Origin of the sequence: Acetobacterium wieringae, from assembly GCF_023700225.1 — a bacterium.
GTDB lineage: Bacteria > Bacillota > Clostridia > Eubacteriales > Eubacteriaceae > Acetobacterium > Acetobacterium wieringae.
The window spans coordinates 3450549-3681234 of the sequence record NZ_CP097897.1; the positions used below are offsets into that span (position 1 = coordinate 3450549).

The 230686-nt window shown below is 43.8% G+C and carries 235 protein-coding genes and 10 pseudogenes (1 of these 245 running past the window's edge); 46 read left to right on the forward strand and 199 right to left on the reverse strand.

The annotated features are described in order from the left end of the window. The 10 genes from CHL1_RS16910 to CHL1_RS16955 all read right to left on the reverse strand — a co-directional run. Positions 1 to 302 carry the 5' end (the start) of a B12-binding domain-containing radical SAM protein gene (locus CHL1_RS16910; RefSeq protein WP_250934132.1) on the reverse strand. 1261 nt of this gene lie to the left of the window's left edge, so 302 of the gene's 1563 nt are visible here — the first part of the coding sequence; its start codon is at positions 300 to 302; the stop codon falls past the left edge of the window. Positions 303 to 380: 78 nt separating this feature from the next. Continuing rightward, on the reverse strand, positions 381 to 653 hold the full coding sequence (locus tag CHL1_RS16915; RefSeq protein ID WP_070370812.1) for a Nif11-like leader peptide family natural product precursor: 273 nt from the start codon (positions 651 to 653) through the stop codon (positions 381 to 383). 28 nt (positions 654 to 681) lie between these two features. Further along, a complete protein-coding gene (locus CHL1_RS16920) occupies positions 682 to 2394 on the reverse strand; it encodes a B12-binding domain-containing radical SAM protein (RefSeq protein ID WP_250934133.1) in 1713 nt (570 codons plus the stop codon). Positions 2395 to 2409: 15 nt separating this feature from the next. Further along, positions 2410 to 5997: a B12-binding domain-containing radical SAM protein gene (locus CHL1_RS16925; protein ID WP_250934134.1), complete on the reverse strand. Its 3588-nt coding sequence runs from the start codon at positions 5995 to 5997 to the stop codon at positions 2410 to 2412. Between the two features lie 128 nt (positions 5998 to 6125). Continuing rightward, complete coding sequence (locus CHL1_RS16930) at positions 6126 to 6719, reverse strand: GNAT family N-acetyltransferase (protein WP_070370809.1); 594 nt, start codon at positions 6717 to 6719, stop codon at positions 6126 to 6128. 146 nt (positions 6720 to 6865) lie between these two features. Continuing rightward, positions 6866 to 7333 (reverse strand): VOC family protein, encoded by a 468-nt coding sequence (locus CHL1_RS16935; protein WP_148638539.1) that lies wholly within the window; start codon positions 7331 to 7333, stop codon positions 6866 to 6868. Between the two features lie 72 nt (positions 7334 to 7405). Continuing rightward, positions 7406 to 8308 carry a helix-turn-helix transcriptional regulator gene (locus CHL1_RS16940; protein WP_148638540.1) on the reverse strand — a complete coding sequence of 301 codons (903 nt, stop codon included), beginning with the start codon at positions 8306 to 8308 and terminating at the stop codon, positions 7406 to 7408. Positions 8309 to 8411: 103 nt separating this feature from the next. Continuing rightward, positions 8412 to 9227, reverse strand: a complete 816-nt coding sequence (locus CHL1_RS16945) for a glycerophosphodiester phosphodiesterase family protein (protein WP_250934135.1) — start codon at positions 9225 to 9227, stop codon at positions 8412 to 8414. A gap of 209 nt (positions 9228 to 9436) precedes the next feature. Beyond that, positions 9437 to 10249, reverse strand: coding sequence for a glycerophosphodiester phosphodiesterase family protein (locus CHL1_RS16950; RefSeq protein WP_250934136.1), 813 nt, complete (start codon positions 10247 to 10249; stop codon positions 9437 to 9439). 30 nt (positions 10250 to 10279) lie between these two features. After that, positions 10280 to 11575 carry an MFS transporter gene (locus CHL1_RS16955; protein ID WP_250934137.1) on the reverse strand — a complete coding sequence of 432 codons (1296 nt, stop codon included), beginning with the start codon at positions 11573 to 11575 and terminating at the stop codon, positions 10280 to 10282. A gap of 335 nt (positions 11576 to 11910) precedes the next feature. On the opposite strand from CHL1_RS16955, the gene CHL1_RS16960 reads away from it, so the two are divergent. Beyond that, on the forward strand, positions 11911 to 12504 hold the full coding sequence (locus CHL1_RS16960) for an LOG family protein (RefSeq protein ID WP_228878613.1): 594 nt from the start codon (positions 11911 to 11913) through the stop codon (positions 12502 to 12504). A 132-nt stretch (positions 12505 to 12636) separates the two neighbouring features. Here the strand turns inward: CHL1_RS16960 and CHL1_RS16965 are convergent, their stop codons facing one another. Continuing rightward, positions 12637 to 13128 (reverse strand): nitroreductase family protein, encoded by a 492-nt coding sequence (locus CHL1_RS16965; protein WP_250934138.1) that lies wholly within the window; start codon positions 13126 to 13128, stop codon positions 12637 to 12639. Between the two features lie 182 nt (positions 13129 to 13310). On the opposite strand from CHL1_RS16965, the gene CHL1_RS16970 reads away from it, so the two are divergent. Further along, on the forward strand, positions 13311 to 13658 hold the full coding sequence (locus tag CHL1_RS16970; protein ID WP_250934139.1) for a winged helix-turn-helix transcriptional regulator: 348 nt from the start codon (positions 13311 to 13313) through the stop codon (positions 13656 to 13658). Between the two features lie 84 nt (positions 13659 to 13742). Here CHL1_RS16970 and CHL1_RS16975 read toward each other — a convergent pair whose 3' ends face one another. The 15 genes and pseudogenes from CHL1_RS16975 to CHL1_RS17040 form a co-directional block, all read right to left on the reverse strand. Next, entirely contained in the window at positions 13743 to 14402 is a 660-nt protein-coding gene (locus CHL1_RS16975) for a chloramphenicol acetyltransferase (RefSeq protein WP_250934140.1), read from the reverse strand. Continuing rightward, complete coding sequence (locus tag CHL1_RS16980) at positions 14377 to 14742, reverse strand: GIY-YIG nuclease family protein (protein WP_250934141.1); 366 nt, start codon at positions 14740 to 14742, stop codon at positions 14377 to 14379. The genes CHL1_RS16975 and CHL1_RS16980 overlap by 26 nt, the downstream gene beginning before the upstream one ends. A gap of 34 nt (positions 14743 to 14776) precedes the next feature. Continuing rightward, positions 14777 to 15379 carry a helix-turn-helix domain-containing protein gene (locus CHL1_RS16985; protein ID WP_250934142.1) on the reverse strand — a complete coding sequence of 201 codons (603 nt, stop codon included), beginning with the start codon at positions 15377 to 15379 and terminating at the stop codon, positions 14777 to 14779. A gap of 220 nt (positions 15380 to 15599) precedes the next feature. Beyond that, entirely contained in the window at positions 15600 to 16682 is a 1083-nt protein-coding gene (locus tag CHL1_RS16990) for a PEP/pyruvate-binding domain-containing protein (RefSeq protein ID WP_250934143.1), read from the reverse strand. Then, a complete protein-coding gene (locus CHL1_RS16995) occupies positions 16666 to 16926 on the reverse strand; it encodes a PEP/pyruvate-binding domain-containing protein (protein ID WP_250934144.1) in 261 nt (86 codons plus the stop codon). Before CHL1_RS16995 ends, CHL1_RS16990 begins: the two co-directional genes overlap by 17 nt. Then, positions 16910 to 17038: a hypothetical protein gene (locus CHL1_RS18365; RefSeq protein ID WP_276520460.1), complete on the reverse strand. Its 129-nt coding sequence runs from the start codon at positions 17036 to 17038 to the stop codon at positions 16910 to 16912. Before CHL1_RS18365 ends, CHL1_RS16995 begins: the two co-directional genes overlap by 17 nt. After that, positions 17035 to 19689 carry a hypothetical protein gene (locus CHL1_RS17000; RefSeq protein ID WP_250934145.1) on the reverse strand — a complete coding sequence of 885 codons (2655 nt, stop codon included), beginning with the start codon at positions 19687 to 19689 and terminating at the stop codon, positions 17035 to 17037. The genes CHL1_RS18365 and CHL1_RS17000 overlap by 4 nt, the downstream gene beginning before the upstream one ends. Positions 19690 to 20261: 572 nt before the next feature. Further along, positions 20262 to 20978: pseudogene (locus tag CHL1_RS17005) on the reverse strand (amino acid ABC transporter ATP-binding protein); the annotation flags it as partial. Beyond that, positions 20975 to 22219, reverse strand: coding sequence for an ABC transporter permease subunit (locus tag CHL1_RS17010; protein ID WP_420840481.1), 1245 nt, complete (start codon positions 22217 to 22219; stop codon positions 20975 to 20977). The gene CHL1_RS17010 and the pseudogene CHL1_RS17005, both read right to left, overlap by 4 nt. A 53-nt stretch (positions 22220 to 22272) precedes the next feature. Beyond that, positions 22273 to 23964 (reverse strand): transporter substrate-binding domain-containing protein, encoded by a 1692-nt coding sequence (locus CHL1_RS17015; protein ID WP_250934146.1) that lies wholly within the window; start codon positions 23962 to 23964, stop codon positions 22273 to 22275. Between the two features lie 123 nt (positions 23965 to 24087). Beyond that, positions 24088 to 24498 (reverse strand): ATP-binding protein, encoded by a 411-nt coding sequence (locus tag CHL1_RS17020; protein ID WP_026393707.1) that lies wholly within the window; start codon positions 24496 to 24498, stop codon positions 24088 to 24090. Next, positions 24495 to 25097, reverse strand: coding sequence for a GNAT family N-acetyltransferase (locus tag CHL1_RS17025; RefSeq protein WP_228878633.1), 603 nt, complete (start codon positions 25095 to 25097; stop codon positions 24495 to 24497). Before CHL1_RS17025 ends, CHL1_RS17020 begins: the two co-directional genes overlap by 4 nt. After that, positions 25094 to 25648 (reverse strand): GNAT family N-acetyltransferase, encoded by a 555-nt coding sequence (locus CHL1_RS17030; protein WP_228878635.1) that lies wholly within the window; start codon positions 25646 to 25648, stop codon positions 25094 to 25096. Before CHL1_RS17030 ends, CHL1_RS17025 begins: the two co-directional genes overlap by 4 nt. Positions 25649 to 25651: 3 nt before the next feature. Beyond that, a complete protein-coding gene (locus tag CHL1_RS17035; protein WP_250934147.1) occupies positions 25652 to 27274 on the reverse strand; it encodes a SpoIIE family protein phosphatase in 1623 nt (540 codons plus the stop codon). A 14-nt stretch (positions 27275 to 27288) separates the two neighbouring features. Further along, complete coding sequence (locus CHL1_RS17040) at positions 27289 to 29016, reverse strand: MATE family efflux transporter (protein WP_250934148.1); 1728 nt, start codon at positions 29014 to 29016, stop codon at positions 27289 to 27291. 362 nt (positions 29017 to 29378) lie between these two features. On the opposite strand from CHL1_RS17040, the gene CHL1_RS17045 reads away from it, so the two are divergent. The 9 genes from CHL1_RS17045 (at position 29379) to CHL1_RS17085 (ending at position 38322) form a co-directional block, all read left to right on the forward strand. Beyond that, positions 29379 to 30056, forward strand: coding sequence for a response regulator transcription factor (locus CHL1_RS17045; protein WP_250934149.1), 678 nt, complete (start codon positions 29379 to 29381; stop codon positions 30054 to 30056). Beyond that, positions 30056 to 31366 carry a sensor histidine kinase gene (locus CHL1_RS17050; protein WP_070370788.1) on the forward strand — a complete coding sequence of 437 codons (1311 nt, stop codon included), beginning with the start codon at positions 30056 to 30058 and terminating at the stop codon, positions 31364 to 31366. The genes CHL1_RS17045 and CHL1_RS17050 overlap by 1 nt, the downstream gene beginning before the upstream one ends. Before the next feature lie 127 nt (positions 31367 to 31493). Further along, the gene (locus CHL1_RS17055) at positions 31494 to 32201 is read left to right on the forward strand and encodes an ABC transporter ATP-binding protein (RefSeq protein WP_250936310.1); all 708 of its coding nucleotides are present in this window, start codon (positions 31494 to 31496) and stop codon (positions 32199 to 32201) included. Between the two features lie 11 nt (positions 32202 to 32212). Next, positions 32213 to 33430 carry an FtsX-like permease family protein gene (locus CHL1_RS17060; protein ID WP_250934150.1) on the forward strand — a complete coding sequence of 406 codons (1218 nt, stop codon included), beginning with the start codon at positions 32213 to 32215 and terminating at the stop codon, positions 33428 to 33430. Next, positions 33321 to 34799 carry an FtsX-like permease family protein gene (locus CHL1_RS17065; RefSeq protein WP_250934151.1) on the forward strand — a complete coding sequence of 493 codons (1479 nt, stop codon included), beginning with the start codon at positions 33321 to 33323 and terminating at the stop codon, positions 34797 to 34799. Before CHL1_RS17060 ends, CHL1_RS17065 begins: the two co-directional genes overlap by 110 nt. Further along, positions 34792 to 35358, forward strand: a complete 567-nt coding sequence (locus tag CHL1_RS17070) for a hypothetical protein (protein ID WP_250934152.1) — start codon at positions 34792 to 34794, stop codon at positions 35356 to 35358. The genes CHL1_RS17065 and CHL1_RS17070 overlap by 8 nt, the downstream gene beginning before the upstream one ends. Positions 35359 to 35760: 402 nt before the next feature. Continuing rightward, a complete protein-coding gene (locus CHL1_RS17075) occupies positions 35761 to 36354 on the forward strand; it encodes an MBL fold metallo-hydrolase (protein WP_250934153.1) in 594 nt (197 codons plus the stop codon). A 59-nt stretch (positions 36355 to 36413) separates the two neighbouring features. After that, on the forward strand, positions 36414 to 37748 hold the full coding sequence (locus CHL1_RS17080) for an MATE family efflux transporter (protein WP_250934154.1): 1335 nt from the start codon (positions 36414 to 36416) through the stop codon (positions 37746 to 37748). Positions 37749 to 38103: 355 nt separating this feature from the next. Further along, complete coding sequence (locus tag CHL1_RS17085; protein WP_250934155.1) at positions 38104 to 38322, forward strand: hypothetical protein; 219 nt, start codon at positions 38104 to 38106, stop codon at positions 38320 to 38322. Between the two features lie 98 nt (positions 38323 to 38420). Here CHL1_RS17085 and ygiD read toward each other — a convergent pair whose 3' ends face one another. From ygiD to CHL1_RS17240, 32 genes and pseudogenes are all read right to left on the reverse strand, one after another. Further along, on the reverse strand, positions 38421 to 39209 hold the full coding sequence (gene ygiD / locus CHL1_RS17090; protein WP_250934156.1) for a 4,5-DOPA-extradiol-dioxygenase: 789 nt from the start codon (positions 39207 to 39209) through the stop codon (positions 38421 to 38423). A 154-nt stretch (positions 39210 to 39363) separates the two neighbouring features. Continuing rightward, positions 39364 to 39858, reverse strand: coding sequence for a GNAT family N-acetyltransferase (locus tag CHL1_RS17095; protein WP_228878670.1), 495 nt, complete (start codon positions 39856 to 39858; stop codon positions 39364 to 39366). Positions 39859 to 40086: 228 nt separating this feature from the next. After that, positions 40087 to 40755 carry a cobalamin B12-binding domain-containing protein gene (locus CHL1_RS17100; protein WP_070370779.1) on the reverse strand — a complete coding sequence of 223 codons (669 nt, stop codon included), beginning with the start codon at positions 40753 to 40755 and terminating at the stop codon, positions 40087 to 40089. A gap of 317 nt (positions 40756 to 41072) precedes the next feature. Continuing rightward, positions 41073 to 41405: a zinc ribbon domain-containing protein YjdM gene (locus CHL1_RS17105; RefSeq protein ID WP_250934157.1), complete on the reverse strand. Its 333-nt coding sequence runs from the start codon at positions 41403 to 41405 to the stop codon at positions 41073 to 41075. A gap of 137 nt (positions 41406 to 41542) precedes the next feature. Continuing rightward, positions 41543 to 46456, reverse strand: coding sequence for an AAA family ATPase (locus CHL1_RS17110; protein WP_250934158.1), 4914 nt, complete (start codon positions 46454 to 46456; stop codon positions 41543 to 41545). A 161-nt stretch (positions 46457 to 46617) separates the two neighbouring features. Further along, a complete protein-coding gene (locus CHL1_RS17115) occupies positions 46618 to 47619 on the reverse strand; it encodes a response regulator (protein WP_250934159.1) in 1002 nt (333 codons plus the stop codon). A gap of 153 nt (positions 47620 to 47772) precedes the next feature. Beyond that, entirely contained in the window at positions 47773 to 49356 is a 1584-nt protein-coding gene (locus CHL1_RS17120) for a histidine kinase N-terminal 7TM domain-containing diguanylate cyclase (RefSeq protein ID WP_228878683.1), read from the reverse strand. Positions 49357 to 49474: 118 nt separating this feature from the next. Next, positions 49475 to 51313, reverse strand: a complete 1839-nt coding sequence (locus CHL1_RS17125) for an ABC transporter ATP-binding protein (RefSeq protein ID WP_250934160.1) — start codon at positions 51311 to 51313, stop codon at positions 49475 to 49477. A gap of 3 nt (positions 51314 to 51316) precedes the next feature. Further along, entirely contained in the window at positions 51317 to 52684 is a 1368-nt protein-coding gene (locus CHL1_RS17130) for an ABC transporter ATP-binding protein (protein ID WP_250934161.1), read from the reverse strand. 42 nt (positions 52685 to 52726) lie between these two features. Continuing rightward, the gene (locus CHL1_RS17135; protein ID WP_148638578.1) at positions 52727 to 53227 is read right to left on the reverse strand and encodes a DUF2798 domain-containing protein; all 501 of its coding nucleotides are present in this window, start codon (positions 53225 to 53227) and stop codon (positions 52727 to 52729) included. Positions 53228 to 53413: 186 nt separating this feature from the next. Then, the gene (locus CHL1_RS17140; protein WP_148638579.1) at positions 53414 to 53923 is read right to left on the reverse strand and encodes a ferritin-like domain-containing protein; all 510 of its coding nucleotides are present in this window, start codon (positions 53921 to 53923) and stop codon (positions 53414 to 53416) included. 279 nt (positions 53924 to 54202) lie between these two features. Continuing rightward, positions 54203 to 54940, reverse strand: coding sequence for an SDR family oxidoreductase (locus CHL1_RS17145; RefSeq protein WP_250934162.1), 738 nt, complete (start codon positions 54938 to 54940; stop codon positions 54203 to 54205). A gap of 82 nt (positions 54941 to 55022) precedes the next feature. Then, positions 55023 to 55115 (reverse strand): annotated as a pseudogene (locus CHL1_RS17150) (cupin domain-containing protein); the annotation flags it as partial. A 61-nt stretch (positions 55116 to 55176) separates the two neighbouring features. Beyond that, complete coding sequence (locus tag CHL1_RS17155; protein WP_148638580.1) at positions 55177 to 55497, reverse strand: carboxymuconolactone decarboxylase family protein; 321 nt, start codon at positions 55495 to 55497, stop codon at positions 55177 to 55179. Further along, positions 55497 to 55982: a flavodoxin gene (locus CHL1_RS17160; protein WP_148638581.1), complete on the reverse strand. Its 486-nt coding sequence runs from the start codon at positions 55980 to 55982 to the stop codon at positions 55497 to 55499. The genes CHL1_RS17155 and CHL1_RS17160 overlap by 1 nt, the downstream gene beginning before the upstream one ends. 47 nt (positions 55983 to 56029) lie before the next feature. Next, entirely contained in the window at positions 56030 to 57169 is a 1140-nt protein-coding gene (locus CHL1_RS17165; RefSeq protein WP_070370766.1) for an aldo/keto reductase, read from the reverse strand. 91 nt (positions 57170 to 57260) lie between these two features. Continuing rightward, positions 57261 to 57677: a cupin domain-containing protein gene (locus CHL1_RS17170; protein ID WP_070370765.1), complete on the reverse strand. Its 417-nt coding sequence runs from the start codon at positions 57675 to 57677 to the stop codon at positions 57261 to 57263. A 75-nt stretch (positions 57678 to 57752) separates the two neighbouring features. Beyond that, a complete protein-coding gene (locus CHL1_RS17175) occupies positions 57753 to 58331 on the reverse strand; it encodes a sugar O-acetyltransferase (protein WP_250934163.1) in 579 nt (192 codons plus the stop codon). A gap of 14 nt (positions 58332 to 58345) precedes the next feature. After that, positions 58346 to 59464, reverse strand: coding sequence for an aldo/keto reductase (locus tag CHL1_RS17180; RefSeq protein ID WP_338078324.1), 1119 nt, complete (start codon positions 59462 to 59464; stop codon positions 58346 to 58348). A 76-nt stretch (positions 59465 to 59540) separates the two neighbouring features. Beyond that, a complete protein-coding gene (locus CHL1_RS17185; protein ID WP_250934165.1) occupies positions 59541 to 60695 on the reverse strand; it encodes an aldo/keto reductase in 1155 nt (384 codons plus the stop codon). Further along, the gene (gene larC, locus CHL1_RS17190; protein WP_250934166.1) at positions 60661 to 62067 is read right to left on the reverse strand and encodes a nickel pincer cofactor biosynthesis protein LarC; all 1407 of its coding nucleotides are present in this window, start codon (positions 62065 to 62067) and stop codon (positions 60661 to 60663) included. The genes CHL1_RS17185 and larC overlap by 35 nt, the downstream gene beginning before the upstream one ends. After that, positions 62064 to 62810 carry a nickel pincer cofactor biosynthesis protein LarB gene (gene larB / locus CHL1_RS17195; RefSeq protein ID WP_250934167.1) on the reverse strand — a complete coding sequence of 249 codons (747 nt, stop codon included), beginning with the start codon at positions 62808 to 62810 and terminating at the stop codon, positions 62064 to 62066. Before larB ends, larC begins: the two co-directional genes overlap by 4 nt. A gap of 130 nt (positions 62811 to 62940) precedes the next feature. Next, complete coding sequence (locus CHL1_RS17200) at positions 62941 to 63303, reverse strand: cyclophilin-like fold protein (RefSeq protein ID WP_250934168.1); 363 nt, start codon at positions 63301 to 63303, stop codon at positions 62941 to 62943. 56 nt (positions 63304 to 63359) lie between these two features. Continuing rightward, positions 63360 to 63887, reverse strand: coding sequence for a flavodoxin (locus tag CHL1_RS17205; RefSeq protein WP_250934169.1), 528 nt, complete (start codon positions 63885 to 63887; stop codon positions 63360 to 63362). 166 nt (positions 63888 to 64053) lie between these two features. Beyond that, positions 64054 to 64440: a MerR family transcriptional regulator gene (locus CHL1_RS17210; protein ID WP_250934170.1), complete on the reverse strand. Its 387-nt coding sequence runs from the start codon at positions 64438 to 64440 to the stop codon at positions 64054 to 64056. A gap of 25 nt (positions 64441 to 64465) precedes the next feature. After that, complete coding sequence (locus tag CHL1_RS17215; protein WP_420840482.1) at positions 64466 to 64819, reverse strand: 4Fe-4S dicluster domain-containing protein; 354 nt, start codon at positions 64817 to 64819, stop codon at positions 64466 to 64468. A gap of 70 nt (positions 64820 to 64889) precedes the next feature. Beyond that, positions 64890 to 66266 carry an MATE family efflux transporter gene (locus CHL1_RS17220; RefSeq protein ID WP_250934171.1) on the reverse strand — a complete coding sequence of 459 codons (1377 nt, stop codon included), beginning with the start codon at positions 66264 to 66266 and terminating at the stop codon, positions 64890 to 64892. Positions 66267 to 66465: 199 nt separating this feature from the next. Then, positions 66466 to 66786: a hypothetical protein gene (locus tag CHL1_RS17225; protein ID WP_250934172.1), complete on the reverse strand. Its 321-nt coding sequence runs from the start codon at positions 66784 to 66786 to the stop codon at positions 66466 to 66468. Further along, positions 66779 to 67321, reverse strand: coding sequence for a DUF2284 domain-containing protein (locus CHL1_RS17230; RefSeq protein ID WP_250934173.1), 543 nt, complete (start codon positions 67319 to 67321; stop codon positions 66779 to 66781). The genes CHL1_RS17225 and CHL1_RS17230 overlap by 8 nt, the downstream gene beginning before the upstream one ends. Beyond that, positions 67314 to 67439 carry a hypothetical protein gene (locus CHL1_RS18370; protein ID WP_276520462.1) on the reverse strand — a complete coding sequence of 42 codons (126 nt, stop codon included), beginning with the start codon at positions 67437 to 67439 and terminating at the stop codon, positions 67314 to 67316. The genes CHL1_RS17230 and CHL1_RS18370 overlap by 8 nt, the downstream gene beginning before the upstream one ends. A gap of 229 nt (positions 67440 to 67668) precedes the next feature. Next, positions 67669 to 67908 (reverse strand): MarR family winged helix-turn-helix transcriptional regulator, encoded by a 240-nt coding sequence (locus CHL1_RS17235; RefSeq protein WP_250934174.1) that lies wholly within the window; start codon positions 67906 to 67908, stop codon positions 67669 to 67671. A gap of 254 nt (positions 67909 to 68162) precedes the next feature. Then, complete coding sequence (locus CHL1_RS17240) at positions 68163 to 69314, reverse strand: aldo/keto reductase (RefSeq protein ID WP_250936312.1); 1152 nt, start codon at positions 69312 to 69314, stop codon at positions 68163 to 68165. 262 nt (positions 69315 to 69576) lie between these two features. Here CHL1_RS17240 and CHL1_RS17245 point away from each other — a divergent pair, with 262 nt between their 5' ends. After that, on the forward strand, positions 69577 to 70179 hold the full coding sequence (locus CHL1_RS17245; protein WP_250934175.1) for a hypothetical protein: 603 nt from the start codon (positions 69577 to 69579) through the stop codon (positions 70177 to 70179). 110 nt (positions 70180 to 70289) lie between these two features. Here CHL1_RS17245 and CHL1_RS17250 read toward each other — a convergent pair whose 3' ends face one another. The 9 genes and pseudogenes from CHL1_RS17250 to CHL1_RS17290 form a co-directional block, all read right to left on the reverse strand. Next, positions 70290 to 71642, reverse strand: a complete 1353-nt coding sequence (locus CHL1_RS17250; protein ID WP_250934176.1) for a diguanylate cyclase domain-containing protein — start codon at positions 71640 to 71642, stop codon at positions 70290 to 70292. A 169-nt stretch (positions 71643 to 71811) separates the two neighbouring features. Next, positions 71812 to 72609, reverse strand: a pseudogene (locus CHL1_RS17255) (SDR family NAD(P)-dependent oxidoreductase). A 214-nt stretch (positions 72610 to 72823) separates the two neighbouring features. Beyond that, on the reverse strand, positions 72824 to 73474 hold the full coding sequence (locus CHL1_RS17260; protein ID WP_250934177.1) for a DUF3786 domain-containing protein: 651 nt from the start codon (positions 73472 to 73474) through the stop codon (positions 72824 to 72826). Continuing rightward, the gene (locus CHL1_RS17265) at positions 73467 to 74009 is read right to left on the reverse strand and encodes a DUF2284 domain-containing protein (protein WP_250934178.1); all 543 of its coding nucleotides are present in this window, start codon (positions 74007 to 74009) and stop codon (positions 73467 to 73469) included. Before CHL1_RS17265 ends, CHL1_RS17260 begins: the two co-directional genes overlap by 8 nt. Before the next feature lie 72 nt (positions 74010 to 74081). After that, positions 74082 to 74519, reverse strand: coding sequence for a MarR family winged helix-turn-helix transcriptional regulator (locus tag CHL1_RS17270; RefSeq protein ID WP_228879957.1), 438 nt, complete (start codon positions 74517 to 74519; stop codon positions 74082 to 74084). Positions 74520 to 74763: 244 nt separating this feature from the next. Next, a complete protein-coding gene (locus CHL1_RS17275) occupies positions 74764 to 74979 on the reverse strand; it encodes a hypothetical protein (RefSeq protein ID WP_250934179.1) in 216 nt (71 codons plus the stop codon). A 76-nt stretch (positions 74980 to 75055) separates the two neighbouring features. Further along, positions 75056 to 76117 (reverse strand): HAMP domain-containing sensor histidine kinase, encoded by a 1062-nt coding sequence (locus tag CHL1_RS17280; RefSeq protein ID WP_250934180.1) that lies wholly within the window; start codon positions 76115 to 76117, stop codon positions 75056 to 75058. Further along, complete coding sequence (locus CHL1_RS17285; RefSeq protein WP_250934181.1) at positions 76114 to 76788, reverse strand: response regulator transcription factor; 675 nt, start codon at positions 76786 to 76788, stop codon at positions 76114 to 76116. The genes CHL1_RS17280 and CHL1_RS17285 overlap by 4 nt, the downstream gene beginning before the upstream one ends. A gap of 104 nt (positions 76789 to 76892) precedes the next feature. Further along, on the reverse strand, positions 76893 to 78044 hold the full coding sequence (locus tag CHL1_RS17290; protein ID WP_250934182.1) for a GGDEF domain-containing protein: 1152 nt from the start codon (positions 78042 to 78044) through the stop codon (positions 76893 to 76895). A gap of 276 nt (positions 78045 to 78320) precedes the next feature. Between CHL1_RS17290 and CHL1_RS17295 the strand changes: the two genes are divergently transcribed. Together CHL1_RS17295 and CHL1_RS17300 are read left to right on the forward strand one after the other, a co-directional pair. Next, positions 78321 to 79814, forward strand: coding sequence for a DUF1538 domain-containing protein (locus tag CHL1_RS17295; protein ID WP_250934183.1), 1494 nt, complete (start codon positions 78321 to 78323; stop codon positions 79812 to 79814). Continuing rightward, a complete protein-coding gene (locus CHL1_RS17300) occupies positions 79801 to 80487 on the forward strand; it encodes a P-II family nitrogen regulator (RefSeq protein ID WP_148638597.1) in 687 nt (228 codons plus the stop codon). The genes CHL1_RS17295 and CHL1_RS17300 overlap by 14 nt, the downstream gene beginning before the upstream one ends. 129 nt (positions 80488 to 80616) lie before the next feature. Here the strand turns inward: CHL1_RS17300 and CHL1_RS17305 are convergent, their stop codons facing one another. From CHL1_RS17305 to CHL1_RS17340, 8 genes are all read right to left on the reverse strand, one after another. Further along, positions 80617 to 81690, reverse strand: a complete 1074-nt coding sequence (locus tag CHL1_RS17305) for a radical SAM/SPASM domain-containing protein (RefSeq protein WP_250934184.1) — start codon at positions 81688 to 81690, stop codon at positions 80617 to 80619. Next, positions 81690 to 82325, reverse strand: coding sequence for a TetR/AcrR family transcriptional regulator (locus tag CHL1_RS18375; protein ID WP_276520463.1), 636 nt, complete (start codon positions 82323 to 82325; stop codon positions 81690 to 81692). Before CHL1_RS18375 ends, CHL1_RS17305 begins: the two co-directional genes overlap by 1 nt. Positions 82326 to 82476: 151 nt before the next feature. Beyond that, positions 82477 to 83844 (reverse strand): phenylacetate--CoA ligase family protein, encoded by a 1368-nt coding sequence (locus tag CHL1_RS17315; protein WP_250934185.1) that lies wholly within the window; start codon positions 83842 to 83844, stop codon positions 82477 to 82479. Then, positions 83841 to 84485: a TetR/AcrR family transcriptional regulator gene (locus CHL1_RS17320; RefSeq protein WP_250934186.1), complete on the reverse strand. Its 645-nt coding sequence runs from the start codon at positions 84483 to 84485 to the stop codon at positions 83841 to 83843. Before CHL1_RS17320 ends, CHL1_RS17315 begins: the two co-directional genes overlap by 4 nt. A gap of 101 nt (positions 84486 to 84586) precedes the next feature. Then, positions 84587 to 85063, reverse strand: a complete 477-nt coding sequence (locus CHL1_RS17325; protein ID WP_250934187.1) for a GNAT family N-acetyltransferase — start codon at positions 85061 to 85063, stop codon at positions 84587 to 84589. Between the two features lie 106 nt (positions 85064 to 85169). Beyond that, on the reverse strand, positions 85170 to 86510 hold the full coding sequence (locus tag CHL1_RS17330) for an MFS transporter (RefSeq protein ID WP_148638603.1): 1341 nt from the start codon (positions 86508 to 86510) through the stop codon (positions 85170 to 85172). A gap of 106 nt (positions 86511 to 86616) precedes the next feature. Continuing rightward, positions 86617 to 87240, reverse strand: coding sequence for a TetR/AcrR family transcriptional regulator (locus CHL1_RS17335; RefSeq protein ID WP_148638604.1), 624 nt, complete (start codon positions 87238 to 87240; stop codon positions 86617 to 86619). A 188-nt stretch (positions 87241 to 87428) separates the two neighbouring features. Then, entirely contained in the window at positions 87429 to 87734 is a 306-nt protein-coding gene (locus tag CHL1_RS17340) for a GGDEF domain-containing protein (RefSeq protein ID WP_148638605.1), read from the reverse strand. 95 nt (positions 87735 to 87829) lie between these two features. Between CHL1_RS17340 and CHL1_RS17345 the strand changes: the two genes are divergently transcribed. Further along, entirely contained in the window at positions 87830 to 89059 is a 1230-nt protein-coding gene (locus CHL1_RS17345) for a multidrug effflux MFS transporter (protein WP_148638606.1), read from the forward strand. A gap of 68 nt (positions 89060 to 89127) precedes the next feature. On the opposite strand, the gene CHL1_RS17350 is transcribed toward CHL1_RS17345, so the two are convergent. The 4 genes from CHL1_RS17350 to CHL1_RS17365 are packed head-to-tail and all read right to left on the reverse strand — an operon-like array spanning position 89128 to position 94099. Beyond that, positions 89128 to 89610 (reverse strand): flavodoxin family protein, encoded by a 483-nt coding sequence (locus CHL1_RS17350; protein WP_148638607.1) that lies wholly within the window; start codon positions 89608 to 89610, stop codon positions 89128 to 89130. Between the two features lie 32 nt (positions 89611 to 89642). Beyond that, positions 89643 to 90323 carry an EAL domain-containing protein gene (locus tag CHL1_RS17355; RefSeq protein WP_338078325.1) on the reverse strand — a complete coding sequence of 227 codons (681 nt, stop codon included), beginning with the start codon at positions 90321 to 90323 and terminating at the stop codon, positions 89643 to 89645. A 3-nt stretch (positions 90324 to 90326) separates the two neighbouring features. Next, the gene (locus CHL1_RS17360; RefSeq protein ID WP_250934189.1) at positions 90327 to 92603 is read right to left on the reverse strand and encodes a GGDEF domain-containing protein; all 2277 of its coding nucleotides are present in this window, start codon (positions 92601 to 92603) and stop codon (positions 90327 to 90329) included. 35 nt (positions 92604 to 92638) lie between these two features. Continuing rightward, the gene (locus CHL1_RS17365; protein ID WP_250934190.1) at positions 92639 to 94099 is read right to left on the reverse strand and encodes an extracellular solute-binding protein; all 1461 of its coding nucleotides are present in this window, start codon (positions 94097 to 94099) and stop codon (positions 92639 to 92641) included. A gap of 360 nt (positions 94100 to 94459) precedes the next feature. Here CHL1_RS17365 and CHL1_RS17370 point away from each other — a divergent pair, with 360 nt between their 5' ends. Next, positions 94460 to 94882: a hypothetical protein gene (locus tag CHL1_RS17370; RefSeq protein WP_250934191.1), complete on the forward strand. Its 423-nt coding sequence runs from the start codon at positions 94460 to 94462 to the stop codon at positions 94880 to 94882. A gap of 275 nt (positions 94883 to 95157) precedes the next feature. Here the strand turns inward: CHL1_RS17370 and CHL1_RS17375 are convergent, their stop codons facing one another. The 17 genes from CHL1_RS17375 to CHL1_RS17455 form a co-directional block, all read right to left on the reverse strand. Beyond that, positions 95158 to 96555 (reverse strand): bifunctional diguanylate cyclase/phosphohydrolase, encoded by a 1398-nt coding sequence (locus tag CHL1_RS17375; RefSeq protein ID WP_250934192.1) that lies wholly within the window; start codon positions 96553 to 96555, stop codon positions 95158 to 95160. Then, positions 96555 to 97697, reverse strand: a complete 1143-nt coding sequence (locus CHL1_RS17380) for a histidine kinase N-terminal 7TM domain-containing protein (RefSeq protein ID WP_250934193.1) — start codon at positions 97695 to 97697, stop codon at positions 96555 to 96557. Before CHL1_RS17380 ends, CHL1_RS17375 begins: the two co-directional genes overlap by 1 nt. Beyond that, positions 97694 to 99340, reverse strand: a complete 1647-nt coding sequence (locus CHL1_RS17385; RefSeq protein WP_250934194.1) for a GH3 domain-containing protein — start codon at positions 99338 to 99340, stop codon at positions 97694 to 97696. Before CHL1_RS17385 ends, CHL1_RS17380 begins: the two co-directional genes overlap by 4 nt. A 16-nt stretch (positions 99341 to 99356) precedes the next feature. Continuing rightward, entirely contained in the window at positions 99357 to 99923 is a 567-nt protein-coding gene (locus tag CHL1_RS17390) for a hypothetical protein (RefSeq protein ID WP_250934195.1), read from the reverse strand. A gap of 320 nt (positions 99924 to 100243) precedes the next feature. Next, positions 100244 to 100783, reverse strand: coding sequence for a DUF6144 family protein (locus tag CHL1_RS17395; protein ID WP_070370731.1), 540 nt, complete (start codon positions 100781 to 100783; stop codon positions 100244 to 100246). A gap of 86 nt (positions 100784 to 100869) precedes the next feature. Next, positions 100870 to 101823, reverse strand: coding sequence for an IS3 family transposase (locus tag CHL1_RS17400; protein WP_338076062.1), 954 nt, complete (start codon positions 101821 to 101823; stop codon positions 100870 to 100872). Then, a complete protein-coding gene (locus CHL1_RS17405) occupies positions 101781 to 102065 on the reverse strand; it encodes a transposase (protein ID WP_070370063.1) in 285 nt (94 codons plus the stop codon). The genes CHL1_RS17400 and CHL1_RS17405 overlap by 43 nt, the downstream gene beginning before the upstream one ends. A gap of 234 nt (positions 102066 to 102299) precedes the next feature. Beyond that, positions 102300 to 103133 carry an AraC family transcriptional regulator gene (locus CHL1_RS17410; protein WP_250934196.1) on the reverse strand — a complete coding sequence of 278 codons (834 nt, stop codon included), beginning with the start codon at positions 103131 to 103133 and terminating at the stop codon, positions 102300 to 102302. A 10-nt stretch (positions 103134 to 103143) separates the two neighbouring features. After that, positions 103144 to 103650 carry a GNAT family N-acetyltransferase gene (locus CHL1_RS17415; RefSeq protein WP_228880006.1) on the reverse strand — a complete coding sequence of 169 codons (507 nt, stop codon included), beginning with the start codon at positions 103648 to 103650 and terminating at the stop codon, positions 103144 to 103146. Further along, positions 103651 to 104103, reverse strand: a complete 453-nt coding sequence (locus CHL1_RS17420) for a DUF3795 domain-containing protein (protein WP_070370728.1) — start codon at positions 104101 to 104103, stop codon at positions 103651 to 103653. 655 nt (positions 104104 to 104758) lie between these two features. Next, a complete protein-coding gene (locus CHL1_RS17425) occupies positions 104759 to 105646 on the reverse strand; it encodes a fructose bisphosphate aldolase (protein ID WP_250934197.1) in 888 nt (295 codons plus the stop codon). A gap of 298 nt (positions 105647 to 105944) precedes the next feature. Then, complete coding sequence (locus CHL1_RS17430; RefSeq protein ID WP_084633554.1) at positions 105945 to 106511, reverse strand: DUF4256 domain-containing protein; 567 nt, start codon at positions 106509 to 106511, stop codon at positions 105945 to 105947. Positions 106512 to 106742: 231 nt separating this feature from the next. Next, positions 106743 to 108665 (reverse strand): HelD family protein, encoded by a 1923-nt coding sequence (locus tag CHL1_RS17435; RefSeq protein WP_250934198.1) that lies wholly within the window; start codon positions 108663 to 108665, stop codon positions 106743 to 106745. Between the two features lie 56 nt (positions 108666 to 108721). Beyond that, positions 108722 to 109675 carry an IS3 family transposase gene (locus CHL1_RS17440; protein ID WP_338076062.1) on the reverse strand — a complete coding sequence of 318 codons (954 nt, stop codon included), beginning with the start codon at positions 109673 to 109675 and terminating at the stop codon, positions 108722 to 108724. Further along, complete coding sequence (locus tag CHL1_RS17445; RefSeq protein ID WP_070370063.1) at positions 109633 to 109917, reverse strand: transposase; 285 nt, start codon at positions 109915 to 109917, stop codon at positions 109633 to 109635. The genes CHL1_RS17440 and CHL1_RS17445 overlap by 43 nt, the downstream gene beginning before the upstream one ends. Positions 109918 to 110001: 84 nt before the next feature. Continuing rightward, entirely contained in the window at positions 110002 to 110181 is a 180-nt protein-coding gene (locus tag CHL1_RS17450; protein WP_250934199.1) for a hypothetical protein, read from the reverse strand. Next, complete coding sequence (locus tag CHL1_RS17455; protein ID WP_250934200.1) at positions 110126 to 111025, reverse strand: helix-turn-helix domain-containing protein; 900 nt, start codon at positions 111023 to 111025, stop codon at positions 110126 to 110128. Before CHL1_RS17455 ends, CHL1_RS17450 begins: the two co-directional genes overlap by 56 nt. A 232-nt stretch (positions 111026 to 111257) precedes the next feature. On the opposite strand from CHL1_RS17455, the gene CHL1_RS17460 reads away from it, so the two are divergent. From CHL1_RS17460 to CHL1_RS17470, 3 genes are all read left to right on the forward strand, one after another. Beyond that, the gene (locus tag CHL1_RS17460) at positions 111258 to 111725 is read left to right on the forward strand and encodes a helix-turn-helix domain-containing protein (protein WP_070370723.1); all 468 of its coding nucleotides are present in this window, start codon (positions 111258 to 111260) and stop codon (positions 111723 to 111725) included. Further along, on the forward strand, positions 111715 to 112791 hold the full coding sequence (locus CHL1_RS17465) for an alpha/beta fold hydrolase (protein ID WP_250934201.1): 1077 nt from the start codon (positions 111715 to 111717) through the stop codon (positions 112789 to 112791). Before CHL1_RS17460 ends, CHL1_RS17465 begins: the two co-directional genes overlap by 11 nt. Before the next feature lie 222 nt (positions 112792 to 113013). Then, complete coding sequence (locus tag CHL1_RS17470; RefSeq protein WP_070370722.1) at positions 113014 to 113856, forward strand: nitroreductase family protein; 843 nt, start codon at positions 113014 to 113016, stop codon at positions 113854 to 113856. A 27-nt stretch (positions 113857 to 113883) separates the two neighbouring features. Here CHL1_RS17470 and CHL1_RS17475 read toward each other — a convergent pair whose 3' ends face one another. The 4 genes from CHL1_RS17475 to CHL1_RS17490 all read right to left on the reverse strand — a co-directional run bounded on the left by CHL1_RS17475 (position 113884) and on the right by CHL1_RS17490 (position 117204). Beyond that, a complete protein-coding gene (locus tag CHL1_RS17475) occupies positions 113884 to 114831 on the reverse strand; it encodes an alpha/beta hydrolase (protein ID WP_250934202.1) in 948 nt (315 codons plus the stop codon). A 111-nt stretch (positions 114832 to 114942) separates the two neighbouring features. Next, the gene (locus CHL1_RS17480) at positions 114943 to 116061 is read right to left on the reverse strand and encodes a radical SAM protein (protein ID WP_250934203.1); all 1119 of its coding nucleotides are present in this window, start codon (positions 116059 to 116061) and stop codon (positions 114943 to 114945) included. 9 nt (positions 116062 to 116070) lie between these two features. After that, entirely contained in the window at positions 116071 to 116220 is a 150-nt protein-coding gene (locus tag CHL1_RS17485) for a hypothetical protein (RefSeq protein ID WP_175440916.1), read from the reverse strand. A 117-nt stretch (positions 116221 to 116337) separates the two neighbouring features. Then, positions 116338 to 117204, reverse strand: coding sequence for a LysR family transcriptional regulator (locus CHL1_RS17490; RefSeq protein ID WP_070371025.1), 867 nt, complete (start codon positions 117202 to 117204; stop codon positions 116338 to 116340). A gap of 261 nt (positions 117205 to 117465) precedes the next feature. On the opposite strand from CHL1_RS17490, the gene CHL1_RS17495 reads away from it, so the two are divergent. Further along, the gene (locus CHL1_RS17495) at positions 117466 to 118335 is read left to right on the forward strand and encodes a DMT family transporter (protein WP_070370719.1); all 870 of its coding nucleotides are present in this window, start codon (positions 117466 to 117468) and stop codon (positions 118333 to 118335) included. Between the two features lie 20 nt (positions 118336 to 118355). On the opposite strand, the gene CHL1_RS17500 is transcribed toward CHL1_RS17495, so the two are convergent. From CHL1_RS17500 to CHL1_RS17510, 3 genes are all read right to left on the reverse strand, one after another. After that, positions 118356 to 119162 carry an MBL fold metallo-hydrolase gene (locus CHL1_RS17500; protein WP_070370718.1) on the reverse strand — a complete coding sequence of 269 codons (807 nt, stop codon included), beginning with the start codon at positions 119160 to 119162 and terminating at the stop codon, positions 118356 to 118358. Between the two features lie 99 nt (positions 119163 to 119261). Beyond that, entirely contained in the window at positions 119262 to 120086 is an 825-nt protein-coding gene (locus tag CHL1_RS17505; RefSeq protein ID WP_250934204.1) for a pentapeptide repeat-containing protein, read from the reverse strand. 110 nt (positions 120087 to 120196) lie between these two features. Continuing rightward, positions 120197 to 120751: a helix-turn-helix domain-containing protein gene (locus CHL1_RS17510; protein WP_070370717.1), complete on the reverse strand. Its 555-nt coding sequence runs from the start codon at positions 120749 to 120751 to the stop codon at positions 120197 to 120199. 107 nt (positions 120752 to 120858) lie between these two features. On the opposite strand from CHL1_RS17510, the gene CHL1_RS17515 reads away from it, so the two are divergent. Beyond that, positions 120859 to 121443, forward strand: coding sequence for a LysE family transporter (locus CHL1_RS17515; protein ID WP_250934205.1), 585 nt, complete (start codon positions 120859 to 120861; stop codon positions 121441 to 121443). A 90-nt stretch (positions 121444 to 121533) separates the two neighbouring features. Here CHL1_RS17515 and CHL1_RS17520 read toward each other — a convergent pair whose 3' ends face one another. After that, positions 121534 to 122310, reverse strand: a complete 777-nt coding sequence (locus CHL1_RS17520) for an EFR1 family ferrodoxin (RefSeq protein WP_070370715.1) — start codon at positions 122308 to 122310, stop codon at positions 121534 to 121536. An 18-nt stretch (positions 122311 to 122328) separates the two neighbouring features. Beyond that, a complete protein-coding gene (locus CHL1_RS17525; RefSeq protein WP_070370714.1) occupies positions 122329 to 123075 on the reverse strand; it encodes an alpha/beta fold hydrolase in 747 nt (248 codons plus the stop codon). Between the two features lie 432 nt (positions 123076 to 123507). Between CHL1_RS17525 and CHL1_RS17530 the strand changes: the two genes are divergently transcribed. Genes CHL1_RS17530 through CHL1_RS17545 form a run of 4 tightly spaced genes read left to right on the forward strand, consistent with a single transcriptional unit; the run spans position 123508 to position 125032 of the window. After that, positions 123508 to 123897 carry a DUF2089 domain-containing protein gene (locus tag CHL1_RS17530; protein WP_070370713.1) on the forward strand — a complete coding sequence of 130 codons (390 nt, stop codon included), beginning with the start codon at positions 123508 to 123510 and terminating at the stop codon, positions 123895 to 123897. Between the two features lie 16 nt (positions 123898 to 123913). Beyond that, on the forward strand, positions 123914 to 124351 hold the full coding sequence (locus tag CHL1_RS17535; RefSeq protein WP_250934206.1) for an SHOCT-like domain-containing protein: 438 nt from the start codon (positions 123914 to 123916) through the stop codon (positions 124349 to 124351). Further along, entirely contained in the window at positions 124341 to 124655 is a 315-nt protein-coding gene (locus tag CHL1_RS17540; RefSeq protein ID WP_250934207.1) for a hypothetical protein, read from the forward strand. The genes CHL1_RS17535 and CHL1_RS17540 overlap by 11 nt, the downstream gene beginning before the upstream one ends. Before the next feature lie 17 nt (positions 124656 to 124672). After that, positions 124673 to 125032: a phage holin family protein gene (locus CHL1_RS17545; RefSeq protein WP_250934208.1), complete on the forward strand. Its 360-nt coding sequence runs from the start codon at positions 124673 to 124675 to the stop codon at positions 125030 to 125032. Positions 125033 to 125135: 103 nt separating this feature from the next. Here CHL1_RS17545 and CHL1_RS17550 read toward each other — a convergent pair whose 3' ends face one another. From CHL1_RS17550 to CHL1_RS17585, 8 genes are all read right to left on the reverse strand, one after another. After that, a complete protein-coding gene (locus tag CHL1_RS17550; protein WP_070370709.1) occupies positions 125136 to 125567 on the reverse strand; it encodes a DUF3795 domain-containing protein in 432 nt (143 codons plus the stop codon). Positions 125568 to 125644: 77 nt separating this feature from the next. Next, on the reverse strand, positions 125645 to 126118 hold the full coding sequence (locus CHL1_RS17555; RefSeq protein WP_338078326.1) for an RNA polymerase sigma factor: 474 nt from the start codon (positions 126116 to 126118) through the stop codon (positions 125645 to 125647). A 4-nt stretch (positions 126119 to 126122) separates the two neighbouring features. Then, positions 126123 to 126434, reverse strand: coding sequence for an RNA polymerase sigma factor (locus tag CHL1_RS17560; RefSeq protein ID WP_250934210.1), 312 nt, complete (start codon positions 126432 to 126434; stop codon positions 126123 to 126125). A gap of 170 nt (positions 126435 to 126604) precedes the next feature. Beyond that, positions 126605 to 127810 (reverse strand): alpha/beta fold hydrolase, encoded by a 1206-nt coding sequence (locus tag CHL1_RS17565; RefSeq protein ID WP_250934211.1) that lies wholly within the window; start codon positions 127808 to 127810, stop codon positions 126605 to 126607. A gap of 122 nt (positions 127811 to 127932) precedes the next feature. After that, positions 127933 to 129333 (reverse strand): sensor histidine kinase, encoded by a 1401-nt coding sequence (locus tag CHL1_RS17570; protein ID WP_250934212.1) that lies wholly within the window; start codon positions 129331 to 129333, stop codon positions 127933 to 127935. Beyond that, positions 129330 to 130031 (reverse strand): response regulator transcription factor, encoded by a 702-nt coding sequence (locus CHL1_RS17575; protein WP_070370705.1) that lies wholly within the window; start codon positions 130029 to 130031, stop codon positions 129330 to 129332. The genes CHL1_RS17570 and CHL1_RS17575 overlap by 4 nt, the downstream gene beginning before the upstream one ends. 220 nt (positions 130032 to 130251) lie before the next feature. After that, a complete protein-coding gene (locus CHL1_RS17580) occupies positions 130252 to 131844 on the reverse strand; it encodes a histidine kinase N-terminal 7TM domain-containing diguanylate cyclase (protein WP_250934213.1) in 1593 nt (530 codons plus the stop codon). Positions 131845 to 131973: 129 nt separating this feature from the next. Then, on the reverse strand, positions 131974 to 132504 hold the full coding sequence (locus CHL1_RS17585; RefSeq protein WP_250934214.1) for a prolyl-tRNA synthetase associated domain-containing protein: 531 nt from the start codon (positions 132502 to 132504) through the stop codon (positions 131974 to 131976). Positions 132505 to 132797: 293 nt separating this feature from the next. Between CHL1_RS17585 and CHL1_RS17590 the strand changes: the two genes are divergently transcribed. After that, positions 132798 to 133847, forward strand: coding sequence for a phospholipase D-like domain-containing protein (locus tag CHL1_RS17590; protein ID WP_250934215.1), 1050 nt, complete (start codon positions 132798 to 132800; stop codon positions 133845 to 133847). Between the two features lie 214 nt (positions 133848 to 134061). Here CHL1_RS17590 and CHL1_RS17595 read toward each other — a convergent pair whose 3' ends face one another. The 10 genes from CHL1_RS17595 to CHL1_RS17640 form a co-directional block, all read right to left on the reverse strand. Continuing rightward, positions 134062 to 134781 (reverse strand): ABC transporter permease, encoded by a 720-nt coding sequence (locus CHL1_RS17595; protein WP_070370702.1) that lies wholly within the window; start codon positions 134779 to 134781, stop codon positions 134062 to 134064. Positions 134782 to 134799: 18 nt separating this feature from the next. After that, positions 134800 to 135516: an ABC transporter ATP-binding protein gene (locus CHL1_RS17600; RefSeq protein WP_070370701.1), complete on the reverse strand. Its 717-nt coding sequence runs from the start codon at positions 135514 to 135516 to the stop codon at positions 134800 to 134802. An 81-nt stretch (positions 135517 to 135597) separates the two neighbouring features. Beyond that, a complete protein-coding gene (locus CHL1_RS17605) occupies positions 135598 to 136137 on the reverse strand; it encodes a PadR family transcriptional regulator (protein ID WP_070370700.1) in 540 nt (179 codons plus the stop codon). Positions 136138 to 136381: 244 nt separating this feature from the next. Beyond that, a complete protein-coding gene (locus tag CHL1_RS17610; RefSeq protein WP_250934216.1) occupies positions 136382 to 136912 on the reverse strand; it encodes a hypothetical protein in 531 nt (176 codons plus the stop codon). Next, a complete protein-coding gene (locus tag CHL1_RS17615; RefSeq protein ID WP_250934217.1) occupies positions 136869 to 138503 on the reverse strand; it encodes an autotransporter outer membrane beta-barrel domain-containing protein in 1635 nt (544 codons plus the stop codon). The genes CHL1_RS17610 and CHL1_RS17615 overlap by 44 nt, the downstream gene beginning before the upstream one ends. A 201-nt stretch (positions 138504 to 138704) precedes the next feature. Next, complete coding sequence (locus tag CHL1_RS17620) at positions 138705 to 139118, reverse strand: DUF1810 domain-containing protein (protein ID WP_070370698.1); 414 nt, start codon at positions 139116 to 139118, stop codon at positions 138705 to 138707. Between the two features lie 308 nt (positions 139119 to 139426). Next, positions 139427 to 141391, reverse strand: a complete 1965-nt coding sequence (locus tag CHL1_RS17625; protein WP_250934218.1) for an oleate hydratase — start codon at positions 141389 to 141391, stop codon at positions 139427 to 139429. Between the two features lie 140 nt (positions 141392 to 141531). Beyond that, positions 141532 to 142098 (reverse strand): TetR/AcrR family transcriptional regulator, encoded by a 567-nt coding sequence (locus CHL1_RS17630; protein ID WP_070371023.1) that lies wholly within the window; start codon positions 142096 to 142098, stop codon positions 141532 to 141534. An 834-nt stretch (positions 142099 to 142932) separates the two neighbouring features. Next, a complete protein-coding gene (locus CHL1_RS17635) occupies positions 142933 to 143286 on the reverse strand; it encodes a hypothetical protein (protein ID WP_070370695.1) in 354 nt (117 codons plus the stop codon). Between the two features lie 2 nt (positions 143287 to 143288). Continuing rightward, on the reverse strand, positions 143289 to 143744 hold the full coding sequence (locus CHL1_RS17640; protein ID WP_070370694.1) for an MFS transporter: 456 nt from the start codon (positions 143742 to 143744) through the stop codon (positions 143289 to 143291). A 37-nt stretch (positions 143745 to 143781) separates the two neighbouring features. Between CHL1_RS17640 and CHL1_RS17645 the strand changes: the two genes are divergently transcribed. The 5 genes from CHL1_RS17645 (at position 143782) to rsgA (ending at position 147224) form a co-directional block, all read left to right on the forward strand. After that, on the forward strand, positions 143782 to 143946 hold the full coding sequence (locus tag CHL1_RS17645) for a hypothetical protein (RefSeq protein ID WP_175440914.1): 165 nt from the start codon (positions 143782 to 143784) through the stop codon (positions 143944 to 143946). 206 nt (positions 143947 to 144152) lie between these two features. Then, positions 144153 to 144437, forward strand: coding sequence for a transposase (locus CHL1_RS17650; protein ID WP_070370063.1), 285 nt, complete (start codon positions 144153 to 144155; stop codon positions 144435 to 144437). Positions 144438 to 144457: 20 nt separating this feature from the next. Then, positions 144458 to 145348, forward strand: a complete 891-nt coding sequence (locus CHL1_RS17655; RefSeq protein ID WP_242871573.1) for an IS3 family transposase — start codon at positions 144458 to 144460, stop codon at positions 145346 to 145348. 420 nt (positions 145349 to 145768) lie between these two features. Continuing rightward, positions 145769 to 146185, forward strand: coding sequence for an RNHCP domain-containing protein (locus tag CHL1_RS17660; protein WP_070370421.1), 417 nt, complete (start codon positions 145769 to 145771; stop codon positions 146183 to 146185). Next, positions 146172 to 147224, forward strand: coding sequence for a ribosome small subunit-dependent GTPase A (gene rsgA / locus CHL1_RS17665; protein WP_250934219.1), 1053 nt, complete (start codon positions 146172 to 146174; stop codon positions 147222 to 147224). Before CHL1_RS17660 ends, rsgA begins: the two co-directional genes overlap by 14 nt. Positions 147225 to 147297: 73 nt before the next feature. On the opposite strand, the gene CHL1_RS17670 is transcribed toward rsgA, so the two are convergent. The 4 genes from CHL1_RS17670 to CHL1_RS17685 form a co-directional block, all read right to left on the reverse strand. After that, a complete protein-coding gene (locus CHL1_RS17670) occupies positions 147298 to 148038 on the reverse strand; it encodes an ABC transporter ATP-binding protein (protein WP_250934220.1) in 741 nt (246 codons plus the stop codon). Between the two features lie 10 nt (positions 148039 to 148048). After that, positions 148049 to 149062 carry an FtsX-like permease family protein gene (locus CHL1_RS17675; protein ID WP_250934221.1) on the reverse strand — a complete coding sequence of 338 codons (1014 nt, stop codon included), beginning with the start codon at positions 149060 to 149062 and terminating at the stop codon, positions 148049 to 148051. Further along, positions 149040 to 149486 carry a hypothetical protein gene (locus CHL1_RS17680; protein ID WP_228880073.1) on the reverse strand — a complete coding sequence of 149 codons (447 nt, stop codon included), beginning with the start codon at positions 149484 to 149486 and terminating at the stop codon, positions 149040 to 149042. The genes CHL1_RS17675 and CHL1_RS17680 overlap by 23 nt, the downstream gene beginning before the upstream one ends. A 327-nt stretch (positions 149487 to 149813) precedes the next feature. After that, complete coding sequence (locus CHL1_RS17685) at positions 149814 to 151271, reverse strand: protein adenylyltransferase SelO (protein WP_250934222.1); 1458 nt, start codon at positions 151269 to 151271, stop codon at positions 149814 to 149816. Between the two features lie 512 nt (positions 151272 to 151783). Here CHL1_RS17685 and CHL1_RS17690 point away from each other — a divergent pair. Next, a complete protein-coding gene (locus tag CHL1_RS17690) occupies positions 151784 to 154663 on the forward strand; it encodes a methyl-accepting chemotaxis protein (RefSeq protein ID WP_250934223.1) in 2880 nt (959 codons plus the stop codon). 111 nt (positions 154664 to 154774) lie between these two features. On the opposite strand, the gene CHL1_RS17695 is transcribed toward CHL1_RS17690, so the two are convergent. The 3 genes from CHL1_RS17695 to CHL1_RS17705 form a co-directional block, all read right to left on the reverse strand. Continuing rightward, positions 154775 to 155521: an AAA family ATPase gene (locus tag CHL1_RS17695; protein ID WP_070370415.1), complete on the reverse strand. Its 747-nt coding sequence runs from the start codon at positions 155519 to 155521 to the stop codon at positions 154775 to 154777. A gap of 82 nt (positions 155522 to 155603) precedes the next feature. Then, positions 155604 to 156290, reverse strand: coding sequence for an epoxyqueuosine reductase (locus CHL1_RS17700; RefSeq protein WP_084633518.1), 687 nt, complete (start codon positions 156288 to 156290; stop codon positions 155604 to 155606). Between the two features lie 125 nt (positions 156291 to 156415). Next, on the reverse strand, positions 156416 to 157303 hold the full coding sequence (locus CHL1_RS17705; protein WP_250934224.1) for a DMT family transporter: 888 nt from the start codon (positions 157301 to 157303) through the stop codon (positions 156416 to 156418). Positions 157304 to 157491: 188 nt separating this feature from the next. Here CHL1_RS17705 and CHL1_RS17710 point away from each other — a divergent pair, with 188 nt between their 5' ends. After that, on the forward strand, positions 157492 to 157773 hold the full coding sequence (locus CHL1_RS17710; RefSeq protein WP_070370412.1) for a hypothetical protein: 282 nt from the start codon (positions 157492 to 157494) through the stop codon (positions 157771 to 157773). A 181-nt stretch (positions 157774 to 157954) separates the two neighbouring features. Here CHL1_RS17710 and CHL1_RS17715 read toward each other — a convergent pair whose 3' ends face one another. From CHL1_RS17715 to CHL1_RS17785, 14 genes and pseudogenes are all read right to left on the reverse strand, one after another. Further along, complete coding sequence (locus CHL1_RS17715; RefSeq protein ID WP_070370411.1) at positions 157955 to 158881, reverse strand: ketopantoate reductase family protein; 927 nt, start codon at positions 158879 to 158881, stop codon at positions 157955 to 157957. A 247-nt stretch (positions 158882 to 159128) separates the two neighbouring features. Then, on the reverse strand, positions 159129 to 160112 hold the full coding sequence (locus CHL1_RS17720) for a serine hydrolase domain-containing protein (RefSeq protein WP_250934225.1): 984 nt from the start codon (positions 160110 to 160112) through the stop codon (positions 159129 to 159131). 80 nt (positions 160113 to 160192) lie between these two features. Then, a complete protein-coding gene (locus CHL1_RS17725) occupies positions 160193 to 161959 on the reverse strand; it encodes a recombinase family protein (RefSeq protein ID WP_476723731.1) in 1767 nt (588 codons plus the stop codon). Positions 161960 to 162013: 54 nt separating this feature from the next. Next, positions 162014 to 162277 (reverse strand): hypothetical protein, encoded by a 264-nt coding sequence (locus CHL1_RS17730; protein ID WP_000253176.1) that lies wholly within the window; start codon positions 162275 to 162277, stop codon positions 162014 to 162016. After that, positions 162277 to 162504, reverse strand: a complete 228-nt coding sequence (locus CHL1_RS17735) for a YdbC family protein (RefSeq protein ID WP_250934226.1) — start codon at positions 162502 to 162504, stop codon at positions 162277 to 162279. The genes CHL1_RS17730 and CHL1_RS17735 overlap by 1 nt, the downstream gene beginning before the upstream one ends. A gap of 45 nt (positions 162505 to 162549) precedes the next feature. Next, positions 162550 to 163404: a ParB/RepB/Spo0J family partition protein gene (locus tag CHL1_RS17740; protein ID WP_000743700.1), complete on the reverse strand. Its 855-nt coding sequence runs from the start codon at positions 163402 to 163404 to the stop codon at positions 162550 to 162552. Between the two features lie 8 nt (positions 163405 to 163412). Continuing rightward, positions 163413 to 164378 (reverse strand): MobV family relaxase, encoded by a 966-nt coding sequence (gene mobV, locus CHL1_RS17745; protein WP_001820668.1) that lies wholly within the window; start codon positions 164376 to 164378, stop codon positions 163413 to 163415. A gap of 523 nt (positions 164379 to 164901) precedes the next feature. Beyond that, positions 164902 to 165927 carry an AAA family ATPase gene (locus CHL1_RS17750; RefSeq protein WP_001170964.1) on the reverse strand — a complete coding sequence of 342 codons (1026 nt, stop codon included), beginning with the start codon at positions 165925 to 165927 and terminating at the stop codon, positions 164902 to 164904. A 712-nt stretch (positions 165928 to 166639) separates the two neighbouring features. Then, the gene (locus CHL1_RS17760; RefSeq protein ID WP_000323895.1) at positions 166640 to 167065 is read right to left on the reverse strand and encodes an RNA polymerase sigma factor; all 426 of its coding nucleotides are present in this window, start codon (positions 167063 to 167065) and stop codon (positions 166640 to 166642) included. 94 nt (positions 167066 to 167159) lie between these two features. Then, complete coding sequence (locus CHL1_RS17765; protein WP_000241709.1) at positions 167160 to 167672, reverse strand: sigma-70 family RNA polymerase sigma factor; 513 nt, start codon at positions 167670 to 167672, stop codon at positions 167160 to 167162. A gap of 471 nt (positions 167673 to 168143) precedes the next feature. Beyond that, positions 168144 to 168333 (reverse strand): annotated as a pseudogene (locus CHL1_RS17770) (cysteine-rich KTR domain-containing protein). Between the two features lie 51 nt (positions 168334 to 168384). Further along, positions 168385 to 170304: a tetracycline resistance ribosomal protection protein Tet(O) gene (gene tet(O) / locus CHL1_RS17775; protein ID WP_000691758.1), complete on the reverse strand. Its 1920-nt coding sequence runs from the start codon at positions 170302 to 170304 to the stop codon at positions 168385 to 168387. A 366-nt stretch (positions 170305 to 170670) separates the two neighbouring features. Continuing rightward, positions 170671 to 171045, reverse strand: coding sequence for a TnpV protein (locus CHL1_RS17780; protein WP_001129922.1), 375 nt, complete (start codon positions 171043 to 171045; stop codon positions 170671 to 170673). 151 nt (positions 171046 to 171196) lie between these two features. Continuing rightward, a complete protein-coding gene (locus CHL1_RS17785; protein WP_250934227.1) occupies positions 171197 to 171871 on the reverse strand; it encodes an epoxyqueuosine reductase in 675 nt (224 codons plus the stop codon). Positions 171872 to 172042: 171 nt separating this feature from the next. Between CHL1_RS17785 and CHL1_RS17790 the strand changes: the two genes are divergently transcribed. Continuing rightward, positions 172043 to 172369, forward strand: a complete 327-nt coding sequence (locus tag CHL1_RS17790; protein WP_250934228.1) for a LysR family transcriptional regulator — start codon at positions 172043 to 172045, stop codon at positions 172367 to 172369. Positions 172370 to 172380: 11 nt separating this feature from the next. Here the strand turns inward: CHL1_RS17790 and CHL1_RS17795 are convergent, their stop codons facing one another. Beyond that, positions 172381 to 172608, reverse strand: coding sequence for a 4Fe-4S dicluster domain-containing protein (locus CHL1_RS17795; protein ID WP_250934229.1), 228 nt, complete (start codon positions 172606 to 172608; stop codon positions 172381 to 172383). Positions 172609 to 172913: 305 nt separating this feature from the next. Here CHL1_RS17795 and CHL1_RS17800 point away from each other — a divergent pair, with 305 nt between their 5' ends. Further along, positions 172914 to 174116 (forward strand): IS110 family RNA-guided transposase, encoded by a 1203-nt coding sequence (locus tag CHL1_RS17800; protein ID WP_187389181.1) that lies wholly within the window; start codon positions 172914 to 172916, stop codon positions 174114 to 174116. Positions 174117 to 174413: 297 nt separating this feature from the next. Here CHL1_RS17800 and CHL1_RS17805 read toward each other — a convergent pair whose 3' ends face one another. Both CHL1_RS17805 and CHL1_RS17810 read right to left on the reverse strand, forming a co-directional pair. Beyond that, positions 174414 to 175058, reverse strand: a complete 645-nt coding sequence (locus CHL1_RS17805; protein ID WP_250934230.1) for a GNAT family N-acetyltransferase — start codon at positions 175056 to 175058, stop codon at positions 174414 to 174416. Positions 175059 to 175188: 130 nt separating this feature from the next. Then, a pseudogene (locus CHL1_RS17810) lies at positions 175189 to 175386 on the reverse strand (alpha/beta hydrolase); the annotation flags it as partial. A gap of 178 nt (positions 175387 to 175564) precedes the next feature. Between CHL1_RS17810 and CHL1_RS17815 the strand changes: the two are divergent. Both CHL1_RS17815 and CHL1_RS17820 read left to right on the forward strand, forming a co-directional pair. Beyond that, positions 175565 to 175945: an Rrf2 family transcriptional regulator gene (locus tag CHL1_RS17815; protein ID WP_070370406.1), complete on the forward strand. Its 381-nt coding sequence runs from the start codon at positions 175565 to 175567 to the stop codon at positions 175943 to 175945. A 97-nt stretch (positions 175946 to 176042) separates the two neighbouring features. Beyond that, positions 176043 to 176642, forward strand: coding sequence for a class I SAM-dependent methyltransferase (locus tag CHL1_RS17820; RefSeq protein ID WP_250934231.1), 600 nt, complete (start codon positions 176043 to 176045; stop codon positions 176640 to 176642). A gap of 198 nt (positions 176643 to 176840) precedes the next feature. Here the strand turns inward: CHL1_RS17820 and CHL1_RS17825 are convergent, their stop codons facing one another. From CHL1_RS17825 to CHL1_RS17835, 3 genes are all read right to left on the reverse strand, one after another. Then, positions 176841 to 177239: a VOC family protein gene (locus CHL1_RS17825; RefSeq protein ID WP_148638647.1), complete on the reverse strand. Its 399-nt coding sequence runs from the start codon at positions 177237 to 177239 to the stop codon at positions 176841 to 176843. Positions 177240 to 177459: 220 nt separating this feature from the next. Next, a complete protein-coding gene (locus CHL1_RS17830; protein WP_228880099.1) occupies positions 177460 to 178365 on the reverse strand; it encodes an AraC family transcriptional regulator in 906 nt (301 codons plus the stop codon). Positions 178366 to 178522: 157 nt separating this feature from the next. Beyond that, positions 178523 to 178963: a GNAT family N-acetyltransferase gene (locus CHL1_RS17835; RefSeq protein ID WP_250934232.1), complete on the reverse strand. Its 441-nt coding sequence runs from the start codon at positions 178961 to 178963 to the stop codon at positions 178523 to 178525. Between the two features lie 395 nt (positions 178964 to 179358). Between CHL1_RS17835 and CHL1_RS17840 the strand changes: the two genes are divergently transcribed. Further along, on the forward strand, positions 179359 to 180561 hold the full coding sequence (locus CHL1_RS17840; protein WP_187389181.1) for an IS110 family RNA-guided transposase: 1203 nt from the start codon (positions 179359 to 179361) through the stop codon (positions 180559 to 180561). A 198-nt stretch (positions 180562 to 180759) separates the two neighbouring features. Here CHL1_RS17840 and CHL1_RS17845 read toward each other — a convergent pair whose 3' ends face one another. After that, positions 180760 to 181629, reverse strand: a complete 870-nt coding sequence (locus CHL1_RS17845) for a PhzF family phenazine biosynthesis protein (protein ID WP_250934233.1) — start codon at positions 181627 to 181629, stop codon at positions 180760 to 180762. Positions 181630 to 181848: 219 nt separating this feature from the next. On the opposite strand from CHL1_RS17845, the gene CHL1_RS18610 reads away from it, so the two are divergent. Beyond that, positions 181849 to 182001, forward strand: coding sequence for a transposase (locus tag CHL1_RS18610; protein ID WP_338076095.1), 153 nt, complete (start codon positions 181849 to 181851; stop codon positions 181999 to 182001). A 345-nt stretch (positions 182002 to 182346) separates the two neighbouring features. Here CHL1_RS18610 and CHL1_RS17850 read toward each other — a convergent pair whose 3' ends face one another. From CHL1_RS17850 to CHL1_RS17870, 5 genes and pseudogenes are all read right to left on the reverse strand, one after another. Next, positions 182347 to 182697: a TIGR04076 family protein gene (locus tag CHL1_RS17850; RefSeq protein WP_070370401.1), complete on the reverse strand. Its 351-nt coding sequence runs from the start codon at positions 182695 to 182697 to the stop codon at positions 182347 to 182349. After that, positions 182694 to 182792 (reverse strand): annotated as a pseudogene (locus CHL1_RS17855) (VOC family protein); the annotation flags it as partial. The gene CHL1_RS17850 and the pseudogene CHL1_RS17855, both read right to left, overlap by 4 nt. Before the next feature lie 111 nt (positions 182793 to 182903). Next, positions 182904 to 183323 carry an NADPH-dependent FMN reductase family protein gene (locus CHL1_RS17860; RefSeq protein WP_250934234.1) on the reverse strand — a complete coding sequence of 140 codons (420 nt, stop codon included), beginning with the start codon at positions 183321 to 183323 and terminating at the stop codon, positions 182904 to 182906. Between the two features lie 144 nt (positions 183324 to 183467). Beyond that, positions 183468 to 183962, reverse strand: coding sequence for a putative immunity protein (locus CHL1_RS17865; RefSeq protein WP_250934235.1), 495 nt, complete (start codon positions 183960 to 183962; stop codon positions 183468 to 183470). A gap of 41 nt (positions 183963 to 184003) precedes the next feature. Continuing rightward, a complete protein-coding gene (locus CHL1_RS17870) occupies positions 184004 to 184486 on the reverse strand; it encodes a DUF7000 family protein (RefSeq protein WP_070370398.1) in 483 nt (160 codons plus the stop codon). Positions 184487 to 186901: 2415 nt separating this feature from the next. Here CHL1_RS17870 and CHL1_RS17875 point away from each other — a divergent pair. From CHL1_RS17875 to CHL1_RS17885, 3 genes and pseudogenes are all read left to right on the forward strand, one after another. Continuing rightward, a pseudogene (locus CHL1_RS17875) lies at positions 186902 to 187546 on the forward strand (HD-GYP domain-containing protein). A 51-nt stretch (positions 187547 to 187597) separates the two neighbouring features. Further along, on the forward strand, positions 187598 to 188098 hold the full coding sequence (locus CHL1_RS17880; protein ID WP_139142322.1) for an alpha/beta fold hydrolase: 501 nt from the start codon (positions 187598 to 187600) through the stop codon (positions 188096 to 188098). A gap of 13 nt (positions 188099 to 188111) precedes the next feature. Further along, a complete protein-coding gene (locus CHL1_RS17885) occupies positions 188112 to 188786 on the forward strand; it encodes a uracil-DNA glycosylase family protein (RefSeq protein ID WP_338078260.1) in 675 nt (224 codons plus the stop codon). Between the two features lie 225 nt (positions 188787 to 189011). Here the strand turns inward: CHL1_RS17885 and CHL1_RS17890 are convergent, their stop codons facing one another. The 12 genes from CHL1_RS17890 to CHL1_RS17940 all read right to left on the reverse strand — a co-directional run bounded on the left by CHL1_RS17890 (position 189012) and on the right by CHL1_RS17940 (position 200207). Continuing rightward, on the reverse strand, positions 189012 to 189479 hold the full coding sequence (locus CHL1_RS17890; RefSeq protein WP_070370393.1) for a GNAT family N-acetyltransferase: 468 nt from the start codon (positions 189477 to 189479) through the stop codon (positions 189012 to 189014). Positions 189480 to 189655: 176 nt separating this feature from the next. Further along, the gene (locus tag CHL1_RS17895; RefSeq protein ID WP_070370391.1) at positions 189656 to 190090 is read right to left on the reverse strand and encodes an HD domain-containing protein; all 435 of its coding nucleotides are present in this window, start codon (positions 190088 to 190090) and stop codon (positions 189656 to 189658) included. A gap of 99 nt (positions 190091 to 190189) precedes the next feature. Next, positions 190190 to 190315 carry a hypothetical protein gene (locus tag CHL1_RS18385; protein ID WP_276495644.1) on the reverse strand — a complete coding sequence of 42 codons (126 nt, stop codon included), beginning with the start codon at positions 190313 to 190315 and terminating at the stop codon, positions 190190 to 190192. A gap of 455 nt (positions 190316 to 190770) precedes the next feature. Beyond that, a complete protein-coding gene (locus CHL1_RS17900) occupies positions 190771 to 193368 on the reverse strand; it encodes a heavy metal translocating P-type ATPase (RefSeq protein ID WP_148637273.1) in 2598 nt (865 codons plus the stop codon). 13 nt (positions 193369 to 193381) lie between these two features. Next, entirely contained in the window at positions 193382 to 193756 is a 375-nt protein-coding gene (locus CHL1_RS17905) for an ArsR/SmtB family transcription factor (protein ID WP_099082814.1), read from the reverse strand. 432 nt (positions 193757 to 194188) lie between these two features. Then, a complete protein-coding gene (locus tag CHL1_RS17910; RefSeq protein ID WP_250934236.1) occupies positions 194189 to 194941 on the reverse strand; it encodes a transposase in 753 nt (250 codons plus the stop codon). 143 nt (positions 194942 to 195084) lie between these two features. After that, positions 195085 to 196107 carry an HD-GYP domain-containing protein gene (locus CHL1_RS17915; RefSeq protein WP_250934237.1) on the reverse strand — a complete coding sequence of 341 codons (1023 nt, stop codon included), beginning with the start codon at positions 196105 to 196107 and terminating at the stop codon, positions 195085 to 195087. A 28-nt stretch (positions 196108 to 196135) separates the two neighbouring features. Continuing rightward, complete coding sequence (locus CHL1_RS17920) at positions 196136 to 196342, reverse strand: hypothetical protein (RefSeq protein WP_250934238.1); 207 nt, start codon at positions 196340 to 196342, stop codon at positions 196136 to 196138. Further along, the gene (locus CHL1_RS17925; RefSeq protein ID WP_148637270.1) at positions 196339 to 197163 is read right to left on the reverse strand and encodes an oxygen-binding di-iron domain-containing protein; all 825 of its coding nucleotides are present in this window, start codon (positions 197161 to 197163) and stop codon (positions 196339 to 196341) included. Before CHL1_RS17925 ends, CHL1_RS17920 begins: the two co-directional genes overlap by 4 nt. 198 nt (positions 197164 to 197361) lie before the next feature. Then, positions 197362 to 197709: a hypothetical protein gene (locus tag CHL1_RS17930; protein WP_250934239.1), complete on the reverse strand. Its 348-nt coding sequence runs from the start codon at positions 197707 to 197709 to the stop codon at positions 197362 to 197364. 209 nt (positions 197710 to 197918) lie between these two features. Beyond that, complete coding sequence (locus CHL1_RS17935) at positions 197919 to 198671, reverse strand: transposase (protein WP_250934240.1); 753 nt, start codon at positions 198669 to 198671, stop codon at positions 197919 to 197921. An 879-nt stretch (positions 198672 to 199550) separates the two neighbouring features. After that, the gene (locus CHL1_RS17940; RefSeq protein ID WP_250934241.1) at positions 199551 to 200207 is read right to left on the reverse strand and encodes a flavodoxin family protein; all 657 of its coding nucleotides are present in this window, start codon (positions 200205 to 200207) and stop codon (positions 199551 to 199553) included. Between the two features lie 213 nt (positions 200208 to 200420). Between CHL1_RS17940 and CHL1_RS17945 the strand changes: the two genes are divergently transcribed. Both CHL1_RS17945 and CHL1_RS17950 read left to right on the forward strand, forming a co-directional pair. Further along, positions 200421 to 200852, forward strand: coding sequence for a MarR family winged helix-turn-helix transcriptional regulator (locus CHL1_RS17945; RefSeq protein WP_250934242.1), 432 nt, complete (start codon positions 200421 to 200423; stop codon positions 200850 to 200852). A gap of 65 nt (positions 200853 to 200917) precedes the next feature. Then, entirely contained in the window at positions 200918 to 201694 is a 777-nt protein-coding gene (locus tag CHL1_RS17950) for an enoyl-CoA hydratase-related protein (RefSeq protein WP_250934243.1), read from the forward strand. Positions 201695 to 201874: 180 nt separating this feature from the next. Here the strand turns inward: CHL1_RS17950 and CHL1_RS17955 are convergent, their stop codons facing one another. Continuing rightward, positions 201875 to 202759 (reverse strand): LysR family transcriptional regulator, encoded by an 885-nt coding sequence (locus tag CHL1_RS17955; RefSeq protein ID WP_250934244.1) that lies wholly within the window; start codon positions 202757 to 202759, stop codon positions 201875 to 201877. Between the two features lie 159 nt (positions 202760 to 202918). Here CHL1_RS17955 and CHL1_RS17960 point away from each other — a divergent pair, with 159 nt between their 5' ends. Both CHL1_RS17960 and CHL1_RS17965 read left to right on the forward strand, forming a co-directional pair. Further along, positions 202919 to 203326 (forward strand): DUF2000 domain-containing protein, encoded by a 408-nt coding sequence (locus tag CHL1_RS17960; RefSeq protein ID WP_250934245.1) that lies wholly within the window; start codon positions 202919 to 202921, stop codon positions 203324 to 203326. Further along, complete coding sequence (locus CHL1_RS17965) at positions 203326 to 203913, forward strand: LysE family translocator (RefSeq protein WP_276520464.1); 588 nt, start codon at positions 203326 to 203328, stop codon at positions 203911 to 203913. Before CHL1_RS17960 ends, CHL1_RS17965 begins: the two co-directional genes overlap by 1 nt. 237 nt (positions 203914 to 204150) lie before the next feature. Here CHL1_RS17965 and CHL1_RS17970 read toward each other — a convergent pair. The 30 genes and pseudogenes from CHL1_RS17970 to CHL1_RS18115 all read right to left on the reverse strand — a co-directional run. Further along, positions 204151 to 204525: pseudogene (locus tag CHL1_RS17970) on the reverse strand (transposase); the annotation flags it as partial. A 988-nt stretch (positions 204526 to 205513) separates the two neighbouring features. Next, positions 205514 to 205873, reverse strand: a complete 360-nt coding sequence (locus CHL1_RS17975; protein ID WP_148637265.1) for a zinc ribbon domain-containing protein — start codon at positions 205871 to 205873, stop codon at positions 205514 to 205516. Positions 205874 to 205886: 13 nt separating this feature from the next. After that, a complete protein-coding gene (locus CHL1_RS17980) occupies positions 205887 to 206354 on the reverse strand; it encodes a hypothetical protein (RefSeq protein ID WP_250934246.1) in 468 nt (155 codons plus the stop codon). Continuing rightward, positions 206318 to 207217, reverse strand: a complete 900-nt coding sequence (locus tag CHL1_RS17985) for a zinc ribbon domain-containing protein (RefSeq protein ID WP_250934247.1) — start codon at positions 207215 to 207217, stop codon at positions 206318 to 206320. The genes CHL1_RS17980 and CHL1_RS17985 overlap by 37 nt, the downstream gene beginning before the upstream one ends. A 13-nt stretch (positions 207218 to 207230) precedes the next feature. Further along, on the reverse strand, positions 207231 to 207614 hold the full coding sequence (locus CHL1_RS17990) for a hypothetical protein (protein WP_250934248.1): 384 nt from the start codon (positions 207612 to 207614) through the stop codon (positions 207231 to 207233). A gap of 49 nt (positions 207615 to 207663) precedes the next feature. Continuing rightward, complete coding sequence (locus CHL1_RS17995) at positions 207664 to 208791, reverse strand: zinc ribbon domain-containing protein (RefSeq protein ID WP_250934249.1); 1128 nt, start codon at positions 208789 to 208791, stop codon at positions 207664 to 207666. A gap of 10 nt (positions 208792 to 208801) precedes the next feature. Further along, positions 208802 to 209179: a hypothetical protein gene (locus tag CHL1_RS18000; protein WP_250934250.1), complete on the reverse strand. Its 378-nt coding sequence runs from the start codon at positions 209177 to 209179 to the stop codon at positions 208802 to 208804. Positions 209180 to 209186: 7 nt separating this feature from the next. After that, complete coding sequence (locus tag CHL1_RS18005; RefSeq protein ID WP_250934251.1) at positions 209187 to 210356, reverse strand: hypothetical protein; 1170 nt, start codon at positions 210354 to 210356, stop codon at positions 209187 to 209189. Between the two features lie 22 nt (positions 210357 to 210378). Beyond that, positions 210379 to 210960: a DUF4352 domain-containing protein gene (locus CHL1_RS18010; RefSeq protein ID WP_338078327.1), complete on the reverse strand. Its 582-nt coding sequence runs from the start codon at positions 210958 to 210960 to the stop codon at positions 210379 to 210381. A 59-nt stretch (positions 210961 to 211019) separates the two neighbouring features. Then, entirely contained in the window at positions 211020 to 211640 is a 621-nt protein-coding gene (locus CHL1_RS18015; RefSeq protein ID WP_250934252.1) for a hypothetical protein, read from the reverse strand. Positions 211641 to 211684: 44 nt separating this feature from the next. After that, positions 211685 to 213082: a hypothetical protein gene (locus CHL1_RS18020; RefSeq protein WP_250934253.1), complete on the reverse strand. Its 1398-nt coding sequence runs from the start codon at positions 213080 to 213082 to the stop codon at positions 211685 to 211687. 19 nt (positions 213083 to 213101) lie between these two features. Next, positions 213102 to 213620 (reverse strand): hypothetical protein, encoded by a 519-nt coding sequence (locus CHL1_RS18025; RefSeq protein ID WP_250934254.1) that lies wholly within the window; start codon positions 213618 to 213620, stop codon positions 213102 to 213104. A 124-nt stretch (positions 213621 to 213744) separates the two neighbouring features. Next, positions 213745 to 215157, reverse strand: coding sequence for a LuxR C-terminal-related transcriptional regulator (locus tag CHL1_RS18390; protein ID WP_276520465.1), 1413 nt, complete (start codon positions 215155 to 215157; stop codon positions 213745 to 213747). A 129-nt stretch (positions 215158 to 215286) separates the two neighbouring features. Continuing rightward, positions 215287 to 216207: pseudogene (locus CHL1_RS18035) on the reverse strand (AAA family ATPase); the annotation flags it as partial. A 37-nt stretch (positions 216208 to 216244) separates the two neighbouring features. After that, positions 216245 to 216525, reverse strand: a pseudogene (locus CHL1_RS18040) (transposase); the annotation flags it as partial. 319 nt (positions 216526 to 216844) lie between these two features. After that, positions 216845 to 217723, reverse strand: a complete 879-nt coding sequence (locus CHL1_RS18045) for an AraC family transcriptional regulator (protein WP_041844908.1) — start codon at positions 217721 to 217723, stop codon at positions 216845 to 216847. A gap of 143 nt (positions 217724 to 217866) precedes the next feature. Next, the gene (locus CHL1_RS18050; protein ID WP_052514478.1) at positions 217867 to 218124 is read right to left on the reverse strand and encodes a hypothetical protein; all 258 of its coding nucleotides are present in this window, start codon (positions 218122 to 218124) and stop codon (positions 217867 to 217869) included. Between the two features lie 62 nt (positions 218125 to 218186). Beyond that, positions 218187 to 218681, reverse strand: coding sequence for a nucleotidyltransferase domain-containing protein (locus CHL1_RS18055; RefSeq protein WP_228881745.1), 495 nt, complete (start codon positions 218679 to 218681; stop codon positions 218187 to 218189). 196 nt (positions 218682 to 218877) lie between these two features. Continuing rightward, the gene (locus CHL1_RS18060) at positions 218878 to 219516 is read right to left on the reverse strand and encodes a Vat family streptogramin A O-acetyltransferase (protein ID WP_228881748.1); all 639 of its coding nucleotides are present in this window, start codon (positions 219514 to 219516) and stop codon (positions 218878 to 218880) included. Beyond that, complete coding sequence (locus CHL1_RS18065; RefSeq protein WP_040036558.1) at positions 219513 to 220352, reverse strand: nucleotidyltransferase domain-containing protein; 840 nt, start codon at positions 220350 to 220352, stop codon at positions 219513 to 219515. Before CHL1_RS18065 ends, CHL1_RS18060 begins: the two co-directional genes overlap by 4 nt. Positions 220353 to 220583: 231 nt before the next feature. Further along, complete coding sequence (msr(D), locus tag CHL1_RS18070) at positions 220584 to 222047, reverse strand: ABC-F type ribosomal protection protein Msr(D) (protein ID WP_228881751.1); 1464 nt, start codon at positions 222045 to 222047, stop codon at positions 220584 to 220586. 120 nt (positions 222048 to 222167) lie between these two features. Beyond that, on the reverse strand, positions 222168 to 223385 hold the full coding sequence (gene mef(A) / locus CHL1_RS18075) for a macrolide efflux MFS transporter Mef(A) (RefSeq protein WP_228881753.1): 1218 nt from the start codon (positions 223383 to 223385) through the stop codon (positions 222168 to 222170). Between the two features lie 433 nt (positions 223386 to 223818). Continuing rightward, complete coding sequence (locus CHL1_RS18080) at positions 223819 to 224370, reverse strand: recombinase zinc beta ribbon domain-containing protein (RefSeq protein ID WP_324251106.1); 552 nt, start codon at positions 224368 to 224370, stop codon at positions 223819 to 223821. Positions 224371 to 224548: 178 nt separating this feature from the next. Further along, complete coding sequence (gene rlmD / locus CHL1_RS18085) at positions 224549 to 225901, reverse strand: 23S rRNA (uracil(1939)-C(5))-methyltransferase RlmD (RefSeq protein ID WP_250934255.1); 1353 nt, start codon at positions 225899 to 225901, stop codon at positions 224549 to 224551. 63 nt (positions 225902 to 225964) lie between these two features. Then, positions 225965 to 226564, reverse strand: coding sequence for a TetR/AcrR family transcriptional regulator C-terminal domain-containing protein (locus CHL1_RS18090; RefSeq protein ID WP_250934256.1), 600 nt, complete (start codon positions 226562 to 226564; stop codon positions 225965 to 225967). Between the two features lie 127 nt (positions 226565 to 226691). Then, positions 226692 to 228803 carry a YhgE/Pip family protein gene (locus CHL1_RS18095; protein WP_250934257.1) on the reverse strand — a complete coding sequence of 704 codons (2112 nt, stop codon included), beginning with the start codon at positions 228801 to 228803 and terminating at the stop codon, positions 226692 to 226694. Positions 228804 to 229010: 207 nt separating this feature from the next. Next, a complete protein-coding gene (gene trxA / locus CHL1_RS18100) occupies positions 229011 to 229331 on the reverse strand; it encodes a thioredoxin (protein WP_070370680.1) in 321 nt (106 codons plus the stop codon). A 30-nt stretch (positions 229332 to 229361) separates the two neighbouring features. Further along, positions 229362 to 229928, reverse strand: coding sequence for a flavodoxin family protein (locus CHL1_RS18105; protein WP_070370679.1), 567 nt, complete (start codon positions 229926 to 229928; stop codon positions 229362 to 229364). A gap of 242 nt (positions 229929 to 230170) precedes the next feature. After that, the gene (locus CHL1_RS18110) at positions 230171 to 230311 is read right to left on the reverse strand and encodes a hypothetical protein (RefSeq protein WP_250934258.1); all 141 of its coding nucleotides are present in this window, start codon (positions 230309 to 230311) and stop codon (positions 230171 to 230173) included. A 59-nt stretch (positions 230312 to 230370) separates the two neighbouring features. Further along, positions 230371 to 230661 (reverse strand): hypothetical protein, encoded by a 291-nt coding sequence (locus tag CHL1_RS18115; protein WP_250934259.1) that lies wholly within the window; start codon positions 230659 to 230661, stop codon positions 230371 to 230373. Positions 230662 to 230686 lie beyond the last annotated feature (25 nt).

Below are 230686 nucleotides of genomic sequence, written 5' to 3' on the forward strand. Positions count from 1 at the left end.
CCGGCTGTCTGCGGACCCCCAGCCAACAGAATCACCTCGGGATAGCGCTTTTTAACTTCCTGGGCAAAGGTTTTGATCCAGTGAATATTGTTAAAATCACAGTAGAAGCCGATAATTTTGGGTTTTTCCGCTGTTTCCATCAATGCGACCACATAATCCAGGGCTTCTTTGGCATACCCCTGAAACATCTCGGCCTGATAGCCCTTTTGTCTTAATAATTGGGTCAATATATTCATTCCCAAATTACTACCAGGAATATAACCGCTGACATAGCGGTGTGATTTGACAAGCAATATATCCATAACTTTTTCTTCCCCCTTTGAAGTGCTGACTGTAAGCATAAAGTCAACACTTCGAAGGGGCAGAACCCCTTCTTTTTACTAAGCTCGAGCGGTTTGTGTTGCTGTGAATGCGTAGTCTACGCCAACAATACTTAAGCCACCAGCAGCCTGATCCAGTTGATCATCGCTGATTGGTTGTTTTGTCTGTGCTTCTTTAAAAGCAGCATCAAATTCAGCTGCGGTACAGCTGTAACCCAATTTTGCAACCACTGCATCAAATTCTGCTTCAGTTTTAGCACCATCAAGTTGTTTTGCCAAAGCCTCATCGGTTAATACTTTTGCAGCCAATGCTTTTGCACCATCAATACTCATTTTCTTCCTCCTTTTTAAAAGATTTTGGCTAAATCACAAAATGTGTCAGCCAATATTTAAAATCAAATTGATCCAGCAGATCAACTAATTTTCCATGGAATTCAGCCGGATCGTGATACGGGCCACCGAAATGTTCATATAATTCGACTTCGATCTCGGCCAGACTTCTTTTCCCGGCACAACGCAGCAGCAGCTCATACTCCAGCGGTGATAGCGCCATCCCATCCAGTTTGGGAAAGCCTTCGGTAAAGGTCATCGTGCGCCATAATTCAAAGGTGCGTTGGGGATAATCGCTGGAAAAATCCATCGATCTTTCAAAGGCCTGACCTTCATTAAGATACAGCACATAATAGTATTCATAGGCTCTGGGATTAGCGGCAATTTCCTCAAACCAGCGGCTGCGGATGCCATATTTCAGGGCGGCGTTAAATTGCTTTTGCACCACCTCATTTTTTAACGCATGATTTTTGATTTTATTCTGCATACTTTGGCGGATCACCTTGTTGAGTTCCTGACGCATGTTCATGATCTGATCCTGGCTGCATCCTACTGGGGTGACAAAGGGATAATCATCGCCGGACAAGCGGCCCGACTGATCATGCAGTACTAAATTAAACTTCTCCGGATTATCCATGATTTCGGTACCCGGATAGGCTCTTAAAAAGCCAGTGATGATATCAATAATACCCGGAGCCCGATCGATCAGGGTTTTTATCAGGGTTGCGGTTGCCCCCGGGCTTTCCGCTGGCCCGCCGACAATAAAATTAGTGGCAATCTGGGTCAGCCCACAAGCAGCGGCGTAGGTGACAAATTCAACGATGTCATCAATCTTGACGTGCTTGTTGTAGGCATCAATAACCTGCTGATCGCCCGACTCAATCCCAATCTGCAGCCGAACCAATCCGGCATCGATCATCGTTGGCAGAATGTCCATCCAGTTTTTGATTCGGCCGACATGGCATTCGCAATACCAGACCAGGTCGCGGTCTTTGCGGATTTCCCTCATCCCCCGGCAGAATTCTTCAATCCGTTCCCGACTGAGAGTAAAGGCGTCATCCATAATAATAATGTATTTAAGTTCCGGATTGTTTTCTAAGTTGAGTTTAATTTCTTCCAGAACCAGCGGGATGCTGCGCAACCGCACCTGCTGTTTGCCGGGGCTGGGGGCGCAATAGGCGCATTGGTAGGGACAGCCCCGACCGGTAAAGATCAGTTTGCCATAGGCGTGGTCAATATGCAGGGAAGCGTGGTAGGCTGGCAATGGGAGGGCATCCAGATCTTTGATAATTTCCGGCGGGGTGACCGTAAAAACCCCGTCCCTGATCATCCCCAGTCCGTTAATCGCATTTAAATTGCCCTCATCGTTTAACACCGCCTTTAAGAGCAGCGGCAGTGACACTTCACACTCACCGCTTAGAATATAATCGGCCTGGCTTTCTTTAAGAAATTGCCCATCCAGTGCGATACTCTGAGGGCCGCCGACGATAACGGGGATCTCCCAGCCGTTTTTAATCTTTCGCGACAAATCAGCAATCAGCGAAACATTATCAAAATCACAGGAAAAGCCCACGGCGTCCGGCTGGTTCTGTTTGACTTGCTCGAGCAGCTCTTCCGGTTTTCCATGAAAAACCAGGGGTTCAAAACCCGCCGCTTCCAGCGCTCCGGCCAGATAAAAGAGCCCCAGATAATCATGAACCCGGGTTTCATATTTCTTTGACACATTACAAAGGAGTATCTTCATTTTATTACCCTTTTTCTAGAACGGAACAACAAGAAGCCAATATTTTTTATCAAAAACTTTCAGGGTTTCAATGATCCGTTCCATTAATTCATCCTGCCCTTCACCAAATGGTTTACCAAAACGCTCATAAAGCAGCTCGGTCATGGTGGCAATGGTGCTTTTGCCGGTTGCGTATTTCATGATTTCATATTCAAAGGGTGATAGTGCCTCCCCCCACAACAGCGGATAGCCCTGGGAGAAATCAACATCCCGCCACATCTCAATTAACCGCTGGGGCCGCCAGTGCGGCAGTTCCTGGCGATCCACATCGACGATCCGACTGGCAGCCTCCCGGGCCAGCATGGTGTAGTAGGCCGTTAAGGTCGGTTTATGATGCGATATAATATTAATCCAATATTTAGGGCCATTTACCGCCAGCGCTGTTTGGTAGCATCTTAAAATATCTTCATGTGTGAGCTCCCCATCATTCAGCATGATTTTGACTTCATCGACAAAACTCTGAAGATATTCCTGATAGGCCCCCATGATCTCCCGGCGATCCATGGTTTCACTGTCCATCATCGGGTAATCAGAAATGCTGCTCAGCCCCTGCCGGTCATAAATTGTCAGGCCGTATTTTTCAGGGTGTAGGCCGATATCCGTCATCGGATAAGGCATTACGATACTGGGGGCAATTTCCATCATCCCCGGGCCCAATCGCAACAGCTTGGCTCCAAAAGCCTTATTTTTTTCAATATGTTCCCGGTTTTCAAAGGGCCCACCCACCAGCAGCGCCCCAAAGACCTGTTGCACCCCGGCATCATAGGCCGCCTTCACAACGGTTTCGACCATTTCCGGGGAAATATTTTTGCGGTAAACTTTGAGCATCTCTTTATCCACCGTTTCAATACCGATTTGCAGCCGGTTAAGACCGGCGTCCACCATCGCCTTTAATACTTCCGGGCGGCTTAAAGACACGACATCAGCCTCACAATAGAACTGGAAGGGCCGGATTGCCTGCAAGGCTTTGGCTTCCCGGCAAAACGCATCCAGCCATTGGGGATTAGTGACCAGGGTATCATCACAGAATTTAAAATAACTCAGCTCCGGGTATTTTTGCAGAAAATATTTCATTTCGGCTATGACGTTGTCGACACTACGCTGTCGCATCGGCCGTTTTAAGGCCCCTTCATGGCAGAAAACACAGTGGTAGGGGCAGCCCCGGCTACTCATCAGATAGAGACTGGAAAAGTCAATCGGGGTGATGCTTTTGTCATAGGCCGGAAAGGGCAGTTCATCAAGATTTTCCACCACCGGGCCTTCACCCATATCAATTGCCTGGCCACTCTCGTTTAGATAAAAGATACCGGGAATCTTATCAAGACTTTGCTGGGCTTTTATCGCCTCCAACACCGCCACCATCGCCAACTCGCCTTCACCCCTGACAATGGCGGTGGCTTGTGACTGGCGCAGATAGTCTTCATCCAGAGAAATTGCTTCCGGTCCGCCTATCAGCACCGGAATCCGATAGGTCTCGGTAATGGCCGCACTGACTTTTTTAACCACGTTCTTGTTTTCAAAATCCACCGAAAAGCCGATTCCACAAATTTCATGAAAGGGGTAGCGTTTCAGGTAATCGATGGTCTGATCGGGTCGGCATTCACAGACAATGGCATCATAGCCATTGGCATCAAGATAGCTGGCCAGGCCATAAATGCCCAGAAAGGCACCATTTCGGCTGAAGCCAGCAATTTCCATCCCAATTGTTGATAATTTAAAAAGTATGAACTTATTTTTCACAATGTTCTCCCCGGTTGTTTCCCGAACCTGCCACTGCTGATCGGTTGTCTGGGCGGTCAGTGCCCCCGATAAAACGCACATACCGACCTGCTCCAGTTTTTTAATCGTCTGCAACAAATGCTCTTTAAAAGCTTCAAAGTTTTCAAAACTGTGCTGATAGGCTGGGAAAAGTATTTCGGCCATCTCCAGCATGGACACTTTGCCAGAACTGTATTTTAATACTTCAAATTCAAAGGGGGAATAGACAAAGCCATTTAATACCGGAATCTCGGCCGCCAGCTCGGGGGTTAGCGACAGTAGCGCAATCCGCTGGGGATGAGTCGCAAACACCGTCTCCTCGTCATAGTCTTTGGTCAGCTTGTCACCCCGGATCCGGGCCTTGTACTGGGCATCAAAATAGGGGTAGCGGGAGTAAGCCAGTCCCTGCCACATGCCGCTGAGGCCATATTTTTCACTGAGGGCATAGCTTTTTAGAATCACTTCATCGGGAATTTCACCGTCACTGAGCATCTTGCGCATCAGCCGGGTGTTCATTTCGAAAAATTCATTCCGGGCGGCACAGATTTCTTCAATGCTCAGGGTGGCGGTTTCAATCACCGGAAAATCCCCCACTGAGGTCAGAGCCCCTTCATCCTTGACATAAATACCAAAAGCTTGGGGATTTTTGGACATCGCCGTTTCCGGGAATGGCATATAGAAAGTGCTGACCACCTCCACCATCCCGCGACCGGCTTTAATCATTTGATTGACGGTATCAAAGGTATAGTCCAGACTTTCCCGGGTTTCCAGAGCGCCGCCAATGATAATGTTGCCGACCAGCTGGGGCAGTCCGGCAGCTTGACAGATTTCAATGACCTCAAAGAGGCCTTCCCGTTTGATCTTTTTATTATAGATATCAATAATATGCTGATTACAGCTTTCAATGCCGATCTGCATCCGTACCAGCCCGGCATCGACCATCATTTTGACAATTTCCGGGTATTTAATGACGATGTTGACATGAGCATCGGCAAACCAGACAAAATCATACTCTTTCCGCAGTTCTTTTAATTGTTCGCAAAAGCTTCGCACCCGTTCCTTATCGAGCGTGAAGGTATCATCACCGAAAAAGATGTACTTCACGTTGGGGTTTTGTTTCAGCCGACAGCGGATTTCCTGCATCACATTTGCGACACTGCGGCGTCTTACATTTTTGCTGTTTCCGCCCTCATAACAAAAAGAACAGTGGAAAGGACACCCTCGTCCTGACATGACTGCCATATGATTGATGCCCTGATGTTGGGCCGATTTAATTGTCCCGGTAATAATTGGCAGTTCATCAAGATTTTCAATGGCTGGATAAATGCCATTATCATAATAACTGCCATCACTTCGGAGTGAACAGAGTCCCGGAATACGCTCCCAGTTTTCGATTGCTTCATTTTGCAGGGCATGGATGGCCTCAAAAAGCGAATATTCCCCTTCTCCCCGCATGATTGCGTCAGCCTGACTGGCCCGCAAAAAATCCTCCCCTAAACCAACGGTCTGGGGGCCGCCCACCAGTACAGTAGCGCTATAACGCCTTTTAATTTCCCGGGAAAAACTTTCAACCGCTGACTGATTCTCATAGTCACAGTATAAACCGACCACAGTATTACTATCGGAGCCGGTTGCTGCCAGAAACTCCAGCCCTTTTAACAGCTCCCCTGAAAAAACCGCCACCTCAATCCCTTTACTGGCCATCATTTCCGCCAGCGACATATGACCAATCGGCTCAATTTGGGTAATCGAATGGGTTCGGGTTCCGCGATGAATCAGCATCAGTTTCAAGTTGATCGTTTTCACTATGTGCCTCCAGTTCAATTTATTCACTTTATTTGTATTGTATCCGCATTTTCGTAATTTTTTTATTCACAGTGTATTCTTTTTTTACGGTTTTGTCTATTGCTTTTTTGTTAAAACCACTGCACTTTTTAGCTTTTGCTGTTTTTTATAATTTCTGGCTTCCACTTCTCATTTTTTGTTAAATCACCGATCCTGATAAACGGTTCTGGCTTAATGCCATGGGCCGCAATCATTTTTTCCATCCAGATCATGTCATACCAGGTTTCCAGCTTGTAGCCACATTTAGAAAAATGACCAATGGTTTGATAGCCCAGGTGTTCATGAAAACCGATACTGCCGGGATTGGGATAGGCAATGCAAGCATAGAGATTCGTGATGTTCTGCTTTTTTAAAACTGCCTCAAGCGCCTGATAGAGCTTTTTACCCACCCCACTTTGACGGCTGTGCTGTTTAACATAGATGGTGGTTTCCACCGCCCAGTCGTAGGCCGCCCGGTTTTTAAACTCGGAAGCATAGGCATAGCCGAGGATTTCAGCTCCCCGAACGGCCACCAGATAGGGATATTTCATCATGGTTTTTTGCATGCGCTGCTTAAATTCTAAAAGCGTCGGCACGGTATATTCAAAAGTGATGGCCGTTTCCCGGACATAGGGCGCATAAATATTTAATAATGCTTGCGCATCGTCTAGCTCTGCCCAACGGATAGTGATGTCTGTGTTCATATTTATAACCTTCTTTTCTCAATATTAACTGATTTATTATATCATTATTAAAACTAACGTAAAAGAAGCCCTTCAAATTTTGTGTATGAAGGGCTTCTCTACTTTTAAAATCTACATTTTTATTCAACCGAATTTTGTTTTCAACTTTATTTTATAAAACTCTTAACCACTTCCTCCGGCATCATGGTTCGCTCGACAATTTCCGCCTCGGTCATCCCCTGGTCATAAAAACGCCGACACACCATGGCCATGCTTTCACCCACTTCAATAATATGATAATCCGGATCATAGAAGCGAATGGACCGCTGACCCCAAGCCGCTTCCTCCACATCGTGCAAATATTCAATCTCCGGAAAATTTTTTAGATGTGCTAAAAACTCATCCAGATTCTCTTCCTCAAAATAAAGTTCCATATCGTTACCCCGATAGACAATCTCTTTTTCGTCCCGATGGATAAATTTTGCCCAAAGGGCCTTATCCTGAAGCGAAAACCCGGCATTAAAAGTAATATTCTCACCAAAATCCATCACCACTTCCAAACCAAAAACATCACAATAAAAAGCCCGGGAATGATTAATATCATTCACTACCAGCATCGGTGCTTCAAATTTCATAACTACTTCCTCCTCGTTTTTTAATCATTATAGCTCCACAATCACGACACCTGTCTGTCATGTTTGAAACAATCATTGGTATTTTTTACAGATTTTTTTTGTGATCATCAAAAATTCATTTCTCAGCGCTTCCGGTTCAATTAATTCGACCCCATCACCAAAACTCAGCAGCCAACTAAAAAGATTCTCCCGGCTGGAAAAACAGAATTCGAAACGAAGTTTGCCCGTTGTGGTTATCTGATAGCAATTTATCCCATATTCGTCTATGAGCCGCCATTTCATTGCGGGGTCAAAGTCTGCCACCAATTGAATCTGACTGGGCATGGCCAATTGCTCCTGGCTGTTATATTCCGGCAGATCCCGGGGTTCATAGGTTTCGTCCAGCACCTGCAAATCCCAGAGCCGGTTAAGCTTAAAGTGACGATAATCGGACCGCTCCCGACAATAGCCCCAGATGTACCAGGACGACCATTGATAAACAATCAAGTATGGTTCTATCTGTCGGCCACTTTCGCCTTTGGGTGAGTAGTAATAAAAAGCAATCATCCGCCGCTGGTCAATGGCTTGTTTGATCATTTCAAATTTTGGTGCCAACGAATTTTTGTAGTGCGAGGACAGATCAATGACAATGTGGTTAGACGGCCGGGCCGCTCCCCGATCCACTGCCAGTTTATCAATTAATTGCCGATACTGATTGGTTCCGGCCACACTGTCCAGACTTTTCAGTCCGGTCAGAATCGACTGTAGTTCTGCTGATGACAGCAGCGTTTTATCGATCTTATAACCTTCCATAATGGCAATACCGCCATTCGCTCCCTGAGTCGTTGTCAGCGGAATTCCGGCCTTGCAGATGTCTTCAATATCCCGGTTAATGGTTCGACGGGAGACCTCAAATATTTCAGCCAGGTAGGGGGCAGTTACCTGTTGCTGTTGTAGCAGGATGGATAATATTCCAATGAGTCGGTCTATTTTCATTTGCAAATCCTCTGCGATTCTTTTAAAATCTCCTCTTTCTTCTGCATTAACCTGAAAAAAGGCCCCGCAGCTCTTCTTGAGATGCACAGACCTTTACTAAAACTCATGGCTCAAAATATTCAAAAATGATTGCATCAAATTTTTTCTTGCAATACTCAATGTCATCGGTATCCTGGACTGTCCATCCGACCAATCTGCCAGTCAGCAGATGGAACAGGCTAAGCCCCAGTTTGCGCCGGGCGTCGCCATGATGGAAAGCCATAAAATGAGGACGGCATATAAAATTGGTAGCAAATGAAATGATTAACAACCATTGCCACAATTTGACATCCAATCCCTTGAGACTTTTGCGCCCCACCGATAGCTGACCTCTGACCACATCGGGCCGATTTTTATAAAACCACCGAACAATTAGCGGTTGAAAGGATTCGACACAATATAAGCCCTCATACTGATCCAGATACGCGGCAGTTTTTGAGCACAACTCGTTGAGGTTCTTGGTATTTTTCAGTTCGACAATCAATGGAACCTGTCCATCAACCATGCTCAGCACCTCTTCAAACAAGGGAATTTTTTCCTCCGTGTTTTCGAGATTATAAACCAACAATTCCTCATAAGTGCAGTCAGTTATGAGTTTATCGACCCCACACAGACGCAACAGGTTGTCGTCATGGAAGACGATAATCTTGCCATCAGCGGTTAAATTTAAATCCATCTCGATGCCATAACCAGCCGCCACTGCTTTCTTAAAGGCCGCCATGGAATTTTCCGGAATCGATTTATCCTTCTCGTGCAATCCCCGATGGGCATAATAACTGGTCCAAAGACGATCATCAACCTCCTTTGGCATTCTGCCCGGAAGCAACAGCAAAATATAAATAATAAAGATGGCTATAATTGCCAAAATATACAGTGTCATGTTCCCTCACCCACTTCTGTTAAGCTAATTCCAATCAGTTCCTTTCTCTCAAATTTAAATCGCAACACCAAACCATTAAATCAATACTTTGGTAATCGCCAAAGTATTTTTATGTTCGTATTTCTTTATTTACCCCTTTATTCTCTCAAGCAATCATTAAAACTAGATTAGTATTGTGACTATTTTGTGTTAAATCGAATGGTGCGCAGTTAAGGCCTGAAGAACTCAAAAATAATTACATCAAAAAAATCCATACACCATACCTGATCATCATTATCCCGCACCGTCCAGCCAACCAGTTTTCCCCCAAATTGCCGAAACAGCCACAAGCTGAGTCGATGATGCGCATCTTCGTGCTTATAGGCGATAAAATGAGGCCGGGCGACTACATTTGTCACCACTGAGGCAATCAATAGACGCTGCCATAGCGGTGTACCACCAAGATTGCGATAGCCAGCTGATAGCTGGCCTCTGATTACCTCGGGTCTGTTTTTATAAAACCAGCCAACGATCCCAGGATGAAAGGACTCAATGCAATATACACCGCCATAGCCATCCAGTAGCGCTGCGGTTTTAACACAGAGTTTCCGCCACTCTTTCGTATTCTTCAGTTCAATAATCAGTGGAACCTGACCCGCTACAAGCTGTAGCACATCTTTTAATAGCGGAATGGTTTGTTCTGTGTTTTCAATATGATACTCCGAAAGCTCTGTTGATACGCATTCGGTGATCAATTTGTCAACACCACAAACCCGAAGCAAACTATCATCGTGAAATACCACCACTTTTCCATCGGCGGTAAGGTTAACGTCCAGTTCCATGCCATATCCCGCTTCAACCGCTCTGGTAAAAGCCAGAATGGAATTTTCTGGAACTGTCCTACTTTTTTCGTGCAGACCGCGATGGGCATAATGACTCTTCCAAAGAAGTAAATTTGAATGATTTGGCAATTTAGCTGGCGAAATCATAAAAAGATAAAGAAGGCTCAATACAACCAGCGCCAACATTAGATAAATAATCATCGAATTCTCCATCTCAACCAGATTATCACCTTAATCGGCCACATCAAACGCTTCCAGCTTGGATGCCCCTATAATCGGTTTGGAATCCCCATGCTTAACCTGCATCATCGTTAAAAATGCCAGACCCACAAACAAAGCGCCATAGGGCATCAGGGTGTGATAACCAAGATGTTCTAAGAGGGCGCCTGAGGCGATCGGGGTCACAACCTGGGCAGCCATCGATGCTGTATAATAATAACCCGTGTAACGGCCAACATTAGCGCCTTTGGACATTTCCAGCACCATTGGCAGGGAATTGACATTGATGGCCGCCCAGGCGATTCCAGCTAAGGCAAAGGAAACAAATAACATCGGGTTAAAGGCGGTATAAAAAGCTGCCGTGGCAAAGACGGTTACCAGTACCGCCACTCCCATCAGGATGATTTTTTTACGACCTACCTTTGAGGAAATAATCCCTACAGGAATAAAAGAAATAATTGCCGCAATACTGGCTACCATCAAAATTAAAGCTGTTTGGGATTCCTTCATTCCCAAAGAAACCATGGCATATTTTGAAAATGCCGAGGTCACCGCATTATAACCCATAAACCACAGAGCTACCGATAAGAGGATAAAAATCAGACTCCTTCGATACGCTTTCGGTAGCTTTTCATGGGTTACCAGAGTTTCATCATGCTCTGCCTCTTCAACATCAATCCCCATATTTGCACTGTCATGCCGCATTTTTATCACTGCGGCCGGCTCGTTAACCGTCAGTTTGAGAATAATAACACCCACCACCATCACCGCAGCTGTGCCAAGAAAAAGGGGCCAGTAGTTAATGTTGTCCTTGTCCGGGGCCAGTAGCGCCACCATTCCCAACACCAGAATCCCCCCAACTGCCCCCATCAGATTAATCACCGCATTTCCCTTGGAACGCAGTGGTTTCGGGGTAACATCCGGCATCAGGGCTACCGCGGGCGAGCGGTAAAAAGACATTGAGAGTAACACTAACCCCAACGCCACAATAAACAAAATCAGCTTATTGGCCATCACGGCATAGGGGATCAGAAGCATGGATACTACGGCCATGGCCGTACCTCCTAAAATATAGGGCATCCGTCGCCCCATTTTAGTGTTGGTATTGTCAGAAAGCATTCCAAACAACGGTAGCATAAATAAGGCCAGCACATTGTCAAACGACATAATCACCCCGGCCATTGTGTCCTTAAATTCGAAGGCTTTTAACATAATCATCGGAATCACAAAATCATACAGGCTCCAAAAAGCACTGATGGTCATAAACCCCAGACCAACTAATACAGTGAGGCGGTAATCCAGCTTCATCAACACGCTCCTTTTTCTATCATGAAAAAAGTATAGCATCCGCCGCATCATTTATCAACGCACTTAACCAATCTTTAATAAATCTTCATAATTTGCCAGTATTATTTCCTACTAATCTTCCCATCTCCAAAAATTGATGCTTGCCATTTTTTTGCATTTCCCATACCAGAAACAGTATTCCTGTTTTCTTAAATAAAGCCCTAACCCATCATGGCCTGCTTGTCAAATGAATCCCTAATTGGTATAATATAGGTTCTTAATATGACTTATGCTTTTGGATGCATCACTTCTGATGCATCCATTAAATTTTTATAAGATCCTGGGAGGATACAGCAATGAAAAGAATATGTGTTTATTCCGGCTCCAATCTGGGGGTTCGTCCCGAATACAAAGAAATGACAAAAGCCCTGGGCCTGGTGCTCGTCAAAAATAATATTGAATTGGTCTATGGCGGATCAAAAACTGGCTTAATGGGGGAAATTGCCAACTATATGCTGGACAACAATGGTCGGGTTACCGGCGTTATGCCCGGAGGACTTTTTCCCAACGAAGTGATTAATGAACGGCTGACTCAATTTATCGAAGTCAAAAACATGCATGAACGCAAACAAACCATGGCTGACTTGTCCGATGGTTTTATTGCCATTCCCGGCGGCATCGGTACCTTCGAAGAGTTATTCGAAACCTATAGTTGGGCTCAACTGGGAATTCATAAAAAACCGATTGGCGTTCTCAATATTTCCAACTTTTTCGACCCCTTCATCACTATGATGACAACCATCGTTAACGAAGGCTTTATGAACCCGTCCAATACCAAACTGGTACTGGTTTCTTCCGATCCCGGTGAGCTGGTCAATCAGATGATTCACTATACCCCACCGGTTTTGGGAAATAAATGGCAACAACTGGAAGCCGCTGCCGTAAATTGATGACACAATAAACATTCTTTGATGTTTATTCTTGCCGCTGCCAATTTTGCACAGATTTTAAGAAGCCGCAATTAACCTTTTCTGGCTAATTGCGGCTTTTGACGTTATCATTCTAAGTTAATGAATTTAGACTTACTCAAAGTGAACCCGGGCTGCCTCAAAACGATCCTGCTGCTTTGCTTCTGCTGCCGGGTAACCGATCGGAATGATGGCATAAGGCTCAAGATGATCTGGAATAGTTAAAACGTTACGAACATTTTCCATCCGGTCAGCCAGCGGCGCAATACCAATCCAAACCGCCCCCAAACCAAGTTCAGTGACTTCCAGCAGAATATTTTCAGTACAGGCAGCCATATCGATGTCGGCAAATTCTGGCATCATCATCTCTTTTCGATATACCGGCACAATCGCCACAGCAGCATCCTTAATGCATCCGCCGTAGGGGCTACAGTCTGCCAGAGCGGCCAGGGTTTCTTTATTCTTAACGACAAAGAATTCCCAGGGGCGTTGGTTGGCGGCCGATGGAGCGACCATCGCAGCTCTTAGAATCTGGTCAATTTTTTCTGCTTCGACTGCCTTGTCTTCATACTTTCTCACACTGGTTCTGTTAAAGATTACGTTCATTTTCTTCCTCCTATTATTTCTTAGCCAGGTGTTTACCCATGCTGTTTTGGCTATTTCTTGCTTCTATTCTTGATTCATGCTATCATTTTACCAATCATTTTCATAAAAACAAGAATGCACTTTTTTGTCACTTACTACCCAAAAAGATAGTAAGTATTCAAGAAGCCACCAAAGGAGAAACCATGACCGAAAAAAAATATTTCTGCTGCCCCATTGATGCTACCATTAGCCTGATCGGTGGAAAATATAAAACAAAAATTCTCTGGAATCTGGTTGATCAGACCCTGCGCTTTAATGAACTGCAAAAAATCGTTCACCAGGCCACTCCAAAAATGCTCACCCAACAGCTGCGTGAGCTGGAGCGGGACGGTCTGATCACCCGCACGGTCTATCCGGTGGTGCCACCCAAAACTGAATATGCCCTGACCAGTTTCGGCCAGAGCCTTTATCCGATTCTCGATGCCATGTGCGAATGGGGCAAGGATTATATGGCCGAAGAGGCCCCTGATGAAACAGCTGTCAATCAATAGTCAAACGAATCCATTTTAGTGGACTGCTTTGCCAATACTTTGTGTTTTATATCGACGTCTACGCAAAAAAGGCCATGACTCTTGTCATAGCCCAATCCACTGTTCGGGGTGATTCATCGCATCCTGAAATTTTTCCAAAAATAAACCCACATGATAACCATCAGCAACTGCGTGGTGAACAGTGATCGAAAAGGGCATCATTTTCCGGCCCTCTTTTTGAAAAAAACGGCCCGCCTGCAAGATCGGAAAATAATAATCGGCCTTCGCATAGGGGACTGGTGAATAACTAGTAAATTGAGTCCACGGCACCATCCCCACCATAAAGCTATTCGGCGGCAGCTCTGGTTTGGCCAAAATCCCGTGATTCCCAGAATATCGTTTTTGATCTTCCATATAGTTGTGATAAAAGACTTCAAAATCCGGATCATATTCTGTCCACATATTTGACATGGTTTTGTCATCCTCATGAAAACAGGCATAAGAAGGATGTAAGACCTCATAATACCCCAGCTGATCGGCCGTTTTAGCAACCCGAAATTCCGGCTGCTCGGTAATCAGTTTTGCCGTCAGATAGAGATAGGCCGGAAAAAACTTCTTTCCAGCTTTTTTAATTAGATGATACGCCTCTGTCATATCGATCTCCACACTCATACTAAATCCAGTCGGCAGCATTTCAGTAAAATAATAAAAGTATGGTCGTCGATCCCAGGTTTCAAAATCAATTGGATGTAATTGCGTGTTCATTTATTCGTTCTTCCTTTTGTTTATCAATCCAGATTTCAAGCAGCGTTGCAACGTCATCACTAAACTCTCCCTCGCTCTGCGTTTCACCTTTTTTTATTTCTTCCAGTACGACAAATGAAAAGGACTTGGCACCATAGACTTTCCAATCTTCCAGCATTGCGGGCTCCGGGCACGAATTCGTGGCAACAGCAAAGCCAAAGCGGTTTTGTTGCCCGGCCATATTCTTGGTTGCTTTTATCCAAATCCGGTCATTGCCGCTACATTTGATCCCGTAGATGCCCCCGACAACCCTTCTATTTTTATAGTTTTCTTTCAATTCTTTTTTTGATTGTGTTTCCATAAACTTAATTCTCCTTAACCTGTATCTATTTTGCTTACAACACCCAAAGACCATCTTTGCTGCAATAATAGTACAGTTTGCTGCCAAACTTTTTGCCCAGCCTGCCGCCACTCATCTTGGGTAGTCGTAGGGCCGCCGGCTGCTCCGGATAAAGCCTGACAAACAAGCTGCGATCACTTGATACATAGGCCACAAAAGAAATAAAATGGGCCTTAGTCATTTCGTGATCAAAGGTAATATAATATTCTCCATCATCATCCTGGATGGTTACTCTGTGTTTTTCATCGGCTGGTTTTGCCACCAGTGGCGCCAGTTTGCGACCGCAGCAGGAAAGCTCCGCATCGCCAGTGGTACTGATCACATTGCCACAGTTGGGACAAACATAAAATTTTATTCGCTTCAAGTTTCCTGTTTCCATATCATTCAGTTCCAGATCTCCCAATAGTATTTTTTCAATATTTACCTCAAACAGTTGTGAAAGTTCTCTCAGCAGGGATACATCCGGACAACCCAGGCCCCGCTCCCATTTGGAGATGGTCTTATCACTGAGGTGCATCCGCTCGGCAACCTGTTTCTGGGTCATCGCCTTTTCTTTTCGTAATGCCTTCAGTAGTATGCCTACCTTATTACAATCCAATTGTCGTACCTCCATATGAACTATAGTAATTGATCGATGGAATTTATTCAATCGACGCTCCGTAGAGTTTCGGCTGTTTCTGCTGTCACGATCAAACACGCTTCCCTAAAAAGAACTCGCAATTATTTCTACTGATCGTTTTCGATATAACGAAAACCATCTCACTTATTCGTATTCGTTTTCGTTATATCGTAATCTATTACTAAGTTAACTCCCATCCTTAAATCTCACCGATCTCATAATTCCCCTTGTAAATATTCCCCAGCCCACCGTCGATGGAGATGGGATCTCCCGATTTAAAGCGATGTCCATTGATGGTACATTCTTTGGTTGAATCATTGACTTCCAGCCCCTTACATTTAACAATACAAACCTTACCAACGCTGGCAGCCGCCACGGCAGCATGGGAGGTGACCCCGCCCTTGGCGGTGATCAGCCCGTCGCAGACAAAAATTAAGGGAATATCATCCGGAACCGTATCCGGTCGCACCAGAATAATTTTGGCCTCGGGACAGTGTCGTTTTAAATCCTCCATATCCGCCATATCAAAGGCCAAAAGCCCGGACAACACCGCACTGCTCATGCCGATGCCGTGACCAACCAGTTCCATTTGATTGGGTGCTGGCAGAAAGCTGGAAAAAGCTGTCTGTTTTTTGAGGTTCTGATTCCTCGTCTGGAGAATATATAGATCTTCCGGGTTATCAGACTCAAAGGTAAACTCTATTTCCTGGTGGACAAAACCATATTCTTCGATCAGTCGAACCGCATAACGCGTCAGTTCCTGGTAGATATTGGGAAAGCCCGATTCCAAGGACAGACTGCTGTCCCGATAATCCCGTTTTCTTTGTGCCTCGCTAATCGGCAGGGTATTGACCAGGCCGGAAACCACATCTTCACCCTGACTGCAGAGGGCAAAATCACCGTAAAGATTTATCCCGGCGCAACCGTTAAAAGGACTGCTGGTAAATACGACCCCGGTACCAGAGCGGGCCGAACGGTTTCCCAGCACCATTTTCTGAACCACCACAGCGGTGCCCCAGTCCTTTGCAATCTGCAGATGATCCCGATAGTAAACGGCACTCTCCGAAAACCAGGAATCCAAAACTGAGCCAATGGCCTGTTTCAGCTGCTTGAAGGGGTCGTTTTCAATTTCGATTTGATAGTCCGTTAAAACCATTTTATAGCTAAAAGCAATGGTTCTCATCTGCTCGGGACTGAAGTTGATTTTTAGGGTCACGCCCCACTGCTGTTTATATTCCAGCATCACCCGGTCAAACACATCCCGGTCAATGCCATAGGCCATCCCCCAGCTCTGCAAAAAGCGTCGATAACAATCCCAAGCCGTCCAACCATAGCCCTGCTGTTGGCTGAAGGCGTACCGCGATTTCATCATTCATCCCGACGTTTAAAAATGTTTTCATGGCCCCGGGCAAAGAAATGGATGAACCCGAGCGGATCGAAAAGAACAGCGGATTTTCGGCACTGCCAAAGGTTTGGCCGGTGATCGTCTCAATCATTGCAATATGTTTTTCAATCTGCCAATCCATATCCCTGCCGCATATCCGGATGGCCCTCAATGGTTTCCTTGTGCCGGAATACTTCGGTGGTGATCACAAATCCCGGCGGAACATGAAAGCCATAGTTGATCAGCTTCTTCAAAAATAAGCCTTGGCCCCCAAAAAAACCGGGTTATCAATAGCAAGCGTGGCTTCGGTCAGGAGGCTGAACGAAATATCCGGGTCGTATGTCAGCATGCTTTCAATAAAAGAACTGGAATAGTTTTTCATCAGGCTTCTCAGCCCGCTGATGGTGTCGGTGATAAAGTTATCCAGATCCTGAACCAGAAAAGCAGTTGACAGGTTGTCCCGGAGGAATTTCTCAGATTCGATATGATAGAGTCGGCGCTCATCACCAACCACTTTTTGTTGCTTTGCCACCAGAATCTGAGGAATAATAACCCGCATCGGAATCTCAAAAAGATCGAAAAAGTATTCGCTGATAATTTGTTTGATATCATTGGCCATAAACTGAAAAATATTGATATATTGATGGATCGAAAAGCTGGGCGAGGCCAGCCCGAATTTCAGCATATCGAGATGAGAATTAAGCCCCTGATTAACAATTCCGTCCAGCTCCAGGCCATCCTTAAACAGCAGCAGAATATGATAAATCTGACGAAAGGTTTTGGCCGTAATATACTCAGCGTTCAAGGGCTGGGTAATCTGGGTCATCAGTTTGGCTACGGTTCGTTCGAGCCGATACATCAGCCCCAGTGCATCAAATTTGGGCTCCACATATTCGCCATACATCGAGGGAATATCGGCGGCGATATGGCGCTTGTAATATATGTTTTCAGAGGCTTCGCTGGGACGGGGATCCAGAATAATCGTTTTAAGGCGGTTCATATGCTGATAAATCTGGCGGATCGCTGCTTCCTGATCATTTTGTTTCAGGCAGTTTTTTAATTCACTCAGATCACCAGTCAGATTGGGGCTGTAACCGCCGAGCATGGCCAGCACATCATCAAATTCAAAGGAGTACTTTTCCAGCAGCAGGAAATAAACCCGAAAAAGATTGAGTACCCGCTTGTTGTCCAGCCCCTGTTCCGAACCAAACCGGTGCAATCCCGCCCGGATCGCCTCAATATCCAGACGTAACAGCCCAACCGGGGTGGTTTCCAGCTCCTGACACAGCCCGATCAGCGTGTCATGGGGTCGGCTAAACCACTTGCTTTGAGGATCAAGACTTTCATAAATTTCCTGGGGAATCAGCTCCTTTAGCGGTTCCTTATTGCCGTCATACCAATAGGTAATGATTTTCCGGGCCAGATCAATATGCGTATTATTACTTTCGATATGGATCTGTTTGCGCATAAAATGAATCAATCGATCCTTGCGCCGGGAGGCCTCATCAATGGCAGTGGTCACATCCCGGAGCTCGCCCTCGGCACCGATTTCTTTGAAATAGACCGGAAAGATCCGGGCCAGCTGCTTGATTTCGCGGTAAACCGGGGTGATCTGACTGTTAAGCAGCCGGGTAATATCCCGCTGAAACAGATCAGTGTCCGAAATAAAGATCCCCCCCAGCTTGAGGTTGACAATCAGCGCCGCCAACAGCTCCCGCATCGCCCGGGGAGCTTCCTCGATTAATTCCAGCCAGACCCGAATATTTTTAACGTGGTTCGAATCAATCAGAATCTGCCAGTCACTATTGAGACTTAATTTCCCCGGAGCGTTAAAACCCAGTCCGATCAGCGCTTTGGTAAAATAATCGATATTGGCTCGATCCCCGGTGGCAATGATTTCTTTACCCAACGTCAGCAGACAATCCAGCACGGTATCGCCATGCTCCTGCCTGAGTTCCTGAAACTCGGCCATGATGGTGTTGATAAATTCGGTAATATCCTGGGAATCCAGTTCATCAAAAATATTGCCCAGATTCCGGTTGATATCATAGATCAGATGGTCGTTCAGGGTCGCCATGCCCGGCAAATGCAGGAGATAATACAGATAATAGATGGTTTCCTGATGGGTCGGAAATTTTTCTGAAAAACTGCGGAAATAGTTGGCGATGTCATTGAAGAACAGCTGCTCCTTAAGTTCCGGCCAATGAATCGCCTGTTGGCGACGGGTTCTGAGGGCTTCAAAAAATACCTGCCCAATGGCCTCAATATCGGTTGCCTGTAAATGGGGGAACAATTTCTGCCGGGAGTTAAACCAAACCTCAGCCTGAGAGCTTTGCTCCCAGAAATCAATGCACTGATCCAGAAGATGTGCAACGATCGCTTCCAGAATTTCAGCAAATTCAGGCTCTGCTGCCACCTTATTGAGATAAATTTTGAACACACCGGAATTCTTGACATAAAGCAGTTCATGCTGAGCCATATCCTCCTTAAGGACATCGATACATAAAAAAATAACCGCTTTGGGATACGCATCAAAACTGGCCAGCCGATCCATAAAACGGATCAGAACCTGGCTGAGCAGCGTCCGCTGGCTGTCTTTGAGTTTGGATCGCAGCACTGAGCGGATTATCTCCACCAGAACGGTGAAGGCCTGTTCTGACTCCGGTAGATCATGATAGAGCCAGATATCACCCAGACAAATGGTCTGCAGCGACTCGATGACATAGCGATTATTACGATATTTATGATTGAGCTCGATTAAAAATTCCTGGGTCCGTTTATGAATCCCCCAGTACTCTTTTGATAATTCACCGAACCACTGCTGTTGCTCCGGGATTTCAATATGGGTTTCCCGGGTCTGATTAAGATTGGCCTCTAAGGCCTTTGAAGAAAACACGTTAGCCATTTTATTATCCCCCTGATTCAATCTATTTGGGTAAATGTCGGCTTTACCTTTTTCTCAGTATAGCATAATCACTCACCGAATTGAAACCGTTTTCGCAGCCAATCCTATTTATTTACTACGTCAAACACCTCCGAATCGGCTTTGATTCGGAGGCGTTTGGTAAAATCATCGTTCGTCGAGCGCAACGTGAGTTATTTTTGTTGGGCTGGTTAAATAATGACCTTAACCGTATTTCGGCCCGCTTCATGACTAACGTCAAGTGATTTTGCATAGTTATGGATAATCGCCAGGGATAGTTCATTTTCATCGCCCTGCTCCAGATCATAGGCGTCCCCGGAAAAACTGGCCTGGATGGCGATCTCTCCGCTTAAATCCGAATACTCAACTAAAAGTGTGACACTGGCTCTGGGAAAGGCCCGCAATAGAATGGCCAGCACCAGTTCTTCACAAACCAGCTGGACATTCATAATCTGCCGATCGGAAAACATCTGTTTTTTAAGGAAGCTTTCGATTTTGGCATTAAGTTCATAAAGATCAAAGCCGCTGCCTGCCGCCGTGTATTCAAAGGCTGAAATCTTCCGGATAAAGGCCCGGGTCTTGGGCTTCTGCGGATGGTCAAAAATTTCTGCCGGTACTCCGTCTTCGTAAATGCCCTGCTCATCCATATAGAAGACCCGGCTGGAAACATCCCGGGCAAACTTCATCTCATGGGTTACAATCATCATTGTCATCCCGGTTGATGCCAGCTTGCGGATCACCCCCAGCACTTCGCTGACCATGGTCGGATCCAGGGCCGAGGTGGGCTCATCAAAGAGCACCACCTCGGGTTTCATCGCCAGAGTTCGGGCGATCGCCGCCCGCTGTTTCTGGCCGCCGGATAATTCGTCCGGAAAGGCCAGCGCTTTTGACCGCAGCCCGACCATTTCCAGATAGGCCAGCCCTTCTTCATAAGCTTGCTGACGCGGGATTTTGAGTAGATTAACCGGCCCCAGCATCAAATTTTCGATGATCATCAGGTGGGAAAAGAGGTTAAAGGACTGAAAAACCATCCCCATTTTCTGGCGTAATTTTGCTACATCGGCATTTTTATCGAGAATATTCTGCCCTTCAATATAAATTTCTCCGGCAGTCGGCTTTTCAAGCAGATTAATGCACCGCAAAAAAGTCGACTTACCACAGCCCGACGGCCCGATAATCGAGATCACCTCGCCTTTTTTAATCTCGGTGTTGATATCCTTTAGCACCTGTAGCTGACCATAGCTTTTCGACAGATCTTTTATTTCAATCATTTTTGCACCTCAACAACTTCTGCGTCAATCTCAACAACGCCTTTGACTACCCGTTTCCGGCGTTTGGGGTCAATCTGTACTTCAATCTTTCCCAGTAACAAAATAAACAGGTAGGTGATGACAAAATAGATCGCCGCCGTTACCACCAGTGGAAAAAACGCTTCAAAGGTCCGGCTTCGGATAATATCGGTCATCTTGGTCAAATCCTGGATAGCAATATAACCGACCACCGAGGTCATTTTTACCATACTGATAAATTCGCCTTTAAAAATCGGCAGAATGTGCCGTAGCGCCTGGGGCAGGGTGACTTTAAAAAAGCTGGCCACTCTGGTAAACCCCAGTGCGTAGGCAGCCTCCAACTGCCCTTTATCGGTGGCGTCAATGGCGGTTCTGAAAATTTCTGCCGAATAGGCGGCAAAATTAATCGAAAACCCAACCACCGCAATCAGTACCGGATGGATGTCCACCGAAGCAAAAATAATATAGTAAAGGATCATCAACGTCAAAACAATCGGCACGCCCTGAATCAGCCGAATATAAACGACCGCCAGGCCTGAAATCAGGCCCACCCGGGAACGACGCATCGCACAGATGAGGGCCCCTAATAAACTACCAAAGAGCAATGACAACAGCGAAATGACAATCGTCGTTGAAAGTCCCTCCAAAATCAGTTGATACCGGTCTTCAACAACAAAGGTCTTGTTAAAGCTCTCCCCCAATGACGCTATCATGCCAGCCCATTGTTGTCCTCCTGTCGAAGCAGCCACTGCCTGATTTCTGACAATCGCCACAGCCTGATCAGACTTTAGTGGTGTCAAAAAACGAATCGATGCAGCCCGTTCCGGAGTATACGCAAGATAGAAGGCCAGATCAATTTTTCCTGACGTGATACTAGGAATGATCGCTGAAAAATCCATTGGCTTTATCTCCACGTTCATTCCCATCCTGGCAGCCAGACTACGTGCCAGATCAACTTCAAGACCAACCAGTTCGTTATCCTTATAATAGGAATACGGATAATCGTCGCCTAAAACTCCGGCTATCAGGGTTCCTTTCTCGCCAGTCAGATCAACCGGCGTCAGCACTTTTTGGTCTTCGTTTTCGCCCATCCATTTTTCGGTCATCGCTTTTAAACTGCCATCATCGATCATTGTTTTAACCGTGGCATCAAGGGCATCGCCGAGCTGGGTATTGGTCTTATTGACTCCGATTGATGACGAGATATCCGCATAAGGCGGCAATGCAATCAGATCAGGGTTCTGCTCAATAATTTCGGCAACCTTTGACTGACTTGTCAGTAGCGCATCGATTTTTTTGATTTTAGCGCTTCAAGCATCGACGAAAAATCATTGAATTCATATTCATCAGCCTGATAAAGTGGTCGAAAATTGTCAATATGAACCATCCCGGTAATAAAACCAACCCGCTTGCCATTCAGTTCCTCATTGGTTTTAATGGATTGATCAACCATTGACGCTGCCGCCATATCTTTTCTGATCAAAGCACTGTTGTGCAAGACCACATAGGCATCCGTGTAGAGCACCTCTTGCCCCCGCTCATCAGTCTTAAAGAAGTCAGAAATAATCACATCGCCCTTCCCGCTTTGGAGGGCTGGAATCATCGCCTGATAATCCATGGTAATGATTTCATAATCGAGATTGGCATAACTGGCAAAACGTTTCATAAATTCAACATCAAAGCCAGTCAGTTGTCCATTTTCATAATAGTTCATCGGTTCGGTTAAACCATTGGTAATAATCGTGATTTTTTTCTCCGGATTTTGGGGCTTGGGTATATCCGGCATTTCCCCACCGGCGTTATTTATCCACCGCTTCACCATCGCTGCTGCCGTACCATCGGCCTGATATTGTTTAATAAAAGCATTGAGCTGCTCATTCATGGCCGTATCATCTAGTCGGACAACAGCGGCAATCTCGATATTGCCCAGCTCTTCGTCAAGCTTGACCAGATCCGGGTTGCTTAACAAAATCCGATCAACCCCAGAGCTATCATAAATCACAGCGGTCACCTTACCGCTTTTAAGCGCCGCCACCCCATCCATAAACTGAGTAAAGTAGGAAATGTCAGCGTTGGGCATCAGTTCTTTAGCCACCTCTTCCGGCGGAGTTCCCTCCGGTACGCCAATGGTGTAGCCAGCTTTATTCAGATCACTGCTACTGCTGATCGTTTTCTGACTGCTCTGAGCACCTTCAGTTGCTGCCTGTCGATCGGCCTTGACAACAAAAACTTGGGGATTGGGAAAATAACCAGCGGTAAAATCGACCTTTTCCGATCGCTCCGGGGTGTTATACATGGCCGCAACCACATCACTATTTCCCGATTGGAGACTGTCAATCATCGCTTTAAAGTCCATATCCTGAAATTCGACCTGCATCCCCAGTTCATATGCGATGCGGCTCAGTAATTCCACATTCATCCCGGTTAGCTCCCCATCCTGAACAAAACACCGGGGCTCAGTCAGAGATGTGACGGCTACCCGCAATACCGGGCCGCTGACATTTTTGGGCACGTCAACAATTTCATAGTCGCCGCCCGCTTCCGGAAACCAGTGCGCTTTAATTTCCTCCATGGTGCCATCGCTTAAATAGCGGTTCAACACCGCATTAAGTTTCTGGTTAAGCTCAGTATTCTCTTTCTTAAGGGCCATTGCTGTCACTTCATCAGTCAGTGCTTCTGGTAACACCATGGTTCCTTCGTTACTCTTAATAAAATTTTGGGCCGTTGCATAATCCATGATGGCATAGTCAATTTTTCCCGCCATCATAGCGGCCGACTCATCGACATAATTGTTGAAACGGCTGATTTCTGCCTCAGGGTATTTTTCGGGGGCCAGTGATTCACTCAATGTTCCAATCATCGTTCCGATTTTTGCCGTTTCCACCGGCGGAAGGGGTGCTACCGTCTGACTGCATCCGGCCAGCAATAATGTCATCAATACGCACAAGCCTACAAAAATGCGTTTCATCAAGCGCCTCCATTTTATTTATTGTTAATTTTTAAAGAAATCCAAATGCTTTCTAGCCGGTGTTAATCAAACAACTCCAGGCCTCGTTTTTTTATTCGATACGATAAAACGATCTATCTTAATTTAGGATACCAATTTTTTAATGGTCAATATGTTCTCGTTCTCTTCAAAACGATAATCTACCTCATCCATGCTTTTTTTGACCATCAACACACCCAACCCGCCGATTTGACGCTCTTCAGCCGTCAAAGTGATGTCCGGATCCGGGTTATCCAGAGGATTAAAGGGATTCCCCTGGTCAATAAACTGAATTTCGACCAGCGGGGGTTCACCATAGGAATCAAATTGAATGATCACGTTGCCGTCATCCGGGGCATAGGCATAGTGGGCAATGTTTACATAAATCTCTTCCACAGCAAGATCAATTTGAAATATCATTTTCATACTGGCCCCCGCTGTCTCCAATTCGCTATCGATAAATTCGAGTACCTTAGGCAGGTTATCTGTCGATGCATTAACAGTCAATCTCTTCATATTATCTGATCTCCTTTACTGTTGGTTAACAAATCCACTGCGACCCCCATCACATCAATCGTTTTGATCGAATGAAAGCCAAACTTCTGATAAAAAATCTGATTGTCTTTGATATTACTGTTCTCAAGATAGATAGGACAATCGCTGAACTTTTCAATATCATACTCCATCAACGCCCGGCCAGTGCCCTTTCGTACCGAGCCCAGCATAAATAAATAATGATGCTCCTGATTATAGTGATACCGCTCGGTTATCAGTGTTTCATTTTTCAGCCGGATCATGCTTTTAATCTGAATCAGCATAAAAAACTTGATTATTTCGCTGATCATGCCGCTTTTTATCACACTGCGGATACTAAAAAAAGGTCTGCCCTTGTGATTCCAAATGGATGCTCCGACTATCTTGTCATCCGCAACTGCCACATGAATTTCACCATTGCGATTATAATAATCCACCATCAGCCTGATATATCGACAAAGATCTTTCTCATTCTGAAAAACCGCCTGATATAATGGATCCTTTTCAAAGGCCTGACACAATACCGCTGCTGCCTTTTCCAGGCTATTCTTGTCCAGCTTTTTGTCGCTTATTGTGATCATAATTGCCCCAAAACGAGCTCTCTATCGAGTTCAAAAAGGGTTGCCTGATTTCTTGTCCAGATTGCACGGCCGCCTAAATTTGACATACTTTTGCATCCTTCATTTGTGATTGCAAAACAAAACACCCGCTCAATTGGGAAGCCCTGATTCTGCTTTTGCTTAAGATAAACCCAGAGTTGATCATGCAGCTGCTTCGAGATGCCCTGATGCCGGAAAAACTCATCCACCACCAGATCCAGGATCAGGATGTAATTACCCCTTTCTTTCACCAGTGGCACTACCTCATTTGCATTCAGATTGTCATCGATATATTCCTGATTAGACACCGCCCGCTGATAGACGGATTCATCAACGCCAAAAAAACTGATAAAACCCGCCAGAACATCACCGGTATATGCTGCAATAATCCCCTCCGGGAACTTTACAAAGCGCTTTAACGCCATCCCCTGATTGGTTAGAACTTCATTCCCATAAATTTTGCAATCCAGATCGAGAATCGCTCCAAACGCTTCAACCGACAATTCCTGTCCCGATTTAATGGTGATCTCCATCTGCTACTCCTCAAGCTTGAAGCCCAGCATGGTGATATCATCAAATTGCGGTTCCCGATCTGCAAACTGATCGACATCCGCCAGAATGTCAGCGCACAATGCTTTAATGTCATGCTCTTTTTTGGCCGCCACCAATGTTTGCAGACGCTCCAGTCCATAAAACTCTTTTTTGGTATTATTCGCTTCCGGAATCCCATCGGTGTAGAGATAAATAATATCCCCTTTTTCAATTTTTGATTCATTCATCTTATACTTGGCCGTTTCAATCCCGGCACATACAAAGCCTTTTTTGCCAGTCAGCATTTCAACCTGGCCATCTTTTTTCCAGATTATGGCCGGATCATGTCCGGCATCACACCACTGGAACACCCCGGTTTTAACATTGATAATGGCAATCAGTAGGGTCACAAACATGCCCTGTTCGTTGTTATTACACAGGGTGACATTGGCTTCGGTCATGACTTCATCGACCGGCAGACGTCGGAGTACCAGATCTTTAACCGTGGCTTTGGCCATGGCCATAAACAGCGCTGCCGGCACCCCTTTTCCAGAAACATCACCGATGGTAATGCAAAAGTGATCATCATCGACAAAAAAGAAATCGTAAAAGTCGCCGCCCACATCTTTGGCTGCCCGCATCGATGCATAGAGTGTAAACTCATGTCTGTCCGGGTACTCGAAATTCCGGGGCAACATTCCTTCCTGAATCAGGGTGGCAATCCGCAGCTCCGTTTCAATTCGCTCCCGCTCGGAGGTGACACTGGTCAGTTCTTTTATATAACGGATAATGTCACTGGTCATCTTATTAAACGCTTCGGCCAGAATTTCGATTTCATCCCCAGTTTTAACATCGATATTCAAAGCCACAATCTCACTTAAGTTTTCATCGACATTGGTATTAACAAAATCCGTGGCATTATCGACAATCACCTGTAACGGATCAATAATCGACTTATTGAGAAACAGCAGATAAATCGTGATAAACAAAATTAAGATCAAAGCTGCAATGGAAGATACCAGAATGATATATTTGAAAAGGGTTGAGTTGATCTCCTTCATGGACATATCTGCCCCAACTACTAAAACCGGATTGCCCTCACTATCTTTTAACACATTGAACGCCGAAATCAGATAGCCAAACTCACTTTCATTGGTGATGACCACTTTAGGCGCATCCGGATCGGTAAACAATCGATTAGCAGCGTCAATATCTTCCTGAGGATAATAGTTCGTTCCCAAAAAATCACCAAGACCAAAATGACCTGCCATCCCTGGCGTGGTTCCCTGACCAAACACTTTAAATCCTTCCGGGGTTGGTACATAGGCATAAAGAAATTCCAGTTGATTCTGTTCCTGCAGCGTCTGGAATTCTTTTATCAGCAGCTCGTAGTCGGCATCAGTCTGACCCGTTTCATAGTACTGGTTGACCTTGTCCACCGGTACAAAAACGGATGCCGTTTTGACGAGTGCAGTGATGTTTTCTTCATAACGCTTAAACATTGAGTCCCGATAACTGAAATAGGAAATCAGCACGATCACCAGGCTCAATACCAGTGCCAAAATCATACTGGCTGAGGCAAACTTGGTTTTTAGGCTGATGCGACGAATATTTTTTTGATCTTTCATTCTTGCCACCTTTTTTACAGAATAATAAGCAAATTATTAAATACCAAGGTTCGGTTATAGGCAAAGGATTTTGCTTTCTTTCGAACAATCGAAACCCCCAGATAATCCAGGGCTTCATCAGGTTTTTCTGATTCTTCAAAGGGATTATAGCTGGTGCTGTCATCCCGGAGTCTGATGTAGATGTCTTCTTCAAATAGCGCAATTTTTATATGAATATAATGGGGTTTCCCGTCATTAAAGCCGAAATTAATAATATTAGCTGCCAATTCTTCAATAGTCAGATTGATAAAATATGCATTTTTACTGTCAATATCAAGACGCTCGCAAAAAGCCTCAATTTCCTCCACACATTTTTCCAGCTCCTTAATATCGGCCGAAAGGGTGGTTTCGTAGAGATTATCCTTGCTGATTACCGGCTCCCGAAACAGTAAAATATTTCGGTATCCACCTTGTTTTTTAAGTACCAATGCCGCAAAAATAAGGATCGCCAGGGTTGCCGTTTCCGCCGCCACAATGGCCAGTGCTGCTCCGACAACACCAAAAGCCGGAATCAACCAGGCACAAAAACCAATCAACAGTAAAAAACCTCGTAGGAAATAAATAATCCCTGCCAGCGTCGGTCGTTTAATGGTCTGATAAAAGTGGGCCATCACACAGTTAAAACACGTCTGCACCACCCCAAAAGCAAAGATCCGTATGGTCTGGGCTACCAGCGGCAGATTATCGGTTACCCCAAACATCGCCGCAATCGGTTCGGCAAAGATAAGTAGTACCAGAGCACATATGGCGCTGAGCAAAACTGCCGTCTTTAACGACAAACCCATGGTATTATAAACCCCTTCGGTATCCTTTTCGCCGGCAAAGGTTGCCACCAGCGGCGCCAGGGCCAGTGAAATCCCATCAAAAATCGCATAGGCAAACAAGGAAACATTAAAAAGAATATTATAGACTGCCAGTCCCCCGACCCCTACTGTCACACTCAGCAGATTATTGATGACAACAAGGGTGATCCCCTGATAAATAAAGGCCGAAGCGATTCCAAAGCCGCCATGAAAAAGCTGATAGCAAGCTTTGGGGCTCAGGGAAGTCTGCCCGAATTTAAGATGATTATGCTTTTTAAAAAAATGAATGGCGTAAACGGCAATCGCGCAACACTGTCCAATTACCATTGCCAGCGCTCCGCCGAACACCCCCATGTTCAATCCGAAGATAAAGATAAGATCCAACACCAGATTGACGATCACCGAAACGCTGATCCCCAGGGTGGACAAAAACGGATCGGCATCACTGCGAATTAACAGTGAGATTACCGGTGCCAGAATGAATATCGGTGCGGTAATGACAATCGGCCACATATAGTCCCCGGCAGCAGCAATGCCCGCCCCGCCAGTGAGACCAATGATGGTCGGCAGAAAAAGCATGCCCAATGCCGCAATAACCAACCCAACTGCCACTGCGAAAAACATTGCCTGGGTAAAATAGGATCTGATCCCATCTTTATCCTCGGCGCCGATGGCCTCAGCTACTTTCAGGGAGCTACCAACACCAAAGGCATAACCGAACAGATTATAAACCATGTATATCGGCATTGACACCGCCAGTACTGATAGACCAATCTCTCCAAATGCGTTCCCCAGAATAATGGCATCCACAAAGGTTCCCAGCACCACTCCCGCTGAGGAAAGAATGCTGTTGATGACAAATATGCGAAAAGCCTTGTTAACAAAATGTTGATTATTCATTATGCCCTCTCTCATTGCCTCCTTTTATCAGCCAGGATAGCCAAACTTACTGACTGCCGTTAAATGATCGACACGTCATTTTTGGTGATTAAATATATGATTGACTACAAACAAAATTGCCTGAACAGAATAAAGTTATACGAGGCTATTATAGCATATAAACGACGTTGATTGTCGAACAATTCTTTACTTCTGCTGTAAATTTTCTTACTCTTTGAATATTATACGCCATCACTGATGCTTATTTTTATTAGCCACTAAAATCACTGAATTCTTTATTTTTATTTTATATTTACCGGGTATCATTAATACGACTCACTTTTTCGATTATTTAATATTTACAAACGATGCGGAGGTCGAACATGCCCAAACAAATACTGGTCGCTGATGATGACAGCGATATTGCTGCAATCATTGCCGAGGTTCTGACGGACGAAGGCTATCTTGTTCACACTGCCAGTAATGGACTGGAAGTCCTGGATAAAATAAATACTCATGAAATCAGCCTGTTGATTTTAGATATTATGATGCCTGAAATGGATGGTCTGGAAGTTTTGACTCAGCTTAAAAAAGAAAGCGCTATTCCGGTCATGATCCTCAGTGCCAAGGGCCGGGATATTGATAAGGTCATCGGTCTTCAAATCGGGGCCGACGATTACATGGCCAAACCTTTTTCCCTGGATGAATTGGTAGCCCGAGTTTCTGCCCATCTTCGCCGGGAACACCGTCGCGAAAAAATCAACGAAATAATCCGTCTGAGTACTATTGAACTGAACAAATCCACCTTTCAGGTTTTTGTCAAAGGAACCCCAAAGGATTTTTCCACCAAGGAATTTCTGATTCTCAGCTACCTGATCGAAAACAAAGGTCAGGTTCTGACCCGGGAACAGATTTATGAAGCCGTCTGGAAAGATGCCTACGGCGGTGATATGACAACTGTCACAGTTCACATTAAAAATATCCGTTCAAAGCTGGGATGCGAAAGCAATCTTTTGGAAACCGTCTGGGGTGTCGGTTATCGTATGACAGGAGGTCACTGATGTCGATCCGCTTAAAACTCTCACTTTCCTTTATTTTGCTGTTTTTACTGGTCGTTGGTCTACTGTTGGCAAGCTTTTTCTTTTTTTATCGCGGCGACTATCGGGATGGTCTGGTGGCCGATCGGGAACATTATGAAGCCCTGGCCGCAGATCTCGTAAAGCAAGCGGCTTCACTTGAGGAAGCAGACATTATTGCACTCCTGGCCGCCCAGACTGAAAACGGGGATCAGATGCTGCTTCTTGATTCCAATAATCAGTTAATCTGGTCCAGTGGTGAGGCGCCGCTCAGTACCCGGCTCAGTGTCAAAGACTTTGTCATCCGTGATGATAAAGTACGCTACGCCCTACGGATCAATTATAATTTTCACAGCCGCAATCAGGTTATTGAAGACTACATTTTTCAGTATCTCTGGCTGATTATTCTTTTAATCATTGCCTTATTTATGTCCATTGCCTATTTCCTTCACCGCTCCATTACTTACCCGCTTTCGGTGCTTCATGACCGGATGATTCAGGATCCTTTGCAGATCAAAATTCAGGCACGACATTACCGCAATGACGAGATCGGCGAACTGGAAAAGCGCTACGATGACATGCTGGTTCGCTTACAATCCTCAGACCGGGAACAGCAGACCATGCTGGCGGCCATATCCCATGACTTACGAACCCCACTCACCTCAATTGCCAGCTATACCGATCGCCTCGCATCGGGAAAAATTACTAATGCTGAAAAAATAAACCACTATTACGCTGTTATCCACCAGAAATCCGAGGATATTCGACTGCTGATTGATCAATTTCAGGAAGCCGCCCAAATTATTCATCACGATCACACCATGAACTTTGAGGTAGTAACGGCGGCTCGTTTCTGGCAATCCCTCCTGAATCCCTATCTGTCAGACTGGGATGATGTGGATGCCAGTATGGACTATAACAGTCACCTTTCCGACACTGCCCAAATTCAGGTCAACAAACCGGCCCTCCAGCGGGTGATCGGCAATATTCTTTGCAATGCCGTTAAATATGGGGGCCATCCACTTTTTGTTGATGTTCATCTGTTTCAAACAAAACACTGGCTAGTCCTAAAAATAGAGAATAACGGGCAACCGGTACCTGGTGAACAACTGCCGCTGCTTTTTGATCGATTTTACCGGATAGAAGCCTCCCGCTCCAAGGAAAAAGGGGGTAGCGGCTTAGGCTTGTACATCTGCCGGGAACTGATTACCCGGCATGGCGGCAGCATCCGGGCTTACCAGCCTACCCGGTATGATTTTGGCATTGAAATCCAACTACCGCTGATTAGTTCTTAATTTTTCTTTACTGTTTCCATATTTTTATTTTATTTCCCAGTCATAAAATGGATTGTGTCAGGAACACCCGGCATAATCCATTTTTTATGGTCGTTTTTTTAAGCGACCGGGAAAGGAATCATTAATGATGAATGAAACAATGATTGAATTCAAAGGAATCACCAAAGAATACACCATGGGCGAAGTTAAAATAGCAGCGCTGGCTGGTGTCGATTTTACCGTAAAACGGGGCGAGTTTGCCATTATCGCCGGTCCTAGCGGTGCCGGTAAAAGCACGATTTTAAACATTCTGGGGGGCATGGATTCGCCCACTGGGGGTGAATTCACCGTCAACAAACAGCCCCTTCACTGCTACGGAAAAAAAGACCTGATTACTTACCGTCGTCAGGAGGTCGGCTTTGTTTTTCAGTTTTACAATCTGATCCAAAATCTGACCGCACTGGAAAATGTCGAACTGGCTGTAGAAATTTGCAAGAATCCCTTTCCGCCTCTGGAAGTATTAAAACAAGTGGGTCTGGAAAACCGGATGATCAATTTTCCTTCCCAACTTTCCGGCGGCGAACAGCAACGGGTTTCGATTGCCCGGGCACTGGCTAAAAACCCCACCCTACTGCTCTGTGATGAGCCCACCGGAGCGCTGGACTACACTACTGGCCGATCGGTGCTGAAGCTGCTTCAGGATACCTGCCATCGTACCGGCATGACGGTGGTGCTGATCACCCATAACCTGGCGATTGCCCCCATGGGTGATCGGATTATTAAAATCAAAAATGGCTGTGTCGAAAGTATGTCTGTCAACGCCACCCCCCTTCCAGTGGAAGATATTGCATGGTAAGGAGAAAAGCAATGGGAAATACCATTATTAAAAACGCCTTTAAGGAAGTCCGTTCGTCCTTCTCACGATTTTTAGCCATCTTACTGGTTATCATGGTCGGTACTGCTTTTTATACCGGCTTGAAATCGGTGGGTCCTGATCTTGAGGCTTCCGCCGATCGATATTTTGAAGCAACTCACTTCATGGACTTTCGTTTGCTGTCATCTATCGGATTTAATGATGCCGATCTGGCCGCAGTCCGGAACAGTTCCGGCGTGGAAGATGCCCAACCAATTTATACCATCGATGCGTTTTTGTCATATGGGCAGCAGACCAATGTTGCCCATGTAATTTCAATTCCAGATTCGACCGGGGCCATCAACGATCTTCACCTGGTGGAAGGCCGGTTGCCTCAACAATCGAATGAATGCATCATTGATAAACAGCGCTCCGAAGCCGGTCCAAAAATCGGCGACACCATAACGCTCTCGTCAGGAACCGAAACACCCATCAATACAAGTCTTAGTCAAACTGTCTACCATGTGGTCGGCCTCGCCGAAAGCCCCTCCTATCTGACCAAAGACCGGGGCATTACTAAATTGGGGACGGGTAAAATAAATGGCCTGGTGTTTTTGCCCGCAGCTAATTTTACGCTGCCTGCTTACACTGAAATATTGGTAACCGCTGCCGGAACGTCGGGCATTTCGACCTTTTCTGAGGAATATATCGAAATAACCACGCCACTGGAAGAATCGCTTAATACCGTCGCCAGCCAACGCCTCGAAATCCGCCAGCAGGAACTAAAGGCCGATGCCGAAGCTCAGCTGGCCGCACAAAAAACAGCCTTTGCCGCCGCGAATGGCATCGCTGATCCCAGTCTTCTGGATTCCTCCCCGGAATTTTTAGAAGCTCAAAAATCAATAAATGAGCTGGCGGCACCCCAATGGCATGTCCTCAACCGAGAATCCAATTCGGGTTATCTGGATTATCAAAATACCATTGAAAGTACCAATGGCATCGCCAGTATTCTGCCGCTGTTCTTTTTTGGTATTGCCACCTTGGTCTGTCTGACCACTATGACCCGAATGGTGGAAGAACAACGCACCCAGATTGGAACCCTCAAAGCGCTCGGTTACAGTAATGCTGCCATTGCCTTTAAATATCTTTTGTATGCGGCAGACGGCCAGCGTTTTAGGCAGCCTCCTGGGCTGGGCCATTGGTTTTATGCTCATTCCCCAGGTCATCTTTAACGCTTATCGGGTACTTTATACTTTACCCGAAATGACTCCGGCTTTTCATGTTTCAATTGCGGCATTATCGGCGCTTTTTGCCATCTCAGTCACCACTGTCGCCACCTTTTTAAGCTGCCTGACCATCCTTCGCTCTGCCCCTGCGGAACTGATGCTGCCCAGTGCCCCACCACCGGGCAAACGCATTTTTCTGGAAAACGTTGACTTTATCTGGAAAAAGCTTCAATTTAGTCAAAAAATCACCTTTCGAAATCTTTTCCGTTACAAAAAGCGCTTCTGGATGACGGTACTGGGTGTGGCCTGTTGCACTGCCATGCTGGTTGCCGGGCTGGGCTTACGGGACTCCATTGCTACCCAGGTCGCCGAAAAACAGTTTGGTGATATCATGCGCTACGACGTCTCCCTGCAATTAAAAGAAAATTTGACGATGGAACAAAAATCAGCTCTGGTCACTACCCTGGCAAACACTAACCTCTCTACGTATCTGGATAATACCGTTAATAACATCTCGGTGCAAGGTAGCACCGACAATTCAGACCCTATCGACAGCCTGCTGATGGTGCCCGCCGATCCGGCCGCTTTATCCAACTATTTTATGTTGCGCAGTTATGATACCGGAGAGCCCTTAGTTTTATCCGATCACGGGGTGATTTTGACCCAGAAACTTGCTAAAAACCTTGATGTCACCACCGGCGATACCATTGTGATTAAGGAAGATGAAACGACTACCCAGCTTGTGCTGGTGGAAGGAATTGCCGAGAATTACCTTCAGCATTATGTTTTTCTATCTCCGAGCTACTACCAAACCATTTATGGTGAGCTGCCTCAGCCCAACCAGGTTCTGGGCCTACTTGATTCGACCCTGTCACAGGAAGATCTGGCCGCTACCCTAATGGCCACAGCGGGTGTTTCCGCCGTTCGCTTCACTTCGGATAATGAACAGGATTTTCAAAACACTCTGGGAAGTATCAATTATCTGATTTGGATCATTATCATCGCTGCAGCGCTACTGGCGCTGGTGGTGCAATACACCCTGACAACCATCAACATCAGTGAGCGGTTCCGGGAGATCGCTACCATTAAGGTATTGGGCTTTTATGACCGTGAAGTGTCTGCCTACATTACCCGGGAAAGCTATCTGCTCACACTATTCGGAATTCTTCCCGGCCTGATTGGTGGGATCTTTTTGCATGGTTATATTCTGGATGCTGCCGAGGTTGGCAATGTAATGTATGTTGAGTCCATCCTTGCTCAAAGCTTTATCCTCAGTATTTTGCTGACTTTTATGTTTACCTGGCTGGTGAATCTAATCATGATTGGCACCCTTAAAAAAATTAATATGGTGGAGGCATTAAAAAGCAATGAATAGAAAAGAGAAACCCGCTAAAAGAAAAAACAACAGCGTCAGAAAAAAGATTTTGATTCTTATCGGCAGTATTCTGCTTTGTATCGTGATTGCCGGAGTTTCCTGTTTTATATCCAGGGCTTCCGATTCGTCAAACTTACCCGATCCATCAGATCTCAGCTCCTCTGAAATTTCAACCCCAACCACCGGCGTTGAAACAACCTTTACTCAAACACTTGATCAACTGATACAAACCTCGAATCGGATCACTGGTCTGAAAATTAATCAGATACTACTTTCACTCTCAGGATTGAATCAAGCCGTTACAACCATTATGGATAATCAAAAGCAGATTATCGCCCGGTGTCATGAACTCAGTGAAACGACCGCGGATATCCCTGAATCTGATGAAAACATGACCCTGTTTTCTGAAATTAATCAACTCAATAAAAACTTGGATTCCAATTGTGATCAGATCCTGGAGGCCAAAAAACAACGAGACCTAACTGCTTTGGAAGCGCTTTTGAGTGACACTGCCAACCTGCAGAATGGGATTATTGACGCACTGGAGCAGGTCTCTTAAGATAACTTTTAGCGATATCTATATTCATATTCCTTAATGAATTCTTAATCAAGAATCATTTCAAGATACCCTTAAGTATTTCCCTGTATAGTATGAATAAGCAAAGCATCATCAAACACTTAACTATTCTAACCTTTCATGAAAGCAACGGCCCGTTGAAAAGCCGTTGTTTTTATTTTTTGAACATTTATCCCCTTCCAAGCTTTGTTATTGCGCAATTTTTTGCCAACCAACTTTATCAATCGAGTTCTACCATCGTATTCTTCTTAAATTCCTTTGACAAAACCAATTCATAGCGATAAACTGAAAACAGTAGCCTTTGTATTTGGCACTGAATCGGTATTTGCAAAATAATTGAGGTACTTAAATCGACTAAATATTTTTATATAGGGAGAAATTCTAATGGGAAAGTTGTTTTATCAAGGCCACGGTAGTTACCGTCTTGTTTCAGATCAGGGGATTGTAATCTATGTTGATCCATTTGCCGGATCAGGCTACGATCTACCAGCCGATATTGTTTTGATCACCCACGAACATCCCGACCATAATGATTTGTCTCTATTACGCCAAAATCAGGGATGCGTTGTCATCAGACCGGAAACGATCCTGATTAATGGCGTTTATGGTACCCGCTCACTTCATGAAATTGTTATCCAGGCCGTGCCTGCCTATAACTCCGGACATGATAAAAACAAGTGCGTGGGTTATCTGATCGTCCTTGATGGCATTAAAATCTACGCTTCCGGTGATACATCCACCACCGCCTATATGCAAGACGTTTTATCCAAAGAAGCCATTGACTACGCCCTGCTACCAATTGACGGCTTTTACAATATGGATCCTCAGGAAGCATCTGCATGTGCGGCAGTCATCGGAGCCATCCATAGCATCCCCATCCATATGAAACCGGGGGCTTTGTTTGATCGTAAGCTCGCCGAAACCTTTGATGCCAGAGGTCGCCTGATTCTTGAACCCAATGACGAAATAAAACTGTAAATTCTTAAGGAGGTAGTGCAATCAAACCGATCATTAGAGAACGATCCTTTTATAAACTAGTGGCTACCATTGCCATTCCCATCACCCTACAAAGCCTGATCACCATTGGTGTGAACATGACCGATACGATGATGGTGGGCGCTCTGGGCGAGGTGCCATTGTCTGGTGCCGCTCTGGCCAATCAATTCATTATGGTTTTTCAAATCTGCTGCATGGGCATTGGCATGGGTGCTTCGGTGCTCACCTCCCGTTTCTGGGGAATGAAAAACCATGCTGCCTTAAAAAAATCGATTACCATCATGTTACGGATCTGCCTTGGTTTTGCGCTAATCTTTTCGCTTGTAACCTTTTTTGCGCCTGAAACGATCATGCGTATTTATACAACTGATGCAAAAATTATCCAAGAAGGTGTGCGCTATTTTAAATGGGCGGTTCCCTGTTATCTGCTCTTAGGTCTGTCACTGACATCCACCATTGTGCTACGCAGTGTCGGGCAGGTGCGACTCCCCTTAATTTCGTCGGTTTGTGCATTTATTATCAATATTTTCTTCAACTATTTGTTTATCTTCGGGAATTTAGGAGCCCCCCAGATGGGTATTGAGGGTTCTGCCCTATCCACCCTAATTGCCCGATTTTTCGAATTCTCATTTATTTGCGGTTATTTATTTTTTGTTGATAAAAAAATAAACTACCGGCTCAGGCATCTCTTTATGCGCTGCCGGGATATCCTTAAAGAATACGTCGAGATCGCTATTCCGGTTCTGGTCAGCGATATTTTACTGGCCCTTGGCAATAATGCGGTGGCGATGGTGATCGGCCGGTTGGGCGTCAGTTTCGTCTCGGCCAATGCCATTACCCTGGTTCTACAGCAGCTCAGCACGGTATTTATTCAAGGTATTGCCAACGCCAGCGCCATCATAACCGGCCACACCCTGGGTCGCGGTGATGAAGAAGCCGCCCAGCAACAGGGAATCACCTTTTTATATCTGGGCATTGCGGTTGGCATCGGTGGCGCCATCCTTATCTGGATCACCAGCAAACCGATGATTGGTCTTTACACGCTGACCCCAGAAACCCAACAAATTGCGTCTCAGCTGATGTTTGCCATCGGTTTTATTGTGATCTTTCAGTCTGCCAACAGCATCCTGACCAAGGGGGTTCTGCGCGGCGGCGGGGACACCCGGTTTTTAATGGTAGCAGATATTATTTTCTTATGGGTGGCCTCAGTGCCACTGGGCGCCTTGGCCGGTTTGGTCTGGCACCTACCCGCCTTTTGGATCTATACGCTGCTTAAAATTGATCAGGTGATCAAAGCGATCTGGTGTATTTACCGATTGAAGAGCCGAAAATGGATTAAAAAAATTGCTGCTGCTCCTATCAGTCAAAATCATTAAAAACTCCCCAATATATTAATAGTCATTTCATCACAAAAGTGATAAAATAAAACAATTATCGATTGGCGTTCTATACTTATTAATGGTTTTAATAAACTAAATAATCCCTATCAGAAATGGAGGTAACCATCTTGCGAATTACCAGAGACGACTATCATGGCCGAACAAAAATAACGAAAAAAGAAAAAAAGAACCGCTTAAAGAGGCACCCACTGAATCTCCAGCGCCGTTAGAAGCCCCAACATCTGCAGACGCGCCTTTAAGCACCTCGACAAATCTTCCCCAGCCAAATAAAAACAAGGTCGATTTATCGATAAAGTTATCAGATACTGAAATTAAAAAGCAGTTATCGATATTGGCCGAAGAAACCATGCACCAATTATCAGAAGAAAATAAAACTCTCAGGGATGTTGAAGATATCTATCTTATTTTTAAAGGTCAGATGATGGTCATTAACAAGTGCCGCTTACTCACTGTCAGCGAACAGCAGGAACAGAACGCCCAGGTTTATGCCTGTTATTATAAAAAGAAATTTGAGCTGACAAAACTGGAAATGAAAAAAAAGATGGGCTGATTTTTTCAGTTTTGCCAACCAATATTATCAAGAATTCGTATCTGAAAAGAAACAAAAACCATGGAACCAATCATGCTCCATGGTTTTTTAGTTCTTTCTTATCGGTCTGGAATTGTTTCGGTTATCAAATAACTTGTCATGGATATGGATCCCAATGTGCGTGAATCATTAAAAACGGTGATTGTCCTATCTCTATCTGATGCGCCCAAAACGTATAACAGCGGATAGAAATGTTCGGGGGTAATAAACGCCAGCTTGGAGGACTCGCCTGCCAAATGGTAATCTATAATCGCCTCATGCTCCACCTTTAAAATTTTCTGCTGAATGTAGTCATCAAAGGCATCTGCCCATGGATAACCGCCATCCAGCGCCCAGTTAACCCGGGACAGATTATGAACAATATTACCACTGCCCAAGATTAACACCCCCTGTTCCCTAAGTGAAATCAGTTCCTGTCCGATTTTATAGTGGGTTTCCGCAGCTGCATGCATATCAATGCTCAACTGATAGACGGGGATTTCTGCTGTGGGATGCATGCGATGCAGCACCGACCAGGTTCCATGATCAATCCCCCAGGTGTTATCGACTTTAACCACCCGGCTGATCCGGTTTCGGGTAATCTCTGCCAGTTCCGGCGCCCCAGGGGCCGGGTAGACAACCCGGTATAGTTCATCCGGAAACCCATACATATCATAAACCATCTCTGGTTTTTCCGAGTTGTTGATTCTGGTTTCTGCGGTGTACCAGTGGGCTGAAATAGACAGAATTGCTTTTGGTTTGGGAATTTTCTTCGCAATTTCTTCCCAACCCCGGGTAAATTCATTATTTTCAACTGCATTCATGGGTGAACCATGACCAACAAACAATACCGGCATTTTGGGATTCATTATCACTACCTCCTGCACATTGAGATGATCTCCGATTTTAATCTGATCAATCACTTGTTAGATTTGATTATAACACTAATTGAGGCATCGCTACTTAACAATTCTTTGATACTGGCTTTATCGACACTGACAACCTTAACCTCAGCACTACGCCTCACGAGGCGGCCAACTCAAGCAGGGTATCCCCGGTAATCCGATAAACCGTCCATTCATCCATGGCTTTCGCCCCTAGCGAAAGGTAAAAGTCGATACTTGGCTGATTCCAATCCAGACACCACCATTCCAGACGACCACACCCCCGTTTCACAGCTATTTTGGCAAGCTGCGTAAGAATTGCTTTGCCATAGCCATGTCCACGGTAGTTCGGCAGTACATACAAATCCTCCAGATATAGCCCAGCCTGGCCCAGAAAGGTTGAAAAATTATGAAAGAATAAGGCAAAACCAATTTCTACTCCATTCAACTCCGCAAAAATGACCTCAGCCGTTTTCTTTTCAAACAGCCATTCCGTTAAGCCTGCTTCGGTGGCCACAACCTGATCAAGCATTTTTTCATAGCTGGCCAACTCCTTGATAAAATAAAGAACCAAACCTACATCCTCTTTTTCTGCCTTTCTAAAGGTTAGCCCTGAGTTTACTTCACTTTTCATTTTCTGTTCCTTTCATAAAATGGTTCTCAAAGAAATCCGAATTCGTACTGAGTGACACTTATGGAAACGCATTTGTTTTTAAACCATTATTATCTATTTTCTTACTGTTATTCTAGGTTGTATTATACTACAAATATTTTACGGCAACATCAATTTTCCGACTTTGAGAGGGCATAAAAAAAGGCGTTATAAGCGAAGTAATCCTTCGTCACTATAACACCCCATGCTTTATCCAACTAATTTATTTAAACCCCAAAGTGCATCCCCGGCCATCCATTGTTGACAAATCTTTACACCTTCTGCTGCATTGGCAGTATATCCGTCAGCACCAATTTGTTGGCCGATTTCTGCAGTCACAGGATGTCCACCAACAATTATTTTGGCCGTGACCCCTGCTGCTCTTAAGGCGGTGATGGTCGCTTCCATCGAGTCAATCGACATGGTTAGAATCCCACTCAACCCAATGATTGCAGGTCTGCAATCTTTGGCTTTCTGCACAAAATATTCAGGATCAACATCAATTCCCAAATCGACAACCTTAAAGCCAGCCGCTTCTGACATTATTTTAAAAATATTTTTTCCGATATCATGCAGATCGCCATAAACGGTTCCCAAAACAATCGTTCCCGACACCTTGGCTTCAGTCTCCCTTAAAATTGGCTTTAGCCGATTAACGGCTTCTGTTAATAATTCCCCTGCAAAAATTAAATCCGCAACAAAGTACTCCCCTTTTTCGAAAAGCGCTCCGACCAAGCCCATACCACTCTGACAAGCTGTGACAGCTTCGCGAACTTCTAGTTCAGAGGGATTCTCCGCAATAAAATCATCGAGTAAATCCATCACCCTTTCTTCATCCAAATCGCCGACTGTCCGTGTTAAAATTCTTAAATCCAGCACTCCAATAACCTTCCTTACTGCGTTTTATGCCTAATTTAGCTTTCATCAATTAAAGAGGTGATCGCATTGATAACTTTAATGTATAGCAATAAGCATGCCAACTTTTTAATATTAAAAAGTTCAACAAAATGACGATTTCATCGCGATTCTAAAAATTCACTCTGCCGATTCGATTGCCACAAGTGAAAACCTGCTTTCTCTTTTTTCATTCCTGAAAACAAAAAACAAACCGATTTTAACACTAAATCAGTGAAATCGGTTTGCTTTGCTTGTTGTAGTCTTTCTTGATCTGATCACTTATTTATGATTGTGAGTCATTATGCTTTTTTGACAAATTCGGATTTTAAAGACATTGCTCCGAACCCATCAATTTTACAGTCGATGTTATGATCACCGTCGACCAGCCGGATATTCTTCACCTTGGTTCCCTTTTTGAGATCCTGGGAACTGCCCTTCACTTTAAGGTCTTTAATTAAAATAACCGTATCACCATGATTTAAAACATTTCCGTTAGCATCCTTAACGGTGAGTTCGCCTTCGCTGGTTGATGTCAGGGTCCATTCATGGGCACATTCCGGACAGATCAACAGTTCTCCATCGGCATAGGTATATTCAGAATTACATTTCGGGCAATTTGGTAAATTTTCCACGCTTTATTCTCCATTCATTATCTTTTTATGGTTTGAGCTATTCATGTTATCATACTCTTCGACAATTGACAAGTAAGCCGGATCGCCGATCTGAACTATGATCTGCTTTGTTTGGCGGTTGTTTTTTGAATTTCTGGTTAATCATAATGCTGGGTAGCTTGCGTCATCCGTGCCATCGGGATCTGTATTACTGCCCGGGTTCCGCCGCCCGGCATTCTGTTTATTTCCAAGCCATGACCGTACAACCGCACTAACCGCATATTGATATTTTTTAAGGCCACCCCTGTGCTGTCACTGCCGTTTTGGCACTTTTCAAAGACATCCTCGGGAATACCAACACCATTGTCGATAACACTGATGATCACAAAATCCGCACGGCGGTGGGCTGAAATTTTAAGAGTTCCACCATTTTTTTGCGCTGACAAACCGTGCTGCACGGCGTTTTCAACCAAAGGCTGAATCACCAGTGGCGGCAGCAGACATTTTATCTGGTCTTCAATATCATAAATAATATTTAGTCGTTGGCCATACCGAGCTTTCTCGATAAATAGATAGGCTTCCACCAGTTCTAGTTCCTTTTGGAGAGTTACAAGCTTATCCCGATTTTTAAAATCAAAGCTGCCCCGCAGGAAGGCACTGAGATTTGCCAGTAAATCCCGGGTCATCTGGGGTTCATCCAGGGAAAAAGCGGCAATGGTATTGAGGGCATTATAAAGAAAATGCGGTTTGATCTGCGCCTGTAAAAAGGCAATCTCCGATCGCAATAATTCTTCGGTGGAACGATGCAGCGCCTCTTTTGTGGCGATCAGGTTCGTAAACAACTGCACGTTTCGAAGCGAAATTGAAAACTGAGCAGCCAGCAATTGCAGAATCTCAACCTGGCTGTCAGTAAAAACCGCTTTGGCCAAATTGTTTTCAAGATATAAGATGCCGGTGATCAACCCCTGATTTTTAATGGGTAAACCAATCAGGGATTTCGTTTGGTTTTTTTGAATATAGGCATCTTGTTGGAACTCCCCTTGTCCACTCGCATCGCTTAGCACCACCGCTTCGCCGGTATGAATACAGAAATTAATCACCGCCTGGGGTAGCATCTTGGCAGCTTGCTTGAGGGCAACCGACTGTAAAACGTTTATATCGTTCTCGCCTTCTAAAAACGTTGCATCGATCTTCCAGCCCTGTTCATCCTTTAAGAGTAGCATGGCTTTTTGAGCTCCGGAATTCTCCACCACAATTTTCATGATTTTTCTTAATAAATCGGGAAGTTCGACTTCTTTTGTAACCGCCTGATAGGCACTGGTAATGGCAATCAAGTCGATGGGGGGGACGGCCAGCTTTTCCGCCAGCGCCATTTCATTGCTGGCAAGCTTGAGCAACCCTTCGTATTTCTTTGCCAGCTGCCTGACTTTTGCCCTTGCCCCCCACCGCTGATAGCCCCGGAAGGCTTCGGTCATAAAAAACCCGGCCTGCCGCTTCATGCCGTGCGCTAAAAACATTTTGGCGGCCAGTTCATTGACCAGCGCTTCATCCCGAAGAAAGCCGTTTCGGGCCGCCGTTTCGGCGGCCAATTCGTAGTATTGAAGCGCCTGATCCTTTTTCTCTTCAATCCGGGCCAGTTCAGCCTGCAGCAAATATTGCAGATGTTGAAAGTTTTCCGGACAATAGCTTGACCAGGCCTTTACATATTTGTATTCACGCTTTAGTCGCTGGATTGCCTTTTTCCGTACTTCCCCCTTCATCCCAGCGAGGTTAGCTGCGACTACCAGAAAGTTGCAGATGCGACACTCCACCACATAGGGGGTTCCGGCATGATATTTCAGATATTTATCGGATACTGCCAGATAGTCCAGGGCTTTTGCATAATCATCATATAAATAATGAATATACATCTTTTCTTTATAATAAACCCCGAGGCCGGATAACGAATTTGATTCCCGCAAATTTTTAAGACATTGCTCTTCACTGCCGATGATTCCCATACCGCCATTTTGTTCCTGGGTCTGTTGGGATACTCCCAGCGAGAATTGATGATCCGTTAAACCCAGGTAGTTGAGCCTGCGATTAATAAACATAAACGACATGCTGTAACCGTACTGGTTGTTGGTCTGTTTGATTAACGACACCTGTTCCATCGCTTTTTGGGTTAATTCGGTCAAATCCCGATTCGCCTTGAAGGCATACATAAAGGTTCCGGCTAAAACCACCTGATAATGATCGCCATACCGCAAAGCATCTTCCATAGCTTTTTTAAACCACTGATCCACATCCTGAAAAGATTCACTCCAGGCATAGCCTAAAAAGCCGTAGGCAAATAAAACCCCAGCCCGATACTTGGCCCGGTCTTCCGTTTCAACCAGCTTAAGCGCCAATTTGTGGAATTGATAGGAGCCCTTCAAATCCCCCATTACCGCCAGCAACACCCCATAGCCGGAATAAATCGAAGCTGCTTCCTGGCTGTTTCCATATTGAAGGGTCAGACTCAAACTCTTTAAGGTTGAGAACAGAAACAGGTTAACATTGCCGCCGTTATAGGTCACACTGTTTAACTCACTCATAATCCGGATCATCAGTTTGACGCGATCATTTTGCAGCGGCGCATATAAGAGTTGCTCGGTATTTTTCCCCAGCAGCCGGCCCTTGACCAGCGCCAATTCTCTTATAATCAGATGAAAGCCCGGTTTAAAGGGCAAGCGAATTCCCAGTAGCCGTAAACCAAGAACCCCATAGTTGATCACCTGATCCAATTGTCCTAGATACCGATATAAAACACTCTGCATCAACCTTATTTCAGCCTGGTCAATGGCCGTTTTGGCATGCTTCATCAGCAGCTCAATCTGGGCTTCGGCCACTGGGTATTCTTTATTTAAATAGGCGCATTCCGCATAGGTCTTTATCAGCTCAAAAGTAAGCGGATAGTCCGCTTCCCAGGGGTTATCCGGCAACAGACTGATTGCCGTTTCAATGTACTGCCGGGCCAGCGAAAAGGAGGTGGCGGTTTTGGCCTTTTGGGCAGCCCACAAATTTAATCGCAACACCATTAAGCGTTCCTGCGTGTCATTAATCAAGTCCAGCCCTTCATTTAAATGACAGACGATTTGAATCGCCTGATCCGCTACCTGCTCCGGCGGCAAGCTCTGCCAGATCTTGTTACCAATTTTTAAATGCAGCTGCTTTTTGCTTTCCGGTGGAATCAGGGCTTCACAAGCTTGCTGAATTCGGTCGTGGGCAAATCTGAAGGTCTGCCCCGCCTCTCCCAGATAAAATTCGTAGTAATTATTTTCCGGGATAATAATTTCCCGATCAATGGCTTCCCCCAGCTGATTAAGGATCGCCTGCTCATCCAGATTCAAAACCGCCATCAACAGCTTTACATCAAATGCGGCGCCAATTAAAGCCCCTGCTTTTAACAAGTCCTGGGTCTTTGGTGGCAATTTTAGAATTTGCCCAATCATAAAGTCAACAATATTATCACTGATGGCACACTTCTCGATTTCATCCTCGTCCCATCCCCACTGATGGTTGTCCTCATTGTAATAAATGTACTGGCTGGTATGCAGGTGCAGCAGTAGATTTCGGACAAAAAAGGGGTTTCCCTGAGTTTTCTTGTGAATGACCCTGGCCAGCACGTCTGCTTGATCGGGATGGCAATGGACGGTATCGCTAATCATTTGGGCAATATTCCCCTGATCCAGCGGCTTGACAATGATTGTCGCCGCCTGATCCGATTTTTTTAATTCCTCAAGGCAACGATACAAGGGATGATTTTGCTGAATTTCATGATCCCGATAACCAATGATCACCATCAAGCTGTTCATATCATCAAGGGTCAGCAGATATTTGATCAATTCGACGGAAGACTGATCACACCACTGAAAATCATCTAAGAATACCGCCAATGGTTGTTCTTTTTTTGCGAAGGTTTTAATAAAATTGCCGAAAGTCGTTAAAAAACGGTTGCGGTTCTCGGTTGGCTCCAATTCTTCCACTGCATCCTGATCGCCGATGATCAACCGCAGTTCCGGAACCAGGTCAACGATCAATTGACCATTATTATTTAGTGCTTTTAGCAACCGTTTTTTCCACTCTTCCAACATCAAATCCGATTCCTGCAACAGGATTCGGACTAATTCTCTGGTCATCTGGGTAAAAACATAATAGGGGGTATTGACCTGCAAGGGCTCCGCTTTTCCGCTGGCAAAATAAACGTTCCGTTCCGCTGCGGGCCGAAAAAGCTCTTTTATCATCGCCGTTTTTCCCACACCGGCAGCACCGCCTACCAGCAGGATTTGTGAAACCCTTACCGAAGCCTGCTCAGCGAGCTGCTGGATTATGGCCCTTTCTTTTTCCCGGCCATAGAGTTTTTGCGGCAACCCAAATTTATTTGACCAATCATCCCGTCCCAGCGCAAACTCTTCAGCCCTCCCGGACGCACTGATTGCCTCTATGGCTCGCTTCAGATCACTGATTATTCCGGTAGCACTTTGATAACGCCGTTCCGGTTCCTTTTCCATTAATTTCAGGATGATCTTTGACACCGCCCTGGGGATAGCCGGATTAAGATAATCGGGCGCCACCGGTTTTCTGGCAATGTGACAATGCGTCAACTCCAGCATACTATCCGCCGTAAATGGTTTTTGCCCGGTGATTAATTCATACATCGTCACCCCGAGGGAATAATAGTTTGAACGATAGTCGACGGTTCGGCTTATTCGTCCCGTCTGTTCTGGTGAAATATAGGCAAACCGGTCTAAATCAAGAAATTCTTTTCTGGAGATTGTTATTTTTTTAGGCATCTGCATCGTTGTCATATCATTATGATCCACCGCTGGTTTTGCCATAAAAATATCGGGACTCACAAAAGCAAGAATCTGATTTTTTTTATGAATGTCTTCAATCGCTTTGATCATTTCAACAAATAACTTTAAAACGGCTGATAAGGTATCCTTTGAAAGCGGTTGCTTGCCGCTTCTGATGCTTTTCAATAGTTGGCTGTCAAAATTTGCCAATCCCTGACGGTTCAGCTGACTAAAGCCAGGCTTTTGCTCCTGCATGTATCTTGCCCCCATAATTTTTACTTCTTTGACATTCCCTCTTTAAGCTTGTTCAAATGCTGAGTAAGGATTTGAAATCAATGTTTTCATATCAATATTTTCCCATGATTCGGCTTCTTTTTTAACATTCTGATAATGGGCAAGCGCCGCTTTTTTATTATTCAGCAAAAATAAACCGCAATGATTTTTACATGAATCGAGGCATTAAAGGGAAAATTCTTGGCCAATTTCTTTAAATAAAGCAAGGCCGACTCAAATTTCTGTTTTAGAACCTCGGTTTCAACAATCTTTTCCATCAGCTCCAGATAACAAAGTTCCAATTCAGCCTGTCTTCCTGCTGCCCATAGATATCCATTATGCATTAAATAACCTTCCTGATACAACTCAATGGCCCGTTTTTGCTCTTCCAGATTGAATAGGCTGGCTTTAAATTGTTTATATAAGTCCAAAAATTCATCATAATCCCAATGATCCGGCCGCCATGTCAGGGCGCACTTGCCGCCATCTTTGCGGCTGCTATAAATGGCATTATGCAATCCAAAATGATCCAGATCCTTGCGCAATTGGTAAAGCGTTGTATAAAAAATAGATTGCGCCCGTTCGGTATCCCGATCATACCAGAGTTCTTCCATGATGTTTTCTTTGGAAACAGCATGGCCCTGTTGATGAATTAAAAAAGCCAAGAGTTCTTCCGCCTTGGCCGTCCGAAATTGCATCGTTTCGCCCTGCTCCGAAACCACCGAAAATCGTCCGAATGAACGAACTGACACATAACAATGCTTTTGGGGGCGACCTTGTTCTGCCCGTCTTTTTTTATAGCGCATCAAGGTTTTGTTGATTCGATCTGCGGTTAAGGGCTTTAAGATATAATCAAAGGCTTCAATTTCAAAGGCATCGACCGCATAGCTGTCGTAGGCGGTAACAAAGACAATTGCCACCTCTGGTTTGATTTCGTTGATTCGCCCGGCCAGTTCAAGCCCCAGCATCCCCGGCATTTTTATATCCAGAAAGATCAAATCGACATCAAGCATCGGTAAGGCTTCCATCAGCTCATCCTGATCGGAATAAGAGCCGCATACGTTTACCCCGTCACATGTTTTTAAAACACTTTCGGCTATTTTTAGAGCTGGTAGCTCATCATCTACAATTATTACTCGAATCATTGGTCCATTCTCCCTTAATGTGTTCTTTGTTAATCATATCATATTTTTTAGTTTTTATGTGATGGCGTCGCAAAAACTAGTCTAAAACCGCTACATATAAATGGCATTGAAGGTGATCCGTTTCAGTGTTTCAAACCAATCGATTGGCCTCGCTTAACAGGGCTGGTCGTCATAAAAAACCACTTGATTTCGGCCCGCTTTTTTTGCTCCATATAAAGCTTCGTCAGCCTTTTGATAGAGAGTCGCAAACGAACAGTCCGGCAATTTCTGATTGGTTACCACGCCGATGCTGATGGTAACCCTTTCTTCAAGAATATCGGCGGTTTCTTTTTGAACCATCATAAGAATGTGCTGGATAATCGCCTGGGTTCGTTTTTTGCCACAATCCATCAAGGTCAAGCTGAACTCATCACCGCCAATGCGGCCGATCAAATCATCTTTACGAATGCACTGCTTGATGGCCTCCACAACTTTCAGAATCACGACATCCCCGACAGGATGGCCGTAACGATCATTGACCGCCTTGAATTTATCGATATCGATGACCATAAATGCCGCCTGAACCGAGCTGGCCGCATTGACATAGTCAATATAGGCATGCTTGTTGAGGATCTGAATATGACGATCCATCTCCGCCTGACGTTTCAGCATCAGCTTTTCAAGTCTGAAATTAGTCACATTGCGGATAACCGATACACTACCGGAATAATGATTGCGGTCACTGATAAAATGATGCTGATCAATTTCGTAATATAAGCTGTCGCCTGAATCATTTTCCAGTTCGATTTCAACCGTCCCGTTTTTGCGCTCAATCAGAGCCTTTTGCCATAAGGGCTGGGCCCGCAAAAAGGCAGTATATCCGCTATAATCATAGCGATTCCGGTTTTGAAGCGCAGATTTTTTGTGGCCTGGAGGAGCCTCTTTTTCGGTCATCTGCCAAAAAAAACGTTCTGCCGACTGATTCACTTCAACAATCTCTCCCGCTGCCGATAAAACCGCAATCCCATCCGGCAGGGAATTGATAATCCAATCCTTTGCCAGCGGAGCAATCGTTAAAAAATCATACCGATAAACACTGTAGGCAATAAACAGGTTGGGAATTAAAAAGATCACCGACATCGGAAACACTTCCTCGTATCCGGTCATCAGGTAATTTTTAACGATTAACAGCACCAAAGCCAGGGTAAATCCAATCAGAATGTAAAAAACCTGTTTCTGTCCGCTTTTAACAATCCGGATTTGAAACAGCATCAGAATAACGATGGAAGCAAACATCAGGGCAAAACGCAAAAGCACAAACATGTTTCCTAAAAATGTCAGTTCGACAACCAGATCCCATTGCCCATTTATTTCTACAAACTCCACCGATTTCCGGATCAGGTCGTGGCTCGGATTGGTAAAGGTCAAAACAATCCCAGCCAAACTGAGAAAGGCTGCCAGCCACACCAAATATTTCAGAAAGCGGTTTTTATTTTCGGTATATTCAATCACAAACCAGAGATTCGCCAGCGGAATGAATGCCATCCCTATCTGAATAAAATTTCGCCAGAAGACCTTTTCTTCATAGCTTTGGGTAAACATGCTGATGGTGGAACCTGCCACCCATAACAAAAGCAGGGCCATCGAGCATAAAAATGGCAACCCGCCTTTTTCGCTGCGATGCCGGTAACTGACAAAGACTAAAAAAAGTGTTACCAGTATCGTCGCAATATTAATGATTAAGACTGTCTGTTTCATATCTTCTTATCACTTCCTGAATTGGCTTCTATTTTGAAGGTTTTTTATGTATTGAATAAAAAAAGGGGGAATCCCCCCTTTTGAGTTTGTCGCCTGCCAATATTTCAATCAGGCAATATCAGCCAACCTCCGGCGCACCGGCAAACTGACTCTCATACATCTGCCGATAAAAGGTTTCACCGGCCAACAGCCCTTTGTGGGTTCCTTTCTCAATGATATCGCCGTCTTTCATCACCAGAATCATATCCGCTGATTTTATTGTCGACAGACGATGGGCAATAACAAAGCTGGTTTTTCCCTCCATGATTTTAGCCATGGCATTCTGGATTGCCACTTCGGTTCGGGTATCGACGCTGGACGTCGCCTCATCCAGAATCAATAGGGTCGGATTAACCAGCATCACCCGGGCAATCGTCAACAGCTGCATTTCTCCCTGGGACAGGCTGCCATCTTCACCAGCAATCACGGTATCATATCCTTGTGGCAGGGTCCGGATAAAATGATCACACCGGGATGCCGTAGCTGCTGCGACAATCTCCTCCCGGGTGGCATCCATTTTGCCGTAGGCGATATTTTCAGCAATGGTTCCGTTAAACAACCAGGTATCCTGGAGAACCATTCCCACGATCTTTCGCAACTGGCTTTTTGACAGCTCCTGAATATCGGTATCATCAATCAGAATACGCCCGCCATTTAATTCATAAAACCGCATCAGTAGATTAACCAGTGTCGTTTTTCCGGCCCCGGTTGGACCGACAATGGCCACCATTTCATTGGGTTTCACCGACAAACTGACGCCCTTCATCAGCATTTTTTCGGGGATATAACCAAACTGTACCTCCTCAAAGGTCACTGCTCCCCGGGTTTTGGGCAATTCTTGCAGCGTGGAGTGATCTGGCCGCTCTTCTTCCTCATCCAATACATCGAAGACCCGCTCCGCTGATGCCATCGCAGACTGGAAGGAATTAAGAAAATAGGAGGCTTGGGTAATCGGCTCGGAAATCTGGTTGACATACTGCAAAAACGCCTGGACAATCCCAATGGTCATGGTATTATTGACAACCAGAATCCCGCCGACAATCGCCGTCATGACAAAACCCAGCTGGGTTAGAAAGCGAATCACCGGATAAATGGCAAACATCACAAACTGGGCTTTTTTATTGGCTTCATATTGGCGCTGGCTGATGGCTTTAACTGTTCCCCGCACTGCTTCCTGACGATTAAAGGTTTTGATGATCAGATTCCCGGTGTACAGCTCTTCGATTTGACTGTTTAATTCCCCTAACGCCGACTGATTATCCAGAGCCACCTTGAAATTCTTAGCTGAAATCCATTTAGTAACGACTACACTGATAGACATGGCCAACAGAATCAACACCGTTAAAAAAACATTGAGCGACAACATCACCACGATACTGACTGCAATATTGACCGTACCATTAATAAACTGGAGTAACCCGGTTTTTAATACTTCTGCCACCCGATCCAGATCATTGGTGGTTCTGCTTAAAAGATCGCCGGTCTGGTGGGAATCATAGTAGCGCAGCGGCAGCCTGGTTATTTTTTCACTGATTTTCTGGCGCAGGGAAAGTACCAGCTTTTCACCCACACTGGCCATGGTATACTCTTGCACAAACGAGAAACAGGCACTAAGTAAATAGGCCGCTGCCAGCAGCATCAATGGCACACCAATAATTTCTGCCAACTCGGAAAAGCCTCCGCCGGGGCCGTTTACCCTTAAGTTGTCAATCAGAGCATCGATGGCCCATCCCATAATCAGTGGGGTCACAGCAAACAAGCCAATACTTAGCAGTGTTGACAAAATAATTAATACTACAGCAACTTTTTGCTCTAAAAGCAAAGCGATTAGTCGCTTAATAGTTTTTCTGGTATTTTGGGGTGCATCCGCCATTTCCGGGTCTAACCCTGATCGATCTTGTGTATTTTTTTCATCCATGACTTAACCCTCCCTTTTAACCTGAGAATCTGCAATTTCCCGATAGAGACTACAGTCTCTCAGAAGCTCTTCGTGACGGCCAATTCCCGCAATGCTTCCGTTATCCAGCACAATGATCTGATCCGCATCCATGATACTGCTGATGCGCTGAGCCACCACTATCAGGCAGGCATCTTTCATCGCCAGTTTCAGTTCACTTCGCAGCGCCGCATCGGTTTGATAATCGAGTGCTGAAAAGCTGTCATCAAAAATATAAATGGGTGCTTTTTTTACCAGCGCCCGGGCAATACACAGACGTTGCTTTTGTCCGCCTGAGAAATTGCTGCCACCCTGGGCCACCGGACTCTGATATCCAGCTTCCAGCGTTGTAATAAAGGCCTCTGCCTGAGCAATTTTAACCGCCTGCCGTAAATCCGCATCAGTGGCATCGGGCTTACCAGTGCGCAAATTTTCAGCAATGGTGCCACTAAACAAAAATGCTTTCTGAGGGACATAACTGATGGACTCCCGCAGATCGTGCTGGGTCATTCTTCGGATATCATTTCCCGCCACCAGAATCTGACCTTCCTGAATGTCATAAAGGCGCAGCATTAATGCCGCAATGGTACTTTTACCGGAACCCGTCCCCCCGATAATGGCCGTGGTTTTTCCGGCTTCACAACAGAAGCTGAGGTTTCTCAAAACCGGTTCTTCCGCCCCCTGATAAGAAAAACTGACGTCATTAAAGACGATTAGCTTGCTGCCCTTTACGCTTGGCGATGCTTCTGCTTCCCGATCATCGGCTATCTCAGGCGCTGTATCCAACACCTCGCTGATCCGTTCCAGACAGGCAATCATCCGGGGTACCATCACAATAACCATCGCCGACATCATTAAGAACATCAGAATAATCACGGTATATTGCATCACTGCCATAATGCTGCCGATCTGAGTGGTGGCCTGCAACACCAGATATCCACCAAACCACACCACCGCCACCATGGTAATCCCCATAATTGCCCACACCATGGGATTAAACATTGCAAAAATCCGATTGAGGTGAATCACATTGTCGGCATAGGCCACAAAGGTATCATCTGAGCGTTTCTGTTCATAGCTGGTATTATCAAAAGCCCGGATCACCCGCACCCCGACAACCGATTCCCGAACAATCCGATTCACCCGATCGACCCGTGCCTGAATGGTTCGGGAAACCGGGCTGGCTTTTTTAAAAAGAACCAGAATCAGAATCATAAAAATTACCATTGCCGCCAAAGGAATATAAACCAGCTCCATGCTGACCATCCCCGTCATCACCACAGCATCGCTTATACAACCATGCTGGTGAAGGCGCTGGTTCCGCTTATTATGTTTCGCTACTTGCAGCCCCATGCGGTTTAAGCTCGGCCAAACAACACTCCATAAATTTTATAATCAGAAGCTTTCCGTATCCAATCGGCCATCTTTAATCTGATGCAATTTTACCATTACCAGTCTGGCCAACGGCTGGGCAATCAACGCTTCCACGGCAAATGAAATCGCAAAATTTCGAGGCCATTTATAAAAAAACGAGCTAATTGGCTCCATGCTCACTTGCCGACTGCCGATCCAGGTACCGATGACTGTCAGAAAGATTGACATCAGGAAAACACTGCATAAAATATTCGCCAACATATGGGCAGAAAAACTGTCCTCTCTTGCGACAATCTTGCTGGTTAGCCAACTGGCCGGTTTGTAGGTCATTAACACCAATGCAATCACGGTTATCCAGATCAGTGGCATAATTCTAATCGCCTGGGCCCACACATCCATCCGAAAGCCAACTTCAAAACAGGTAATCAGCGGCGCAATGATGTTCACCGAGATGACTGAGATCACCGCCATAAACAAGGCAAACTCTTTTTTGCTTCGTGGCAATTTCATGTAAAAATCCATAAGCCATTTCCTCATTTCTTAATTTTTGAAATTCCGGCAAAAAAAAGCGCAAGACCAAAGTTGATCTCACGCTGAACCATTATACGCGCTAAAATTTCAATGCTTGTATTATACCCGAAGTAAAAACATTTTGTAAGTGAATTTTTTATTTTTTAAATTCGATCAGCCTGTTACAATACCCTGTTTTTAGCGACCAACTGCTCTTTCAAACGCTGCCAGATGACTTTCAGAAGCCAGCATTAGCGATTCAAAGACAGTTCGCACATTTTGAGGCAGGTCTTCAGCCAAAAAGCGCTGATACATATCAATGTTCATGATTTCTGCATCAACTCCGACCTGGTAGCTGGCTTTTAGCGAATCGGGAAGGACCACGTCAGCGGCGGCATCATTTACCGGGACAGCGAACCCTGACGCTTCAAACAACGGCAGTAAGGCGCTGATATGCTTTTCCTCAGCTTTCACGATGTTTTTATACGGCTTTACCGAACCATAAACGCTGATAATTTTTGCATACTCGGCCTGGGCTGCATATTCATCCTGAATGGCATAGGTCAACATTTCTTCCAGGGTGTAGCTGTCATCTGCCAGAGCCGCTGCAGATCCTTTTGAAACCTCTGCAGCCATAACATTGGCGGTAGCGAATAGAATCGACAAGACAAGGGCAGTAATTGACAGTAATTTAGCTTGTTTTTTCATACGACTCAACTCCTTAATCGTTTTTTTCTATAGAAACATCTTAAGCCGATTCTGTGTCAAATCGATGTCAAAACGACTAATTTTGAAATTATCTTAAGCTTTCGTTCGTTTCGGCCTTGGATGAAACGATTGAAAAATTCACTTGCACCATGGAACATATCCGGCCTGGCCCATGACCTCCCATTCTGGAGTGATGACATCAGACATACTTATTTATCTAATCGACAACCGAGGGCCCTACCGGATCATCACGACGATCATCCAATTCGAATTGATAAACTAGCCCCGATATTCCCAGTTCCAGTCGCCATGATAGATCATCCGTTTGTTCATCCCGCCATCAATGGTAATGGTTTCTCCGGTAATAAAGCTTTGCCCGATCAGAAAGAATACCATTTGAGAGATGTCGCTGGGATTTCCCACCTTACCAGCCGGGATCGCTGCCTTATCGGTTTGGCTGTGATCCTCCCGACCGTTTACTTCAATCCACCCCGGGGCAATGCAATTGACGCGTACCGCTGGCCCCAGTGAGATCGCCAAGGCATGCGTCAGGGCGACAATCCCGCCCTTGGCACTGGCATAGCTTTCGGTATCCGGCTCTGATTGAAAGGCCCGGGACGAGGCAATGTTGATGATATGACCCTGGTTTTTTATGAGCTGATCCCGGCACAGGCGGCTCAGTTCATAGGGTGCTTTAAGGCCCACTGAGAGGACATAGTCAAACATTTCATAGCTTAAATCGGACAAAATCCCTTTGTTTCCCTGACAGGCATTATTAACAAGCACATCAATTCGCCCAAGCTTCTTCATGGCAAAATCCACAAATGCTTTCAGACTTTTGGGATTGGCCACATCGCCATAAAAGTAAAACAGCTTGGCGTACTGGGCTTCAAATTCCCGGGACAAGGCTTCATCAAAATCCATAAAACAGACCTGATCCCCCGCCTCAAGAAAATCCAGACAAATCTGTTTTCCAATTCCATGTCCACCCCCGGTAACAAGAATTCCTTTATTCATCGCAAACCCCTTTCGATTCCTATATTTTTTTATTATATCACAACCCATAAAAATGTAATCCGTGGTTGATTACGCTCATGATTTACAATTGATCATAGACCACATCGGTTACCGGCTCCAGCCACTCATTGCTGGCACCTTCCTGGGGTACGGATAGCGACAGATGGGCAAATGCCGATACGTGTTCCAGTTCGTATTTTTCCATTTAATTTTCCTCTCGCTGAGTGTTTAAATGACTAAGCTTCATAAACTTCTTTGGCCAGAGCAAAGGTGGCCCAGGCATTGGGCCAGCCGACATAAAAGGCCAGGTGGGTAATCATTTCCGCCATTTCCTCGGCACTGACACCGTGATTTTGGGCATTGAGTATATGATACTTAAGAGAATTATCAAAAATCCCCTTGGTCATCAAAGCGGTTACGGTAATCATGCTGCGATCCCGTGCCGATAATTGATCCTCCCGGGACCAGACCTCGCCAAAGAGGACATCATCATTCAGTTCTGCAAATTTAGGAGCGAATTCGCCGAGGGCATCCCGGCCTGCTGTTTGTTTTTTCATCACTCCACCCCCAGTTGATTAACCCATTCGACCATCTCATCCTTTGACATTCTTGTGTTAAGCAGCCCGCCCTCTTTGATAATCGTTGTTGCTGACATACTGCCTTTCAAGTTTTCAATAGTCTTGCCAAAGCCGCTGCCCCCGGAGGTGGCAAACAGCACAACGGTTTTGCCGGAGAAGTCGTAACTCTCCAGAAACGTGTTGATCAAATGCGGGGCCACATACCACCAGATGGGAAACCCGATGAAAATAACGTCATAACTTTCCACATCCGCATTTTTATCCGCCAGCTCCGGTCGTGAGGCCAGATCGTTCATCTCCCGGCTACTGCGACTCTTTTTGTCATTCCAGTTTAAATCAGCTGATGTATAAGTAACAGCCGGTTTAATTTGATATAGATCTGCCTTGACAGCCTCTGCCAATGTCTTGGCAACCTGTTCCGTTGCGCCGCTGGCTGAAAAATAGGCGACTAATTTTTTGCTCATGCCAAAATTCCTCCTAACAATATTTTTTTAACTATTTTGTAACCGCATCACCAGGCCGGATCTTCGTCAAGCATCTTCTGAAAATCTTTCAGGGCTGCGGGAATGTCGATATTCTGCGGACAGACCTGTTTACACTGGCCGCATTCAATGCAGGCACTCGGACGTTTGTCCTCAGCCATTCCGGCAATGGCCATCGGTGCAATAAAGCCCGGCTGGAATTTATGATCATTGTAATGATGCAACAGGGTGGGGATATCCAACTCCTGGGGACATTCCGCACAGCAGTATTTACAGCCCGTGCAGGGCAGCATCGTCAGCATACCATCTCTTATTTCTTCGACTACGGCCAATTCTTTTTCGTTCAGCGGTTTTGAGTCCTCAAAGGTTTTTAAATTGTCTTGTAGCTGTTCCCGGTTTGACATTCCGGATAAAATCATCTTGATGCCGGAGAGGCCCTGTAAAAAACGGAAAGCCCAGGCGGCTGTGCTTTCATTTGGTCGCAGTTCACGGAGCTTATTGGTGTTTTCTTCTGAAAAACTGGCCAGAGCTCCACCCCGCACCGGTTCCATCACCCAGATCGGGATGTTTTTGGCGACCAGCATTTCATAAATTTCATTGGCCTTCTGCAATTTCCAGTCCAGATAATTGAGCTGAATCTGGCAGAATTCCATGTGTTCACCGTAGCGCTCAAGAAAACGCTCAATGGTTGGTTTGAGTCCGTGGGTTGAGAAACCCAAATGCTTGATACGCCCATTTTTCTTCTGTTCAATCAGATACTCAACAATGCCCCAGCGCTCATCAAAATACACCTCGATGTTTCGTTCGTAGACATTGTGGATCAGATAAAAATCAAAATAATCAACACCACATTTCTCCAACTGTTCCTCAAACTGCGCTTTTGCATCCCAGCTTTCCCGAACCTCATAGCCGGGGAATTTGCTGGCCAGGTAAAAACTGTCCCGGGGATAATTTTTAAGTATTTCTCCCATCGCCCGTTCCGAGTCTCCACCGTGATAGCCATAGGCGGTATCAAAGTAGTTTACCCCATTTTTAATCGCAACATCGACCATCTGAGCCGCTTCTTCCTGATTAACCGGGGCAAAAAAGCCTTCTCCGATGGTGGGCAGGCGCATGCCACCAAAACCCAGCGCCGACAATTTTTCATTTTTAAAATCCTGATAAATCATATTTTCCTCCAATTTCTAAATCGCAAACTTTTTTTATCGCTTTATTGTTGATGATGAATCGATTAACCCCTCGTAACTGATGGTTCTGTTTTTACTGGATTTTCAGTTTGTTATACGCTTCATCAGTCACCGGTTCCAGCCATTCATTGCTAGCCCCTTCAACTAAAACCGATAAGGAAAGATGCGCAAAGGCTTCGTCGCTCACGGCTCCATGCCAATGCTTAATTTCCGGTGCAATGTAAACCACTTCGCCACTGTTTAAAAGCCGGGCATCCTTTCCCGCTTCCTGATACCAGCCACGGCCGCCAATACAAATCAGGATCTGGCCTGCGCCATGATGGATGTGCCAATTGTTGCGACACCCTGGTTCAAAGGTGACATTATAAATCCCCACCTCTTTGTCATTTAAGAGACTTAGATAGCTTTTACCAATAAAATAGGGGGCAAACGCCAGATTTTCCTCACCTAATGCGAAATCGGATACCTTTTCCAGTGCTTCTTTTTCCATAATCTCGCTCCTTTTTTGCTTTCATTTTTCATTATTTCCATGAAATTTGGGACAGTTCTTTTATGATTTCGTTATTTATTTCTGATTTACTTCAATCATTTTGATGATCTTGGCCGGGACCCCGCCGACAATCACTTTAGCCGGGACATCTCTGTTAACCACCGCCCCTGCGGCGACAATGGCCCCGTCACCAATGGTAACCCCGGGAAGTACTGTTGCCTGGGCACCGATCCAGACATTGTTTCCAATTCGAATCGGCGCTGGATACATATCACTGCGTTTTTGCGGATTACTATCATGGTTGAGGGTAGCCAACACCACATTATGGCCAATCAGAACTCCGTCACCAATAAAGATGCCGCCCTGATCCTGAAAACAGCAGCCGGCATTGATAAAAACATTTTTCCCAAGGTGAATGTTCCGGCCGCAATCGGTATAAAATGGCGGGAACATAGCAAAAGTTTCATCCACTGGCTTCCCCGTCAGTCGGGAAAAAATTTTGCGGATTTCTTCTGGTGAATGATAACTGCCGTTGAGCGCTGTCGTCAACTTCAGCGCCTCCTGGGAGACGGCATGCATCATCAGATGAACATCCGAGCCGCCTTCGACCATGTTGCCATTATTTAAGTGTTCTAAAAATTTTTCAATATCCATTTTGCTCCAATTTTTTAAGCCAAGGCTTCTGCCACGTTGACAAGTTCCTGACTGATCGCGATATGCTGCGGACAGACTTTTTCGCATTCGCCACATTTGATACACTCCGAGGCCGGTTTTCTACCGTGACCACCGACCAGCCAGCCGGCCTGATGCTTAGCCATCGCCTTATTGCCATATAAAGTCAGGGAGTTCATGGCCGTAAACGAGCCCGCAATGCCAATATCATTTGGACAGACCTTGGCGCAATAATCACAGGACGTGCAGGGAATCAGCGGAATCTTACTCAGGGCATCCTGTGCGGCTGCTATAATCTTCTTTTCATCATCCGACAGTGTCGTAAAATCCTTCATGTAGGAGAGATTGTCCTTCATTTGCTCCAGATTGCTCATACCGGAAAGAACGGTAATCACACCTTCTTGACTGGCGGCAAAACGGATCGCCCAGGAAGCATAGGATGCCTCCGGATTAGCCGACTTGAAGATTTCTTCCACCGCTTCCGGTGGTGAGGCCAGCATCCCGCCTTTGACCGGTTCCATGATGATGACCGGTTTGCCATGCTTTCTGGCCACTTCATAACAGGCCCGTGACTGAATCGCCGGGTTTTCCCAGTCTCCATAGTTGATCTGCAGCTGGACAAATTCCATTTCGGGATGATCGGTCAGAATCGCTTCCAGCTCCTCTGGTGTAGAATGAAAAGAGAATCCGACGCGTTTTATTAAACCTTCTGCTTTCTTATTCTGAACAAAATTCCACATATCAAAATCATTAAAGAATTTGGTGCGGCTCTCACCCAGATTATGCAGCAGATAAAAATCAAAATACCCCGCGCCGGTCTGCTTCAACGAGGTTTCAAACTGGGCAATCGCTTCTTCCCGGGTTTTACAATTGATCCAGGCGGCATTTTTGGTGGCCAGCTGAAAACTCCCTCGGGGATAACGCTCGACCAGCGCTTCTCGGATCGCAACTTCACTGCCGGGATAGGCCCAAGCGGTATCAAAATAGGTAAACCCGTCCTCCATAAAACGGTCCACCATCACCTTAACGGCTTCAATATCAATGACATCCTCCTGTTTTGGTAAACGCATCAATCCAAAGCCCAACTTTTTAATATTTTCTCCCAAATATGGCATCATTTCCTCTTTCTCCAGCATTGTGATTTTTCATTTTGTCTGCTGGTTTATCTTATTAAATTTTTGATCGTTTCGGTTATTTTCCAAAAACTGCAACAGCCTGTTTCATCCTATCCGTAATTGCTACCCCAAAGGGACAGTTTTTTAAACACTCGCCACATGCGATACATTCCTCGGCATAATGGGCGAGCAGTTCATAATGACCGTTCACCGTCTCCGGCACGGTTTCCTGAATCAGAGCCAGATCGAGATATTTATTGACGGCGGCAATATCAATCTTCTGTGAACAGGGGGCACAGTGACCGCAATACATGCAATGGCCTCGGAATGAAGATTTGGGGGCATTTGCCAATATCTCACTGTAGTCTTTCTCAGCATCACTGGCGGTTGCATAGGCCGCTGCCGCCAAGAGCTGTTCCTGACTGGATACCCCTACCATCACCGCCGCTACCGCTGGGCGGGTTAGCGCATAATGCAGGCATTGCACCGGCGTCAGGGCCTGACCGAATGGTGATTCTGCCTGACTGAAAAGTTTTCCGGCAGCGTAGCCTTTCATGACTGTCAGGGCGACACCCCTGTTTTCACAAAGCTGATACAAATGTTCCCGTTTGGGGTCAATGCCTTCGTAAGTCCGATTGGCAAAGGTTTCGTCCTCAAAAAGGATATCCACGTCTTCACTGGCTGGCAACATATCATAGGCTGGATTGATGCTCAACAGAATCACGTCAATCAGTCCCGATTCCACCGCCATCAGCGCAATATCCGGGTTATGAGTGGATAAGCCCAACGCCTTAATATGCCCCTGTCGTTTCAGCTCCTGAGCATAGGCGATGATCCCTTTACTCATAATCCGCTCAAAATCACTTTTTTCATCGACATAGTGGATCATCCCGACATCGATATAATTAAGCTGCATGCGTTCCAATAAATCCATAAACGCCGGCACAATTTCTTTCAGCTCCCGACTGCGCCGGTATTGGCCATCATCCCAAACGGTGCACAGGTGGCCCTGAATCACAAAGGCGTCCCGCGGATACTTTTTAAGCGCCCGGCCGTGATGACTTCTGACCTCGGGATTGGAATTATAAACATCAATAAAGTTGATACCGTTTTTCATGGCGCAATCAATCAGTGCTTCGCAATCTTCGTAACTGCGATTCTCGAAGCCTTCTCCACCGATGCCAATTTCACTGACTTTAATTCCGGTTCGTCCTAAAATTCGATAGTTCATCAAAGTTTCCTTTCGTCATAATAAAGCGGTTTTTATATTCGCGGTTACGAGGATAGTGGCAACTCAAAACGATTGATTGCAACCAATTCCCTGACCGTAATTTCTTCAGCCGCTTCGCATTCTTTTTGATTATATGATAGGCATCCTGATATGCCATTTGATTTTTTTCACAAAGTTCCACCACACTGGCATATTCCGGATAAACCCGTTTCCCCGATTCCAACTCGCAGACCTTGACCTGAGCATCCCCCAGGCTGGTGGCAACATTTTTGATTGTCCGTTTTAAGCCACTGCTCTCCATCTGAATCCGTCTGATCCCGATGGTGGTGGTTTCCTCAAAAATAATCTGTTCCAAGGTTTCGATATCGGCTTTAGTGCAGATCACACTCAGCAGATAGGCGGGTCGGTTTTTCTTCATATAGACTGGCGTGTAATGGACATCTCGGGCGCCAGCCGCAAACAGCCGTTCCATCACAAAGCCGAGGATCTCACCGCCGCAGTCATCGATATTGGTTTCCAATTTATAGATATCGCCGTTTTTCTTTGATTTATCGGTAATCAGCATCGCCCGCAGCAGGCTGGGCCGATCGTAGGTTCGTTTGCCCGCGCCGATGCCAATTTTTTCAATCGTAAACTGCCGGGGCAACTGATCGCCGGTTTTAATCGCCGCCACAATGGCCGCGCCGGTTGGGGTAATCAGCTCTCCTTCCGTAGCAGTCAAATGCAGATTCAACTGATGACTGGCGGCGATATGGGTCACGGCCGGCACGGGAATGGGGATGGTTCCATGCTGGCAGCGCACAAAGCCCCGGCCTTCATATACTTCCGGTACAATCACCTCCCAAATGTCCAGATTGTCCAGACAAACCGCCACCACCACAATATCCACAATCGAATCCACTGCGCCGACCTCGTGAAAATGAACCTGTTCCCGATTGACCCCGTGAGCTTTTGCTTCGGCATCAGCAATAATCGAAAAAATCCGGATGGCCAGTTCCTTGGCATGATCGGTAATACGAGCCTGATTGATGACCTCAACAATTTCGGGCAGACCCCGATGATCATGGGCATGGCTCTTTTTTTCCTGATGTGGATGAGGATGTCCTGGTTTTGTTGAATGATGATGGTGATGATCACCATACAGATAGGCCATATCGTGGTCATGGTTGTCGCGATCCAGTTTGACATGAAAATCGCAGACATCCAATCCCACTTTTTTCACCCGGCTGATGATGGCCTCAAAGCCGGTGATGGGCAAGCTTTGCAGCGCTGCCATCAACACCTGTTGATCCGCTCCCAGATCGAGCAGCGCCGCCACCGTCATATCGCCGCTGATGCCGGAATAACATTCCAGGTATAAGGTCTGGCTCATTCCTGGACCCCCAAGCGGTTGATCTGGGTGGCGGTGTAGCCAGCACCATAGCCGTTATCGATATTGACCACCGAGATGCCGTTGGCGCAGGAGTTAATCATCGTCAGCAGTGCCGAGATGCCACCCAGGTTGGCCCCATAGCCTACCGAGGTGGGCACAGCAATCACCGGCTTGTCCACCAGACCACCAATCACACTGGCCAGTGCGCCTTCCATCCCAGCCACCGCAATCACACAGTTGGCACTCTGGATTACATCGAGCTGCGAAAGTACTCGATGTATCCCGGCGACCCCCACATCATAAAGACGCTCCACATGAGCACCAAAGTATTCGGCGGTTTGAGCGGCCTCTTCGGCCACCGGGATATCTGCGGTTCCCGCCGAACAGACGGCAATTTTTCCAATTCGCTGCTTTTCCGGTTTTTCGATTTTTATAATCCGGGAGATTTCGTCGTACTGGACTTCGGGATAAATGGCTTTGATCAGTTCATACTGATGTGGCGTAGCCCGGGTTCCCATCACTTCCCCATCCTGTTCATACAGTTTTTTAAAGATATTAAGCAGATGCTCATCTGCCTTGCCGCTGCAGAAAATTACCTCGGCAAAACCGGAGCGCATTTTTCGATGATGATCCAGTTTGGCATAACCCATTTCTTCAAAGGGCTGCCGACGAAAAAAAAGCTCTGCTTCTTCCACTGAGATCTCACCCGTTTTTACTTTTTTTAATATTTCCTGTGTTTCCATTTCCACCTCTGGTTTATGTGCATATCGCATTGATATTATTAACTGTATCATCTGGAGTTCGCTCTAAGTCAATGCAATCATTCATTTCTTAAAAAAATCTCCGTCCATTTAAGGTACGGAGATTCTATCTTTACAAAATGACTTCGATTTTAGCCGCTATCGTATCTCCGGCTTCTGCCAATGGTGAAATATCCTCATTGACGTGGCCAACCAGCACTACCTTAAATGGATCAATTTTGGCATCTCCAAAAAGCACGGTAAACGCATTCCAGCCGTCAAAGTAGCAGATATCACCGGCATGCGCCACCGAAGTCATGGGAACCTCTTTGACTGACGGTTTTTTAGGAAGTTCACTGTAGTATTCGTGACCGGCATAACGTTGCGGGGTTAATTCCATGGGCATCATATCGATAATGTCCACGTCTGTCTGGTTATCGTTAAATACTGCTGTGTATTCTCTTCCATCCAAGGTTAATTTGATTGATTTCTTCATTTTTATCTTCTTTCTTTTACTGTTTAATGCCAAAATCCATGGTAATTATTGATAAATCAAATTTTATCCAGCCATTTAGAGACACTGTTTTTAGCTGATCCTGCGGCGCTGCCATTGATGGCCAGACCTTTTAAGACAGTGGCTGTCGGGCACATCTTGGCCAGGTCTTTTTCGCTGTGTCCCAATCCGCTGCCTTCATGGGTGCAGAAAGGTACAATTGTCTTTCCGGAAAAGTCATAATCTTCCAGGAAGGTGAACACCGGCATGGGCATGGTTCCCCACCAGTTGGGATAACCTAAAAATACCACGTCATAGTCATCCATGTTTTCAACTTTACCAGTGATCATCGGTCTGGCATTGGCTCGAAGTTCCTGCTGAGCGACCTCGGTTGTTTCAGTATAATCGTCTGGGTAAGTATTTTTTGATTCAATCTGAAAAAGCGTACCGCCAGTCAGTTCCCCAATCATCTTGGCAACGACTGCGGTATTGCCGACTGGCAGATTGACAATCTTGCCGCTGACATAATTGTTTCCCTTGCGTGAAAAGTAGGCAATCAAACATTTTTCTGCTTTTAAGTTTTTCATTTCATCTTCTCCTTGTTCTTTTGTAATTTCAATTCGATTATCGCTATCGTTATTAATAGACTAACATCTGGAGTTTACTCCAAGTCAATCCTTTTATTTATTTTTTTCCAAAAAAAAATCTCCGCCCATTGAAGGTGCGGAGATTTTAAAAAATTCATTTATTCAGTCAATCATTTGGTTTATCCCAAGACAAAACCCCGGTGACTTCGGCTTTTTCATAGCGATCGATTTTGTAGTTGAGTTTATCGAGGGTTTTTTTCATATCTTCCATTTTTTCCAGCAGTTTGGTTCGTTCCTCGACCAATAACTCTTTTCTGGCCGCGATGGTTTCATTCCCCTGTTGGGTCAGGGCACAATATTCAATCAGAGCTTCGATGGGAATCCCGGCGGAACGCATGCATTTAGCCAGCTCAATCCAGGCGCAGGATTCTTCGTTATAGTCCCGCATTCCGCCTTTGGTCCGATTAACTGCCGGGATTAAGCCAATTCGCTCATAATAACGCAGGGTATCCTGTGAAATATCATATTTTTTACTTACTTCGGTTATGGTCATGGAAATCCACCTCTGCGATTTTTTATTAGAAATTTAATGGCGCTTCAAACACTTCAGCAACATCCTTTAGACTTTTGATAATCTCAATGTGTTGCGGGCAGCTTTCTGGCCATTTCCCACATTCGATGCAGTCTGAATCCTTCCCGTGAGTTTTGATATAATTATCATAGTAGACCCGTTGGGTTGAAAACATCCGGGGCGCTGACTGTTTTTCGGCGTTGTACAGAGCAAAATATTTGGGAATGGCAATGTTTTTCGGGCATCCGTCGACGCAATACTGACAGGCAGTACAGGGAATGGCGATGGCCTCATTGATAATGTTGATAATATTATTTATGATATCATATTCTGCTTTAATAAAAGGCTTAAAATCTTCCATTTAATTGATTATTCATCGTTTCTTAATCACCTTACCATATCATCTGGAGTGGACTCCAAGTCAATTTTTTTTAAATTGCCCGGTATTCTGTCCATCTTCCGGAAAAATACCGCCAGACAAAAATGATCGCCTTGACAATCCAGTCCGCAAACATCGCCACCCAGGTGCCGATCATACCCATGTTAAAGGTGATACTAAACACATAAGCCAGCACAATCCGGCAAAAAATCATCGCCGCAATGCTGATGGCCATCGGAAATTTGGCATCACCGGCGGCCCGAAAAGTCACCGGCAACGAATAAGCCAGTGGCCAGATCAGGATCATCATCAGCCCATGACCCCAGACAATCTGGGTTGTCCACAACGTGGCTTCCGGAGAAAGCGCATAGACCCTCAGGATCTGCGGCAGCAATGCCAGCACAATAGCGGTGCTGATAAGCTGCGCCACGTAGAGCACCATCAGCATTTTTTTTGTGTAGTACTTGGCCTGGGCGTAATCACCAGCACCGATGCTGTGGGAGATGATTACAGTCAGCCCCAGTCCCATCGCCATGCCCGGGAGTACCTCAAACATCACCAGGGTTCCGCCCACCGAATTGGCAGCAATCGCTGCCGTCCCGAAGGTTGAGACCAGACTTAAGATAATCAGCCGGCCGAAATAGAACATCCCATTTTCAAACCCCGATGGCAAACCGATTTTAAGAATCCGTTTCACCATTTTGTAATCAAAACTAAACCTCAGTGTCTTATTTAAATGCAGGATATTGTTCGGGTTAAAGGCCAGGGCAATGATGATCACTCCGGAGCCCATCCGTGACAGCAGGGTAGGCAGGGCCACCCCTTCAATCCCCAAATTGAAACCAAAAATCAGGACTGCGGTCGCAGCCACATTGATGAGATTCATCACCAGCATGATTTTCATCGGCAATTTGGAGTTTCCCATGGTTCGAAAAACTGCCGACATGGCGTTATACACCCCCAGAAAGGGAATCGATGCGGCCACAATTAGCAAGTAGGTGTTGGCATGATCATAGACTTCCGGCGTGATTTGCCCGAATAAGCCATGCAGGATCCATGGCCGACACCCGTAAATCAGCCCCATAATGATCACGGAAACCGCCCCGACAAACCAGACCAGCTGATTGGCCGCCTGATTGGCTGCTTTTGTCTGTTTATTCCCGAGATATTGTCCGGCGACGACGGCGCCACCGGTTGCCAAAGCCGCAAAGATACTGATCAGCAGCGCCATCACAAATTCCACCAGGGAGACTCCGGAAACTGCTGCCTCGCCCACATGGGCGACCAGAATCGAGGCTGTCAGCCCTACCGTGTATTCCAGGAATTGCTCAATGACCAGCGGGATGAACAACCGGACCAAATCCCGGTTCGAAAACAGCCGCTCGCCCACTACCTGCTTTTTTACTCTTAATGCTACTGTTTTTTCCATTTTAGCACTCACCTTTTTCTTTCTATTAAAACACTTCTGCCCGATAACACACTCTTTTTACTTCTATCGACCAAGCTTAACGGATTTATAATTGAAGCTTAACACTTAGAGTGAACTCCATGTCAATTCTTTTTTTAGAAATATCGTTTGCAAAAAACACCGATAAATTCGGGATAAATAAAAACAGGACGGCGGGTTGTTACACCCATCCGTCCACAGTTCCGTATTCGGCCGTTTTAATCAGTGCTCTGACAAGACATCCACATAAAAAAGCCAGACATTCAAATTCCAGAATTTCTGGAGCCGTTACATCAAATTGGGTTTGAATCTCAACCGGGGTCACACCGGTATTACTAATGCGATAATCCCGTTTTAAAAAATTGATAGTAATTTGTCCCTTGGCATCAATGTTTAAACCAAAACGGGCAGCACTTTCCGCCAGGTTACACTCAGCCAGTTTGGGTAACAAGGCTTCATAAATAACATCATATGAGCTGGTTATCGAGTATCGCTTATTCATTAAACAGTACCATGCTGAAATAAGTAACCGTATTGGCGCCATTATTGTAGCTGATCTTCAATGCCGAGGCCATCTGCATCACCATGATCCCATAACTTTCCGTGGCCGGATACATCCGCTCGGGAAAGCGGCAGGGGGCATCCGGATAAGTACATTTTTTACAAAGCGTGCATCCTTCCGTTGATAAAACTAAGCTATTTTTATCGTATTGACGAAAAATATCAGCCACCTGATCAGTTACGCCCTCATGCTCCACCCGGGCCCGCATCCACCCCTCCATGTCAAAACTGCTGGCCATTTCGCTGGCGGTGGTAAACAGCATCGCCTTATCATAGGCCAAACATTTTTGCATGCACTGCTCCACACTTCCCACCGCCGGCGGGCAGGCCCAGGATGTGTTATACATGCCGCAGCCATTTCCTTCACAGAGATCCCGGACTTCTTTGGAAAAGATAATCGCACTGGGTTCTAAAAAAACATATTCCAGAATGGGCAGTTGGGTCAGCTCTTTTTCGATTTCAGCTTGTTTATTCATGGCTTTTCTCGGTAATATCGGTCTTCTTTTTAATGTAGGCACCCTGGATCTCATCTGAATAATTGGTTGCGCTTTCTCTGCCATACCGTGAAATTTCTGTTTTGATCAACTCTTTCATTTTCGTACGTTCTCACTTTCTTTTCGTGTATCTACACGTTAGTGCCCAAAAATCAAGGTACCAAAACCTCAATTTCTAACAACAATTCCTGCAATATTTTTGTATTTTTCTGTCCTAATTGTTCTTCAATCCGTCTTTGCGCCTGGTTCAGTTTTTCACTGCCGTCAGCTGTTAAACAAAGCTGTCGGTTTCGTGTTCCGGTCTGGGCAATATCATGAATCAGCCCCTGCTATTCAAGGGGTTTTAAATTGCGCACCAGGGTGGTGCGATCCAGACGGATTGCAGCTGCCAACTCACTGACACTAACCGGTTCCATTCCGTCAATGTGCTTTAAAATCGAAAACTGACTGATACTGAGGTGGCAGGGTTCCAGATAATGGTCATATATTTCGGTCATTGCCAGGGAGGCCCGGCGCATATTGAGACAACTACAGACTGAAGATTTTTTGTTTTGTTTTTTTGTTTTCATGTGATCACCCGTTTTAGTGTATATGCACGTTAATTATGTGGGATGATTTATCTTTTGTAAAGTATTTTCTATTGTCCCTATCCTGAATTTTAACATTGTTATCTTCATTGTTGTTAACAAACTAACATCTAGGATCCACTCCAAGTCAATCCCTTTTTTATATCGTTTTCAAAAAAATAGCAGGGTGATTTTCAATACCTGAAAATCACCCTGCTGTTTTGATAATTAAGGCTTGATCGTCCCCAGCCTAATCGTTATTCTAAGGCGGCTCTGACATTTTTCATTTCCTCAATGATGGCAATGTTCTGGGGACAGTGTTCTTCACATTTGCCACATTCCACACAATTGGAGGCTTTGGCATCTTGGGGAAACATCGTCTGGTATAGACCTTTGGCTTTGGGGAGAGCATCAAATAGATAGGCATTATTATAAAGTGCAAAATGTCCGGGAATATCGACCCCGGATGGACAGGGCATACAATACCGGCAATTTGTACAGTTGACTTTCATCTTTTCGGTGATTGTTTTCCTGGCAAAATCCACTAACGCCAGTTCTTCATTGGTTAGTGAATGGGCTGCCCCGGCATTGGCCGTATTGACATTATCAACCACCTGCTCTATCGTCGTCATGCCACTGAGCACCACCGAAACTTCTGGATGATCCATCACCCACCGCAGCGCCCACTGGGCCGGAGTTCTTTTGATTGGCGCATTCTCCCAGGCGGTTAAAACGTCCTGGGGTAATTTATCAACCAGGGCCCCTCCTCTGAGCGGTTCCATAATGGTAATCCCCAGTCCTTTTTCAGCCGCATATTCCAGACCTTTTTTACCTGCCTGATAGTTTTCATCCAGATAATTGTATTGAATCTGACAGAACGACCAATCATAGCTGTCGACAATTTCGATAAATAAATCAAAGTCATCATGAAAGGAAAAACCGGCATATTTGATTTTGCCGTCTTTGATGGCCTGATCCAGAAATTCAAGAACGCCCAGACCTTTCAGATTTTGCCAGAAACCGCGATTAAGACCATGCAGCAGGTAGAAGTCAATGGTATCCGTTTCCAGCCGTTTCAGCTGTTCAGCCAATAATCGCTCCATATCCGCCCGGGACTGAATCAGCCATGACGGCAGCTTTGTGGCAATTTTAACCCGCTCCCGATAGCCGCCCTTTAAGGCCCGGGCCACAAAGGGTTCACTCGCACCGCCTTGGTCAAAGCCGGTGCCATGATACGGATAGGCGGTATCAATGTAATTCACGCCATGATCAATGGCATAATGAAGCATGGTGATGGCCTTCTCATCATCAATCTTATTTTGAACCCCATCGATAACCGGTAACCGCATGCAACCAAATCCTAAAACCGAAACCTCTTCATTTGTTTTTCCGAATTTTCGATACAGCATCATTCAATCTCCCTTGTATTAAATTCAAACAATCTGATTATTGATCTACTCTTATTATAATCCCGTCCGAACTTTAGTCCAAGTCAATTTTTAACAAATCTACATTTTTTACTATTTTTTTTGCACCTGATTCTTAACAATCACGAACGTGCGATCTCCTCAACCACAGATTTCAACCATCGATAACCTCAACATCACCAGATCATCACAATACCCTGTTATAGTAATCCCATCACAAATAAAATTGAAAGGAATTTTAACCATGATAAAAAATAAAAAACTGCTCCTGACCCTGCTGGTTACAGCCACTATCAGCGGTCTTTTGCTGACCGGCTGTACTTCAACCACGGCAGAAACTAAAACGGCCACCACCAATGAGGCCGCCGCGTTTGAGGATAACGCCAGTTACGGTGAGGTAACCGCCGTCAGCGGTAGCACCATCACCTTAGCACTGGGCACCATGAATATGGGCGGTGGTCAGACCCCACCCGATCAAGGGCAGGCCCCGACTGAAAACACGACTACCGGAACTCCGCCAGAAAAACCGGCTGATGATCAGACCACGCCCCCAGCTGATGGCAGCACAACAGCTCCCAGCGAGGACACGACCGGAACCATGCCAGAATTTTTAACCCTCACCGGTGAAACCGCCACGATTGAATTAACCGATGCCATCACCCTGACGCAAATGAGCAATCAGAAGCCCGATCAGCAAACAGCTGGAAGTACCACCGCTACCGCGGCTGATATCACTGTTGGCAGTATCTTGAGAATCATCTATCAGACGGACTCCACTGAAATAGAGTCCATCGAAATCATGATGACCCAGCCCGATGCTGCAGCCACTACCAACACGGCCCTTTAATCTTCTCTGAACGATCCTTTAAAAAACGCCTGATTTTCACTAAGAAAATCAGACGTTTTTTTTACTCAGGTCCCAAGCCCTGTTAACCCATTTTCTCCAGGCCACTTGGGTTAACTGAGGGCCAGTCTTGATTTTTGTTCTTTCTTGTCAGCATACATCTCTTCATCGGCAATCTGCAGCAGGGCATCAATGTCCTGTCCATCCTCAGGATATAAGGAAGTCCCAATACTTAAGGTTAGTTTCTCAGAAAGGTCTGCCAGCGAAAACTCACTGGCAAAACTTTTTGCCAAGCGTTCTTTGGCTTGCCTAAGCTCCTGGCGATCTTTGATGTCCGGCAGGATCATCAAAAATTCATCGCCGCCCAGTCGGAAGGCCGCTTCATTGGCCCGAACATTTTTCTGCAAAATCCGGGCAGTCTCAATCAAAACCAGATCGCCGGTGTTGTGTCCATAGGTATCATTGATTTTTTTGAAATGATTCAAATCCATACTCATCAGCCCCACCTGGCGATTGTTTCGTTGGGCCGCAGCCAACACCATGGTCTGATACTCATTTAAATAATAACGGTTAAAAAGTCCGGTCAGGGAATCGTGACTGGACATAATTCGCAATTGATAATTGATTTTCAATGCACGGAAAGTCAGCCTCCCGGCCCCGACGGCCATTAGAACCGCCAGCATAACGGCAATCCCTAAAATCAGCTGATTATTTTCCCAGCCGCCCTGAGGTGAAACAGCTACCTTCCAGTCAATAAAACCCGGATCGATGTCAAAGGTTAAGGACGACTCGCCAACAACAGAGGTATCCCCGTAAAATGGCTGCTCCGGATTCTGATTATTAAAGAGAGCGACATTTAATCCGGCCTTGTCGGCATAGCTATTGATTTCTTCGATAATCTGGTCGCCTTTAAGAACAATGCTGATCTGCCCCCAATATCCACTGTCTTGACGGACGATTGGCAGCCGGATAATAAAACCGGTTCCCCCCTGAACCAGATCGACTGGCCCCTGAAAGATTGGTACCTGGTCATTCTTTACCTTGAGAACCAGGTCTTTCTGACTTTCAACCTTGGCCAGGTCAACACCAATGGCGGCGCTATTGCCTTCTTTAGGATAATTCCAGATAATGGTTGTATCCTGAATTACTCCAATATTTCTGATCTGATTTTCATTTTTGGATAGGAGATTATCCAGATAGGTATAAGCTGCCGTCTCATCGAGACCGGGATTTGTCTGGATATAAGCCTCAAAGCCCTGAACCAAGGTTTTATTGGTAAAAACCAGATGTTCCAACTGACTTTTGAAATTTATAAATTTATCGGTTGTTTTTAACATCTCCTGCTGTTTGAGGTTATGCATAAACATGCCAATGATCAATAAAAAAACGGTCAGCAGAAAAAGGGCTACTGTAATTGAAACAAGGATTGCCAGATTCTTTTTAAAATAGTTGCTACTCTGATCCATCTTTTTCTCCTGTTGCTGCATCAATGTTTTCTGACTTTAGTTTATCATCAAAACCGCATAAAGACCACTAATTAATCCCTGCTTCTGCTATAATTATCGACCGTTTATTCTGAATTTTTAGTCCTGGGGATTGATCCAAACGATCACGCAGCGTCTTTCACTTCGCCCATTAATGTTCATTAGCTGCCATCACCTTATTGATCATCCCCATGGCAATAAACGAATTGACTTTATAAAGAAACTTCATCACGTTGCAATCTTTACCAATATATGCCCGCAGCTTTTTCTTCTCCATGGTCTTGATGATCAATTCCGCCGCTTTTTCCGGGGTTAACACCATCTTAGCCTTGCTGCTGTCGGTTGATTCATTGCTTGCCAGGCTGGAATTTTTCTTGATATCTGTCGCAATCCCGCCGGGAATCACCACCGAGACTTTGACATTTGTATCTTTTAATTCGGACGACAACCCTTCGGTCAGTAGTTTTACGGCTGCTTTGGAGGCGCCATAGACACTTTGCCCCGGTACCGGTAAAAAGCCGCCCATACTGGAAACATTGACAATATGGGCTTCCGGACGACTCATTAAATGCGGCAAAAAGGCTTTAACCATGTAGAGGGTGCCGTAGAAATTGATAGCCATGACCCGTTCGATTCGCGCCATTTCCAAGTCATTCAGCTCAACAAAGGGCTGAATAATCCCGGCATTGTTGATGATCCCATCAATCTTCCCATATTTTTCAATGGCATTTTTGGCAAATGCAAAGACAGCCTCCTTATTGGAAATGTCAACCACTTCGGTAAAGAGTCAGGGATTTTTCCCGGCCATCTGCACTGTTTCGTCCAATGCTTCGGGATTAATATCGACCGCCACGACCATGGCCCCTTTGCTTAAAAGCTGTAATACCAATTCTCTGCCAACACCATTTCCGCCACCCGTTACAACAATATTTTTTGCATTTACGTTCATTATTTTCTCCTTCTTTTCCTAAAAAATTTTTGATTTTTTATCGGCTTATTACCGGTTCTCTTGTTAATTTCTTGTGATAGCCTTATCATACGCCGCAACTATTTCATAACGTTAATATTTTGTTAAGTTCGTGTTAAAGTGACTATTTTCATATTTTTTGCACAAAAAAACACCGAAAAAGTCGGTGTTCACTTAAAAACCAGATGGAGGGTTGCTACTCCCATCCGTCCACGCTTCCATATTCCGCCGTTTTAAGCACTGCTCTGACAAGGCAGCCACATAAAAAAGCCAGACATTCAAATTCCAGAAATTCCGGTGCACTTTCATCAAATAGGGTTTGAATTTCAACTGGAAAATCATCATCGGCTTCCCGATAGATAAACTTAACCGGGATTTTAGGCAACACTTCCAACAGCCAGCTGCGACTATAGGAATCTCTGGAAAGCTCCGGTTCTCCGCCTAATTTTATAATGGTTTTGTCCAATTTATCAACATCATTGCCAAAAGCTTTAATCAGCGGTGCGTCCATCATGTTGGCTTTTCCGGTGTCGCCACTTGAAAAAATAGTGGTCATCCGAAAAAGGTGTTTGAACAAATAAACCGGATCACCGGTACCCTGAGACAACACATAATGGATCAGGATGGAGCGATTATTAATATTGACCGGTTTCTCATCAGCTGGTATGACACCGGTATTGGTAATGAGATAATCGCGTTTTAAAAAATTGATGGTTATCTGCCCATCAGAATCAATGGGCAGGTTAAAACGGGCGGCGCTTTCCGCCAGGTTACACTCAGCCAACTTGGGCAATAAGGCTTCGTAAATAATATCGTAAGAGCTCGGCCTTGAGTACCGCTTATTCATTAAACAACACCAGGCTAAAATAGGTCACCGTATTGGCCCCATTATTGTATCGGATATTTAAGGCCGGGGCCATCTGCATCACCATAATCCCATAACTTTCGGTGGCCGGATACATTCGGTCAGGAAAGCGGCAGGGAGCATCGGGGTAAGTGCATTTTTTACAGACGGTGCATCCTTCCGTCGATAGCATCAAGGCATCTTTATCAAAGCTACGAAAAACCGCAGCCACCCGATCCGTCAAAGCCTCATGCTCGATCAGAGCCTGCATCCATCCTTTCATATCAAAACTGCTGGCTACTGCGGTGGCCGTGGTAAAGAGCATCGCCTTTTCATAGCCATAACATTTTTCCTTGCAGCTCTCCACACTCCCCACTGCTGGCGGGCAGGCCCAGGATTTATTATACATACCGCAGCTATTGCCTTCACAGAGATCCCGGACTTCTTTTGAAAAAATAATTTCATCGGGTTTTAAAAAAGCATATTCCAGAATCGGCAGTTTGGCCAGCTCTTTTTCAATTTCAGTTTGCTTATTCATTGCTACCTTCCTTACATTTTTTGTTTTTCCAACTTCACCTTTTAGTGTATCTACACGATATTGTTAAAAAAATCAAGGTTCTAAAACCTCAATTTTTAATAACAGCTCCTGGAGAATTTTTGTATCTTCCAATCCCAACTGTGCTTCAATTCTTTCCTGAGCCTGTTGCCAGTAAACATGGGCAAGTTCAATTTTTTCTTTACCAGCTGCCGTTAAACAAAGCTGCCGGTTTCGTGTTCCCGGCTGTGCAATATCATGGATCAACCCCTGCTGTTCAAGAGGCTTTAAATTGCGAACCAAGGTGGTCCGATCCAGCCGGATTTCAGCGGCCAACGCACTGACACTCACCGGTTCAATTGCCCGGATGTGTTTTAAAATTGAAAACTGACTGACACTGAGCTGGCTTGGAGCCAGGTAATGGTCGTAGATTTCGGTTATCGCCAGTGAGGCCCGCCGCAGATTGAGACAATTGCATACTGACGATTTTTTGTTTTGGTTTTCTGTTTTCATGTGATCACCTTTTTTCAGTGTATATACACGATTAGTATACATGAGTTTTGTTCCTTTGTAAAGTTGATTTGAATAATAATTTATTCAAATCAACTAAAAGATTGTTTAAATAATTTTACCCCTTCATCATGATAAAATCTTTCAATCGAATAACTGACTGGCCTTTTCACAGGCTTCATAAATCACATCGAAATTGCTTTCAATCATCGGATTTACCTGTTCAGTGCTGTTCTTGACATTTTTTTTATAGGAAATAGGGTAATCCCCAACCGATAAATCCCGGAATGGTCAGAACAACACACAGCGGAGTCATGGCAGCCAGGTAGGCAAAGGTTGCTCCGGCCATAAACACCGTCCCGACTATTCCCGCCCCCAGGGCTAATGCCATTGCTTTGGTATTTTTGGCACGTTCTAGCTTTTCAATATTGATAAATGCTCTTTTAGCACTTAACCTTAACATCTTGTTCACCAAAAATGCCGCCAATAAAAAATCTCTCACTTTTTAGGTAAGAGATTTATCAATTCAATATTAATTTTTATAATTTTAACGTTACCGTAAATGTTGTCCCCTTACCCAGCTCACTTTCAACTACAATGGTTCCCCCAATCAGTTCCACCACCCGCTTAACCAGGGCCAGACCCAGTCCGTTGCCTTCCTCAGCATGGGAGGTGTCGCCCTGATAGAAGCGGTCGAAAATCCGACGGCTGGTTTCGTCACGCATCCCGCAGCCGTTATCACTGACCCTGACAATGGCCAAACCAGCTGCGTTTCGCAACTCAATTTTTACCAGGCCACCTTCTGGGGTAAACTTGATGGCATTGGTCAAGAGATTATTCCAGACAATTTCCAACAAACTTTCGTCGCTGGCAATGGACACTTCATCCAGGTCGGCATCAAATTCAATGTTCTTTTCATCAAACTTTTCTTCCAGCGCCAGCATGCAGCAACGCAGCTGTTCATCCAGGTAATAGGTCTCAGTCTGAATGATCTCCTGGTTTTCCAGCTTGTTGAGCTTTAAAATATTGGTCACCAAGGTGGATAGTTTTTTTGATGCCTCGACAATGGTATCAATATATTCCTGTTTTTCATCCTGGGGCAAGGCTTCTTTTCTGAGCGCTGAGGCGTAACTTTGGATAATAGCCAGGAGTGTTTTCATTTCATGGGACACATTGGCAATAAAATCGCTCTTTAAGGTTTCAATAGTAGCTAATTCCTCCACCATCTTGTTAAAATCATCAATCAGCACCTCCAGCTCATCCTTTTTATTGTCTTTGCGCTGAGAATGAACGTGGACAGTAAAATCACCGCTGGCCACTTTTCGGGCCGCCTGACCGATTTCGGTCAACGGCCGCTGAAATCCGGTATACATAATAAAACGGGTCCCCAAACTGACAATCAGTCCCATAAACAAGGCATAGGACATCCCCACCAACACCATGATCCAGGGATTGGCCTGGTCCAGCATCTGCTGATTAAAAATCAGCACCTGCCCGGCACTGCAAATTAATACCACCCCAAAGATAATTAAAAATTCTTTCCAGAAAGACCGCCTGGCATTGATCCGTTTATCTTTCTGCTCCCGATAACGAATTTTCATCCTTTAATCACCGCCTTGTAGCCCAATCCCCGGACGGTTACAATCTCCACGTCCTGACAGTCCGAAAGTTTGTCCCGCAGTTTGGTGATCGAAACATCCACGGTTCGGGGGCTGCTTTCGCTGTCATAGCCCCAAAATTCATCCATCAGCTGGGTCCGGGTAAAGGTTCGTTTGGGGTAAGATAACAACTTAAACAGAATATTAAATTCTTTTACCGTCAACGGCAATTCGACGTCGTTGAGATAGGCAGTGGTTTCCTCTTCGTTTAAGACGAGCGACCCCGCCGTAAGTTTTCGCTCATTGCGGATATTAGCCCGCCGTAATAAAGCTGCCACCCGTAAAAGCAGTTCATCCATCTCAATCGGTTTGACCATATAATCGTCAATGCCCAGACTATAACCTTTCTGCTTGGCCCCCATATCATCCCGGGCGGTCATAAACAGAATCGGGATGGCTTTATCCTGTTTTCTGATTTCAGCGGCAAATTCAAAACCATCCATTTCCGGCATCATGATATCCGAAACAATCAGGTTCACCGGTTCTTCCAGAATCCGGTCAAAGGACTCGGTGCCGTTTTTACAACTGATGGCATGAAAGCCGTTATCATTTAGAAAAGCGCAGACAATGTAATTCAATTTGACATCATCTTCGACGACTAAGATATTGATCATTCTTCTTTCTCCTAAACTTGAGTATCGGAAGTCATTATATCCTGCTGCTGTTAAAGATTTGTTAAGTCAACAATTTTAAACTAAAAACGCCCGATTGATTCCCGTCAATCGGACGTATGGTGCTGCGTAAGCATGTGCTCCTCCAGCCGTTTTTCATAAATCTGATTCTGATTTTTCCCGCAGTTTTTGGCCAGATATAAAGCCTGATCAGCTTTTTCAAAAAACTCACTGGTTGACCAGCCGGAATCGGCATACTCGGCAATTCCACAGCTGAAGGTGATCTTCCCGCCCTCGTTAAAACCAAAATCATGGGCGCCGAATTCCTGGTGCATGTTATCAATCATAGCAACCACCTCGCCGATGGGGTGACCGCTGAACAACAATACAAACTCCTCACCCCCATAACGAAAAACCTGTTCCGTCCCCGGTGTATTGCGTTTGAGTATCTCTGCCAGAGCGATCAGCACCTCATCCCCCTTTCGGTGTCCATAGGTATCATTAACCTGTTTGAAATCATCCAGATCAATCACTGCCATGATCAGGGGTTTCCTAAATGTCTCCTCCTGATAAACCGCCTGACCCAAAACATCAACCATCGCCCGGCGATTTAAAAGTCCGGTGAGGGGTTCGGTTTTTGCTTCCTGAATCAGTTCCATCTGTTTTAAATAACTGTCATGGATACTCTGGGCCTGTTCGCTGGTGTAACGTGTCAGCACCGTTGCTACTAAATAGGCACAAAAGATCATGATCCCCGCCACCACACAATCCAGAAAGATTACTTCAACCGCCCTGTCCGCCTCAAACCGGGCGATCAGGAAAGCCAAAATCAACGAACCGTAGCTCAACCCGAAAATAAGACGGGTCAAGTTGATATCCAGGAAAATAACGGTAATAAATACTGCAATACAGGGCACACATAAAATTGCCGGAAAGGTATAGTGAAAACACTGCACACAGGCACAAATCAGAAAAAAGAGTAAGGCAACCGTGTAATTTTTGGCCTTCTCACTTGTTTTTTCAGATTTCAGGATAAAATAGGCTCCCACTATAAAGATAAGATTCAAAAACGTAGGCAAGGCCAGATAAAATACAAGATAGCGGATAATGACTGGGCTAAAGGGTTGATCATGTTTATTAAATACAAAGATAAAAAATTCCGCAACAAAAATAATGACCCCGATATAAATGCAGGTGCGAAACAGAACCTGTCGCCATTTTTCATGAAGTTCATGGTTGATTGTTATTAATTGGCGCATTTACATCCCTCGTTTCCACAAAATAAACCTTTTGTTCTAATTCACTTAAATAAATACTACTTTTAATTTGATCGATTTATGTTAAATTATATCATAAATACTAAATTTTGTTAAACTCTGGCTAGCCATTGTGCTAATTCTTTTTCTTTAGTATAATAAAGGCAGAATTGTTATCCTTGTCTTCGTTTCCAATTATAAAGCTTGCTTGATAATTCAAAACGCTGGCTGATTTTTATCTAGCAGCTTAATCGAATACAGTGGAAGGAGGTTGATCATGTGAATATACTTTTTGAGAAATTCAAAGAAGTTCTGGTTTCGGTTCTGCCAATCACCTTGATTGTCGTCATGTTAGGTTTTACCCTTGTTCCCATTGACACCCCTATCATGCTGCGTTTTTTGCTGGGAGCGTTTTTGATTGTTGTCGGTTTGACAATTTTTCTCTTCGGCGTAGATCTGGGTATTACCCCCATCGGAAGTCTGATGGGAACCCATATCGCCAAAAGCAATAAGGTTTCAATCGTCATTCTTTCTGGTTTGATACTTGGTTTTTTCATCTCGGTGGCAGAACCGGACCTCCATATTCTGGCCGGTCAGGTGGCGCTTGTTTCTGCCAATGTCATTACTAAAACCGAAATCATTCTCTGTGTTTCGGTCGGGATTGCGCTGCTGCTAACAGTTGGTTTTTTGCGCATTATTTATAACAAATCCCTAAGCCTGCTCCTGACGCTCATCTATGGCGTCATTCTGATTGTTTCTTTCTTTTCTTCCCAGGAATTTCTGGCGATATCTTTTGATGCCTCCGGAGCCACTACCGGGGCACTGACGGTTCCCTTTATTCTGGCACTCGCTCTGGGAATTTCATCATTAAAGAAGGGTAAAGCCTCAGAAGATGACAGTTTTGGTCTGGTTGGCATTGCCTCGACTGGTGCCATCCTGGCGGTAATGATTATGAGTGTTTTAAAGGGTACCAAAGAAATCAGCGGCAGTCTTGACAGTAGCCTTTCTGCCTCAACTGCAGTAATCCTGCCTTTTATCAATAAACTGCCGACGGTTCTTTACGAGGTGGTGCTGGCTCTGCTGCCGATTGTTATCATCTTTATTGTTTTTCAGATGATCTCCTTTAAATTAAAAAAGAAGCCTCTCAAACGCATTATCAAGGGTTTAGTTTATACCCTGATTGGTCTGGTGCTTTTTTTAACCGGAGTCAATGCCGGATTTATGGACGTGGGAACCCTGGTCGGTTATACTATTGCCAGCATCGACAATAAAGCGGTGCTGATCGCCATTGGGGCACTCTTGGGTCTGGTAGTTATTCTGGCTGAGCCAGCAGTTTATGTATTGACCAAGCAAATTGAAGATGTCACCAGCGGCTACTTAAAGCGAAAGGTCGTTCTGGTTGCCTTATCGCTGGGGGTATCGCTGGCGGTGGGCTTGTCGATGTTGCGGATTATTGTTCCTGAAATTAAGCTCTGGCATTATCTGCTGCCCGGCTATATCCTGGCAGTGGTTTTAAGCTATCTGGTGCCCAAACTGTTTGTCGGGATGTCTTTTGATTCCGGCGGAGTTTCTTCCGGCCCAATGACAGCAACCTTTATCCTTGCTTTTGCCCAGGGTGCGGCCGAATCCATCGAAGGCGCCAATGTGCTAGTCGATGGTTTTGGACTGATTGCCATGGTTGCCCTGATGCCGATTATTGCCCTGGAAATTCTGGGCCTGATCTTTAAAATTAAAACAGTTAAAGGAGGACTCTCCGAAAATGAGTACTCATGAAAATTTAATCACAAAAAAGAACTATGAAATCCTGGCCGTCATTGTCAATTTCGGGGTTGGTTCCAAGATCCTGCAGCTGGGTAAAAAATGCGGGATTTCCGGTGGAACGATCTTTTTGGGAAAGGGCACCCAGCATTGCCTGGTCAATGATTTTCTGGACATTTGTGATGAACGCGTCGAAGTGGTTCTGATGATTGCCCAGACCGGAAAAATTGAAACAGCTGCTGAGGAAATCAGCCGTAAATTCAAATTTGCCAAAGCCCATCACGGGATTGCCTTTACAGCTGAGTTAAATAATTTTTTAGGCGTTCGAAATTGTTCCTATGATAAAATACATGAAGACAAAGGAGTCAATAAAACAATGTATGAGGCAATATTTGTGATTGTCGATCGCGGCAATGCGGAAACGGTTGTCAGCGCAGCTGAGGCCGCCGGTGCTAACGGCGGAACCATTATTAATGCCCGGGGCTCGGGTGTTCATGAATACGCAAAACTCTTTGCTATGGATATTGAACCGGAAAAAGAAGTCGTGATGATGATCCTGGAAACAGAAAAGACGGAAACGGTTGTCAATGCCATCCAGGATGCTACTGAAATGGACAAGCCGGGAAATGGAATTATCTTCACGATCAGCATCAACCGAACCTATGGCTTATACCAAAACAATTATTGAGACAGACCCTCGGCTGATGATTCAATATTTTTTTGCAGACTTTTTCTGAAATGTCAAACAGCATCGTATGTTTTAGGCAAACACACGATGCTGTTTTTAGTTTGATGTTTTAATCGCTTATCCTAACGGCTAAGCCCACAATTTTTCAACCTGTTCTTTTTCCTCAAATAAGGTACACCCACCATGATGTCCGACCCGTTCGGCCAGCTCTCGGAGATCTGCAAAATATTGGGAGCGGAGTACCGCTTCCACCGAATCACTGGCCAGGTTCTGTTTGGCGTGGGGTGAAAAGGGACAGGGCTCGGCATCACCCGTGGGATTGATATGAAAAAATCCCCGCCCGGAAGCCAGGCAGCCGCCCATTTCCTCCTCATCACCGGGAAAAGACAAAATCACCATCCGACGAAAGCTTTTTCGGAGCTCAAGGCAAAGGGCTTGAAGTTGCTTTATTTGGGTTTGCATAAGAACCAGATCCTCGGTTCCTTCTTCCGCCGGGACATATTCCACATAGAGGGTCACACCGCAACCCTTATCCTCCAGCGCTTCAAGAAAGTCATTGCTGGTCACCAGCGGCAAGTTTTGCCTGGTGACAGTAATGGCCGCCCCAAACAAAATATTGCGTTTTTTTAAAGCTCCCATGGCCATTTCAATCTGCGCATGGGTCCCTGCCCCACGGCGATCATCAGTTTCTTTGGCATTGCCTTCGATGCTGAGAATCGGGATCAGATTGCGATGGCTGTCCAGAAACTCAATGGTCTCCTGGTTCAGCATCGTGCCATTGGTAAAAATCGGAAAGATCACATTGGGGTAGGCTCCGGCCAGATCCAGGATATCCCGGCGTAAAAAGGGTTCCCCGCCAGCCAGCAAAATAAAGGCAACGCCCAATCTTGCCGCCTGATCAAAGATATGTCCCCATTGCCCGGCATCCATATCCCTTTTTCCGCTACTGGTACCGCAGCTACCGCCAGCCCGGGCATAACAGCCAGCGCAGTGAAGATTACATTGCGAGGCAATACTGGCGATCAGAAATGGTGGCACGTGGAGGCCTTCTTTTTCCTGTTTTTTTCTGCGGGCCGTGCTTTTGGCCAACTCCGGTAAAAGGCCTATTAAGAAGGCTCGGCCTTTGGGGTTATTCAAATAAAATCGTCCGGCGGTTGTCATGATCTGGGCGATGCCCTGATCCATCAGGCTATTTAAGTTCATCAGTGTTCCTCATTTCTTGTTTGATAAATCGATGCAAACTGTTCAATATGGGCCATCAGCAGGGCCAGTGCTTCCTCTTCTTTTTCCGGCATCATGTCATATTGACATAACAGCGTGTAGAAGGGCCCGTAAAATTGCAAGGCAATGATCTGGGGTGGCCCGTCTCTGAAGCTTCCCTGCCTAATCATCTCACGAAATAAGTCGGTTTGAAACAAAATGGCATCATTGAAAAACCAGTTGTATAATGTCTTGGCCGCATCCTTATTTTTGTACTGCTCAATCGTCAGCATCCGGCGAAACTTCGATGCCTGAGGATCTTTCAGAAAAAACAGAAAAACCGCCTCACAGGCTTTTTTAAGCCAGACCAGATCATTACGGCCATATTCCCGGGCGACACTCTCCATCTCGCCCTGGGGCAACCGATAAAAGCTCACCGTTTCTTCAAATTTCTGGTTCATCCAGGCAAGCAAGGTATCATAAATGGCCTGCTTACTGGCAAAATGCTTATACAGTGAGCTGTCTTTAATGCCCACCGCCTTAGCGATTTCTTTAACCGTTACACTCTGATAACCTTTTACCGCAAACAGATTGAGTGCTTCTTCTAATATTATTTCCCTGGTATTACGTTTTGTCATCACTTCTCCTTAATCATCCTGCTAAAACAAAAGCTAGTGTTCACTAGCCTTAGTATAGCTAATGAACGCTAGCCTGTCAAGTTGTGTTTCGAAAATTTATTTTGATTAGGATATCTGCATCGGCTATTCCTACCAGGATCGCCACTTCAAATTATTCGGGTTTATTGATAATATGCTTAAACTTTCCACTTTGCGGATGCTGCATCGGCATCAATTCAGAAAAAGCGATCTGGGCATTCGTCACCCCATGATTGGCCAGAAAATCCGCCAGGTTTTTCTGTGCTGCTTCAAATAAGCGCTGTGGATCATACCCGGTACCAGGGATGATTCGCAACTCAAGCTGATTCTGTCCATGAGCAATCAGCTGAAACCGGAGGATCCCATGGATTTCTTTAAGGGTTGCGTAAATCGCCAAAGGCGAAATTCTGATGGTCTTTCCATTTTCATAAAAGGTCAGAATATCATCGGTACGGCCCTCAAGGGTCAGCCAGGGTGAGGGATTGTTGCAAGGGCAGGGTTCATGATGCATCACCACCCGATCAGTGATCTCGTAGCGGATGAATGGCTGGGTATAATTATAAAGATTGGTAATCAGGATCTTATCCGACTGCACCCCATCCGGTACTGGCTGATTTTGATGGTCAACTGGCTCGACAATGATCCAATCATCATTGATATGAAAATGCTTTTCTGGACATTCACAGGCAATCGTGCCGCCTTCAGTACAGGAATATGTAGTTTGAACCGGGCATCCAAAGGCCGCTTCCAGATCCTCTCGAAGCTGGTCACTCAGGTATTCACCGCCAGTCATAATGATAACCGGAGCGATCTTAAGCCGCCCCTTATTCTGTTCATCAATAAGCAGTTCAAGGATGGTCGGATAGCCCCCCAACATCGTCGGTTTAAAGGCATTCAGTTCAGCGACGATCCGGGGAAGTGGATAAAGGGCACTGATCACACCAAACTGTCTTTTTTTCCAGGGCATCGATAACAATCGGGCCCGAACCGAACTATTACCCAAATAAAAACCGCCCGTTGCAAAAACCCCCATGGTTTTTCCGCCGCCTTTCAAAAAGGCCATAAAATCTGCTCTTCTGGCAAAGCTTCGCATGATGTTGATTCCCGCCATGACATTATTGGTGGATCGGTCGCATAGAGCTACTAAAGGATTACCCGTAGAACCACTGGTGGTAAAGACCAGATACTTCCCTTTGATTTTTCGCCCAACATTGTCCAGATCGGTCATAAAGGTTTCCACTTCCTTTAAGGTGATGTCTTTTGTGGTTATCCAGTCATCAAAATGTGCCATCAGATCGACTTTATTCGTTGGTGGCAAATCACTCAGATTAAAATTCTCGCCAATGTTTTGATAGTGCGCACGATAGTAGAGACTATTCTGTTTGGTATATGCCACCAGGCTGCTCAGCCGCTCTGCTCTAATTCTGTTTTTTTCAGAATCGCTCATTTTTTTATCGCGATAACAAAACCAAATCGCCTTCATTAAGCTGATTTTTTTCATACTGATCCACCTTCCTTAACAACTCCATTTAACATGAAATCAAGGTACTCTTTTATTTCTGTTTTAATCTCTGCGGAATGCTCAAAAAATAATTTCGGATTCTCTTTATACCGTTCCAGATATCTATTTATAATCGCCCCCAAATAGATCGTTATGGCATCTTTTAGTTTTTCTATATTTATTTCTTTCAGTTCAAGCGCTGCAATGGCTTTTTCCATAAGCTGCTGGGATTTTTCACGGGTGCTGATCATATACCGCACAATCAGTTCATTCTTTTCATTAATCACCTTCGCACTCATTTCCCGGGCCGCCATATTGACCAGGTGCATTTCGCTGGGATATTTTTCGCATAATTTAAACTTTTCATCCGCATAGGAAAAGATCATTTCATAAAAACCGGTCTGATCCGGTGTGGGAATATCTGTAAGCAGCCGTTTTAAGGCAACCTCCAAACAATATAGATAGAAATTTTTCTTATTGCCAAAATAGTGAAACAGGAGCCCTTTTGAGATCCCACAGCTTTTAGTAATCTCATCGGTACTAGCATCCATATAGGATTTTTTCGAGAATTCAGTAATTCCGCTCTGGATGATGGCCACTTGTTTTTCGTCCGATATTTTTTCAAAAGATTCGCTTGCCATAAAAACCTCCTTTGACTCGCTAGTCAATATGTGATTTAAGAATACACCCTATTGACTGACAAGTCAATAGGGTGCCGATAATTGTCTCCGCTTTTCAGGAACTATTTCTCTTTTTGATAAACCCCGTAGTGTTCATCAAAAATATAGCCATTGGCTAACAGGGCTTTGCAGGATCCCCGGTTCTCAGGTTCCGGTTGAACAACGATCCGTTTTGAGTCGGAAAGCCCAAAAATCATTTCAGTCAGCAATTGAACCGCCTTTTTGCCATACCCTTTTCCTAAACAGTCCGCCTCTCCAATGAGATAGTCAATGCTGTAGGTGCCGTTCTGCGGGATATGGGAATAGCATGCCTCATTGGCATCGAGACATTTATAATACTGGCCAAACCCGATGGGCATTTCTTCCCACTCGACAATGAAGTGGGTGATCCATGAAAAGGTACTGTCTCGCAATGTCACTTCCGCAATCCAGTCTTCCGGTTCGGTATACCATCTTTTGACATGGTCTTTTTTTAGCCACTCCTTAAATATGGGTACGTCCTTATCTTCAAATCGTCTGAGTTTTATTTTTTGAGTCACCGTCTATCACCTCCCTTGTTCAAGAATAGTCGATTTCTTGCCGGAAATCAACTGTTAAGGCCACTCTGCTTTGTTGTTTTTTTCTAACCTCATCAGAAAATTATTGCTACCAGGATTCTAGCAGCCGTTCATCTTTGACTGCCGTCGCTTCCAGAATTCTGACGCTTCTTAACCGGGCTACCACGATCCCAACGACAGCCAATCCGATTCCGGTGATGATAATCAGCAGGGCGTTGCCTCTGCCGACTCCAGACCCGATTATTGCACTAATTCTCATGGCCAATTCGGTGTCGCCCTGCATAAACGGTTCAAAGATTCCATCGGCTAACATTCCCACTGCCAAAAATGAGAGAATATAACCCATCTGGGTAATCAGACCAATCAGACCAAAGGCCCGTCCCTGGACTGAATTATCCAGGTTGGTCCGGATCAGCACCTCGGCGCTAATCTGGATGGCTGGCATAAAGACAAACATCATGAAACCAAACCCGGCGATCAAAACCAGATTTTCGCTGACCCCGATCATAGCAAAGAAAACGCCACAGCCAAACAATCCCATTGACAGCATCCACAGATAAGATTTTGGTTGCTTGATCATGCTGATGCCGATGCTTCCAACCATCATCCCCATGGCAATGACAGTGGTCAGAATTCCCAGCTCCCGTTCACCAGCAATGGCCAGAATCAACGGCTTGCTAAGCATCTGCACAAATCCCAGACAGAAGGTGGTAATCGTCATTACGATAATCATCGTGATGATTCCTTTTTTGCCCCGGACGGCGGTGATACCCGCCCTCAATTCACGCAGAAACCCCGACCCGATCACTGTACTTTTTTTGCTGGTCAAGCCTTTTCTGACAAATGCGATAATCAGAACCGTGGTAAAAAAAGTCACCATATCGAGGATAATCAGGGTGCTGACCGCAGTCACTTGCAGCAACAGACCGGCAACGACTGGAGAAATCAACAGCTTGGCACTGCCAGCCAACTGAACCATGCCACCCGCCCGGACAAAGTCTTCCTCCGGCAAGAGGTCGGTAATCGTGGCCTTAAAGGCTGGCTCTGTCAGGGCTGAAAAAATTGAGCTGATCCCCACGCCAATACAGATTACCACCAGGGAGGGCTGAGGGCTTAGCACCGCTGCCAGGCAGATCAGTAGCGCCAATCCGGATAGTAACTCACCCAGAATCATCATCAACCGTCGATCATAGCGATCCGCCAATACACCACCCACTGGGGCCAGTAGGATCGCTGGCAAAAAGGCGCAACTGGCAAAAATACCGGTGGCTCCCACTGATCCGGTTAGCTTTAAAATATAGATGGCAAGCCCAAAATCAGTCAAGCCACTGCCGATGCTGGAAATAAAAGCGCCCGCTACCAGAATCATAAACTTCTTCATTGAGTGCTGTTGTTGTACGCTACCTGCCTGTGTTTTTTGCCGTTTCATAATTGTTCCTCCTGTTATTCTGGATTTTTATCACGCATCAACCCGTGTATCGACCTACGGTCGATACACGGGTAAATTTTTTACAAATGTCCACCTAACTTTTAAGTTAGGCAAACATTTGTAAAAAGTCCTCTAGTTCTCCTGCTCGGGTTCCCAGCATTCTTTCCATATTGGCCAGAAAGCCCTTAACCTTGACCGGATAAGCATCCATTTCCCAATCCATAATATTGCAGTCAAACAACATATGTCCCAGTAGTAAAATGGTTTCAATCGTTTCCCTTGGATAATCCAGATGAAAAAGATCAGCAGCGATTCCTTCGGCCACTGCGACTTCCAACAGCGGCGTCATCCGCTTGAGCATGGCCTTGGTGTATAGCTGTTCCAGTTTGGCATTCTCCACCTTGTGCATTTGGTCCCTGATTTCCTCCGATCCTTCAAACTCCGGAGACTGAGCCATAATCGCCATCATAATCCGATCGATCAGCGGCACCGATTGATCTTTTAGGATGCGTTCCGCCCGTTTGGCGCCTTCTTCGACAATATCCAGGATGATAGCCGCCAGCACCGCTTCCTTGGAAGCAAAATAATAATAAAAAGTACCTTTGGCGATATCCACAATCTTTAAAATATCATTCACCGAGGTCTGTTCATACCCCTTCGTGACAAAAAGCTCCCGGGCCACCATCAGGATTTCCCGTTTGCGGACTTCTCCTTCTTTGACAGTCTTCATTGAGCCCCTCTCATTCTTTCGACCTTCGGTCGATAATTGAATAATAAAATAAATCTTGCTCTCTGTCAAGATTTATTTTTATTACGGTTTTGAGGAACCCATCAACTACAATGAACGTTCCGATAATTTCTCCTAACTAAGGACTCGCCAAGAGAATACTGTATAGCAACAGACCGCTTCAACTGGTTTTATTGTACCGCAATGGTAAGCTTTGTTTTGCGCCTTTGTTTTTTTTCAAGTTTATCTGCATACATTTGCTGATCGACATGATGATAAAATTTGGTTAGATTTGACCATGTCTTGACATCGTATACGTCTGTCCCGATTGCCACCTCAAGGGGATATTCCACCTGGTTTTCGGCACATTTCAGATATTTTATCATCTGGAGAATCTTGAGCTTAATGGCTGTTTCCTCGGTATTTTCCATCAGGATGGCAAATTCATCGCCACCAATTCGATAACATATCCCTTCCGTCTTTTTATCTTGATCCATCGATATAATTACTTGAAATCTAATCTATTTGCATTATAATATTAAATAGGGTTAATAAGTAATACCCACTTAAATTTATAGGAATGCGAGAAACGATGAAAAAACAAACAACTATTTCTAATAAAAACACCAGTGGACAAAAATACCTGGGTGATCGGGGTTTATTGATCTTCCTGGTTTTTCTAAGCGCTTTTGCCCCGCTATCTACCGATCTATATCTGCCAGCGCTACCGACCATGACTGCCTATTTCAATGTTCCCGAATATCTGACAAATCTGACCCTGATTCTGTTCTTTATCTTTTTTAGCGCCGGTATTCTGGTTTGGGGGCCGCTCAGTGATAAATATGGCCGCCGCCCGATTCTACTGGTCGGAATCACTGGCTATGCCATTGCCAGCCTACTCTGTGCCGTTTCCGGCAGCATTTATCAGCTGATTTTTTTCCGGGTTTTGCAGGCCATCGGCGGCGGTTCTGCCAGTGCTGTGGCCACTGCCATTGTCAAAGATGTCTACCATGAACGACAGCGAGAGAAAACTCTGGCCTTGGTTCAATCGATGGTCATTATTGTCCCGGCTGTTGCCCCAGTTATCGGGGCTCTGTTACTGACCTTCACCTCTTGGCGGGGGGTCTTTATCATCCAGGCTCTACTGGGACTCATTATCCTCTTGGGTTCCATCATTTTTCAGGAATCAATCGCACATCGGGGATCCGGAAATATTCTCCATACTTTGGGGCGACTGGGGGTCGTTCTTAAAAACCCGGGTTTTACTTCCCTGCTGATTATTTTTTCCCTTTCCAGCATCTCCGGATTGGCCTTTATTTCATCATCTTCTTATATTTATCAAAATGATTTTGGAACCAGCAGCCAGGTTTACAGTTACTTTTTTGCCTTTAACGCCCTGGCGATGCTGTTGGGACCCTTGATTTATATCAAACTATCCAACCATTTCAAGCGCTTTTCGATCATTAATCTCTGTTTTGGCATTACCATCTTAAGCGGTCTGGCCATTATTCTGTTCGGTCAGAGCAACCCCTTTATCTTTGCCCTGGCTTTATTTCCCGCCACCCTGGCCGGTAGTTGTTCCCGTCCCCCCAGTGCCTACCTGATGCTGGATCAACAGCCTGAAGATGCCGGTTCAGCCTCTTCACTGATGGGTTCTTTTGCCACCATCATGGGCAGCTTGGGGATGATTATCATTTCCTTTAACATGGATCATCTGATTCCCGTTATCGGCGGGCTCAACATTATTCTGGGCTTGCTTTCCGGCGGATTATGGCTGGCCGTGACTAAAACACCACTGCTTCGTAAAATCAGAGAGGCCTGATTGCTGTAAATTCTTTTGAATAAATAAAATTGCCTGATCCGCAAAACGTCGGGTCAGGCAGTTTTATTTTATGCGCCAATCAGTTTGCTGATTTGTGCTAATTTTTCATTAATATTTTTGTCCTGCTGCTGTTTGGGTTCTAAAAAATCAAAATTGCCAAGAATTTGATTGCCAGCGAGATGGGTCTTCATTTTCTCAAAACACTTGTCTGCACCACCGCCACGATGGGTGGCGATCAGAACAATCTTCTTTCCCGTGATATCATAATCTCTGAAAAAAGTATTCAGTGGCGGTGCCAGGGTATCGGCCCAAATCGGCGTGCCAATAATCACCGTCTCATACTTTGACAGATCGATGGCCGGATTGATAAGTTCCGGACACTCCCCAAATTTGGCGCCTTTCCCCCCAACCACATACTTGCTGATCTTCCCGGTGGGATACTCTTTCTGCGGTTTCAGTCGATAAAGATCAACCTCCGCATTTTTTCCAATTTGCTGAGCGATAAAATCCATATTCCCTTCCAGTGAATAATAAATAACAGCGGTTTTCATTTTTTTGCCCCTTTCATTTTTTAATCATTGTTTCATTCTTCCAATAAACTTTGGGTGACTTTCTTTTGTAATGCCTGAATTTCATTTTGCAATTCCGGATCGATTATCGCAAACTCAAACGTCGGCCGACCCAGATAAAACCCCTGAGCATAATCAATGCCCATCGCAATAACCGTGGCCAGATCATTTGAGGCTTCAATACCTTCGGCCACCACCTTAACGCCCTTGTTATGACAAAATTCGACCAGATTAGCAACCAAATTCTGTTTGTCCGCATTGTTGTTAATCCCCTGAATCATCTCCATATCAATCTTTATAATATCCGGCAACAGCGATAAAATCCGGATCTCATTGGAATAACCGCTACCAAAATCATCCAGAGCAATCGCCATCCCATTGTTTTTGATATAGTGTATTTTTTCAGATAAGAGCTCGATGTTGCGGCTATCTTCCTCGGTAATCTCGATGACAACCTGTTTGAAATGTTGACGATATTGCGTTTCAACAAACAGGTGATCTTCATCATTCAAACGCTGGCTGGGAATGCTGTTGATAAATATTTTGCGTTCTCCAAGTTCTTCGGTATGCTCGTCAAGGGTCTGAAACGCCATCAATATGATCATTCGTTCCAGTTGTGCCAGTTTTGACTGAGCCGCTACAGCCAGAATCTCCCTGGGATTTTTGAAATTGTCAAGCAGCGGTACCGCATCAATGCCTCATAACCCATAATTTCGCCACTTTTTAAATCGACGATGGGCTGAAAGGCAAAGCGTATCCGTCCGCTCATCAAGCAAGCGATTGATGGCCTCGCGGTTTTCCAGCAGGTAGGACATCTGCTGATAATACTCCCGATTGAATTCAAACAAACGACCTTTTTCCTTGTGTTTGGCCTCATACATGGCAAAATCCGACCGTTTCAGTAAATCCAGAACGTTGCTGGCATCCTGTGGATACCAGGCCACCCCCGCCGAAAAACGAATCTGATTCTCATTACCATCCGGTGTGTTCAATAAAAAAGACTTCCCGTAAGGATAAAGGTTTTTAATTATCTGACGGAGCTCGTCCTGATTGCCGCAATCATGGAGGTAAATGGCAAACTCATCACCGGAAATCCGGGAAATAATGCCGTCATACTGTTCAAAATAGCGGAAAATTTCACTGGCCCGGATAATCAGACGATCCCCTACATCATGGCCAAAGGTGTCGTTAATATATTTGAGATTGTCCAGATCAATAAAAATCATCGCCCCAATTTCATTGGGTTTTTCTGCTATTCTCCTCGTCGCTTCCCGTTTCAAGGCGGTGTTGCTAAATAACCCTGTCAATGCATCATAATCCAGCTCATTGGTTAACCGTCGTTTTTCTTCAATGTCGTCGGTGACATCCTGGATCACCCCGACCAGCCCATTGGGCGACTTGGCTTCGAGAATCCGCAGCCACATCTGTTTTTCGGTATAGGCATCGTAATATTCGTAGATATTTTCCTGACCTGCCACCGGTTTTTTGGTCACCTGCTGATAGTAGCGGGACCAGTCATCCTGAGATACCACACTACCGGGATCCAGATGGAGCAGCCAATAGACAAAATCGGTGAGGATCACCTGGTTGTTTTCCAGCACTTCGTAACCGCCAATCGGCAACAAACTCAATTCCAGTATTTTAAAGGTGGTTTTGGAGACATTCATCAAGCGCTGGTTTAACAATTGCACGGCTGTCGTCAGGTCATCAACCTCCCGCATACCCGTGGGTTTGAAATAAATCTCATCGTAGGGCGACAGTTCCCGGACGTATTTTGACAACCGCGAGATCTTCCGGGTAAAAAAGTAAACCAGTACAAAAACGGCCCCAAAAGCCAGGACGGTGGTCAGCAAAATGCTGTAAATCAGCTTCTCCCGCACGGATACCGAATTTTCCCGCAAAACATCTTTCGGCACCAGACAGGCCAGGGTCCAGTTCTGATCGGCAAAAGGAGAATTATCACTATAAACCTTCAGTTTCTGGACTGAAGCAACCATTGTCCCCAGTGCCCCCAGCCGGGTTTCAAAAATCCCCTTATCCTGTCCTTTTGTAAGCTTCAATTGCTCGCCACTTTTTAAATAGGTTTCTGCCAAAACCCCACTGGGAATAAACCAGTCCAGATTCAGGGTCTGATCGATCATTTGGGTGATCACATAAAAACTGTTGTGATAAAGGAGGTCGGAATCCGGCAGATAATGCTGGCTAAAATAAGGCATATCAATTTCGATTCCCATCACTCCATAACCATTCCCATCTTCATCAAGAAGTGGCAAGGTATAGGTAACAACCTGCTGATTGTCTTGCAACAGATCCCGGGGCGGCGCCCAATAACCATACCGCTCCATTTCAGCATTTTTAAACTGACTGCTGGCCCAGATTGGTTTCTCATAAAAATCGAAGACTCCGGCTGAATTTTCTCGACGCAGATCCAGATTCCAGCGGATGCTGGTAGCCATGGTGTATTGTTTGGATACCGCAATTGGGCCAATTTCCAGTAAATAGTTAGACGTCGCACCATTATCCGGAGTGCTGTTGCGAATATATACCGCCGAATGCGCCGCTGAATCGTCTTTATTCGAATTTGAACCATTCAAAACAAAGAAGGCCCCGGTCACCTGGTTTTCTTTCAGGATTGCTACCAGCGACTGACTGGCCAGCAAAGCCGTTTCATAATACGCTGGATCATTGAGATACAAGGCATCGGGCGTACTGCCCTGCTGCTGAGCTAACAAAATTAAGGCGGCATTGAGTTGTTCGGTCTCACTGGCGACATTCGCAATCGTCTGACCCACCGACGCATCAAATGTTTTCTTCCGTGTTTCGGTGGTATTGTTCAACAATCGTACCGCTTCAGCATCCAGAATGAAAAAGACCTGGGATACCCACAGTGCCGATAGTAAGGCCAGGCTTTGAAAGGTGACAATTAAGGCCAATAATATATTTAACTGTCTTCGAAGGGTCCAGGTCTTTTTCATGTAAGTTTCCTTATCAACTGTTTTTTAAAGCTTGATTACTTTTCAATATAGGCTATCCCGGACTCATCAAGCTGGCTGCGAATAACGGTCAACCACTCTTCAAACCGGGCATTAAGATCCAGCGCTGCCAGTATTTCCGCTTCTGACATGCCCTGTTCCTTTAATACCACTGTATTTTGACGGCCAGCTTCACCCATTGCCGTCAATGATTTTTCCAGCGTCGTTCGCACCTCATAACTGCCTTTAAAAGGAAGTGACGCATAGGTTTCCCGTTCCATGATCTGATCCAGAGCGATCTCATAGACTTTTGCAATATTTTGATCAGCCGCTGTTCCAGCACTTAACGTCTCCAGCGATGTTTTAAAGGCTTCATTCTCGTAAGCGCCAGCTTGCACTGGCAGGTACCCGGTAGTCATGGCAAAATCAATATTCTGAGCTTCAGCAGTAAACCATTTTAGAAAAACGGCCGCCCCTTCCTGCTTAGCAGGGGTCGAGTTGGTCACACTCATCCCCGCCCCCTGCTGGATTGCGTCGGGGCTGCCACCGGCAAAGACCGGGTAGGAGAGCGCCAGAAAATCGATGGGCTGCTGTGTATTGTCTTTCTCGATCCAGGTTGGGAAATAGGCGGCACCCGATGATGAACCAACGTAGGCTACCAGATCCCCGGCCTTAATATCATCTGACCGGAATTTGCCGACCGCATTGAAGTAACCCAGGCTCATACCGCCATAATAGGTATCAAAGATCTTTTTCATCACTTCCCGGTTTAAGACGACCTGCTGATTTTTGCCATCAATGACTTCAACCCCCAATTGCTTGTTGCCGATGATGATATAATTTGCCACCGAATCAACTCCCATCAAGCTTTTGCCATCTCCGACTGTTTCGGGGGTCTGAGCATCTGTCCACTTATAATAGCTCTGAGCCGCTGCATAAACCCCTTCCCAGGTGCCAAGCTTACTGGCGTCCAGACCACTTTCTGCGGCAAATTTACTCCAAGCAGTTTTATTAACATAGAGCAGCTCGGTACTTTTGACAATCGGCAGAATCAGTAGCCGCTCGCCATCAAATTGGCCACTGTTTAAAAATTCTTCCACATACAGCCCCTTTTCGGCTTCGGTAAAGTAATCGTTTAAATCACACAATTTTCCCAACGCATCTATTTCTAACGCCTTGTCTGGATAGCAGGAAAACAGATCCGGCATGGCTTCGGCATTGATAACGCCATTGGCGGCATCAGTAACCGCTTTTTCAAGTTCCGCAACACTGCCTTTGGCCACCGCACTAACCACCACCCCTTTTTCAGAACCCACACTGGTGTTAAACGCATCCACCGCTTTTTCCAGGGCAATCTTATTATCCCCGACATAATAATGCCACAGGGTAATCGAAACCGGATTTTTAGGATCGAGCGCTGTTTTTTCCCCGGTTGAGCAGGCTGTCAGTGTGATCAACACACTTATAACCAAACAAACCAATTTAATTTTTCTTTTCATTTACTTCTGTTACTCCTTTAATTTATAAATCGCTAGATTTTTACGCTGTCAATAACACTGCCCTCATATACGAATATTCTTCTGATTTTAACTTTTTATTTCTGAGTTTTTTTTGTAATGCTATTTCAGAAAACTTCCGTTATTTACTGGTATTTTATCAGAGGTTTGACTCGATGAAAAGAACTATTGCAGAAATAAAAGACTACCTCAGTCTTTCGATATGAAAAAATTGCCAAAAACTAACACCGTTTTAAAACAACTCAAAATATAACCCATGGTGTTTTATAAATAACTTGAATCCGGGTTCTCAAACCTTTATACTTTAGTCATTTCAAATTTTATTGTGTTAAGGGGATAAAGATGACAAGAAACGTTTGGATTACCGGATTACTACTGTTTCTATTTGCTGTTTTATGTGGCTGTTCTGTCAAACCGGCTGCCGAAAATAAACCACCAGTGCTTACTGACGACCCGGATCAGCTCGTCGGCAAATGGGAATTGTTGGGCGATAACGGCTACTATGAAACCTATGAGTTTACAGCAGATCATCAGGTTATTATTGAAAACCGCACCCTCGGGAAATGGGTGAAGGTTGTTTATACGTACGAAGATGTCTCGGGGCTGCTTGTCCTAACTAATGGGCAGCGCTTTGAAAGTGATCAATTCATTGGCACGCTGGATAACCTTGGCATGATCAGTTATGATGTTGATGCCCACGCTTTGTTTATCTTTAATAATACCTATAATCGTGTTGATGCCTTTTCTCAAAATTATGGATCCTAATTTTGAGAAAAGTTTTTTGCCATAAAAAACGTCTCGTTTGTTATTATTCAGCAGCTTGTCTCGGTTTTTTCTGACCCAACCACACCTGCTTTTCCAATCGCAAACGAAACGTTAAACTGCTGTATTCTACTCAGTTTCAACAAAATAACTCAGATTGAACAAGATATTACCCCAGAGATTTTTCAGTCCCCCATACTCAAGTATGTCCCATTCCGATGGTTGCTGAAAAGATCCGCTTTTGACTAAGCTACCTCATCCTAAAAGTAGTGAGAAGATTAGTGATTATAAGGCGTTTGCTTAATCATAATCAATCCATTTCTTATGGATTCTACAAAAACATGGGCCAATTCCGGATCAAACTGCAGACCTGCCTCGTTCTCAATAATTTTCAATGCATGACTCACTGAGTAGGCTTCCTTGTAAGAACGTTCAGATATCATGGCATCAAAGGCATCGACGATACATAAAATTCTTGCCGACATTGGGATATCCTGTTTTGAAATTCTTCTTGGATAACCTGAGCCATCATAACGTTCATGATGTCCAATAACTGCCGGGATGACATAATCAAGTGATGGGAGGTGCCGGATAATATCGATTGAATTTTCCACATGACCTTTCATGATTTCGTATTCCTCATTCGTAAGTTTCCCTGGTTTATTCAGGATTTGTTCGGGGATACCGATCTTTCCAACATCATGCAATAACGCCGCTTCTCTTATCATTTCTGCCGTTTCTTTATTCATACCAAAAGCGTAGGCAAGTCCTACCGCATAGTAGGCAACATTATTGGAATGATCAAAGGTATAATGATCCTTCGTATCGATGGCTGCAGTTAGTGCATAAATTGTTTTTTCATAGTCAGAATATACTTTCTCTTTTTGTTTTAAAGTTTCTGCTGTAACATTTCCTTCCGCAAGATTCTGATCTCGCTCAGAATAGGTCATAATTGCATTTTTACCATTTCTTTTAACATAGTATATCGCTCTGTCGGCATTATCGATTAATTCCTTTACACTGCTTGCCGCATAGGGTATTGCACAAATTCCCCCACTGAGGGTCAGTATTTTTAAACGATACTCCTTATTATGTTTATTCATATCCGCTATCTGCAAGCGAATATTTTCCGCCAAATTTTTTGCTCTTCGTAAATCATACAGGGGAAGAATAATTGCAAATTCCTTGCCGCTATATCGGGCTACGTATCCATTGCTTCCAACAGAAGCCTGAATAATTCTTGCAATCATCTGAAGTGCAATGTCCCCTTCCTTATTGCCGTAAAGTTGGTTGTACAATTTGAAATCATCAATATTCAGAATAATCAGCGCCAGCGATTGGCCTTTGTTCTTTTCATATTCGCTATGTAAGGTTTCATAAAAATATTTGCGATTCAATAAACCCGTTAATTCGTCAGTTCTTGCTTCGAAATAAGCTTTTTCATAAAGCCTGGAATTTCTAACCGCAATGGATCCGATCGATTCGATCGAGCCCAGAAAATTAATATCATCATAGGTAAAACTGCTGTATTTTTCTTTTTCGGAAAGTAAGACGATCCCCACCAATTCAGACCCATCTTTTAGCGATACAAAGCATTCGATTTTCAAATCTGCGAATTGTTTTTTTTCTACTTCCCACATCGATTTGTATGCAACTGTTCGTTTGAAATCTTTCATTAGCAGACAGCCTTCGTTATTGGATAACCATGTAACAATCGGATTATCTTCCTGGATAGAAAAAAACTTTTTATCGAGCGGACTGGTGCTGTGTACCATAAAAAAAGAATCATTTTTCTCATTTCTGATACATATATATATTTTTTTGACGGTAATTGTTTTTGAATAACATCCACTAATTCTTCCAAGATTTCATTTACATTCAAGCTTTTCGAAACGGTTATACTGAACTCTTTTAAGTTTTCTGCTTGATGAATTTCTTCTTTCGTAAAAACTTTATCAATAAACCGCTTCATTCCCTGATAAATAAAAAAAGTAGCAAAGGTAAAAAACACAGCAATAATTAAAACACTGTGTTCTTTAAAATCAGACAAGTTGGTATCAATAAATGTTTGAAACAAATTAATGAAATTCGAAAAAAGCAACAATGACAACACCGCCGCAATTCCATAACAACTTCCCCGGGAAACCAGGAGCGTTAGTTTGAATAAGCGACGCCTGTATAATGCATAAAATAAGCAAAAAGCAAAACAAACACCGGATAGGATGTCGGTTGGAAAACCTTTAAACACTGGCACAAATAAGGCAAGATGACCAACCACTAAAATAAAAACGCCAAAGACTATGGGTGTGAATTGTTTTTTTGCCAGTTCATTGGTTTTACTGTATTTATATAATAAATACAGTGCATGAAATGTAATTGCAACACATACAACAAACAAAATAATTACCGGCCATGAAACATTATAGACGAAACTGACTTTTCCATCGGTTCCATTTATGGCTTCCGGAGCGCTAAGAAAAAAGCCTGTTAAGACATTAATTATGTTTACCAGCGCAATAATCAGTAGATAACAGCGTTTAAAAAATCGATCCTTTAGCCCAATAAATTCGATCACAAAAATAAAAAAAGCAAATGGCATTAACGTTAAGCCAAGAACAGAGATATTATACCAAAAATCAAGACTTGGCCATAATTGCATTCGCATGCAAAACGAACCGCCTGTCCATAAAATCATTGCAGATAAAAAAAGCAAGAATGAATTGATCAGCTTATTTTTTTTAGCAGCCATAAAAGCCAGCAGTAAAAAGGCATAACAGCATAACGCTGTAATCGGTATATATACAAAACTATCCATCATCCGCCCCATCCACGATTAATCGAAAAGTTCTGTTTTTCAATTAATAAAAGTTCTTTTATTTCATGCTTTGACGGATTGATATGCCTCAATCTTTTTCCAGTCTGCTTTTTATATTCTTCAAATGTACCACTTTTCAAAATAGTGATCTCTAAAGGATCCATTCCTAAAATACGTTTTAGATCTTTATAATCGTGGTCAACATATTTAAAATAAACGGTTAAATGTTCTTTTAGTATTTCCTTTCCAAGTCCATGACTAACTAGAGATGTTGTTTTTATTTCAATATACATATGTATCAAGGGGCGATTATGCTCATTATATTCCTTTACTGCAATCCACTCCTCAATATGAAGACCTGATAAATCAATTGCCGTTTGAATAGAGTGCTCTGAAATTCGTGTAAATCCGGCAATATCGATTATCGTTGGAATTCTGTCGATATACTTAAAACGAGGAATTCTGGTCTTATCTTCATCGTTTTTTAAACCGATACACCGATACACATCACCAACCCGGTATCGCATAAAGGCGCCCCCTTTGAATACTGAAATCACGAGCTCATACTTTTCTCCTGATATTACTTCATCCATCAGATATGTTTTGGGTTGATAGTCCTGCTCTTCAAAACTTCGGTTCATTTCATCTTCCGGGATAAATTCATAAAAACAGGCATCCGGGAAAAAATACATCCCATCCCTCGTCCAGGTTTCAGTTCCAATACAGGTCGGTTCTGTTCCCGCAAATATCTCCATCGGACGAATGCCCCACAAATCCTCCAGATCATCTTTATAACAATCGTTATCTGTACCTGCCACCATAAAGCCTTTTAACTTATACAAATCCTTTGGCTTAAGATCTCTATTTTCTGTTTTGCATCGATATTTTGCCAAGATGAATTTCCCCAACATCGGTAGAGAATATTTCATTGTACTGCTTTTAGAATCATTTGACGAAGTTTGGTTTGAGGTCTTCCCCATAGAAGCTAAGCTGAGACTAACAAAATAGGTAACACTTCCCAGACCAAAAAAATAGTCGATATTCTTTCTGAGACCTAATTTAAAACCCTTTTTATTACGCTCGCTGAACGTCATTTTTTCAGCTTCTTTAACCGATGGCAAAAATTCAATACCAATTTCTTCGTTTAATACCAAGGGAAGTAATCCTGTTGCATAGGGAAGCGGTGCTAATCCGTAGAGAATTTTGTCTGTCGCACGGACATCAAACTTCCCTTTTTCATTGCTGGTGGAAAGCATTAAACAGGCAATTGTATTATTGCGATACGTATCCAGCATACTCTTCGTATAAGGCGCTACCTTAATCGGTTGTTTCCCTCCTTCCCAAGTGGTTTGGATCCATAAAACCGGCTGATCCGGGAGCATTTCCCCTTTTTTTTGCAGTAAAACATCCGCATAGTCGCCATATGTGGTTAGAGGCATCATTTTTCTGAATTCATCGGTGGTTTCAGGTCTTTTCCCGTTGAGCATTTGTTTGCCAAGCTCGCTATGACTCCATAGTGAGATTTGTTCCAACATCAGACGATTTTGGATGGTCATGTAGGAATCAATATCCAGATCTAAAAAACCGCAATATTCCTGCCATAACATTTCATATTGGCGATTCTTTAATTTTTCTTCAAACTTCACTGAATTGCTCCTTTTCTTACTTTAATGTCAGTAAACAACGTTTGATACTTTTGAAATTTGGAATAATAAAAGGCGTGCTTTTCTTATAGTCATTATAATCCTCAAAAGCATGTATAAAGGTCCAGCGATCCTGAAAAACAATGTATAAAAAATTGCAGCTACAAAAAATAATTCCTGCCCATAATAACATTGGGATTCTCAACGTCAGCCATAAAAAGAAATAGAATCCGGCAAACCATAAAACGCCGGGATGCCTGCATAAGGCATACAAACCATTTCGATAAACTTTAGGCGATCCATTATTAATTATATACGTTTCATTAAATGGTAAAGCAAAGAAAAGGGTATAGACCAACAAGATCAGAAAAAAAATTGAAAGAATTCCAAAAATACTCATCCACCACAAGTCCCAAATAATGTCATTAAATGATGCCAAAATAATTCCCACTGTCGCAAAAATTAAAAGGAACGAACCTAAAAAAAAGAAACTGTTAATAACATTATTTTTAAAAATCACACTATTGATGTCATACACTGCAAAAAAAGAAATGCTAGAAGCCCAATTAATATAAAAAGCATACATCCGCCTCTCTTAAATAATTTGTTGTTTCGGCAATTGTGGCATTTTACTGTTCCACTTGAATCGCTGGGTTTTATGCTATTTCAGAACAATTTATGCAATAATTAGTTACTTAGTTGATATAATACTATTATTCTAATTTTTTTGCAATTATTTATCGCTTTACGGAAAAATATATATTCGAGTTTGACATAAATATTCCATTTGATGACTATTGCGGTAACCTCCGGCCGCCCTCAATAAAACAAAAACCGAAGCGGCATTTTTATCTGCAGCACCGGTTTTTCTAATTGAAGGTATTTCTTCGGTTGGTATTTTGATCTTTACTTCCAGATATCTTTTTCGGGAATAATTTTCATCAGACAGTTGTTATCACCCATTTTGATGCTTTTCAGAAGCTCCACCTCGACCTGACACTGGAATGCTTTTTCAAAAAGAACCTGGCTGTAACCGGTGGTGCATTGACACCAGGTATCCGTCTCCAGCCGGTCAACCCCTTCCAACATCGGGCAGGGGCAAAATAGAAACTGGAGATAGAGCTCCCCATTATCACTATAAAGCCCCGCCGCATTGGCTTTGGCCTGACTACCGAATTCTTCCAGACTCGCTGATTCGGCGAGCAGTTCGTTGAGCAGCGCCAAGCGCTCATCCATGCCGTAACCACACTGGCAATTTCTGCGAATCTGCACAACCGTGTCGCGATCAAACTGCTTTTCCAGCCGTTTCATTGTCGCTTTAACCCAGCTCGGGTTATTCTCCGATTCATCCGAACCAACTACGATTGCTTTAGCAACCGCCTCGTTGCTTTGATCTTTGACCGCCTGAAAAATAACCTGTTCCTGAATTTTTCTGATATCAAACATTTTAACATCCTCCGTTTTTGTTTTATCATCCGTGGTCCTATGTCAAGATTTAGTACAAATTAAAATGAGAATTTGACACCCACATTTTAACCTGCTATTTGTAAATTTTCATTTTGTGTTTTAGTAAAAAGTTTTTCAAAATTATTCGGCGACATATAATTACAATGACTGTGGATTCGAGTTGTATTATAAAAGGTTTCCAGATACTCAAAGATCAGCCGGTAAGCATGGTTATAATCAAGGATTTTAAAGCGATTGAGCCATTCACGTTTAATAATGGCATGAAAGGATTCAATGCAGGCATTATCCCAGGGATATGCCTTTTTAGAATAACTTCGCTGCATTTTTGCCGTTGCCTTCTGGTATTCTTTTGAAACGAACTGACTGCCGCGGTCACTGTGAATGATCAATGGCGCATCGAGATTTCGACGGCTTTTAGCTTTATTAACAGTGTCGATTACACAGGAAACTTCCATTGTTTTTGACAGCGTCCAGGCAATGATTTTTCGAGAATACAAATCCATGATACTGGTTAGATAAAAAAATCCGTCCATTGTCCAAATATAGGTAATATCGCTGCACCAGACAGCATTGGGGCGTTCGGGATTAAATTGTTCGTCAAGAATATTTCTGAGTTTTTTACTGAAGTCAGAATCTTTAGTCGTGATCGTATAAGGTTTGATCCATTGAGCTTTGATACCCATTTGTTTCATGTATTTGCCGACAGTCCGCTCAGCAATTATTTCACCGCTCTGTTTCAATTTTTCGGTGATTTTCGGAGCTCCATAATTTTGCTTTGAGTCGTTATAAATGGTCTCAATTTTGGTTTTAAGAACTTCCTGTCGTTTTTGGGTATTCGATGGTTTTCTGTTAATCCATGATCGATACCCGGTTCGTGATACACCCAGTTTTTGCAGCATTCCGGAGACGGAAACCCGGCGCTTCTCGTGATGAGCAGCTTCCGCCTTTTTAGCAATCTCAACATAAATCGCTTCGGTTATTTTCCCAGAATGCCGATGGCCTTTTTTAGGACATCCAATGCATCTTGGGTATCACGCAACTCGCGTTTTAAACGCGCGATTTCTTTACTTTCATCCGATGCATAATTACCTGAACCACGACATTCAATACTGCCGCTGTCCTGAAGTTCCTTGCTCCATTTTCCCAGCGTGCTGTAACCAACGCCGAGATTTTCAGCGCATCCACGCAGACCGAGTTCCTTGTGTTCTTCATAGTACCGGACTGCATCCAGTTTGAATTGTTTATCATGTTGTTTTGCCATAATGAGATCCTCCTTCAGTACGATTCTTTTATCGTACCATGTTTTTATTAATTTTGGATTTTCTCATTTCGATTTGTACTATTTTTATTCTAGCACCACCGTTTGGCTTTTTGAAGCAGGCCGTTATTTGTTTATTTTCCAATAAAAAAAACAAACCTCTTTCAAATCGACCCCTGTCTCTTGACACTTATCATTATAAAAGAACGTCTGTCTTCTTACTTCTGAATTCTTGCGCTATTTAACGGGAATGCATAAATCCATGATCACCTGGCTGTGCGCTCGGTCAATTTGACGATAAATATTAAGACCATAGCGTTCATCCATTTCATAACCGCTGTCTGGCAGCCAGATATTATAAATGCCCTGAAGGGTTTCATAGATATCCTCGATCAGCCCATCAAAGCGGTAAACCGCAAATTTTCCAGCGCCGATCATCGTGCTGTTGGAACACTCACCGTTGGCATCGATAGTCATACACAAATCGTATAAACATTGGCCGACCCGGGTAATGGCCGGATCATCATAGTAGCGTTCAATGAGGAGGGTATCGGCATGAATCTCTTCATGATGTTTGGCCGTAAAAACTTCCCACTGGGCGCCCAGATCAAGGTAATTTCCCAGATACCGCTCATAAAGCACCCGGAATTCGGCTAGTTGCCGGATCTCAATCTTCTGATCATACCCTTCAAAGACCTGAAATCGTGCCAGTTGATCGGGACGATAGGGGTGAGGGGCATCGCTGGTATTCACGGTTTTGCGAAATTCTGCCGGGGAACGATGATGGTGCTTTTTAAATGCGGAGCTGTAGTTTGATGAGCTGTAGCCATAACTGCTTCCGATAGTGGTAATTGATTTATCTTTGCCGAGCTTCATTTCAATAGCGCTTTGTTCCATTTTTAAACGCTTGATAAAGGCATAGACCCCTTCACCAGTTTCGGCTTTGAAAATCCGGCATAAATAATACTTGGACAGATGACAATAATCCGCCACATCAGCGATGGTGATTTCTTCATTGAGGTTATCAATAATAAAATCAATGGCCTTGCTGACGCATTCATTTCTTAGCATTGTTTTGTTGTTATTCCCGAATTAACGCATAGAGTTTCATATCCTCTATCTGACCATTTTTGACAGCATTCTTTCTGAGGATTCCCTCCGGCTGGAAGCCAGCTTTTTCAAGAATGCGGCATGATCCAAGGTTTCGGACAAAAGGTTCCGCAAAAATCCGGATGATATCGGTTGTTTCAAAAATCAGTTCACAGATCTGTTTAACCGCCCGGGTTCCATGTCCCTGACCCCAATCGGGTTCGGCGATGTAATACCCCAGTTCGGCAGTTCGAAAATGGATGTTTTCTTTGCGAAACACCCCCATGCTGCCAATGACCCGATTTCCATCGGTAACGGCATATGCAAAGATTTGATCCTGATCGGCATCCAGCATGGCCTTTATATATCCTTTTGCATCGTCAATGGTATAGGGATAGGGTAAGCCGTCCCGTAGATTCGCCAGAATTTTCGGGTTGTTTAGCATCTCTGAAAGTGGCTCCGCATCTGTCATTTTCCATTTGCGTAGAGTTGTTTTCAATTATCTTTCCTCCTCATTCCAGCGGTAGCGTTTATTTTTTCGCAAAGTCTCAAGATCACACTGCAGACAGAGCCCATTATGACAGCAAATTGGTTCCCCACATTTAGGACATGCCCACCGCTTTGTTTCGCTTTTTAGAAACGCCGCCATTCCATTTTTCTGCAGCGCCTTCAGGTTTTCAATCATACTCATATGATATTTGGTCCGATAACGCTTATCAAGGCCCTTTAGGCGCTTACAGGGGAAATCACGACATTCATAACAAAAACGAACCTGCCCATTTTTTAAAAGCTCACAGCTGTCACCCATATGGGTGCAGTTTTCACCCCTTGGAATACAGCCGGGGCAGTATTTCCGATTAAAACCCTGTTTTTTTAAATCATACTTTTTCATTTGATAGGCGACACATAAGCTGCAATTCATACCGCAGGGGGCAATCAGGTTTTCTTCCATCACGAACACCTCTCATTATTCATCGCACAATTTTCTATAAAACATTGCCTTGTAAACATGAAATCATTTGAAGCAAACTAAATGCCAATGGCTATCAGCCGAATGGTATGGCAATTTTGGCATACATCGTCAATAAACTTAGGCCAACGATAACAACATATGGTGAATACTTAAACAATGGATCTTTAAGCAGTTCGACAAACATGATAAACAGTCCGACCAGGAAAGCAACCAGTCCAAAATTAAAAAAAACGGTCCTGATACTAATGATTTCCCACGGCAGCATGATAAAATTTATATAACCCGAATGTGAAAAACAGATCAATAAACAGGCCACTGCCACAAAGGCATTTGACAGTCTAATTGATGGCTCAATATTTTTTATTGTCCTCGATAATATGATCAAATACACGACGATAAGCATAGCGCCACATAATAGCAACAGATCATTCATCTTCAGCCTCCAGTTTTGTTTTTTTGTCACATCTTCGCTGTTTGGCTTTTACACATAAACAACGACTACCGATTGTTTATTTATTGTAACATGTTGTTTCTGAGCTGACAAACAAAACGTCCTTTTTGCTTTTTAAATCGATCAAAAAAAGAGCGTGTTACACTACGCTCTCTTATCACTGATAATTCAGAATCCCGTCATCTATTTAATCGAAGCTTCATAAATCGATTGGATCGATTCATCTAATACCTTGTCAAATTCTGCATCACTCTGACCAACATTGAGACCTTCGGTCAGAGCTCTTGAGAAACTGGCAATCAGTTTCGGATTTTTAGTCAGTTTGATGTTGGACTCTTCCCGGGAATACCCGCCGGATAAGGCAACCGTTCTAACGACATTCGGATGGGCAATTACCTCCTGATAAAAATTATCAACGTCGGGAATGGTCAGCTTAAACATGATCTGACAACTTGGCTCCAGCGCTTTCAGATGTTCAAGAATTTCCTGCTTGAGAATCGCTTCCGCTTCTGCCTTGTTGGGAGTATGAATATCCACTTCCGGCTCCAGAATTGGAATAAAACCGGCCGCCACGATGGCTCGCCCGACTTCAAATTGTTGATCAACAATGGCTTTAATGCCGGTTAGATTGGCTTCTTTGATAACGGACCGCATTTTGGTTCCAAAGATATGCCGTTCTTTGGCCCGGGCCAGCAGGGCTTCAAGATCAGTAATCGGCTTCATTAACTGAACGCCATTTTCCAAATCCAGTAGACCTTTATCCACTTTTAATATCGGTACGATTCCTTTAACATCCCAAAGATAATCGGCACTATACTTGTCATCCACTTTTAAATCCATTGTTTTTTCAAACAGGATCGCTGCCAGAATTCGCTCTTTGGTAAAGGCAGAACTTTTCATTATTCGTGATCGCATTTCATGGACCATTTGAAACATCTCAGCTTCATCCGCATAAGCTTCTTTGGGAATGCCATAAATTGCCAGCGCTTTTGGTGTGCTGCCTCCGCTTTGATCCAGGGCGGCAATAAAACCGTTGTCATTTTTCATCCGTTCCAACTGTAACATATTCATCAATACACCTCCGCTTATTTTATGCTCAAATGTATTATACACCTTTCGAAGGCTTTTGGAACCACTTTTGAAATATTTTTTACAAAAGAATTTTTCAAGGGATTTATTTGATCCCGCAAGGACGCTTGTTTCTAGGGTTTTTGAAAGATGCAATAAGTTACTCTTATTTAGTCACCATTAAATATTTTCATTATAAGAATATATGTCGATTTTTTTGCACTATATAAACTGCCTCGGCAAATGTTTTTGTGATGCTCATGCCCATAAATCCGTTTCTTCGGAAACCATCTGTTCAAAGTCAGACTCTTAGCATCCCACGAAAGCCTCTTACCCCATAATAAGAAGGTGCGCTGTTGTGATAGACAAAAACGTGATCATAACGACGATCGCCAAAAAGCGCACCACCATGTTTTCTGATCTCAACCGGTGTTTTTAGCCAGCTTGACGTTTTCGTATCAAAACTCCCCAGTTTCTGTAATTCCCGGTATTGTTCTTCAGTTAATAGCTCAATGTCCATGGCGGTTGCCATATCAATGGCGCTATTTTCCGGCTTATGTTCTTTCCGTGAATCCAACCCTTCACGGTCGTAACAAACATTTCTACGGCCTTTTGGACTTTCTTCAGAGCAATCATAAAAAATGTATTCCTTCGCATCCTGATCATAGCCGACTACATCCGGTTCACCGCCGGTTTCTTCCATTTCATTGAGTGACCAAAGCTTTTCTGGTTTAACTTCCAGTTTTTCCTGAATCTCAGCCCAAGTTAGACCTGGATGACGGTTCATATTTTTCTCAAAACGGAGACTCAAAAGGTTGAGTAGCTTTTCACGCTGTTCTGAGGGCAATTCTTTTATTACATTTTTCATCATGAAACCTCCTTCAAATTACTAATTTTTTCTATATAAAACACCATGTCGACATTCAGTTTTTCCCGGAATAGACATTTCAAATCCTCCTAATCGTTTAACAAATTTTCAGATCTATTCTGGCCATTACAATGCAACATTTCATTTCTTTCCCACCTTTCCTATTCCATTTTAATTTAACTGATAAGCGAATCCCTCCATTACAAGTGTATATTCTGTCTAGGCTTCTTTCTAGTGCAGAAGAAAGCGGGATGATTCTCCCCAATACAGCAGCGTCAGTCGGTGCATCGCTCGTGTTGCGGCGATATAAAGCAGGCTGCGGTCATTTGTATTCTGGTAAGTGTCGCAGTTTACCTCTGGAACAATCACCTCATCAAACTCTAGGCCTTTCGACATCTGAATCGAGGTGACTGAGATGCCATTGGTAAAGCTGGTGCTATCAGGCGAAATTAACTGGATTTGGTAATCTTCTGCGAGTAACTTATGAAAGACTAGCGCCGCGCTGTTTGTTTTCAAAATGATTCCAAGTGAAGCATTTCCGCTTTGGAGAAAGGCATCAAGCAACTGTTTTATTTTAGTTATCTCATCATTTTTGTCGCTGCATGCTACCATTATCGGGGCCTCCCCATGGCGTTCCACCGGCTCTAATCGATCCACCGGCTGGATTCCCTTGGCAAAAGCGATAATTTCGTAGGTTGAGCGATAGCTCTTTGTCAACTCCACTAGCTGTACATCGCTGTAAAGCTGCTGTATATCTGCTATCGTATGCTGATGATTGGGGTTGATCAGCTGTCCATAATCTCCTAAAATTGTTTTTTGGCAGGGAAAGAGGCGGTTGATAACGGCGTATTGTATGGGCGTATAATCCTGCATTTCATCAATGACCAAATGCTTAATGACTTTGCTTTCCGAAAATCCCTCAAATGCTGCGTGAAGATACATAAATGGGTATACATCTGCCCATTCCAGGGTCTTCCTAGCCGGCAACTCAAGCATCTCCGGCAAACCTAACCACTGGTAAAAACCCCGATATAATGACAGACTATTTTTGACTTTCAGCATCGCCATCAAGCTTTTCAGAATGACTCTCGGTTGGGGTATTTCTTCACCTCTAAAATTGTCGGCTTCAAAACAATCATGGATATCCTTGGCAATCAGACGCAGCCGCTTTTTGATGGGATAATCTTGATAGCCATAAAAGCGCCTCTGTATCGAATCCGCCGTTGCTACAAAGTGCCCGCAGGAATAATCGCCAAACTCAAAAATCATGGCAGGAAGTTCCTGTAAATATTGATCCAGCTGCTTTACAAAATCCAGTGTTGACTTGAAGCCCACCCGTGCTGCCCATTTTGCATCTTCCGTTTCCAACGGGTCTTTATCTGCTTCAAAGGCAATGATGCCTTCTAAATAATCTTTGGCAATGTCCATAAAACTCTGTTCATCGATGGGCTCCTCACCCAGCTCCGGTAAAACGGAGGATATGTAATCGCTAAAGACCTTGTTGGGCGAAAGAATCATTATGTTTCTTGCTTCCAGTTTCTCCTTGAAACGATAGAGTAAAAAAGCAATTCGATGTAGGGCAATAGCGGTTTTACCGGAACCAGCCACGCCTTGAATAATGATTGTACCGGCTTTTTCATTGCGGATGATTTTATTCTGCTCTTTTTGAATGGTGGCGATAATGGATTTCATCTTTTCATCTGAGGTGTGGGAAAGTTCCCGCTGTAAAACATCATCGTGAATGTTAACTGCGCTTTCCAGAGCATATTCCAAGATCCCGTTTTTTACTTTGAACTGGCGCTTGCGCGTCAACTTTCCCTCAATTCTACCCATTGGGGCATCATATCCCGCCAAACCAAGCTCGTAGTCATAGAACATGCTGGCAAAGGGGGCGCGCCAGTCAATGATTAAAAGTTCGTTCTCATGACTAAATGCGAAACGACCAATGTAATGCTTTGTTGCGACTGGGCTTTCACTTGTCTGAAAATCGATGCGGGCAAAATAGGGGGACTCTTTCAGCTTGGCTAACTTCTCCCATCTTCCGACCGAAAAAGCGCCAGTTCTGTCAATTTGCTTCAGCGCCAATTCATTCTGAAACATCTCATGGGGGTCAATCTCGCCACGATAGTCCGCCATGTAGCGTTTCGCAGCCATATTGGTCCTATGTCAAGATTTAGTACAAATTAAAATGAGAATTTGACACCCACATTTTAACCTGCTATTTGTAAATTTTCATTTTGTGTTTTAGTAAAAAGTTTTTCAAAATTATTCGGCGACATATAATTACAATGACTGTGGATTCGAGTTGTATTATAAAAGGTTTCCAGATACTCAAAGATCAGCCGGTAAGCATGGTTATAATCAAGGATTTTAAAGCGATTGAGCCATTCACGTTTAATAATGGCATGAAAGGATTCAATGCAGGCATTATCCCAGGGATATGCCTTTTTAGAATAACTTCGCTGCATTTTTGCCGTTGCCTTCTGGTATTCTTTTGAAACGAACTGACTGCCGCGGTCACTGTGAATGATCAATGGCGCATCGAGATTTCGACGGCTTTTAGCTTTATTAACAGTGTCGATTACACAGGAAACTTCCATTGTTTTTGACAGCGTCCAGGCAATGATTTTTCGAGAATACAAATCCATGATACTGGTTAGATAAAAAAATCCGTCCATTGTCCAAATATAGGTAATATCGCTGCACCAGACAGCATTGGGGCGTTCGGGATTAAATTGTTCGTCAAGAATATTTCTGAGTTTTTTACTGAAGTCAGAATCTTTAGTCGTGATCGTATAAGGTTTGATCCATTGAGCTTTGATACCCATTTGTTTCATGTATTTGCCGACAGTCCGCTCAGCAATTATTTCACCGCTCTGTTTCAATTTTTCGGTGATTTTCGGAGCTCCATAATTTTGCTTTGAGTCGTTATAAATGGTCTCAATTTTGGTTTTAAGAACTTCCTGTCGTTTTTGGGTATTCGATGGTTTTCTGTTAATCCATGATCGATACCCGGTTCGTGATACACCCAGTTTTTGCAGCATTCCGGAGACGGAAACCCGGCGCTTCTCGTGATGAGCAGCTTCCGCCTTTTTAGCAATCTCAACATAAATCGCTTCGGTTATTTTCCCAGAATGCCGATGGCCTTTTTTAGGACATCCAATGCATCTTGGGTATCACGCAACTCGCGTTTTAAACGCGCGATTTCTTTACTTTCATCCGATGCATAATTACCTGAACCACGACATTCAATACTGCCGCTGTCCTGAAGTTCCTTGCTCCATTTTCCCAGCGTGCTGTAACCAACGCCGAGATTTTCAGCGCATCCACGCAGACCGAGTTCCTTGTGTTCTTCATAGTACCGGACTGCATCCAGTTTGAATTGTTTATCATGTTGTTTTGCCATAATGAGATCCTCCTTCAGTACGATTCTTTTATCGTACCATGTTTTTATTAATTTTGGATTTTCTCATTTCGATTTGTACTATTTTTATTCTAGCACCATATACTCTTTGTCGATACGGTCAACGTTCGCATTTGCTTGTTGTAAAGCAGTGTCGATTTTATTGTTGATGCGCTTAAGATGCGCAATTTCATCAGGAAATGGGATCAAGTCAATGGTGTCTGAGATCTTTTCTTTGTGCCCGGTGTTTCGTTTTTGATTTGTCATCTGCAACCTCCCTTGTTAAAACAAAGCGCTGTGTCGGATAATCAAACTCCGTAAGCAACTCCGCTTCCATAAAGCCTAAGCTTTTAATGGCACTGCGATGTCCGGTATCCGCTTTATCTCCCGCTCTGTAGGTAGTAATACTAATTTCATTTCTACTAATCAGCTCTCTCATCACCTTATCAAGAAATGCCTTGGGTATCCCTTTATTCCGATAAAACGGATGTGTGCCCATAAAATCAATGTTGCCGGTTTCAGAAGAGAACAACATGACTCCCACCGCAATGTCATCATCTTTTAAGATCAGCGCCTGCTTACTTCTGATCCGCAGTTTTAATTCCATGGCGTACTCCTCCTCATCTAAATAAGGAAAGCCATCTATAATAAGCCGGACTAAATCCATCCAACAAGCAATATCGTCTTCGGTTGCAAGGGTAATGTGCCATTTGGGTAGCTCTTTGCTGTGGAGCATTCCATAATTACCTTCTACTCTGAATCTTAATTGCAAGGGGTAAAACTTTTCGTTTTCCCGATATTTATTAGGTGATTGCTTATACATTGCGGTAAAAATATGTGTAAAGGCCTGCTGACTTTCATATCCGCCCACTGCGGCAATATCAATAATCGGTTTACTAGAAAAAACCAATAACCATGCTGCTTCCGTCAGCCGGCGGCGCTGAACATAGTCATGGATCGTTAAGCCCACCATACTCGCAAAGACTCGATGCAGATGATATTTTGAGTAATGAACCGCCGTTGCGACACGATTTAAATCCATTTTCTCCGTTAAATGCGTTTCGATAAATTGAATTACTGCTGAAATTTTTGCGATACTGTTCTTATCCACATCACCCTCCTTATTTTTCCTTAGATATTTTATCAGATTTTGAACGTTTTGTTTTGACCATTCTTGCTATCTTTTATCACTGATTATTCTCACCCGTTGTTTTCTATTATGGATATAACGTGACGATGTTCCATAAAGCAACCAAAGCTGACATTTTTTGCACCATTATGTTAACATCAATTGATGGATGTCGTTGCCAAAAGCTGTTAAAATAGGCACAGGTGGTGATAATATGAAAAATATGATTAGTATGAATTTACAGACTCTGCGAAAAACCCATCAGTACACGCAGGAAGATGTGGCCGAAAAGATTGCGGTATCCCGACAATCCGTTGCTAAATGGGAAAACGGTGAAAGCTTACCGGATATGAATAAATGCATTGCCCTGGCAGCGCTTTATAACATTTCCCTTGATACCCTCGTCAACGGTATTGAAACAGTTGGCGTACCCCTACCGCCAAAAGGCAAACACGTTTTTGGCACGGTGATTGTCGGTGAACGCGGACAAATCGTCATCCCCAAAAAAGCCCGGGACATCTTCCAGATCAACCCCGGCGATAGTCTGATGATTTTAGGTGATGAAAATCAGGGCGGTCTGGCCCTGATTGATACCAATCAATTCATCAGTCAGTTTGAATTTGTCAAACAAAGTTTGAACAATGCCGATCAAACCGCGAAGGACAACGAAAGTGAAGATTAAAAAAATGCAACTAGCCCTGATTGTTCTGGTATTTGTGGTAATCGGCATTGCCGTTGCCCTTGGTTATTTTTTTTACAGCAACTTACATCCGATCGATGATCACTATCTCAAACAAACCCTCGCCGCCGGCTTTACCGAGCAAACAGTCACGCTTGATAGTGGTTCGGTTATTAATTATGGTGAGGGCCCAGATAACGGCCCCGCTCTGCTGTTAATCCACGGTCAAGGCGTATCCTGGGAGGATTATGCGGCAGTTCTGCCTAAATTGTCGAAGAACTATCATGTCTTTGCAGTGGATTGCTTTGGCCACGGTCAATCCAGTCATGATCCGGCGCTTTATTCCTGCGCGGTAAATGGCCAAGCGCTAATCTGGTTTATGGATCATGTCATCGGTGAAAAATGCTTCGTATCCGGTCATTCTTCTGGCGGTATTCTGGCGGCCTGGCTAGGCGCCAACGCACCCACACGGGTTAGCGGCCTGGTTCTTGAAGATCCCCCGCTCTTTTCCGTCACGCCAGCGGAAATGCAAGAAGGTGCTGGCTGCTTCGCCTGGAAAGATACCTTTATGACCATTCACAGCTTTCTAAACCAAACAGAGGAAACCGATTTTGTTGTATACTATTTTAAAAATGGTTACATGACGTCCCTTTTTGGTGGTCTGAAAGAACGGGTGGTTCTAGCCGTCGAAACATTCCGCCAAGAGCACCCCGACCAGGGGCCCCGAATTTTCTGGATTCCCTATTCCTGGATGCGGTTAATGAACACCATTGATCATTATGATCTGGCCTTTGGCGAAGCCTTTTACGACGGTTCATGGATGCATGGGATCGATCAGGAAACCCTGCTAAAAGCGATTCCAAGTCCGACGATTTATCTCAAAGCCGAAACGAATTACGGTCAGGATGGCGTTTTGTATGCCGCCAATAGCGATGCCGATGCCGAAAAGGTTCAGGCTTGCCTCTCCAATTGCGAAACCATGACCATTAAGTCCGGCCATGACATCCACTATGAACATCCCGACTTTTTTATTTCTGCATTAAAAAAACTGCAGGACAAAACAAAATAATTTGCCCTCCTAACCAACCTGATGGCTGGCTTAAAAAATTCAGAACTTCTTGCTGCTTAAAAACCGGCGATTGTCATTGACAATCGCTATTTATGTTGTGTAAAATATAATTGTCTAAAATATTGTCTGTTTTGTATTTCAGGCAATGACGAACGTACTGCAAATGCTGCATTCCGTTTGTCAAACGCCTATGGATGGATCATTATTCGAAGGAGAATCATCATGAAGATTAAATTTCCAGTTGAAGAAACCGTAAAAAAACGCTATAGCGTCCGAAATTATCAGGAACGAGTCATTGAAGCGGATAAAATAAGCGCCATTGCAGCTTTTATTAAGACGTTGCATAATCCTTTTGGCCCAACTGTCACCTTTCACACCCTTGATATTAAAGCCAACCAAACCAGCCAAAAGCTTGGCACCTACGGGGTCATCAAGGGTGCTAGTCACTATATTGGTGCAACAATTACCCCGGAACCCATGGCACTGGAAGCGCTGGGGTATGAATTTGAAGCCCTGGTTCTTTATCTGGCTGATCAGGGTCTTGGCAGCTGCTGGTTAGGGGGCACCTTTGACCGCCGCAGTTTTTCTACGGCAATGCACATCGATGACGGTGAACTTTTTCCGATTATCAGCCCCTATGGCTACGCTGCCGAACACAAGCATTTTAAAGAAAAAGCAATGCGTAAACTAATCAAGGCCGATCAACGTAAAAACTGGCCGCAATTGTTTTTTAAGGATGATTTTCAGACCCCACTGACCGAAGCAACCGCTGGCGATCTGGCCTTTGCTCTGGAAATGGTCCGGTTAGGGCCATCGGCCTCCAATAAACAGCCCTGGCGGATTGTCTTACTCGATGGTAACTGTCATTTTTATGAGGCAAAAGAACCGGGCTATAGTAAGGCCTTTGCCTACGATATCCAGCGGGTTGACTTGGGCATTGCTGCGGCCCACTTTGATTTTGCCACCCAGGAAGGCAACATCAACGGGCATTTTGTCACCACTGCTGCGCCGGAACTGACCTTACCGCAGCACCTGGAATACGTCTTTTCGTGGATCAGGGAATAATGTGACCGCAGCAAACCTGTTTCAGCATCATCGGTTCAGCTCGATTTCACTGTGGTAAAAAGCCTTTTTCAGGGCCTCAACCCGTTTATCAAGACTTTGTCTGACAATTGCACTGTCTTCGGCGATTTCAAAGCCGTGGATGGTGCCTTTGGTCTGGTGCAATTCTGCCATAATTCCGTTTTCTTTTAGGGTCTCGGCAAAAAGAATGCCCTCATCCCTAAGACAATCAAACTCTGCCACTTCTACATAGGCTGGCGGTAAATTGACAAACGAAGCAGCTTCCATCGGCGATGCATAGCCCCGTTCCAATGAACAACCATCCTTTAAATAGAGTTTCCACATCTTTTCATTCTGCCTGGCATTCCATAGTGGCGTATCGATGTATTCTTTCATCGAATGGGTATTAAGCCGGGCATCCGTAACCGGATAAATCAGCATCTGAAAACAAAGCGCCGGCGCCCTTCGATCCCGGGCCATCAGACACAGACCGGCAGCCAGAGCGCCACCGGCACTGTCCCCGCCGACCCCTATTCGACTGGGATCGATGCCAATTTCGGCGGCATTCTGATAGACCCAGTGAAGGGCAGCATAGCAATCCTCCAGCGCAACCGGAAACGGATGCTGGGGTGCCAGCCGGTAATCCACAAAGACCACCTTGCAAGGAGTATGGCTGGCGTAGTCACAGATCAACCGCTTATGAAAAGCGACCGATTTCAATACAAAGGCACCACCATGAAGATAAATCAGACAGGGCAGCCGCTCCTCTGACGCTTCCGGCTCATAAATAATCAGCTCCACCGGTTCATTTTGATAGCCACCAATTATTATCCGGGTTTCTCGAACCCCTGGCTCCGGCGGTCGTTTATTGAAACTTCGTTCAATCACCCCATTCATTAACGGCAACAATCTTTCGGGAATTGGTGTTTTGATTTTTTCATATTTTTTAAAATCCGGATGGATTGGGTATTTGGTCACGTTTTCTCCCCCTGGGTCAATACAGCGCTGCAAATTTCATCGCTTTTTCTTTTACCAACTGTCTTTGACAGTTCATTTTTCAGCTACTCACCGCTACTTGATTATCCCTTTTTAAATTGTCAACGGCCGATAAGCCGCCGGCAGTTCTTCTTCAGTCAGAAATTCAAAGCCCTCATCCCGCAAAATCGGCAGGAAAAAGGTGTAAGGAATCCGGGAAAATTCACAGGAATAGTTGCTGGCCCCAAACCACATACCCGCTTTGCCGCTTACGTTTAACCCTCTGGCAAACTTGGTATCATTTGAACAATCATGAACCACCAGATCCCAGTTTTCGGTATCGGCAATGGCCATCAATTTCAAGGTCAACTCACGACTCCAAATCGGCGAGATATAACCCCGGCGGGCAATATACATCAACTCACCCATATAGTTATCAATATTATTTGGATTCAGGTGCAGCTCGGCGCAATTGATAAAATCAAGTCCGGTTCCCAAAATGGCGGCTTTTTTCTGGAAAAAGGCGTCAAAAAATTCGGGGGTCATCGGAGTTTCGATCCCCACCTTGGCAATGTATTTTTTAGCCGTCGCAATCATTTCAATCACCTTATCGGAGCAATTGGAGGCCCCCAGATTAAAGCGGATCTCGTTTAAACCGGCAGCTCCCAAAGCCTTTAATGTTTCTTCGGTGGCCAAGGTTCCATTGGTGTAAAGATGCTGATAAATGCCAGCTGCACTGAATTTTTTAATCACCGGATAATACAATTCAATTTCCATAAACGGCTCTAAGAAGACGTAGGCCATCCCGGTAGGATGCTGTTGGATCGAAAGCAGCAGATCAAGATCTTTTTCATAGAATTTAGTGCCGCCAATTTCCCACAAGCCTTCGCCCACCGGGGCAATATCGTCAAGTTCGCCGTAGTTATAACAAAATTTACATTCGATATTGCATTTATTGGTTTTGCGGATCGCACTTAAACCCGTCCCCAGCAGGCAGGAACGGCAGCCCTGAGGAAACTTGCTTTCCTCCCCAACATAAAGGGTTCGCTGCTCCAGGGATTTCAGGTTTTTTATGTCTTTTTTCAGTTTGGCGTTACGGTGATCAATGGCCGCCTCAATCTGGGCAAAGGTCGCATATACAATTTCCTGCTGATTAGCCATCAGTTCTTCATCTTCCGGCAACATCGCAAAAAATTCAAACCACATCAACGCATCTTTTTTTGATATTTTCAAACTATTCTCCTAATCATTGGCTTCTTCTTGTTTTTCAATGGTTCTGAGGGCATTGCGCAATGCATCCCGAACCGACTCTTCGATATGGTTGGGAATTACCATCACCGCATCAAGAGCATCGATCAAAATCCGGATCTTATCTTCCTTGCTCATTTTCATGTGATTGTTTCCTTTCTGTTTCCACAGCTTTTTTTCATTATCTCTATTCTATTGGTTTATCCTAAAAAAATCAACCCTTGAGCTTAACCCAGATAACTGCGTCATCCACACAGCTTTTTAGCGGTGTGGCAAATAGTCGATAAAACGCAACCCTGCCAGGGAAATTGCCTTTTTATCCCGAAAAGCCAGCCCAATATTGCGATATGCTGGAACATCCAGTATCTTTGCGACAATTCGATAGGGAACTCGCTTTAAAATCAATTCCGGTAGAATGCTGATCCCCAATCCACTCTCTACCATCGACATGATGGCGTAATCATCCCAGGTGGTAAAACGTACCTTTGGCGACAACCCACAACGCTCAAAGATTTCAGTCACCTCTGCTTTAGCGCCTTTTTCCAGCAACATAAAGGGATCATTGCACAACGCCGTCACCGGAAAACGCTCACATTCGACCAACGGATGGGTCTCCGGTAAGATCACCATGAGTTGATCCTGTTCTAAAAAGATCGTTTCCAACTCAGGATGCGTGGGCAGTCTTAGAAACCCACAATCCACCCGCCCATCCAGAATCCACTCTTCAATTTCGGTATAATCACCCAACAGCAGTTCATAGTCAATATTGGGATAGTCCTTTTGAAACGCTTTAATAATATTGGGTAGCCAGTGGGTTGCCACGCTGGAAAAGGTGCCAATCCGAATCAACCCCGATTCCAATCCGTTTATTGCCTCTATTTTTGTCTGTAGCTTCCAATATTCATCACATACACTTTTAGCATAAGGCAGCAATTGCTGTCCATCGGATGTGAGCCGCACTCCGGCCCGACTTCTTTCTAAAAGTGATACCCTCCACTCTTTTTCCAGATCATTAATCATCCGGCTAATCCCAGATTGGGAATAATGCAATATCTCAGCTGCCTTGGTAAAACTGCCATACTCCACCGTCCTGATAAAGGCCATGTATTTTAGAATATTTGTATCCATATGCATTTACTCTCATTCATCTGTTTTTATCATGCTAACTATGCAAAACATTCGCTTTTGCTCTTCTTTTATTTATGATATATTTTCACTATCAAAATTTCAAGAAATAAAGGAATAATACACAATGTTTTTTATAAGCGATATTTATTCATCATGCCCCCCAATATATTACTCCAACCAATGGTAGAAATCCCTAAATCTTATATGATATCATTCATGGCCGCAGTGCCGGAACCCTTTTTTAAATGGAGGTTTTACGCTATGACACAAGCTTACTTAAACTATCTTCTAGCCCTGCTACTGTTTGGAACAAACGGCATTGTTGCCAGTTTCATTTCCCTTTCCAGTTATGAAATTGTCTTCTTGCGCACCTTAATTGGCAGTTTACTCTTGGTCATTTTGTTTAAACGATCTGACCAGAAGTTTGATCTTAACCAGAACCGGTTGCATCTTTTTTATCTGGTTATTTCCGGCATCGCCATGGGTACAAGCTGGATGTTCCTTTATGAGGCGTATCAGCAGATTGGTGTCAGCATTGCCTCACTGGCCTACTATTGCGGCCCGGTGATTGTGATGATGCTCTCTCCTCTGCTGTTTGAGGAGCGGTTTACCCGTCCCAAAGTGATTGGCTTTGTGGTGGTTCTATGCGGGATACTACTCATTAATATTCAGGCGATCAGCGATGGCAAAACCACCTGGGGGCTTTTTTGTGGCGGAATGTCGGCAATCATGTATGCACTGATGGTAATCTTTAATAAAAAAGCGGTCAGCATCACCGGGATGCGCAACGCCACGCTGCAACTGCTGCTCAGTTTTTTAACTGTCGCCCTTTTTGTGGGTTTGCGCCAGGGCTTTCTTATTGACGTTACTCCTGCTAATTGGCCGTTTATCCTGATTCTGGGGCTGCTTAATACCGGCATCGGCTGTTATCTGTACTTTTCTTCAATTGATCATCTGCCGGTTCAGTCAGTCGCCATTCTGGGATACCTTGAACCGCTGTCTGCCGTTTTCTTCTCAGTTCTATTTTTGGGCGAAATTCTTGAGCCGATTCAGATGCTTGGTGCCATTTTGGTGATTGGCGGAGCTATCTTTGCCGAAGGGCGCTTCCGTTGTAGTCGCTGTATTGATTAATTCTGTTCTTTTCGGTTATATCACCACATTAAGGATAATCCCACGCCGACTTCCGCAACAGTGATCGTTTCATTTAATTTTGCTTTTACCGCAAAAGAAACACAATGGCAGGGATAAAGGCTTTTGACCTGATTCTCGGCAAAATATGCCTGGGTCTTAAACAATTGTTCATCCAGTTCAAAAAGATGAAAACCGCCAATCACCCCATTAATCCGCTGATCCTGACAGATTTCTTTGGCATACTCAATAATATTGCAGATACCACTGTGGGAACAGCCAGTGATAATAACTAGTCCCGTCTCACTCTGATAGACCAGCGCCGAATCATCCAAAACGGCATCCTCGCTCCATTGATCATTTTCACAGCTCATTCCGATTGACTGCTGTCCTTCAAAACCAAACCGCCGGGGAATTTCCCCCAGAAACAGAAGCTTCTCACTCAGCCAGGTAGGCTTATTTGTTAATGACAATTGGCAGCACTGATCGAGCTGCTGCCGTGATAGTGGTGAACCAATTGCTTCACCTTCATCCTGTTTTTGATTAAAACAAAGGAGATGGGCTACCAGCTTTGTGTTTTGGAGACTCATCTGATTTACCAGATATGCTAATCCACCGGTATGATCATTATGCCCATGGGACAATACAATGGTATCCAGCTGATTCAAATCAATTCCCAATTTTTTAGCATTGTGAATCAAAACGTCAGAATATCCGGTATCAAACAGAATTTTCTGCCCCTCCTCTTCAATATAAAAACTCAACGCCGGCTCGCCCAGAAAATACTGGTCGATATAAGTATAGTTATCAACTAATACTGTTAATTTCATCTCTTCTCCCGATTCAATTACATAAGCCCTCCCATTTGGGTTTGCTTTTATTTCTGCTGATCACCATACCACTATTGATGATGATCCGTTGCCTCACCGCTACCAGTGCAAAGGCCGCACCAGGTTTTTAGGTAGTTTTGTTTCTGTATTTCCGCTGGCTGCGTTAATCTGCATCTGGGTTAAAAACAGACTCTTGCTTAAATCCGTATTTTTGATGTTTGCGTCACGAAGATCTGCACCCAAAAAATTGCTTCCCCGCAGGCTGGCCCCTTCCAGATTGGCAGCAATCATCAGGGCCATACTGAAATCCTTGCCGTCAAAATTTTTACTGCTCAAATTCTTGCCAAAAAAATCTTTGGATGCCTTTTTATCATCGGGCAGCCCCGCCACCTGACGGCTGATTTGTTTAAGCACACCATTAACCTTTTCCCGATAAGCCGCCACATCCGTATTTAAAATTGCATCCGCTGCTTCCGCGGTCAGCTGCTCATTCTCTACAATCAAAGCTGTGATCTCTGTTTGTTGCTTCTGATCAGAGCTTATCTCCCGGGCTTCCAGCAGGTACCAGGCCATTTGATGGAGCTGAAACACCACCGTAAAGGTCTGAAACTGCTCCTTTGCTTTTTGAGGATTGGTTTTCCAATTCCCATCTTCACCCATCTTTTGAGTCACTTTCTGACCGGCGCCAAAGCAGTCGTAGCCCAGACACCCTTTCATCTTTTGCTCTGCCAAACGGTCATGGATATCACAACGAAAATCTGAACGCAGATGCCGACAGGGCACCCCCGCTGCTTTATTCTCTGGGAATCCATCGGTTTTCATACAATATAGAGCGACACAACACAAGCCGCAGCATTTTTCGCAGTCAATGCGAAGGGCCTTCTGCAAATCGGCCACTTTATCCATCATTTCACTGTTTGTCATTCTCTCACCACCGGTTCATTGTTTCTATTATTTGATTCATCCTGACCAGACTATTAATCATTTTTGATACATCCATCCGATGCTATATTTTTGTCTATCTTGGTTCGATCTCAGTTCTCTGAATAATAAATAATCATACTAAGACTGGCCGTGGTTATCCCCATGTTTCGATAGGCATGAGGAACATCGGCTTTAAACCGAATTGAATCTCCTTTTTCCAGCCGAAAGGTTTCTGCCCCGACAGAAATCTCCACCGCCCCTTCAAAAACTGTGACGTATTCTTCGGTTCCCTGAATGTGGGGTTGGGCAGACATCTGCCCATTTTCAACAATTTCAATACGGTAGGTCTCAAACAACTTTTTTTCATCAAAAGGAAAAACAGGATAATTGATGTATTTTCCATCGTCTTCCACCAGTGGTGTAACCGATTGAGCCAGGATCACCATGGTCTCTTCCGATTGTAAATTTAATAAAGATGAAAAGGATGTTTTATAACCGTTGGCAATTTTCCACAGCACCGAAATCGTTGGATTCACATCCCCCTTTTCTATCTGGGCCAACATACTCCGGGAAACTCCGGTTTCCCGGGCTGCGGCATCCAGAGTCAGCTTCTTAGCTTCCCGTATCTCCTTGATATTTTTTCCAATAATTAAAGTGATGTCCAAAAAAACCTCCTATTGACAATATATTAAACTTAAAGTACAATATATTGAATTCTTGTATAGTGTACTTTAAATTTAATATACCATCATATTCTTAGGAGGTCAATTCGATGTTCAGTTTTTTCAATTTTTTAACCTATGCAGTGGTAACGGCTGTCACACCAGGCCCCAATAACCTGATGTCCATGTCCATTGCCCGGCAATCAGGATTCAAACAGGCCCTCCCTTTCAATTTCGGTGTTTTCTTTGGATTTTCAGTGGTGATGTTAATATGCACCTTCTTTTTCACAATGCTTTCATCCATGCTTCCCATGATTAAAACCCCGATGGTGATCATCGGGGCTCTCTACATGCTGTTTCTAGCTTATAAAACGTATCAAAGTTCATCTGAAATCAAGGAAAGTCTGACCAAAAGCAGCTTCGTCAGCGGTTTCTTGCTGCAGTTTATCAATCCTAAAATTTATCTCTATTGCCTGATCTCCATGGAAGTCTACATCCTCCCTTATTTTTCTCATGATTTTCCTATGCTGGTCTTTTTTTCTGGCGTGCTGTCGCTGATTGGCTTTTCCTTTACCCTGTGCTGGGCCTTCTTTGGCGCTCTCTTACAGACGCTTTTCTCAAAACATGCCCGGCTCACCAATACCATACTAGCCCTGCTTCTGGTTTATTGCGCTGCTTCTTTGTTTTTTGAGTAGTGAAGGCAGTTAGAATTTGTCAATGATGTCTATTCCTCCGTTTCTATAAAAACCATGGTGTCATAAATTTAACGCCTTCGGTATTCGTAATCAAAAATCGTCGCTGTACAACTGGTGAATTCCCGGATATTGTTTTTTAACCGGGGCATGCAACAAGACCGTAATTGCTTGTTGCGGACACTGGTTGACGCAGCGATAACAAAGGGTACATTGACCGTTTTGCAAAATCCCGCTGTCTACCTGCTTCAAATTTTGCATCGGGCAGATTTTTATACATTTACCGCAGACAGTACAGGCGGCACTAATTTTTACATCTTTTTCTGCTTTTTTCTCAAGCCTCACAAAGGAACGGCGCTGTAACAAGTACCCACTATATTGGGACAAAACATTAAAACCCCGTTTTTTAACAATGCCGCTGCTTAAATCCCTGCCGACCCGCTCTAGTTTTGCTTCTGCTTTACTAAGATAGCGGTTGATTTTTTTATTGTCCTGCACCGGAAAAATCGGCAGATTGCAAATGTTGTTGGGCATATTGAAATGCTCCGCATATAAAATTTCCACTGCAACACCATCCAGCAGATCGGTAAAGATCCGGGCTCCATCACCCGAGAACATCAGCTGCGTACAAAAAATTATCAGCTTTTTGCCCTCAAAACAGCTTTGATGGGCGATAATAAAATCCCGCAAAATACGTGGAACACAGGAACCATAGATCGGGTAGCAGACCGCGACGGTGTTTGTCGTTGTCAATACTTCACCAAAATCAATCACCTCTTCAATCGAAAAACAGGCGGCCTTCGTTTTCTCTGAAAAACGCTCGGCAATGTATCGGGAATTTCCGGTGCCTGAAAAATATATAGTAACCATTAACCCTCCTCGTCGGCTTTACTTTTCTATTCTGCCACAGCTAAAAAATTCGCTCAGCAGCGGATTTAACACCGCTGGCATTCGCAGCGGAAAATCATGTCGCCCCCCTTTTAAAAAAAGCGTCTGACACTTCTGATTGCGGTTACCCAGCTCAACAACCGACGTTTTAATCTCACTGAATTCTTTTTCACCACAAACTGCCAGCATGGGAATTTTCACCTTTGCATAATTTGCTTGTTCATCAAGAAAAATTCGATCCTTAAACCAGGCCACATACTGTTCGGGGGTAATTTTTTTGGTGTAGTCAACCAGAAAATCCTCCTGAACCTTGGACAAATGCCAATATTTTGCCTGCAGCCGCAGTAGTCCTGACAGCCTGGAGGTCCGTTGTGTCCAGATCCCCAGCCGCACAAAGCGATCAATGGATTTTTGGGTAGCGCACACCCAGGGACTTAAAAACACGGCCCGCTCAAAAAGCTCCTGATACTGTGATACCAAAGCCACGGCCAGTTCACCGCCCAACGAGTGACCAACGAGTATAACCGGTTTTTTATTTAAAGATCGGATTAAATCAACTAAGGCCGCAATTGTCTTTTGCGGTTCATAACGTTCTTCTACTTCCCGCCCCGATCCATAAAGATGGGGAACAACCAGATGATAGTCCTGTTTAAAAATATACTGGTTACTGAAGGTGTCGGTCAAGGCTGCCCCATGCAGAAATACAATGGTTGCTTTTTCACTGTTACCATATTCATCAAAATACAATTGCCTGCTCCTTTATTTAAACTAATCTCCTATTTACGATGCTATTTTCCCAATCACGCAAAAAAGCGGGTCAGGTAGCGACTGGACGCAACAGGCACCAGAATCGATGACCTGCACTATTCCAGCAAGCCGCTTGACAAATCCATCGACCGGCCACACCATAAAAACTGCCAAGCGGTTTGGCTATCGCTTCTTTAACCAGCCGCATTTTTTAAGATTATCATATCATGCTTTTTGATACAAGACCAGATCACGCTTTGTCATTGCCAGCCAAAACCAGCCGGTATTTCCAGCTACCGCTGGGATTGTCATATTTATTAATCGTAAATTAATATTATCAATTTAAAAATTAATTATTTTAATATTTATATTGACATATTTAATTATTCGCAGTATATTATAATCAAATAAATCAGAGGACTGGTGAAACTTATGAAGTACAAAGCTCCGGGAAAATGCCCTGTCTGCGGTGAAAAACTTTCGATAACCAAATTAAACTGCCCAAAATGTACCACCACCATCGAAGGTGATTTCCACCCCTGCGAATTCTGTCGCCTACCCGATGACGATCTGGAATTTATTAAGGTATTCATTAAGTGTCGGGGGAACATCAAGGATGTTGAAAAAGAACTGGGAATTTCCTATCCAACAGTTCGTGGTAAATTGGACACGGTGATTAAAGGTCTCGGCTACGAGGTACCATCGAAAGAATTGATTAAAGAGAAGGCGGCCATTACTGCGACCCGAAACGAAATTCTCGATCAACTGTCAAAAGGTGAGATTTCTTCAAAAGAAGCAACAGAACGTCTTAAAAATTTATGAAGAAAAGGGAGATTTAATGATGAGTGAACAACAACGTATCCTGGAAATGATTGAAAAAGGGCAGATTACCGCTGCCGAAGCGATGGAGCTGCTTGAAGCACTGAATACGGCGAACGAAGTAATCCCGGTACAGGCTGTTGTCGGCCTTAAACACGATTACAAATTTTTTAGAATCAAAGTGACCTCGGACAATAATACGGTTAATGTCAACGTCAATATCCCGATCCGGCTACTGACCACCATCGGTGAAATGGCCGACCGCATGACTGCCATGGTTCCCCCGGATGCCCGCCAGGACATGGAAGCCAAAGGGATTGATTTTTCCAGCATTGACTTTGCCAAAATCATTGAAGAGATCATTAATGGCACCCTTGACGAACCCAACATCATTAATGTCGAAGCCTGGGATGAAAGCAGTCAGTCGATGATCAAGGTACGGGTCTATGTCGATTAGGGGATTTCGCTGCTTATGGATTCGCCTTCAGCTAAAGGACAAACGGTTCATAAAAATGCCCTTCCCCATCCAACTGTATATTATTGAAGAATTACTCGACTGCTGTCTTGATCTTTTGTCGATTGCCTGTTTATTTATCCCCCAAAGATCCACTGGCGGTTCATCTTCTCAGATCTCTGTCCACTTAATGAAAGAACTGGTGCTTGATGTGATGGCGCTTTTACGGGCCTTAAACGATGATGAACCCTATGATCTAATTGATATCCGCACCGATGAAGTCCAGCTTTCAATCCGAGTCAAATAGTTATTGAGGAGGTTACGATGACAAAACTGTTTCTTAAATATCTGTCAATTATCCTGACTATTTATTTGCTGTCCCTGGTCTTCCCAACCATTTGGATCGGCAGCATTCCAGCGCTGCTGGCTATGGGCCTGGTACTGCTGATCGTCAATTTGATCATAAAGCCGATTCTTTTGCTGATCACGCTGCCTTTGAATCTGCTGACTCTGGGCTTATTCAGCCTGATTGTCAATGCCTGGACAATCATGATTGCCGACTCTTTTGTCTCCAATATCCATATCGATGGCTTTCTTTATTCACTCCTCGCCGCTTTCATCATTGTTTGCTTTAATCAGGTATTCATTGGAATGTCGATAAAAAAAGCCAGTTATCATAAATAAAAGAAAGGGTCTGATGCGATCACAAAGATGTTTGCAATCGCATCCGGCCCTTATTGCCCTATCCGATGCTGTTTATCGGAAGCGCCGCTCCGCCAAGAACGAATCACTCCGTGCTGCCGCCCTCACCGATGGCAATTTTCTTGGTAAAATAGGTATGTCTGATCTCTGCCGCCTGCAAAACCCAATTGTCGAGGCCAATTTTTTTTATCTGGCAGAGGTTATATAGCTTGATATTCTGGGGAAATTTTCCCGCCCCATCGGCCAGCGGCATCAGATAAAGACAGGGAAAATCGGTACAATTGAAGCAATAGTCAACACCCTTTTGTTTAACACAATCCAGGGTTTTGCAGCTTTTCCCCTGCATCTTCAAAAGCAGACAGATATTCCCATCCGTACAGCCAGCACAGGTTATTTTTTCGGCCGGTATCTTCGTTGTCCCTGACAGTCTTTCCTGGAATTCAGGGGTAACATTCTCTGCGTACATTTCACAATTAAAGCAATCAATCCCGCATGGTGCAACAATTTTTTCATTCATAAATCGATATCCTCCAAATAATTATTTTTGCAATTCTTTTGCCCTATATTAATTTAGATACCGGTTTTTAAAAAAGGTTACACAATATTTGCCGCAATTTTTTTTATTTTGTCAGAAATTTCTTTTTGATCATATTTTTGATCAACAGTATACAAGTAGTCGATTTTCTCCAGTAATGACAAATTCTTAAAATGGGTTTTCCGCAGTTCGTCGGTTTTTATCTGCTGATAGCCAGCCGGCAGCGGGAGGCTGTGGTCTTTCATGAACTTTATCCAGAGCTGGCATTTACATGGTTTTTCGGGGTCAATCAGACTGCACCGCATTTCAAATAATTCCTGCAGTTGTTTTCTCCCTCTAAACAGGGTCACCTTGACGTTTTCAACTGACATATTAAGGATTTCGGCAATTTCTTTGTTTTTGAGACCAGTACAGGTTTTTAGTAAAAAACAGACCCGCTGTTTTTTGGGCAGGCATTTTAAAAAAGCCTGCAGACATTTTTCTCGCAATTCATCAATAACCAGATCATCGTCAAAATTATCGGTGTATTCGATGCTGTCAAAAAAATTCTTGTTCGCTAACCCCTAAATCCTCAGTAATTTTAACTAGTGGCAGCTTGTTTATATAGTTGAAATGCTTGTAGCTCTCGTTTATGAGAATCCGGTATAACCAGGTGAATAATTTTGACTCGCTTCTGAATGTGCTTAGATTTTTATATGCCAGTAAAAACGAATTCTGCAGCACATCCTCGGTATCCTGATGATTGCCGATCATTCTGAATGCGCAGGAATATAGCTTATGATAATCCTGTATGATCAGGTTTTCCAGTTCCATTTGCAGATTAACGTCATACGAATTGTTACTCATCATGATCACACTGTTTCCGTCGGAAACAAACCCCCTGTTTTTTTACCGTTCCATTATCTCTATTTTATTGCTTTATCAACAAAAAATCAATCCTGCTGGTTCAATCATTTAATTAAAGCTACATAAAATAAACAGCTACCGGTTATCTTTAAAAAGCTCTGCTTATTTTTTTCTTACGCCTCCGGATTAATTGCTAAAAAAGTGCTAATCACCTGTTCAACAAACCGGTCTCGTTCGTTGATCCAGGGACTGTGACCAGAATGCTCAAACCAGATAATGTCCTTTTCAGGGGCTTGCAATACCTGTAGGTATTCTTCAACCAGCACCGTCGGCGCATTGACATCATGACGGCCCAAAAAGAAATAAACCGGCACCTCCAGTTTATTATAATCGGTTCTTAGATCGATCTCATAAAGCTGCTGATAAACGTTATTAAAGGTATTAATGATCCCGCGAACATAATTTATTTTATCAACAAGCCCATATTCGGAAGCACCAATATCACGAAGGGTATTATATCCGGGATTGTCTATGGCCGGGTTACTTGCCATATAAGCACTCAGATAGTTTAGATAGACTGCACTTTTCCAGGTAATATTATCGCCATAATAGGGAGGCATGCCATTCTTCTTCAGTTTCTCAACCATTTTTTCATTCCCCTTTTCATGGGCGATTTCCATGGCCTTCTGGTAATCCAGCCGTTCCGTTTCAGAAAAATCGATCATCTGGCCGGTCCCAATAAATGCGTGGTATGACTGGGGAAATGCTTTGATTAAAAAAATCCCCAGGGCGCTTCCCCATGACTCGCCCATGAGATAAATTTTTTCCTGTGCAAACCGCTCTTTCAAGTATTCAGTCAGCGCATAGCCGTCATCCATATAGGTTTGAACCGTAATCTTATCTATCTTTTCAGCACCATAAGATTTACCGGAACCGGGCTGATCCCAATTGACAACAACAAAGTATTTTTCCAGTTCTGAGAGTTCATGCCGCACCGCTGCCATCTGCGTCCCGCCGGGTCCACCTGCCAAAAACAGCAAAACCGGTTTGTTTTTATCCCAGCCTCTGATACTAATCCACTGTCGACGTCCATTTAACTCCACTTCTTTTAGCTCGGCGATACTGTTTTTTATGGTCTTGCCATTTTCATCCGTGATTGGTGGTGTCGAAGCGGTCAATTGCGTAAATACAACCAGCGCCAGATTAACAACACACACAGCAGCCAGGCATTGTGCAGCCCTTTTTAAGTGGGCAACTTGCTTTGTCTGGGGCTTTTTTCGCCAGCAGGCAACGAGTACCTGTAGTCCAAAAATCAGCATTGCTGCCAAAGCAGCGGCGACCAAAAGCGTCAATATCAAAAATCCTGTTGTTTGTATCATTTTTTTCTCCTGATTTCGCTTCTTTTGATTGTCCTGACAAATAAAAAACAGCTTTACTTTCAGGACGACGCTATCATATCAGGTCGCTCTGTCATAAAGCTGTTTAGAATCATAAATTTACCTTAAATCTTCGGAATCCTAATCATAAATGCGCTGCCGTTGTTGTACTTAATGTCCAGCGTCAAATCACCTTGATGCGCCCGGGCAATTTTTTTTGCAATGGCAAGGCCCAGGCCACTTCCACCTGTTTTAGAATTGCGTGCGTCATCAACCCTCACAAAGGGTTTAAAAATATCTTCAACCAGATGATTAGGAATTCCGCAGCCATCATCGGCAAAACAAATAACGACATCAGCCTTTTCTTCCCGCAGCGACACCGATATGACGGTTCCCGGCCTATTGTAGCGCACTGCGTTATCGGTAAGATTTTGAAAAATCCGGCTAAAACGCGGTGGATCCAGTCTTACCAGGATGTTTTTTTCGGGGATATCAAATTCGTATTGGAATCCCGCCTGTTCAAGCGGTGGGATCAGGGCTCCACAAATCTGACGGAGATACTCGCAAACTTCAGTTTCTACCGGTTTGAGCAAAAACTGGGGGCTGTCCATCTGCGAAAGCTCAAACAGATCGGCAAGCAAAAGATTCGCTCTGTGACTATTTTGATAAATGGCCTGCAGATACTCCCTTCGTTCTTGCTCCGACAAATCCTTTTTCTTCATACAAAGCTCGGTATATCCCTGGATGCTGGCCAACGGATTCTTCAGATCATGTGAAATATCAAGGATCAGACGCCGTCTGTCATTTTCCGATTTTTTTCGCAAGGTCATTTCTTGCTCGATCCGGGCGGCCATGTCATTAAAGGTCTCTTGCAGATTGGCAAATTCATTCTTTAATTTTAAATCGACCCGGGCACTATAATCCCCTGCCCGTAAAAGCCGGGTTCCTTCGCTGAGCTGATGAAGCGGTTCGGTGATTTGCGCTGCCATGAAACGTGAGTACCCGGACGCCAATAAGGCTAAGATGGTCAGATAAATCAGACTGATGGCGGCAATCACTTTACTTGCCATTGCCATATCATCGGGAACCGCCGCCGGATTATGCACCACAGAAAAACTCAGGCGAATGGAAGTCGGAAATGTCACAATCAGCCAATACTCCCCCTGGGGCTGATAAACAATATCGTAGTGATAGGGTTGGTCAGAACTTTCCATCAGAAATGCCGTGAACTCCTCAGCACTTAGCTGACTTTTGCCAATGGTATCAAGCCCCTCTGAATAAACCACCTGGTAGTCCTTATTGACAACCTGCACCCCACCGCCATTCTTAACCACTGCCGATGCGTCGATCTGGGTATAATCCTCCTTAATGATGGCCCTTGCCGGATATCGCTCCTTGACAAGCCGCCCCTCGATCAATCCGCTTGCGAAAGACAAAAGTACCACTGCCAGAGTTGTAACCATTGTTGTCAGCAGAAATACAAACAGATAACTGGAAAGAAACTGATTTGAGATCTTTTTTATCATCGTTTTGGCCGTATATAGTGAAGTTTATAACCAATGCCCCGAATGGTTTTCAGATATTCCGGTTTTTGCGGATCATCCTCAATTTTATTACGCAGTCGACTGATATGAACCATCACGGTATTATCATTGTAGTAAAAGGCTTCATCCCAGATCGCATCGTAAAGCTGTTGCTTTGTAAAAACCCGCTCCGGATTTTCCATAAAATAGCGCAGTAATTTGTACTCCTTTGCGCCTAGTTCAATGGGATTTCCAGCTTTATGCACGCAACAGCTTTCCGTGTCGATCGTTAATTCCTCGTAAGTAAGTAATGCTACTGTAGGTGCCGAGGGCTCACGATACTCATTGCTTCGGCGTAGTTGGGCACTGACCCGGGCAAGCAGCTCAGCAATCGAAAAGGGTTTAGCCAGATAATCATCCGCTCCCAGTCCCAGTCCCAAAATCTTATCCATTTCATCCGTTCTGGCCGTCAGAAAGATCACCGGAATGGTGCTTGTTTCACGTATTTTTCGCAGCAGGTTAAAACCATCCAAAATTGGCATCATCACATCCAATATGGCCAGATCGATTGGTCGATTCTCAATCATCTCCATGGCCTGCTTCCCATTTTCTGCCGTAACAACCGTGTATCCATTTTCTTCAAGGCTAATTTTTAATAAGTTGCGAATATCATTCTCATCGTCAGCTACTAAAATCATCATTGACCAGCCCCTCCTCCATCTTTTACCCGACTGTTTGATTAAGCCAAATTGTCATCAAAGTTTCTGCAACAAGCCTACTGTATTGCAGTAGCACCTAATTTATATGACGCCTGAAACCTGGGGACGTTTTGTTTATCCGAGGTTAATCACCTCCCCTATTTTCAAGACTGATGTTTTTATATTTTTCTACAGCTGCGTTAATTTGTGTCCGATACTTTTATCACAAGGACTCACTCGTGAACTCAACTACACAGTTACGACCATTGTCCTTGGCCTGATAAAGCGCTTTATCTGCCATATTAATGAGCGCATTGAGGGTTTGGCCCAGCTCATTTTTCTTCGCAATACCGATACTGACGGTGACATGAAAGGTTTTATCCCGATCATGATACGAATGATTCGAAAACTCGGTTAAAAAACGGGTTGTTTTTTCTTTAATTTCCGCATCGCCAAACCCGGTTAATAACACCGCAAACTCTTCCCCACCCAACCTTGCAATCAGACTGTTTGCATGATAATGGGTTTTTAGGGCTTTACCGATGTGATTAATGACCCGATCGCCGTTTAAGTGTCCAAACTGATCATTGATATTTTTAAAATGATCCAGATCCATCATCAACAAATGCAGTGAATCTTTCTTTTGATTCACTTCCTGTATAATACGTTCGCCTTTTTGCATAAAAGCCCGCCGGTTATTCAATCCGCTGAGTTCATCCACCATGGCCATGCGCTTCAGACGTTTATTCCATTCATAGGCTTCCGTCACATCACGGATCGTTTTGATCCATCCCTGGGATAAGTGATTGCTGTCAATGCTGCGGGTACTGATTTCATAGATCCGTTCTGTTGGTTCCATGCCCCATTTCAAGGTGGAATCCGCCCCGTTTTTCAGCGTTTCCAGAAAAGCCGGTGCCGACTGAAAGACCAGATCCAGATCCCCTTCGGTCAAGGAAATACCCAGTTCTCCCAAAAGCTGACTGGCCATTTTGTTGTAATCGATGATGATATTTTGCTGGCTGACCAGCAGGATGGCGTCCCGGTTGGACTCAAAAGCCTTACTCCGGGCCCGAGCCTTGGCCGACAGAAAATCATACTTCCAAATAGCGATAACCACCATCAGGCAGGTTAAGGGCAGACAGATCGCCATATAGTCGATGATAAATCCGAAGGGTTTGAAATATGAAAGCAGCAATCCGATTGTTGCCGTGATGGACGCAATCACAATCAGCCGAATCTTCCCGATCTTCTGCTCCCGGTTTTTCATAAAATACACAAAAAACAGCCCCAGGGTAATAACAATCATCAGCATGGAATGGATACTCTGGACAAACATCCACGGCCCGTAAATTCGGTTTAACAAAAGTTTGTCGCCCTGATATACGAAATCAACCGTGGCAAAATAGAGATGATGATAATCGTTGGTTAATCGCAACACCATGGTTATTACCGGAATGACATAGATAAACAGACTCAGTAACACCCGGTGTCGGGCAAAGTGACCGGTATACATTAATCCGGCGGTTAACCAGAAGGCTGAAACAAACGGAATCCCCAAATACTCAAACTGGTTCCAGAAGAGGATCTGGGCTTCGGTATTGGAATTGAGTTCCATGGCATAACCAAATATGTAGATACCAATCGCAAAGCTCAACGCCAGCATAAACGTTGCATAACCAGTGCTATTAACTGACTTGATATGGACCGCCCAGTAAATTGCAGTAAACAGCATCACAAAAAAATAAATATTGATTAGATTGTAACCAATCATTAAAGCTACCCCGTTATTGTGAAAATACTTCTGTGCGCTTATCATATCATATCCCACCCTCAGTGTGGATGATTTTCTTTGGGCGACCAGCTTAAATATCAAACCCATTTTATTTTCTGGCCGAAAAAACGGCGCCTGTGAAACGCATAGAACGCTGCGTTCTTTTTCGATTGCTTATCCGAGGTTAATCACCGCAACCGAACTGCTATGGCTTTTAATCAGCTCAATTAGCGCCTCTGTTTTCAGCCAGACTGTCATCGTATTTTCATTTGGATGAATGCCGATCAAACGATTGCGAAAGAATTCATCGATAAATACTTGGACTCTTTTATCCTTGTCGTTTAAGACACCAAATGGTGTTACCGAGCCTTTCTGCAGTCCCAGAATTTCATTCAAATCCTTTTCGGAAGCAAAACTAAGCCGCCGTGAGCCAATTATTTCCTGGAACTTCTTAAGGCTAACGAGCTTTTCTTCGCAAACAGAAATCAAATAATAGTGTTTTTTCTTATCATCCCGGACAAACAAATTCTTCGCAATGCAATTGGCATGCGGTAATCCCAATTTCTTCATTTCATCAATCGTATATACCGCTTCATGTGCAAGGGATTCATAGCAAATGCCCGAATCATCCAATAATTTCAACACCTCTTGTTTTTTAACCGGCATACTGATCACCCACCAGGTTTTCATGACTGATCGTAACAATATCCATCTCACCACCATAAAATTTATCCATTATTACTCCCTCCGATTCACTCTAACTATGTATCTTTTAGCACCAAAAGCTTCCTTGCCCATTATTTTCATTATACGCCTGTCATCCACCTTCTGCAATTCTGCAGATCTATTTTATCAACTTTTATTAGCACCACAGGATCTTCTCGCCTTTATCACTGATCCCATATTGTTTCCTTGTGATTTTATGATTAATCTTGAGTTTAAACGCAGATTCGTTATATAATGAAAACGATTCATTATGATAAGGAGATATGATCACAATGGCTAATAGACTATGTTCCAAAAAAACGTTTTTCCTGAAACTATCAACATTGTTCGTAACCGGGATTCTCATGGGAGGATTGCTACTGGGATGCAGCAACCCAAAAACAGAGAGCAAGTCCGAACCCCCTGCCACGCCAACTTACACCCTCATTACCCTGCCGGATGATGGCTATCAGAAGATTTATGATTTCATCGATTCCGCCAATAAGAGCATTGATATGACCATGTATGCATTGATCGATTCCAATGCTGAAGCGGCTTTGATTGCAGCGGCGCAACGGGGAGTCAATGTCCGGGTCCTGCTGAATTCCAATGCATCGGATGGTGGCACGGTGGGAATGAATCAGCCAGCCTATGATAATTTATCGGCTAACGGGGTTCACGTTGTCTATTCCTGGGACGGTGTTTTATGGCATCAAAAAAGCATCGTGGTGGACAATCAGAAAGTGGCTATCATGAACTGCAATCTGGTCGCCCAATATTATCCGATTCTCCGCGACTACGTGGTGATCACTGACAATCCGGCCACCGTGGCAGGGGTTTCCACCACCTTTGAGGCGGATTATACCAATAACACTGTCGCTCCTGTGGCTGGCGATGTTCCGGAAGGCTCTGAACTGGTCTGGTCCCCCGGCGCCGAGAAACAATTTACCGAGCTGATTGAGGCTGCCCGACCCGGCACCACCCTCTATGTTGAAACCGAGCAGCTTGATAGCACGGTTCTGGAGAACGCCCTCATCGAGGCGGTCAAGCGGGGCGTAACGGTTAATTTTACCATGACCAATACCGGTGAGTTTACCGCCGGATTCGATACCCTAAAGGCTGGTGGCGTCAATGTCCGTCTCTTTCCACAAAATGCGCCCATCTACATTCAATCCAAGGCCATTTCGGTGAATAATGAAACGGTCTATATTGGCAGCACCAATTTTACCACGACCAGTACCAATGCGGATCGGAATGTGGGCATTATCACCCAAAAGAAGGACATCGTCGATGGTCTGACAGCCACACTAATTCAAGATTTTCAAGAAGCCCCTGCATACTAAAAAACAACCAGAAGGCCGGATCTTTTTAGATCCGGCCTTCTGGTTAAGCACTCAGCAACGATCAACAAACCGACTGCTTTTGCCAATCCAGGGGGAATTACTACTGCTACATGACCACTGTTTCAGATCAGCTTTATCCATTGTCTCTATGCCATTGCTTTATCACTCAACCATCAATCCTGACGGTTACGCATGTTATTGCGTTGCGATTTTGTCAACGCTGATCATTGGCTTTCAATGACCAGATCGCCAGTAATAAGGCCAACCCAAGAAAACCAGCCAGCACGAACAAACTGAAGCGCCATTGCAGATAATCCCGAAGGAGAGCACCCCGCAGACCGTTTAGAAACCATTGGAAGGGATTGAATCGGCTAAGCTGAATAACAATGGCCGGGGCCGCATCAAGGGAATAAAAAGCGTCACTGAGCAACAGCAGACTCATCGAAATAAGATTTGCGGTAATGCTAGTTTGCGCTTCGGTTCGGCAAAGACGGGAGACAAAAAAGCTGAGCAAAACATAGCCCATCCCTGCCACCAGACAGACCAGCCCGGTCATCAGTAGCGCTTCTGGGGAAAGGCCAATCTGAAAAGCCAAACTGCCAACCGTCAGAACCAACAGGCCGCAAATCAATGAAACCAGCGTACCCGCCCCGGAGGTACTGACAACAAAAGCAGATAAGGGCAACGGGGTAACTTTGAGCAGCTGAAAGACGCCCCGACGACGCTGTGCCAGCAGTGAAAACACAGTGGTCGTCAAACCATAAAACAAAATCCCCATGGCCATCATCGCCGTTGTGATGCGGATCGCATAGTCGGGTTGATGAACCAGATAGCCTAAAATGAGGGTCCCGGCAATCGGCACCGCAATCGACCAGAACAGTAAAAACGGTTCCCGCAGGGCCGATTTGAGGGACAGCATAAAAATAGTATTCATATTAAACACCTTCTCTTTCTAATTGATCGGCTGAACAGCCGGTGTTTGGGTTAATTTCAAATACAGTTCATCAAGATTGGCAACGCCGTTTTCGGTAATCAGTTGTTTCGGGGCTCCTTCGGCAATGATTTGACCATTGTTCATAAAAATAATGCGATCAGCCAGGGTTTCCACTTCTTCCATATCGTGAGAGGAAAACAAAACCGTCTGATTATTGTTGACCATCTGGCGAATCAGCTCCCGAATTTCATGACTGGCCCGGGGATCAAGTCCGGCGGTGGGTTCATCAAGAACGATCAACGTGGGCTGATGGACAGTCGTCACTGCCAGGGCCAGTCGTTTTTGCTGACCCAGTGACAATCGGATCGCCGGAGTATTTCCGGTATCCCCGAGTTGACAGGCTTCCAACCGGTTCTGCAACTCGGCCTCACTAAGCCTGATTCGATACAGAGCACTGAACAAAGCCAGATTCTCCCGGGCTGAATAGCCTTCAAAAAATGGCGTTGTTTGAAGCTGAACGGCCAGATGCTGTTGATAATCGGTTCGCCAATAGGTAATCGATCCCTGATCCGGCGACAGAATTCCCAAAAGCATGGCAATCGTCGTCGATTTGCCAACCCCATTGGGGCCAATCAGAGCTACAATCTCCCCTTGGCCGATAACCATATCCAAACCTTTAATCACCACTTTATCCTGAAATTTTTTTGTTAATCCCTTTGCTTCAATTAAATTCATGGTTTTCTCCTTACTTCTATTTGTATATTCAATGTTGAGTATGAGGGTATTTTTTTCTCCCTTAATCTTAAGGGAGAATTTTCAGTCCTTTGATTCCAGCAGCTTAATGGCATTTTCCACCAAATCCTGCTGTTGTTTGACAATCGCAAACATGCTGTCAAAAATCAGGGTGGTCATCGGTGGGATATTCTGATGCATGGCGATTTCTTTGAGTCTGAGACCGCTTTCCAGAGCTTCCTGCTCGGCCGTCAAATTGTTAAGCTGACGCTTTAAGGCCTTTAATGCCACCTCAACCGGCAACTTCTCAATAAATGACAATCCTGAATACAAACCGGATGGGTAATGAACCGAGGGGTGCCCCAGCGAATCGGCAATCAACTGCGTCAGGTGTGCACGGCCATCGTCAGTGATCCGATATACTGCTTTTTGGCGATTCCCGGTCTGTTCAATCCGTTCGATTTCGACCAGATTTTCTTTTTCCATTTTCTTTAAAGCGTGATAAATTGAACCGATCAAAACGCCCCCCCAACGTTCGGCATCAGAGATCCGCAGCATCTGCTGAATATCATAACCGGACATCGGCTGAACATCGAGAAGTCCTAAAACAAGGATCCTTGTCATATTAATCCCTCCAATACTCTACGTTGAGTATTATATATTGATCATTTAATTTTGTCAACCTGAAATTTGACATTAATCCAACATTCAGAGGAATTTTGTCTGAAAGCCTCTATTTCCCGACCACTACAATAAATTCGTTTGCTTTTTTTCTCTCCTGAATATGCAAAAATCGGGACATGGTTTTTCAAGCAAACTTGAATCCATGTCCCGCGCTTTATTGATTACGCTTCATTTTGAACGCTGATCAGGCTGCTGTTTCATAAAAAGCAGCACTACCGGTGTCAAAGGCGGTGCCTTTTTCCACGAGTACAATTTCAATTCCTTCCAGTCGGTATCCGTATCCAGCCGTACCGGACTCTGCGCCATTTGATGCCCAGCCCAGCCAGCCCAGATTCTCAACCTGAACCCGGTAATAAACATCGTATTTATCGGCTTGTGTCCCGGTTAACTGAATTTTAATGGCTTCCAATCTTAAACTCTGGCCTTCCGTCCCGGACACCGTTCCATCTGCGACATAATCCTGCCAACCAATATTCTGGACATGGGTGGCATATTCAATCCCCAAGCCATCAATCCCACTTTTAATGGTAATGCCTTCCAGTCTCAAGCTCTGGCCGACGGTTCCTGACAGAGCACCGTCAGATACTGCATTTTGCCAGCCGATATTCTGGACATGGGTGGCATAATTAACATTCCCGGTCGCCGCTAAATCGCCATCATAGGCTACCCCATTAACATACAGGGTATAACCATTTGTATCCAGGGCCGCTGGCATCGCCGTCAAATTCGGTGATGTATGAATCCCCGGTGAGCTTCCAGGAACTGCCCTTTTCCAGAGTCACTTTCAAGGTTGCAGCGGTGGTTTTATCACTGTTAATTGAACCAGTAAACGTTGAACTATCCTGAAGGATCAAATCCAGGGTTGAGATGGCATCCACAGCGATATCCCCAGTCAGTGTCTGCTTTGAAGCGGTCAAGCTACATTTCCCACCGTTTGAACCGGCCGTTCCCCAACCCCGGCTGCCATCATTTCCAGCCACGGTTAAGAGATTACTATCAGCCGCCAGAGTCAGATCAACATTGCTTAATGCGATTTGGGACTCGGTATTAGTGACGTAGAACATATCACCGCTATTGGCTGTCAGCGAGCCATCGGTCATCTCAAAGCTGCTGTTTCCGACTTCGGCATCCCCGGACATGCTCTGATACAGCATCACGTTATGGATGTTATCCGCATCGGAATTCCCGGTGGAGCCGGTCATATTTCCGCTGACGGTACAGTTGTTCAATGTAACTGAGTTTAGCCCTTCCACCACAATGGCTTCGGATGTTTCAGCGTTCAGGGTGGCATCATTGACGGTGATATCCGCTGTACTGTAGACGGCTGGAGCGCCGGTGCTGCCGCTGGTGGTGTAGGTACCGCCATCAACAACCATGGTTCCGCCCCCCCGGTCACTTCGAATGGCGGCTTTAACAGTGGAATTAACAGTCAGGTTGCTGGCATAAAGATTTCCTCCACCAGCCACTTCGATGCCGCCGGCATTTCCACCGGTGACATTGATGGTGGTATCTTTGATGTTAATGGTGGCCCCGTTATAGGCAAAAACCCCGTTTGCTCCTTCGGCCGTTGCGGTCACACTACCCCCGGCAATATTCAGGATCGCATTGTCAAGAGCCAAAATGGCGGCATTGAGGCCGTAGAAACTGCTGGCATCACTGCTTGAAGCGGTGCCAGCAGTTTTTTCAACGGTCACCCCATTCAGATGGGCGGTGATGGCTCCTTCAGCCCGCAGGGCATTTTCATCATCGTTGGTTGAACTGTAGGTACCGCCACTTAAGCTTTCGCCATCGGCCAGCAGGTATGCCCCGGTGCCGGTGGAAACAGTGGCACCGCCACCACCTCCGGGAGCTGCGCCAGGAGACCCACTTCCCGACATAATTTCAATGGAGGCAATGGTATCGGTGCCCGTGGTATAGGTGATTTTAAGCACTGCTCCGACCACAATGTCGGCCGCCGTGGCTTTTGAGCTTGTAGCTGACGTTTCGGTCGCTGTGGCAGAGCCACCGGTGGTGCCTGCTTCCGGAGGCTGTCCCGGCGACGCCTTGGTAATTGCCATATCATCGGTCAGGGTAAACGTTGAACTTTCACCGGTCAGAGTGAGCATTTCAGGCATTTCTCCCGGCGTTTCTCCCGGTGTTCCGGTATTCTGATTCAGGGTTCCGATGGCGATGGTTACTTCTTTTCCATCCACCTTCGTTACCTTGCCGTAAATGACATCTTCTGAAGCGGCACTGGCTGGAAAGGCCGTCAATGCCAGACAGGCCGTCACAATTAAACTGGTTAATAAACGCTTTGACTTTTTCATTTTTATCTCCTTTATCGATGAATGAATTGTCTCTTTAGCATTTATTGTAATCAGTTAACGTGATGATCAGGTGATTAATCTGTCAAATTCAAGTGATTTTTTCGTAATACCGGTAGGATCTCATGATGGGGACCGGAGCGGGATGTTTGCTGTGAAAACCATATTGTATTCTGCTTTCATTCAGATATGTTGGGTTATTTCTCACTTATCTAATAGATTAACGGTGATTTCATCCAGCGCACCACCAAAATATTTGTCCAGCACCGCCTTAAACGTCGGATTTCCACCGACCAGATAAAACAGGGTCATCGATGATTTCAGCTTCAGATCATCGGGCCGACCAAACACCGCTCTGGCATCACTGGATTCAAACTTTAAGAGTTCACCGGAAATCTCCAACAGCCGCATCCCCAACAGTGGATGCGCCAGATATGCCTTGGCTTCCGCCCGATTCTCAATTCCGTAATACCGGGCAGTTTCACTCCGGCCCAGGCCTTTAAGCTGGGGAAAAATATACCACATCCAATGGCTGCGCTTGCGACCATTTTTAATTTCCATTAGTGCCTGTCCATAGCTTTCTTCCTGAGCTTTGACAAAACGTTCAATTGTATCCATCGGTCTTTCCTCTCTTTCATTATCCTTTGGCAGCTTTTATGATGATTTTATCATAATACGGGCATTAGCGACATCGATTTGATTTTATTTATCATTGCCTTTAAAAGGGAAAATGGCCTGATCCATACAGATTGATATGCAAGGATCAGCCACTATTATTTTCGCTGGCAGGAGGATCAAAAGCATCTGCCTTACGCCAGCTTTTTAGTTCCTAAATCAATAAAGACCCTGCTTCCATCTGGTTGCAGGGTCTTTACTGGCTATTTTCTTTTTTACATCCATCTCCCAGGTTTTATTCTTCCCGGAACTCAAAGCATCCCGTCTTTTAAAATATCATGGTCTTTTAGTACTTTTTCAATCACGGTTCCCTTTGTAAAATGAATGATTGGTTTTTTTATCAAATTCAGCGGCCCCGGCAATTCAATTTCCAGTGGTGATTTTCCATCCATCAGTTTTACACTGCTGTCGAGCAGCTCCCGAATATCATAGACACTGCCCCAAACTTCCGGCACCCCTCTGTCAACACCAAGCAAACCATAGACCGATTCCATGGCGGTTCTGACTGAATACTCGGTTGTAAAGACGGTATCTCTGGGGGTTTCGGCAAACTGACCCAGAAAAGCAAAATTAACGCAGCCATCCGGAATGACATCTGGTCGATCGCCTTTGGTTCTTGGCATGAAAAAGGCGGTAATATAAGGCATCATGGTTGGCACACAGATGGCACTGTTTTCAGCCAGTTCATCAATTTGATTGACTGGCACACCCAAATGATACAACCATTCTTTGGTAATTTCTTTGCCGGTACACTCTTTCATTGGTTTTTTTACATAATTTCCCGGTTCATCTGAGAATAGGCCATAGACCCATACACACACCTTGTTTTTATCCTGATCTTTAAACTGCCCCTGTCTGTTAATGGTCCAGCTGAGCAGCCAGGATGAATCCATGCAGCTGACAATCCCACCGGTGACAACTTTCCCGCTTTTCGGATCGCGCTTACAGATATTGGTGAGATATGGCATGATTTTATCGTCTAAGGTTGTGATTGTTGCTGATTCCCAATTTGTTTTCTTGATATCGGAGCAGAACTTTTCCGGATTTCCAAAGGCCGGATCCTGCTGGGCGATATTTTTCCATAAGCTCCAGCTGCCGCTGGTTCTCACTTCGGCGTCCCCATTTGGCGCATGATTCTGGTCGCCGTAAATGGTGCCCTCGGTACAGCTTCCGTTTGTCACAAAAACCAGATCATTTTCTGTCAGCACCAGCCCTTTTTCAACTCCATTTACCTTATATTCAATTGCTTTGGCGACCTTTTTATTTTCCGCAATCTCAAAGATGACATTGGTTACCTCGGTATTAAATTCAAAGTTAACGCCGGCTGCTTCCAGATATTTCTGCATCGGTAGAATTAATGATTCATACTGGTTGTATTTGGTAAATTTCAAGGCGCTAAAATCCGGTAATCCGGCAATGTGGTGAATAAATCGTTGAAAATAAAGTTTCATCTCCAGCGCACTGTGCCAGTTCTCAAAGGCAAACATCGTTCGCCAGTAAAGCCAGAACGTCGAATCGAAGACCTCTTCATCAAACACATCCTCAATGGTTTTGTCGTATAAATCTTCATCTTTGGTCATAAAGAGTTTCATGATTTGCATGCAGCCCTTCTGACTCAAGTTAAATTTCCCGTCGGTCTGGGCATCAACGCCCTGGTTTCTGGTAGCTCGACACAATGAATAATTGGGATCTTCTTTGTTTAACCAATAAAATTCATCCAACACCGAGGCGCCCGGTATTTCAAGCGACGGAATACTGCGAAACAGATCCCACAGACACTCAAAATGGTTTTCCATTTCCCGGCCCCCCCGCATCACATAGCCTCGGGTCGGATCTTCAATGCCATCACAGGCCCCACCGGCGATATCCATCGCCTCGAGAATATGAATGTGGGAGCCCGGCACTTGTCCATCCCGAACAAGAAAACAGGCGGTTGCCAGTGCCGCTAAGCCACTGCCGACAATATAGGCGTTTTTTTCTTCGACGCCTTCCGGTTTTCTGGGGGTTGCAAACGCTTCGTAATTACCATTGGTATAATAGATCCCCTTGCTGTTTTTTTCATGTTTGCCACGTTCGGTGTTACGATAATTGGAATCCTGGGAAATTTTCTTTTTCTCTTTATTTTCTTTCAGCTTGTTTTTGACCACCATTGCAGTGGCACCGACGCCAGCTACTGCCACTGTTGCCAATCCGACTTTCACTTTTTTATTTGCCATTAAATTATCCTGCCTTTCATCACGTTTAACGCTAAGTGATTCTTTCTTTATGGTAAAGCTTTTTTAATGATTTATCAATTTACAAAACAGGCAGAATGATAAAAAAACTGATCACTCGGCCTGTTTTGATAAAATATTCCTTATTCATGACGTTTGGCTGCAAAATTTAAAATTGAATTGGCAATATTGCCGCTGAGGGTTGTGCTCATTTTGTCAACAATGACATTCGGATCCTCGCTCATGCCCTTTTTAATCCAATCCAGCATTATTCCCACAAAACCGTATTTGTAAAACTCGGCAATAAAATTCATCTCTGCCTCGGTGATTGATGTATTTTCGGCCTGTTCTCTAACCACCCCTTCCAGCAGTCCATAGGTTAACTGATATAAATAATTTTCGATCTGCTCTCGGCTCACCGAACGATAAACATTCAAAATAAAGGGTTTGTTCTCTAAAACCGCTTCAAACAGCTGCAGCAAACCTTCCTGCCAGGTATAATAGGTTTTTTTCCCCTGCAAGGCTCTTTTGCCGTCTTCTTCACAGCTCCATTCCACTAAATCATAGATATCCTTAAAATGGTAGTAGAAAGCCATTCTGCTGATTCCGCAATCCGTTGCCAGATCGCTGATGGTAATCTTATCAAATGGTTTTATCAGTAATAGTTTTTTTAAAGATACTTCCAAATCTGCTTTTGTCGAATTTGACATAATCGCTCCCTTCTGTTTATAATTGTTTAAATCGCTCGCCATAATTAAATAAAAAAACTCCGACCAGAATAATTGTCCCACCAATCACTCTCGACTGCCCGGGGATTTCACCGGCAATTAAAAAACCCAATACACTGGTCAAAAATGGGGTTAGAAAGATATAATTACTGACCTAGCGGTCTTTTGGGCTACAGACACACAGAGCCTTCCTCCTGGCAACACAGGCAATGGCGCTGAAGAATAGGCCCGGAATCAGAACATTGACTCATTGCATTGGCAAATCGCAAACGCCAATTCGCTTTACATTTCTTTCGCTACCCCAGATACTCTTAGCTATGACCATTTTTTGTATTGAAAAATGCTATCTGCATATATAATAGCACATTGATAAGCCAGAGATAAAAATATGTTTCGAATTTGGGAAATCTGATACAACACAATAAAATTCTGAAAGAAAAAGTCATTGCCGTTGATAACAGCGCTTTGAATGAAAATAAAAAAGTCCAGAGTGCTTTAGAAATTTTCTGCCTGAACTTTGATCTGGAAAAACCAATGTGGTTTGACAATAACACAAAGAACTGCGTCAGATTTCCATGACAACTTTTCGGGAAGACCCATTTATCGAATCCATTTGGTTTGATTATTTAGAAATCGAGATGATCGACGATGGTAAAAAAGCTGTCAGCAACTTGACAGCTTTTTTATGTTGGATTGAGGGACTATCGTGTTTATCAGGTGCATTCTTTTAATGCCTGTTCAATCATCACGTTGCCAATGCTACTCCTGCGTTCTATCGCCCAATCCTGACTTTGGTTTGCTACCTGGTCGGTCGAATCAGCGATTCGGTAACTCATCCATTATGGCAACCGTTTTTACAGTTTCACCCTTAATCATTTTTAGGCTTCTTGTCGTCGGAGCTTCCCGCAGAAAGAGGGCGCAAACAAATCCAATTGCAGCAATGACGACGCAAAACAGAAAAACATCATGAATTGAATTGGCCAGAACGGTTTTTGCCTGCATATACGCATCGTCGAAATAGCTCAGGTACAACTCCGATACCTGGGATCGAATGGTTGCCACTGTTTTTGGATTTGTAATGACTTGGGTGTTTTTGAGCATTTCCTGTATTTCCTGGGGTAGTTGGGGCATCATCAGGCCTGAAAATCCATCACTCAGAGAATTTGTCATGATCACACCGTCGATGTAACTGAACCAATCTGTTCTCTTGGGGCAACGTTTTGCGCATTCACATTGGTAATGGGCATACTCATCCCCACACCAAAACCCAAAATTACCATAAAAAGAATGGCACTGGCATAAGAGGTTTTAACACCCATGGTGGAAAGGAGCAACGCCCCCACACCCATAATAAGAAACGCTGCTGCCGACAGTATTTTTGCTTTACCAACTCGTGAAACAAGCCGACCAGTGATATTACTTGACAGGAGCAAGCCCAGCATCATCGGTGTTATGACAGCTCCGGATGTTGTCGCCGACGAACCAATCACCCCCTGAACAAAGTATGGAAGATAGAGAACCGTTGAAAACATAATCGCCTGAGAAAAGAAGGCAATCATGAAGGATACATAAATCGCACGATCTTTGAAAAAATTCATTTCACCGATTCCAGCCGTTTCGTTTGTCATGCTTGTGTCATTATTCCAATTAATCTTGAGCGTAACCATGGATTCGAAATATAATGATACTGTCTATATCAATAGAACCAAATTTACCATCACCAATACCAATGACGATCGCAATATGGGGATTATCAATCAAAATACTGACATCGTCAGGAATCTGACCACCACACTGACGCAGGATTTTGAAGGTGCCACTGCTTACTGAAAATTACGATAAGGGCATGATAAAGATAGGCACCATACTGATCGATATCGCTCTTATCCGGCACAACCGTCACCACCAGCAGATCCTTGGCCACCGTCGGACGACCCTTGGTGCTAGAATAAAAATAGTACAAATCGAAATGAGAAAATCCAAAATTAATAAAAACATGGTACGATAAAAGAATCGTACTGAAGGAGGATCTCATTATGGCAAAACAACATGATAAACAATTCAAACTGGATGCAGTCCGGTACTATGAAGAACACAAGGAACTCGGTCTGCGTGGATGCGCTGAAAATCTCGGCGTTGGTTACAGCACGCTGGGAAAATGGAGCAAGGAACTTCAGGACAGCGGCAGTATTGAATGTCGTGGTTCAGGTAATTATGCATCGGATGAAAGTAAAGAAATCGCGCGTTTAAAACGCGAGTTGCGTGATACCCAAGATGCATTGGATGTCCTAAAAAAGGCCATCGGCATTCTGGGAAAATAACCGAAGCGATTTATGTTGAGATTGCTAAAAAGGCGGAAGCTGCTCATCACGAGAAGCGCCGGGTTTCCGTCTCCGGAATGCTGCAAAAACTGGGTGTATCACGAACCGGGTATCGATCATGGATTAACAGAAAACCATCGAATACCCAAAAACGACAGGAAGTTCTTAAAACCAAAATTGAGACCATTTATAACGACTCAAAGCAAAATTATGGAGCTCCGAAAATCACCGAAAAATTGAAACAGAGCGGTGAAATAATTGCTGAGCGGACTGTCGGCAAATACATGAAACAAATGGGTATCAAAGCTCAATGGATCAAACCTTATACGATCACGACTAAAGATTCTGACTTCAGTAAAAAACTCAGAAATATTCTTGACGAACAATTTAATCCCGAACGCCCCAATGCTGTCTGGTGCAGCGATATTACCTATATTTGGACAATGGACGGATTTTTTTATCTAACCAGTATCATGGATTTGTATTCTCGAAAAATCATTGCCTGGACGCTGTCAAAAACAATGGAAGTTTCCTGTGTAATCGACACTGTTAATAAAGCTAAAAGCCGTCGAAATCTCGATGCGCCATTGATCATTCACAGTGACCGCGGCAGTCAGTTCGTTTCAAAAGAATACCAGAAGGCAACGGCAAAAATGCAGCGAAGTTATTCTAAAAAGGCATATCCCTGGGATAATGCCTGCATTGAATCCTTTCATGCCATTATTAAACGTGAATGGCTCAATCGCTTTAAAATCCTTGATTATAACCATGCTTACCGGCTGATCTTTGAGTATCTGGAAACCTTTTATAATACAACTCGAATCCACAGTCATTGTAATTATATGTCGCCGAATAATTTTGAAAAACTTTTTACTAAAACACAAAATGAAAATTTACAAATAGCAGGTTAAAATGTGGGTGTCAAATTCTCATTTTAATTTGTACTAAATCTTGACATAGGACCACCTCTAGCACCCAAGTGGCAGCATTCCTCAAAAAATTAATCCCTTTGCATTAGAACAGCAGCGTTCTTTATTCAGCAGATCCAACCAGATTCCAGAAAAAACTTGAAAATAACAGTTGAAAGCATTAGAATAAAACTGTGCAATCAATAAGATAAACAGCATTTGATCAGCGCCTTTCTTGGGCAGTCACTCTGACAAATACTCCGTTTATCATCCTGTTTTATTTGCATTGATCGTCAGATTGAAAGGAGTCTTTATGTTAAAACAAAATAAAGCAGAGAGTGTGGCAGACCGGGAGGTTTGCAAAATCTAATCTCTGCAAAACCTCCCGCATCGTATCCAACATACTTTCAGGAGGAAAAAATAATGAAATATTCAAATAGAGAAAAAAATCTTTATCAGCATCAACCCTGTCAGGAGAGTTTCTTCTGCCAAAATTGTGGCCATGTCGTCTCCTTTACCGGTGCCGGAACCAAACACCGTAATCATTGTCCCCATTGCCTATTCAGTCTTCACGTTGATGTTTTACCTGGCGACCGCTCTGCCAATTGCAGTGGTCTGATGGAACCGATTGGCGTCTGGATTCGCAAGAATCAGGAATGGGCGATTATTCATCGCTGTCGCCGCTGTGGCCACCTTAGCTCCAATCGGATTGCCGCCGATGACAACCCCATCATGCTGATGTCCATCGCCGTCGCCCCTTTGGCCAATCCCCCCTTCCCGCTGGAAAAAATGACCCAGGTTCTAAACGATACCACTGGTGACAACAATGAGCAGGATTGATCTGAGCACCTACGGTTTGAGCCCATCATTGGGTTTGGAAGCCACGCACTATCCAGAACTTTTTGTCGCTCGCATTCTGTCCCAGTCCAAGGGAATCTACCGGGTTATTTCCGAACAGGGCGAATTTTTCGCCGAATTGTCGGGGCGGATGCGCTACGAAACGATTGAGACCGCCAATTTTCCGGCTGTCGGTGATTTTGTGATGCTTGATCGTCCCTCCGGAGACCAGGGCAATGGCATTATTCACCATCTGCTGACCCGCAAAAGCGTCTTTATCCGCAAAGCAGCCGGATCATCCAGTCAGGCACAGGTGATCGCCGCTAATATTGATTCGGTCTTTATCTGCATGTCCGTCAATAACGATTTTAATCTGCGTCGACTGGAGCGCTATTTAAGTCTGGTCTGGGAAAGCGGCGCAACCCCGGTAGTCGTGCTGACCAAAATCGACTTGACTGAGGATCTGCTGGCCAAATGCCGGGCGGCGGCAATCGCCATCGGCGTTGATATCCTCGGTATTTCAACCCTGCAAAATGAAGGCTTTTGGGATCTCATGGCCTATTTGTCAGTAGGTCAGACCGTCGCTCTGCTCGGCTCATCCGGGGTTGGAAAATCAACCCTGATCAATTGGCTAAGTGGCGCCCAGCTCTTTGATACCCAGATGATCCGAAGTGATGACCGGGGTCGTCACACCACCACAAGACGAGAATTAATCCGTTTAGCCGATGGTGGCATGCTGATTGATACCCCGGGCATGCGTGAAATTGGCATGCTTGATGTTAACACCGGCTTTGATCGAACGTTTCGTGATGTGGAAGCCCACCTCGATTCTTGCCGTTTTCGCAACTGTACGCACACAAACGAGCCCGGTTGCGGAATCGCAACTGCCATTAAAGCAGGACAGTTATCTGCCCAACGCTGGCAGGCCTATCAGAAGCTGACCGACGAAAACGACTATTTCGAAAACAAAGCGGCCTTCTTAAAAAAGAAGAAGGAAAAATTTTATCAGATCGCCCGTTTAAACCGAAACAATAAAAAATAGTCGTTTCATTAAAAGACCTTGCCCGAATGGTTTTATCCTGGCAAGGTCTTTTTTCATCTCAAAATGCGCCCATTTAGCTTGTCTGAGAATTATTAAATTGTAGCCCTTTAAGCCAATTATCCAGTTCCAAGACCGAATCGCCACCTTTTCTAAGTTCCTTACTGGCCGCAATCTGTCCATCCCGGATGTAAAGGACTCTTTTGGCTTTTGCTGCGACTCTGGGGTCGTGGGTAACGATCATGATGGTCATGCCCTCATTGTTCAGTTCTTCTAGTATTTCCAAAACTTGGTCTGTCGCCTCCGAATTCAGGGCCCCGGTCGGTTCATCCAAAAAGAGAATCTCGGGATTGTTAATCATCGCCCGGCAAATCGACGCACGCTGTAGCTGCCCACCAGACACTTCCTTAATATCACGATTCTCAATTCCGCTAATCGCCATCCGCCTCATCAGTTCCGAGGCCCATTTTCTGATTTTCTCTGGCAACTCTTTTTTTGCTACCAGTCCCGGCAGGATAATATTGTCATAAATCGTCAGATTTTTTAGCATTTGAGCATTCTGAAAAACAAAGCCCATCTTAGTCAGTCTGAAGCTGGCCAGTTCCTCTTCTGATAACGCACTGATATTGATCCCCTCAAAGATTACCTGACCGGCACTGATCTTGTCCATTCCGCTGACGCTGTATAAAAGTGTTGACTTTCCCGAACCGGATGGCCCCATCACGGCTGTAAAATCTCCTTTTTCAATTCCAAACGAGACGTCGTTCAATACGTTTGTGTCCTTAAAGGATTTACTGATGCCTTCAATTTTTATCATTTTTGGCTCCTTATTCCATTATTTGATCTCTGATGTGATAGCTTCCAACTGTATTGGTTCCAATGATTACCGTCATAACCACGACCCCTAATTGCACGGCAGGGCAAAGCAGATAAGCCCAGAGTGGCTCTATCAACAACTTTATTTTTGCGACTCCGACGGTCGCAAGCATGCCTCCAAAAATAACTTCCCCCAGCGTATTGGCCAACAGCGTTCCGGCGATAATCGCAAGCACCTGAATTACCAGAAGCCGGATTCCCAACTGGATTTGAATATCCCGGGTGGAAAACCCGATCGCTTTTTTAAGGGAAATGGCGCTGTGTTCTCTGGCCATCATCAGCTGAAGAAACATAACCGTAATCAAAATAGTCAGCATTAAGGAAATCACCGCCGCAACCCCTTGTACCTGGTTCATATTTGCAATAACGCTGCTGAGGGTCTGGAAAACAAACGCATCGCATGGGGTAATCTTACTGTTAGGTAACACCGTTCGCATTTTTGTAACGTGATTATCAATATCAATGCCCTCCCGAAGATCCAGATAGATCATATATCCTTCAATATCCTTACGATCAAAGTCGATGGCGGCTTTGGCGGTTTTTCCGCCATAGGTAATGTCTTGATAAATACCACAAACGTTATAGACGTGCTCTTTCCCCTGATAAATTATTGTTATCGCGTCGCCGACTTTTTTACCCAGATCAACCGCATTCAGATATGAGAGGGCCAGATCATTTTTTTCTGTGGGGGCCTTCCCTTCCAGGTATTCTAATGGAAAAACCCCATTATCGCCGTTCTGCACCCGTACATATTCCCATTCACCCTCGACATTTTGGGACTGTACATAACCATTCTGGTAGACTGTATAGCGTTCAATATCTGGGTCATTTTCCAAATAAGCTATCGCCTCCTCTTTTTGTTGCTCTAAATTGTTGCTGTATTGTATGTCAATGCGGACATCGCTTTTGCCAATGCCCATATAGGTCAGAAAGACCGGGTTATTAATGGTGTTGTTCATATTCATGGGAAGCAGAATCAGGAAGGAGGAAAAGACAAATATCAAGAATATTACCACATTCTCTTTCCATTTGCATTTGAGTTCCCCCAAAGCCATTGTCCATCAGGCACTTTTCCAACGATTCGCCATTGCAGATAATCTGGGCGTTATTCACATCCAGCATCCTGACTACCAGTGCATCCTCCAGATAATCTTGCTGGGCGACAAAGTCTGCAAATGCCTGTTCATCATAGTCGCCTTTGTGCATCTGGACATATTCTGGCGGCACGGCCATCTTATTCAAACCATTTAACGACGACAGCATAATCCCGGTAACCCTTAATCCACCGGCCATAAAAATAGCTGAAAGAATCAGAAATACGGCCAGGGCAGTTGTGATAACCCGGTTTCTTTTAAAGTCCTTGCGGACAAGATTCAGCAATAGTTTCATATTCAACCTTTCAAATTGTTATCGACTTACCGACCGCAGGTCGATATGCGGGTAAAAAATCATCGACCCTCGGTCGGTAAGGAGATTTTACATTTTCTTGCTAAATATGTCAAGTACCTTTTCTAATTTTTAACAATTTGTGTTCTGGAAAACAATCAACTCTTTCACCCATACAAAAAAACCTGTTTCCTGTCAATTAAAAAATGACTTCTATCCTCAGCGTTTGATTGGTTTTGAGCATAAAAGTCATTTTATCCCACGGGGGACATTTTGTTCGTCATCCCCATCGTTTCCATCTTTGTTTTGAAATAATGCCTTATTTAAAAATCATGTCCCGCAATAGGTCTTATAGGGATGATTCGATGGTTCGGGTGGGGTCATAAACTCCTGATTAAGCGAATGATAGTCGTATGGTGCTTGCAACACTGCTAATAACCGCTGCAGAGGCGTGAAATCATCCTGTTCATTAGCCGCTTGCAAAGCTTTTTCAACCTGATGATTTCTGGGGATGACCACCGGATTTGCTTGTTTCATTAACTGCTTATCATTTGTCTGCTCCTGTCTTTCGAGGCGGGCTTGCCACCGCTTCAGCCACTCTTTAAAGGCATCACTTTCGTATAATTCAGACGATTGGGTTTTCTCAAGGGTTAAATCAACAAAGGTATTGGTATAGTCGGCCTGATACGCCTTCATTAATCCCAATAAGTCGGCAATCAACCGCTCGTCTTGCGGATCTTCATTGGCAATGCCCAGCTTTAAGCGCATTCCCTTTAGCCAGTCGGCCTGGTACAATGACGGATAGATGCGCAGTGAGTCTTCGACTAATTGTAGCGCCTGTTGCTGATTGTCATCGACTAACGGGATTAAGGTTTCGGCCAGGCGGGCCAAATTCCATAAGCCAATATTGGGTTGATTCCGATAGGCGTAGCGTCCCTGCAGATCAATGGAACTGAATACCGTGGTCGGATCATAGTGATCCATAAAGGCACAGGGCCCATAATCGATGGTTTCGCCACTGATGGTCACATTATCAGTGTTCATAACCCCGTGAATAAAACCGACCAGCTGCCATTTGGCAATCAGCGCCGCCTGGGCTTTGATGACTGCATCCAGTAAACCCAGATAGCGGTTTGATTCCGCCAAAAGCCCGGGGAAATGGCGGTTAATGGTATAATCGGCCAGAGCTTTAACATCGGCGGTGGTGCCCCACTGAGCGGCATATTCAAAGGTCCCGACCCGAATATGACTGGCTGCCACCCGGGTTAAAACAGCCCCTTTGAGCAAGTTTTCACGATAGACCGGTTCACCGGTTGTCACCACTGCCAAACTGCGTGACGTCGGAATGCCCAGATAATGCATCGCTTCACTGATCAGATATTCCCTCAGCATCGGGCCCAATGCCGCTTTACCATCGCCACTGCGGGAATAAGGCGTTCTCCCTGATCCTTTGAGTTGGATATCAAAACGCTGGCCGGCTGGTGTGATCTGTTCGCCAATCAGCATCGCCCGGCCATCGCCAAGCATGGTGAAATAGCCAAATTGATGCCCGGCATAAGCCTGAGCGATCGGTTTCGCATTTTCCGGTAAAGCCTGACCGGCTAAGATATCAATCCCGGCCTGACTCCTTAGCACTTCGGCATTCAAACCAAGCTCTTCTGCCAAACGCTGATTCAAAATAACTAGTCGCGGCGCACTGACTGTTTCTAATTTAAGTGGGGTATAGAATAATTCCGGCAATTTTGCGTAACTATTTTCCAAATTCCAACCGCTGTCATTTTTTTCCATTGTAGTAACCATTCCTTTCGCTTCACTCAAGGCTCCAGGTAACCTGAAGCAAGGTGCCATTTCTGATTGCGCCTCCGTCTTTTAGACCACTAGCACATTTGTGATGGCATGACCACAGAAATGACACACTGCCATTCCATATCAAAACGACCAATCTTCTTTACTTTTTCCCTCTCCAGTCCTTATACTCAACATATGTCCATTTTACAGGCATTTAAACAATGTTTATCCGGATGTAACCGCGCATTATGATGTGGATTGATAAAAATACTAAAGAGCTTAATCAGATTTCCAAGACAACTTTCGTGAAGACCAGTTTATCCTCAATCCTCAGTAAACTCAGTCCGCTGATGCTGCTGGTCAAAATGATTTTATTTATAATAGTCATAAAACTAAACACAACCGAACGAAATTTACATATTATTTACATAAACATCGGGTAAACATCTTGATTGTTGATCAACTTTAGTTTAGAATAATTACAGTTTAAATAAAAAATAGGAGCGTTTATAATGAAATGGTTTTACAACATGAAGGTCAGAACAAAGCTTTTAGCTGGCTTTATGCTGGTTACTGCCATCGTCGGCATTGTCGGCTATGTGGGGATCTCAAATATAAAAGCATTGGATGCATCCAGCTCGAAACTGTATGAACACGTGACGCTGCCAACCTCGGCCAGTGGCGACATGGGTATTGAGTTTGGGAAGATCAATAGCTACATCAGAGATATGATCATTTCCGATGACCCCGCAATCATTGCGGAGAATGCCGATAAAATCGCTACGAGCCGTGAACAAATTACCCAACTATCCGAGTCCTTTGAACAGAATATTCTCGATGAGGAGATGCAGCAACTGTATCAGCAGTTCATCGATTCCCGTCAGGTTTATGCGACCGAGCTGGAAGCGGTGATGGCCTTGGCTGGCCAGAATCAGGACGAAGAAGCCCTTGCCCGGATCGCAACTACCGGGGCTCTCGGAATTGCCTCGCAGGCCGAACAGGATGCCCTGGAAGAACTCCACGATATGACAGTGGAGGATGGTCAAGAACTTTCTGAAGCCAATCACAACCAGACAAACAACGTTGTAACCACCATGACGGCCTTGATGGTGATCGGCGTTCTAATGGCCCTGTCTTTGGGTTTTTTCCTCAGTATAGCCATCAGCCGTATGCTTAAAAAAGCCGAGTATATGATCAAAGAAATGCGGCTCGGTCATTTGGGCGAGCGGCTGAATATGAACAGCCGTGATGAAATTGGCCAGATGGCCATGGCGATGGACGGACTGGCAGATGATCTGCAAAAGGTGGTGATTGCAACCATGAACCAGATTTCCGAAGGCGATGTTTCGGCAACGCTTGAAGCCAAAGATGACCGGGACGAAGTCTCACCCGCACTGATAAAGACCATTGCAACCATCCGTGATCTGATTACGGAATCAACCTTCCTGTCCCAGGCCGCAGTGGAGGGACGTCTGGACACACGCGGCACGGCAGATTCCTTTATGGGCGGGTTTAGAGAAATCATTAGCGGAGTCAATGCAATGATGGATTCACTGGTTGGCTACATTGATGTCATGCCCAACCCGGTTCTTATCATTAATAATAACTTCGAAATTCTCTATATGAATGATTCCGGTGCTCAGACGGCAGGCCTTTCCAAAAAAGAAGTCCTCGGCCAACCTTGTTACCGTCTATTTAAGACATCTGATTGCCATTCGGAAAACTGTGCCTGCACCCGGGCGATGCGTACCGGTAGTGTAGCAACCAGCGAAACCGATGCACACCCAAATGGTTTAGATCTTGATATTTCATATACCGGATTGCCAATTACCGATCATTCCGGAAAAATTATTGGTGCCATGGAATTTATCACCGATCTGACGGCCATCCGCACAGAAGAACGGCGGATGATAAAAATCTCGGATTATCAGCAAAAACAAACCCAAAAACTGGTGACCGAACTCACCAAACTTTCCCAGGGGAATACCGATATTATTATTGATCTTGCCGCCTGTGACGCCGATACTCAGACAACCTATAATACCTTCCAGATCATCAGCGACGCTGTCAGTCAATGTGTGGCATCGATCAAGGCACTGGTTCAAGACGTTGGCATGCTGGCCCAGGCCGGTACCGCAGGCAACCTCAATACCCGGGCGGATATCAGCAAACATCAGGGCGATTTTGCCCAGATTGTTGACGGCGTCAATGCCACGCTTGATGCCGTGGTAGCACCAATTCAGGAAGCATCAGCGACCTTAACCGAGCTGGCCCGGGGGAACCTGAGCGCCGGGATGGTAGGGACTTATCAGGGCGATTATACCATTATCAAGGACAATATGAATCAAACCGTCGACTTCCTCAAACGCTATATCAGTGAAATCACCACTACCTTAGAAGACATCGGCCGGGGGAACCTCGATCAGCACATCACCACCGACTATCTAGGGGACTTTCAGGCCATCAAAACAGCTCTGAACGACATCACCTCCAATCTCAGCGCCACCATATCCGACATTAATATTGCCGCCAGTCAGGTTGAAATCGGCTCCCAGCAGATTTCCGATGGTGGTCAGGCCTTGTCCCAGGGTACCACCGAACAGGCCAGTGCGATCCAGCAACTGACCGCTTCCATTGAAGAAGTCGCTGCGGAAACCAAGAAAAATGCCATCAATGCCAATGATGCCAATGATCTGGCCTTGCAGGTTCGAAGTAATGCTGAAGTGAGTAATGATCAGATGGATAAGATGGTTGCCGCCATGGTGGACATTAACGACTCTTCAAAAAGCATTTCCAAGATCATCAAAGTCATCGATGATATCGCCTTCCAGACCAATATTCTGGCTCTGAACGCCGCCGTTGAAGCCGCCCGGGCGGGCCAGCATGGCAAGGGCTTTGCGGTGGTTGCCGAGGAAGTTCGCAGTCTGGCTGCCCGCAGCGCTGAAGCCGCTAAAGAAACCACCGGTCTGATTGAAGGCTCCATTGACAGAGTCAATGCGGGCACAAAAATTGCCGATCAGACCGCAGAAAGCCTCAATGAAATCTTGACTCAAATCCAAAAAGTGACCGATCTGGTTGGCAGCATTGCCCAGGCATCGAACGACCAAGCCACTGAAATCGCCCAGATCAACCGGGGCATTGAACAGGTATCCGAGGTCGTTCAAACCAACTCGGCCACCGCTGAAGAAAGTGCCGCCAGCGAAGAGCTTTCCGGCCAGGCTGAAATGCTTAAACAGATGGTGGCTGCCTTTAAAATCAAGGATTCCAACACATCGCGTTCAAGCACATTGCATTCATGCGAAACGGAAACAGTTTACCAACCCGTAAAAACCACCCGTTCACCTTCGTCTGAAATTACGATCAATCTGGATGATGACAACGACAAATACTAGTCTGACATCACATTTATTGGCACGATTTTTTTATTTCGGATTTCGAGTAACCGGGGCAACTCCGCTCATGATGTTTCTCATCTTACGGCATATTAAAGGGAAGTCGGGTCCTTATTCCTCAGCCAAAAGATAATGGAGCATCTTTTCCGGATTCTCAAGAAAACGCCGGGTCAGTTGATAATGTTCGGTCTCCCGATAATTGACCGTATCAATACCGCTCTCTGATAACTGATAGATTTCCGCCTGCGGATAAGCCATCAGAATCGGGGAATGGGTGGCAATAATAAACTGTGACTTCTTTTTGACCAAGTCATTGATTTGCACCAGCAGAGTCATCAGCCGACTGGGCGAGAGTGCCGCTTCCGGCTCATCCAGTAGATAAAGACTCTGACCCCTAAAGCGGTTGGCTACCAAGGCCAGAAAGCTCTCCCCGTGAGACTGCTTATGCAGCGACCGCTCACCATAAGCTGTTTTTACCTGGCTCCCAAGTTCCGCTTCGTAAACCTCGTCCAAATAGCTGGCTGCATTATAGAAACTCTCCGCCCTCAAGAAAAAACCATCCTTGGGATACGCATTTCGCGTAATGGTCAAATGCTGATGCAAGTCCGAATGCGTGGCACTGGTTGAAAAGTTAAAATTGCGGCTTCCACCCTCAGCATTAAAGCCAAAGGCCACTGCAATCGCCTCCAAAAGCGTTGACTTTCCGCTTCCGTTTTCACCAACCAGAAAGGTTACCGGACTGCGAAAGCACAACTCCTTCATTTGCCTTAAATGGCTTACCACCATCAGCTGATGAAGATAGGAGTCTTCAGCCACCGGCGAGCTGAGTCGTACACTGGCAATATATTTTCGTTCCAACTGAGACTCCTTTCAAATTTAGTTAGATTTTATGGTTAATCCAGACTTTTCCAATCCCGTAAATCAAGACTGCTCATCCAGTTCAGCCAATCACTGTCGTTTTCCCAAAGCGCACTGGACAGACGCTACGGCAGGTATTACATAGCACCGTTTCAAACCCTTTTGCGTTTGTTCCATAAGTATTCCTGCGGCACAACTTCTGAGTAACCGTCCCTTCATTTAGTGCCTGAGCCGGACAACTTGTCAAACAGCGCGTACACCCCTCCAGACAAAGCGGTTCAGCATAGCTATCGGATGTGATCTTGAGATCCGACAGAATTGCCCCGACAGTTAATCGGTTCCCAAACGCTTCATTCAGTAACATGGTATTTTTGCCCATGGTTCCAAGCCCAGCATTCACTGCCGCATGTTTCATGGAGATTAAGCCCCGACCTTCCATTTCTTCACTGTTCCAATAATCATATGGCCAATCACAGGGCACCGGAACCGCCGTCGCATTATATGTATCTTCGATAATTCGTGCTGCCATCATTAATATCTGATCGATTTTGGGAATGGTCAGATTATTAAAATAGCCATATAATAAATCCGGTTTCACCTCATACAGTCCCTTAGGCAATGCAAATCCCATTACCACAACCACCTGGCAGTCACGATAAAGATCGTGTGGGTGAAAACCCGCCGGGGCCTCAATAAATCGTTCGATACCGGCAAAACCACAAACATCCGCACCCAGATCTAAAACTTTTTTTCTGATTGCTTCTTTCATATGCCCTCCATTCATGCTCATTTTACTTTTTGTACCTTATTTGTACCAATGGTGCGTTATCTTCTTTCTTGTGTCAAGCGGTTTATCGGCATTCTGATTCTTCCAATCCTGTTATACCGCTCGTTTTAGCTAACATTTTCTGAATTTTTTAACCGCTCCCCATGATTAAACAAAAAAACACCCACTAAAATAATGACCCCACCAATCACTGTCGACTGCTCGGGGATTTCACCGGCAATTAAAAAACCCAGTATACTGGTCAGAAAAGGCGTTAAAAACATATAATTGCTGACCTGAGAGGTCTTTTCAGCCAGGGACAGGGCCTTTGTCCAGGCAACGTAGGCAATGGCACTGGAGAATACCCCCAGGATTAGAACATAGACCCATTGGATCGGTGGTGCATTGATTGCCTGGTGCATCGACCCCGGCAGAAAGACCGCCAACAGAATCGTTCCCCCCCAAATACTGTAAGTCGCAGTTTCCAGGGGGGCATAGGCTTTTGTAAGCTTCCGCTGAAAAAGATTGTAAAAGCTTAAAACCAACGCTGCCAAAAAAAGCCACAAGACCCCGATATTTATTGACAAAGCCCCATCAATCAGCGTTAAATAGGCCACCCCACAAAATTCCAGTCCGATCGCCAACCATTGCAGCCACGTCAGCTTTTCCCGATAAATGATACGGGCCAACAACGCCGTAAAAACTGGTGCGGTGGCAATGATAATACTGCCAGTGGCTGCCGAAACCATCTGCTGACCCTGATTAAAAAAGATCATATAGAGAAAAAATCCCAGCGCTCCGGACAAGAGAAACATCGGCCAATCGCGTTTTTTGGGCATTTTCATCTTTATCAGAACAGCCACACCCAGCAAGCTCAGTGAGGCGATCAGGTAACGCAAAAATCCCAGACTATAAACTGAAAAATAGGTTAAGGCCAGCCGGGTCAGCACATAAGCCAGTGACCAGCACGCAATTGTGATTAACGCATAAAGCTGATATTTTTCCTTAAACCCCATTCTTTTCTCCTTTTGTGTTCTTCGGCATGGCTTGAGACGTTTCGTTCCCATCCCATTCTTCAAGCGAAAACGCAATTCGCTTTACATTTCTCTCGTCACCCCGTATACTCTAAGATATGTTTGTTTATAAGCATTTAAAAATGCATTCCAATTATATAATAGCACATCAATGAACGAGAGGTAATACTATGTTTCGCATTTGGGGAAAACTCATAAAACGCAATAAAATTCTGGAAGAAAAAGTAATTGAAATTGATAACAGCACTTTAACTGAAAACGAAAAAATTCAAACTGCTTTAAAAACCTTCTGCCATGACTTTGATCTGGAAAATCCGATGTGGTTTGACAAAAACACAAGAGAACTGAGTCAGATTTCCAAAACAACGTTTCGTGAAGACCATTTTATTGAATCCATCTGGTTTGATTATTTAGAACTCGAGATTATTGACGATGGTAAAAAGAAAGCTTAACGCTGTCCTGCAAAGCCATTTCTGAAATGTTCGTCAGGAACAGCCATGTAATGTAAAGTCTAAACACCCCTGTCTCATACTCCTGGGGGTATCGTCAGTCGCCTTTTTCAATACTTGATGATAGAGTAGTGAGCGCTCTGCCTTCAATATTAACAGCCGAAAACTTGAAAATAAAATGCGCCTATTTAGAAAACTGATGATAGTCCTTTTCAATGGCCATGATTTTATCGTAGAGCATGGCATTTACCGGGGTCTTGATGCCATGCTTTTGACCAAGTGCCACCACCGTTCCAGAGAAGAGCGCCACCTCGCTGGGGCGTTTGGCTTCGACATCCTGTCTCATGGACGGCTTTCCGGTATCGCTCAGGGCATCCACCACGCCCAGCCAGTAGGTGATATCCGCTTCATCCAGAGCTACCCCTTCCTGCTTGGCCACCGGAATGACCTCGGCCATGGCGGCAATCATCAAATCCCGGGCTTTACCTGATTTTTTGACGCTACCAAAATTCTGGCCACACACTGAAACCACCTGATTAACCCCAACATTTAGCATAAACTTCGACCAAATTTTACGATCCATCCGGTTATCGATCTGATAGGCGATGCCCACCCGATCAAAAAACTCTTGAACCCGCATTATTTTCTCAGTGGGTTGATCATCCGCCCGATTGCCAAAGCAGATCATCCCGGCATTGGTATAAGTCAGGGCATTACCTGATTTAAGGGTGTCCATCCCCTGGGCACAGGACCAGATCAAATTTTCTTCCCCAAAGGCTTCCCCAATAATGGCTTCACTGGTAATCCCGTTTAATAGTGACAGCATCAGTGTATCCGGCCCGACACATGGCCGGACGGCCTCAATGGCATCTCTTAATCCGTTTATTTTAACAGCAAAAATAATCAGATCGGCTTTCTCAGCCTGTTCCGGTGTTTTATAGTAAAACCGACAGGGTATCCCATTGCAGAAGACACCATTCTTCTGATAGTTATTAATCCGCTTTTGATCGGCGATAATGGTCAGATCATCCCCGATTTGTTGGGCGATCCGGGCTCCAAAAAGAATACCCAGAGCGCCCAAGCCAATGATCGCTACTTTTTTTATTTTCATGCTTTCCTCACTTTTTTAAAGGATTGTAAAAAATTCCTTTCTCGATCCCAAATCGCTATACATTGCGTGTTTCGATCCAGCTCCTGAAAAATTCCAATTGTTCTTCGGTATGAAAATAATGTTCACCCTGTTCCATTATGGTTAACGCACAATTAAATTTCTGTGTTCTCATTTTACCCTCAATTATCTCTTTTTATAGATTAGACCTGCCATTTTCATTGTTTTTATGTTACTGATCCTTTCGATTTCACATCATCCCGTTTTCAAATGCCGGTTCAATTGTCGTTTTGATCAATTCAATGCAATCCCGGACATCTGGCACTAACAGAGACGCAATCGCAATCACCATGTTGTTCTTGTTATTGACGTAAATCACATTGCCACCATCGCCCAAGGCTGCAAAGCTGTGAGCCTGATCATCAATGATCCACCAGAGATAGCCATACAAAAGCTTATCCCAGCGGCTATGCTCCTTTGTGCTTTCTGCAATCCAAGCAGCTGAAACAAGCTGTTTTCCCAGCCACCTGCCACCGTCTAAGTGCAGCTGACCGATTTTTGCCATATCCTCCGGTGTCAGAAATAAACCCCAGCTTCCCGTGTTAATTCCCTGGGGATCAACCACCCAACCACGGGTGGTTTTATCATTCATCACTCTCATATGCTCTTCTTCACTGCGCAACAACAGATTATGGGGAACCGTGATTCCCATCGGCGCAAACAAATATTTCTCAGCAAAATCAAGAATTGACTGACCGGTTGCCCGGGCCAGAATCCCTGCCAAAATGTGGGTACCACCAATGGCCGAATAATTGAATTCTCCGATGATGCCATTTCCACCTAATAAATCAAGCGCATCCTGAATCGGATTTTGACTTGTAAAGAATAATTCATACGGTTCCGTTTCGTACTTATAGGGAGCGGTCATCGTCATCAGATGTTTGAGGGTAATCTTCTGAATGGTTTTTTCACCGTCTTTAACCTGATAATCCGGAAAAAACGCCAACACCTTCTGATCCAAGCTACCAATATAGCCTTGATCAATGGCAATTCCGATCAGCGCCGAAAGTACGCTCTTTGTTACCGAGTAGACATGCACTGCATTATCGGCCGTATACCCATTAAAGTATTTTTCGTAAACTTTGGTGCCGTTTTTTTGCACAATCATACCGGCAATATTCCCATAATCTCGGTTTATTGCTGTTTCAATTTCATTAATTCTTATTTGATTCATTTAATCATTCTCCTTTAAGTGATAAAGGATATCCTTGTAATTTAGGATAAGTTGATTAAAAATTATTTGCAAGCTAATTTTTAAAAAAGATGAACCGATCTTACCTCATCGTTCATTGGTTTCGGTTTAAAATCAGTTTTCTTCTGGTCGCTCCTCAGTCGGTCAGGCATTGCTGCCCACCGTTTTGTAGGTATGATATGTAATTCATCGACAAAGCCGATGAATTTATAGTAAATCTTGATTTCCTGCTTCACTGTTCCGTCTGCCATCTTCTCACGCTCCGAAACAAGTATCTTGTCTATGAGTGCGTTTATAACTGTTGCATCCAGTTCTTTTAAGCCTTGATAATTTCGGATAAGGGCGAGGAAGTCACGGATTCCCCGTGATTTCTCGTAGCTTTCATTAAGAGTTTCCGTCACCTCTTTCAGCCTTGCTTCAATTTCAAGCTGCTCTTTCTGGTATTTCCCCGACATCATCTCAAAATTCCGCTCGGTAATACGCTCCATGACCTTATCCTCGTAGAGAGAGGAAAACAGCCTGTCCAGTTCCGCAAGGCGTTTGTTCAGCTTCTTACGTTCTTTCTCTAATGCTTTCGCCCTGCTCTGGTCTGTTTCCGTGAGCCGCTTTTCTATGGCCCTGACCGCCTTTTCATCATTCACTGCCATATCCGCAAAACAGTTGATGTCGGCAAGAACGGCATTGAATAAATCCCTTGCTTCTATATTGTGGGCACTACACTCGCTTCTTCCGTTTCTTGCATAATTATTACATGAATACTGTACACAGTCGATAATCTCTGGGCGTTTCCTCCTGTGTACGTTCATTGCCCGCAGAGCACATCCGCAGTCCACACACTTGATAACGCCTGCAAAAATATTTACAAATCCTCCCTTGTTCTGTGGAAGCCTACGACTTGTAATAAGCTGTTGGACAATATCAAATTCCTCCTGCGTGACTATTCCCTCATGGGTATTGGGTATCACTTCCCATTCTTCGGGCAGCTTAGAGGGGCGTTTCTTGCTTTTCATATTGGCGGCAATCCGTTTGTAGCCTACAAGATTTCCCGCATATATCGGGCTTCTTAAAATGCTCCTCACGCTGTTCCCACTCCAAATATAGCGTTTGTCCTCGTTCCCCTCAAAATGACGTTCAAAGCCTGTTTCGCCACGCTCCGCCGCATAAGCGGCAGGGCGTAGGATATGCTGTTTATTAAGATGTCTGCAAATTTTGGCAACTCCATTCCCTTTTAATGCAAGGTCGAATATCTCTTTTACAACATGTGCCACTTTATCATCTATCAGCAGATGGTTGTGGTCGGCAGGGTCTTTGATATAGCCATAAGGGGCGGTAGTTCCCATGAATTTCCCCTGTTGAAACCTCGCCCGATATGCCGATTTTATCTTAACAGATATGTCAGCGGCATACATTTCGTTTAAAATGTTGCGGAAAGGCGTGATGTCCATAGCAGATTTATTCAAGGTATCTACGCCGTCATTGACCGCTATATACCTCACGTTATGCTCTGGGAAGAAAACTTCCAGATATAACCCACAATCAAGATAGTTTCTCCCCAGACGGGATAAATCTTTCGTAATCACGCAGTTTATCAGACCGCTTTCAATGTCTTTTATCATATTCTGGAAACTTGGTCTTTGGAAATTTGTACCAGAATAACCATCGTCCACATACGTTTTTGCTATGTGCCATCCCTGCTTTTTCACATAATCCGTGAGGATGGATTTCTGTGTCGCAATGCTCGCACTCTCGTTATCCGTACCATCGTCTTTAGATAAGCGGCAATAAATGCCGACTAAATAGATTTTCTTTTCTTCTTTGATTCCTGCCATACTGTAAAACCTCCGTATCTGTCCTATCTGTTTTCATGTCCCATTGCGTACATTCTAAGCGGACAGCCCCTCATTGTCGAAGGTGTCGCCCTCGGCAATCTTCTTCCGAATATCCTCGGAGATAATCGGGACAAACGCTTCTGTAACGGTCTGTGTGCCGACATATTCACGGCTGATTATCATCTGCACTGGTGCTTTTGGCACGATACGCTTTCTCTTTTTATCTGCTTTCTTATCCTCGCCCATACTTAAATCTTCCTTTCCAGACAGGGCAGGGAAGAGTTTGGAAATGTCCCCGCCCTGCCAATCAGATACCATTAATCCTCGCTGTTTAATTCTTTCTGTAATGCTTTAAGGAGTGCCGCTTCATCAGCGTTCAGCGTGATTCCCTTGCCGCACTTTTCACGGTTCGGGGAAAAGCTGCGGATGTCATACTTCGGCTCTTTCCCATTCCATGAAATGAGATTGATTTCCTTTGTGTAGCCACTGTCGCCTGTAGACAATACTGCGATTTCCTTTACGATTTCATACTGGATTTCTCTCATTCTCCATACCTCAACTCTCTGTATTTACTTCCCGAAAAAAGAAGATTAGCGGCTGTCACGGTTGCGTTTCCTCTGCAACTCACGCTCCAAAAGTTTGATGATGGTTTCCTCCATCTGCTTCGGCGTTGTGTTCTTCGGAAAGTATTTTTTCAGCTTGCTTGTGTTGATTTTCAAGGTTTCTTTCTGGTTGCCCTTTTCCTCCGTCATAATCGCAAATATCGTATCCATGTCAAGCCGCCCGCTCTGGCTTAACTGTTTCATCCGCTGTGCCTGTGAGAGTGAGGGCGTTGCTTCTTCGCTCTCCATCGTGGCAAAGAGGTTTTCCTGCTCGTCTTTCTTCAAGAAGGACAGTTCCACCGCAGGCGTGAGGGCGATTTTCCCCTCGTCCACCATCTGCAAAATCGGCGGTATCAGTTCCGTCAGGCGGATAAAACGCTGCACGGTCATCCTGCCCACGCCGAAGCCCTGTGCCACCTTGTCGTCCGTCCGCAACTTCGTCACAACTTGTGACGAGGTTAAGTCTGTGCGGAAACCCTGCCGCTTCATGGCTTCGGATTTCATCTTGTAAGCAAACGCCCGCTCCGATGGCAGGATATTCTCACGCTGCAAATTGCTGTCTACAAGGGTGATGATGGCTCGGTCACGGTCTAAGGGCAGGACAAACGCAGGCACGGTATTTATCCCTGCAAGTTCAGAAGCACGGACACGCCGCTGTCCTGCAATCACTTCATAACCGTCCCCGTCCTCTTTCGGGCGTGTGATTATCGGCGTGACAATGCCAAATTCCTTGATGCTTTCCGCTAACTCTGACAGTGTTTCATCTTCTGCCACATGAAACGGATTGTCGGGGAACGGGTACAAGTCTTTGGTCTTTAACACCTTAAAATCCTGTTTCTTCATTCACATATCTACCTTTCTTTCGCTCTGCTTCTATGATTTTTCTGCAATTCTTCCAACACTTCGGGCGGTATTTTTGACAGCAGCCGCCCCATCTGCTCGTTGGTTCTCTGCAATTCAAATATCTTCTGATTCGCTTTCTGCACCTTTAGTTCCTGCTCGTACTTTTCATCACGCATACGCCCCGCATAGTCTGATTCCTGCCCAATTCTCTCTTTCAAACTGTCGATATACGCCTGCTGTTTCCCGATTTCCTTAGAGAATTTCTCCACGTCTGGCAGCCATGCAGAGAGTAAATCTAACGCTTTATCCCTTTTCTTCCCTGCGTTAAAGGCGTTGATGTCGGATAGGGCAGACACGATTTCTTCATACTGTTTATCAAGCCTGCCGCCTAATTTATAGAGCCATGTGGGGACGTGTTTCCGCTTGGTTTCCATTGAGGACTGCCCCCGTTCAAGCTGATTCCACCGTGAGGACATCCGCTCATGGTAGGCGGTCTGCCACTCGGATAATGATTTCTGGTTGCCTAAGATAGCTTTCGCTGACAGCTTATTGTCTGGCGTAATCGGCACAAAGCAGAGGTGCATATGGGGCGTTCTCTCGTCCATATGGACGACAGCGGAGAGGATATTCTGCTTTCCAACACGCTCCGAAATGAAGTCAAGAGCCGTCTGGAAATACGCTTTTTGTTCTTCGGGCGGTAACTGGTTCATAAATTCTGGTGAAGCTGTGATGAGCGTTTCCACCATCATCACGCTGTCTTTCCTTGTCCTGCACCCCGCTTCGGCTACCATGCGGTTAATCTCTTTCTTGTAGGTGTACTTTGGTGGTGCTATGAGATGGTAATTGTTTTTAGAGCGTTCCATATCTATATCTGGGTTGCTTTTGTAGGCTTCTTTCTTCCGCTCGTTGTGGCGTTCACAAGCCGCAACGCCGCCCGCTTTTCGTTTCTGGAAACGCAGGATTGCATAAGGCATAGGCGGATTCCTCCTTTCTTTCGGCGGGTGACCGTCCTTTGGGGTGACAGCGGTGACGGTGGTGACAGCAGTTTTGGGATACCCCCTGCCGACTGCCGCAACTGTCACCCTCACCCCCTGCATGACGGTCATGTCGATGATGACGGTGTTTTTGGGATACCCCCTCGCAAGAGCCGTCACCGTCATGCCGCCATTCTTTTATCCGAAGCCGTAAGGCGTAGGATAGCAGGGCACAGCCCTGCCTTAAGGGAGTCCAGAGGGAACGTCTGGCACACGACTTTGCAGGGCAAAGTGTAGTGTGTTACACCCTGTAAACGCAGTCGGAAAAATCGGAATGATTTTTCTGACCGCAGGGGTGGTTTTACACGACCGAAAAGGGCGAGTAAATCTCACGCCTGCATTTTGCGTTTACGGGGTGTTCTCCCGTAGGGATGACAGCGGCAGGGTATCCTAAAATCACTGTCACCACCGTCACTGCTGTCACCCGCAGGGCAGAGCCGCCAGCTTTACATGGCTTTAAGCGTCAATGACAGTAACAGGGGGGTATCCTAATATCGCTGTCACCACCATCACCGCTGTCACCCGCCCTCCTTGCAAGGGCAATCCGCCTGCCGTCTTTCCTGCGGCTGTACTGGTAGCAGATACGGTTCTCGCTTAAAAATGTGGTGCGGTATTCATTCAGCCATTTCGTAATCACCGTGGGTATGGTTTCCGTTTCCCCCATAGCGGCTAACAGTTCCGTTGCCGTGCCTATCCATTCTTCCTTATCCCTCATAAAATCCACCAACCGAAAAAGGACATCTGGTATCGTTTCTTTCGCAAGCTGCTCCTGCGTTTTCCGCTCCACAAGCTCCCAACGGCAATCACGGAAACGCAGCGTGTATTCCTGATAAGGCGTGTCCCTGCCCGTCACATACAGCTTGGCGGTGTCAGACGCACGTTTCTCCTTTTCCAGAACAAAGGTAGCGTCCGCACTCCCCGTTAATCCTGTCGTCCCAGACACCTTGTTGAACACGTCGCTGTCATTCTGCTTTCGGATGTGGTGTACGACAATGACCGCCAGAGAGTGCCTGTCGGCAAAGTCTTTGATGAGGGAGATGTCCCCATAGTCGCTTGCATAGGCATTGTCTTTTGAAGCTGTACGGACTTTCTGCAAGGTATCAATGACAATGAGCCTGCTGTCTGGGTAATCTTTCAGATAATCTTCAAGCTGCACGATAAGACCGTCTGACAGCTTGCAGCTTGCCACGGCAAAGTGGAGCCGCCCGCTTGCTTCGTCCGTCAAACGAAATAACCTGTCCTGTATGCGGCAGAACGTGTCCTCAAGGCAGAGGTAAAGCACATCGCCCTCCATTGTCGGCATATCCCATAAAGGGATTCCCTGCGACACGCATAAGCATAGCTTCAGCATGAGCCAGCTTTTGCCTATCTTCTGTGAGCCGCAGAACAGCGATAAGCCTGTCGGGATAAGGCTGTCCACCACAAAGGATGGTTTCTCAAGCGGTTCATAAAGGAGCGTTTCGGCGTTGACTGTCTGTAACTTCTGCATGGCTTTCCTCCTTTCGGGCGGTGTCTTTGTTTTCGTTGCACATAGGCGTTGACCTCCTTAAAAATAGATTTACTCCCACGGAAAAAAGTGAGAGTATGTAATGCCGCCAATCCCACACAAATAAAAAACAGATTTCTTTTTCGGGCGGTGTCGGTCACGGTTGGAGATATTTCTTCAATTTCCGCCTTTACTTTCTCCTTTGCAATCGCAACAGATTTCTGTATTGCCGAAGCGGTGCAATGCTCCATAGCGGCGATTTGGTAAAAATTGAACTCATACTCGTAGTAGAGCAGGAAACGCCGCCTTTGTATCTCTGGAAGGCTCCCAACCGCCTTATAGAGCGTTTCATTCCGTTCTTCCTCAACCATGCGTTCATCAAGGCTCTTAGGCACACGCAACGCCCGTCTGTAAAGGGTTTCGTCCCATACCTCGTTAAACTCCCTGTGCCGCTCGTCCCATTAGAAAAGATTCCTGTTCCTGCGCTCCATCTGCCGAAACTCCATAAAGAACTGTTCCGACACTTCCAACTCGTGGGATTTGCCCTGCCCGTCCTTAAAGCTGATAAAATACCTTGTGCCGCTTTCCGTGGATTCCTCCCGAAGCGTGTATGCCTTAACCCTGTATGCCATCCTGTTGTCCTCCTGCAAAAAATGAGTGAGGGGATTTCCATCCCTCACCCAGTAGCCCGCAGGATGGCAGGCTGTTTTAGAAGCTATAAAATTTTCCGCAGCTTCTTCCGCAGATGGTCTAACCTCGCATAGATGGCACCAGTCGTCAAATGCACAAGCGGGGCAATCTCCTTTGTGGAATACCCCTGCATTTTCAGCAGGACGATTTTCAAGGTACGCCCGTCCACCGTGACTAATACTTGATAGAGATTTTCGCTCTCAATCTCTTCCAGTAACTCCGCAACCGTACCCACTTCCGCCTGCCGCTCCCTGCCTGCCATGTCCTCAAGATATTCCGCAACGTCATTCGTCCATCGGTAAAACCGCCTGTTGGAATTGAAGTCTGCCCTGTCCGCCATGCGTATCTGCTCAATGGTCGCTTCATCAACGCCGCACTCACGCAGCAGCTTTTCCTCCGCTTCTTTCCAGATACGCCATTTCCTGTCCTCCCGTCCGTGGTTGTATGCCATTCTTACTTCCTCCAATCAGAATTGATTGAGAGGGCAGAGAAAAGCCCCCTCATCTTCCCAAAGGAAAAAACAAGGGGGCTGAACGCCTTAAATTTTAATTTTCTATTATCTTTCTTAGTTTTATTAGGATTCTGGCTTTGCGTTTGTTTACAACGCTCTGGGTTATGCCCAACCTCGCCCCGACTTCACGCTCGGAAAGTCCGTCAAAAAAGATTGCCTGTATCAGCTCCTGTTCACTATCCGACAGCAAAGGCAGGGCGGCTTTCAGCCTGTCCACCATGACCGCATTGACAACGGTTTCTGCAATGTCCACCGCTTCATCAGTGATAAAGTCCAGAGGATTCCCCTCGCTGTCCGTAAATCCGTCGAGAGATAGCAGTCTATTCTTTGTATCTAATTTTTGCAGATAACGCCACCGTTCCTTGTCACGGTAGAAGTCTGTGTATTGCTCCCTCACGACTTCAAGCAGACAGCCTTGAATGGGGATAAACAGCTTGTCCATATAGGTCTGGTCGGATTCCCTGCAACGGCAGAACTCCGTGTAGGATAATTCCACATAGCCGCCACTTTCTCTGATATATACCTTTCTTGGTGCATATTTCACCATAAATACCTCCCATCTGAATTTTTGAAATGTAAAAAATCCAGATGGAGAGGCGGAGAACGACACCGCATATCAGAAACAGCCCTACGGCACTTTCCAACAAAAATCGACAAAAGAAAAACCGCAAAGGCTCTGTGACCTTTACGGTTATAGGAAATAGTAATTCTATTGTATGGAGATTGTACTTCTACTTTCAAGGTGAGAAGTACCGTTGCACTGGCAGAAATTTTTTTAACTGGTTTCCTGCCGTTCTCTGATATGCTATGTATTGATAAATTTTGCTTCGTATGAGCAGATAGATAACTGCCCGAAAAAAGGACATAAAAAAATCCCTCCAAATTTAAAAACAAATTCAGAGGGTAATTTAGGGTATAACAAAATAACCCACCCGAATATCGTTTTTTTTATTTGGTGAGTTTGTTCTTTCAAATACGAAACAAAAAGAGCCGATGATTCGTGAATTGTTCCACAATTTCATCGGCTCTGCGTCTTAAGCGTCTGGCTCTTTGATGACAGTTATCTTCAAGTTGTCAACTTTAATCAATCTTTCTTGTCTGCATTTTGGACAATAAAGGGGATAATTCTCCAAAACAGTGTCCTTCCTAATTTTATTACGGGTTTTGCTCCCACAAACAGGACACAATATCCATTCGCATTTCATCATAATTAGTCTCTAATCCTTTCAAATCTCATTTTATATGACTTTTGCAAGCTGTTAAGCTAACTTGTGGAACATATGCCGAACCTTATCTATACGGCTATTCGGGCGGCGGGGTTGGCAAATAAATTTACCAATAGCTGGCTGGTATCCTTTTAACTCTGTCAAGCAGACTCCCTGCCCATTTGTGAAATAAGTTAAATCGTTCCTGTATTCTTGAATACATCTAGCAGGGATTTCTCCTTTCAGAATGACCTCGTCATTCTTTATCTGAGTACTTACAATATCTGCACAATACCTTGGAGCATCATGATACGCCCGTGAGAGATATTCCTGCGGTGCATAAATTTCAAAGTGGAGATATGGCTCTAATAGTTCTGTCCCTGCTTTTTTTAAAGCCTGCTCCAATACGATAGGGGAAAGCAGCCGAAAGTCTGCGGGGGTACTTACAGGACTATAATACAATCCATATTCAAAACAGATTTTACAGTCTGTCACTTTCCATCCATACAGCCCCTGCTCGCAGCCATAAAGAACCCCCTCCATAACCGCATTTTGGAACGATTGATTTAAATATCCAAGTGAAACTCTGCTTTCATACTGCACTCCGCTTCCAATAGGGAGCGGCTCTATGGACAACCCGACAGAAGCCCAGAAAGGATTTGGCGGGACTTCTATGTGGATGGTATATTCTGCTTTTCTAAGCGGTCTTTCCATATATATAACAGTAGGCTCTTTTATTTCTGCCTCCACATGATATTTTTCCTCAAGGATGGCACAAATGACTTCCATCTGCACATTCCCCAAAAAAGAAAGTATAATCTCATGCGTTGTAGTATCCACATAATATTTTAAAAGAGGGTCGCCATCTGAAATTTCTGTAAGTGCCCCAAGCAATATTTCCCGCTGTTCAGATTTCTTTACTGCAATCGTTGTTTGGAGCATAGGGAGAGGATTTTCAATAAATTTTCTCTGCGGCAACAGTATTTCGTTCCCCAAAATACTGTTTAGCTGCAAAACATCATTTGGTAAAATTACAATATCACCAGAGCAGGCTGTATCGGATGAATATAATTCACCGTTTGTCGGAACACACATCTCTGTGATTTTTATTTTCTCTTTTTCAGATATTCTAATAACATCCCTCAAATGCAATGTTCCGCTATATATACGCACATAAACAAAACGCCGCCTTTTCTCTGAATATTCAATCTTAAAAACCTGCCCGCATAGTTCAGATTGACCTTCAGGCGTTGATGAATAAAATTTACTGGCAATTACTTCTATAAGCTGCCGAATCCCCAGATTGTTTTTAGCGCTTCCGTGATAAACGGGAAATAACGTTCCGTTTTGGAATCTCCTGTTTTCTTCCTGTTCCAGTTCTGACATTTTAAACGGTTTCCCTGACATATATTTCTCTAATAGTTCATCGTTTCCCATAATTACCGCATCCCACTGTTCCATATCGTCATTGTCCGTTACATTTATATGGGGATGCTGCCCAACCTTTTGCTTCACTATAATTTCCGAAGAAAGCTTTGCTTTCATTTCCCGATATACCATTGGCAAATCAATCCCCTCTTGGTCAATTTTATTGATGAAAAAAATTGTCGGAATCTTCATTATCTGTAGTGCATGAAACAGTATACGGGTCTGTGCCTGTATGCCATCCTTTGCAGAAACTAATAATACTGCTCCGTCTAATACGGATAAAGAACGGTATACTTCCGCCAAAAAATCCATATGGCCTGGCGTATCTATAATGTTGACTTTTACATCCTCCCACTGAAAAGATGTCACTGCTGTCTGGATAGTGATTCCCCTTTGACGCTCCAAATTCATTGTATCTGTCCTTGTTGTGCCTTCATCTACGCTCCCTAGTTCTGCAATTGCACCACTGGTATACAATAAACTTTCCGTTAATGTTGTCTTTCCTGCGTCAACGTGAGCCAGAATGCCTAAGTTAATTATTTTCATGTGATTTTCCTCCTATCAACACCCAAAAAAGGGCATAAAAATACCCAGTGATAAATACTCCTATCACTGGGTAAATAACTCCAATAGCCCCAAAACACTTATATGTTTTCGGGCATATAAAATTACATGATAAAAGTATTCTTAAACTGGGTACAAAAAACTAAGCCCCATATTAAAAGTGAAACGGGACTGCTACTTTTTGTTCCCACTATCAAATTGACAGTTTATTTAAGAATACCTTGCCGCATATTTATTAACTCCTTGTATAATACTGAATCTAATTATATTCCTTAACCCTTTATTTGTCAAGCTGACAAACTAAAGCAGAAAAAGCGGCAGGATTTCCCCCTGCCACTAATCATCTGTTTATGCAAAAATAATTTCCTTTTCCACAATCTCCCTCGCACAAGCCCTTATGTTATTGAGGCATCCTGTCCATTCTAAGGCGTTTTCTGCCTTTAGCTGTTCCGTTATGCCCTGTGCCTGTTTCATACCCTCTATGAGCCTTTCAAAGCGTTCCTGTGCCTGTCTGTTGATGTCGGCAAGGTAGGCGTTTAGCCTGCCGCTTGTAAGAAGATTGGTGTATGTAACTTTACGGTACTGTTTTAGATAATCTAAATGCCGTTGCCCCCAGATGCCTATTGCCTGTTCTTCTTCGGCGGGTACAGTTAAGCACGGTATCAAATAATCCCCTTGCCTTTCGTATTTGCCGCCCAGTTCCTCAAATAATGATTTTGCCATTGTCTGTTACCTCCACATTCTTTTTTATTTTGAATGTCCGCAAAATCCGTCCTACATCAATCGTTCATTGCAGGTGCCTTTTATGTTTGCCTGGAGTTTATTGAAATTAATACCCGGCAAGCCTTTTTTCATACCACCATTGCACATTAGCTTATGCCAGGCCTAATCCCATTGGGCAAACAGTCCGGCATTGATTGCATACGACGGTGTCATGGCCTCGTTTGGTCTTACCAAAACTGTTTACTCGGCACGGTTTTTGTCTGACATGACCTTCGCCAATTGCCGTTGCGGGACAGCTTTTGATACATAAATCGCACTGTTCCAGACATACTTCAGCAGCCATTTCATCGGATTCTATTTGAAGATCGGTCAGAACACACCCGATTACCAGGCGGTTTCCGTATTCGTTGTTGAGCAACAATGTACTTTTGCCAAGCGTCCCGATTCCGCTAAGATATGCCACATGCTTCATCGACAATAGACCACGTCCTTCCATTTTTTCTTCATCCCAATAGTCATAGGGTGCATCGCAAGGTAATGGTACGCCAATCCCCTGATACGTCTTTTCTAAAAAGACGGCAGTCTGAAAGGCAAGCCGATCAACCAGAGGCAGCGCGAAATTATTATAATACGCATAGATCAGTTGGGCTTCCGCCAGGAAGATGCCTTTAGGAAGCGCGATTCCGAAGGCAATCACACTTTTACAGTCCGGAAATAGATCAGCCGGATGAAATCCGTCTGGTGCTCCTGCAAATCGTTCAATGCCTGCAAATCCACAAATTTCCGCTCCAAAACTGAGTGCTTTTTCACGTAATTCTGTTTTCATATCACCCTACTCCTTTTCATATCCATCTTAGTTACTCCTTATTTTATATCAGATACGGGATTTTTATTGTCCCGACAGTAGGTTTACTATAAAATAATCAATCTGTTAAACAAAGTATTTCTATTATAATAATCGAAAATTTCGATCGTATCGAGAAAGGCGTTTACTCTCGTGGACTTAAAGCAACTAAAAACCTTTGTAGTTTTGTCAAAGAACAAGAACTATACCCGAACAGCCGATGAGCTCGGCTACGCTCAATCCAGTATTTCTGCTCAAATTCAGCAATTGGAGCAGGAACTGAGTACAAAACTCCTTGATCGGATTGGAAAGAAAGTATTTCTTACTGAGTCAGGGGAGCAATTGCTGCCATACGCCATTGAAATGCTGGCACTTGCTTCAACTATCAGAGATAAATTGGTATCTGGCAGATTAAATAAAGCCAGTGAAAAATCACTGGCTGAGGTTGTCGATAAACGACCGTACCAACTAATTGTTTGAAAATGCCAAGCTTAGCGATTTGGCGGCACCCAACCGGTCGCATCGCCAAAATAGGTAATTGATCCATTGGGACACAAATTGCCGCATCCATGACATTGGTCAACACAGCCTTCCGGGTAAACAACATGGGCAGCTGGCGCTTTCTTCTGGTCATACACATCATGGGTGCATTTCGCCGTGCAGCTACCACAACTGACGCACGAATCATAATCAATAACGGGATACCAATTTTTTGCCATTTTTAATCTCCTGTCTACTACAATATATTTATGGTCATAGTACCTAACAACCAGTTAGGACATTATCCATCTTGTTGCTTAAGCTGTTAGAATGTAAGAGCAATAGGTATATCGTCTGCCTTTCTTGGACTTCGCGTCCGTAAAAAAGACTGATAACCGGCTCCTCATTCGCAGCGTTCGTTTTATGCAGGTTGAACTGCTGTCCTACAGTACGTTCGTGTCACACCACAGTAGATTGAATAGGCAATGAGTAAAACTGGTGTTTATCCATTGCAATAATTTTAAGGAGTGACAAATTTATGAACATGAACGCAGTAGGTATTGATGTTTCCAAGGGCAAAAGCATGATCGCTATTATCCGCCCGTATGGTGAGATTGTTTCTTTGCCTTTTGAGATTCGCCACACTTCCAAAGAAATCCGTTCTCTCATCAACCAGATCCAATCCATTGACGGCGAATCCCGCATCGTTATGGAGCATACGGGTCGTTATTATGAGCCACTGGCACGTGAGCTTTCTCAGGCAAATCTTTTTGTAAGTGCCATAAATCCTAAGCTTATTAAAGATTTCGGTGACAACTCTCTACGTAAAGTCAAATCTGATAAAGCAGATGCTATTAAAATAGCGCGTTATGCTCTTGACAGTTGGAATGATTTGAAACAGTATAATCTTATGGATGAAATACGTAATCAGTTAAAAACAATGAACCGTCAGTTTGGTTTTTACATGAAGCACAAAACGGCTATGAAAAATAATTTTATCGGCATACTTGATCAAACCTATCCAGGTGTCAATACTTACTTCAACAGCCCTGCTCGTGATGATGGCAGCCAGAAATGGGTTGATTTCGCTGCTGCATACTGGCATGTAGACTGTGTTCGTAAAATGTCTCTTCACGCTTTCACCGTCCATTATCAGAAATGGTGTAAGCGAAATAAGTACAACTTCAGTCAATTAAAAGCTGAAGAAATCTATGGAGCAGCAAAGGAACTTGTTCCTGTACTTCCTAAAGATCATTTGACCAAACTCATTGTGAAACAAGCTGTCGATCAATTAAACATTGCTTCCAAAACTGTAGAATCACTTCGTACTCTGATGAATGAAACCGCATCCAAACTTCCTGAATACTCAATCGTCATGGGAATGAAAGGTGTTGGATCATCTCTTGGCCCTCAGTTGATTGCTGAAATCGGCGATGTTACACGGTTTACACATAAGGGTGCTCTTACTGCCTTTGCAGGCGTTGATCCAGGTGTTAACCAGTCTGGAACCTATGAACAAAAAAGTGTCCATACTTCCAAACGAGGTTCTTCGTCTTTGCGTAAAACGCTATTTCAGGTCATGGATGCTCTTATCAAAACCAAGCCACAAGATGATGCTGTTTATCAGTTTCTCGACAAGAAACGTGCTCAGGGTAAACCTTACTATGTTTACATGACTGCAGGCGCTAATAAGTTTCTGCGTATCTACTATGGTAGAGTAAAAGAATACCTGCTGTCTCTTTCGTAACACTTACCACAGATTTCCTAATCTTCAGACCAACGATATTTGCTGGTCTTTTTGTCGTGCTTATTTCTTGAATATACTTTTTTTTACAAAGCTCTCAATTTCCTATTGACTTTTTATTTGCAGGCTTTTTTAGTCAACTTCATTAAACTATAAAACGACTTGAGAATCAACCGATACTTTTAGAAAATCAAATGTCAATCATGTCCTTTTTAAAAATGATCCGTTTCCGAAGATCGGCGAAAGCTGTTCGTTCGGCCAGAGATGTCAATGTGACATTTCGTTTGTCATAAAGCATTTTCACCGAATAATCGAATGACTGTGAATAAAAAATTCTTCCTGACTTGGCTGATATTTTTTCTCCAGGCTTTCCAAACCCGCTTCGAAGCGCTCCGCTTCTTGTTCATCGATTTCAAATACCGGACTTTGATGGTAGACCCATTTTCTTCCGTCCAGGACTTCCGGTTTCAGTTCTTTGACCATCATTGCCGATGGATAGATATCATTTTCTAGACAGATATTATATCGCTTGCAACTCTTAAAGCCACGGCTGACATAATTATTCGGATTCCCAAAGATGACAATCACATCATAGCCCAGTGCGACAGCCAGTTCAAAGGAATACTCAATTAGTTTTTTTCCATAACCCTTTCGCTGATACTCCGGCAAAATGCAGACGGGCCCGAAGGTTAAAATCTCTTTTTCTGCCCCGGACTCATCAATCAGTTTTGCTCTCGTATACATGATATTCCCGATGATCTGATTATCAACTTCAATCACCAGATCCAATGCTGGTAGAAAATCTTCGTGGGATCGCATAACATGAACCAGGTAGTGCTCATTACACCCCGGGATATATAAATTCCAAAAACATTTTCTGGTAATTTCTTCTACTCGCTGATAATCGCTTTCTTCTTCATTCCTGATCTTAATTTCTTTGTCCATGTGTCTAACTATTCCTTTCTTCCTACTTAATCGGATCTTGTTGCTTAAGCTGTTAGAATGTAGAGAACAATAGGTATGTCGTCTTCCTTTCTTGGACTTTGCGTCCGTATATTAGACTGATAACCAGCTCCTTATTTTTGTGTTCACCATGCTCCGGCAGATCAAAGTTCAACACCTGATATCCCAGTTGTGTCAATTTTTCCGCAACTGTCACGATGACCGCATCCGTCTTGTTTGACATATTGCCATGAACAGCAATAAATAGCTTCGCTGAATTTTCGCCCCAAATAACTTTTCCGAATGACAAGGGGGCGTTTCGTTTTGCTATACCCGTCACTTCATTGCCGACTTTTTTCAAGTATATCACAGCTTGATGGGCATGACAAAAAAACTCCCTGTGTCATAGGGCAAATCTATTGCTGATAAAAATGTTATTGACATTTCAAATCTTGTCGCTTATAATCAAAGACAAATACAGTCTGTATTTTCTTTGTGGAGGAGTAATTATGAAATATACGAAAGCAACGGATTATGCCTTGCATATAATGGCCTATTTCATTAAGCAGGAAGGCACTAACAATTTTAGTCTTCAGCCATTAGCGAGTCATATGAATATTTCACCTACCTACCTGTCCAAGATACTAACCCAATTAGTAAAGGCTGACCTTATTCAGTCTACTGCGGGTGTAAATGGTGGCTATAGTCTTAGAAAACCTAAGACTGAAATTAGCTTTTATGACGTCATAAAAGCCATTGAAGGTAGCGGCGCTCTTTTTACTTGTGAAATGAACGAGAACGGTGCTTGCCCAATCGAAAAGGTTATGAGAGATGCTGAAGAGAAAATGGTGAACGATCTTAAGGAAAAACGGTTTTACAACATTATCTAAAAGATGAGCGGGCAACAGATGCAGTTTTAACTGCTCATTTTTTTAGCGCGATCATAGATAAATACAGTCTGATTTATATTTAATAGGAGATTTTATCATGGAACATAACCAACCGGATCAAAAATTTTTAACCAAAATCGCTTTCTTAGATAGTAAACAAAGAGAGAGTCTGATTCCACCCGAAGTGCTTATTAACCAAATGCCCATTCATAAAAACCATACCCTACTTGATGTGGGCGCTGGTTCAGGATTTTTTACGATTCCGATGGCAGTGAGGACAATGGGTAACGTTTATGCCATGGACCCTGACAAACGCATGCTCAATGTTATCGAAGCCAAAGCGAACGAAAAAGGACTTGCTAACATCGAACTGCTTCAAGAGACCATTGAGAATTTAAGTCTTCAAAATGACAGCATTGATTTTGTTATGGCTTCTCTAATCCTTCATGAAGTAAGGTCACTGACGACAGCGCTCAGCAAAATATTTGAAGTGCTATCAGTCGGCGGTCACCTATTATGTCTTGAGTATGAAAAGGACGACTTGATTGTCGAAGGCCCGCCCATGTCGATTCGTATTCAATCAGCGGAACTCGAAAAAATATTGTTAAGCACTGGCTTTGAGATTGTGAAGAAGCGTAAAATTAATGATGCTATTTATACTGTTTTGGCCGTTAAACCCAAGAAGCAACGTGTTTAAAAGGGCATTGCAAAAGGGTACTATGTAAAAAATGAGCACGTTGAATTTGCAATCCAAACTGCTCATTTTTTGTCGCAATTAAAGAAAACTCCAGTCTGCCATAAATCACAAGGCATACAAGAAAACCTTTTGTGATCTGCGAAAAAAGGTATCTTTATGACTTAACTTTGCTCATTGCCTCAAGTTTACCAGGGAACATTAATCCTCGCCTTTTACAAAAGAACCAATCTCGATCAGGTTTCCCTCTGGATCAGCAATATAACAGGTGCGCTGACCCCAAGGCTCTGTTGTTGGTGGCATGACCGGCTGGCCACCTTTTGCGGTAATCTCAGCAAACTTTCTGTCCACTTCGTCAAAATTTTCAACACTCAGTGCAATTTCAAAATGTCCATTGACGCCTTGTGCATAGCCAAATCTGCGCCCGGTCATCGCTTCAAAATCCTGTCTGCCAAAGAAAAGAAACAGCGTTCCGTCTTTTTCCAAATAGACATTGCTGGTGTCTTCTGATTCTTTAATTTCAAACCCCAACACCTCCCGATAAAAACGGATCATGGTAGCCATATCCTTTACAAACACCCCGACGCCTTCTAATTTCATTATGAATTTTCTCCTTTGGTTTTTGCCGCCATTTTATCATGGGAAACATGACACCTGTATGTCACGTATGTCTAAAAAAATATTACGGGTGCTGTTATCGCATCTTCTCAAAGTTTTTAAAGAATTGTGAGAGAACCGTCCGAATTATTTCGTTTTATGAACGATCATCAGTTAACATGTCTTCTCACAATTCGATCATTATTCTGTGATAACCTGAAAGCTAATTGGTCAGCTTCAGCCAGACCTCCATGCTTGTCGTTTCGGGTGAATGGCTTGAGTAACGCTCCGCACAAAAGAAATCAGTCGACAAATTTTTATTTGGCAGCCAAACCTGATACAGGTATTGCTGGGCCTTGTATAAAGCATCCATCACCAGCTCTTTGAAGTTCTCGGCTTCAAAACTGCAAACAATGTAGTCTCCTTGCGGCAGCTCCCAACTGCTGATATTTTCCGGAATTACAGCCGCTTGGGCTGTTCCGCCGGCAAAATAACAAAAGTAGCCCTCCTCAGAACAAGGATAGGTCACCCCAATTTCTTCGACATCATCGGGAAGCCCTAATACTGCCCCCTTCTGCCGATGAAAATCCCGCCAAAGGGTATCCAGGGGATCTGCACCGGATTCCGTTCCCAGGCCATTTAAAAACTGGACCGGCAGCTTTTTCTCGAGTCCCACAAAAAAGGCCGGTTCCCTCAGCTTCTGCCGGTTAATCTCGAGGACAATTCCCTCCGTGATAAGCGGTACCCCTTCATCAAGCAGCACATAGTTAAGTAGCAGCTCCGGTTTAGTCATATAATTCAGTGCAGTCGGATTCTTGCGGTATTCACTTGGTGTCATCCCAAAGGTATCCTTAAAGGTTCGGGAAAAATTCTCGTGCGATGAAAAACCCAACTCCAATGCGATATCCAGAACACGCTGATCCGCTTGCAGCAACGCCTCGGTTGCCTTGGCCATTCGCCGTAACCGGATGTATTCGGCCACCGGCTTTTTGACTAACCGGCTAAACAGACGCTGAAAATAAAAGGGTGACAGGGCAGCCATCCCGGCCAGCTTTTCAATTTCAATTTCCTCAGTCAAATGGTCTTCAATAAAATCAATGGTTTCTTGTATTTGTTCCCATGCATGCATTTTAAAGCACCTCCTTGACTGATAGCCTATCATGATATGCCAAACAGCGCTTGACTGGGTCTGCCTTTTTAGCGCAAGCTACTGTAAAAGTCGCTGCGTTTGGCCCCCAAATATAAGCGCTTAAGCCATAACTGGTGATAGTCAGGATCATAATCCTTCATCGCTCTCGCTTCAGGTATACCATATCCACAAGCTGTGTCCCATCCTCAAACATTGGATGGTCATAATTGTCCGTAAAAAAGTTTTGTATCCGATATGATTCTGTAAATCCACATTTCTGATAAAAACAGAGCGCCGAAGGAACATCACCCGTTCCTACAAGCATTGTCTTGCAATCGCTGTAATGAAAAAACAGAAAATCGATCAGTCCTTTTCCATATCCCTTTCGCTGACAATCGGGCATAACCGCAATGTTCTTAAGCTCATAAATACCCTCTGCCTCTTTCGTAACCACACACTCGGCTTTAACGCCATGATCATCCAAAACAAACATGTCCCCACGCTCAAGGTACTTGTCGATCATGTCTTCCTGTTCGTCAGCCAATAAAAGCAAGTCGATAAATGCTTTCTTATTGTTTTCAACTTTCCTTATATTCACCAGTATTCACCCCTACTTTAAAACTCAAATCCACACAAAAGATCCCTATCATGCCTTTGCAGACGTCCCATTGAAAAACCCGGGAATCGATACATTTCTTCCTTCTACTACAATATATTTATGGTCATAGTACCTAACAACCAGTTAGGACATTATCCATCTTGTTGCTTAAGCTGTTAGAATGTAAGAGCAATAGGTATATCGTCTGCCTTTCTTGGACTTCGCGTCCGTAAAAAAGACTGATAACCGGCTCCTCATTCGCAGCGTTCGTTTTATGCAGGTTGAACTGCTGTCCTACAGTACGTTCGTGTCACACCACAGTAGATTGAATAGGCAATGAGTAAAACTGGTGTTTATCCATTGCAATAATTTTAAGGAGTGACAAATTTATGAACATGAACGCAGTAGGTATTGATGTTTCCAAGGGCAAAAGCATGATCGCTATTATCCGCCCGTATGGTGAGATTGTTTCTTTGCCTTTTGAGATTCGCCACACTTCCAAAGAAATCCGTTCTCTCATCAACCAGATCCAATCCATTGACGGCGAATCCCGCATCGTTATGGAGCATACGGGTCGTTATTATGAGCCACTGGCACGTGAGCTTTCTCAGGCAAATCTTTTTGTAAGTGCCATAAATCCTAAGCTTATTAAAGATTTCGGTGACAACTCTCTACGTAAAGTCAAATCTGATAAAGCAGATGCTATTAAAATAGCGCGTTATGCTCTTGACAGTTGGAATGATTTGAAACAGTATAATCTTATGGATGAAATACGTAATCAGTTAAAAACAATGAACCGTCAGTTTGGTTTTTACATGAAGCACAAAACGGCTATGAAAAATAATTTTATCGGCATACTTGATCAAACCTATCCAGGTGTCAATACTTACTTCAACAGCCCTGCTCGTGATGATGGCAGCCAGAAATGGGTTGATTTCGCTGCTGCATACTGGCATGTAGACTGTGTTCGTAAAATGTCTCTTCACGCTTTCACCGTCCATTATCAGAAATGGTGTAAGCGAAATAAGTACAACTTCAGTCAATTAAAAGCTGAAGAAATCTATGGAGCAGCAAAGGAACTTGTTCCTGTACTTCCTAAAGATCATTTGACCAAACTCATTGTGAAACAAGCTGTCGATCAATTAAACATTGCTTCCAAAACTGTAGAATCACTTCGTACTCTGATGAATGAAACCGCATCCAAACTTCCTGAATACTCAATCGTCATGGGAATGAAAGGTGTTGGATCATCTCTTGGCCCTCAGTTGATTGCTGAAATCGGCGATGTTACACGGTTTACACATAAGGGTGCTCTTACTGCCTTTGCAGGCGTTGATCCAGGTGTTAACCAGTCTGGAACCTATGAACAAAAAAGTGTCCATACTTCCAAACGAGGTTCTTCGTCTTTGCGTAAAACGCTATTTCAGGTCATGGATGCTCTTATCAAAACCAAGCCACAAGATGATGCTGTTTATCAGTTTCTCGACAAGAAACGTGCTCAGGGTAAACCTTACTATGTTTACATGACTGCAGGCGCTAATAAGTTTCTGCGTATCTACTATGGTAGAGTAAAAGAATACCTGCTGTCTCTTTCGTAACACTTACCACAGATTTCCTAATCTTCAGACCAACGATATTTGCTGGTCTTTTTGTCGTGCTTATTTCTTGAATATACTTTTTTTTACAAAGCTCTCAATTTCCTATTGACTTTTTATTTGCAGGCTTTTTTCAAGCATCTCGCCGATTGATGGGCATGACAAACGAAGCGTCCCGACGTCATTTGTTATAGCTATTGTTTATACTTCAATTTTAATCTCTGTTAGATTTAAAGCTTTTCCACCAACTCGAACTTCATGTATTTCATCGTTTTCCACGCTTATCGAAATCATAATCTCCGATGGCCTGTTCATTGAGTCTCCCTGCGCAAAAGACACGTTTTTAGCGTATTCAGGCGTAATCTGATTATATTTAAGTAAATAACACGCCAATGCGCCGTTTGATGTTCCTGTTGCCGACTCTTCAGGAATACCATATAGCGGTGCAAAGTTACGACAATGGACACTTGAATTATTGAGCGAATTACGTGCATACAAATGATACCCAATTACGTTGTATTTTTTGCTGATATTAGAAATCATGGAAAAATCCGGCTTAATGCCACAAAGCACATTCATATTTCTGATTGGTATGATGATATCTTTGATTCCAGTCGATACAATCTGTACAGGCAATGCTTCATTTATGTCAGCTACTGAAATATTTAGAGAATCCGCAATTTCCGTTTTTTCTATCATCTCATAAAAGCTTGGCTTCGCTTGATTCATCATAATCGAAGCGTCTTCTCTCACCGCAACATTTAAAATGCCCGCTTTTGTCTCTTGTGTGTAATTTCCACACTGAATATAACCTTTTTTAAGTAACGTCGAAAACGTTCCGATGGTGGCATGACCGCACAAATCGACTTCTTCAGTTGGCGTGAAAAAGCGTACTCTGAAGTCGGCAACATCAGATTTCATGACAAAAGCAGTCTCACTGAGACCAACAATTCCAGCGATCTTTTTCATATCATTTTCAGATAGCTCATCAGCGTTTGTCACAACACCAGCCGGATTTCCTCCTATTTCAGTCTTTGCAAATGCATTGATTTTAAAAACCTTAATTTCCATCTAAATACCCCCGTAGCAAAGTTTAATCGGCGCTGTGTCCCCTCGACTCAATTCACCGTTTTTCTCCCAAATACTTTTCTGCAATTTTTATGCAAGGTCGGATTCTCAGTGATATTTTTGCTTCAATCAGATGCTGATTCGATGTTGAAAATGGCAATTCAGACAATGAATAAAGCTATTTAAAAACCGGCTTACTACGATACCGGAATCAAAGTCTTTATTGGGTATACCGGATATTGGCCCTGTCTATACGCTTGCATGCTTGCAAAATTGGTTCAGATTGAACGGTTTGAAGACAAAGCCAAAATTGCCAAGTATGCCGGGCTTTATTGGAAGCGAAAACAATCCGGCAACTTTAACCGTCACCACTAAAACTGGAAACTACTATCTCGTTATTACCTGGTCGAAGCTGCCGACTCGGTCATGCGAAGTGAACCAGTTTATCGTTAATACGATCTCAAAAAGCAACCTGAAGTTCCCAAACATCAGCACAAACGTGCCCCCGTTCTTACCGCAAGAAAAATAGTGCGCATGGTGGATGTGCTACTACGCAACCACCAACTCTATGCACTAGAAAGGAGTGTGTAATATCGATTTTTAAATCGATGCGCATATCCTTTTAAAAGCCTGATACTATTAGGTCTGTTTAGTGTTGCCTCTTTCAAAAATAATCACTAGATTTTTCTTAAACATTATATTGATTTATTACTACAAGTCTCACTGCTGAAAAAAATTTCCTTTATAGAAATTTACATTTTCGGTCTTATTTGCCGTCATTTTAAAACAGACACATCCATCCGGACACACATAATCCTTGATGTATTTCTCTGATCCACCTACATTCATCAAATCTCCGCCGCTTCTTACTGCCTGCATATCTGCAAAGAGAATCTGCATCATCTTTGAGCAGATTCCATATCCCTGATTATTTACGGGACAACCGTAGGTGCAGGTATATTTATCCCCTATCTCTTCGCCGTTGCGGCAGTAATGCTCGGTATGATCACTGCGAAGAAATCCAGTAACTTCTATCTCAAATTCAAATTCTTCGTCGTACCACTTTTTCATGCTTGCATTTCTCCTTCATTAGTAAATGATCCTATTTCAATCAAATTGCCTTCAGGATCTGCAATATAGCAGGTCTGCTGTCCCCAAGGTTCGGTAGCGCAAACAGGCCTTTCAGTCCGGGGCTCGTGTTGTACTTCTGGGCGATATCGAACATGGGCTTCCGTTCTCAGTCTTTTTATATGCATTCGTTGAATGCAAAACTTATTTTAGACCCCAGCTACAATTTTTTGTGCAAAGTCGATTGCTGCTTTTAAATCCTCTGCGTTTGGATGCGTTGCGGAAACAAATAAAATCCTACCCTTGCAAACAAATTCGTCAAGAACTTTTACTCCCTTTTCTTCAAGTATATTGCAAACCACAGTCTGCCTTTGACTCCCTGAAGCGCAGCTTGTTACCAGTGCTGCATATTTGGGCATGGGTGCCTCAAACGTTTTTATGTATGACAATAATTCCGGCATACTGGCACCACCATAAATACCGCCAACGATAAAAAGCAAATCGACATCATCCAAGGCCGGATTCTTAGCGATATCTTGGGCTGTAGTATTCAAAAACAAACCGATCGCTTCCGCCAATTTTTTTGAATGTTTGGTTTTCGTTGCATAAATGACAGCAGTCTTCATCATTTTCAATACCTCCAGTACTTTAATCATGATAAGGGGACACTTCCCGCCAGTTCCCAAAGATCTTCTTTCTGCAATCCCACCTGTTCCCCTTTTTTTGCGCTTTGTCCGATTTAACAGTTCCAGTTGATTTTTGCCGGGTTTCTTTCATGCTCCACTGCCATACTGCGCAAAGCGGCTTCGATACGACCACACTCTGCGGCTAAGACAGTGTTCAATTTCATCCCAGCTTGCCGCTGTCCCGAGCTGATCATAGGCGACTGCCAAAGCGCCATAAAAAGCCAAACCGATACAATGCCGGGCGGAATGAATGGTCGATGCCGATTGACCAATGGCCCGGGCCACCGCTTGCGCCACCGGATTTCCCTCTGCATCACGGGCAGCGCCATGACAGGCGAGAATTTTCTTTTTTGCCTGGGGCAGTTTAATCGTCCCTGACAACCATTCTCGAGCCGCCTTCAAAGCCTGCTGTGGTCGCAGATCATCCGGGTAGTCCCGCTCCCATAATGGTAGTAGCCTCTCTTCACAATAAGTAATGGCCCAGTTTGCAAGGGTTTCTTTACTCTGCGTTTCAATTAACCTCATCAGCGATTGAATATAAGGCGCTTTCCAGTCACATAGCATTTTTCTCGTTTTCGGCATGGTTATTCCCCTTCTTGTCAGGCATAGTCAGCATCAACTTTTTATTTTATACGATTGACTATCGCCGCAACAAATTTCTCAACTCCATAATCAATCGTATCGATCAAGAGCGCCTGATCTTCAAAATCTGGTGTGCCTGTCAATATGCATTCAGCGACAGCGTCCTGATTATTTTTATCATGAAATACACTTATTTCATCTGAAAGGCTATCAAGTATCGATTGATGTGTCCTGGCAATATTGCGGTTCCGCGCCGAAAGCCATACCTCGAAAGACCCTTTTTCATGTAAATACACAATCGCAATTTTTAAACCTTTTTCTTTTAATGGCTTCGTACTCAAAGAAAAATAGGACATGTCCAGATATCCCTGATAAATGTTGCTGACATCGTAATGTGGGTATTTTTTAATAAAAGCGGCTCTTAATTTACCTATAAATGCCAATATCCCTTTGTATGCAATTTGGATTTCACCTTGCTGCAACTGCTGAGTATACGCCGCTATTTGTTCGTTAATCGTTTTCATCCTTTTACCTCCAACAAATTTGATTTAGCTGTTTTAAATATATCACAAACGAAGCGCCCGCAAGACAAGGGCATGACAATCGAAATCTCCCCATGTCATTTTTTCCACTTCGATCCAATTACATTTGATCGCACCCCGCTTTACTGCCTAGAGAAAATGCTTGTTCTGTTTAAATTCAGCGTTTTTGATGTAAGGATAATCAGGAACTCTTCAATTGCTGCAAAAAAAGCCAGAAATCCCGTTATGATAAGCAGACGATTACCCAAAAAAGGGTAGACGATCGGGCAGAAAAAGAAAAACAGGCCCGACACTTTATTTAAACTGGTATGAATAATTGCAATCTGCTTAAATTTTATTTATGTCCATTTAAATCTTCCCACAGCAATTTGTTTCATTATACCATATAATAATGGTTTCTGCGGCAACGCCCCTCATTTTTTCGATGCAAGTTACTGAAAAGTTTATCAAAATAACGTGCTACAAAAGAAATTTTTCTTTTTCTGCCAAAAACGCACAAACGGATGACAAGGGGACGTTTATGTCATCAATTGAAATTAATGATTTAAAGTTTCTCTTTCGAACGTTAAATGTGTATCCTTGTAAGAAAAAGCTACCAAAATGATGAATCGTATTTTAATGCAGACAAACGTTTACAGCAGAATAAAAAACGATTACATCTAATCGAATGTAACTCTAATTCTCTTCCAAAATTAAATATTCAAACGTTTAATAATATGATAGTATATTTGCAAAGTCGAAAATATATACTATATTTATGAGGAGAGCACGATGAGTAGTGGGCAGGTATATCTCTTTTCAAATGACCATAGAGCAGCATATGAGATGTTTCCAATGCCTCTTGGTATATTTCAGTATATTAATGGTAAAGTGGTTACTTTGTTGGTATCAGACGGCTTGTGTAATTTTATAGGTGAAGAACGAAGTCAACTTATTGATCATTTTAACAACAATATGTTTGGAAATGTTCATCCTGATGATGCCGAAATGCTGGCTAGACTTGGTTACCGTTTTGCAACCAAACAAGATTCCTATGATATTACCTATCGCACCAAGTTATATGGTCAGAATGAATACCGCTATGTCCATGCAGTTGGACAATTTCGACTGATGGAAGATGGTACGAATCTGGCTTTTATTGAATATCTTGATATCACAGATTCAGAACAGATATTAATACAGACGTTACAGGAGTTTGAATCACCAAAAACACGTTTTTTCGATGAAAATATGGGTGCAATGGTGGTGGTCTCCAGAAAAGAAAAACAATTACTCTATTTTAATAAAGCTGTATGTCGCATGCTCCCACCTAAAATCAACTATGACAGTGGAATGACATTTCAACAGTATTTTTATAGCGATTTTCCTAACTCAATGAAAAAAATATTTGATATGGTTGACATAGGGCCAAAAGTGATTGAGGAACCGAATACGCATAGAAATCTGGAGGTAAATGTTATTTCCTCATCTTGGAATGATGAACCTGCCTATACAATATATTTTTATGAATATCAAACAGGGGATTCAGAAATTAACCAGGACAATATGCTTCGACATAAACGGGTGGCTTTTAACAACATCATGTTTACAGGAAGCACCAACAAGCTTCCATTCTATCAAAATGGGTACAGGGGTTTTCGGGTATGGAATTTCACTCAAAATGAAGCGATCCTTGATGAAGGACATGCTTTTATTTATGACAGTACAAATGATGGAAAGACCTTTGATAATTACATAAATTGTCTGCATCGAAAATCTATTGTGAAAGAAGATGACTATTTTTTCAATATCTGTCAAAAAAAGCATATGATCTTTAGATATGAAAGCAGATCATACCCAAGAAATAGAACCCTCACACTTCAGACAAAAGAGGGACGAATCTATATTGCCCTGGAAATTACGATGATGAAATCCCCGGATAGCGGAGAAATATTCATCAAAGTGTGGGAAGAAAACGTCACTGATGAGTTAGTGGCTGATATGATGATGATGCAAACCATCAAAAATGAACATGACTATATTGCCTATATTGATTTGTCGGCTAATAAATGCCGGTTTATTTTCGGCAAAGGCCAAGATCAGAATCGGAAAAATTTCGATATCAATCTAAAAGAGTATTTTAAATCGTCTCGGGGCTTTCAGCAATTTGCACGTTATTTTGGACAAGAATTTTCCCGCCAGGATGGTATTGTAAATTATATTAATAAGCGCTGTGGAGAAGATGGATCTTTTTTTCATGTTTGTGAACTTCCAAATGGGCAATTAAAAAAAATGTTTGTTCAGACAATTGATCGAAGTAATCTGATCTATTACCTTCAATGCAGTGATGTTACCGATATTTTACGAATCGAAAGAAATCGGGAAAAAGAACTTCAAGAAGCACATTATAAGGTAATGATGGCAAATAGAGATTTGCAGGAAGCAGTTCAGGCAGAGCATGCAAAAGTGGAAAGTATCTTACTGCAAACTATTCTGTCGGTCAATAATGCGTTGGACGCAAGAGATGAATACACTTGCAGACACTCCGAACGGGTATCGGAGTATTCAGCAGAAATGGCACGACGTCTGGGCTGGTCAGAAAAAAAGGTGGAAAATCTTTATAATATAGCCCTCGTTCATGATATTGGCAAAATTGGCATCCCAGATGCATTACTATTGAAGTGAAATGCATTGACCGAGGAGGAATATGAACAGATAAAAAAACATGTCGAAATCGGAAGTATTATTTTAAAAGATTTCACAGCGATTGAAAAGGTTTCAGAAGGAGCTCTTTATCATCACGAGCGCTTTGATGGGACTGGATATGCCTATGGTTTGATTGGAGAAAAAATCCCTATTGAGGCACGAATTATTGGAATAGCCGACGCCGTTGATGCTATGAACAGCACCAGACCATACCGCGAACGACAAACCAGAGATTATATAATTTATGAACTTAAGAATGGTCGGGGAACGCAGTTTGACCCCATGCTTGTTGATGTAATGCTGGAAATGATCAACGATAATATTTTAAACCCAGATTTTGAACCCCAGAATGAATGATACGATTGATGCGAAAAAATATCAAATGGTGTTGAGAATGTGCCGGGCGGCTTGAGCGAAACGGTCGATTCGCAATTTATCGTATGGCTTTACATAAAGATCCCCGGTATGCTTAGGATGCTTAACCGAAGGTATATTAAGAAAGACCATGCGGCGATGAGAAAATTGCTGGAGTCTATTTATGTGGGTGGTTCAAAACCAACGGATCCGGACCGGTTGACTTCAATTCTTGAGGATGAGATAAAGGGTAAATATCACTATGGCGAAAATGACATGGACGACTGGCAGTTGAGCTGCATCGGACCGTTCCGATTAAAGTGGACCCTTCTTGACCGGCTTCCGTTGATTAAATGTCCGACACTCTGGCTAAGAGGAGCGGACAGTGTTCTGGTGAAGCAGTTTGAGATTGCCAACGCGGTAAAACGGGTTACCGACAGTGGCACAAAAGCCGAGTTGGAAGTCATTCCGAACGCAGGGCATATCCTGCCGCTTGAACGTCCTGAACAGGTCAATGCGGCGGTAAAAGCGTTTCTCGATAAGACGCACCAATAAACAGATCTCTACGTTGTTATTCAAAAAAGTGCATCCGTTCAAACAGAAAAACACAAAACCGCCATTAGATGACTTCAAAGGAGTATTAAAAATGAATGTGAGAGCCGAATTAGAAAAAGCAGTTGGCGTTGCAGAAAATATCCAGTTAAATGATATAGAGCTTGATCCCCTGAAAATCAAGACAATCATGATAAACGAGGTCGTTCCAGCCGACCCCACTCAAGATTTTTACGGACAGCGTGATGCCGATTACTTGACAACAACGATACCACTTTTTCAAAAGTCTGGATTGCCAGTCAAGGATATCCAGGATATCTTGCACATGGGTGTCTATATTACAAACGCAGTCAAAACACCTAAGTCAGATTACACAATTAAAAAAAACAGTATCCAAAATAGCTTACCCTACCTGGAAAAAGAGCTTTCCTTATTCCCAAATGTCAAAGTAATTATGCTCATGGGCGACGTTGCCAAAAAAGCGTTTAGCATGTTGGCCAAAAAGACAACCAAGAAAAATGTCATTCCGGCGGTTGCCACCTACAAATTGCGAAATAGCGAAATCTATTATGGGAATATTCGGGTGATGCCGTCTTATATTATGACCGGCAAAAATATTCTTATTGAGAAGTCAAAATTTGCAATGGCTTCTGAGGATATTGCCACAATGGCCCGCATCATCAATTTTTGAATCAGTTCATATAATTATGGGAGGGTTTCCACATAATCCGATCATATTATTTCTGTATAAATTGTCGATTGTCTCTGTGATAATGTCCTTGATCGTTTCTCCTGGTTATCTACCACGTTATTGTTTTTAATCTCACTCCATATCATCTTACCCGTTCCCTATGACAAAGGGGATGAGAGAGATGTCAATGGAACGCTGTTATGCAATTACCGAGTCATCCTCATATCATATCTCGAGCAATCCCGGTTTTTTCTCCATAAATACCAGATTCAAATCTTTTGACAGCGGTTTGATTTTGAATTGGACAAAGCCGAGGCGTTTATAAAGTCTTAAATTTCTAAGACTTTGATCACTGGTAAACAGTTCTTGTCGTAGTCCGGAGTTGTCTTTTTCAATTTCTTTCAGCAGTGCTGTGCCGATGCCATTTCCCTGATAATCGGGATGTACAATCAATTTGCCGATATAGAGCGTATCATTGTCAACAAAACCTCTGACCGATCCAATCAGTTCATTTTTTTCATTTACGGCTTGATAGAATGTTCCTTTTTCAAACTCCAGCAATACTTCTTCCAGTGTTTGGGTCAATGGCTGAATTTCATAATTATTTAACAGTCTCGCTTCGCTCTGGTATGCTAAATACTGAAGTGATAAAATATTTTCAAGATCTGCTTTTTCTGCTTTTGTGATTTTCATGTTTTTCCTTCCCCGGGCATTGTGAGGATGCTCTAAAATCTAGTCTGCATAATCAAAGTACCTAATCTATTTATGCAAATACTTTTGTATTATTTTTCTATCTTTTGGGCAAACGGACAAGATACCCAAAGGCTCCCAACTGAATGCATGACAAACGAAGCATCCCCGTGTCATATTTATTCAATCTCTGATGATAACGCTGCTAAAATAGTTTCAACCGCTTTTTCATATTTTTTAATCCGTTCCTGGTCTTTCTCGGTTGGCTTTTCAATACGTGTTAAATCCATATTATCAGCGATATCTGCCAGTTTCACCCGACAGGCCGTTTCATTTTCTATTACTCTGCCAATAAATGCATCATAACATTCTCCATCGCGCTTAGTCAGGCAATCCAATACCTCAATGACTTCTTCTGAAAACCTCTGTTTACGTAAATCTTCAAAGGAAAACTCCGAATCCTCTACGACATCATGCAATACTGCACATATTCGTTCAAGATCATTATCTCTTGAGAGCATCACTCGGAGTGGGTGTAATATGTAGGGTGCTCCGGCTTTATCAACTTGCCCAGTATGAGCAATTGCAGCAATTTCGATTGCTTTATTTAACATTTTAAACCTCCATTTCGCCGCTATTGCTCACGGCACACACAACTGGTTATCAAAAAGCTTTACGCTATAAATGACGAGGGGCCGTTTCATTTGTCATATTTACCGCTTCAATGCCTGTTCTACTATCATCTTACCCAGACCCAGCACCCGACTCAATTGACGGATACTGCTGTCCGTTTCCTGCTGAATCTGTCGGATCAACTGGTTTCGCTTTTCAACAAACAATTCGCCCAGATTTTAATATTCGCTGTTCTGACTCAGCATATCTTAAGCTGTGCATCACTCAATCTAGATTTTTGATTGGTTTCGAGGCATCCTGATTTTCTTTCTCCGAAAAAACGAACAAAATCTGCCACCGTTGGGAAATAGTCTTTGATAATCTCAACATCAAGTGCAGTCGGATTTCCCTGATAGCCCTGGATAACTTTATCATAACTACTCCATGGTCATTCTTCCAGTCAGGCAATCATTCCCGCTTTTAGGGATTACGGTGAATGTACCGAATTACCCTCTTCTGATTTTTTCAGGTGTATCACAGCTTAACGGATATGACAAACGAAACGTCCCCGTGTCATCCAAATCTTTTTCATTTCGCAATTACCTAAGATAAATTTAAATACAGATACCCCTTGATTTTATCTTTGAGGAAATAAATCAAGGGGTTAATAATTCATGTAGGCTTATATACTTTTTGTATTCATTACTCTCATTGCATTTAATATTGCGATTATTGCCACACCCATGTCAGCGAATACAGCTTCCCACATAGTTGCAACTCCCACCGCACCAAGTGCAAGGAATATGGCTTTAACCCCTAATGCAAACACAATGTTTTGCATCACAATGTTCCTGGTCCTTTTTGCTACTTTAATTGCAGTGACAATTTTTGATGGTTCATCCGTCATGATAACTATATCAGCTGCTTCAATTGCAGCATCAGACCCCAAGCCGCCCATTGCCACGCCGATATCCGCTCTTGCAAGTACCGGAGCATCGTTGATGCCATCACCAACAAATACAATTTTCCCCTTATGAGATTTCTTGGCTTCCAGGGACTCGATTTTTTCTACCTTGTCAGCCGGTAGCAATTCTGTATATACCTCGTCGATACCCAGCTGGGCTCCTATTTTTTCGCCTACAGACTTCCTATCGCCGGTTAGCATTACTGTAGTTCTAACACCTACTGCCTTCAATCCTTTAATCGCATCAGCTGAATCTTCCTTCACAGCGTCTGATATTACAATATTTCCTGCATACTTCTTGTCTACTGCAACATGTACTACTGTACCTAGAGTCTCAACTTCCTGATATATAATGTTTTCTTTATTCATCAGCTTGCTGTTTCCGGCAAGAATCTCTTTACCACCAACTTTAGCCAGAATCCCATGACCTGCAATTTCCTCATAGTTTTCAATTTTAGTAATATCGACATCTTTGTTATAGACTTTCAGAATGGACAGTGCAATTGGATGACTTGAATGACTTTCAGCAAATGCCGCATATTCAATCAATTCCTCATCAGTAAAATCGGCTTGGGGGTTAACATCCACAACCTCAAATATACCTTTAGTTAAAGTACCTGTCTTATCGAAAACAACCACTTCAACATTGTTCAACGCTTCAAGATAGTTGCTGCCTTTTACTAATATCCCCCGCTTAGACGCTCCGCCAATCCCTCCGAAGAAGCCCAATGGTATTGAAATCACTAACGCACATGGACAGGATATAACTAAAAACACTAATGCTCTATATATCCAAGTAGCGAAAGTTGCATCGGGGATCACCAATGGAGGTATGATTGCTAAGGCTAACGCTCCAAACACTACAATCGGAGTATAGGAACGCGCAAATTTTGTTATAAATTTTTCTGTAGGAGCCTTCTTACTGCTGGCATTCTGAACCAGATCCAAAATTTTAGATACAGTTGAATCACCAAAATCCTTTGTTACCTCTATAGTCAAAACACCATTTTTATTAATGAACCCGCTCAGCGCATCATTTCCAGGCTCGAGTTCACGGGGAACAGATTCACCTGTCAACGCAGCAGTATCAACCATAGAGTTTCCTTCTATGACCTTGCCATCGAGGGGAACTTTTTCTCCTGGTTTAACAATGATAATGTCGCCTATGTTTACCTCTTCAGGAGATACTTTACGAATCTCATCGCCAACCTTAAGATTTGCATAGTCAGGTCTTATATCCATCAAAGCACTTATTGATTTTCTGGAGTGACCTACCGCTATATCCTGGAACAGTTCACCTACCAGATAAAACAGCATAACAGCTACGCCTTCTGGATACTCTCCAACAAAGAAAGCACCAATGGTAGCAATACTCATTAGAAAATGCTCACTGAATACCTGTCCACGGGCAATACCTTTTATTGCTCTTAAGACAACCTCTCCACCAACTATGATATAACTAATAATAAATAAGGTAAGTTCAAGCCAATTTTGGAAATTAAAGATGATTCCCACGGCAAATATTGCACCACCGACCACAAGTCTTATGATTTCTTTTTTGTTGACACCTTCTTCTTCCTCTTCATTATTTTCTTTTACGTTGGCCTTAGATGTATCCTTCTCAAAAACAACCTTAACATCCGGTTCGATTTTTTTTACAATGCCTTCAATCTTCTCATTTAACTCAGAGCGGTTGACTTTCGGACTTATTTCCAGTGTTAGTTTCTTCGAAACAAAATCTACTGCAGCAAATTTCACTCCTTCTAGACCGCTTATTTCTTTTTCCATTTTAGCTGCACAATTCGCGCAGCCAAGTCCTTCAAGCATTACTATGCTTTTGTTCACCCTTTTCTTCTCTGCATCAACTATTTTAACATCCGGATCAAGTTTATTTACAATGGATGTTACTTCTCCAAGAATTTTACCAAATTCCTTTTTATCGACCGCTTCAATTGTCAGCTTCTTAGATACAAAATCAACGGTCGCACTGTTTACTCCTTCAAGGCTTTGTGTTTGAGCTTCAATCTTTGCAGCACAATTCGCACAGTCAAGTCCTTCAAGTATTAATACTTTTTTATTGCTCTTGTTAACGGATTTTTCTTTCACTACCACATCCGGTTCGTGCTTGTGCACTATGGTTTCAACTTGCTGTAGTGTATTCTTATACTCTTGCTCTGATTCAGTTTCTAAAGTCAATGTCTTGTTCATGAAGTTCATATAGGCTTTGACTCCATTTAATTTATTAACCTCATCTTCAATTTTAGCTGCACAATTTGCGCAATCTAAACCTTCTAAAATTACTTCCTTCTTTAACATTACTGGCCCTCCTTTACTTTCTTTCTTCTAAAATATGAATTAATCCCTGGTCAAATATTTGCTTTACATGTTCATCTTCAATAGAGTAGAATACAATCTTTCCTTCTCTTCTGCTCTTTACTAGTTCAGCCTGCTTTAAGACTCTTAGCTGGTGTGAAATTGCTGATTGTGTCATATTTAATAAGAATGCAATATCGCAAACGCACATCTCTGCTTCATCTAACGCCCAGAGTATCTTAATTCTTGTTGAATCCCCAAAGACCTTAAATAGCTCCGCAAGATCATATAGAGTTTCTTCTTGAGGCATTTTTTCTCGAACTTGATTAACAGTATCCTCATGTATAACATCACAGTCGCATCTTTCAGCTGGCTGAATTTTCCTTGCCACATTCTCACCTCCGATATTATTTCAATTGTATACTTGAACAGTTACTCATATGTTTATATTACTACCGCAATAATAAGATGTCAATAGAAACTTGAACAATCATTCAAGTGAATGAGCAATTTATTGTCTATTTATACTTGATGAGGGTTTTAACAATTAAAACACCGCCAGATAAAGGATAATTCTCCTCGACTGGCGGTTAGTTATATGCATTATATTTCTACATCAATTTCAACGTTGTATGACAAGGGGACGTTTCGGGATCAGTGAAAAAGTCATCATTTCGGAAAGAATATTTTTCCAAAACGAAAATAGACACATTATGTTGTATGCGTAATGCTGATCGATCACAGTTTGTGCCCATGCAAATGGGCACTATTCAACATAATAGGACTTTTTCACTGATCCCGGACGTTTCGTTTGTCATCTTCATCATTTCAATGCCCGCTCCACCATCATCTTTCCCAGTCCCAATACCCGGCTCAATTGACGGATACTGCCACCGGTTTCCTGATGAATCTGTCGGATCAGCTGATTCCGCTTGTCTACCGACAATTCTCCCAGATTCCGATATTCGGGGTTATGGTTTACCAGATCAGTCAGTCGTTCATCTGTCCATCTCATTTTTGAGCGGATATCCAGACATTCGTCCTGGTTTTCTTCCTCAGAAAATCGAATAAAATCTGCTTCTGTTGGAAAATAGTCTTTGACTATCCCACTATCAAGTGCCGTTGCCTTTCCATGATACGCCAGCCTGATCTGATGATAACTGCTCCACGGATATTCTTCCAAGCAGGAAGCTATTCCGGCTTTTATGGGATTGCAGTGAATGTAGCGAACCACCGTCATCAGATACAAGTCGTCCTCCACGGCTTCGCTGTTGAAACGATTCTGAAAAAGATGTCCGGTTCGACCGTATTTGTTATTGTGCAATTGCACATAACCAACGGTCATCCGTTTGATGCTGGTCCCCAATTCTTCGCCTTCTTTGATCAACAGATGAACGTGGTTATCCATCAGGCAATAGGCATACAACTCAAAGCCGCCGATTTCTCTGGCTTTATTCAGCTTTTCCATAAAAATTGATCGATCCGCATCATCCAGAAAAATATTACGTCCATCCAGACCTTTCAGCATCACATGGTAAATGCCGGTTGCGCTTTTAACCCGGGCTTGTCTTGCCATTTCTGATTTCACCTCCGTTTTTTTAAGTGTATCACAGCTTGATGGGCATGACAAACGAAACGTCCCCGTGTCATATAGAGCTATTAAGCAACCCAGAGGTTTATTCTCACGGAGAATTGACGATGAAAATACACATAATAAGTTTATTTTATTGATTCATATAGTGATTCAAACTCCGCCTGATTCTGAATAAAAACATCAACAAGCGCTGGATCAAAGTGACTTCCTTTACTTAAACTAATAATTTCAATGCTCTTTTCGTGCGAAAAGGCCTCTTTATACACTCGCTTGGAGCGAAGTGCGTCGTAGACATCAGCAAGTGCCATGATGCGAGCGGACAGAGGTATAGTATCCCCTTTAAGACCTTTATTATAACCGCTGCCATTCCATTTCTCGTGATGATACAGAGCGATATCCATACCCATTTTGAGAAAATCGTTCTTATCGTATTGCTGTCCGACTTTAGAAAGTGTATCATATCCTATCCGCACATGGGTCTTCATAATTGTAAACTCATCTTCCGTGAGCTGGCCAGGTTTCAGCAAAATACTGTCGGGTATGCCCACTTTCCCGATATCATGAAGTGGACTGGCCTTATATATTGTTTCAATAAATATGTCAGTAATAGCATTTTCATATTCAGCAATAGGTCGTGCTTTTTCGGCAAGCAATCGACAGAAGCTGGCTGTCCGTTCGATATGTGCACCGGTATCGTCATCCCTTGATTCCGATAGTTTAATCAGAGCATAGATAGTTGCCATTTGAGAAGACGAGATTTCTCGAACTTTTTCATCCACCAGAAGCTCAAGATGTTGACTGTATTTTTCAAGTTCGTCTTCGACCTTTTTCATCTCGGTAATATCTTGAATCGTCCCATAAAAAAGAATAGGAATACCTTTTGCATCTGTCTTGGAATAGAACCTTAAATGCACCCATTTTATTTTTCCGCTTTTCAACAGCAACCGATGCCTGGTTGTCCAAGGCTTTTGCGAAACAAATATCTCCTGATACCATACGCTCACTTGCTCCAGGTCGTCAGGATAGACAACCGAAAAATACAAATCAGTAGACGAGGGAGTTGAGCTATCAATTTCAAGAATATCATACATCGACTTTGACCAAGTAATGCTTCCCGAAGTAGGATTTAAGTCCCAACGGCCTAACAAGGCAATCTCCTGCGCTTCGGCGAGAGCTTCAGCGGCTGTACGTCAATTCATTGTTAAGCTGTTCAATGCTTTTTGCAATAGCAGCATGATCCAAAATCAGCTTTGTCAGCAGTTCCGTTTGATTATGGTAATCAATCTCCTTTGCGAAGCTTTCTAACGCATAGGCTTTAATTTTATCATCTGAATACTGGTCGTTTGACAAAATGTCCTGCAGTTTAAAATATCGATTATTCATATGAATTCTCCCGCCAACAGAAGATCGATGCCGATGTTTTCGATTGAGCGCAAATGCCCTATTATCGTTTTTACATCCTCTTTTGTTGAGATAATGCTGCCATGTTGAGTGGCTATTCTTTCAATATCCAATTTTTCGATCGTATCTAGGGCATTTGTCAGTGCATTGTTTGATGTCATGATAATCTGATGGAACTTCACGATTCCTTTGATAGGGCAATTCGCTGTATTCTCCAGACACTTTTTCCTATCCCGACATTCATCGCAAGCCTCGCCCAGTTCAAGCATCAATGTCCATCGGTCATCAAAACTGCCGAACAAATCGCTTGAAAAGAGCGTTTTTGTTTGCGTATCATATGTAACAAAGCTACCCGGAAGATGACAATATGGAGTCCCATAAAATTCCAATCGTCTGCCTGTAGCGAAGTCATAATGATTATTCAATTGACGATAATCAAGCTTCTTCGTTTTTGCCGAATAATAATGAATAAAAACATTGTTCTCCGCATGGGAAATAATTCTGAGAGCGTCATTATTTATAATGGACTCTAACTGGGGCAGACTACCACATAAATCCGGGTCATAGTGTTGATATATTAGCCTAGTAATTTGTGAAGGCACCAGTCCCGTTCTCAAGATTTTCAACATGACAGTACTGAAATCATCGCGATTTCCGCCGTCAATTAAAACAGCTTCCTCACCCTCGATAATCAGATATGGGTTACAGTGAAGTCCTCTGTTTTCATCAGAATAACCAACCCAGTAAATACCCTCGGCAATTTTTACCGGTTCCTTTTCCAGTGATATTTTATCAACTCCCACTTTTCAATCCTCCTCGTTGGCAATAATAAAAAACTTATTATTAATGCTATAATCAAAAACAGCTAAAATTAGTCTATTTTCAAAATTCACTTCTTCTTTGCTCATTTGGCCTACAGTTCGCTTTGCTCCAAATATACTTTATTTCGACCTGCGCGCTTTGCGGCATATGACAAGGGGACGTTTCGTTTGTCATCTTCATCATTTCAATGCCCGCTCCACCATCATCTTTCCCAGTCCCAATACCCGGCTCAATTGACGGATACTGCCACCGGTTTCCTGCTGAATCTCTCGGATCAGCTGATTCCGCTTGTCTACCGACAATTCTCCCAGATTCCGATATTCGGGGTTATGGTTTACCAGATCAGTCAGTCGTTCATCCGTCCATCTCATTTTTGAGCGGATATCCAGACATTCGTCCTGGTTTTCTTCCTCAGAAAATCGAATAAAATCTGCTTCTGTTGGAAAATAGTCTTTGACTATCCCACTATCAAGTGCCGTTGCCTTTCCATGATACGGCTGCCTGATCTGATGATAACTGCTCCTCATATATTCTTCCTATCGGAAAGCTATTCCAGCTTTTATGTGATTGCAGTGAGTCTAGCGAACCACCGTCATCAGATACTGCTCATCCATTCGATACTGGTCCCCAGTTCTTTCCCTTTTTTGATCAGCAGATGAACGTGGTTGTCCATCAGACAATAGGCATATAACTCAAAGCCGCCCATGACAAGGGGACGTTTCGTTTGTCATGCTCGTTATTTCACGGCCCGCTCCACCATCATCTTGCCCAGTCCCAACACTCGGCTCAATTGACGGATACTGCCACCGGTTTCCTGATGAATCTGTCGGATCAGCTGATTTCGCTTGTCTACCGACAATTCTCCCAGATTCCGGTATTCGGGGTTCTGGCTGAGCAGATCAGTCAGTCGTTCATCTGTCCATCTCGTTTTTGAGCGGTTATCCAGACATTCGTCCTGGTTTTCTTCCTCAGAAAATCGAATAAAATCTGCTTCTGTTGGAAAATAGTCTTTGATTATCCCACTATCAAGTGACGTTGCCTTTCCCTGATACGCCAGCCTGATCTGATGATAACTGCTCCACGGATATTCTTCCAAGCAGGAAGCTATTCCGGCTTTTATGGGATTGCAGTGAATGTAGCGAACCACCGTCATCAGATACAAGTCGTCCTCCACGGCTTCGCTGTTGAAACGATTCTGAAAGAGGTGCCCAGTTCGACCGTATTTGTTATTATGCAATTGCACATAGCCAACAGTCATCCGTTTGATGCTGGTCCCCAGTTCTTCGCCTTCTTTGATCAGCAGATGAACGTGGTTGTCCATCAGACAATAGGCATACAACTCAAAGCCGCCGATTTCTCTGGCTTTATTCAGCTTTTCCATAAAAATTGATCGATCCGCATCATCCAGAAAAATATTACGCCCATCCAGACCCTTCAGCATTACATGGTAAATGCCGGTTGCACTTTTAACCCGGGCTTGTCTTGCCATTTCTGATTTCACCTCCTGCTTTTTTTCAAGTATATCACAGCTTGATGGGCATGACAAACGAAACGTCCCCATGTCATTCCATCCAAAAATTTTATATATTTTTTTCTATATAAACGGCATTTAAAAGTAATTTGCTCAATCTCAATCTCAAAACTTTGGCTTTGTCTTTTATCAACAATATCAGATAGCACATAAAGGGCCGCTGCCTAATATTTGCAGATTGGCCAAAATCATAAGGACAATTGCAACCCATTTTCTTAATTTCGCATTGGTCAGCAATAACTTCATCTAACTGACCACCAAAAATTTTATCCAGTGTCGCTTTAAAGGTCTGATTACCATCGACCAGATATAAAACAGCGTCATTAACAAGTTCAGCTTCACATCACCTGTCCTGGTAAATTCCGGTTGTACTTTTAACCCGCGCCGGTCTTGCCATTTTCGATTTCACCTCCTGCTTTTTTTTAAGTATATCACAGCTTGATGGGCATGACAAACGAAACGTCCCTTTGTCATACCTTTGTCATAGAAGCGTCCCTTTGTCATAATGAGGTGCTTGTCCAGCGGCTGATCGAAGAAATCACTATTTTTGAGGACAAATTCATTGTGCACTTCAAATCGGGGTTGAACATAAAAATAAATGAGTAATTTACAGAAAAAAGGCACTTACAAATATAATGTAGGTGCCTAGGGTGTGTCTGAAAATAAATTCTTTACAGTTCATTCAATTTATATTATGCTTCCAAAAATTATTTTAACAACATTGAGTTTTAAGAATAAATCGAGATTAAAACAACACTTTTTCAAGTTTCTAAAGTCACAAATAATGTGTAGCTATTATTGCAACATGCTTGTACGCAGTCTTTAATTGTAGAATGCCTAGATAAGCCAACATCCTTCCTGATGCCTTCTTAAAGGACTGTCAACAAAGGATTTTTTAATCGTATTTTCGATATTCTGTTCCTCCTCTTGCAGCTGACTTTGACCAATCCGATAGCCCATCTCAACCGCTTTTTTTATGTACTCTGGTTTCTTTTGTATATCATTGATTTTTTCAACTCCCGGGACGAGGAGCTCATCACAAATTTTGAAATTTAATATTTCATTAAGATGAACAAATTCCTGACTTACTGCGTTAAAGATATTAATCTCAGGTGTTATTGCAGCCGAAATCAGATAAGTCTCCGTAACACTGCAGGAAGCTCGTCCTTTTGGTGCATTATAGGGATTAAAGCGGTCAATCACTCTTTTCATCTGTGAGGTAAAACCCTTCCAATAAATCGGTGACGCAAACACAAGCACATCAGCCCATCCCATAAGCTCATGAAGTTTGACGCCATCATCTTTAAACATACAATAACCTCTTTCAAAACAACTGCAATCTCCATGACATGGATTCAACTCACGGGTTACAGCATCAAAGATCTGTACCTCATTTCCAGATGCAACCGCACCAGCCATAAACGCTGCCACCAATGTATTCGTATTTCCATTCGGCCTGGGACTTCCAGTTATTATAAGTATCTTTTTTCCCATATTGATCCTCCTTGGTTAATTATACTGTGTATATGCACAGTATAATCCTGTATTATTTTCTTATCAATAGTTTAATGACATTGTCTCTCTGTAAATATTTTTCGACAAATTGACAATTAAACTGTCTTATGCAATAATACACATATTAGAATTGAGTGTATATACACATTTCTAGTTCATGCTTACCAAAATAATTTCAGGAGATGCTAATGAATGACAAAGATTGAACCATTAAATAGTCCATGCTATTGTATTAATTTTCGACAAACAGCAAATTCCTTAACCAAGTATTACGACAAAGGGTTTTCTCAGATCAATCTAACAGCCAATCAGTTTTTCTTACTTAATAGTATTCATCAGTTAGAATCGTGCAATAAAAGCCGTCTTGCAAAATATACGCGCCTAGATCGCACTACCATTATTCGTAACTTGGATATACTAATAAAAAAAGGGCTAATTGTCGAAGTCACAGGAACGACTAAACGAAATAAAGAGATTGAACTAACAACGACCGGACAAAATGCGATTGCCTCTGGAACGGTTATTTGGCAGCTACTGCAAAGTGAGGTCAAACAACACTTGGGGGTTGAGAACCTTGATGTTCTGTGGCGGATATTCGAAAATCTTGAAACATTGGAAAATTAAACATAAACTTGCTTATTTTTAATGCTTTTTTAAAATTAATTATTATCTAATGGAGGTAGAAAAATATGGAATTCGTTAAACTTGAACAACAAGGGCATGTCGGTATTCTGACCATCAATCGGCCTAAAGCGCTCAATGCCCTCAATCTCACTATGTTGAATGATCTGAATTCAGCACTTGATCAGATTGAAGCCAATGATAGCCTTTACGTTATCATCCTCACGGGTGTCGGGCGTGCTTTTGTTGCCGGCGCAGATATTCGTGAAATGAACAAATTAAGTGCCATTACCGCCAAATCTTTTGCTGATTTTGGTAACCAGGTCTTGTTGCGCATAGAAAACCTTTCTATACCTGTGATTGCGGTAATTAATGGCTTTGCCCTTGGTGGTGGATGTGAACTGGCAATGGCTTGCGATATCCGACTAGCAAGTGAAAATGCGACATTTGGTCACCCTGAAGTAGGCTTGGGAATTACACCCGGATTTGGTGGAACTCAACGACTTCCCCGCTTAGTCGGTTATGCTAAAGCGATGGAACTAATTTTTACCGGTCGCACAATTAGTGCAATTGAAGCTGCCTTAATCGGGCTGGTCAATACCGTTTATCCTCCGGAAGAACTGATGGCTAAAGCATTAGAAATGGCTCATTATATTGCTGATCAGGCTCCAATTGCAGTCCGACTCTCAAAACAATGTATTCGCCAAGGGATGCAGACCGATATTAATACAGCCGCAACTTACGAAGCATTAGCCTTTGCATTCTGCTTTGAAACAGAAGACAAAAACGCTGGCATGACAGCCTTTCTTGAAAAAAGAGCTGTTAAGTCTTTTGAAAACAGGTAGGCTGTAATCATTACCCAAGTATTAAATCCAACCCCAAAATTGTGCACCTATTTTTTAGAGTTTATTTGCATAACTGTGTATCTGATGATTTAATTTAATTCCTTTTTTAGAAAACCATCGATAGCCTTGCACACTGATGAAATAATCGCAAAGCATTTCAAACTATTGCTCCGCAATCTTCTATAACTCAAAGGACTCAAGTAGTTGAATAAACAGACACATTGCGGGGCTCCTCCATTTACTTTTATTATACGCAAAAATCGCTGTGATCTCTCCATTTCTGATTTCTGTTTTAATTTCAATCAACTTGCCCTGTTTCAATTCTGTTTCGACTGCAAATCGCGGCAGATATGCAATCCCAAGATTACTCATCACACTCTGCTTAATCGTTTCAATGCTCCATAGTTCAAGCTCTGTATCAAGTGTTATGTCTTTTTCCTTCAAATATTGATAAAGAATTTTTAGATATAGAGCATTTGGATCATTTTGAATATGGCATATTGACTTTCTCTGATTTAATGCAATGAAATTACGTTGGTTCTCATCTAAAACTGGCGATGCAACCAAAACGAGCGGATAAGTTTTTATGTTGTCGCTGACAATATTTTGGGGATATCTGCCAATTTCATAGTGGATTGCGATGTCTATTTCCCCTTTTAGCAACTGTTCTTGAATAGCATAACAATTCATGACTTGAAGTGATAGTTTTACATTAGGGGCTTTTTCTTTGAAAGCCCGAAGAATCGGTTGAATTTGGTATGTAATCAGTGTCTCTGGTAAAGCAACTTTGAGTGTTCCCTGAAGATCTTCATTACTTTTACAATAACAACTAAGCTCTTCAGTTGCCTTTAAGATACGATCGATGATTGGAAGAATCTCTAATCCTACCTGAGTCAATTCCATTCTATTGCCATTCTTTTCAAAAATCCGTATTCCCAATTCACTTTCAAGCTGCTTCATTTGAAACGTGATAGTTGATTGTGCATAATTTAGCGCTCTTGCAGCATTCTGATAGTTACCAGTTTCAATTATTTTTTTAACAGTAAGCAAATTTTTTAATTCCATTTATCACCTCTTGAAGATTCAATATTATTGAATTAGAATATCGATTATTTCAATTTGACTGAATCTATTTATTGAAATATAATATCATGCAGAAACAGGAAATGCAAGAATGGTAATCTATCTTCTGTGTTTCTCGAACTATTTCAAGGAGAAGATCTAATGGAATTTGATACTAAAATAAAAATTGTTTTAAAAAAAAATCTCGAATCATGGCAAGAACTAAATGTTACAGCTTTTCTCATGAGCGGTATAGCTGGCACACAAGACATTATCGGTCAACCTTATATAGACAAGGATAATGTTCAATATTTACCTATGTCTCAGCAACCAATAATGATTCATACGGCTACCAGAGAACAAATGAAGGAGTTCTTGAGGAAAGCTTTAACAAAGGATATTGCAATTTCAGTATATACTGAAGAATTATTTAAAACTTACAATGATGAGGACAATCGTGCTATCGTCGCTCAATTTGGAACAGAGGAATTAAATTTAGTGGGTATCGGCATCAGAGGGAAGAAAAATCAAGTTGATCGTTTACTGAAAGGATTCGAATTGCATCGATAATGAATATTTTATCTTTTTTTATATACTGCGTAATAGTTACGGTTACTCCTGGACCCACAAATGTCGTGATTTTGTCAACTGTGCATAATTCTGGCGTTAAAAAAGCAATGGAGTACACATATGGTGCAACAATCGCCTTTGGAATTTTGCTTTTTGTATCTGCTACACTGAATATGGCGCTTGTAACTGTTTTACCAGCTGTTTTGCCTGTTATGCAGATCATTGGAGGAATATACATCGCTTATCTGGCTGTTCAAATCTTTAGAATGAAATCATCTATGCACGTAGAGAATCGCTCACAGACTTCGTCATTTATATCAGGCTTCCTGATGCAATTCATCAACCCAAAGGTTGTGCTTTTTACCATGACAGTTATACCAAGCTTTGTTTTGCCTTACTATACATCTTCGCTTACGTTAATATTGTTTGTGTTAAGCATTACGATCGTTGGATTTTTGGCATTCATTACTTGGATTCTTTTTGGCAGCATATTTAAGGATTTTTTGCAAAAGCATCAAAAGGCTGCAAATAGAATAATGGCATTATTTTTATTATATTCTGCAATCATGGTATCGGGTTTGCTCTAAGTGCTCAAGTGTAAAGCATTCTCAATTTCTTACTTAATAAAAAGTGTACCTATTTATTAAGCAAGGACAGAAACCACCACGTGGCTTTTCATCGTCCCAGACAGCCCGAACTTCTTTATCATCAAAATCACCCTCTGATTGGTTATTAACATAGTTTAGAATGACGAGGGGACGTTTCGGAACCTGTGAAAAAATCCTGTTTATTCGCTAAGTTAGCAAAATTTGAATATCAAATTTTCAAAATACGAAATGAATTCTAATTCCGACAATAATTTCAAAAAAACAGGAAGATTTAGCGGTCATGATGGCCGCTATTCTTTTTAAATTTACGGCAATGGCTGCCAATTTCGCCTGTTTGGACATCGAAACCAGACCGTAGCTTCTCGCCCGGCCAAGTCCATGGAATCGTTTGAGCTCCGCATTTTTCCCTTCGATGCTGGCTCTTTTTTTATACTTCTCTTTAAATTCATCGGTTTTCTGACTTTGGGATATTTCATAAAATTCCAGTGTATTGATCCCAATATCAAGTATTTTACGAACCGACTTTCTTGCACACTGATCATGCTTGGGACAACTCTTACAGGTTTCCAAAACGAAGTAGTATCGGTATCCTTCCTGAAAGCCACTTTTGATATCTTTCCGGTACGGTCTGAAAATTCACACCAGCCGTCTAATGTTTTGATTTCTGTACTCATGTTTTCTCGTTCCTTTCTTAATTTAATTTGAACTGTTTGGATTGACTGTTTACTTTCTGACTGCCGTATTTCATAATAGGCATAAAATAAGACCTTTTAGCGACTTGTCCAGGTCGTGATGCTGCCGCTTGTACAATGACGGTTGGGTATCAATCTAGGAATTACTTTTGAATAATAGTTACTAAGTGGCTCTCAAAATTTGCATATTTTTTCGCTATACTGGCGATTTTTGACAAAAAAAGCAATATCAGCCTTTTACCGCCAATATTGCAATTTATCCAGTAACCACGCCATTTGATGACCTATCTACCACGACGAGTTCTATTCCCACACTTACATGGATTTCATTTTGAACGCTCTTTTCAAGCACATTTTGCCCCTTTAGAGTGAACACCATATGCTTAAAAAAGTGCATAAAATCAAGGATTTCTAGGTATCTGTGCGACATATCAACACAACCGTCTCCACGTGGAACGATAGCATCAGATTGATGTCTGGTATGTATTTTTCGTTTTGTCCGTTCTCGAGAACAGGTCAATAGTGGTTTTTATGGGGGTGTTCTGTTCGAGGGAACAGGTCAATGGTTTTTATCCGTTCGGGGGAACAAGTCGATACATGGGGTTTAATTCCTGTCATCTCCGGTGGCAAAGGCACTAACTATTGATAAAATGCACCGCTCAAATCAAATCGTTAAAAGATGCACCGCTTTTGCACACTCCTCGTTTTAGAGGTTACCGATGTAAGTTACACACCGTCCATATACTTCAGTCAATGACTACCTTTGAGATATTTGTACTCATTGAATCATTCATGAACAAGCAATAGTCGCGGAAGTATTCAATTTCAAAAAGCAACGCACACTGATTACGGAAAACTAAAGCCACATCCAAATTAGCCTTTTATTTTCATAGCGCTGTTCCACACTGACCGCAAAATCGAGCACCGAGAACAGCGCCGGAGCCACATTTCGAGCAGAACTTTATCTGCGGCTCAGCTTGGTATGTCAGCGGCAGATCCTCATTCGGCGCAGCGTCAGACAGAAACAGCCAGTCAATGTCCTCGCCGTCGTTACATAAGCCGATAGCTCCGGCAGGCGATACCACATAAAAGCTGTCCTCATCGATGGGGTCTTCACTATCGCTTGTTTCGGCAAGCACCAGCAAGCCTTTTACATCGTATCTATCATTGGAAGTGGCAAAGCTCCAGCTTGTGCAGCGTGTTGCCGAAAGCTCCGCAGCCTCCAGCAGCGTGTCAAATCTCTCCATTATAAAATCCTCCTTATTTAAATAATAGGTTATTACACCGCTTGCAGCGGTCATTTTGTATGGGGTTCATCATGGAGCAGACATTGCAGTAAATGATACGGTCTTTAGATTTGTCGTACTTCTCGTATGTACCGAATTTGGGATGAAACCGCACCCTGTCGCCAACCGAGAGATAGTCGTACATATGCCGCCCGCTGTCCTTTTCCACGATGGTTTTTTTCTTGCCCGCATCGGTGTTAATGATCGTGGTATATTCCGTATAGGTTCTGTAGTTATCATCCTCGCCGCCCCTATGCTCGCTTTTCTCCTTGCTGTACTGATTGACGACCACACCCTCCCACATTGGTTGCTTGGTTCTTCTCAACGCCAGCAGATTAAAGACCAGCATGACAAGAGCAATGCCCATGCCGATGATAATGGATTCTCCAAAGGGGAAATCGTCCATCAGCAGACCGGCGATGGGAAAGCCGATGAGCGGCACGAACACCAATATCCACATACAGCCAATGGAGAATTTTTTGTTTTTCTGTGCGGTACCGCCAGTATCTCAGGGCAGTTATACCTGTCGGAAAAGCCGACCAGCCCCGCGCCGCTCTGTGGGGGCGCGGGAGTTGCTACATGGTGTGGTTCCATCGGCTCCGACGTTGCCGAATTCACCGCCTTTCCGCAGCCAATACAAAATTCGGCTCCCTCCGGAAGCGTTGCGCCGCAAGCAGTACACACACCGGGGGCGTTTGTTTGTATTTTTGTGCCGCAGCTTGAACAGAAAGCCATCCCCTTCGTAATCTTGTTTCCACAGTTGGGACAAAACATATACGTATCACTCCTTTGCTCGATAATTTGAAATGCAGCGGGCTTCCTCGCCGCTGGTTTCTTCTTTTTCCCTCGTCTGGCTGTGCGTATGACAAGCAGCAGCAAAAGCAGAGAACCGATAGGGGCGAGAATGTGGTAAATAATTGCCACTTCGCCCATCTCGCTAAATTCGCACAGCATGGCGGGCTTATTCACATAAGGTAAAAAGCTAAGGTAGCGGATGCGCTCGGAGCGCGTTTCGCCCTCGGTAAGGCTCGGCCATGCCTCGTCGCTGCTATATATCACATAGCCCCGGTATTCCTTGCCGTTTACCAAAAACCAATAGCCCTTGGAAACAGTGCGGGAGCGATTTTGGCCCGCGTCGGTATCATCCAGCCGGCTGTCATAGCTGTCCACCGTACCCATTACGCTGTCGCCCCATATCGCCAGAGCCAGCGTGGAGAGACTTAAATACATGGCAAACAGCAGGACAGTGCAGATCAGGATAAGGATGGGCAGGGGGATGTTTTTATTCGTTTTCTTCTTTGCCATCGGGACGCTCCTTTCATTGTTGTTCGAAGTCACACCTTTCACGCCAGCCTACGCCGAACAGATACAGGAGGGTTAGCAGAAAAAGTGGCGGCAATATGAGCACGGCATAGGAGAGAAGCGGGACGAACAGTATACCTCCCGACGCCAGTTGGATATAGGCAAGTATCCGACACCAGCGATATCGATGAGGTTTCCCTGCAAAGGCCAGCCCCGCGATTGCTGTTACCATTGAAAAGATGTAAGTGATTCCAGCCGCGAAGCATCCCGCCCCGGCGTAGGCGTAGTCCAGCGCCGCGTTGTCTATGAGCTGCAAGCACCACAGGAACATGGGCATGGCGATCAACAACATCAATACGGATGAAATGTGCAGCAGCGCCTGTTTCGTTTTGCTATTCATATATTTTCCTTTCGGGCAGCGTGACAGGATTAACTGCAATAGAAAAGGGTTATAGCTTTTTCCCGCATTTCATACAAAACTTCGCATCCTGTTTCAGTTTGCTACCGCAATGGATGCAAAAAAGTTTACTGCCAGGTGGCACCGGTGCCCCTTTGGCCTTCCCGCAGGAGACGCAAAATTCTGAATTGTTCTCTTTTCCGCAGCCGCAAAGCCATGTGTCAGTGCCTTCAGCTGTTGCCGGTTCCTTGGTTCCGGCAGACGGCGTTGGTGATTTAAACCCGTATCCCTTGGGAACAACCTCACCCGGTGTCAGTGCCTGTTCGATCATTTTTTGTGCAGCTTCCGCACTCAGACTGTACAACACACTGTTTTCACCGCATTCGATAAGCCAAATGGTATCCAATGCTCCCAAAAGCACCTGAGTACTTTGAACCGGTCTGCCTCCTTCGAAATAGTAGCTGTGGAACCCAACAATACCGCGCCTGCAGGTCAGCTCATCCATTATCTTAAAGCCCGCTGCAGTCGGATATATGCTCCCTTCATTCTCATCGGTTAGATCAAGCCTTTGAAGCTCTTTCAATGCTTCAGAAACATTGAACTTTCTGTTGGAGCTGTAAATCGTAATCAGGGACGAGGTAAGCCACCATCTCGGATCCATCATTTCAGTGGCTTCATTCAGAATACTCTGGAGGTCGCTTTCTGTCGGCGGATTGACCGCATTCTTTATTCCCAGCATGATCTGGGCTTTCTGCCTTTTAATGAAATCCGAAAAAGCTGCCAGAACGAAAAGCGCATCCAGTCTCATAGGCAGAACAATATCCTTTGCCGGTGAATTTTCTCCAATAGATGCCATCAGTTCCTCCCGAAGCTGCAATGGGTCGGTGGCCTGAATATAGGTATTTCCGCCGGATTCTCCGCTGTACGCCAGTATCTTGCCATCAACAATGGAAAGACTGGTCAGTGAAACTGCATTTTCCCTGTCGCCCTTCATCAGCATGGATACTTTTCCCGGTGAAAGAAGTATAGGAAGCACCTCTTCCCATTCTTTTTCAACCGCACAGGTTCCTGCACGTTCCGGGAATCCGGACAGCCCTGACAGCAGGTTTGGTTCTATCCCCAGGCTTCTGCCGGCCGGTATAATATTATTGCTGGGTATTTCAATCACTTTTTTATTCATTTATTGCCCCTCACTTATTCTTGGTATTGTGGTTGTGGATATCCTGTCCCATCTCAACGACGGACTTCACACCGTTGGAATAAGCCTCCGAAATGGTTTTCTCTGCAAAATCCAACACCTTATTGTTGTTCGGATCCACGAAGAAACGGCCTGCTTTCCCGCCTTCTGTCGGAGAAATACCGATATCCGTTGCTTTACCGACTCCATAATCAATAGCCAGATTCGTATAGGCCTCCGTTACGGCTTCTCTGATACTTTTTCCTTCCTCAACCGCGTCCTTCATTGTGTAAAAGCCTTCCGTCGGGGCAAAAACCACTTCGGAATGCCCGCCAGTCAAGGTTCCGATCCCCGCCCGGAAAATAACGGATTTTGCCGTATCTCCCTTCACCGCTTCTTCAAAGGTATCTGCAATACCCTTTTTTGTGGTCTGTTTCCAGCGGTTCAGGTTCCGCTGAAACCTTCCGCACGCTGGTTTCGGTTTCCAGCTTGCCCAGCTCATCAGGGGCCTCTTCCTCCCATCCAACCTCTCCACGCATGAACTTTTTATACAGTTTGTTGAGCTTTTCAAACTTCTCTTCCTTGTCAAAACCGAGTTTACCGTTATTCCATTCAACGCTCTTAAGCATCTCATTGTACTCACCGGCCAATCTGTCTGCATACTTGTTGCCTTTTTTAGCTTCCTTTCTCAGTTTATCCCTCTTGTATTTGATTACTTCAGGGTTGTGTGTCCTGTCGCCAGACTTGTTCTTTTTCTTTCGCCTCGCCCGGTTGACCATATAGCCTCCGCCGCCAATCAGAATACCGCCGGGAACCATCCATGTCAGCGGAGAGCCCTTGCTATCCCGGGTTTCATTTTCTGCGGGAGCTTTCCCTTCGTTATGCCAGAGATAGACATACTCCGTTCTGGAGCTCATGCTACCCATGCCGACACTGGTATATATGGATATTTTATCGCCTTCCTCACTGCTATAAGGAGCCTGCGCGGACACCTCGGCATTCACTTTGGGGTTGTTTCCGTATTCCGTTGACCTCCAGTTGGTTGGCGCATAAAGCCAAACAGATAAATTCAAGTCCTCTCCGTCAGAATCTTTTGCCGTGAAGTCTATCGCACCATATGTGCGATGACTCATTTCTACATCGACTTCGTCAAACCGGACAAATGCGTCGCCGTCGAAATCCCAGAAATGTTGTTTTGTTGAGCTAATCGAAAGGTCAACCTTTAATTGTACCGTTTTCCCGCCGTCAATGTACTTCGGCGGTGTCGAAACACTGCCTTGCACCATTGCGCTTTCGCCGTTTTTCGGTCTGGGGTCGTAATCGTCTTTTTCATCGGGTCCTACATAAGTACTGGAAAATGTTCCGGTACCCGCGGAACCGCTCTTACTATTCGACCAATAGTTCTTGTCGGTTAGCTCCTCATTATAATCATAAGTTTGATGACGAACCTCGATACACTCCCAGTAGCCCTCGCGGTCATCTTGCGCCATGCTCGTAACCGAAAAAAGCATTATACAGCATAGCGCCATAGCTATAATCGCAGAGAGCTTTTTTACTGTGTTTTTCATCTCTTAGCTACCTCCTTAAAACTTATTCAACCGCAAATCTGAACCGCAAATCCGGAGCAACGTTGACAAAGCCGGCGTAATAATGCATGGTAATCTCGCTTTTGTCGGCTTGATACTGATATATCATCCAGCCGCTGGTGGATTCACCGGGTGCAAGGTCAACTCTTGACATATATCTTTCATTGCGGTCAGCGACTTCAAGCATAACCTGTGAATTTTCCTCCGATTTCATATCGCTGTCGTCACCCATGGCACCCTCGATATACACAATATAAAAAGCCTTCGCCTTCGGTGATTCAATCGTTTCGTTAGATATGTTTTTGAAAGTAAACCAGACTTTAATATATTCAAAGCCGTCCTTTGCTTTTTCAAGAGTGGTATTCGCTTCGGCTACAGCTACTTTATCTATTGTAACGGAAAGTCCGTTTGCCTCGGCCGCCTCGCCGATACCGTAATACCTGTTTTCATCCGATCTCGCCTCGTCGGAGGGAGTCTTGCTCGATTCGGTGGGCGAAGGGCTTTCGGACGGAGCTTTGCCACCGTCACCCCCGCTGCAAGCGGCATGAGGGAGAGTGCGAGTGCCAACGATAAGAAAATAATCAATGCTTTTTTTATAAGAAAAGCCTCCTTAAAATTATTTGATAAGAGAGGGCAAGTATTGCCCTAATCAGTTTTAATGCCCTCTCCGTAGACTGTTGAAGTTCTCCCTTCTTTAATATCTTCCACAGTATTGTCGCTTGAAAAACGAACCGCGCCTTCCTCGGAAATGAATCTAACATGAGTAGAAAAAGACAAAGCATCACTTGGCGCTTCACAAGTCGCCGTAGCGGTAGACGGGTCATATTCATACGGCCCCGGCAAAAGTAAGAAAGCGGTGCCAAAATCTTTACCTTCCGGCATAAATACTAATTGCCCCTCGTAGTACATAAAAGTAAAGTTGTAGGTAGCGGTCTCACCTTCAGATGTAAATGTCGCAGAATAAGTGCCCAAAAGCCCCTCCAGCGGCAATCCACCAAGCTTCACCTCGGTCACCGGCGCGGAGAGCTTGAAGCCAAGCGTCAGCTCCGGCTCGTCGCTTTCGGGGTCGTCGCTGGGTTTGAACAGTTGCAGCTCCTTGGGACAACCGGCCTGCACATAGCCAAGCAGGGTAAACTTGGTGGAAGCCCCGGCAGCGCCCTTCAGCGTACCGCGCCAGCTCTCCTTCACCGCGTTTTCGGAAAGCGGGGCGAAGCGCAGGGCGTAGCCGTCATACTGCGACTTCTCGCCATCGGGAACGTCCTCCACGATGTTGAAGGTGATGGATTGGTTAAAGAACGCTTTGACCTCGTTCAGCGCGCCAGATACGCAGCCTCGGCCTTGCGTTGCATATACACGCTGACGGACTGCGTTACCGGGTAGAGGCGTTCATAAAGCTGTGCCTTGTAAGCGCCCACTAAGGTTTCGATTTCCGCTTGGGTCGGGTCGGGAACAGTGACGGAGCCTTTGTTGCTCTTATCCTTAATATCCGTAACGACGGCGGCCTTTTCCATATCGCCCAGCGTCCAGAAATAGCGGGCATAGCGGTCTATCTCCGCTTCAATGGCGGCCTTGGCATCGGCTTCGTTGGGGTTGGCCTCGGTGATATCGATCAGCACCTGTCGCCAATCTTTCAGGCTGCGGGCCTTCCAGCCGTTCCCTCCATCCAGTGTGCCGGAGAATTGGTCGTTGAAATAGACATAGACCTCATCTATTTTATCCATCTTCATCGCCATGCCCTGCTCAAACATACTGCTGATGGTGTAGTCAAAGATGAACAGTCCGCTGGCGGCAAGTCCCCACGCGGCGGATTCGGCATAGGAAAGCGCCAGCATCGCCGTGTCCTTATATAAGCCGAGGGTATCCGCGTCTGTCTTATCGGTACTCAGCACCACCGCGCCGATTTTCACCGCCGCCGCTACCTTGCCCAGCTTGTTCATTTTTTTGTAGGCCGAATCAGCCAGCGCTGTATCAAAGGTCGGGCTGCCCAGGGACGCCATGTTCAAAATCGTGCCTGTGAGATCCGTGCCGAAGCCAATGTCACCGGCTTCACCGGCTATGCCACCCATAAATCCGTTGTGGGCGGTGAGAAGCCGCGCCGCGAGACCCGCCGCTTCCTCTCCGTCCGCACCGCCGCCCGCCACATATTCCCGGAGCGTTTTCATCGCCTGCTGTTGGTCGATGCCGGTAATGTCCGAATAAATATCGGTGATATAGGCGCTGCGTTTGCCCTCGTTTCTGACGCAGAACGCGCCAAAGGTGGAGAGATGATCGGTGTAGATGACCAGCTCATTCGCGGTCGCGTCCACCTCGAACAGCACATCCTCCCACTCGCCGGTGGTTTCGTTTTTGTACTTTGCCCCCACGCATTTTGCAGAGTCCTGCCCCTCTTCACAGTAGGATGTATCATAGGGGATGCGCAGGGTGATGAAGTCCGAAAGCTCGGTCATATCACCCAGCTTGAAGTCGTAGGCTTCTATCTTATAGCCTTCATTCTTGTTTTCTTCCACAGGAAGCTTTGCCACGGTAAATTCTGCTTCACCGTCCAGCACATAATTGCCCAGCTCCACGCTAACGCCGTTTTCCAGTTTGATGCCGGTACTCTCCGGCGAAAGCGTTGCCGCGTCGCTTTTGCTGCCACCACCGCCGCATCCGGCAAGACCGGTCAAAAGCATCGCCGCCACGAGTAAAATGGATACTATCTTTTTCATGTCAGACCCCTCCCTTTTATTACCAATCACTAATTTCTGCCTGCACGCCTGTTTCGTGCCAAAGCTTTTGTGCGGCCTCCACAACCATCTGTTTGTGAAGCATACCGTGCAGCAGCTCTACCCGCATGGTCTGATCCTTATCGCCAAAGGTCAGGTACATCCGCTCCTTATCAATTTGAACGGCGCTCAGGCGCACGCCATGTACCCCGTCGAGACCCCACCGGTAAATATCACTGCCGATGAGGATACCAAAGGTAGATACTACAGTTTTCCCGGTGTCTTTTTTCATTTGGCGGCTCGGCATGGAGATGAGAGCAGATGGCACCGCAAGGATGCGATTATCCCAAATGAGTGTTGCGTCATAGAGCAGACGACTCTGCCTCAACAATAACAGGAGAGAGATAAGGCTGATAGCTCCAAAGGCGAAAACCGCTTCTAACATAAATGTAGCGCCGAGCCACACCGCCAAACTAATACTGGCCGTGAACAATAAAACATATTCATTGCGTCGTTTACGGATTAATTTCATTTGCATCATACCTCCCTCCAGTATAAATTTTAGGGAAAGATGCCTTAAAAAGCATCGTTCGAAAGGATGAATTTGCAGAAAAAAGCCCCTCATACTTTAGTATGAGAGGCCAGTAAAACCCTGTATTTATGTATCATTCAATCGTTTGATTCTTCAGCAGGGTGCTTATGAGTTCTGCCCGACTACCTACATCATATTTTGAAAAAATGTTCCTTGCATGTGTTTTTACAGTACTCTCACTGATAAACAAAGCCCCGGCAATTTCCCGGTTGGATTTGCCTGAAAGGATTAGCTGCAATACCTCCTGCTCCCGGACAGTCAGCGGATCAAGAGTTTTAATTTGACGAACAATGTCCGTTTGCTGTGACTGGCTCATATTGTCATAAGCAGCAAGATAAGCATGGCTTTTCAGCAGTAAGACAAGCTGGTTGTTCAGCGGCGGTAGCATAACCAGCGTAACGCACACCACTGTCAGGGCAATCACCGCCACCTCCGCACCGGGAAGCCCCATAGATGTCACAGCCATCCCCAAGACTCCTCCGCAAAGGACGCCGAATACATTGGCGGAAAGCCCAATGCCAAAGGTTTGTGTGGGATTGTCGCTATAATCCAGCATTTCTCCAAGGATGCTCCACCAAAACAGATCAAAAATACCGCAAGCACCGAGCATCAGCGTATCCACAGTCAAATAGTCGGAGGTATTTCGCCCTAACAACATAAAGCTGATGAACGCTCCTATAATCATTGCCATTCCAATATACAAAATTCTGGAACGCTTTGCTTTCATAGGTAAGTTGCGCATAATAACAAGCGCTACGATATAAGGCACGGCCCAATACCAGCTCACCAATCCCGTCAGATGCTCAAAAGCAGGATTGATGACCTGATACATCAGTCCAGAATTAATTGTGATGATAAAGACAAAAAAACACAGCAATATCAGTTGGTTTTTAATGCCGCCATGCGTCTTGTTTTTAAATGTTTTGTTCTGCTCATTCTCCTGCCCCAACGGCAGCATCCAGATGAAGGCTATACCGATTACAAGACAAAGCATCGAGAGGCTTAGCCCGATAAACGGCGACCGGTTCATGGCAAACACGTTGACTGCAATCATCAGCAGATTGGAATAAATCAGAACATCGGCGCAAGATTTAATGCGCTCGTTCTTGGGCGTAAAGGCCCTGAGAAAAAATCCCCATGCCGCCACTGCGCAGCCACTAAAGTATCCGCTGACAATCAGTCCGCTCAACCATAGAGAGGAGGGAGCAAAAAAGAAGGGAACAGAAGCGGCTAAGCATAAGCCCATGCCGCCGAGCATCATGCTTCTGGCTGCCGCTTGTGATTTGACAAACAGACCGCAGGTAAAAAGCCCCGCAAAATGTGCGATAATTGCAGCCAGTATGTAACGGTCGACGTCTGTTCCACGCAAATCCAGCAGGCTGTACAGCACCTGCCCCTCAAACTGAAACGACAGAATATAGGCAAAGAGAAATGAAAATCCGGCAACAGAAATCCTGCGGGCATTTATTGTTATATGGCCGTTCATGTGATAACCTCCTCTCTTGATTCTTTCATTTTTCTATGCCGGTTCGCATTTCAAATCTCATTTTTTCATCTTTAGTTAACAGAACCTTTTTATATCGACTGAATTATGGTCCAGATTATTCCAAATAACTCATTTACATTTGCCAGACATTTTGAGATAGTGCGATTTTTGGCTCAACGCTTCAAAAATCATCTCAAACACTTCTTTGTAAGCCGGTATGTCGTGGTCGGGTGCGTAGTTAATGCCGTCGCCGGCATCGAATTTTTCGTCATAGATGAAGCGGAGTATTTCATCAGCTATCCGCTGCTTTTTGTCGTCCCCGCCGATGTGGGTTTTTACCCGCTCTCGCAAATCCTCGATGCTGTAACTACAGAGTTGAAGAAAATAGTATTCGACAATTCTCTGAATTACACTGAGAAGCGTTGCCGGAAGACGCGCGTCCCTGTATTCGCACCATAAAGCATCATACGAGTTTTTTACAGGCGAAACGTTTTCTATGCCGCTTTCATTTGTGACGCATTCCATTTCATTAATTCTAACGGTAGAAACATTATCATCCGATTTCTTGACAAAGAAAAACGATGATTTCTTAACGATATCGTCTCTGCTCGTTTCATATTTATGGGATATTTCTTTGTGGAAATACGGATTGTGTGTCAAGATAAAAATCTGCTTAATGTTGAATTGGCCGCCGTCTAAAAAGCAGTCTTCAACCAGTTTTCGGACGAGTGAGCTGACGACAAAAAGAACACCGCTATCCATACTCGAAACAGGGTCGTCAATCACTACAATTTTTCCCTTAACGAGGTCTTCTTTGCGCCACGCCCCTTGAACATAAAAATAAAAGTACAGAAAAGCTATAAAGTTCTTTTCACCTTCGCTTAGACCTTTGGCGACCTCGCCGTCTTCGCGGACAACTTCATATTTATCAGGAACTCTCGCGTGGGGGCGTAGTTGAAATCCTCTGAACCCTGTCTTTTGGAGCAGTACATTGATTTTATCAACCGTGGACGCCGTGCCACCCATTTTATCTGACAATTCTCGAATTTCATTTTTGAGGACACCGAGCGAACCATTAAGTTTCTACTTTCGTCCTATGATCAGCGCTGCTTGCTTTAGGATGTCGTTTTCCATTTTTAATTGTTGGACTTCTTTGCGCAATTTGATTAACTCGTTTTCTTCATCACTGCGGTTGTCTTTTTCTTTAAATGATCCGGAGTTTTGATGCTGTTTCACCCAACGATCAAAGGCTGAAGCTGACAATTCATACTCCTTAATAATTTCATGTCTGGGTTTTCCGTTTAAATATAATTGGACGACCTGATTTTTAAATTCATCTGTAAAAATTCGGCGTTCTCTTCTGGTCATATTGGTTCTCCTTCATTTTATGGATTTAGTTTATATGACCTTAGTAAATCTGTCCAGTTAAGTATAGCCTATCCATACTGTCAGAATCCACCTCCATGGTAACCTCTAATTTAGGTGTATTAGTTTTGAGGGATAATAAGACAACCGTCTCAACGTGGCTCGAGAGGACAGAATGAATGTCATTTGAAGTTGCCCGTTCTCGGAAACATATCCACTACGTTTTTGGCACTGTCAGTAGACGGGAACATATCCACCAATCGTACCATTTACGAAAAGGGCACTCTTACTAGAGCGCCCTCAATCATAAACATTGATGTCATTAATAGTCTTTTTTCTTTACTGGAATCCAGATTTCGCTTCGATACTTTGGATTTCCAGTGTCTGGACTCTCATTCCATAAAATTTCAGGACCTTCAACCGCCTCGTATCCTGAAGATGGAAACCACTCTGAGTATATCCTACCCCACACATTTTGAAGTGTTTCCGGAAATGGTCCAATCGATTCAAATACAGCCCAGGTACTAGCATCAATTTTTAATACATCAAAATCTGCAGTTTCATTACTTGATGTTGCTACCCCGATGTAATGATCTAATTCTCCTTTCTCTTCCATTCTACCTTCTGAAAAATTAGTGGAAGCACTAATAATACCTGTAGGTTCTACATTTGAAATTGCTTTTAATTGATTAATAACATCCATGGTTAAAAGTTCAGTCATTTTTGCAATCTCTGGATTGACACCTTCAAAAATAATTGGAACTCTCTTCTTAAATCCTACTAACTTAAAAGGTCCTTTCTCAACAATACGATAGTTCATTTCGCATCCTCCTTTAATTGATAATTGAAAGGTCATTCGAGGATAAGCTTTTAATTGTGTATTCTCACACCTTGCCTCAGAAGGGAGAAAGCCATGCAGAGAATGAAAAGCACGGGAAAATGAATCAGCCGAATTATAGCCATATTTGACGGCTACATCAATTATTCTCAAATCCCTATCCTTCAAATCAAGTGCAGCCAACGTCAGTCTTCTTCTCCGAATATATTCTGATAAACTTATTCCTGCTAAAAAAGAAAACATTCGCTTGAAATGATACTCTGAACAATATGCGATTTTAGATACTTCACTATAATCAATCTCCTCTGTTAAGTGCTCTTCAATATACTCCAATGCATTATTCATACTTCTTAACGAATCCATCAAACAACCTCCTTTCATCATCAATATTATCAGGGGATGCATTTACCCGTCCGACAATCTGTGCACAGTATTGTCGATTCCCTTTCATGTAATTAGTATCGTTAAACTGAATTTATCTTTGGGATGTTTACCACAGGAATCCTTTACTTTTCTTCAGTGTGTCTTTCTTGCTGCAAAAATCCCTTTGCCTCGCTAAGGCGTAAATCCCAATATTTTTGCAAAAGGTAAATGATTTTCTCATCTTCAACTTTGGCTTCCTTCAGAGCCGCAGTTGCCTTTTCAATCCCAATGACTCTTTCTTCAAAGGCAGCTTCATCTAGCCATGCATTGCTATCTTCTCTTATTCGTTCCAACAGTTCACTTCCAAATCCCGAAAGGGAATCTCTAATTGAACGTGCCATATCTATTCCTCCTCTAAATTCTAATTTATTGCACTATTGATAGACAAATTGGAATTTGTCAGTTACTTGTATTCACTCGGAACAGGAATATTAAATCTCTCGCACAATAGTTTTACATCATGCATATCATTTTCATCATACTCATAGCCCAGATGAAATAATACTTGATTTTCAGCATCAATACATCTAACTATTTTATCGCCTATTTTCCCAATGCCACTAAACACTTTTGGTGGATATGCTTCTCCTTCAAAAACAATGTATCCTTTTTCGTTGAAATTAAATATATGAAGATCAATTACCCTACCTCTAGTATCCTTCCAAACCGTGTGAGATGTGGTGGTATATGCTTCTGTAACTTCCGCAAAGCCTTTTTCTTTTATTATTTCAATAAACTTTTTACTATTACTTTCTTCCACAAATAAATCAATATCATTGTGTGCTCTTGTTTCTTCTTCTAATAGTGCATCTACTCCCCAACCGCCATCAATCCATATGTTAATTCCATTTTCTTCAGCGTATGTTATTATCTCAATGGCATCAGTTTTACTTACCATGTAATCCCTCCGTTCAAATTAAATCTATAAGTGATAAATCTCAAAACTATTTCTCCTTAATATAATGTCTATTGTTCCAATCAAAGCTAAAGATGAAGCTTGCCTTCTTTAGCTCGCAATAATTAGAGCTAAATCGAGGTTCCAGCACCCCCTAGATTTAAGTTCCCTTTTGTGCCATGGTAGAAAGGCCCCAAGTCTAGGAATTTTTCATGAATTGCTCTAACCCTGCTTTGGATGTTAACATTTCAAGATTATTAAATATTTCCTCTTCGCTCCAGTTCCACCATTGTAGCTTTAGCAAGAATTCAATCTTTTCGTCACTAAAGCGTTTTTTGATAAACTTAGCTGGATTCCCACCATATATTGTATATGGCTCAACACTTTTCACTACTGTTGAATTAGCGGCAATAATCGCACCATCACCAATTTTAATACCCGGCATAATGGTAACATTTTGACCTATCCATACATCATTGCCAATCACTGTATCTCCCTTAAAAGGAAGTTGTTCAATTGTAGGAGTCACCTTTGCCCATCCATGGCCAAAGATATTAAAGGGATAGGTTGTAATTCCATCCATTCTATGATTTGCACCATTCATAATAAACTTAACACCCTCTGCAATTGCACAGAACTTTCCTATTATAAGTTTATCCCCTAGAAATTCGTAATGGTGCTCTATATTATCATAAAATTTCTCTGGAGACTTTTTATTATCGCTATAATAGGTGTATTCTCCAATTTCTACATTGGGCCGTTTTGGCAAATTACTTATATAACAAACTGTTTTTATGTTTTCATTCGGATAAAGCTTTTTCTTATCTGGCCCCGTCATTGAATATCGGCTCCTTTAAGGTATTCAACCTCGTTTACTAGTCTTTGAAGAATCTCTATTCCTTTTCTTGTACACTCTACATCAGTTGATATTAAGGAAATAACCTTATCGACCCTTTCCTTGTAATCGCTTGGCTTGATCTTAAAATCTTCAATCATCTTAACAGCCTTTTTTTCATTTATACAGTATTCTTTGTTTACTGCAAATAAGACTTGATTAAGGGAAGATATGCTTCGAAAGCAATGCCCACAAACATAGGATACATCGTCTTTATCTATATTGTTCTCAGCAAACATTAATGAGAAACCTGCCTCAAACATAAAAAATTCGGTTAATCCTTTCTGCAAAGCGGTTGGATAACGTTCTGCCTGCTTTTTTAATTCGCATAAGCTTTCATTCTTAGCATATAGTATTTTGCTAATCGCTAATTCTCCTCGATACATAGCACTTATATATCCATGGGGATGCCCCGTCTGATAATTAGCAGTAACAATTCCTTGCTCCGTATCTTTGATTATTTGTTCCACCCGTTTTATATCACGTAAAATCAAGTCAACATGATACCCATTTATAACTAACCATCCGCCGCCATTAATCCAATCACCCCACGCTCCGGGAGGTACAACAAGGTTATTTCTATTCTCATCATCCAACTCTGTAGCAATTTGATTAATCGCTGTAATGTCAAATGATTCTGATTTGTAATAGATTCCGATATCTATATCAGAATCCTCTGTATGGGTGCCTCTTGCACGGGAACCCCCTAATACGATGCCTTCTATATAAGGCAAAGAGGATAATTTTTCTGTCACTGATTGAATAATATTATCTATCATACTGAATCACTCCTTTCAATATCAAAAGCTATATCCCATGCTGAGAAACGCCTTTTTTGCCATGTGTTCCTTATGCTTTACGTATATTTCTATGGAAAGGGGGCCTTCAAAATTCATCTTGAAGGCCTTATTTTCCCTGATTAGAGGTCTAACCTACTTAACGTTTAGATAAAATCAATAACCTCTTTCACTGGTCTACTTACGATCTGTCAAATACGAAAAGTAAAATAATTATCGGACTAAGTTTAATTTCTTATCTTTGATTTCATAAATCACATCAGCCACATTATCAAGCAGCCGATTGTCATGGGTGATAAACACTATAGTTCCGGCATACTCCTTCATTAGTATTTCCAAAGCCTCTAAGCTTGGTATGTCAAGAAAGTTGCTCGGTTCATCCATTAGTAAGATGTTATATCTACCCATAAGCATTTTAGCTAGCAACAATTTTATAATTTCTCCGCCGCTTAAAACAGATAAACTTTTCCCAATATCGTTTTGTTTAAACCCCATCGATGCTAGCACTGAACGAATTTCCGATACATTGTAATCACAATCCTCCTGCATAAACTCTAGGACATTCTGATTACTGTTGTACTTGTAACCATTTTGTGCAAAGTAACCTATTTTTGCCTTAGGTGAAATAGAAATTCCATCTTCATGGTTTAAGATCATTTGGATTAAAGTTGTTTTTCCGGTTCCATTACTACCAGTTAATGCCACTTTTGCTCCAAGCGGAATTTGAAAAGATACATTTTCAAACAATACCTTATCTCCAAATATTTTATTAATTTCCGTACCAGCAATAGGATATGGATTGTGGAGCTCCAATGCTTTACTTTGCCTGAAACGAATCCTACGAATGTCTTCTGGGGCTTCTACTTTTCCTAAGGCCGCAATCCTATGTTCTAGGGACTTAGCGGCATTATGCATCTTTTTTTCCTTACTTCCCATTGATTTTTGATGAGCTAAACGCCCTCCGCCTTCAGTACTTTTTTTCTTTGAAGCACCTTTTGCCTTTTTTTCTATTTTACGGGCCTGCTTTCGCTTTTCCTCCGCAGCCCTTTCCAATCGGGCACGTTCCGTAATAAATTGTTCGTATTGTGCAGCTTGGCTCTTGCGTTCTTCCTCTTTCTGACGAAGATAATCAGAATAGTTTCCCCAATACTCAGTGATTTTGCCATCTTTCAGTTCCCATATTTTATCTACTATTTCATCAAGAAAATAACGGTCATGGCTAATAACTAACAGTGCACCTGTAAAATATTTTAGCTGTCCTATTAGAAAATCAATTCCTTCACGGTCTAAATGGCTCGTAGGTTCATCCGCTAAAATACCATGAACCTGTTCCGATAAGGCCTGTGCTATTTTAAGCCTTGTTTCTTCACCACCGCTCATGGTCTGTATATTTAATTGCTCAACACCTAGCTTGCCTACAAGTGCAAAATCTTTTTCCTCCTGCAGAGTTACTTCGTCCAACTGGGGAATATAGGCAAGTTCACCCAGACGATTCATTTTACATCCTGGGGGAATTAATTCTCCTAAAAGTACCTTGAGTAAAGTGCTTTTTCCTGCACCATTTGCTCCTACTAAACCAATACGGTCATAATCATATACTTCTAATTCATTTATTTCTAAAACATCGCGTCCTTTGAATTCCACACGAATGTCTTTTGCTTTTAATATCAATTCCATAACATTTCCTCCTGTCTATAATCGCATGCTTTCATTTGCTTGTACGCAGGGAAAACCCTGCGATTTTAGCAGGAAGAATTACATGAAAATAAGATACATAAATATCCCTCCAATATTATTTTATTTTAAATCTAATTTTCTAACCTCTGTTATCATTGGGCAAACTATAGCAATGCCAATAATTAAAATACCTGATAGTAAAAACCAATGATTTACACCAATTCTATCAGCAAAGAATCCAGAAAGAATTAATCCAATTGGCATAGCAAGTGACATGATACTTCCGGTCAAAGAAAATACACGTCCTAAATATTCAGGCTTAATTTTCTCCTGAAAAAGAGCTGTTTGCACACCGCTATAAAATGGCACCGAAAGCCCCATTATTGCACAGCAAACTACAAATATTACAAATCCATTTGGAGGAAGTATTCCCGAAACGGCTAAACTGGCCCCCATTATAAAAAATGAACTAGTTATTAGTAATACACGCTTTTCGAAGCTCCCTAATCTTCCTAACAATAAGCCTCCTGCTAGCATTCCAAAGGCAAAGGAAATTTCCGTAATAGAAATATGCACAGGTGTTCCATTAAAGTATTCCATGCTTATTAAAGGAAATAGTGCATTAATTGGCATATAAACAAAAGTATATAGTGTTCCTAAGAGTAATAAGGCAAACAATCCTTTGTTTTGTCTCAGAACGACAATTCCTTCTTTCATTTCTCTTGTGAAATTTGGTTCCAAACTTTGCACTTGATTACCCAGCTTAGGTATACGTACAATTGCTACCGTAATAGATGCAATCACAGCACCCAATACGTCGATGGCAATAATAGCATTTAAATCCCAAACGGAGTATAAGAGTGCTGCAACTGCCGGACTAACAATATAGCTTATAGACTGCAAAGACTGACTATAGCCTGCGCATTTCGTTAGCTGTTCTTCTGGTACTAAAAGTGGGGTAACCGCATTGAGCGCTGGGGTATGAAAAGCTGTTCCAATGCTACGGATAAACAATACTATCATAACCATCCAGACAGGTAGCTCCATATAGAATGCAACAATAGCAAGCACTGCACTAGCTGCTGCGATAATTAAATCGGCACCAATCATTATCTTCTTCCTATCATGACGATCCACTAGCACACCAATTGCAGGCCCCAAAATCGCATAGGGTAAAAAACCTACTAATGAAGCCATAGACAAGACCATCGCAGATCCTGTTTTTTCTGTAAGGTAAAAAATAATCGCCATTTGCAGGATGGCACTAGTGATTAATGATACTGCTTGCCCTGCCCATATTGCATAAAATTTTCGTTTCCAATTGTTGTATTTTTCCATTTATATTATCTCCTGCATATTATTTTGCTTGAATTTCTATTTTGAATAGCATTCTAGGCAATAAAAAATGCAGGCCAAACTCCACAATGTGGCTTTTGGTCTGCATACATACAATTTGGAAGCATTCATATTAAAGACATAGTTAAATAGAGGTATAGTTAAATAACCAATATCCTCACCGTAACTAACGAATGCTCAATATCGTATAAATAAGCACAACAAAAAAGCCTATCATAAGGGATAGATTCTGCCTTTTTTATTGCCAGCTTATCTTAAACGCATTGAGGCTGTCATAGTTTCGGTTCCTCCTGAATTCTTATTTGTATCAGCGTATATTTTATCACAATAAGGTTCTATATTCAACACAAAAAATATAAAGGGAGGAAATACCGCCAAAGGCGATAGTTTCCTTAATTGCGGTTGACTCAATAATCTATATCATTTCTTCAATCTTCACACCTGACTTAAACTCCACCTCAATCCTGTCATCGCGGATCGTAACTTTTTCAATAAGCCGCCTTACCAACTGCTCATCATACTCCTCTAACTCGTGAGACTGTTCATTCAAGAAAGCAGTCATTTCAGCGATTCGTTGCCTTTTTCCTTCACGCTCGGCATTTTCTACAAGTGAATTTTGCTTCATCTCCCGAAGGCGGTATATCTCATCAGCAACATTATCGTAGTCATTTTTTGACTTTGCCTGTTTAAGAAGCTCTATCTGCAATTCTTCCAACTTGCTATCAAGCTCATCCGTATCATTATCACTTTCTTCATTAAATATAGTGTCGATATTTTTCTGTAATGTTGAAAGGAAAGGTTCTTTGTTAGCCAAAAGTTCGTTAATAGCCTTAACCACTGCTGTCTGCAATGTTTCCTCATTTATGGTAGGGGCAGTGCATTCAGAGTCCTTCTCCTCCAGACGGCTGACGCATCGCCAAACAATTGACTTGTAGCCTCGGTTATTCCAGTGTACCCGCCGGTAAATATCACCGCACTATAGATATATCTAATCTGTCAACTCAATCCTACCCATATTCTAGCTCAAATTTTGCACAAAAATATACCCTCGATATGTTTCTACGTACACATATCGAGGGCTTAGGTCGAGTAGACAGATTCACTTTCATTTTACAAAACCTAGTATCTTCAAGGCTTTCCGGACTTTATTTCTTAGACATCAAGCAAATGGTCTCCACGTGCCCGGTATGCGGAAACATATCTACCAACTTCACCTTCTTGACTTCATACCCCGCCGCCACAAAAAACGGCAGATCCCGGGCCAGCGATGTCGCCTTACAAGACACGTACACAAACACCTTGGGCTTAAAATCCAGAATTTTAAAGATCGCTTTGGGGTGGATGCCGTCCCGGGGCGGGTCCAGAATAATCACATCAGCCAGATCGTGGAGGTTGGCCACTTCCACCATCACGTCGCCGGCAATAAACTGGCAATTGTCCAGACCGTTCTTGGTCGCATTGGCTTTGGCTGCTTCGACCGCTTCGAGGACCAGCTCGATGCCGACTACCTTTTTAGAAACCGGTGCCAGTACCTGGGCAATGGTGCCGGTGCCGCAGTATAAATCATAAATCACTTCGTTCTGTTCCTGACCGACAAAATCCCGGACCACGGAATAAAGTTTTTCTGCTCCTAAGGTATTGGTCTGGAAAAAGGAAAAGCTGGTGATTTCAAAGGTCAGTCCTAAAATTTTATCTTCAATTTTATCTTCGCCATACAGGGTTTTGGCGGTTTCGGCTTTGACCACATCGGCGATGCCATCGTTTTGGGTATGGAGAATCCCCCGGATCTGGCCAATAAGCGATAGATCCAGCAGGCATTTGACAAAAGCCGCTTCGTCCAGGGTTCCCTGGGTGGTAGTCGCCAAATTGATCAGCAGATCGCCGGTGTGTTTGCCCTTGCGCACGACCAGATGTCTTAAAAAGCCTTCGTGGCTGCGTTTATGAAAATAACTGTCCCCGGTTTGGGTAAAATAGCCCAACACGGCCGTTTGAATCGCGTTAAAATCTTCGTCGGTAATCTGGCAGCCATCGGTTTTGACGATATTATAAAAGCTGCCCTGTTCGTGAAGCCCCAGCATCAGCGGGCCATCTTTTTCGTTATCGCCAAAGGAATACTCCATCTTATTGCGGTAACCAAAAACCTCGGGGCTGGGAACAATCCCTTCATAGGCAAAGCCTGCGATCCCGGCCTGTTCCAGCAGGTTTAAGACGTAGTTTTCTTTGAGCTTTAACTGTTGGTCATACGGCAGGTTCTGATAGGTACAGCCCCCACATTTATCAAAGACATCGCAGGCGGCATCAATTTCATTGGGGGCTTTTGCCAGCACTTCCAGAATTCGGCCCTCATATTTCTTGCGTTTCTTAGCAATGTTCACTAATACCTTTTGGCCCGGCAGGCCGTTTTTCATGACAACTTTTTTTTCGTCGTGGATGCCCCAGGATTTACCGGGGAAGTTAAATCCCTCTATCGTTAATTCAATCGTTTCATTCTTTTTCAATGTGGACTCCTTAAAATTTTTTGTTTTATTATACGAGGCTGTTTATCCAGCCGGTCTTGGCTGTTACGCTTTGGTCAGTTCCTGAAAATAACGGGAAACGGCAAACATCCGGGCCCCGTTGATAATCTCTTTGATGCTGATGGTGATTTCCTCGGGTGATTGCTTCATCCCGTTTTGGGCCCAGTCGATAATCATCCCCACCACCCCATAGGATAAAAATTCAGCGGTAAAAGTTTTCTTCTGGGGCGTCATCACCGGAGCAACTTCCGGGTTCATTTTGCGATCACTGGACAGGTGTTCAATCATTTCCATAAATATTTCCTTGGTGACGGTAAACAGATAATTCTGAAATTCGGTGCCAGCGATGTCTTTTAAGGTGGTTTGGTAAAAGTGACCATCCTTTTTCATCGTCGTCAACAGCGCCAGCACCTTGCTGTCCCAGTTTTCGATGGTGAGATCGGTTCGGATGACTAAAATCGCCTCCTGATAAACAATCCAGTTAATCAAATCGTATTTATCTCGAAAATGATAATAAAAGGTCTGGCGGTTCAGACCACACGCAGCGGTAATTTCGGCAATGGTGATTTTTTCAAAGTTTTTATTTTTTAGAATATGTTTAAAGCCTTTGGCAATGGCTTTTTTGGTTATTGACGCATCGGACATGCAGACACTCCTCATGATCTTTTTTGAAAATAATTATATCATTTCCGCTTCTTATTTCAAAGTAATCCGCCCCAAATAAAAAGAACCCCGCATTTTGCTATGCAGCGTTCTTTTAATCTGGGTCATTTTAAAATAAATGGTCGGAGTTCAATTCGCCTTTAATGGTGACATTCTCTTTCTCGGCTTTCTTTTTCTTAATTAGGGTCAGGAAGATCGTGGCGGCAAAGAAAACCACCAGATAAATAACCAGAATCAGAAAGCTGTGCCAGAAATCGCCGGAGATCGCACCGGTAATGGTATCCTTGAACACCACCACCGAATAGGTCATTGGCATAAAGGGATACAGTACCTGGAAGAACTTGGGCACCGTTTCAATCGGGAAGGTGCCGCCACAAGAGGTCAGCTGCAGAATCAGCAAGGTCAGTGCCACAAACTTTCCAGCATCGCCCATGTGAATAATACAGAACTGGACAATCGCCAGGAAGGTCATCGAGACCAGACAAACCGAAACATAGTACAGGCCGGTATGGGCGATTTCCAGCCCTAAAGCATATTTAATGATGCTGCCCAGCAGCACCGCCTGGGCCAGACCCAACAGCAGGTAAATAAAACTGCGGGCAGTCTTATTGCTGCTTTCCCGGGACAGGATCTTAAATTTCTGATCGGCATCAAAATAAATCCCGAAGAAGATAATCAGACCGCCAACCCAAAGTGACAGCGACATAAAGTAGGGCGAAAAATAGGTGCCATAGTTGGCAATCGGATCAATCACCGCATCGTCCACCGTGACCGGTTCACTGACATAGGTACCCAAACCATTTAATTTGGCGGTATCGGCATTGGCATCATTCACGGCAGTCGTGACGCCATTCTGGGCGGTGGTAATGCCGCTGTTAAGCTGCTGCTGACCAGTGACCAGGGTCGTGGCACCACTAGCCAGGGTGTTGGCCCCATCGGCCAGGGTATAGACCCCATTGGTCAGCGTAGTCGCCCCGTTTGACAAAGCCGTTGCGCCATTTGTCAGTGATGAAGCGCCGTCTGAAACGGCACTGGCTCCGGATGAGATGCTATCGGCAGCATTATTTAATTGCCCGGCAGCGGCACTGACAGTGGCAATCCCATCATCCAGATTGCTGGTTCCAGCGGCCAATGCCTGGGTTCCGGCGGCAATGGCGTCGGATGCGCCGCTTAGTTGACTGCCCGCAGCTTCCAGTTGGGCAATGCTCTCGGCATTGTCACTGGAGGCCATATCCGAAATAAAGGCCGCAAACTGGGGGTCAGCCATCAATTCCGGATGCTCCGCGACAAAGGCTGAGATAAAAGCCGAGGTCTGGTTGACGTTGCCAATCAGGCTATCGACCCCTGCCGTATAGGCCGCGATCCCCTGATTGAGCTGGTCCGTTCCGGCGGCCAACGACTCAGCACCGGAACTAACCTGGGCTGAGCCACTTTTCAGACTACTGATGCCATCGTTGAAATCAGAGAACTTGGCGGCAAACTGTGATGTTCCGGCGGCCAAAGTTTGGGTGCCATCGGCTAGAGTTTGACTGCCAGCGGCCAGGGCCTGAGTCCCTGCGGCCAGGGTTTCTGAACCGGTTGCCAATTCCTGGGAACCGGCGGCCAGCGAATAGGTACCGTTCGCTAAGGTCTGGGAACCGCTCAAAAGTTGCGCTGAGCCGCTGGAAAGCTGGGTTAAACCATCATTCAGAGTACCCAACTGACCGGGCACCTTGGCCACCTGATCGGTCAAATTATTGACAATCTCGCCAGAAATGCTTTCTCTTAAGCTGGTTTCCATTTGCATTTCAGCTTTTCCGAGGATCTGACTGGCCAGATAATTTCGTTTTTCGTTGGGTGAAAAGATAATGCTGGCGGTCTGCTTATTGACCGTCGCCGCTGAGGCAATATTGTTTGAGAAATTCTTTGGAACCACGATCATGGCATAGTAATCATCACTTTCGGTACCGGCTTTAGCGGTGGCCTCGTCGGTGATTACATACTTAAAGGTGCCATCCTTAATCAGTTCATCAATAAACTCTTCCCCCAGATTGCGCTGCTGATTATTAATGGTCGCACCGGCATCGTTATTGACCAGTGCCACCGGCAGGTTATTGAGTTTTGAGTAGGGATCCCAGAAGGCACTGAGATAGAAAAAACTATACATAAGTGGTATAATAATAACACCGATAATGACAATAAGTCTCACTGTATTGGCTTTGTTCACTATTTTTTTATTCATTTTTTACTCCTTTCACTTGCTTTAAGGAGTATAGCACCAGGCGTTCCGCTTGTAATTATACGATTCTGTAAACTTGTCGAAAATCGCGACAAAAGAGCCTATTTGTCCAAAAATGAAAACGGTCTCCTTATTTTTTTTAAGGTTTTTAGCTGCAAAAAAGAATCACTTCTTAAATGAAGTGATTCGTGTCATCTGGCTTATTGTTACCTAACCGGCATAGTAATTCAGCTTTTCCAGTAAAACCCCTTTTGATTGAAGCCCGACGATGGTTTCTACCACCTCGCCACTTTTAAAAATCTTCATGGTTGGCACGCTCATTACCCGGTATTGCTGGGCCAGACCCTGGGTCTGATCGATGTCGACCTTATAAATGCCCACCTTGTCTTTCAACTCCTCGGCCACCTCTTCTAAAATCGGTGCCAGTGCTTTACAGGGCCCACACCAGGTCGCAAAAAAATCTACCAGGACAACACCTTCGCCTTTTAAAACCAGTGTATCAAATTCGGTTTGATCGATTATCTTTGCCATTTTTATTTCTCCTTATTTTTTGATTATTTTTTAATTCTTGGCCAATGGCCCATTAATTTTGGCTGCAATTTCTGCCAGCTCATCCAGACAATTTTTATTATCCAGCGCTGGCAGCTCATCGGTATGGGAAAATTGGACGAAGCCGATCTCATCACAGCTCAGAGTTTTTTTGTACCACTCCAGGGTATTATCCATGGCCTGAAACTGCCTCGGATAATGAGGTGCCCCACCGATTCCGATGATCAGAATTTTTTTCTTTTTGATGTTCGATTTATCCTTAAGGTTATAAATCATCTGGGTTCGATCAATCAGCGCTTTAATTTTTGAGGGAAAAGCACTGAAATAAACGGGACTGGCCACGATCAGCAAATCACAGCTCTCCATTTTTTGATAAATTTGGGTCATATCATCCTCAAGGACACATTTGCCCTGATGCGGAATACAATAATCACAGGCCGTACACGCCTGAACGTCGATCTTATTGACATTATATTCAAACAATTCGTGTTCAACTTCAATTTTATTAATAAAATAGTCGATGGCCTTCTGCGTATTCTGACCATTCCGGTGGCTTCCCATAATTGCTACGATTTCCATAGATTTTCCTTTCCTGATGGATCCTTTAGTTATTTAGGAGTATTATACCCGATTTATTACCGCATTAACAACATCTAATTGCCTGTTAAAATTTCTTCTGAATCACAAAAGTTTTTTTATCCAAAAAAAGAAAAAAACCGAAGCCGTGTGAAAAGCGTTCGGTTTTTTCTAAAAACTTTGAAAGAGGGTAACTTGTTATGTCCAAATAATACCCTATTTCCCTTAAGGTTTCCTTAAAACTATTATATTTTGACCTGTTTTTTTAAGGTTTCATGGAATTTCCCGGTACATTGGATCTTGGCACAGCAAATTTTTCCCTGTTTATTATATTGAATCACATATTTTCGTTTTCCGTCCATATTTGTCAGGGTATAGTTACGCATTGGTCCTTCGATCTTTTTAGCTTCTTCGATAGGCAGAATTTTTATTATGTCATCTATTTTTATTTCCAGTACCGTTTTTTTCCAAAAAATATTTTTCGTTCGATGGTAAATTGGTCATGGGTAATGAGCATCTCGTAGATGGTTGTAATATAGCGTAGTGAAATTAAAAAGCCCCCCATCATAATCACCAGACTGATCACACCAACAATTGTTTTTAACCGATAATCTTCCAGGGTATTGGCAAACTGATTGTATAGAAGCGTATATCCAACCACCACCACCATTAATATCCCCAGGGTTGTGATGCTGATTTGTTTGCTTTCAAGGGTTTCCCGTGCTTTAACTGCCATATGTCCTCCATGTTTTTGTAGTCAT

Bases quoted from the DNA above. Each gene is read 5' to 3' on its own strand.
- CHL1_RS16915 (WP_070370812.1), bottom strand. From the start codon at position 653: ATGAGTATTGATGGTGCAAAAGCATTGGCTGCAAAAGTATTAACCGAT.
- CHL1_RS16920 (WP_250934133.1), bottom strand. From the start codon at position 2,394: ATGAAGATACTCCTTTGTAATGTGTCAAAGAAATATGAAACCCGGGTT.
- CHL1_RS16930 (WP_070370809.1), bottom strand. From the start codon at position 6,719: ATGAACACAGACATCACTATCCGTTGGGCAGAGCTAGACGATGCGCAA.
- CHL1_RS16935 (WP_148638539.1), bottom strand. From the start codon at position 7,333: ATGAAATTTGAAGCACCGATGCTGGTAGTGAATGATATTAATCATTCC.
- CHL1_RS16940 (WP_148638540.1), bottom strand. From the start codon at position 8,308: ATGAAAATAGACCGACTCATTGGAATATTATCCATCCTGCTACAACAG.
- CHL1_RS16945 (WP_250934135.1), bottom strand. From the start codon at position 9,227: ATGACACTGTATATTTTGGCAATTATAGCCATCTTTATTATTTATATT.
- CHL1_RS16950 (WP_250934136.1), bottom strand. From the start codon at position 10,249: ATGATTATTTATCTAATGTTGGCGCTGGTTGTATTGAGCCTTCTTTAT.
- CHL1_RS16955 (WP_250934137.1), bottom strand. From the start codon at position 11,575: ATGAAGCTGGATTACCGCCTCACTGTATTAGTTGGTCTGGGGTTTATG.
- CHL1_RS16960 (WP_228878613.1), top strand. From the start codon at position 11,911: ATGAAAAGAATATGTGTTTATTCCGGCTCCAATCTGGGGGTTCGTCCC.
- CHL1_RS16965 (WP_250934138.1), bottom strand. From the start codon at position 13,128: ATGAACGTAATCTTTAACAGAACCAGTGTGAGAAAGTATGAAGACAAG.
- CHL1_RS16970 (WP_250934139.1), top strand. From the start codon at position 13,311: ATGACCGAAAAAAAATATTTCTGCTGCCCCATTGATGCTACCATTAGC.
- CHL1_RS16975 (WP_250934140.1), bottom strand. From the start codon at position 14,402: ATGAACACGCAATTACATCCAATTGATTTTGAAACCTGGGATCGACGA.
- CHL1_RS16980 (WP_250934141.1), bottom strand. From the start codon at position 14,742: ATGGAAACACAATCAAAAAAAGAATTGAAAGAAAACTATAAAAATAGA.
- CHL1_RS16990 (WP_250934143.1), bottom strand. From the start codon at position 16,682: ATGGCCTATGGCATTGACCGGGATGTGTTTGACCGGGTGATGCTGGAA.
- CHL1_RS16995 (WP_250934144.1), bottom strand. From the start codon at position 16,926: ATGGATTGGCAGATTGAAAAACATATTGCAATGATTGAGACGATCACC.
- CHL1_RS17000 (WP_250934145.1), bottom strand. From the start codon at position 19,689: ATGGCTAACGTGTTTTCTTCAAAGGCCTTAGAGGCCAATCTTAATCAG.
- CHL1_RS17015 (WP_250934146.1), bottom strand. From the start codon at position 23,964: ATGAAACGCATTTTTGTAGGCTTGTGCGTATTGATGACATTATTGCTG.
- CHL1_RS17020 (WP_026393707.1), bottom strand. From the start codon at position 24,498: ATGAAGAGATTGACTGTTAATGCATCGACAGATAACCTGCCTAAGGTA.
- CHL1_RS17025 (WP_228878633.1), bottom strand. From the start codon at position 25,097: ATGATCACAATAAGCGACAAAAAGCTGGACAAGAATAGCCTGGAAAAG.
- CHL1_RS17030 (WP_228878635.1), bottom strand. From the start codon at position 25,648: ATGGAGATCACCATTAAATCGGGACAGGAATTGTCGGTTGAAGCGTTT.
- CHL1_RS17035 (WP_250934147.1), bottom strand. From the start codon at position 27,274: ATGAAAGATCAAAAAAATATTCGTCGCATCAGCCTAAAAACCAAGTTT.
- CHL1_RS17040 (WP_250934148.1), bottom strand. From the start codon at position 29,016: ATGAATAATCAACATTTTGTTAACAAGGCTTTTCGCATATTTGTCATC.
- CHL1_RS17045 (WP_250934149.1), top strand. From the start codon at position 29,379: ATGCCCAAACAAATACTGGTCGCTGATGATGACAGCGATATTGCTGCA.
- CHL1_RS17050 (WP_070370788.1), top strand. From the start codon at position 30,056: ATGTCGATCCGCTTAAAACTCTCACTTTCCTTTATTTTGCTGTTTTTA.
- CHL1_RS17055 (WP_250936310.1), top strand. From the start codon at position 31,494: ATGAATGAAACAATGATTGAATTCAAAGGAATCACCAAAGAATACACC.
- CHL1_RS17060 (WP_250934150.1), top strand. From the start codon at position 32,213: ATGGGAAATACCATTATTAAAAACGCCTTTAAGGAAGTCCGTTCGTCC.
- CHL1_RS17065 (WP_250934151.1), top strand. From the start codon at position 33,321: ATGCTGCCATTGCCTTTAAATATCTTTTGTATGCGGCAGACGGCCAGC.
- CHL1_RS17070 (WP_250934152.1), top strand. From the start codon at position 34,792: ATGAATAGAAAAGAGAAACCCGCTAAAAGAAAAAACAACAGCGTCAGA.
- CHL1_RS17075 (WP_250934153.1), top strand. From the start codon at position 35,761: ATGGGAAAGTTGTTTTATCAAGGCCACGGTAGTTACCGTCTTGTTTCA.
- ygiD (WP_250934156.1), bottom strand. From the start codon at position 39,209: ATGAATCCCAAAATGCCGGTATTGTTTGTTGGTCATGGTTCACCCATG.
- CHL1_RS17095 (WP_228878670.1), bottom strand. From the start codon at position 39,858: ATGAAAAGTGAAGTAAACTCAGGGCTAACCTTTAGAAAGGCAGAAAAA.
- CHL1_RS17110 (WP_250934158.1), bottom strand. From the start codon at position 46,456: ATGCAGGAGCAAAAGCCTGGCTTTAGTCAGCTGAACCGTCAGGGATTG.
- CHL1_RS17115 (WP_250934159.1), bottom strand. From the start codon at position 47,619: ATGATTCGAGTAATAATTGTAGATGATGAGCTACCAGCTCTAAAAATA.
- CHL1_RS17120 (WP_228878683.1), bottom strand. From the start codon at position 49,356: ATGAAACAGACAGTCTTAATCATTAATATTGCGACGATACTGGTAACA.
- CHL1_RS17125 (WP_250934160.1), bottom strand. From the start codon at position 51,313: ATGGATGAAAAAAATACACAAGATCGATCAGGGTTAGACCCGGAAATG.
- CHL1_RS17130 (WP_250934161.1), bottom strand. From the start codon at position 52,684: ATGGGGCTGCAAGTAGCGAAACATAATAAGCGGAACCAGCGCCTTCAC.
- CHL1_RS17135 (WP_148638578.1), bottom strand. From the start codon at position 53,227: ATGGATTTTTACATGAAATTGCCACGAAGCAAAAAAGAGTTTGCCTTG.
- CHL1_RS17140 (WP_148638579.1), bottom strand. From the start codon at position 53,923: ATGAAAAAACAAGCTAAATTACTGTCAATTACTGCCCTTGTCTTGTCG.
- CHL1_RS17145 (WP_250934162.1), bottom strand. From the start codon at position 54,940: ATGAATAAAGGAATTCTTGTTACCGGGGGTGGACATGGAATTGGAAAA.
- CHL1_RS17155 (WP_148638580.1), bottom strand. From the start codon at position 55,497: ATGAAAAAACAAACAGCAGGCCGGGATGCCCTCGGCGAATTCGCTCCT.
- CHL1_RS17160 (WP_148638581.1), bottom strand. From the start codon at position 55,982: ATGAGCAAAAAATTAGTCGCCTATTTTTCAGCCAGCGGCGCAACGGAA.
- CHL1_RS17165 (WP_070370766.1), bottom strand. From the start codon at position 57,169: ATGATTTATCAGGATTTTAAAAATGAAAAATTGTCGGCGCTGGGTTTT.
- CHL1_RS17170 (WP_070370765.1), bottom strand. From the start codon at position 57,677: ATGGAAAAAGAAGCACTGGAAAAGGTATCCGATTTCGCATTAGGTGAG.
- CHL1_RS17175 (WP_250934163.1), bottom strand. From the start codon at position 58,331: ATGGATATTGAAAAATTTTTAGAACACTTAAATAATGGCAACATGGTC.
- CHL1_RS17180 (WP_338078324.1), bottom strand. From the start codon at position 59,464: ATGCCATATTTGGGAGAAAATATTAAAAAGTTGGGCTTTGGATTGATG.
- CHL1_RS17185 (WP_250934165.1), bottom strand. From the start codon at position 60,695: ATGAACTATCGAATTTTAGGACGAACCGGAATTAAAGTCAGTGAAATT.
- larC (WP_250934166.1), bottom strand. From the start codon at position 62,067: ATGAGCCAGACCTTATACCTGGAATGTTATTCCGGCATCAGCGGCGAT.
- larB (WP_250934167.1), bottom strand. From the start codon at position 62,810: ATGGAAACACAGGAAATATTAAAAAAAGTAAAAACGGGTGAGATCTCA.
- CHL1_RS17200 (WP_250934168.1), bottom strand. From the start codon at position 63,303: ATGAAGAAATCAATCAAATTAACCTTGGATGGAAGAGAATACACAGCA.
- CHL1_RS17205 (WP_250934169.1), bottom strand. From the start codon at position 63,887: ATGAAAAACTTAAAAGCAGAAAAATGTTTGATTGCCTACTTTTCACGC.
- CHL1_RS17210 (WP_250934170.1), bottom strand. From the start codon at position 64,440: ATGACCATAACCGAAGTAAGTAAAAAATATGATATTTCACAGGATACC.
- CHL1_RS17215 (WP_420840482.1), bottom strand. From the start codon at position 64,819: ATGGAAGATTTTAAGCCTTTTATTAAAGCAGAATATGATATCATAAAT.
- CHL1_RS17220 (WP_250934171.1), bottom strand. From the start codon at position 66,266: ATGGAAAAAACAGTAGCATTAAGAGTAAAAAAGCAGGTAGTGGGCGAG.
- CHL1_RS17225 (WP_250934172.1), bottom strand. From the start codon at position 66,786: ATGAATAAGCGATACTCGATAACCAGCTCATATGATGTTATTTATGAA.
- CHL1_RS17230 (WP_250934173.1), bottom strand. From the start codon at position 67,321: ATGAATAAACAAGCTGAAATCGAAAAAGAGCTGACCCAACTGCCCATT.
- CHL1_RS18370 (WP_276520462.1), bottom strand. From the start codon at position 67,439: ATGAAAGAGTTGATCAAAACAGAAATTTCACGGTATGGCAGAGAAAGC.
- CHL1_RS17235 (WP_250934174.1), bottom strand. From the start codon at position 67,908: ATGAAAACAAAAAAACAAAACAAAAAATCTTCAGTCTGTAGTTGTCTC.
- CHL1_RS17240 (WP_250936312.1), bottom strand. From the start codon at position 69,314: ATGCTGTATCGAAAATTCGGAAAAACAAATGAAGAGGTTTCGGTTTTA.
- CHL1_RS17245 (WP_250934175.1), top strand. From the start codon at position 69,577: ATGATAAAAAATAAAAAACTGCTCCTGACCCTGCTGGTTACAGCCACT.
- CHL1_RS17250 (WP_250934176.1), bottom strand. From the start codon at position 71,642: ATGGATCAGAGTAGCAACTATTTTAAAAAGAATCTGGCAATCCTTGTT.
- CHL1_RS17260 (WP_250934177.1), bottom strand. From the start codon at position 73,474: ATGAATAAGCGGTACTCAAGGCCGAGCTCTTACGATATTATTTACGAA.
- CHL1_RS17265 (WP_250934178.1), bottom strand. From the start codon at position 74,009: ATGAATAAGCAAACTGAAATTGAAAAAGAGCTGGCCAAACTGCCGATT.
- CHL1_RS17270 (WP_228879957.1), bottom strand. From the start codon at position 74,519: ATGAAAACAGAAAACCAAAACAAAAAATCGTCAGTATGCAATTGTCTC.
- CHL1_RS17275 (WP_250934179.1), bottom strand. From the start codon at position 74,979: ATGTTAAGGTTAAGTGCTAAAAGAGCATTTATCAATATTGAAAAGCTA.
- CHL1_RS17280 (WP_250934180.1), bottom strand. From the start codon at position 76,117: ATGAAAATTCGTTATCGGGAGCAGAAAGATAAACGGATCAATGCCAGG.
- CHL1_RS17285 (WP_250934181.1), bottom strand. From the start codon at position 76,788: ATGATCAATATCTTAGTCGTCGAAGATGATGTCAAATTGAATTACATT.
- CHL1_RS17290 (WP_250934182.1), bottom strand. From the start codon at position 78,044: ATGCGCCAATTAATAACAATCAACCATGAACTTCATGAAAAATGGCGA.
- CHL1_RS17300 (WP_148638597.1), top strand. From the start codon at position 79,801: ATGAGTACTCATGAAAATTTAATCACAAAAAAGAACTATGAAATCCTG.
- CHL1_RS17305 (WP_250934184.1), bottom strand. From the start codon at position 81,690: ATGAACTTAAATAGCCTGATGGATCAGGGCATCGCCCAGATCATGACA.
- CHL1_RS18375 (WP_276520463.1), bottom strand. From the start codon at position 82,325: ATGACAAAACGTAATACCAGGGAAATAATATTAGAAGAAGCACTCAAT.
- CHL1_RS17315 (WP_250934185.1), bottom strand. From the start codon at position 83,844: ATGAAAAAAATCAGCTTAATGAAGGCGATTTGGTTTTGTTATCGCGAT.
- CHL1_RS17320 (WP_250934186.1), bottom strand. From the start codon at position 84,485: ATGGCAAGCGAATCTTTTGAAAAAATATCGGACGAAAAACAAGTGGCC.
- CHL1_RS17330 (WP_148638603.1), bottom strand. From the start codon at position 86,510: ATGAAACGGCAAAAAACACAGGCAGGTAGCGTACAACAACAGCACTCA.
- CHL1_RS17335 (WP_148638604.1), bottom strand. From the start codon at position 87,240: ATGAAGACTGTCAAAGAAGGAGAAGTCCGCAAACGGGAAATCCTGATG.
- CHL1_RS17340 (WP_148638605.1), bottom strand. From the start codon at position 87,734: ATGGATCAAGATAAAAAGACGGAAGGGATATGTTATCGAATTGGTGGC.
- CHL1_RS17345 (WP_148638606.1), top strand. From the start codon at position 87,830: ATGAAAAAACAAACAACTATTTCTAATAAAAACACCAGTGGACAAAAA.
- CHL1_RS17350 (WP_148638607.1), bottom strand. From the start codon at position 89,610: ATGAAAACCGCTGTTATTTATTATTCACTGGAAGGGAATATGGATTTT.
- CHL1_RS17360 (WP_250934189.1), bottom strand. From the start codon at position 92,603: ATGAAAAAGACCTGGACCCTTCGAAGACAGTTAAATATATTATTGGCC.
- CHL1_RS17365 (WP_250934190.1), bottom strand. From the start codon at position 94,099: ATGAAAAGAAAAATTAAATTGGTTTGTTTGGTTATAAGTGTGTTGATC.
- CHL1_RS17370 (WP_250934191.1), top strand. From the start codon at position 94,460: ATGACAAGAAACGTTTGGATTACCGGATTACTACTGTTTCTATTTGCT.
- CHL1_RS17375 (WP_250934192.1), bottom strand. From the start codon at position 96,555: ATGAAAGATTTCAAACGAACAGTTGCATACAAATCGATGTGGGAAGTA.
- CHL1_RS17380 (WP_250934193.1), bottom strand. From the start codon at position 97,697: ATGATGGATAGTTTTGTATATATACCGATTACAGCGTTATGCTGTTAT.
- CHL1_RS17390 (WP_250934195.1), bottom strand. From the start codon at position 99,923: ATGTATGCTTTTTATATTAATTGGGCTTCTAGCATTTCTTTTTTTGCA.
- CHL1_RS17395 (WP_070370731.1), bottom strand. From the start codon at position 100,783: ATGTTTGATATCAGAAAAATTCAGGAACAGGTTATTTTTCAGGCGGTC.
- CHL1_RS17405 (WP_070370063.1), bottom strand. From the start codon at position 102,065: ATGGCAAAACAACATGATAAACAATTCAAACTGGATGCAGTCCGGTAC.
- CHL1_RS17410 (WP_250934196.1), bottom strand. From the start codon at position 103,133: ATGCTAAGAAATGAATGCGTCAGCAAGGCCATTGATTTTATTATTGAT.
- CHL1_RS17420 (WP_070370728.1), bottom strand. From the start codon at position 104,103: ATGGAAGAAAACCTGATTGCCCCCTGCGGTATGAATTGCAGCTTATGT.
- CHL1_RS17425 (WP_250934197.1), bottom strand. From the start codon at position 105,646: ATGAATATGTTACAGTTGGAACGGATGAAAAATGACAACGGTTTTATT.
- CHL1_RS17430 (WP_084633554.1), bottom strand. From the start codon at position 106,511: ATGAAAAATGTAATAAAAGAATTGCCCTCAGAACAGCGTGAAAAGCTA.
- CHL1_RS17435 (WP_250934198.1), bottom strand. From the start codon at position 108,665: ATGGCTGCGAAACGCTACATGGCGGACTATCGTGGCGAGATTGACCCC.
- CHL1_RS17445 (WP_070370063.1), bottom strand. From the start codon at position 109,917: ATGGCAAAACAACATGATAAACAATTCAAACTGGATGCAGTCCGGTAC.
- CHL1_RS17450 (WP_250934199.1), bottom strand. From the start codon at position 110,181: ATGACAAATCAAAAACGAAACACCGGGCACAAAGAAAAGATCTCAGAC.
- CHL1_RS17460 (WP_070370723.1), top strand. From the start codon at position 111,258: ATGAAAAATATGATTAGTATGAATTTACAGACTCTGCGAAAAACCCAT.
- CHL1_RS17470 (WP_070370722.1), top strand. From the start codon at position 113,014: ATGAAGATTAAATTTCCAGTTGAAGAAACCGTAAAAAAACGCTATAGC.
- CHL1_RS17485 (WP_175440916.1), bottom strand. From the start codon at position 116,220: ATGAAAATGAGCAAGGAAGATAAGATCCGGATTTTGATCGATGCTCTT.
- CHL1_RS17490 (WP_070371025.1), bottom strand. From the start codon at position 117,204: ATGGATACAAATATTCTAAAATACATGGCCTTTATCAGGACGGTGGAG.
- CHL1_RS17495 (WP_070370719.1), top strand. From the start codon at position 117,466: ATGACACAAGCTTACTTAAACTATCTTCTAGCCCTGCTACTGTTTGGA.
- CHL1_RS17500 (WP_070370718.1), bottom strand. From the start codon at position 119,162: ATGAAATTAACAGTATTAGTTGATAACTATACTTATATCGACCAGTAT.
- CHL1_RS17505 (WP_250934204.1), bottom strand. From the start codon at position 120,086: ATGACAAACAGTGAAATGATGGATAAAGTGGCCGATTTGCAGAAGGCC.
- CHL1_RS17515 (WP_250934205.1), top strand. From the start codon at position 120,859: ATGTTCAGTTTTTTCAATTTTTTAACCTATGCAGTGGTAACGGCTGTC.
- CHL1_RS17520 (WP_070370715.1), bottom strand. From the start codon at position 122,310: ATGGTTACTATATATTTTTCAGGCACCGGAAATTCCCGATACATTGCC.
- CHL1_RS17530 (WP_070370713.1), top strand. From the start codon at position 123,508: ATGAAGTACAAAGCTCCGGGAAAATGCCCTGTCTGCGGTGAAAAACTT.
- CHL1_RS17535 (WP_250934206.1), top strand. From the start codon at position 123,914: ATGATGAGTGAACAACAACGTATCCTGGAAATGATTGAAAAAGGGCAG.
- CHL1_RS17540 (WP_250934207.1), top strand. From the start codon at position 124,341: ATGTCGATTAGGGGATTTCGCTGCTTATGGATTCGCCTTCAGCTAAAG.
- CHL1_RS17545 (WP_250934208.1), top strand. From the start codon at position 124,673: ATGACAAAACTGTTTCTTAAATATCTGTCAATTATCCTGACTATTTAT.
- CHL1_RS17550 (WP_070370709.1), bottom strand. From the start codon at position 125,567: ATGAATGAAAAAATTGTTGCACCATGCGGGATTGATTGCTTTAATTGT.
- CHL1_RS17560 (WP_250934210.1), bottom strand. From the start codon at position 126,434: ATGATGAGTAACAATTCGTATGACGTTAATCTGCAAATGGAACTGGAA.
- CHL1_RS17565 (WP_250934211.1), bottom strand. From the start codon at position 127,810: ATGATACAAACAACAGGATTTTTGATATTGACGCTTTTGGTCGCCGCT.
- CHL1_RS17570 (WP_250934212.1), bottom strand. From the start codon at position 129,333: ATGATAAAAAAGATCTCAAATCAGTTTCTTTCCAGTTATCTGTTTGTA.
- CHL1_RS17575 (WP_070370705.1), bottom strand. From the start codon at position 130,031: ATGATGATTTTAGTAGCTGACGATGAGAATGATATTCGCAACTTATTA.
- CHL1_RS17580 (WP_250934213.1), bottom strand. From the start codon at position 131,844: ATGATAAGCGCACAGAAGTATTTTCACAATAACGGGGTAGCTTTAATG.
- CHL1_RS17590 (WP_250934215.1), top strand. From the start codon at position 132,798: ATGGCTAATAGACTATGTTCCAAAAAAACGTTTTTCCTGAAACTATCA.
- CHL1_RS17595 (WP_070370702.1), bottom strand. From the start codon at position 134,781: ATGAATACTATTTTTATGCTGTCCCTCAAATCGGCCCTGCGGGAACCG.
- CHL1_RS17600 (WP_070370701.1), bottom strand. From the start codon at position 135,516: ATGAATTTAATTGAAGCAAAGGGATTAACAAAAAAATTTCAGGATAAA.
- CHL1_RS17605 (WP_070370700.1), bottom strand. From the start codon at position 136,137: ATGACAAGGATCCTTGTTTTAGGACTTCTCGATGTTCAGCCGATGTCC.
- CHL1_RS17610 (WP_250934216.1), bottom strand. From the start codon at position 136,912: ATGCCAGCGGCCCTGGATACAAATGGTTATACCCTGTATGTTAATGGG.
- CHL1_RS17615 (WP_250934217.1), bottom strand. From the start codon at position 138,503: ATGAAAAAGTCAAAGCGTTTATTAACCAGTTTAATTGTGACGGCCTGT.
- CHL1_RS17620 (WP_070370698.1), bottom strand. From the start codon at position 139,118: ATGGATACAATTGAACGTTTTGTCAAAGCTCAGGAAGAAAGCTATGGA.
- CHL1_RS17625 (WP_250934218.1), bottom strand. From the start codon at position 141,391: ATGGCAAATAAAAAAGTGAAAGTCGGATTGGCAACAGTGGCAGTAGCT.
- CHL1_RS17630 (WP_070371023.1), bottom strand. From the start codon at position 142,098: ATGTCAAATTCGACAAAAGCAGATTTGGAAGTATCTTTAAAAAAACTA.
- CHL1_RS17635 (WP_070370695.1), bottom strand. From the start codon at position 143,286: ATGACAAATTCTCTGAGTGATGGATTTTCAGGCCTGATGATGCCCCAA.
- CHL1_RS17640 (WP_070370694.1), bottom strand. From the start codon at position 143,744: ATGACAAACGAAACGGCTGGAATCGGTGAAATGAATTTTTTCAAAGAT.
- CHL1_RS17645 (WP_175440914.1), top strand. From the start codon at position 143,782: ATGGATTCGAAATATAATGATACTGTCTATATCAATAGAACCAAATTT.
- CHL1_RS17650 (WP_070370063.1), top strand. From the start codon at position 144,153: ATGGCAAAACAACATGATAAACAATTCAAACTGGATGCAGTCCGGTAC.
- CHL1_RS17660 (WP_070370421.1), top strand. From the start codon at position 145,769: ATGAAATATTCAAATAGAGAAAAAAATCTTTATCAGCATCAACCCTGT.
- rsgA (WP_250934219.1), top strand. From the start codon at position 146,172: ATGAGCAGGATTGATCTGAGCACCTACGGTTTGAGCCCATCATTGGGT.
- CHL1_RS17670 (WP_250934220.1), bottom strand. From the start codon at position 148,038: ATGATAAAAATTGAAGGCATCAGTAAATCCTTTAAGGACACAAACGTA.
- CHL1_RS17675 (WP_250934221.1), bottom strand. From the start codon at position 149,062: ATGAATATGAACAACACCATTAATAACCCGGTCTTTCTGACCTATATG.
- CHL1_RS17680 (WP_228880073.1), bottom strand. From the start codon at position 149,486: ATGAAACTATTGCTGAATCTTGTCCGCAAGGACTTTAAAAGAAACCGG.
- CHL1_RS17685 (WP_250934222.1), bottom strand. From the start codon at position 151,271: ATGGAAAAAAATGACAGCGGTTGGAATTTGGAAAATAGTTACGCAAAA.
- CHL1_RS17690 (WP_250934223.1), top strand. From the start codon at position 151,784: ATGAAATGGTTTTACAACATGAAGGTCAGAACAAAGCTTTTAGCTGGC.
- CHL1_RS17700 (WP_084633518.1), bottom strand. From the start codon at position 156,290: ATGAAAGAAGCAATCAGAAAAAAAGTTTTAGATCTGGGTGCGGATGTT.
- CHL1_RS17705 (WP_250934224.1), bottom strand. From the start codon at position 157,303: ATGGGGTTTAAGGAAAAATATCAGCTTTATGCGTTAATCACAATTGCG.
- CHL1_RS17710 (WP_070370412.1), top strand. From the start codon at position 157,492: ATGTTTCGCATTTGGGGAAAACTCATAAAACGCAATAAAATTCTGGAA.
- CHL1_RS17715 (WP_070370411.1), bottom strand. From the start codon at position 158,881: ATGAAAATAAAAAAAGTAGCGATCATTGGCTTGGGCGCTCTGGGTATT.
- CHL1_RS17720 (WP_250934225.1), bottom strand. From the start codon at position 160,112: ATGAATCAAATAAGAATTAATGAAATTGAAACAGCAATAAACCGAGAT.
- CHL1_RS17725 (WP_476723731.1), bottom strand. From the start codon at position 161,959: ATGGCAGGAATCAAAGAAGAAAAGAAAATCTATTTAGTCGGCATTTAT.
- CHL1_RS17730 (WP_000253176.1), bottom strand. From the start codon at position 162,277: ATGGTATCTGATTGGCAGGGCGGGGACATTTCCAAACTCTTCCCTGCC.
- CHL1_RS17735 (WP_250934226.1), bottom strand. From the start codon at position 162,504: ATGAGAGAAATCCAGTATGAAATCGTAAAGGAAATCGCAGTATTGTCT.
- CHL1_RS17740 (WP_000743700.1), bottom strand. From the start codon at position 163,404: ATGAAGAAACAGGATTTTAAGGTGTTAAAGACCAAAGACTTGTACCCG.
- mobV (WP_001820668.1), bottom strand. From the start codon at position 164,378: ATGCCTTATGCAATCCTGCGTTTCCAGAAACGAAAAGCGGGCGGCGTT.
- CHL1_RS17750 (WP_001170964.1), bottom strand. From the start codon at position 165,927: ATGCAGAAGTTACAGACAGTCAACGCCGAAACGCTCCTTTATGAACCG.
- CHL1_RS17760 (WP_000323895.1), bottom strand. From the start codon at position 167,065: ATGGCATACAACCACGGACGGGAGGACAGGAAATGGCGTATCTGGAAA.
- CHL1_RS17765 (WP_000241709.1), bottom strand. From the start codon at position 167,672: ATGGTGAAATATGCACCAAGAAAGGTATATATCAGAGAAAGTGGCGGC.
- CHL1_RS17780 (WP_001129922.1), bottom strand. From the start codon at position 171,045: ATGGCAAAATCATTATTTGAGGAACTGGGCGGCAAATACGAAAGGCAA.
- CHL1_RS17785 (WP_250934227.1), bottom strand. From the start codon at position 171,871: ATGAAAACAGAATTACGTGAAAAAGCACTCAGTTTTGGAGCGGAAATT.
- CHL1_RS17795 (WP_250934229.1), bottom strand. From the start codon at position 172,608: ATGGCAAAAAATTGGTATCCCGTTATTGATTATGATTCGTGCGTCAGT.
- CHL1_RS17800 (WP_187389181.1), top strand. From the start codon at position 172,914: ATGAACGCAGTAGGTATTGATGTTTCCAAGGGCAAAAGCATGATCGCT.
- CHL1_RS17805 (WP_250934230.1), bottom strand. From the start codon at position 175,058: ATGGACAAAGAAATTAAGATCAGGAATGAAGAAGAAAGCGATTATCAG.
- CHL1_RS17815 (WP_070370406.1), top strand. From the start codon at position 175,565: ATGAAATATACGAAAGCAACGGATTATGCCTTGCATATAATGGCCTAT.
- CHL1_RS17820 (WP_250934231.1), top strand. From the start codon at position 176,043: ATGGAACATAACCAACCGGATCAAAAATTTTTAACCAAAATCGCTTTC.
- CHL1_RS17825 (WP_148638647.1), bottom strand. From the start codon at position 177,239: ATGAAATTAGAAGGCGTCGGGGTGTTTGTAAAGGATATGGCTACCATG.
- CHL1_RS17830 (WP_228880099.1), bottom strand. From the start codon at position 178,365: ATGCATGCATGGGAACAAATACAAGAAACCATTGATTTTATTGAAGAC.
- CHL1_RS17840 (WP_187389181.1), top strand. From the start codon at position 179,359: ATGAACGCAGTAGGTATTGATGTTTCCAAGGGCAAAAGCATGATCGCT.
- CHL1_RS17845 (WP_250934233.1), bottom strand. From the start codon at position 181,629: ATGGAAATTAAGGTTTTTAAAATCAATGCATTTGCAAAGACTGAAATA.
- CHL1_RS17850 (WP_070370401.1), bottom strand. From the start codon at position 182,697: ATGAAAAAGTGGTACGACGAAGAATTTGAATTTGAGATAGAAGTTACT.
- CHL1_RS17860 (WP_250934234.1), bottom strand. From the start codon at position 183,323: ATGATGAAGACTGCTGTCATTTATGCAACGAAAACCAAACATTCAAAA.
- CHL1_RS17865 (WP_250934235.1), bottom strand. From the start codon at position 183,962: ATGCCGAAAACGAGAAAAATGCTATGTGACTGGAAAGCGCCTTATATT.
- CHL1_RS17870 (WP_070370398.1), bottom strand. From the start codon at position 184,486: ATGAAAACGATTAACGAACAAATAGCGGCGTATACTCAGCAGTTGCAG.
- CHL1_RS17890 (WP_070370393.1), bottom strand. From the start codon at position 189,479: ATGAAAATCACAAAAGCAGAAAAAGCAGATCTTGAAAATATTTTATCA.
- CHL1_RS17895 (WP_070370391.1), bottom strand. From the start codon at position 190,090: ATGTTAAATAAAGCAATCGAAATTGCTGCAATTGCTCATACTGGGCAA.
- CHL1_RS17900 (WP_148637273.1), bottom strand. From the start codon at position 193,368: ATGTTAAAGAAGGAAGTAATTTTAGAAGGTTTAGATTGCGCAAATTGT.
- CHL1_RS17910 (WP_250934236.1), bottom strand. From the start codon at position 194,941: ATGGCAAGACAAGCCCGGGTTAAAAGCGCAACCGGCATTTACCATGTG.
- CHL1_RS17920 (WP_250934238.1), bottom strand. From the start codon at position 196,342: ATGAATAATCGATATTTTAAACTGCAGGACATTTTGTCAAACGACCAG.
- CHL1_RS17930 (WP_250934239.1), bottom strand. From the start codon at position 197,709: ATGAGGAGCAGTTATCATCAGATCAGGCAGCCGTATCATGGAAAGGCA.
- CHL1_RS17935 (WP_250934240.1), bottom strand. From the start codon at position 198,671: ATGGCAAGACAAGCCCGGGTTAAAAGTGCAACCGGCATTTACCATGTA.
- CHL1_RS17940 (WP_250934241.1), bottom strand. From the start codon at position 200,207: ATGGGAAAAAAGATACTTATAATAACTGGAAGTCCCAGGCCGAATGGA.
- CHL1_RS17945 (WP_250934242.1), top strand. From the start codon at position 200,421: ATGACAAAGATTGAACCATTAAATAGTCCATGCTATTGTATTAATTTT.
- CHL1_RS17950 (WP_250934243.1), top strand. From the start codon at position 200,918: ATGGAATTCGTTAAACTTGAACAACAAGGGCATGTCGGTATTCTGACC.
- CHL1_RS17955 (WP_250934244.1), bottom strand. From the start codon at position 202,759: ATGGAATTAAAAAATTTGCTTACTGTTAAAAAAATAATTGAAACTGGT.
- CHL1_RS17960 (WP_250934245.1), top strand. From the start codon at position 202,919: ATGGAATTTGATACTAAAATAAAAATTGTTTTAAAAAAAAATCTCGAA.
- CHL1_RS17965 (WP_276520464.1), top strand. From the start codon at position 203,326: ATGAATATTTTATCTTTTTTTATATACTGCGTAATAGTTACGGTTACT.
- CHL1_RS17975 (WP_148637265.1), bottom strand. From the start codon at position 205,873: ATGGAGAGATTTGACACGCTGCTGGAGGCTGCGGAGCTTTCGGCAACA.
- CHL1_RS17985 (WP_250934247.1), bottom strand. From the start codon at position 207,217: ATGGCAAAGAAGAAAACGAATAAAAACATCCCCCTGCCCATCCTTATC.
- CHL1_RS17990 (WP_250934248.1), bottom strand. From the start codon at position 207,614: ATGAATAGCAAAACGAAACAGGCGCTGCTGCACATTTCATCCGTATTG.
- CHL1_RS17995 (WP_250934249.1), bottom strand. From the start codon at position 208,791: ATGAATAAAAAAGTGATTGAAATACCCAGCAATAATATTATACCGGCC.
- CHL1_RS18005 (WP_250934251.1), bottom strand. From the start codon at position 210,356: ATGAAAAACACAGTAAAAAAGCTCTCTGCGATTATAGCTATGGCGCTA.
- CHL1_RS18020 (WP_250934253.1), bottom strand. From the start codon at position 213,082: ATGAAAAAGATAGTATCCATTTTACTCGTGGCGGCGATGCTTTTGACC.
- CHL1_RS18025 (WP_250934254.1), bottom strand. From the start codon at position 213,620: ATGATGCAAATGAAATTAATCCGTAAACGACGCAATGAATATGTTTTA.
- CHL1_RS18390 (WP_276520465.1), bottom strand. From the start codon at position 215,157: ATGAACGGCCATATAACAATAAATGCCCGCAGGATTTCTGTTGCCGGA.
- CHL1_RS18045 (WP_041844908.1), bottom strand. From the start codon at position 217,723: ATGGATTCGTTAAGAAGTATGAATAATGCATTGGAGTATATTGAAGAG.
- CHL1_RS18050 (WP_052514478.1), bottom strand. From the start codon at position 218,124: ATGGCACGTTCAATTAGAGATTCCCTTTCGGGATTTGGAAGTGAACTG.
- CHL1_RS18055 (WP_228881745.1), bottom strand. From the start codon at position 218,681: ATGGTAAGTAAAACTGATGCCATTGAGATAATAACATACGCTGAAGAA.
- CHL1_RS18060 (WP_228881748.1), bottom strand. From the start codon at position 219,516: ATGACGGGGCCAGATAAGAAAAAGCTTTATCCGAATGAAAACATAAAA.
- CHL1_RS18065 (WP_040036558.1), bottom strand. From the start codon at position 220,352: ATGATAGATAATATTATTCAATCAGTGACAGAAAAATTATCCTCTTTG.
- CHL1_RS18090 (WP_250934256.1), bottom strand. From the start codon at position 226,564: ATGTCCGATGCGTCAATAACCAAAAAAGCCATTGCCAAAGGCTTTAAA.
- CHL1_RS18095 (WP_250934257.1), bottom strand. From the start codon at position 228,803: ATGAATAAAAAAATAGTGAACAAAGCCAATACAGTGAGACTTATTGTC.
- trxA (WP_070370680.1), bottom strand. From the start codon at position 229,331: ATGGCAAAGATAATCGATCAAACCGAATTTGATACACTGGTTTTAAAA.
- CHL1_RS18105 (WP_070370679.1), bottom strand. From the start codon at position 229,928: ATGGAAATCGTAGCAATTATGGGAAGCCACCGGAATGGTCAGAATACG.
- CHL1_RS18110 (WP_250934258.1), bottom strand. From the start codon at position 230,311: ATGCGTAACTATACCCTGACAAATATGGACGGAAAACGAAAATATGTG.
- CHL1_RS18115 (WP_250934259.1), bottom strand. From the start codon at position 230,661: ATGGCAGTTAAAGCACGGGAAACCCTTGAAAGCAAACAAATCAGCATC.